This is a genomic window from Terriglobus roseus (genome assembly GCF_900105625.1).
Taxonomy (GTDB): domain Bacteria; phylum Acidobacteriota; class Terriglobia; order Terriglobales; family Acidobacteriaceae; genus Terriglobus; species Terriglobus roseus_B.
Genome location: NZ_FNSD01000001.1, coordinates 1323546 through 1554231 on the forward strand (window position 1 = coordinate 1323546; position 230686 = coordinate 1554231).

A 230686-nucleotide genomic window follows, 5' to 3' on the forward strand; every position below is an offset into this window, starting at 1 on the left:
ATGAGCCTCACCAATTCCTCGTGCGGCTCCCGTTATCAGCACGACCTTTCCATCCAGTCTGTTTGGCATCTTTTCCTCCATGCTTACCTTCCGACAAGCGTCGGAACAACTTGATCATGTTCTGGGGGTACTCCACGACCCATGCTTCTAGGCGAATCCACAGAGCGGTGAGACTGCTCCGGGTTCTTCTTTTAGCGTTTCTATGCCTGATCCGTGGGTCTGACGACCATTTCGTTTACAGCGACGCGGCGTGGGCTGGCGACAACGTAATAAACTGCCTCGGCGATGTCTTCCGCATGAAGGCGCTCCACTTCTCCGAAGGCCTTCGTGAACCCTTCCCATTGCCCAGCTTTCTGGTCGAAGAGTTGCGTCGCGGTTGCGCCCGGTTCGATGACCGAAAACCGCAGAGACTGCTTCGTAAATTCCTGACGCCAGGACTCTGTCGCAGCGGTGACTGCGAACTTGGTCGCGTTGTAGATCGCTACCTGCGGCGCAGTGAAACGACCTGCCACCGAAGAGATGTTGACTACATCCGCGACGGAGCGTGGACTGCTAGATACTGCGCTCAGTAAATGGGGGAGCGCGGCTTTCGTGACGTACATCAGGCCCCTGAGGTTGACATTCACCATCTGGTCCCAATCGGTAAGCGGAGACTCAATCGACGGCCCATTTAGCATCACGCCAGCAGCATTGACGAGAAGATCTAAGCGTCCGAACTTCTGTATCGTCTTGTTCACGATGGCAGTGGCTTCATCGGCGGAGCTGATGTCCGTAGCGATTCGAAACGCCTTCCTGCCCATCGCGACAACTTCTTTGTCTACGCTCTTCAACTCTTCGTCTCGGCGCGCTACCAGCACTACGTCGGCGCCAGCCGCCGCAAGGCGAATAGCAGTAGCTCGTCCAATACCACTCGACGCACCCGTAACGAGTGCCACCGCTTTGTTGAGATGTCCTGACATAGTCGTCCCTCCCTTGCCCATATGTGCCCGTACAAGTGCTTCCATTCCGTTCGGCATAGTGGATCCTTTCGATCGAACTTTTCCGTGCCGCCCATCAAGCGATGTGGTCTTCGGAGATCCTCCGCCACGTATGATCACGCCGTGCTGATGCTCCGCTCTGTCTGTCGGCGTGGAGCATATCGGTTGATAACCTCTCATCGACTAGAGAGCCTTTTCCTATCAGCAACCACTTGCACTCACAAGCGAGTCACTTAGCTCATTAGGCCAGCAACCGTGAACGGAATCTATTGGACCAAGGTATCGGGCAATACCTTCGTACCGGGACCGAGATCGATCGGTTGGTTGTCCCACTTGGACCGTCCAGATTCTATTGGAGGACTCAACAACCGCTTGCGGATCGAGGAGTCCGCCCGCACAAGCCGCAATGTGTAAACGCTTAGATTCCACGTACGGGGCCGAGTCAGAGACTGACGTTGAGCTAGAGGGGCAGGCCGTCCCGATAGGCGAAATTGCAACGCGTCAGTTGTCCCGACCAATATCTGGCACGGGACAACTAGGGCGTGACTTGCGGAGTCGGTACTTAGATTGGGTAGGCCTGATCTGCCTGCCCAATCGTCATCCACTTGAGTTCGGTAAATTCATCGATGACCGCTCTACCGTCGAAACGGCCATACCCGCTGGCTTTCACACCGCCGAACGGCGCTTGCGACTCGTTCTGCACGGTGGTGCCATTAATGTGCACGGCCCCCGCATCAATGCGCCGACCCACCTGCAAGGCACGGTAGGCATCGCGTCCAAACACGGCGGCGGCCAGACCGTACTGAGTGTCGTTGGCAATCTTAATAGCCTCCTCGATGCCGCTTACCCGAACCACGGTCGTAATGGGACCAAAGCTCTCCTCGTCGTAGATCATCATCTGAGGCGTGCAACGATCCAGAACGGTTGGGCGCATTACAGCTCCTTCGGCGTAGCCCCCCGTGACTAGAATTGCGCCTTTGCTAAGGGCATCGCGGATCAACTCGTTGATCCGCGAGCCGGAGTGAGCGTCAATCAGTGGTCCAACGACAATGGATGAATTTACGGTGGGATCACCGACCGCCAATACTTCCGCCCGCCGTGCCAGCTGTTCAACAAATGCATCTGCCACAGTCTCGTCAACGACAAGACGCTCGGTGCTCATGCAGATCTGTCCCTGATAGATGAAAGCCCCGAACACCGCAGCGTTGACCGCGCCGTCGATATCGGCATCGTCGAGAACGACGAGGGGTGACTTTCCGCCCAGTTCTAGGAGACAGCGCTTCAACACTCGGCCCGCCTTCTCGGCGATGATTTTGCCAACACGAGTTGACCCGGTGAAGTTGATGCGTCGAATCGCTGGGTGATTGATAAGGGTGTCGATGATTTCAGGTGCCGCAGCCGGCGCGTTGAAGACGAGATTCAGCACCCCGGGTGGTAGTCCACCTTCGTGAAGTGCTTCCACAAGTAAAGAGAAGGTTGCTGGGCTCAATTCTGAGCCACGAAGGACTACTGTGTTGCCGCATGCGATCGGGTAGGCTATCGCCCGGGCGCCAAGCACGATGGCCCCGTTCCAAGGCGCAATGCTGAGGACCACACCGACTGGCTGACGTATTGTCATTGACAGCAACCCTGGTCGATTCGTCGGAATCGTCTCCCCGATCGTCTGCGTTGTCAGCCCTGCAGCTTCACGAAAAAGATTTGCCGCCATCGTGACATGCAGGGCGCTCCACATGGCAGATGCACCTACCTCCGCAGCCATGGTCTTGCTTATCACGTCCATCTTGGCTTCAAGCCGATCCGCTGCTGCGAGAAGGATAGTTCGCCGTTCCAAGGGGGTTGTTTGCGACCATGTCTCAAACGCACGTGCCGCTGATTCCGCGGCTAGACATGCATCCTTCGTACCGCCAGCCGCTACAGTGGTCACGACGCTGTCACCCATGGGGTTATAGCGCTCAAACTTCCCGCCGTCGATTGCTTCCACGTGGTTGTTATCAATTATAAGGTTTGCTTTCACGAAATAGTCTCCTGTTTGGGGGGAGTGTCGGCGCGACCAGTTGCGCCCACCGACAGATGAGGTGACAAATGACTAAGGATGAAGAAATTCTCCCGTTATCATTCCTCGCGCGAGCCACTGTCACGCTGGAAGATTTCGACAACTCAGCGCACGCTGTGGCTAACGTCAATGTCCGGAGCCAATTGTTCGATCTTCAGTCCCAAGTGTCGATTCGCTAGAACATAAACACGAAGGAAGGGTAAAGATCCAACTATCGGGCTGGTGTGATTACCGGCTGCGCTCGCAAAAAGTTAGTGACGAGTCTCGCGAACGTTTCAGGCTCTTCGACAAACGGAAAATGACCACTCTTGGGAAGCGCTATGAAGGTTGAGTCCCTGATCGCTTTGTGAATTTTCCATGCCGTGAGGGGAGGAATGTTAACGTCGAAGCGACCGGTCAACACTAATGTCGGAATACGCAAAGACTGCAACTGCGGCCACTGATCCTCTCTTTTCATGGATTCTGCGTTGGCCTCGTAGATTGTCTGGTTGAGCCTGATGCCCTTTGCCGCAGTCTCAAATCTTCGTCGGCTCTCTTCTCCATAAAACATCATTGAAAGATGCCGGCTATATTCTTCATCCTGATGCTTAGGGTCGTTATCGCCTTTGTTCGCAAGGCGGGATTGCTCTACGACGTCCGGGAAGAAACTCTCAAGGGTGCTGCCCCCCTCTTCGTGCCAGTGCGGGCCCGCTGAATCGACGAGAATCATTTTGGTAACATGCTGTGGAAAGGCTTCTGCGTATCCCATCGCGATGTTGCCCCCCCAGGAATGTCCAGCAATGATGATCCTTTCCACCCCGAGGGCTTGACGTAACGCTTCTACATCCGAGATCTGCGCCTGGATGCTCTGCGGTGCATTCGGATTCAACAGATGTGAAGAACCTAAGCCCCGCTGGTCATAGAACACGATCGGCCACTTCTTCGAAATTATCCCCCATGCTTTAGATCGGGAGGTGATTTGCAATGGAAACCCCGGGCCGCCATTCGCGAAGATGATCGGCGTACCAGTAGACTGGGAGAGATCGCCGTGGACCTCAAAGAAGAGATCAACATCGGGGGTGTGTACTAAACCAGATGTTAATTTAATGGGCTGGGCGAAGATTGAAGAAGTGAGCAGGAGTAAAAGAGATAGATACGTGCCCTTTCGTTGTTTAACAATATTCACTTCGGACGAATGCCTTTCCTGGTTTGATGGGACTTTTATGGTTGGGACAAGGCTTGGAATGATGATGGCGATTTGCCTCTCTGGCGTTTGCCAAGCCGATGACCGGTAGGGCCCACTGCTGTGGCCACAGGACGGCCGTTCGCGACAAACGGAATTTCGTTTGCTGCAAAGCAGATTCCTGCCCGCATCCTGCGCTCTTGCGTTTGACTGACACCGCTCGGTAACCTAAGCAGAGCGATGCTCCCTTCGTTCGCGGAAGCGAGAGCGTCTCACCTATGCAGTCTGGACGCGACTCACATAGGTGATTAGGCCAGCCTGAACGGAGGCCGTCTATCAGACGAAGGTATTGGTCGACACCTTCGGAAGATGCCGAGCTTAGGATGGGGAGGGATAAATGATGAAGCCGATTGCCGAGGAATCGTCAACAAGTGAGAACGGTGTGTTGGATTTTCGCCTTATCGTTAACACGATTCCGGGTCTGGTTTGTACCCTCACAGCAGATTGGAATTTGGAAGTTGTTAATCAGCGTCTTTTGGATTACTACGGGATGACGTTTGAAGAAATTCGGGATTGGAAGCACAACGGTGTTGTGCACCCTGACGATCTCGAAGGCGTGATCGAGAAAACCATCCAATCGAGCAAGACCGGAGCACCGCTCGAGATGGAACATCGCTGCCGAAGGTATGACGGTGTCTACCGGTGGTTCCAGGTGCGAGGAATGCCATTGCGCGACGAGCACCACGCTATCGTGCGCTGGTATCTGTTGTTCACGGATATCGAGGATAGGAAACGAAACGAGGCTCTTCAAGCCCAGGAAAATAGCCTTAGCCTGTTCATCAACACGATACCTGTGGTGGCGTGGTCTGCACGCCCTGACGGTTCGATAGATTTCGTCAGCGATCATTACCTAACCTTTGCAGGACTGAAGGCGCCGGAGGCTGATGGATGGGGTTGGACACAATCGATCCACCCTGACGACTTGCCCCGTCTGCTCGAATACTGGCAGTCCGTCGTCGCCGCCGGGACGCCTGGTGAAATCGAGGCTCGAATGCGACGTTTCGACGGGCTCTATCGGGCGTTCCTCTTTCGTGCAACACCCTTGCGTGATGAAGCAGGAGACATTGTCAAATGGTTCGGAACGAGCACCGATATCAATGACCGGAAAGAAGCCGAGGAGAAAGTCCGCCGCAGCGAAGCGTTTCTTGCGGAGGTTCAACAGCTGACACGTATCGGTAGCTTCTCGTGGTGTGTTGCAACCGAGGACATTCGATGGTCGGATGAACTTTACTCGATCTATGATCTCGATCCTTCCCTTCAAATCACTTTCGATTTGTTTGCTCGGCGTCTCCATCCAGATGATCTGAAATATCTGCCGGATATGCTTCAACGCGCTCAGCGAGAAATGGATGATCTGGAATATTCACATAGGATCGTGATGTCGGATGGCGCGATCAAGTACCTCCATCTGAGGGCACATGCTCGTCGCGATCCCGAGGGACGCCTCGAATACATTGGGGCAGTCCAGGATGTAACGCAACGCAAACTCGAGGAGGAAGCGCTCGCAAAGGCCCGACAAGACCTCGCAAATGCTACGAGAATTAGTAGCCTTGGCGTGTTAACGGCTTCCATCGCACACGAAATCAACCAGCCACTTTCGGGAATCGTTACAAACGCGAGTACAAGTCTTCGCATGCTCAGCGGCGATCCGCCAAATATAGAAGGGGCGCGCGAAACTGCCCGCCGGACCATTCGGGATGGAAATCGGGCCTCTGACGTGGTGTGCAGACTGCGAACGCTTTTCAGCAAAGGAGAGATTGCGGCGGCTCCATTGGATCTGAGCGAGGTCGCCAAAGAAGTGATCGCGCTATCGCAGGCCGAATTGCAGAGAAATCGCGTTTCGCTACAGGAGGAACTGGCAGAGGGCCTCCCACAAATCTTCGGCGACCGAATTCAGTTGCAGCAAGTTATCTTGAACCTGCTCCGAAATGCCTCAGATGCATTCGAGTCATTTCATGGTGTGCAAAGGACCATTCGGATTAAGACCGACATTGGGGACGACGATAGCGTGCGTCTCAGCGTCACTGACTCGGGCATCGGCTTTGATCCCGAACTTTCGGAGACGTTGTTCCAAGCCTTTCATACAACGAAGACCAAGGGGATGGGGATCGGGCTCTCCGTGAGTCGGTCCATTATCGAGGCTCATCGAGGAAAAATTGCGGCGAGGCCAAATGATGGCCCTGGATCGACCTTCGAATTCTCGATCCCATACGAGGTCAACGTCGCCAATCGAACTCAAAAAAAAACACCCGGCAATGCGAGTGGTGCGTCCGAGAGGCTGCGTCCACTTACTCCCAGTCCTCGTCTCCTTTCGAACGACATTGATTCCGCAGAACAGTCGGACGACAATGCCTTATTTCGAAAAGCAATACCTAAGGACAATGGCGCGTAAGCCGCGCTCGGGGGATCATAATTTGTGATTCCACTACGTGAAGTCGAACTACGGTTCTTGTGGCCTAGCTCGTGCCTCTGTAGCGGTCGTGCTGGGTATTGGGCCGCTGAGCGCAAGCGGTCGCCCGCCTAAGCTAAATCACCCCAACGGTGACCCAGATATCGCAAAGGGATTCATGAAGACTGCACGTTTGGTTGTTTCAGTGGTTGATGACGACGAATCGATTCGGGAGTCCCTGCCTGACTTGCTCGCTGAATTGGGATTCCAAGCCTACACGTTCGCATCGGCCGAAGCATTTCTTTCATCTGATGGAGCGTCAAAGACCGACTGCTTGCTTCTTGATATCAACATGCCGGGGACCACTGGACTAGATCTTGAGCGGTATTTGAGGCGGAGCGGCTCACAAGTCCCAATCATTTTCATAACCGCTCTGAGAGATGAATCCGCGCGCTTGAGTTTGATCAAACAAGGTGCCGTCGAGTGTCTGTTTAAACCGTTTAGCGACGCCGCGTTGCTCGAGGCGCTTACCAAAGCATTCCGCTAAGACACTCTCTGGATCATTTGGGCCGAGATGACCCGTGTGCGATGATTTTTGAGAACGCATGGCGAAACACTGGGGGATGCATCCATGCAAGAAGTCCTACCGATTGTCTTCGTAGTGGATGACGATGTGTCAGTCCGTGAATCCTTGGAGCTCCTTCTTCGCAATGAGGGCTGGCAGGTCGAGCTATTCGTGTCGGCATCTGATTTTCTCGCCTACGATCCACCTGTGGTTCCGAATTGTCTTGTTCTTGATGTCTCGCTTCCTGGTCTGAATGGGCTCGAGCTGCAAAGGTGTATTGGCTCTGACCGGACTGAGATGCCCATCATCTTTATCACTGGCCATGGTGACATCCCCATGACCGTACAAGCGATGAAGGCAGGAGCAATCGAGTTTCTTCAAAAGCCCTTCAGCGATGAGACGATGTTGAATGCCATTCGCGGTGCGCTGCAGCGCAGTAAACACCTGCTGAGTCGTAAGAATGAGATCCGTGAATTGCGGTCTATGTATGGGCAATTAACCCCGAGAGAGCGTGAGGTCATGGCCTTGGTCGCTGCCGGACTTCCAAACAAACAAGTAGGCAGCGAACTTGGGATTAGCGAGATCACAGTGAAGGCGCATCGTGGTAGCCTCATGCGCAAGCTGAATGCCAGTTCCGTTGCGGATCTTGTGAAAATCGCGACACGGCTCCGCGTCACGACCTCTCGAACGCTAGACGCGCGTGCCGTGGTGTCTGAGAGTCATAGATCGTAAGCACACCGTTCAAGTTGGCACATCTAGCGGTTGAGGTTTGGTAGGACGTCGACGAAGACAAGTCGCGTGGAATGAGCACACCCCACGATCAACGTGTTTGTCCACGTCTACCCGGCTCACTCTCGCCACCCTCGCCGCCGAAGGCGTTTTCTCGCCGACGTCCCCAAGACGAATCTCTGTCAAATTTCGACTCGGCCGATTGCCTATCGCATTCAGTCGAAGCTCTCTGCGATATGGACTGAGACTTATAGGAGGCTCGTTTCAAGGCGCAAGGACCGATACGTTAGGACAATAGATTCGAGATCGTACTTCTGGCTTAATCGTGGATAGGACGTTTCCGCGTTGTTTCGTGCCGCGTTGTTTCGTGTCGCAAAGTAAACGCGACGGCGGTCCTGTGAAACACCGATTCAGGAGAAATCATGAGAATCTGGCAGCTTGAGGGCCAAGGAAAAGAGCATCTACGTATTACCGAACAGCCACGTCCTAGCCCGGGTCCCGGTCAGGTCTTGGTCCGTGCTGAAGCTGTCTCCCTCAACTATCGCGATAAGGCGATCGTAGATGGGAGCTATCCCGCCCGCATCACCTTCCCCATAGTTCCGGGTTCGGACGTTGCGGGTGAGGTTGTTTCGGTGGGCGAGGGGCTTATGCGTTTCAAGGTTGGAGACAGAGTCCTCTCCGTTTTCAAGCAGCGTTGGTTGGATGGGGTTCCCAATCCAGAAGCCAACGCTTCGAATCTTGGCTGGCCACTGACCGGCGTGCTGGCGGAGTACGTCCTACTTGACGAGGACGGCGTCCTCGCATATCCCGCGTATCTAACTGCCGCGCAGGCTTCGACCTTGCCCATTGCAGCGGTAACGGCATGGGTCGCCCTCTTCAAACACGGCCAGCTCAAGCCTCAACACACAGTTCTTGTGCAAGGAACTGGGGGTGTTTCCTTGTTCGGTTTACAGCTCGCACTTGCGCATGGGGCGCGTGTCATAGCCATATCGCGGAGCGAGGAGAAGATTCAACGGATCGAACAGCTGGGTGCCTCTGCGATGATCAATTCGTCGGTAATGCCGAATTGGGAGGAGGCGGTACGGCTCCTCACCTCGGGCGAAGGCGTAGATCAGATTCTTGAGGTCGTGGGCGGCGATTCGTTGCGACACTCCATTAACGCGGCGGCCTGGGGAGCCCACATCGCAATTATTGGTTTCCTTGAAGGTAAGACCTCAAGTATTTCCTTACCGGACCTCATGATGAAATCGCTCAAAATCCACGGCTTCTCTGTGGGTTCCCGCAAGGATACGGAAGAACTACTGTCGTTCCTTGAAGTACATCGAATCGAGCCAGTGATTGATGCGGTCTATGATTTCGTCGATTTGCCGGATGCCCTCGATCATCTCGACCGAGGCCCGTTTGGGAAGATCGTAGTGAAACTGCGATGAGAACACTTGCAATTGAAAGCCTGCCACCAGTGACCTTCCCGTCGCCGGTAGTTCCGAGAACAACGTAGGTAGAGATCTTCTTTACTACCACTGGAGCCGGAGCAGAAGGAGTGGAGCACATGTCAAAGGTATGGTTGATAACCGGCTGCGGAAGCGGCTTGGGTCGGGAGATCGCTGAAGCGGCTCTCCGAGCGGGTCAGCGTCTCATCGCCACCGCACGAAATCCTGAAATGCTTGAGGCGCTCAAAGCCACCTATGGCGACCAGGTTCGGACAGTAGCACTCGATGTGACCGACGAACGTGCCGCCGAAGCCGCAGTTCAACTCGCGGTCGATGCGTTCGGACGTCTCGATGTTCTCGTCAACAATGCAGGATACGGACACATAGCCCCGTTTGAGCAGATCAGCCCAAGGGACTTCAAAGCTGTGGTGGATACATCTTTCTATGGTGTTGTCTTCACCACACGCGCTGCTGTCCCCATCATGCGAAAGCAAAAGAGCGGCTGGATCGTACAAATCTCCTCGATCGGTGGACGACTGACCGTGCCCGGTAATTCGCCGTACCATGCGGCGAAATGGGCAGTCGGCGGCTTCAGTGATTCAGTCGCCGCGGAGGTTTCCCCGTTCGGAGTCAAGATGGTCACACTGGAACCGGGTGGTATCCGAACGAATTGGAATCCAAGGGCTCGGCAGAACATGCCTGAGCTGATGCCCGAATATCAGGCGTCCGTCGGACCGATCTATCAATGGCTGAAGGATGGCGCAGGTCACGAGGAGAGTGATCCACGCAAGATCGCCAACGTCATTCTGACGTTGGTGAAAGGGGATAAGGTGCCACGGCGCCTCATTCTGGGCGCGACAGCAGCTGCGTACCTGAAGCAATGGGACCTAAGCCGTCTCGCAGAAACAGAAGCATGGCAGTCCCTGACGGAGTCTACAACCGCAGACGATGCAACACCTATGTTCCGAGTCCATCTCGACTAAGAGGAAGCGCAACGTGCAGCGGAATCAACTTTAAGTCCTGGCGGCGCATCGTCGATTCAACGCAGCCCATGCCCGGTCCCGTCAAACGCATGACGATACCTTCATGCACCGGTGCTGCAGGCCTGTGGCGGGGGTGCCTCATTGACTGAATACGAAGCACGGAGCTAGCGTGTCGATGGCGGCGTTAGGAACTGGTGGAGGAGAACGGGCTCCCCGCCTTCATCACGGGTAAGTTTGCCTTCGATCACATGCCGCGCATGTAACGTCGCGGTGAAGTTCGTTCCGTCTTCGAAATCGACAGACACTTCCGGACCATACGGGCCGTCCTCATACAGCGTGAGCGAACGAACGACACGACCGGCCACATCCTTGCACTCGACCAAGGTCCGTCCCTCCTTCCAGCGATGATGGAGCGGAGAATATCACACTCATCGTGTGTAGACTCATAGTGGTCAGGGACCGAAGCATGGAGATGTGCCTGCTCCTTCCCTCAAAACCCTTTTCGGCAAGTCCATCCGGACGTTACGGGAAGAGCGTGGGTACTCGCAAGAGGAATTAGTGGAGCGTGCGGGACTCCATCGGAACTACATCGGTGGGATCGAACGTGGCGAGCGCAATGTCGCTCTTGAGAACATCGGCAAGCTCGCCAAAGCGCTAGCCGTCCGCAGTCGCGACCTCTTTGATTCTCTCCCGTAAGTCGCAGCGTTGGTTCCGTCTTTCGACAACAAGTCACCATAGCGCTTGCAAATGAGCCAGCGCAGCTAGTGTTCATCTCTATAGGAGCTTCTCGCCCCGTCGATGCTCCGAAAGAGCCTAGCAACCCTTGAACTTGGGAAGGTAGAAAGACGCGCTTGTCTTTGGGGGACGCGCCGCAGGCAGCCAAGGGGAAAAGTGCAGGAAGGGGGAACGTCGTCCTGCCGCGCAGCCGGCGAGCGGGGGCCGGAGCCAAAGCGGGAACGTGGGTGCAGGGAGAAACCGAAGCGGTGTCTTCCTGCGCGTTTTGGAGCAAAACGAAGCGAGGAGCGGCAGGTTCGCCGCCCCTCGATGGATGGGACGCTAAGCCGCTTTCTTGGCCTTTGCAACGGGTTTGGCTTCGGGCTTGGGTTCTTTCTTCGCCTTGGCTTTGGCTGCGAACTCCTGCCTGACTTTCTGTCCGATGGCTTCGGCGTCCACCTTGTACAGCGTTGCGGCATCCTTCAGGATGGCAGTTCCGCTCTGGCGGGAAGATGCCAGAAGGATTGTGGCCTCGACCGTTAGCCGGGACAACGTGCCTTCATCGGCGCGACGCATGAAGGCTGTTAGCGTCTTCGCGATGCCCCCTCATCCCGCTTCTGCCGGATGCCGTGCTGACGCGCCAACGTCTCGATGCGTGGCTCATCCAAGACCGCAACCAACTTCTCCAGCACAAAGAGCAGATCGCGCTTGAGCAATCGAACCGGGACGGCGGCGGCTATGGCGGAGAGGACACGAAGCCCGGTTGCATTGGCAATGGCTTGATCGCGGCGCTGCTTGTCCTGCTCTGCCTTCCATCGCGCCTCCTCCCGTCCGCTGGCTTGCTTGGGATGATGCACCGGGCAAGTCGAGTTCGCGCATACCTTGTGGATGGTGCCGACATCGCTGCCCTCGGTGATGATGGCCTCGGTGGTGTACTTGCACTGCTTGAACTCGGGACGCTTCGCCTCGTCGTCGGACTTAGGGCGGTCATCTCGAAGTGCGGTGTACCTGTTCCTTGGGAGAACAGGGCTTCCTTCCTGCTGTACACCGTAAGCAGTGCTGATCTGTACCAGTTCCGGCTTCGCGGCAATCGTCTTCGCAACGTGCGCGCCCACCTTGGCCTGATAGCAGCTTGGGTCGGTGCATTGGTCCCCCTGCTTGCCAAGGTCATCCCCGAAGAGAAGCTTGTTGTGACCTGTGCGTTTCGGGCAGTCGGCACAACTCCCAGCCGTCGGCACAAGCTGTGCGTCGCGTTTATTGAACGGTGCATCTTTGAGGATGAGCAGGACGTTGGTTGCAATCCAGAATTGGAGATTCCGAACAGGCAGGAGTAATCTTGCGGGTTTGTCGCCATTGGCATAGACCTCTTTGAAGCAAGCTTTGAGAGCTTGCTCCTGCTGATCGGCTGGCAGCTTTGCCAGTAGCAGCGCATGTCCTACGCCGATGCTGTCGGCATAGAAGGCTTCGACGGCTGCGGGTGCGAGATCGGTTAGCTTGAGACGCTGTGCCACAAAGGCAGGAGTCTTGCCAACCTTGGCGGCGATCTGCTCGATGCTGTACTTAGGGTCCTCCAAGTCCAGTAAGGCGCGGAAGCCCTGTGCTTCTTCCATCGGGTGAATCTCGGCACGAATCAGGTTCTCGACTAGCTGTGCCTCTAACGCGGCGGCATCGGACAGGTTGACGATGCGCACAGGAACGGTGGCCTGTTCAGCGATCTGCGCGGCGCGGTAACGCCGAGCACCTGCGATGATCTCGAAGCCGTTTTCCGTGAGCGGTCGAACGAGCAAGGGCGAGAGAACACCCTGGCTGCGAATGGAGTCTGCCAACTCTTTAAGGGCGGTTTCCTCGAAGGTGCGGCGCGGATTGGTCGTGGATTCATTCAAGAGAGCAAGCGACACGTCGCGGTACTCGGTGGCATTGATGATCTGGGTTTCCATAACAGGAGGCTCCTTTCGAGCGGTTGAGGGCTGAGGTCGCAGAGCGGCATAGATCGGACGTTTCCGCTCCAAGAGAAGCGGACTAGCCGACGATGCACTTGTCCTTGAACACTTCGGCAAAGCCCTGCTGTCGCAGGTTGTTGTCCCACGTCTTCGCGAAGCTCTCATGCTGCGTGTGTAGCTGCGGGTGGTAGCAGTAATTGCCTTCCTGAATGAAGCGGCTCCACTGCTCTATGCCTACGTAGTCATTGCGCCAATAGAACGGGTTCAGGTGTGCGCCACCGGCGAATCCCAGCTCGAAGCACATCTCCGGGTCGCGCATGAGGTCACCGTTTTGTTCGCCGTAGTGTGCGACTGAGAGCGAAGGAAGACCACACGGGCCCGACTCATCGATCGCTTCGATGACAAGCTCCATGTAGGGCGGGTGTTCGATCTTGAGGTAGAGGCTGGGTCGCCAGCCTCCGGCCTCCTGCAAGATGGCCAATACGGTCTTCATGCCGCCACCTCCTGCGGCTGTGTCGCGGTGGCGGGTTCGTTGTCCTCGGCCTCGATGGGAGGCTCCAGCGCCGAGAGGATCACGCTGGCGGTTTGCTGGATGACTTCCAAGCTCTCGGCAAGAAGCGAAGCATTGCCCTGATACAGCTGGATGTAATCGGCGGATGCGCTGTCGTTGACCAATCCAACGGCCTTGCCGACAACGAAAGCCACGGCTTCGGCCTCCAGTTCCCGGATCGTCTTCGTGGTCGCGGTACGCCGCTCGGCCTTGTGCAGAAGCTCATGCGCCGTCTCGTGAACAAGGGTTGAAAACTCCTCGGCCTTGGACTGGCCGGGCAGGATGGCGATGCGCCCGCCGTAGCTCATGCCAAGAGCGGGGGCGATGTTCGCGTTGTAGACGAGCGCAATGCCTTTGCTCTTCACGAAAGCGGCTAGGCGGTCGATGTTGTCGCCGGGGTCGCCACTTACTTCATGCACGGTGGGCAGGTCTACGCCGTTCGTCTGCGAGATGTCGAAGACATAGGCATTGCGGAATCCGAGCAAGACGCGCTCGTTCTGCTTGATGATGTCTTTCTTCGCTTCCTCGTCCTTCTTGCGGCGAACGCCGACGATGGGAGCAAGAATGCGAATGCCCTTGGCTCCTGCGTTGACGCTGCGCCCCATGTTCTTCCACGTCCAAAATCCTGCGACGCGGGTGGCAGTGGGCATCTGCCGCGCAATCTCCAGCACATTCCCGAAGCTGTAGTTGTGAAAGCGGCTCATGGCGGTGAGGTAGTTGGTGAGGGCGTCGGAATGTCCGGCCTCCAATTGCTCAATCAAGAGCTTGATATTGGCGGCGATGAGTTCCTGCTTGGTGAGGGGCTTCTTGCTGTCGATGGCGGTGACATTGACGGTGTTGGCGTTGCTGCTCATGGTGTCTCTCCTTGTCGGCTTTTGCTTTTGCACGTCCGCGTAGAACGCGGCATGTACATGCCGAACGCCACCTGGCGAAGGCGGGGGTAGCAAGGCGCAAGGGGAGGGGTATCTCCCATCCTTGAAGAGCAGCGAAGCGGAACGGAAAGGACGAGCGCAGCGAAGGTCTGCACAAGCGCAGCGCGGAAGACTGCGGGAAACCCCTTGCGCCGCGCGATCGGGGCAGAGCCCCTTAGCGAGGTTTGGTTTCCGTATCCGTGCGCATTAGCGCACGAGAACTATGAGGGTGGGCGTTGCGGGCGGGAACGGTCCGCTGAGGAGGGTGGCGGAAGACGCGAAGCGGCAGAAGACAGGGAGGAAGCCTCCTCCCTGTTGAGGTGCAGCGGTAACGCGACCAAGAACGAGTGCTACATTGGTCCAATCCCACACCCGCGCAGGTCCCAACTGTCTTCCATGGAAAAGAGCACCATTCGGGAACTGGCCAAGAGCGTCTCCAGTTACTTCCTGAACTATCTCGAGACTGATTTTAAGAAACAGCAGACACCGGGAAGACGTCTTCAACTGCAACGCGAAGGTGGCCTCCGCGTCGGACTCAGTCTGGCTCGTTATGCATCGCTGAACGCGGCTTTCTGGTCCGCATTGAGTGTGCCGGCCACTGAGTTAGAACCGGTTGTGGTTTCGCGACGAGCGTTCACGACGACACTGTCGGATCGTTTTCGAGACGCGGTTCGAAAGGCCATCACAGCGACTCCAAGCGAAGCCTACACACTGGTTCGGCAGCAGATCGTGGGCCGAGCCGAGTCAACCCTCGCGGAATCGGAATACGCCGACGGTTGGGTGACGGACATGTTCCGTGCCTCTGCGGAAGAAATCTGCGAACGGATCGTGCACCCGTTGCTGAGTTTGCTGGAACCCGTGATCCGACGAGACGCACAATCGCTACTCGAAACGACCTATGACCTAGAAGGGGAGCTGACAAATATCCTGCTCCAGCCCCTTAATGATGACCTTTCGACGGCGCTTTATACGCTTGCCTCTGTTGGCAAGACAGATGACCTGTGGGAAGTGCTGACACGCCTCTTCACGCGCGACCATTCCTCAACAGTCTTGATGGAATATTTCGAGACGTTTGCCGCTGCGGACGCTTATACAGATGTGAAGCAACTGGTCGCAGCTTCGAAGTCGCGCGAGAACCTCGACCTTTACCTGTACGTCGGCGTTCTCCGCTTTCAGAAGAATGCATTCCCCCTCTTTTACATTCCCCTTACGGTCGAGATGGAAGAGGAAACCACCAAATACCGCATCTCACTGAAGCCGCAGGTTTTGGTCTACAAGAGGGCGATCGATTTCGTCTTGCAGGAGACGAACGTCCGCGCAGAAGCAACATCACCGGTGAGTGAGCGCATCCTGTATGCCACCGGCGAGCAGGCCATCTGCGAGCTGCTTACCGTTCCCACAACCCAAGTACTCTCGGCCCTGCGCCTTCCGCCAGACTTCCGCATTGCTGCGGAGCAGATGGAAAATGCGGATACACCACGCTACTCCTTGGAAAGCTCCCTCCACCTGGCGGTCTACGATAAGAGTGACGAATCACTCCTGAACGACTACGAGGAATTGTTAACGGCGGCACGGGGAGATGGAGGCCCGATCCTCGATTTGTTTGAGGGCATGATCCGATCTGTGGTCCTGGATGACCCAATCTCCGTCGACAGAAAAGTGTCGGATGGTTGGGATGGGCTGGGGATTGGTGATCGGATGGTCCAGCCATCACCCATTCCGATCAACGAAGAGCAGTCCAAGATTATCGCGGCCCTCAAGCAGCCCGACTGTCGATTCGTGTTGGTCGAGGGACCTCCGGGAACCGGCAAATCGCACACGATCTCAGCCATTGCGTTCGATGCAATCCTCGCGAAGAAGAGCGTCTTGCTGCTGTCGGACAAGAATGAAGCGCTCGATGTGGTCGAGAACAAACTCGAACAAACGCTCGCAAGCGTGAGACCCTCCGGACTCGATTTTCCAAATCCGATCCTCCGCTTAGGCAAAGAGGGCAACAATTTTCGGACCCTGTTGCAGGGATCTGCCGTACAACAGATCAATGATTTCAATCGGGCTGCTCGAACACGCGAGACAGCGGTTAAGAGCGAGCTCGACGCGACGGTCCACGAACTCAAGAGCGACCTCGAGAAGACCGCGGCTGCCCTTGCAGGCATCCCGTTGCAGCGCATCGTCGAGCGGAACGTGGTCAAGTAGGGCCTTCATCAGCGTTGACTTACCGGAACCCGTTCCGCCGCTGATGATGCCATTCTTGCGCTTCAGAATGAGGTTCACAACGTCGTCGCGAATCAGGGCCGGCATGCTGCCCGCTTCGACGAGTTGATCGCTGGTGTACCAGCGGTTGAATTTCCGTACGGTGAGCGTAGGCCCATTGATTGATGATGGAGGCCCTACAACTGCCACACGCGAGCCGTCAGGTACAGCGGATGAGTTGTGAGCGGAAGCGTCCTGCCACGACACTCGATGAGTGGCGTGGTCTGACGGGACGAACGATACGATGTCTGCGATTCATGGGCACCTCCCTCGACCGGTACGTGCAGTCGGGATATGCCTGGAGCTTAGGAAGAGCTCTGCGAATCGTCCAATAGGTCTTAATGATCGGCCGATAGCTGAGAGAGATCAGCTACGCTCAGAGGCCGCGATTCCCTGCTCTTTCGACCAGCAAATCCAGCTGCTCCGGAACGACAGAGACAGACCGCGAGGGACGCTTCCTGCGCGTGTCGAATGGCCGAGCGTTCATCGAGGGCTGAGCGTTGCCATTGCTACCGTTTGAAGTCGGTTCTTTTCGCAGTCGCTTGAGCACGAGCGGCAGCGTCTTCGGGTAACGTTGCTTGTGATAGATCGCAGCCAGGTCAACGGTCCAAGTCACGTTGGAGATTGGCCGCGTCGTCAGCTGCTCATCCAAAGGCATTCCTTCGCGAACCAGGGCAAACCCGTAGCCATCTTTCACGAGTGCTTGCACTTCAGCCGGATGTGTAGCTCGTGAATACTCTTGGATCCGGATGCCGACGTCCGCAAAGAGCTCCATAAGCCTCTCGTGAGCACCGGGATGACGCTCCGGGTGAAAGAGAACTCCCAGATTGTCCTGTAAGTCCGAAGGTCTCAGCGCTGTCTTCGCCGCTAGCGGATGGTCGCGCCGCAAACAGCACACCAGCGGATCGCTCCGCAACGGCTCGATCTTAAGATCCGGATGCTGCAATGGCAGGGTGACGATGGCGGCGTCCAAGTTGCCATCAGCGACCTCGCGCGCTAGCTGGTCAGTGTCTCCCAGGCTTGGTCGGATCTGACACGAGGGAAGAATCTCTTTGTGTGTGTTGCAGAACGTTCGGAACAGATCGGGATCTGCCAAGGATGAGCAACCGAAGCGCATAGACTGCAGGTCGCCGCGCTCGACGGCGATCAACGTGTCGATGACTTCCTGTCGCGTCTCCAGAAGGAATCGTGCGAGGGTGATGAAGACGAGGCCGGTCTCGGTTACTCGTATGCGGCCACTCTTCGTCTTGCGGTAAAGCCTAACGGAAGCGTTCTCTTGAAACTGCTTGGCGTGCTCGCTCAGGTTCGGCTGCACAGTGCAGAGCGACTCTGACGCGGCGCGAAATCCCTGCTTTTCCAAGATGGCAAGCAGGTATTTGAAGTGCCGGAATTCAGCCCAGTCGTACAGTCGTTCGGTCATCTTCGATCATCCCGTTGAGATTCGGAAGAAAGCCAAGGAACGCTTGAGGAAATCGAACCTCAAAAGCTGTGGGAATGATGACAGAGAAGCGAACGGAGCGCGTTGCGAAATGTGTATCTGGCCAAATTTACGCCGCCCGGTGCGGAGAGTGATCGCTAACGACGATCACCCGATAGCTGATAAGTATTGGACGCCAAGTATTTCAGCAGTGAACCTAGAGGGAATTCCGAGCTCCACCCCCTTTACGGAGAGCTACTATGCAAATTCAACCTAGAGATGTCGGACCTACGAATCAAGCGTTCGAGCCAATCTTGAACGCCGACGAGGCCTCCTCCTTGCTTGGTCTTCATCCAGTCACACTTCGGAGGTGGGCGCGAGAGGGACGTGTTCCCTGTCATCGAGTTGGTAGACGATTGTCTTTTCGATCGACAGAGCTAAACCATTGGTACGAGCATCAGCCGAGTTTTATACTGGACGCGCCGTTCGTGCCGCCTCAACCGAAAGGAAAAGGCGCATGAAACACACACGCAACCGCTATCAGCACGGATCTTTGACAATCGAGGAGAGAAAGGACGGACCGGCGGTCTGGATCTATCGCTGGCGTCAGTCTATGGGCCACGGGAAGACGGTGAAACGCAAAAAGATCCTCGGCACCACGGAGAAGATCAAGACCCAGAGCGCCGCGGAGAAAGCTGCTGCTGCCTTGCGAGTCGACATTAATGCTCTGAGCAATGCTCCGGCTGCAGTGATGTCGATCGCAGAGATCGTCGAGCACTTCACGCTCGTTGAGTTGCCGGCTGGTAGTCGCACCCACCGCACAAGGGAAACTTATTCCTCTTACATTGCGAACATCATTCTGCCGAAGTGGGGTGCATACCATCTCGCAGATGTAAAGACAGTCGCTGTCGAAAGGTGGCTTTCTGATTTACCTGGAGCGCCGGCGACGAAAGCAAAAATACGCGCCGTCTTGAGCATGCTGTTCCGGCACGCGATTCGGTACGAATTTGCAATCACGAATCCGATATCGCTCGTGCGCCAATCTGCTAAACGAATGATCGATCCAGTGATCCTCGAGGTCCCGGAGGTTCGAGATCTTCTCGCTCAGCTCGTGAAACAACCGGAGCCAAGCTTCACGCTTGTCTTCGTAGCGGTGGTCTCCGGCCTGAGAAGAGGCGAACTGTTCGGGCTCAAATGGAGTGACATTGACTTCATGCGCAGGCAGATCAATGTCCTCCGGTCTCTGGTCAACGGTGTCGTCGGTGAACCGAAGACGTCTTATTCCAGAAGACCGATTCCACTGTCCGATGAACTTGCGATGGTGCTCCAGCGCTGGAGAGCGATCACTCCTTACGGAGCAGATTCGGACTGGGTCTTTGCCAGCCCGAATGCCTTTGGCCGTCAGCCGTATTGGCCGGATTCCATGCTCTACAAGCGAATCCGACCTGCCGCCAAAACAGCCGGCATCGAGAAGGAGTTCGGTTGGCACAGCTTTCGCAGAAGGACGGCATCGCTTCTGCTATCAGGAGGCGCGAGCATTCGGACTACGCAGGAGATCCTTCGGCATGCGTCTCCCAGCATCACCCTGGGGACATACGCTCAGTCGGTATCGTCCGAACGTATGGCGGCGCAGCAGACAATTGCTGCGCTTTTCGACAAAGGGCCCTTAATGGCCCCGAATGGCCCCACTAACGGCCCCAAGTGAGGCCTTCGAGAAACCTAAGTTGTTGATTTAAGTGGTGACCCGGGCAGGAGTCCAACCTGCGACCTTCGCCTTAGGAGTGCGCCGCTCTATGCATCTGAGCTACCGGGCCACTTCTCGATAGTGTAAACGGTGCGCGACCGGTGCTTTGGTAAACTTGTGGGTGAGGTTCCCATGCCCGAGATCACCCGCCGCAAGGCTGTGACTGTGAAGATTGGCAATGTTCGCGTCGGCTCCGATGCTCCCGTTGTCGTCCAGTCCATGACCAACACTGACACCGCAGACGTTGAGAGCTCCATCCAGCAGATCGCAGCGCTCGCCCGCGCCGGCAGCGAGATGGTTCGCGTTACGGTGAACAATGACGAGGCCGCCAAGGCGCTGCCCTACATCGTCGAAGGCATCCGCGCCAAGGGGTGGGAGACGCCCATCATCGGCGACTTCCATTACAACGGACACCAGCTGCTGGCCAAATACCCTGATTGCGCCGAGGCTCTGGCGAAGTACCGCATCAATCCGGGTAACTGTTCCATTGGCCGCAAGGATGATGACAACTTCCGCACCATGATCGAAGTCGCCGTCAAGCACCAGAAGCCTGTGCGCATCGGCGTCAACTGGGGCTCGCTGGACCAGGCGCTGCTGACGAAGATGATGGACGAGAACAGCCGTTCGTTGAATCCCCTGCCCGCTCGCGATGTCATGCTTGAGACGATGGTCCGCTCGGCTCTCGACAATGCCGATGCAGCGCAGCGCTATGGCCTGCGTCCTGATCAGATCATCCTGTCCGCCAAGGTCAGCGGCGTGAACGATCTGATCGACGTCTACACGGAACTCGCATCACGCACCAACCTTGCCCTGCACCTTGGCCTTACCGAAGCGGGCATGGGCATGAAGGGCGTCGTTGCTTCCACGGCTGGTCTTGCACCGTTGCTGCTCAAGGGCATCGGCGACACCATCCGCGTTTCGCTCACACCCACGCCCGGCGGCGACCGCAGCGAGGAAGTCCGCTGCGCGCAGCAGATCTTGCAGACGCTCTCGATCCGTAGCTTCTCGCCGCAGGTCACCAGCTGCCCCGGCTGTGGCCGCACCACATCGACCTACTTCCAGATGCTGGCGGAGCAGGTGCAGAACTACATCACCACTTCGATGCCTGACTGGAAGGTCAAATATCCGGGCGTCGAAGAGATGAAGCTGGCCGTCATGGGCTGCATCGTCAACGGCCCCGGTGAGAGCAAGCATGCCAACATCGGCATCTCACTGCCGGGCACGTTCGAGGAACCCAAGGCGCCCGTCTACATCGACGGCAAGCTGGCCATGACACTCAAGGGCGACCACATCGTCGACGAGTTCAAGGTCATCCTCGACGACTATGTGAAGAGCCACTACGGCAAGGCTCAGGTCGAAGAGCTGGTCGGCGCATAGCCTCGACTATCTCCGCACAACACAAAGGGCGACTGCATCAGCAGTCGCCCTTCATCTTTCCCGTAAGAACTTACGCTGCAACAGCAGCGCGTACTTCGATGCCCTTCGCTACTTCCGCCAGGATCTCGTACGACCGAAGACGATCGGCCTGATCGTACGTGTCGGTGACGGCGAGGATCTCATCGAGTCCAAGCCAGTCCGCGATGCGCTGCAGACGTGCCTTCACTGCCGCTGCATCGCCAACGACCGACAGTGCCAGACGAGCTTCCACAGCCTCTCGTTCGCCCGCGTTCCAAAGACCATCCATGCTCTCCACGGGCGGCTTCAATTCCACGGCCTGGTTGCGCACCAGCGACAGGAAGCGTTGCTGCGGCGTCGTCAACAGGCGTTTGGCCTGCGCATCGGTGTCGGCCGCAAGGACCGGCAAACCGGCCATCGCGTACGGCTTATCCAGCCACTCGGACGGGCGGAAGTTGCTGCGGTACAGCTCCATCGCCTGCTGCGCATACTGCGGCGCAAAGTGTGCGGCAAAGGCGAACGGCAGGCCCATCTGTCCGGCAAGCTGCGCACTGAAGCCGCTGGATCCCAGCAAAGTAATCGGCACGCGTGTTCCCTCACCCGGGATGGCATGGACGATCTGTCCCGGTCGGGGCGCACCGAGGAACTGCTGCACCTCTGCCACCAGTTCCGGGAAGTCGTCGCCCGTCGTGCGAAGGTCGCGGCGCATGGCACGCATCGTCGGCTGATCTGAACCAGGAGCACGTCCGAGTCCCAGATCAATGCGGTTTGAATAGATCGAAGCAAGCGTTCCGAACTGCTCCGCAACCACCAGCGGCGCGTGGTTCGGCAGCATCACGCCGCCGCTGCCGACGCGGATGGTCGACGTCTGCTGCGCCACATGGCCGATTAGCACCGACGTTGCGGAACATGCCAGGCCGGCGATGCTGTGGTGCTCGGCCAGCCAGAAGCGTGTGTAGCCCAGCCGCTCGACGTGCTGCGCTGTTTCAACCGTGCGCGCAATGGCCGAACCGGCAGTTTCGCCGGGCTTCATGCCAACCAGATCCAGAACGGAGACGCGGAGACTGCTCATGCACATTGGATGATCGTTCGATGGCCTTCGAACCATCGGATGGCGCAGTTTGGACCGTCTCGGCGGATGCGATCAGTCGGCGACCGCTGCCATCACCGGCGCAGGATCCCAGAACGCACGAACCTTTACGATCTTTCCCTCGTCGTTGCAGTCCAGCACGTCCACGCCCTCAAAGGTTACGGACTTGCCGTTATGCGCGGTGCCATTACCAGTCCACTTCACCGCACCGGACGTGCCATTCACGAACACCTGATTCTCGGTCAGGCCAACCACTTGAAAGCCAGTGAAGATTCCCGTAAAGAAAGCGCGGATAGCGTCGTGACCTACGTTCGGGGGCGTGCCCACCGGATCGTGCTGTTCCGCTTCAGGAGCGAAGACGGCAACGCAGCGCTCAACATCCATGGCGCGAATCGCAGCAAAGTATTCGGCGACGGTTAACTCGGTAGGTGTGGGCATGGCGGAATACTATCGTCTCCCACAGTCGAATCAACCATCAAACTGCGACAGCCTTCACATCGCTCTCTTCCGGCGCATACCGCGAGCCGAACCATTGAAAGAGCGACGACGCCAACAGCGCGAAGACCGTCACGCCAAGCCCCCACCGCAGGTTGCTGCGGTCGCTGACAAAGCCGATGATCCGCGGCGACGGCACATCCCCAAACAGGTGGATCAGCAGCAACTGCCCCGCCAAAGCAGTCGACCGCACCTGCGCGCTGACCGCATTCACAATCGCCGCATTCACCGGTCCGCTGCCGAGAAACAGAGCAAGTTCGGCGATGGCCAAGGCGGGCAGCATCGTGGCCTTCGGGCCGAAGAAGCACAGCAGCGCGAACGGCACACAGATCGCCGGCCCAATTGCGCAGACCCAGTACAGAGCCCGGTGGTCGGTCTTCAGCCAGCGCTGCGCCCACCAGCCGCCGATCGCGGTACCGAGCAGCCCCGTAACAGCCGTGATCGCACCGACCGTAAAACCCGCATGCGCCGCCGTCATACCGGCCTCACGCTGCAAAAAACTGGGAATCCAGGCGCTGATGCCGCCGATGGTGAATGTGCTCATCGCGTAGCCCATCGTTGCGGTGAGATAGGCGGGGTTCTTGATCAGATCGGCGACAGCGGCCTTGCTCTTCCCTTTGCGGCCGGAGTCGGTCTCGCCTCGCTTCGGTTCCTTCATCACAAACAGGATCAGCACGGCGATCGCAATGCCTGGAATCGCCGAGACATAGAAGGCGTTCCTCCAGCCATGCGACTCAGCAATGAACGCGCCAAGGCTGTACCCCATGGCCGCGCCAACAGGAATCGCAATGTTGAAGATGGTCAGCGCACGGTTGCGCGCCTCAGGACCGTAGAAATCGGCCAGCAGCGCCGGCGCGTAGATCCCAAAACTGGCCTCGCCAATGCCCAGCGCCGCGTGCCGAACGAGCAGGCCGTCGAAGTTGTGCACCATCGCCGTGAAGAGGTTCGTACCGCTCCACAGCAGCGCGCCGATGACGATCAGCGGCTTACGGGGAAAATGATCGCCAAGCCAACCCGTCAGTGGCGCGGTGACGATGTAAGTCACAAAGAACCACATCGTCAGCGCGCCAATGCGCTCGTCAGAGACGTGGAACTCCGACTTCACCATCTCCTGCACGCCCGGCAGGATGTACCGGTCAATGTAGTTGACCAGGTTCAGCGCGGTCAGCAGCACCAGCGCTACGGTTGCTGCCTTGGCATTGGGGGCAATTGCTGGCTTCGTCTCCGCGCTCATCGCGAGGAGGATAGCAGGTTAGACCGGCGAAAGCCGGATGCGCTTCCCGGTGATTTCACCCAGCGCAATCGCGGCAACACCAAGGATCACGTGGGTGATCTGGATGTACGGCAGGTCCGGCATGGTCAGATGCTTCAACTGCAGAATGCCGATGATCGGCAGCGAGATCCCGACGACGATCGTCACGACCGCGAGTCCGAACACATACCGCAGGCCCATGACGCCGATCATGATCATCACCAGCGTGATGGCGAAGCCAAGGTACATGTGGATGTTGAGCGGCACGCCCACGTGGAAGTAGAACAGCGCGCCGGTCAGCAGGTTCACCAGCCACAGCAGGCGGAGCGTCATCAGTAAGCCTTTAAGCATGCTCTGATCCTACCGTGCTGCCCGGTCGCCATGCGAGCGCCAATTGCAAATGGAAAGAACCTGCTTCCACCGAAGAAAACTTCAGCAGAAGCAGGCTCTTGTCGTCTTGCGTCATCACACCGCATTAGCGGCGTTCGTGGGCGGTTCGGTCTTAACGACCCCAACGCGAGCAGGTGCGGTGATGGTGATGATCTGAGTGCCACGAGCGGCAATGACGCGGCGCAGCAAAAGCGCTGGTCGCAAAGGAGAGGGCAATTACTGCGAGCATGATCTTCTTCATGTCCGCTGTGATGCAAAGTGCTTAGACCTTCGCCGTTACGATGTCGCCTAGTGGCGTCTACCTCGTTGGTGTTAGCTGATCGTGTGGGCGTGGGTAGGTTGCCGTCACCACCGTGCTGATACCGCCGCGAGGACGGAAGTCGCCCTTCACCTCGGCCCAGACTGGATCGCACGCCTTCACCATGTCATCCAGCACACGATTGCAGATGTTTTCCTGGAAGATGCCAAGGTTGCGATAGCAAAACAGATATTCCTTCAGGCTCTTCAGCTCCAGGCAGCGGTCCTTGGGCATGTAACGCACCGTCAGGTGGCCGAAGTCCGGCAGGCCCGTGCGTGGGCAGACGCTGGTGAATTCCGGATCGTCGATCAGAATTTCGTAGCTGCGAAAGTGGTTTTGCCAGGTCTCGATCTCGGGCATGGCGACGTCGAGGCCGGCGGCCGCGTGCTCGTCCGTGTAGAGAGGGCTGGTGTTGTTCATCCGGTTATCGGGAATGGGCTTCATTGGTTTCTGTGTGTCCTTACTTGGCAGGAAGGAGGAGCCTTCCGCCGGGTATGCAGAATCTTCGTTGAGAAGATCGCTTTCAATCGTCGTGCAGTCGCCCCAGGCATCAGGAGCAGATCGTCACACCAAAATTAGGGGTAAGACAACTTGACTGCTCTTCGCATTCTAGTCGACCCTGCAGGAACGCCCCGGCCGGCTAGTTCTCTGACAGGCGCTCGATGCGATCCAGCAGCAGAACCTCCACTGGCTGCTTCTGCGCCTCCAGCTTGATTCCAAGCTGCGTTCGCAACGCGTAAAGAAAGTTAGGCTCCGCACCCTCTGAGGGTGGAGCGGGCGCACCAGGGGCCGGGTCTGGGCGCTTTGGCGTGAACTCCATCGCAAAGTCGTAATTACCGGCAAGGCCTGTCTGGTCCACGACCGGTTTGGCCAAGTCACCCCAGCTTGCCATTGCACTTGTGATCGACACGATGGAGACATCACGTGCACCAATGTGAAAGTGCGTGGGTGTGCTGGAACTCATCATCAGCAGACCTCCGCAGATCGCCGGAAATCCCCCGTCGATTGTCTCGGCTGCCGCCGTGGCACCGTCCGCTGGTTCTTTCGGGATGGCGCGCGAGCAGCCATCCGCTGGATGAGGCCGCAGCCGTGGGCCGGGCTGTCCGGGCTTCACCAGTTGCGCAGCGAAGACGGGTGTCAGTCGCGACTCATAATGCACAGCCATTGCGAAGCGCTGGGCCAGCAACGACCGCATCATCAGACGCAGTTCGTCCTTGGTCACGTCCGTCTTCTCCGTGCGTGCCACGATGCTGTACCGCGTGTCCCGCACCCACGCAGGCGCCATGTCCGCAAAGGTCGATTGCTGCCCTGTCGTCATCCGATATGCGAATGAGATCAGGCCCATTAACGGGTAGTTGTGAATCACAAGCAGGCCGCCCGTCGGGCTGTAGACATTGCCGGGACCGAGCGGCACGTTGGAGTTCTGTTCTTCGGAACCGGGTTTTGTCTCGTGGACGGATGCAGTGTCAAAGCTGAGCCGTGGCGTGGCCGGCTGCGACTGACCGCTCGCGTGAGGCGCGAGAAGAGGGAGCATCAGCATGAGATGGATCACGTGAGCAGCAGACCACGATCGTTGCTGTCTAGCTTGCCTGAGAGAGATCATCCAGTTCCCCTTCTTCCGTGATTCCATGCTCTATTTCAGATACGCGCGGACCAGATCGATCATGTCCTCCGCCAGTTCATGGGGCGGGGCTGAGCTGCGTTCGTTGGATAAGAGGTGGTGGCGAATGTGGTCTTCCAATACCTCTGCCATAAGGCTGTTGATGCCACCGCGAACGTTGGCGAGCAGCATCAGAACGTCCGCACAATCGTCGCCTGTGGTGAGCGAGCGTTCGATGGTGTCGACCTGTCCGCGAATCCGCTTAATGCGTGCGACAAGCTTCTGTCTTTCCTTTTCAACGACGGCCATATTCTCCTTGCGTATACCCTAGGGGGGTATGGTACAAAGTGAGAGACGAGAGTTTCTCTCGTGAGAGAACCCGAGAACCTATGAGTATGAATTCCGCACAAGAGCCTCCGAGTAGAACGAGCGCTTCCCTGTGTTGTGGTGAACGAACGGACGACCGCCTTTAGCTTTGCTATGGGACGATCCCACGCCGCTCATCCAGCATACGACCTGTGATTTGAGCGCGTGAGACGGGCCCGCGATGGGCCAGACTTACACCCTCCCAACCGATGATCCTGCAGCGCGCCCCTCGCGACTGTGCCCTTGTGCGCAGCCGGTGCGAACGTGCGGCCGGATCGTGCGAGGAGGAACGATGAACAACGTCCAGAACAACAAGATGTTTGCTGTCCGCAAGCCCAGCCACCTGATCTGCGTATGGCGTGCGACCGGCGGAGTTGGAACTCCCCTGGTCTGCAGCTGGGTTATGGCCAATGCCGCGGCGATTGAGATGACCGCTGCGGAGCAGAAGAGCGAGCAGGCCGGAGCATTACTGTGCGCGTGATGGAAACGGAAGCAGTGAACGAACAGAAGGGTGTCGTGGTGCGTGGCGAGTGGCAGCGGCGCATCATGACATTCGTGATGGTCTTTGGCCCGGGCCTGATTGTGATGGAGGCCGACAACGATGCGGGTGCCGTGTCGACCTACATGCAGGCGGGCGGACAGTATGGTCTACACCTGCTGTGGCTGCTGGTGGTGTTGCTACCCATTTGCTACTTCATCCAGGAGATGGTTGCGCGCCTGGGCATTGCAACAGGCAAAGGCCACGCTGCGATGATCTATGAGCGGTTTGGTAAGTGGTGGGGACGGTTTTCCCTGATTGACTTACTCGCCGTTAACTTTCTCACGCTGATCACTGAGTTTGCGGCGATCTCACTTGCGCTGAGTGCTCTTGGCATTAGCCCCTATGTGTCCGTTCCGGTCTCTGCGGTTGGCCTGACGATGATGGTGGTGACCGGCAGCTATCTGCGCTGGGAGCGGATCGTCATCGCGCTGTGCCTGATGGACCTGACGTGGTTCGTTCTGGCGTTTGTGGTGCATCCGCAGTGGGCGATGGTCGCGCGCAACGCAATACGGCCAACCGTACCAGCCGGTGGCATTACCAGCAGCCTGGTGTTCCTGGTGATTGCGATTGTTGGGACGACGATTGCGCCGTGGCAGCTGTTCTTTCAGCAGAGCTGTGTCGCGGAGAAGCGTTTGCGGTTTGCCGATCTGAAGTGGGCGCGGCTGGATACGCTGATCGGTGCGGTGTTCACCGTGTGTGTGGCCGGCGCGATGATGCTGGTCGGAAACTATGGCTTTGAGCACAAGATTGCGTTTCAGGATCCGGCGCAGCTTGCACTGGCGCTGGGCCCCATTGCGGGAACCTTCGTTCGCAACGGCGTGTTGCTGCTGATGGTGAACGCCGCTGTACTGGGCACGACTGCGATTTCGCTTGCGAGTGCATGGGCCTATGGCGAGGTGCAGGGATGGGAACACTCACTGCATAAGAAGCTGTGGGAGGCGCCCGGCTTTTACGCGACGTACATTGCCTGCGTTGGAGCTGCGGCGGTGATCGTGCTGATACCGCATGTGCCGCTGCAGTTGGTCATCATCAGCGTTCAGGTGTTTGCGGGATTGATCCTGCCGTCAGCCATCATCTTTCTTCAACTGCTGCTGAACGACCGCGAACTGCTGGGCGAGCGCTGGGTCAATCGACCGTGGAACAACATCGTTAACTGGACGATCATCGTCGTGCTATTCGCGCTGTCACTGCTGCTGGCGGCGCAGGTGATCCTGCCGAATCTGTTTCCGAAATGAGGAGTGATGTTATGACAACGCCTGAATATCGCGTAGTCCATCCGCTGGATGACGTGCAGGAAGAGAAATGCTCCACGGATGGGCTTGGCAAGATCAGGATGACTCGAGCAGTGCGTATCTCGCTTGGTGTTTTACGGGGTTACCTGATCGCCATGACACTGATGCTGGGATATCACGTGCTGGATCTATCTGGACTTCTACACCGGGCGCACTAAGTTAGGTCGCTCTTGGATGGCATCGTTTTTGCGCGTCGTCGCACAAAATAAAAGGCCGAGCTTTCGCTCGGCCTTTCTTCTGCGGTTACCCGTGGCGCTATTCGCGGCGGCCAAGGGTTGGGCGATCATCTGTGCTCTTGTCCTGCGTGGTGCTATTGGGATCGTTGTTGCTGGCTGACGTGCGACGCAGTGTGGGCTTGCTGCCGTCCTTGCCGCCATCCACCTTGCGCTTGTTCTGGATTCGGGCCAGGCGGGCCTTGATATCGTCGAACTCGGAGCCGCTGACGACGTAGTCGGGGCGAGCTGGCAGGATCGTCGCGATCTCTTTCTCAGAGTCTGCGATACGGTCCGGCGTCTGCGGATGATCAGAGAAAGCGCGGGCGAGTACGCCCGGCTTGCGCTTCTCAAGCGCCTGCAGTTTTTCAAAGATCTGCACGAACGCCTGCGGATCGTAGCCGGAGCGATACATGTACTGCACACCCAGCCAGTCCGCCTGAGCCTCAAAGGTTCGCGAGAAAGACAGAAAGCTTAGGGGCACCGCGATCTGCGCGGCCTCATAGATACCGTAGCCGGTGTAGCCGCCGATGAACATCAGCGGCACCATGCCAATCTGTGCGTACTCCATACGCGTCATCTGGCGCGCTGCATGGTGCGCCGCGACATGCGCAATCTCATGCGCCATGACACCAGCAAGCTCCGCCTCTTCATCGCAGGCGAGAATCAGGCCGCTGTTCACGTAGAAGAAGCCGCCCGGTAGCGCCATGGCGTTGATCTCGTCAGAGTCCAGCACCTTGATGGTGAAAGGCACCTTCGCGTCCGAATTCTTGACGATATTCTGGCCGACGCGGTTCACATATTCGACGATGACCGGATCAGTCACCAGGTGCGACGAACGCTCGATCTCAACGGCGTACGACTTGCCGTTGCGAACCTCCCAGTCCGTCGAGAACCAGTTACCCATACCGCGGCCACCGATGTCACGCGTGCCAGCGGCAGCCACGTCGTCAGCCGAGCCTTTCTTAATGTCCTTGCGCAGGTCATCGCCCGGCTCGGGGATGGGCTCATTGTTGTTCTTGGCGGCTTCGACGCGAGCCTTCTCCAGATCTTCCTTGGAGGCCGTGACCGGCCCACCGCCGGTAGGACCGCTGCCGGTCTTCGTGGTCGAGGGCTGGTTCCCGCCCTGATTCGAAGGATTCGTGGAGGTCGGAGATCCACTGCCGGGTGTCGTAGACGTAGGGGTCTGCTGGGCGCTCAACGCGAACGGAGCTGCCACAGAGAGAGTCGCGACGAGAACTAGGTTTTTCAGATTCATGGTGGTGCCCCCGGGCGCAGACGCACCTTCGCCCTTGTCTTGTTAGACGCAGATTACGCCCGGAAGTTACGGTCTGTCATTGTTGACGCATCGGGCCTCAGCGGTATGAGCTTCAAGTCGCAGGCGACCACCGTTGGGCTCCGTCCCGTACCCGAAGGATCGAAATGGTTCGACTGCCACGCGAAAGCGTCGGACGGTCCGAAGCGCCGAAGCCCTGCTGTCGCTGGCGATATAGCCGAGGATCGCGGGCAAGTCATCTCGAGAAGGACCTGCCCAGATCAGCCGCATCATCCGCTGTAACGCGACTCCAGCTCGTCGAAGAACTGATCATGATCGATAAAATCCCCAAGGTCGATGGCAGCACGAGCCTCCGTGACCTTTTCTTCTTCATGCTCAAACCAGCTGACGTAGTATTGCAGCGCATCGTTCGCCAACTGCTCCCGTGACCTTCCGGAACGAGCTGCGATGCGGTCCAGTGCAGCTTCCGTCTCGGGGGTGAGGATCGTGACCATGGCAAGAATCTCTCCCCATCCCTGCATGAAGTCAAGGTTCGAAATGGGCCGCCCTCAACAGGCAGCCCGTCTTTCGGAAGGCCGCTGCCGCTCACTCGCCGTAATAGTCCAAACCCAGGTGCGTCACCAGGCTTTGGCCCATGATGTGACGCAACGTGTTCTTCAGTTTCATGTTCTGGATGAAGAGGTCGTGCTCCGGATACACACCCGGCGCTGTGTCCGGAGCCTTGAAGTAAAAGCTCAGCCACTCCTGGATGCCCAGGTTCTTCAACGCGGGTGTGCGGGCCGCAAGGTCCATATACAGGCAAAGATCCAGCGCCAGGGGCGCCGCCAGGATTGAGTCACGGCACAGGAAGTCGACCTTCAGCTGCATGGGATAGCCCAGCCAGCCAAAGAGATCGATGTTGTCCCAGCCCTCCTTGTTGTCGCCGCGCGGCGGGTAATAGTTGATCCGGACCTTGTGGTAGAAGTCCTTGTACAGGTCGGGGTTCTTCTCCGGCTGCAGGATGTACTCCAGCACGCCCAGCTTCGACTCTTCCTTGGTCTTGAAGTTGTCGGGATCGTCCAGCACTTCGCCATCGCGGTTGCCAAGGATGTTCGTCGAGTACCAGCCAGCCAGGCCAAGCTGACGAACCTTCAGAGCTGGAGCGAGCACGGTTTTGATAAAGGTTTGGCCAGTCTTGAAGTCCTTCCCGGCGATGGGCGCTCCCATCTGCCTGGACAATTCGCGCATCGCAGGAATGTCGCAGGACAGGTTCGGTGCGCCGTTGATGCAGGGCACACCCTCCTTCAGGCAGGCCCACGCATACAGCATGGACGGCGCAATGTTCTCGTCGTCCTCCACCAGTCCTTTTTCAAACGCTGCCAGCGACTGGTGGACGGCAGTTTCAGTGATGTAAATTTCGGTCGATCCGGTCCAGATCATCACCTGGCGGTCAGACTTCGTCTTAAACTCCGCGATGTCGTTGCGGATCTGGTTTGCGAGATCGCATTTGTTCTTACCGGTCTTGATTCGCTTCGGATCCAGCCGCTTGACGTAACGCTGATCGAACGCTGCCGGCATCGGTTCGATGCCCTCAAGGAACGGACGCATCTCCTCAAGCTGGTCGCGGTCCAGAACCTGCGCGGTCTTCGCTGCCTCGAACAGGTTTCCACCGAAGATGTCCCACCCCGTAAAGACCAGGTCTTCCAGTGGCGCAATCGGCGCGAAGTCTCTGATGAGCGGTGCCTTGTCGGCGGTCCGCTTGCCCAGGCGGATGGTGCCCATCTGCGTCATGGAGCCAATGGGCTTTGCCATGCCGCGACGCACGGCCTCGACACCCGCGATCAGTGTGGTAGCCACGGCGCCCATGCCCGGGATCATGATGCCGAGCTTTCCCTGCGCTGGTGCGATCGATGCCGCTGCCGGCGTTACTAATGATTCCTTCATTGCTTCTCCTGCGGGCGAGCGAGTGGAGTTGAAAATCACGCCTGCAACTCTCAACATACGCACTGAGAATTTTCTGTAAACCGCAGAAAAGATGAAAGTTGCTCCACTCCAGGCGCCGTTAGCGGTAACTCAATAGATAGTTAGCGGTGTCGGGAAATTACAGATTTTTTCACGGCACGGCGTAGCATGGGACCATGCAAAATGTTGTAACGGTCGACGTGGTCGGGGTTGGTTTAAACGCTACGGACACCTTGATCGCGCTTGCCCGCTTCCCTTCAATCGGACAGAAGGTCGAGTTCCAAACCGTCCAAATACTGCCGGGTGGCCAGACCGCCTCGGCCGTGGTGGCCTGCCAGAGCTGGGGCCTGCAGACGCGCTATGTGGGCAAGCTGGGTGACGATTCCGCTGCTGCGATCCACCGTGCGGCCTTCGACCGCGCCGGCGTCGAGGCGCAGATCCTGACGGCAGAGAACACCTCCAGCGCGCAGTCGATCATCCTTGTCGATGGATCGGGCGAGCGGACCGTTCTGCTCAAGCGAGACGAGCGCCTGAGCCTGCACCCGAAAGACCTGCGCCGGAACTGGATTGCCGGAGCACGCGCATTGCACGTGGACGGCTTCGATACAGCCGCGGCAACCCAGGCAGCGATGTGGGCACGCGAAGACGGGATTCCGGTCGTTGCGGACCTTGATGAGATCTATCCCGGCGTCGAGCACCTGCTGCCGCTAATCGATCACCTTATCGTCTCGCGGGACTTCCCTGCCCGGCTTACCGGCGAAGTCGATCTTGAAAAAGCTCTGAAGAAGATGCGGGCGGACTACGGCAGCCAGATCACGGCGGCGACACTCGGCCATGACGGCGTGCTCGCATGGGATGGCAAAGAGTTTCGCTACCGGCCCGCTTATCTCGTCCCGGTTGTGGACACCACCGGCGCGGGCGACATGTTCCACGCAGCTTACATCTACGGTCTGCTGGCCGGGTGGGAGCTGGACCGGCAGTTGGACTTCGCCTGCGCGGCTGCAGCCTTAAACTGCACTGCGTCCGGCGCGCGCGGTGGTATTCGGACCGTTAAAGCCATCGAAGACCTGATGCAGGTCGGGACGCTGTACCCGGCCGTCTATCCCGCACCCCACGACACGGTATTCGCCTGACGCCATGACTATCTACGTGGCTACGTCGAACCCCGGCAAGCTTCGCGACTTCCGCGCGGCTGCCGGTGCGTACCCAGGCATAACGATCGAGCCACTGCCGGGCCTCGCGAACATTCCCGCCCCTGCGGAGGACGCGCCGGACTTTGAAGGCAATGCCCGGGCAAAGGCGATCTACTACTCGAAGTTCGCGCCCGGTGCATGGGTGATGGCAGACGACTCCGGCCTGGAGGTCGATGCACTGGAAGGCCGCCCCGGGGTGCGTTCCGCGCGGTTCTCCGAAGACGTTGGCGTTGTCGCAACAGGCGGCGGCCTGGACGAGAACAACAACCTGGCCCTCACACTCGCGATGATCGAGCAGACGAATCGAGCCGCACGCTATCGCTGCGCATTGGCACTGGCTGTCGACGGTGCTGTCGAACTCGTCACGTTCGGCAAGCTCGAAGGTGAAATCCTGGAGGAGCCGGAGGGTGACGGCGGCTTCGGCTACGACCCACTCTTCCACGTGCCGGAGCTAGGCTGCACCATGGCCCAGGTCGGGATGGAAGATCGCATGCGCGTCAGCCATCGGGGCCGCGCACTGGCCTCGCTGCTCCGCCAATGGCGTCCCTGCTAAGCCCTTTCAGTGAAGATGGAAAAGCGTCTGAATCGATTCAATCCATGAGCGCTCCGACGCCGTTTATCGGCTGCGTTGGCCGCTATTCGAACGGCCCGCAGATCTCCGATTGACGAGTGTTTTCACCGCACCAGATACTGTGCGTGCCTTCCTCCCTGCACCTTGATCATTTGACGGGCGTCGGGGAGACCATTTCGCAGCACGAGCAGGAGCGCGTACCCATGGGCGCAGCAGCAGTCGCACCACCCGATAACAGCAGCCGCAAGGGCGTGAAGCCGCTGCGTGCGGGCGAAGGTCACTCGTTCCTGTGGCGCAAGCTGCACTCGCTCTCGGGCATTATCCCGATCGGCGCGTTCCTGATCGAGCACATCATCTCCAACTTCGAGATCGTGCACGGACCGCTGGCCTACGCGCAGCAGGTGAAGTTCCTGAACGGGCTGCCTCTGGCTCGCGTGCTCGAGTGGGCTTTCATCTTTATCCCGCTAACCTTCCACGCGCTGTACGGCGTCTGGATCGCCTTCCGCGGCCGCGCCAATGTGAACGTTTATCCGTGGGCTGGCAACTGGATGTACATCTCCCAGCGCGTGACCGGTTTGATCGCGTTCGTCTACATCATTCAGCACGTGTGGCGGCAGCGCTTCGCGGGTGTCTCGCTCCCGGAGCACCCCGGTCTGGCTTATGCCAAGGTGCAGTATGAACTGCTGAATCCGTGGATGCTGGCCATCTATGTCATCGCGATGATCGCGACCTGCTGGCACTTCAGCTATGGCATCTGGCTGTTTGCGGCGAAGTGGGGCATCACGCCCGGCGACAACGCCCGCAAGAAGTTCGGCTATGTCTGCGGCGTCTTTGGCACGGCTCTGTGCGCCATGGGTCTGGTCTCGATCTTCTGGGTGGCCTATGCGCAGCCTTACTCGCCTGTGGATGTTATGCCGGCGCAACCGACGGGTGTGGTGCTGCCTGCGCAGCCTGGACCGGGGGCGCAGTATCCCACGGACAATGGTCTGCCGAATGGCAGCAATGGTCAGCTTCAGAACGACACCAACGGGCAGCCGGTTCAGCCCAGCCCAGTGCCGCAGCAGTAGCCGGAAAGCGTACCTCAGGGGCTAAAGCCCCTCGACTTTATGCAGGTTTTCGGCACGGCTAAAGCCGTGCCCTTCCGAAAGAATCGAGAGCGGTGGTTACCATTCACCCTCTGACAAGAACGGAGTTTCGAAGATGGCAGCAGTGCCAAAGATCATTGTTGTAGGTGGCGGTCTCGCCGGTCTCTCCGCGGTTATCAAGATCGCTGAGGCTGGTGGCAAGGTCGACCTGTTCTCTATCGTTCCGGTCAAGCGTTCGCACTCCGTCTGCGCACAGGGCGGCATCAATGCGGCCAAGGATCTGAAGGGCGAAGGCGACTCCGTCGACAAACACTTTGACGACACCGTCTATGGTGGCGACTTCCTCGCCAACCAGACGCCCGTGAAGAACATGACGGCGCAGGGCCCGGCGATCATCGATCTGCTGGACCGTATGGGTGTTCCCTTTAACCGCACGCCCGAGGGTCTGCTAGACTTTCGCCGCTTCGGTGGCACGCTCTACCAGCGCACCGCATACGCAGGCGCGACGACCGGCCAGCAGTTGCTGTACGCGCTGGACGAGCAGGTTCGCCGCTTCGAGGCGGAGGGCAAGGTAACCAAGTACGAGGGATGGGAGTTCCTGTCCGCCGTGCTGGACAGCGCCGGCGTCTGCCGCGGTATCTGCGCGATGGATCTGCGCAGCATGGAAGTGCGCACGTTCCCCTGCGACGCCGTGATCATCTGCACCGGCGGCAACGGCGCCATCTTCGGTAAGAGCACCAACTCCGTCGTTTGCACCGGATCGGCGCAGTCTGCGCTGTACCAGCAGGGCGCGTTCTACGCGAACGGCGAGTTCATCCAGGTTCACCCGACGGCGATCCCCGGCGAAGACAAGCTGCGCCTGATGTCCGAGTCCGCTCGTGGCGAAGGCGGCCGCGTGTGGGTGCCGCGCAAGAAGGGCGATCCCCGCCCGGCGAAGACCATTCCCGAAGCCGACCGCTACTACTTCCTGGAAGAGAAGTATCCCAAGTACGGCAACCTGGTGCCGCGTGACATTGCCACGCGCGAGATACACAAGATTGTCTACGAGCAGGACCTGGGCATCGACGGGCAGCCGATGGTCTACCTGGACGTCTCGCACATTCCGCGCGAGGTGCTGGAGAAGAAGATCGAAGGCATCCTGGAGATCTACGAGAAGTTCGTCGGCGAAGATCCGCACGAAGTGCCGATGAAGATCTTCCCGGGCGTTCACTACACGATGGGCGGCCTGTGGGTCGACTTCAACCAGCAGACGAACATTCCCGGCGTCTTCGCCGCGGGTGAGGCGGATTACTCGATCCACGGCGCGAACCGCCTGGGTGCGAATTCCCTGCTGAGTTGCATCTACGGCGGCTTTGTGGCCGGGCCGCAGGCGATGACCTACGCGAAGAGCCTGCCGGCGCAGACGGGTGATGGCGGGCACGCTGCCGAGAAGGTTCGGCAGATGGAGTTCAATAACATCCTGCTGAGCAACCAGGGTACTGAGAATCCGTTCAAGCTGTGGCGCGAACTGGGCGATACGATGACGCGGCACGCCACGATCATCCGTTACAACAAGGGTCTGCGCGAGGCCGACGAGAAGATCGTCGAGCTGCTGGCGCGCTATCGCAACATCAACCTGACGGACAAGAGCCAGTGGGCGAACACATCATTCGCCTTCACAAGGCAGCTCTATAACATGCTGCAGCTGGCACGCGTGATCGTGCAGGGTGCGGAGAAGCGTGACGAGAGCCGCGGCGCGCATTACAAGCCGGATTTCCCGGATCGTCATGACGAGCAGTTCCTGAAGACGACGATGGCGAGCTATGACGGCGCGAACGATGCGCCGATCATCGGGTACGAAGAAGTGGATACGCAGTGGATCAAGCCGCGCCCACGGGTTTATACGAGTTCATAAGTGATTGTTGTTTGAGTGCAAGCCCGGGGCTTAAGGCCCTTGTTCTACCCGGAGCGACCGTGGTCTGATGGCCACGGTCGCTCCGGTCGAAGCAGAAGCGAGGAAATATGTCGACGAAGACGAAGAACGGGCATAGCGGTAAGGCGAAGGCGTACACGGGTTCGACCTACAAGGTGACGATCAAGCGGCAGGCGACGCCCGATGCGGCGGCGACGACCGAGGTCTTCAACCTGCCCTATCGCAGCGGCCTGAACATCACCAGCGTGCTGGTGGACATTGCCGCCAACCCGGTCAACGCATCGGGTGCGACGACAACGGCCATCGCCTATGACTCAAATTGCCTGGAAGAGATTTGCGGCTCGTGCGCCATGCTGATCAACGGTAAGGCGCGCATGGCGTGCTCGGCTCTGGTCGACACCATGCTGGCGGAGAGCGGCAATGGCGAGATCACGCTGGCTCCCCTGTCGAAGTTCCCCGTGGTGCGTGACCTTGCGGTGGACCGCAGCGTTCTGTTCGAGAACCTGAAGGCTGTTAAGGCGTGGGTGCCAATCGACGGCAGCTACGACCTGGGGCCCGGACCGCGGCAGTTCCCCCAGATTCAGGAAGAGCGCTATCCGCTGTCGAACTGTATCTCCTGCACCATCTGCATGGAGGTCTGCCCGCAGTTCAACGACGACACCAACTTCGTGGGCGCGGCGACCATTGCGCAGGCTCGCCTGTTCAACATGGACCCTGCCGGTTCGGTGCTGAAGGAAGAGCGTCTTCGCGCGCTGGCCGGCGACGGCGGTGTGCAGGAGTGTGGCTACGCACAGAACTGCGTGCAGGCCTGCCCTAAGCAGTTGCCGCTGACGGAAGCGATCAGCGACATCAGCCGCGATGTGATCGTGCAGCAGGTGAAGGACTTCTTCGTCCGCTAGGGGCGTTTCCACGCCCTCTTACTGCTTCGCAGTGGGCCTTCCGTTGGTCGGCGACGAACGTTACGTTGGATTCAGCAGAGGCAGGGCGTGAGCCTTGCCTTTGCTGTTTGGTGCTCATGCGATTTCGTCGTTCGTTGTCATCGCAGACGAAGGCAACAGACTGTCAGAGACCACGGGCTGGCTGATGGTGTGAGCCCTGTCTCGCATCCGGACGTTACGCCGTTCGACCCCACTTCATTGCACCTTGCATCTCCGCCTCTCGGTCCACGTGCTGCTCTTCATGCAGCCGGATAGGCGGAGTTGGGAGACTCGTCATTCGCTTTGGCGTCTTCGGGCAGGGAGACATCCTCGCCCTCCCAAAGTCGCGCATCCTCGGGTTTGAGCGCGAGGCCGCCCGCGGTCAAAAGGGTTGTGACCACAAGATACGCGAGAAGATATTTGAGGCTGCGAGACAAGGCTCGATCGTAAATTCGCAGCTTGGCGAAGTCCGCTTCTTATCTGACACAGGCTTACAAAGCACTGCACCTCACTGCGCCTGCTTCCCTAAATGGGAATCGTAGGAAGAACACTGCAGACGGATTCACTGCCACGGCGCTGTTTGCGGTACATCGCATCATTACCCCATACGCGAAGTCCGCATCCGGCAAGAGAGACGTGACAACGCTGAAGACTGAAGACAGGGACCAACTCTCGCTTGGTCCACGCACGCCTCCGGTATGCCGGGTGACATTCCTTGGTGGACTAGGATTTCGGATCGATGAGCTTCATGCCGCTTTCTTCGTCGGCTCGCTTGGCGAGTGGCGTGGTGTTGGCAGTGAGGAAGACTTCGACTGTCGGATTGACGTTGAGTTCGAAGACGTGGCCGCCAACCGTGGTGCCGTCGTGCCTGCCGAGTACGGCGTGCATGTGGATGACAGGTTTGCTGTTGAAGGTGGCGATGTCGCCTGTGAGTGTGAGCACTTCGACCTGTTCTGTTACAGGGATGCCGTTGTAAATTTTGTGCGGCAGGTCGAGCCAGGCGAGAGTTGCGCTGTTGACGGCGCCGATGCCGGTGAAGTGCGCGTTGCCGACATGGTTTGCGATGGCGAAGTCGGTGAGGCCGCTGAGGACTTCATCGCCCTTAAGGAAGATGATGGCGTACACCTTCTCGTCTGGCGTGTCTTTCACGACCTTGAAGGTCACATGTGGTGCCTTGCCGACGGGGACGGGACGCGATGGCTGGATGGTTTGCTGCGCGGGCGCGAGCGCTGTGAGGGCGAGAGCGAAGGCGAACGTGAGAGCCTGGCGAATCATGTGGATGATTGTCTCTTAGGGTGGTGTGCTTCGCTTCGCGGAGCTCTACTCATTCTGTTACACGACAAAGAGCCCCGGCGCAGCCGAGGCTCTTCAAGATGTTTGGGGGCTGAAACTACTTGGTGAAAATATCGCCTTCGTTGTGAGCCTGGCGGTTGGAAGCGCGCTTGGCGGAATCTTCCGCGACGCGGTCGATGTGCGCCTGGTGTCCCGCTTCCGGGGTTTCCAGCGAGTTGATGCCCGGGCGTGCCGGGGTATCCGCTGTGTTTACCTTATCCTTTGCGATGCCTTCGCCTTCGCCTGGCATTCCATTGCCGGTCATGCTGCTCATAGCCGTATCACCTCGCCTTGTGTAGACGCTGGGCGTGCGCTGGGGGTTTGCCGCCGTTGCAGTTACTATGCGGCATGGAAAGGTTGCCACGCGGGTTCTGCCCCGCAGTAAGCAGCGGCCGTCACGCCAGGCGCGGCTAACATTGTGTAATGGAAGACTTTCTGACGCAGGCACGGGAGTTGCACGCTGAGTGCATCGTTCTGGATGGCCACGCCGACACTCCTCAGCGTTTCGTGGACGACAACTGGAACTGGATTGGCGATCCACTCGGCCTTGGTCAGCTCTCCGCGGAGACTGCTACCGAGGGCTGTCTGGACGGTGGATTCCTCATCGCATGGCCTGAGCCGGAAGCATGGGCCGGGCACTTCGCCGCGCGCACGCGGTCTTTGATTGCGAGTGTGCATGCACAGGCCGTGAAATACCCGGCAGCGCTCCGCATCTGCAGGACTCCTGAGGAAGTGCGGAACGCGAAAAGCGCCGGCCGCTTCGCCGCGTTGATTGGAGTTGAGGGTGGCCACGCCATTGAGAACAGCCTTGGGATCCTGCGTGAGTTCCATGCCAGCGGCGCTCGTTACATGACGCTGACCTGGGCCAATGCGAATGACTGGTGCGGATCGAGCGGAGGCGGTGCGAACCCTATGGGTCTGACCGCATTCGGTCGCGACGTCATCGCGGAGATGAATCGACTGGGCATGATGGTCGATGTCTCGCACGTGAGTGATGCGGCCTTCTGGGACGTGTTAGAGGTAAGCCGCGTACCGGTGATTGCCTCGCATTCTTCCGTGCGGCACCTGTGCGATGCAGCGCGAAATCTTACAGACGAGATGGCTCTCGCTATCGCAGCCAGGGGCGGCGTGGTGATGGTGAACTTCTACGCGGCGTTCCTCAGCGATGCATGGCGTGCCGCATGGAATGCGCAGAAGCCCGAATTGCTTGCCGCGCTGGATGTCGTTCGAGAACGCTTTGCCGCTAAAGGGCAGCGCATGCCGTTCTCTGCCGAGATTGCAGTGGATCGCGAGTTCGCCCGGCGCATTCCACCTGTCCCTTTCTCCGTGCTGCTCGATCACTTCGACCATCTCCTCAAACTCGTGGGACCGGGGCATGTCGGCATCGGATCGGATTTCGATGGCATCGCCTTATCCGTGGAGGGCATGGAGACCGCGGCTGATCTGCCCAAGATCACGGCTGGTCTTCTGGAACGCGGATGGTCCCCGGATGATCTGCGCGGGGTGCTGGGAGAGAACCTGCTCCGCGTGATGTCTGCGGTGCAGGCTGCGGGCGCCTAGACGAAGATGTCCGCATTGCCCTGCCCTGACGTGAACCGCTACACTCGTCGGGCATTGCGGATCGCCTGTTTCGAAAGCACAGTAGCGCGCGATCATCGATTATCGGTAATCTGTGCACCGATACCTGCAACGCAAAGTTCGACGAATGAATGCCCGAACGCCGGGTTCATCGGAATCTATTACATGAAGGAATCTGCTCAATGACGAAGGTAAAGCTCTCGCTGATGATGTTCCTGGAGTTCTTTATCTGGGGCGGATGGGCGGTCACGGTTACAAGTTGGGTCAGCCAGACGCTGCACTTCAACGGTGTTCAAACCGGCCTGATCGCAGGCGCCACGGCCATCGGTGCCGTGCTCTCCCCGTTCCTTGCGGGCTGGGTCGCCGACAACCTGATGCCCGCACAATACATGCTGGCGCTGCTTCACCTCGTCGGCGGCGTTCTTCTTTACATGGCATCGTTGCAGACAAGTTTCGGTCCGCTCTATGGCCTGATCCTGGCATACGCTGTGCTGTACATGCCGACGCTGGGTCTGGTGAACGCAATTTCGTTCCGCCAGATCAATGATCCTAAGACAGAATTCGCGCCCATCCGTGTGCTGGGCACCATCGGCTGGATCTGCGCCGGACTCTTCATCAGCTTCGTGCTGCACGGCGAGACGACTTCCCTGCCGCTGAAGATGTCGGCTGCCGCTTCAATCGTACTGGCGGTCTTTTCCTTAATGCTGCCGCACACCCCTCCACAGGTCAGCGAGCCGTTCCGCGTTGGCAACCTGTTTCCGATGGAAGTACGCCGCATGTTCCGCGACAAGAGCTTTGTGGTCTTTGCAGCAGCATCGTTCCTCATCTGTATCCCGCTGCAGTTCTACTACGCCTTTACGAACCCCTTCCTGGTGCAGGCGGGCGTTGCAAACTCCGCTTCGAAGATGTCTCTCGGGCAAGTGTCTGAGACGCTCTGTATGCTGCTGATCCCCTTTTTCTTCCGCCGCTTGGGCGTCAAGTGGATGTTGGTTGCCGGCATGGCAGCGTGGGTCATCCGTTACGGCTTCTTCGCTTACGGCGATGCGCATGCTGGCGTCTGGCTGCTGCTGGCGGGCATCCTGATCCATGGCATCTGCTACGACTTCTTCTTCGTGACGGGCCAGATCTACACGGACCGCAAGGCTCCCGCAGCGTACCGCGGTGCAGCGCAGGGTCTGATTATGCTCATTACCTATGGCATCGGCATGCTGGTTGGCTCATGGCTGAGCGGCCTGGTCGTCGACAAGTACGCGACCGTACTGGCGGATGGCTCGGCTGCTCATAACTGGCGCGCGATCTGGCTGGTTGCATCCGGCCTGTCGGCTGTCGTGCTGATCCTGTTCGTGTCCGTCTTCAAGGATGATGAGGACGACGAACCCAACACGACGGCGACGACTCCGCTCATGGTCGACGCAGAACCGGCACTCGTGCCCGAGGGATCCATTTAATGCAGTCTGCTCCAACGAAGAAGATCGGCATGGGCCTGGTTGGCCCTGGTTTCATCGCATCGCACCACATCGACGCCGTCCGACGCCTTGGCTTTGCCGAAGTGGTTGCACTCGCCGACGCCAGCGTCGAGTTAGCGCGGCCTAAGGCAGATGCGCTCGGCATTCGCAACGCGTATGGATCAGCTCAGGAGTTAATCGCAGATCCTGACGTCGATGTGGTCCACAACACCACTCCGAACCATCTGCACTTCGCCGTCTCCATGGCGGCGATCGAGGCGGGTAAGCACATCGTCAGCGAGAAGCCGCTGGCAATGGACAGCGACCAGTGCCGCCGTCTGCGTGATGCGGCGAAGGCCGCAGGCGTCGTCAACGCGGTGATGTTTAACTATCGCGGCAATCCGTTGGTGCAGCATATGCGCGCGATGATCGCGGCGGATGAGATCGGATCGCCGGTCTTCGTCAAAGGCCAATATCTGCAGGACTGGCTTACAGACGACCACGTCTTCTCGTGGCGGCTGGATCCGGCGCTCGGCGGCAAGAGTTCTGCACTCGCGGACATCGGATCACACACCTGCGATCTGGCGGAGCACGTCACGGGGGCGAAGATCGTTTCGGTTCTTGCGGACCTTGGGACGATTGTCAAGACCCGTTACACCAGCGGCTCAGCGATCGCCTTCTCTGGTGAAAAGGGTGGCGATCTACGCGAGGTGCAGATTGCCGGCGAAGATGTTGCCAGCGTAATGCTGCGCTTCGCGAATGGTGCCAAGGGCATCGTAACGGTAGGCCAGGTGCTGCCGGGACACAAGAACGACCTGCAGCTTGAGATCAATGGTCGCAAGGCATCGCTCGGCTGGAAGCAGGAGTCGCAGAATGAACTCTGGATCGGACGTTATGACGCACCGAACTCCATGATGGCGAAGGATCCGTCGCTGATGGCCGCCAGTGCAAAGCCTTATGCACACCTGCCCGGTGGACACCAGGAAGGCTGGCCCGATGCGTTCTTCAACGTTGTCTCGGCGATCTATGGTTGGGTGCGCGCTGGTGCTGCATCCCCGAAGCCCGAGGTCGTTTCTTCCTTTGCCGATGCTACGCATGTGACGGAGATTGTCGATGCCATGCTACGCAGCCATGACGGCGGAAACGTCTGGATCGCGGTTGAATAGAAGCTCAGCAGTTCGCACGTAAGAAGGGCGGCCTAATCGGCCGCCCTTCTTGACTATCCCCTATGGACGGTCTGGGGCTGCCTTCACCTGCAACTCGACGATATCGTCTTCGAGTCCCTGCTGGTGCCAGCCGCCAGCTAGAAGAACAGGATATTGTCCAACTCGACCCATGTCGTTGTTCCGCCTTTGCGATGTGCGACAACCTCGATCTCAGTGAGGTCGTCGCCCTTCCAGAGCGCATCCGCCGGCGATGTTCTCCTGCCCGCGATGGGGTGCAATTCCGTGAAAGGAATCTCCACCGACTTCCATTCTGCATTTCCGGAGACAGTCGCGGAATATGCCGCATTGAGTGCGTTGAGCCGCAGCTCGTACTCACCGTCACCACGGATATCGAGCCGGATCCCCTTGTAACCACGCAGATCGGCGGGCGCGATGGATCCTTTGGTCAAGGGCACGACGATGCTTACCGATGGTTTGTCTTTGACGACCATCTTCCCGGTCATCAACAGTGCGTGGTTCGTTCCTTCGCGGGGAACGATCTGGAGGATCTCGGAACTGCGCGACAGGCCTCCGTCCGGGTTCGTGACCACCAGCGTGGCGAAGTTTGTCCGCATATCTTCGCGTTCAAAATCATCGACGATATTGCCGACTTTCGCGGCTGCCATAGGCACGTCAGGGTTGGGCGCAAGCGCACCGGGACCGAAGACAAGTCGTCCACTAAGAAACACCCTATCGGTCTTTTCGACGTCGCCAATCGTCTCCCATGGCTTGCCCTTGAGGAGGACGAGGTCGGCTCGCTTTCCCACTTCGATGGTTCCACGGTCGTTGATCTCTCCCATGGCGCGGGCGCTGTTAGCGGTGCCCGCGATGAGCGCGGCAGAGGCGGGCAAACCCGCCTGTACCAGCAACTCCATCTCGCGCAGGGACGATTTTCCGTGCGGAGTACCGGGCATACCTGCGTCTGTGCCAAGTGTGATCGGAACACCTGCCTCGTAAAGCAAGCGAGTGTTGTTCAATGCCAGGTGCCAGCGCTTCTGCGACTGCAGGAAACGTGGATCCGTGGCCGGGATGGGAGTTGAGCCGGGCTTATTAGGCTCATAGACCGCCAGGGTGGGAGCAAATGCACTGCCACCCCGTTTGATGGCTGCGATGGTGGCTTCATCGAGGTCGCGATCCTGCAAGGCATGAGCGATCACGTCCACGTGACCGTCTCCTGCGTCCTTTCCTTTTGAGACAGTCACCGTATGGGTCAGGACGGGCATCTGGAACTTGTGCGCTTCGTCGACCAGTGCCGCGATAGCGTCAGCGTTCATGCTTGTGTTGTCCGGCGACATGCCGTAGCGCCACCCATCGATCATGGTCTCGCCGAAGCAGTCGGGTTTATAGCGCATCAGGTCGTCAACCGCCGCGCGCGCTTCGAGCGGCGTCACGATCTGCCGTGTGGTTGCAGAGTCGGCCCAGTCTGCTCCGTGGCCACCGGGCGTACTGATTCTTCCGCAGATGTTGACGTGGGGTGCATTGAGCATACCAATCCAGGCGCGCCTCGCCTCGAAAGACTCAGGCGACGAGTTGAAATCATCGACCGTAGTGACGCCTGCGGCAAGGTCTTCATTCGCCATCACGGGGACGGAATGCGGCATGCCGCTTTCGGTCCAATGCGTATGAAGATCGAAGAAGCCCGGCAGCAACGCCTCACCCGTTGCATCGATGGTTGTGTAGCCTGCGGGAACTGCGAGATGAGCGCCGACCGCGGTGATGCGGCCATTTTGGATAAGGACAGTCCTTGCAGAAGGTGCAGCTCCGGTACCGTCGAAGACCATTGCATCCACAATCGCGATGTCGACCGGCCGGGCATTCTGACCTGAACTTGAAAGAGCGCCGCATAAAGTGATCGCGGAAGCGACCGTCAGTGTCCGCTGGGTGAGAAATCGAAGCTTCAAGGTCATAGTTCTCCTGCCTGAGATGGGCACTGCATGGGCTGGCTGAAGCGAAAAAGGAAAATTAGGGGATACAGTCAGAGTACCGAATGGCGTGCGTCGTGGTCTCGGAAAACTGCGATCTGAATCTAACGCTTTCCGCCATGCAAGCCACGCATGCGGTCTTCTTCAGCCACTTGAGAATCAAGCGAGACGGGATCGAAGATACCAGTCGGCAAAAAAAGAGCGAGCCGCTTGGCTCGCTCTTGCTCTATCGATCGATGTGCAGACCTAGGTCCACCACGGCACAACGGCAGGTTCGGTGATCAACACACGCGAGAGCATGTTGATGGCGGAGGACAAGCCTTCGTGGATGGAGGTCAGCGCATCCTCATGCTCGATGCTGATGACGTAGTCATACCCGGCGAGGCGCAGCGCGGAGGCGATGCCCTTCCACTCGATCTCGCTGTGTCCCCAGCCGACAGAGCGGAAGAGCCAGGAGCGTGCAGCCATGTCGCGATAACTCTTGGTATCGAGCACGCCGTTGCGTGCCTTGTTACCGGGACTGACGTAAACGTCTTTCGCATGGAAGTGGAAGATGGCCTCGCCCAGTTCCGCGATCGCGGTCGGAATATCGATGCCCTGCCACCACATGTGGCTTGGATCAAAGTTGATGCCAAGCGAAGGGCCTGCCGCGGCGCGCAGACGCAGCAGTGTCTCCGGGTTGTAAACGACGAAGCCGGGGTGCGCTTCGAGCGCGATCTTGACCCCGTGATTCGCAGCAAAGGCCGCAGTCTTCTGCCAGTACGGGATGACTCGCTCGTTCCACTGCCAATCGAGCGCTTCGGCGTACTCGGGCGGCCAAGCAGCGGTAATCCAGTTGGGCGTAACGTCCGCGGGCGCACCTCCCGGACAACCGGAGAAGGTATTGACCACCGGCACGCCGAGCTTCTCGGCCAACAGGATGGTCTTGCGAATGATGTCATCGTCATGTGCCGCAATGTCCGCGCGGGGATGGATGGGGTTACCGTGGCACGACAGCGCGCTGATCGTAAGTCCAGCGTCGGCAATGCGCCTGCCGAAGGTCATCGAGGTGGACGTTCCGGTGAGCAGCCCCTCCAGATCCACGTGGCTTGCGCCCGGGAAGTTGCCGGTGCCGAGCTCCACCGCGGTGATGGCGGGGTAGCGCTTCAGTTCCTCCAAAAGCTCGTCAAAGTTGAGCGATCCAAATAGTGCTGTGAACAGGCCAAGCTTCAAGACAACATACCTCTTGCGTTATTTGTGCTGGTGAAACGCAGCGACCACATTCTCCGCGAGCATTCGCCCGGCTACTTTGCCGTCGCCCTCTTCCAGCGCATCGATCATATGCCAATGCACCTCCTGCGCGGCAAGCAGATCGATGTGCGCCTTCCCCAAGCGGGTCGCGATACGAACCTCATACGCAAGCGCCTCCCAGGCGCGCAACAGAGCACGGTTATTGGCTGCCTCTACGATCATGCGATGGAACTTCACGTCGTGCATTCCGTAGGCACGCTGATCTTTGCGCTTTGCCGCGGTCTGCACGGCGGTTGCTGCCTTGCGCAGATCGGCCACATTATCCTTAAAGTGCGGCGCGGCCAGCTCGGCGGCAAGCTGTTCCAGCGCGGCGCGGACGTCGTAGGCGTCCTCGATCTCTTTTGGCGTCAGCTCGCGGACTCTTGTGCCTTTGTAAGGCTCCGTAATGATGAGGTCCATGGCCTCCAGTTCGCGCAGTGCCTCGCGGACGGGGCCTTGGCTGGTCTGCATCTCGTCGGCGATCTGCAATTCCACAATGCGCGTGCCAGGCGCCATACGACCGTCCATGATGCGGCTGAGAAGCTCATGCTTGACTCGATCCGCCATGGATTCACGCTGGATGCCGTTCCTGCTCAAAGACATTTCAGCATTATCCCGGAAGAGAAGCAGAAAAGGCGCGGTTGGCACCGGCAAAGTACGTGCATTTCACTCCGTGAACAGTGCAACCCATGCCGCCGCGCTGCGCTATCCTTGATGTCAGGTCCACTATGGTTACCGCAGCACCAATCCCGGACGCACGCGCCGCTCTTAGGCGGCCATCGACGATCGTGACGGACTACGTCGAGTTGTTCAAGCCGCGCGTTACGTTGATGGTCATCATTACTGCTGCCGCGGGGTTCTACCTTGGGTCGCTGCGATCGGGCATCAGCCCGCTGAACCTGCAGTTTGTATGGGCGATGGTCGGCATGTCCATCGTCACCGCCGGTTCCAGCACACTGAACCAGGTCATTGAGCGTCGCACCGATGCTCTGATGCCTCGCACGCAATCGCGACCCCTGGCAGCGAAGCGGCTGGGATTTGCGCATGGCCTGATCATCGGCCTGCTGTGCATTGCGATTGGGTCGGTGGTGCTTGCCCTGACAACGAATCCGATCACGAGCATGTTGACGCTGCTGACGGCAATTGGCTACGTCGCCATCTACACGCCACTGAAGCGCATGAGCATGGCTGCGACCTTTGTCGGCGCATTTCCCGGTGCTTTGCCGCCGCTGATCGGATGGACGGCCGCGCGTGGATTCATCGAGTGGCCAGCCGTGGCGCTCTTTGCGATCCTGTTTGTCTGGCAGTTCCCTCACTTTGAGGCTATTGGCTGGCTGTACCGGAATGACTACGCCAAGGCCGGCATCCGCGTAACGGCTGTCGCCAAACCGGGCGGCCTCGCCACCGCGGCTCAGGCCCTGTTCTATGCCGTACTGATGATCCCGGTGAGTCTTTGGCCCGTGTGGCTGGGTACCAGCGGGTGGGCCTACGGTGCGGCGGCGCTTGTACTTGGCATCGCGTATCTCTATTACACACTTCGTTTCACACGCATCACGCGAGACCTGCCGCCGGCAGAATCCCGCAAGATAGCCCGCGACCTGCTGAAGGTGAGCGTCATCTACCTGCCGCTGCTACTGGCCGCCATGATCTTGAACGCGCACGGCCGCATCTTCTTTTAGGAAACCGATGACCGCAACCGATTCACGCCCCATTCCCGCGCCGGAACGCCTCAAGACGCCGCCATCGATCATTGCGGCAATCCTTGGCGTCTCTGCGGTCGCCAGCCTGTTTCTCTTCTGGCTGGTCTATTACCACGCGCCAGCGGATACGAACCACACGAAACTGCTCTTTCTGCCATCGCTGAATGCACTTTTCAATGGGCTCTCTGCTATCGCGCTGGTCATCGGGTTTGTCTACGTGAAGGTCGGCAAGATCAAGCAGCACCGCGCGGCGATGTTTACCGCCTTCGTCTTCTCCACACTGTTCCTCGTGTCTTACATTGCCAACCATGCGTTGCATGGTGAGTACCGCCTGCCGATCGCGCACGTCGGCGCGCTTTGGAACTTTTATTTCTGGATGCTGCTATCGCACATCAGCCTGTCCGTCGTGGCGCTGCCGCTGATCCTGATCACGTTTTTCTTCTCGCTGTCCCAGCGCTTCCAGCAGCATCGCAAGATTGCGCGGTGGACCTTTCCAATCTGGCTATACGTCTCGGTAACAGGCGTTCTGGTAGCTGTGATCCAGGCCGTTGTGCACGGATGAGCGCAACCTCGATCAAAGGAACTATGCGCCGCGATACCCGTTCGATTCTGCGTTTTTCCGTCACAACAGTCGTGATTGGCTTTGTGTGCGCTGCGGCTGTGTACGCCAGCGGTGGCATGACCTCGCACGGACCACACGGCACGGTGGGATGGTTTGCCCTGCTGGTGGCGCTTTGTTGCCTGCCTGCCGGCAGCTTCTTCCTGATACTGGGCATCGCCAAGTGGTCGGGCGACCGTAGCCGCACCGACTGACCTTAAAATTGCAGCGTGAGCGAAACCTGTCTTCCCGAAGACCCTAAGCCGGTACTTGTGTCTGCGTTCTCTGCTCAGGAGGCACTGGCGCATGGTTTCTCCACACGCATCGGTGGTCTTTCGCAGTGCTATCGCCCGGGCGACCTGAACCTCGGCTTCACGAAGGATGACGAACCGGCCAGCGTCGCGGAAAACCGCAGGCGGTTTGTGCAGACATTAGGCGCGGAAGACTTCCAACGCTTCGGCCTCCTCCGTCAGATCCACTCACCCGATCTTGTCGTGCTCGCCTCCGAAGAAGAGGGAGCGCAGGATTTTACCCAACCGGCAACGGGCTGCGGTGATGCCCTGATGACGGACGTGCCGGGCATGTTGCTCACAGTACAGGTCGCCGACTGCATTCCCGTACTTCTCTTCGCCCCGAAGAAGCGCGCAGTGGCGGCGGTCCACGCGGGCTGGCGCGGCACGGCAGCCCGCATTGCTCAGTCGACTGCGACTGCCATGCAGCGGCTCTACGGCAGCGATCCTGCCGATATCATCGCGGCCATTGGACCGGGCATCGGGCCGGAGAGCTACGCCGTCAGCGAGGATCTGCGCACCGAGTTTGCTACGGCCTTTGCCTACTCGGAAGAACTATTTCAGGTGCGGGACGCGCAGTTGTTCCTGGATCTCTGGGAGGCCAACCAGCGGCAGTTGCTGGAAGCGGGCCTGGAGCGTGCCAACATCCATGTTCTCGGGCTGGACACCGCGACCAGCACGGGTCGCTTTTTCTCGCATCGTGCGGAGAAGGGATTTACCGGCCGCATGATGGCGGCGATCGGACTAAGACCGATATAAGCAGCAACTCACGGGGTGCCCCGTACACACGCAAAGCGGTGTACGTGTCCTTGCATCCTGAAGCATCGCATCCCATTCATGCGCAAAGTGCGCGCAGGAATGGGGCCCCGCTTCCTGAGTAAACAACCCTATGTGGGGCTACCCTAAGCTGATGTCGTTGTCGCCGGTGTGCTCGCGCAGCAGGCGCTGCGAGAGCGTCTTGAGGTCTTCCCCGCTCTTGGGCAGCACGAAGTCACCATCCACCCATTCGAGCTTGAAGCTGGTAGACAGTGCGGAGATCCAGATCTGGCGCACCGGTGTGTTGGGCGTGAAGACGAACTTGCCCTTCGGATCGTCGAAGACGACGTTGAGCACGCCGCTGTTCTCCTCCACTTCAAAACCGCCATCTTCTTCTGCGTCGATGAGGCTTTGTTTAAGTTCTTCGAGAGCGCGATCGGCATCGCGGCGGAATGTCTGTTCGTCGATCATTGGCTTAGTCTAACCGTCCGTCAGCGTTGCATGAAGAGCTTGACCGCCAGCGCGACCAGGAGCAAGGCAAAACCTCGCCGCAGAGCAGTGTCTGACAGATGCTGCGCGTACTGCCCGCCGAACCAGCCGCCTATGGTAAAGCCTATTGCAATGAAAAGAGCCAGCTTTAGATCGGCGTGACCCTGCTTGTAATAGCTCCAGAACGCCAGCGCACCGACAGGCAGCAGCAGCGTCGCGATGGACGTGCCCTGCGCACGTTTCTGGGACATGCCGTAGAAGAACGTGAGGGCGGGGATAAGAAACACCCCGCCCCCTAGGCCGATCAGACCGGAAACACTGCCAACCGCTATGCCGAGAGCGAGACCACCCAGCATCCAAAAGAGGCTCATTTAGAAGGGGATGTCGTCGTCCGTGATGCCTTCGCCAGCGTAGTCATTGGCGCCAGCAGGCGTGCGCTGGTCAAAGCTGGCGGTGTTGCCGCCACCGTAGCTGTTGCCCCCGCTACGCGATGCTCCGCCACTGTACTGACCGCTGCCACCGGCACTGCCACCCTCGCCACGACCGCCCAGCAGGGACAGTTCGTTCACGAGAATTTCCGTGCGGTACTTCTTCTGACCGCTTTCCTTGTCGTCCCAGGAGCGGGTCTGGATCTTGCCTTCGACAAAGAGCTGCGATCCCTTCTTCACGTAGTCGCGGACAATCTCCGCGGTGCGGCCGAAGCAGACCAGGTTGTGCCACTCGGTCTTGTCGACCCAGTTCCCTGTCGCGTCCTTGGCGCGGTCCGCCGTGGCCAATGAAAAGCTGGCAATCACCATGCCACCCTGCGTCGCGCGCATCTCGGGGTCTTTGCCCACATTGCCCAGCAACATCACCTTATTAACGCCCTTAGCCATTGCTCTACTCCCGTTCGAATCCGTGAACCAAAGGGTAGCAGAACGCGGGTCTGCCGCGCCCGGTTGGTTGCACCGGTCCGGTCCTACCGGTAGCATCTGGCTCATGGCGGCACCTTTCGATACAGCAGAAAACACACGGACGGCGACAATCCCGGCAAGCGCCGGTCATGTCTGCGTGGCCGTCTCAGGCGATGAAATGATCGCGCTGGCCGCGGATACGGTGAGGACAAACCCGTTTGTGGAATTCCGTCTTGACTCCGTCGCAGATCCAGCCGCCATGCTGCCTGCCTTGCGTCAGTTCCTCTTTGGGAATAGAAGGGCAACAGTGGTGGCAACCTGCCGTCGCACAGCCTTTGGGGGCGACTTCGAAGGTACGGCAGAGGAACAGATCGCAATCCTGCGAGAGGCCGCGCTCGCCGGTTGCAGCCTCGTCGACATGGAGGTCGAAACAGCAGAGGAACTCGGCGACGCATCGCTTCAAGCAATGCGTGGCGCGGGTGCCGCTGTGATCCTGAGCTGGCACGATTTCACCTCTACACCTGCCCTGGAGCCGGTGCTGGACCGCATGCGGCCCTTCGCTCCAGACATGTACAAGATCGTGCCGACGGCGCAGACTTTGCACGATGCTCTGACGTTGATCGATCTGCTGGAGAAGCACGGCGGCAACGGAGACCTGGTTGCCATGAGCATGGGATTCAAGGGCGTGCTGACGCGTGTTCTTGGACCGCGCTTCGGATCGGTTTTTACCTTCGCTTCTGCGGATGGCCACGGCGGCACGGCGCCGGGACAGGTCAGCCTGAGTGTTCTGCGGGATCTTTACCGCGTCGAGAAGATCTCTTCTGAGACGGCGATCTACGCGGTCGCTGGCCAGCCCATCACCGGATCGATGTCACCGCGCATGCACAACACGGCTCTAGCGGACGCCGACATGGATGCTGTGTACCTGCCGCTGGAGACAAGCGACGCCGCAGAGTTGCATGACGTCGTGGTACGGCTCGATATCCACGGCCTGAGTATCACCATGCCGCTGAAAGAAGCTGTAATGCCGTTGCTGGCTTTCCGTGACACGACGGTTGAGCAGGCCGGCGCGTGCAACACCCTTCTGCGGCATCGCGATGGCAAGCTGGCCGGTTTCAATACGGATGTTGGCGGCATCGTCGGTCCGCTTGCGCGACGCATCCAGCTGGAGGGCGCTCGCATACTGGTGCTGGGCGCCGGCGGCGCCGCGCGGGCGGCAGTCTTCGGTTTGAAGGAGCGCGGTGCAGAGGTGTGGCTGCTGAACCGGACGACGAGCCGGGCAGAGATGCTGGGGGCGGAGTCGGGCTCGCACGTTCAGACACGGGAAACGCTTGCGCAGACCCATTTCGATGCCATCATCAACAGCACACCGTACGGCATGCGCAGTCAGACCTTGGACGCGCCCATCACAGAGGCAGAGATGAACTGCCGTGTCTTCTTCGACCTTGTCTATAACCCGATCGAGACGCCGCTGATCTCTGCAGCGCGCACCCGTGGCATCGATATCATTCCGGGCATCGCCATGTTTGTGGAGCAGGGTGTGCGGCAGTTCGAACTCTGGACCGAGCACACAGCGCCGGAAGGCGAGATGATGCGCGTTGTGCGGGAAGCGCTGGGCGCGTAACTGTGACCAGCCTTTTAGGGATCGCAATCACCGCTTAGCGTCCACACCCGGGTCATCCCTCAACGCAGTGGATTCATACGGCACACTCTTGCCAGAGCGATGTTCGTGGAATCGATGCAGCTTGCCGCGAGCCAATGCGGGCCGGTATCGTCAAACGGGTATGCGTGCCCTTCGTCTTCTGATTGCTCTGCTTGCCCTTGGCGGGCTTGTCGTCTCCGTGCTGGCCTTGCGCGTCCACCTGCAGGACCCCGGTGCAGCGCCGCCGTGTGCCGTCAGCGAACACTGGGACTGCGGTGCGGTGAATCACTCGCGCTTCGCCGTCTTTCCGCCACGCGGCTTTGACGAAGATCTGAACAGCAAGGGGCATCTACCCGTAGCGGTCGGAGGCATCGCAGGCTATGCCGCGATTGTGTTGCTGGCTCTGTTCAAGCTGGACTTCCTGACCTTCGAGGTGAGTCAGATCGGCTTCTTCCTGGCGCTGATCCTCACATTTCTCGAGAAGTACATTCTTGAGAAGTGGTGCATCTACTGCGTCTGGTCGCAGTGCATCCTTGCGGTCCTGCTGCTGCTTTCCAGTCTCAACCTGTGGATGAGCCGGAAACGCGACGCTCGCGAAGGCCTGCACATTCGAGCGATCTGAAAACCGATCGTACGCTTAGAATCGGCGCATGGGATGGCTCGAAGTTCTTGCAATGTTGAAGCGGCTGCTGCCGCTTCTGAACCGTATCGCGCCGATGCTTGAGAGCTATGTGGGCGGACGGATCGCCGGTCGTGATGATACGGCCGCTCTGGAGCGGATCTCGACCGATCTGAAGCAGCACCTGATCGCAACGGCGGCTGCAAGCCGTTCAGAGACCGAGACCGAGCTTGCACAACAGACGGCAATTCTGCGTGAGCTGACGGAGGAAGTTCGTCGGCTGAAAGCGTCTGGCGATGAGCGCGCATCGCAGCTTGCGGGTCTGCAGCAGCAGCTTGTGGCAACACACACGATGGTGCGCTTGCTGGCTGCAGGGATGTTACTGATCCTGGTTGTCGTGATCGTAATGCTCTTCCGGCGCTGATGTCGAAACCGATCCTGCAGCCGATCACGGGGTTTCACAAGGACACGCACGGCCACTGGGTCGCTGAGCTTGCCTGCGGGCACGCACAACATGTGCGGCACGATCCGCCGTGGCAGTTACGACCATGGGTGCTTACACAAGAAGGCAGAGCGGGGATGCTGGGTTACAGGCTGGGCTGCGTAGCCTGCGTCGCAGATTCGCTCGCATAACGCGCAATTGCAGCCGAAGGCACAGCGAGTAGCTGGCTAACCAGCCCGGTCAGACGCTGCAGATCAGGCATCAATTGCTCTGCAAGTTCGCGCGCGCCAACTTCGTCCCCTTCCTGTTGCGCCAGGAAGACGAGATTGGTCAGGCTCTGAAGCGGATTGTTGATCTTGTGTGCGAGCCCGTCGGCCATGGATGCAGCGGCAGCACGGCGAGCCTGCTGCAGTAGCTTCGTCTGCTGGCGCTGGTGGCGGTGAGCCATGGCTGCGAAGTCGGCGAGCGTCGTCATCACGCGCAGGTCGTTACGGTCGAAGGCCTCTGTGCGCCTGTGTGCCATCACGTAGATGGTCCCGCGCGTGTCTTCTGTGTGCCAGGGCAGCAGCAGTCCGTCCGTCACGGGAGGTGCTTCTACGCCCAGGATGTCAAAGAACCGCTTGCCGACGCGGAAGAGCTGCGGCTGGCCGCGCTCCAGGCAGATGCCGCAGGCGCTGGGATACTGCGGCAGCATGGCATCCAAGAAGCCCGCATACACGCCTTCCGCCGCAATCCAGTGATAGTAGTTGTCCTTCGTGCCACCCTCGCGCTCCACGCTGATACCCGCACTGTCGGCTCCGCACAGCTCCACCGCAACGTGCACAAGTTCCTGCAGGATGGTCTCGGGATTCTCAACGAAGGCGCGGCTGAGCCGCTGCAGGCCAAGAACCTGCCGTGCATCGTCACGACCCTGGATCCGTCGCGCCTCAAATTCGGCGTTTCCGATCAGGTCAAAGACCTCAAGACCGGTTTCCTCAGTGAAGGAAGCGTTCTCGACCACTGTCTGTCTCCGTTGGTTCCGTGGGGGTAAGGGGGATGGTACGGGACGCTCAGACGGGAACATCGACTGGCTGCGAACTTCTTCTAGTTTGGCACCGGGAGAATCTGACTTCAAGCAAATACTGAACGTAATCGGACATTCTTCCCGACCATTCCCGGGGGCGTAAAATGATGGTTATGGGAATCACGCGGCAACAGGCGCTGGACTGCTTCGCCAGCGACGATCTGATCGGCATTGGCATGGAGGCGGACGCGGTGCGTCGCCGTCTGCACCCCGAGGGCGTGGTCAGCTATATCATCGACCGCAACATCAATTACACCAACTTTTGCACGGAATACTGCACCTTCTGCGCCTTCTACCGGCCGCTAAAAGGCAAGCTGGCGGCGGAAGGCTACATCCTTGATTTCGAGACGATCTACGACAAGATTCGCGAAACCGAAGAGATGGGTGGCACCGGCGTCCTGATGCAGGGTGGCATCCACCCCGATCTGAAGATCGAATGGTTTGAATCTCTTTTCCGTGGCATCAAAGAACGCTTCCCAAACATCTGGTTGCACTGCCTGTCGGCGAGTGAAATCCTCGCGATTGCCGAATATTCCGAGATCAGCCTGCGCGACACCATCATGCGTCTCCGCGATGCCGGTCTGCAATCGATTCCCGGCGGCGGCGCGGAGATCCTCGACGATGACGTTCGCAAGCGCATCGCGCGCCTGAAGTGCCGCACACAGGATTGGGTGGACGTTCACAGGACCGCACACGAACTGGGCATGCGCACCACCGCCACCATGATGTTCGGCGTCGGCGAAACCATGGAGCAGCGTGTGAATCACTTTGAAGTGGTGAAGCAGCTGCAGGAAGAGACGGGTGGCTTCACCGCTTTCATCCCGTGGAGTTTTCAACCGGGCCATACGGCACTGGGCGGTCGCGGGTGGGATGAGGCTACGTCGGTCGAGTATCTGAAGACGCTGGCGATCAGCCGCATGTACCTCGACAATATCGAGAACGTGCAGAGTTCGTGGGTCACGCAGGGTCTCAAGGTGCTGCAGATGGGGCTACGCTTCGGCGGCAACGATGTCGGGTCCGTCATGTTGGAGGAAAACGTCGTCAAGGCAGCAGGCACCGCCAACTGCACCACCGAGGAAGAGCTGCGACGCATCATCCGCGACGCAGGGTTCAAGCCGGCTCAGCGGGACACGCTCTACCGAACAATGTTCCTCAACTAGTCATGATTGATCGCATTGATCATCTTGTTCTAACGGTCGCCGACATCCCGGCGACCGTCTCCTTTTACAAGCGCGCCCTAGAGTTCGAGGCGGTTGAGAAGGACGGTCGCTGGTCGCTGAAGTTTGGTCAGCAGAAGATCAACTTGCATCAGGTGGGCCACACCTTCGATCCCAAGGCGGCGCGGCCCACTCCTGGTTCGAGTGATCTTTGTTTCATTGCTGCTGTCCCTCTAGAGGTAGTCCAGCAGCGCTTTGCGATTGCGGGCATCGAAGTCGTGGAAGGTCCGGTGAGCCGGAACGGTGCGTTGGGGCCCATGAAGTCGATCTACTTCCGCGACCCGGATGGCAACCTGGTTGAAGTGGCGCAGTACGCCTAAAGACTGAACGACTACAATCTCGCCATGCGCTGTTCTTCACTGCTCCTGCCTGCCCTGCTCGGGTTATTCTCGCTCGCTGCGCCCGCCCTTGAGAAGCCATCTGCGGAGGAATTACACGCACGCCGCGTCGCCCTTGCCTCGAAGCTGAACGGCGGTGTTGCGATGTTCTTCGCGGCAGAGGAGCCGCTGCTGGACTTCACCCCCTTCCGTCAGGATTCGAGCTTCTACTACCTGACCGGCTGGACGGAACCCGGTGCAGCGCTTTTGATCGAGGCTGCGCTGCCTGAGGCGGGCAATGCCACGACCGGCGTGCAGCCTGCCGAGGCCTATCGCGAAATCCTGTTCCTGCCCACGCGAAACCTGCGCATGGAAGGCTATACCGGCCGCAAGCTGGACAACACCGATCCCAACGCAGCCAAGGCCGCCGGTGTGGATGAGGTGCGGCCCATGTCGCAGTTGGTTGCCGAACTCGATCGCGTGACCCATGGGGACGTTCAGCATAACTATGGCCGACGTGCCGGCTTGATCTATGGCGACCCCACGGTGCCGCAGGCCACCGCGACCATGACGCTGCTATCGCAAAGCCTGGGCATGGGCACCACGCTGCCTCTTCACGACGTCCTGTCGCCGCTGATGCTGGAGCGGCAGACCAAGTCTGCCTTTGAGCTTGGTCTGTTGCAGAAGGCTGCCGACGCGTCTGTCGCGGCGCATCGCGAAGCCATGAAGAACATCAAGCCCAACCTTGGCGAGAATGTTATCGAGGGCCAGTTCTATGCGAAGGTGCGCGCCCAGGGTTGCGAACGCACCTCCTACGCTTCGATCGTCGGGTCGGGGCCGTTCTCGACGCAACTGCATTATTCCGACGACAACCGTGTCATGCGAAAGGGTGATCTTGTTGTGATCGACGCCGGCTGCGAGTACAGCATGTACGCCGCGGATATCACGCGAACGATGCCGGTGGACGGTCACTTCACAGCCCGGCAGCGCGAAATTTACAACATCGTTCTGGGTGCGCAGCAGGCGGCTCAGGCGGCATTCGTCAGCGGCAAATCGACACCAGGAACCCTCGCTCAGCGCACTGGACCGGACAACACATCGCTCGACCGCGCGGCATTCGAGTACATCAATACGCACGGCAAGGACCTAAACGGCGAACCTCTGGGTAAGTACTTCATCCACGGCCTCGGCCACAGCGTCGGCATCGATGTGCATGACGGCATGCTCGGCGCAAAGGTGCTCGGTCCCGGCGATGTCATCACGATCGAACCCGGCATCTACATCCCGGAAGAAAACCTCGGCGTGCGCATCGAAGACACCTTCTACGTCGATGCCAACGGCAAGCTGGTCAACATGAGCGCCAATCTCCCCCACACGCCCGAAGAGGTAGAAGCCGCAATGCGCGGCAAGTAGCATGCGACGACATCTGGGATTTACAGGTCAGTCCGGTAGAATCGAACAGACCTGATTCCCTGCCGCCGGAGCGCCATCTGTTCACGACCATCCACACGCTTGCCGTAACGTTGCTGCTGCAGCAGCGCGGGTTGCAACACTATTTAAGCTCGCACTACTACGGCAAAAGCGCGGCGACCTTCCGGGGAATGTATCGGTGGAACACCTTCGATATCTGGCTGCTGGTGCCGTACTTCATCGTGATGGTCATCCTGGCGTTCTACGGCATTCACCGGTACCAGCTGGTGTGGCTGTATTACCGCAATAAAAAGAAGGAAGCGACGAGCCTGAATCCGCCGATGCTCTTTGCGGATGCAGACCTACCCTTCGTCACGATCCAGTTGCCGATCTTCAACGAACAATACGTGATCGATCGCCTGGTCGATGCCTGCTGCCGCATTGAATACCCACGCGACCGCTTTGAGATCCAGGTACTGGACGATTCGACGGACGAGACGCACCAAGTGGCGGGAGAGATCGTTGCCCGCTACGCCGCGGGCACAGCGGGACTTGCTCCGCAGCCCATCTACTACCTGCACCGCGAAGACCGCTACGGGTACAAGGCAGGCGCGTTGGATGCCGGATTGAAGACGGCAAAGGGCGAGCTGATCGCCATCTTCGACGCAGACTTTGTGCCGCCAGTCGATTGGCTGGCGAAGGTGATCAACCACTTTGCCGAGCCCGGTGTGGGCATGGTGCAGACGCGCTGGACGCACCTGAATCGCAATTACAGCTTCCTGACGCAGGTTGAGGCAATCCTGCTCGACGGCCATTTTGTGCTGGAGCATGGCGGACGGTCACGCGCGGGGGTCTTCTTCAACTTCAACGGCACCGCAGGCATGTGGCGCCGTGCCGCTATCGATGAAGCCGGAGGGTGGCAGCACGACACGCTGACCGAAGACACTGACCTCAGCTACCGGGCACAGTTGAAGGGCTGGAAGTTCAAGTACCTGCAGGACGTGGAATGCCCCGCAGAATTGCCCATTGAGATGACCGCGTTCAAGACGCAGCAGGCGCGATGGGCGAAGGGTCTGATCCAGACTGGCAAGAAGATTCTCCCCAGGGTACTGAAGAGCGATGCCCCCTTCCACACCAAGCTGGAGGCCTGGTATCACCTGACGGCGAACCTGAGCTATCCGCTGATGATCGTGCTTAGCGTGCTGCTGATGCCGGCGATGATCATTCGCAGCTGGCAGGGTTGGGTGCAGATGCTGCTCATCGACTTCCCGCTTTTCATGGCCAGCACCATGTCCATCAGCAGCTTCTATCTCACCAGCCAGCGTGAGCTGTTTCCAAAGACCTGGTACAAGACGATCCTGTACCTGCCGTTCCTGATGGCGCTTGGAGTTGGCCTGACCATCACAAATACCAAGGCTGTAATGGAAGCGCTGTTCGGCATCAAGAGTGCGTTTGCTCGCACGCCGAAGTACCGCGTCAGTAAGAAGGGTGAGAGCAATGTCGCCGCGAAGAAGTATCGCAAGCGGCTGGGCATCATCCCATGGATCGAACTGGCCATCGGATGCTATTTCGCCTTCACGGTCTGGTACGCGGTCAGCAGCGAGAACTACTTCACCGTGCCGTTCCTGTTGCTCTTCGTGCTCGGCTACTGGTACACCGGTCTGCTGAGCCTACTGCAGGGCAGGTTCGAGCGCGGTGGCGGCTCAGGCGCAGAGATTCACGAGAAGCCTTATCCTGTCGGCATCTGACGACAGCGGCGTTACACTCACAAAAAGCAATTCCAGATAGCGGGTGTGACGATGATTCCCTTCCTAGCAGTGATCGGTGGATACCTAGCGGCGATTGTCACACACTTCGGGCTCGGCTTCCTGATCACGCGCGAGGGCCGTGGTCCGCTGATGCGGGGTGACTGCATGAGTCCCCTCTATTACATGCAGTTGGGTCTGTCATGGATGCTATCCGGTGCCGTCGGCGCTGACGTGTCCCTGCTGATATCCCCCCTGGCACCGATGGGCTTTGTGATGGTCACCTGCACCGGCTTCCTGCTTGCCGCATCGCTTGTACGTTCTCATCGCAAGGCGCCACACCAGCAGACCGCGGGCGCGAGCGTTCTCCTGCTACTGTGCCTCGCCCTCGGTTGCACAACGTCTTGCCTGCTATTCCCCAAGGCTTAGAGAAGGATTATGAAAGTAATTCCCACTGCAATTCCCGATGTCGTTCTACTGGAACCGAAGATCTTCGGTGACGAACGCGGTTTCTTTCTGGAGTCCTACTCGGACCGCACCTTTGAGCAGCTTGGCTTGCCCACGAAGTTTGTGCAGGACAATCATTCGAAGTCTGTCCGCAGCGTTCTCCGCGGCATCCACTATCAACTCGGCACACCGCAGGGCAAGCTGGTGCGCGCACTGCAGGGTGAGATCTTCGACATCGCGGTTGATCTCCGCAAGTCCTCGCCGACGTTTGGCAAGTGGGTCGGCGAGATTCTCGACGACAAGCAACGCCGCATGCTCTGGATTCCGCCGGGCTTTGGCCATGGCTTCCTGGTGCTGAGTGACACGGCGGAAGTGGCGTACAAGGCCAGCGAGTTCTACGCTCCTGAGAACGAGCGGTCCCTGCTATGGAACGATCCGGCCATCGGGATCGAATGGCCGCTGCACCTGATTGGTCCGGACGGACCGGTATTGAGCGCGAAGGATGCTGTCGGGTTGCTGCTGCAGTACGCAGAGGTCTACCCCTAGCGGGTGCGCCACATCGCTTCTCAGACGTGTGATGGTACTCACTTACATCGAAGAAGAACCCACGTCTCAGAAGCGGGACGTGGGGCACCCGTTATCGACGTCTGCGACGGATCGGTGCTACTACCGCACGTTTTGCACGTGCTTGCGTCGCTTTCGTGCGAGCAGATGCTGTCTTGGCGCGCGTCGGCGTAGCCTTCGTTTGTGCGGCAGCCGCTCTTGCTCGCACGACAGCCCTCGTCCTGGAGCGTGCCGAACGAGCAGGTACCGTTGCTCTCACACCATGGCGAGCGGCGCCTCTGCTCGCAACTCGGGTTGAGGCAGCCTCTTCCAGATCTTCCGCCGTACGCTCGCGCTCAGGATCGTCCCGATCCACGGGCACTGGTGGCAGGCCAACCATGGCGAGCAGCATGTCATTCGCTTCGCGAAACATGTTTGCACCGCCGTTACCGCGTGCCTGCGTGCGCGCGAAGAAGACACCTGCATGACGCGCCGGGTTCAACGCGATGTAGGTCTGGAAACCAGCACCACCACCGGTTTTCTCCACAATGCGCGCCGGGCCGTTCTCCTTGTTGATCTCGATCCATCCCAGGCCGATGCCGTCCGGCACGCCAGCATGGCCAAGCCCCTGCACGCTGTGCAGCTTTGTCGGGTCAAGATACATGCCGGTGGCGATGCCATTGGCGTGAACGGGAACACCCGGCAGGTTCAGAAAATATCTGAGGACCTTCACCATGTCGTGCGCCGTGGAGTACATACCGCCGGAGCCTGCCGCAGCCTGCGTATCCGTGCATTCGCTCGGCTCACGTGCACCACCCATCAGTCGCGCACACTGTGCCTGATTGGGAGACAGAGTGGTATCGGTCAGGCCGAGCGGCGTTGCCGTCTGCTCCTGAAAGAACTTCAGGTAACTCTCGCCTGAGGCCGAAGTGATGGCATCGGCCAGTAGATCGAAGCTGATGTTGGAGTAGTGCGCCGCATCGCCCGGCGACGTGCGCAGACGGAACTGCGGCAGCCATTGCCAACGATAAGGGAAGTCCGGAAAGGTGAAGTGCGCCGCGCCTTGCGGTGGATACGCAATCTCGCGTGGCAGACCGCCGGTATGTGTTGCCAGGTCGCCCAGGTTCAAGGGCCGCGCTGCGGGTCCACGGACCGTCATCGTCGGGACGGTCACACCGGCAGGAGCGAACTTCTGCAGTGGGTCGTCAAAAGAGACCCTCTTCGCCGCAATGAGCTTCGACAGGAGATCGGTCGCAAGGATCTTTGAGATGGAGCACAGACGGAAGAGGGAGTCGGGCTGCGGTGTCACATTCGATCCCGGCGCAACGCGCCCATAGCCCGACATCCAGACCTCATCGCCGCGTACGACAACCGCGACCATGCCGGTCGATGCGGTGCGACGGAAGATGTTCTCAGCCATGACACCGGCGGAGTCCATCGGTGGTCCCAGAGGCGGTGCAGGCTTCTCAACCTTGCTGGCGCGCGCCATCGATTTCTGAACGGGGGTGGCAGCGTCTTTCGACTTCCGATGGCAGCCCGTGGTGGCAATGGCGGTGGCGGTAAGGGCAAGACAGGCGGCAACGCTACGGCGAAAGTGCAACAGAACTCCTAGGGGTGCGCAGGCTGACGTTCGGCGCCGGCGGTTTCACTTCTTACCTTAGGGCAGTGTGATGCGTCCGGGCGCCGGCAATGCTGTGCAGGGGGGAACCGTTCCAGATGCTCCGTGTAAAACAGCAAAAGGCCGGGCGCTTGGCCCGGCCCCCTGCTTCATCGAACGTTCCTTAGAAGCGGACACCGACCGTGATCGGGATGGTGCCCGTGTTGCGCTTGTTGTAGGCGAAGAAGTCATTGTTCGTCTTGCCGAGATCCACCCACTGATAGCGTGCCTCAAGGAAGAGGCGCTCGCTGCTGAACTCCGAGAGCTTGTAGGTGAGACCGACACCGCCGTTGTAGCCGATCCCGCCTGCGCCGTAACTATCGAAGGTTGAGTTCACGTAGCCAACGCCACCGTAAATATTCTGCGTGAGCTGAGGCAGGGTGAAGTTGGTCGTCTTGTGATAGTAGCCAACGCCGCCCGTGACATATGCGCCGACCTTGCCCTGACCTACGAGGTTCACGATGGGATTCACGCTGATGCCGAAGATGTGCGCATTCGCGTCGAAGCCGGCGAGGTAGCTCGATACGTCCGACGGATTGTTGCCCTGGTTCACGAAGTAGTTGTAGGTATTGGTGTAGTCCGTGTCGATGGCGCCGCCGGTCAGGCCCATGCGCTGATAGGAGAACTCGGCGAGGATGCCAAAGGTCTTGCTGAAATTCAGTCCAGCGCCCACATCGAGCGCGAAGTGCGGTGTGTAGTACCTTGCCGTGTTGCCAGAGGGCACGTTCATACCGGCGCCTGCAACGAAGGCAATCTTCGAGGAGCCGTCCGCGTTATGCATGCGGTCCTGATAGCGCGAGCGACCATACGAGCGGCGGCGGCCCGGGGGTGGCTGCGCACCGTCATAGCTCAGGCTGTCGCGCTCAGCATCCAGTGAGGAAGACGGATCATTGACGGCAATGGCATCGTCGCTGCTGCTGACGCCTTCCGGCTGATAGCGGAAGTCCGCCGTGGGGTTGGGGATGCTGAAGATCGATGCCGCGGGTACTGCCGCGTCCGGCGTAGTGGCTGCTGCGTTGGCTGCGGGCGCTGCGGCGAACATGACGGGGGTGACGGACAACGCCGCAAGCGCAAGGCCAGTGCGCAAGCCTGTGAGGCTGATGCTGGAAGTCATAATGCTGGACGCTCCTGTACGAACAAGGTTCTTGCTCAAAAAGAAGAACACGTACGAAATGGTTTAGTTGTGGGACGCTCGCCACGCCAATTTGGATGACGGGCATTCCACGCCACGGCTGCGCTTTCACTTCCAAAGAGAAAGCGGACACCCTCTCGAGTGTCCGCTGTACGTTCGCTTTCAGTCTTAATGGATGTCGAAGGCCTCGGGGCTGAGCGAAGGATCACTCTTGACCAGGATGGTCTTGCGCGTCATCTCTTCCAGCTCCTGCAGACGCTTGCCGCCGTTTGCCTTCAGGGTCTTCACCACCTCAGGGTGCACGCGGAGCATGACATCGCCCTTCTCAAAGTGGCGATGCATCTTCTTCATCTCGACGTAAATTTCGTTGGCGATGGTGATCGGCGACTTAATCATTCCGGTGCCTTCGGTGACAGGATCAGGCATGCAAAGCGTGCGCTCCAAGGACTGCTTCACGCGCTTGCGCGTCATGATAACCAGGCCGAAGTCGTTGAATGGCAGGATCTTCGACGGTGCACGATCAGTGCGCATCGCATCTTCCAGCGCCTGCATCACCTTCGCGCGGTTTTTGCGCTCGTCCATGTCGATGAAGTCGATAACGATGATGCCGCCCAGGTCACGCAGACGGATCTGGCGCACGATCTCGGGGATCGAATCCAGATTCGTCTTAAGGATGGTGTCCTCGAGACGTGCCGTCTTGCCGACGTACTTGCCAGTGTTGATGTCGATGGCAACCAGCGCTTCCGTCTGGTTGATCACGATGGATCCACCGGACTTGAGCCAGACCTTGGCCTTCAGCGCCTTATCGATCTCGGCAGTAACGCCAAAGTGCTCGAACAGCGGCGTCTCCTTCGTGTACAGCTTCACGCGGCGAACCAGCGAGGGCTGGAAGCGCTGCAGGAAGCGGAGGACGCGCTCGTACTCGGCTTCGGTATCGACCCAGATGGCGGAGAAGTTGTCCGTCACCTGGTCGCGCAGGATGCGCTCGATGAGCGACAGATCGTGATAGATCAGAGCCGGCGACTTCGACGACTCCGACCGCATCTTGATGTCGTTCCAAAGGTGGATCAGGAAGCGGAGATCGTTGCGAAGCTCCTCTTCGCTGGCACCGTCGGCAGCCGTGCGAACGATGAATCCGCCCTGCGCGTCGCCCTTCTCAGAGAGGAGAATCGACTTAAGACGGCGACGCTCCTCGTCCGACGAGATCTTGCGCGAGACGCCGGTGTGGTTGACCGTCGGCATAAAGACCAGAAAGCGTCCCGGCAGCGCGATGTGCGAGGTGATGCGGGCACCCTTCTTGGCGATGGGCTCCTTCGCAATCTGCACCAGGATTTCTTGGCCAGGCTTCAACAGTTCGTTGATGGCCGGCAGGTCAGTGGTCTGCATGGACTGACGCCCGCGGCCACGGCCACGATCGCCTCCGCTGTTGCGGCCTCCGCGACGGTCACGTCCGCCGCCTGCGTTGTTGTTGCCACCGCGGCGATTGCGCTCGGCGCGGCCGGGACGACCGTCGCCGTTGGAATTGGTCGACTCGCTTGCGGGTGCATCTTCATCTTCCTCAGCACCGCCAAAGTCAGCTTCGGTAAAGCCGCCGCTTGCGTCGGACTCCTCCGAGTCATCCTCGTCCTCTTCGTCCACGCCCGTCTGGCTGTCGAGCGTCATCTCGTGCAGCATGGATCCGAGGTCGGCTGTACCTTCCAGCGTCTCCTCTTCGTACTCTTCACTCTCGGCGTCGTCTGCTCCGGTGGCTGAGGCGTCGTACTCGTACTCGTCCCCGTCGATCTCTTCTTCTTCGAAGTCGCCGTCGCCGTAGGCATGAATCTCGGCGCCTCCGTTTTCGGTCAACTCATCTGCTTCGAAGACAGGCTGCGGGGTGGTCTCGGCTTCCGCCAGCGTGACGGACTGGACCGCGCCCTCATTGGCAACGGGGTTCGCCGGTTCCGTCTCATCCTGCGACGCGATCGGCGGGAATCCCTGCTCTTCGACCGTGTTCACGGTATCGATAGAGAGCATCTCTCCGCTCGCCTGCAACGTGGTGAAGTCCGATTCGCCTGCTGGCTCAGCAGCGGCGTTCAGGTCATAGATGGTGGCGTCCGGCTCAGCCGCTTCCTGTTCCGCTTCAGGCGCGGCTTCAATCGTCTGGTCGGGTAATGCTGCCTCAATGGCAGCCTCTGCCTCGACGGAGATCTCAGGCTCGACGGCCGGCTCCTCCGCCTTGGAGCCGAGGATTTCGCGTCCGAAGAAGCGCAGGTCGCGGCGGGCCGCAGCGTCACTGATGCTGGCGCTGGCACCTTCGGTGGGTTCGAACTCCGTAGGCTCCGGAGTGGGTTCCTGTTTGACCGCAGCTTCCGGCTCCAGACCAAGCTCGACCGCAGACGCGTCTCCCGTAACTGACTCCGAAGAGGTGCGGGTCGACTCGGCGGGAGCCCCTGCGAACTCTGCTGCAGGTGCCTCGGCGGCGATCACGTCTCCGGGCAGCGCGCCGAGGTCAGCGGTCGCTTCGGAATTGATCTCTTCGTCTGTTACGAGTGGAGTGGCCGGCGTCGGTTCCACTGCAGGGGGCGCAACGTAGATCTGCGCTTCGGCGCGTGGACGATCTTCGCGGAGACCACGGTCGTTTCGGCCACCGCGATCGCTGCGTCCACCACGGTCATCCCGGCCTCCGCGATCGCCACGGCCACGGTCTTCGCGGGCAGGACGTTCACTGCCGGAGTTGCTACCGCCGGAGTTCCCACGCGGACGGATCGTCTCACCTGGCAGAACGGCCCCGCCATCCCAGCCCACAATTTCAATGGATGGAACAGATACAGTCAGAACCTCACGCGCAACGGGAGCGTTGCGGCGTGCCTCTTCTTCTTCGGCGGCGACCTCAGCAGGATCGCGGTACTTACGAAGCGATTCGCCTGGAAGGATGATGGGCTCGCCTGTCGGTTCGGAGAAGTCCTCAGGAGCGTCGTAACCGGCGTAGCTGTTGTCGTAGAGAGGTGCGTCGTCCGGGCGCGCCGTCTCGCGGACGCTTGGACGATCTCCACGATCGCCTCCGCGCTCGCCGCGGTCACGTCCGCCACGGCGGTTCCGACCGCGCTTGCCGCGGTCCTCGCGTCCAGCTGGTATGGCGGGTAATGCGCTCAGATCGATTTCAATGTTGCTCTCGGCGTCGATGCCGGAGACGATATTTTCCTCTTCGTCGTAGCCGCCTTCCAACGTGACATCCGGCGCTGTACCGGTCTCGGAAGCTACGGTCTGCGGACGATCTTCGCGGGCGCCACGGCCACGGCGGCGGCCACGACGACCGCGCCAGCGGCGGCTGCCGCCCTCGCCCGTCTGGTCCACACTGCCAACAGCTTCGCTCGGTGCGGGTGCGATCGGTTCGTCAAACGAGACGGTGCTTTCGGTCTCGGGAGGCGTTGCTTCGGCTGCGGGACGGCGTTCGCTGCGGTCTCCGCCACGATCACGGTCGTTGCGATCGCGACGGCCCCGGCCGCCACGTTCGCGTCCGCCTTCGCGCTGACCACCCTCGCGCTGCTGACTACCTTCGCGGGAACCTGCTTCGCCCTGCTCGCGCGGTGCTGCCTGCTGCTTACGGTGACCGCCGTCGGCGGATTCAAAGTCGGCGGAGTCTCCCGCCTCTTCCATGAAGTCGGTGACGTAGAGGAAAGCATCGCGCTCGAGGCCGATGTCTACAAAGCTCGACTGCATGCCGGGGAGCACGCGCGTCACTTTGCCGTTATAGATGGAGCCTGCGAGCGTGTACTCATTCTCGCGTTCGTAGTAGATCTCTGCCAGTTGTTCGTCTTCGACGATGGCCAGCCGCGTCTCATGCGGCGTTGTGGAGATGTAAATTTCCTTCGACATGTGTCCTGCCTCTTCCGTCGTCGGATGAGGGGACTTTCGAATCAGGACCGGTACCGCGCTATTGGGTTAGCGCGAAACCGTTCTCCGCGGATGGGTGGGGTCTGAAGCGGAGAGTGTACGAGAGCGCACCGCAAATAGCCGAGGCCCGGCCGGCGCAATGCGCCCACCGGGTGGCTGTTTGCCTTGATGCGTCAGGTACTGCATTGCTGCCTCACCAAAGTCCCTGCCGGCTTTGTGACCACTCTTGCCGCCCGTAGATGGGGAGGCGGGGCCGTTTGCCGTCCGGCTCAGGACTTGCTTTCTCAGATCTTTACCCAGCCGCGGCTGACCCTTGGGCCCCTTGCCGGCGACTGTAATTCGTTGAACCTAAACCTTTTGTGTACCGCCCCGGCGACCTGCGCGCACGTCTTGAGCGGCTAATTGCCAAATCCCGGTGCGGCGAACGCGCCTGCATGGGATCTGTGAAACTGAGGTTATTGTGCATCATGCGTGGGGCGATTGGCTAGTTGTGCACCGCTGAGGTTGTTCGACGCATGCACCGGGACCGTCCTCCGCACAGCGCGCCCTTCTGTGCCCGACCGAATCTAATCCCCATGAAGAAGATCGGGTTCCTCTCCTTCGGCCACTGGACACCGTCGCAACAATCGCAGACACGGTCCGCCGCCGATGTCCTGCTGCAGTCGATCGACCTGGCCGTGGAGGCCGAGCGCCTCGGTGTGGACGGCGCGTACTTCCGCGTCCACCACTTCGCGCGGCAGCTATCGTCCCCCTTCCCTCTCCTGGCTGCGGTCGGCGCACGGACGAAGACGATCGAGATCGGGACCGGCGTGATCGATATGCGCTACGAGAACCCGCATTACATGGCGGAGGAATCGTCCGCGGCAGACCTGATCTCAGGTGGGCGCCTGCAATTGGGCATCAGCCGCGGATCGCCGGAGCAGGTCATCGACGGCTTTCGTCACTTTGGCTACACCCCGTCGGCGGGCGAAGACGATGCCGCGATGGGCCGGCGTCATGCTGAACAATATCTCGGACTTCTTGGCGGGAAAGGCTTTGGCCAGCCCAATCCTCGGCCCATGTTCGCGAACCCTCCCGGGCTCTTACGGCTGGAACCCTTCTCCGAGGGTCTGCGGGAGCGCATCTGGTGGGGTGCTGCCTCAAATGCGACGGCAGTCTGGGCTGCGAAGCATGGCATGAACCTGCAGAGCTCGACACTGAAGACGGATGAGACCGGAGAGCCGTTCCACATCCAGCAGGCCGGCCAGATCCGGGCCTTTCGGGCAGCCTGGAAGGAGGCGGGTCATACCCGCGTTCCGCGCGTTTCGGTCAGTCGCAGCATCTTTGCGCTGACCACCGATCTTGATCGCGCTTACTTCGGCGGCACCGCACAGGAAGAGGATAAGATCGGCTTCCTCGGCCCGGGTTTCCGCGCCATCTTTGGACGAGGCTACGCGGCTGAGCCGGAGTTGCTCGTGAAGCAACTGAGGCAGGATGAGGCGATCGCAGAGGCCGACACGCTGCTGCTGACCGTGCCCAATCAACTGGGAGTCGAGTACAACGCGCACGTCCTGGAATCGATCATGACGACGGTGGCGCCGGCGCTTGGCTGGCGCTAGTTCACAAAGCGGCGCATGCGCACGTTCATCACGATGCCGAGCGCCAGGAACGAAAACAGCACGGACGATCCGCCGTAGCTGAGCAGCGGCAGCGGGATGCCGGTGACCGGCATGATGCCGACCACCATGCCGATATTGACCGCTATTTGGAAGAGCATGACGCCAGCAACGCCCATCACGAGCAGCGTGCCAGGGGGATCGCTCGCCGTCTGCGCATTCTGAACCAGACGGATCAGGATGAGGAAGTAAAGGATGAGGACAAGCGCCGCGCCAACGAAACCATGCTCCTCGCAGAGGGCGGCGAAGATGAAGTCGGTATAAGGAATGGGGAGGAAGTCACCCTGGGTCTGCGTTCCCTTGGCGGCGCCCTTGCCCCAGATGCCGCCGGAGCCGACGGCGATGAGGGACTGGCGCACCTGATAACCGGAACCCTTGGGGTCATCCTCTGGATGCTGGAAACTGGTGAGCCGCGCTTTCTGATATGGCTTCAGCACCTTGCCGCTCTTCCAGATACCCACGATCAGTACCAGGCCGGTAACGGCAAGAATCAGAGCCTTGCGCCAGGAGATGCCGCCCAGGAACAGGCCGACCAGCAGCACGGGCGAGTAGGTCAGCGCAGTTCCCAGGTCGGGCTGCTTCAGCACCATCAGCATGGGCAGGCCGATCAGCAGAAAGGCCTTGCCGATGTCCTTCCACTCCAATTCCTCTTTGTTTGCCAGGCCCCAAAAGAAACGCGCCGAGGCGACGATCAGCACCAGCTTGATCCACTCAGATGGCTGAAAGTGGGTTCCGCCGGGCAGGCCGATCCAGCGTCTTGCTCCCAGCACTTTTTTGCCGACGAGTAACACCGCTAACAGGGACACGATGCTGACACCGTAGGCCCAATGCGCAATCTCAATGAGCCGGTGATAGTCGATGAGCGAGATGATGAACATCAGCGGAATGCCGATGGCCAGGAACGTAAGCTGCTTCGTGTGGAAGCCGTGGAACTTGGTATGAAGCGTAGCCGAATAAATCTCCAGAACGCTGATGGTGGACATCAGCAGCACGAAGGTCAGCAGCGTCCAGTCAAAGTCGCGATACGAAGAGAATCGGGTCATGTGCGGCTGTGGTCAGTATAAGGGTGCCCCACGTCTCGATTCTGAGACTTGGGTTCGTGCTGCAGGTAAGTCGATTGCGGCAGGATCCCATGTCAGATGCGAGACATGGGACACCGCCTCTAGGGTGTCCGGATGGGTTCCTGCGCGGCGGCGGGCGCCAGACGGGCGACAGGCTTTGGCCCTTCCGGCTGCTTTGGCTTTGGGGCGGCGGCCACTGCAGGCTTTGCAATATCGGATTTTGTGGCGGGTACCGATGCCGACGGGGTTGGCTTCGTTTCGCTCGCTGCGGGCGTGTCGACCGGCTTCGGCGTCTCAGCAATTTCCTGCCGCAGGTTACCGGCGCGTTTACGCTGCTTGTCGACGTACGCCGAGATCACCTGTGCGGCGAGCTTCGCCGAGTTGTTGCCCCAGTAGCCGTGCTCCCACAGAACCGCCACAACGATGTCGGGGTTGCGGCGCGGCGTCATGCCGACGAACCATGCGTTGGGTAGCGTGGCCTTATCGGCTGTTCCCTTCTTGCGCCCGCTGACGACGTCGGCAGTACCCGTCTTGCCGGCGAAGTCGATGCCTTCAAGATGTGCTTCCGCGGCCGTGCCTATGCCCTGCGTCACGTTCGCCATGTTGTCCGTGATGATCTGCCAGTTCTCCGGCGACATGTTCACCGTCTTCTTGCCGCTGCCCGGATACATCTCCTCGATTTGCTGCTGCATTTCGGCAGGAATCTGGTCTGCGATCAAGGTGTGCGGCCGCACGAACACACCACCGGAGGCGATGCCGCTGAGCGCGCGCGCAAGCTGCATCGGGCTTGCCTGCACAGCGCCCTGGCCGATGCCGACAGAGATGGTTTCGCCTGCGTACCACTTGTCGCGTTGCGCCTTCAACTTCCACTGGGGCGAAGGCATAATGCCCGTCGCCTCGCTCGGCAGGTCAATGCCTGTCCTCTGGCCGATGCCGACCTCATGCCCGTACTTTGCAATGGCATCGATGCCGAGCTTGTTCGCCAGGGTGTAGTAAAAGGTGTCGCAGGAGTATGGCAGAGCGTTGCGAATGTCCACCAGGCCATGGTGGCGATCACAGCCGAAGAAGTGGCCGTAGAAGGTCGCTCCGCCATTACAGACCACACGAAGATCCTGCGCGGCGTTCTCCTGCAGGCCAGCATAGGTCATCACAACTTTAAAGGTAGAACCGGGGGCAAGCTGCGCCTGGATCGCCTTGTTCATCAGCGGATGATTCGGGTCCGTGACGATAGTGTTCCAGTAACTGCGCGTGAGGCGGACCGCGAACTGGTTGGGATCGAACGTCGGACGCGACACCATGGCGAGAATCTCGCCGGTGTGCGGATCCATGGCGACGATGGCGCCATTCTTGTCGCCGAGCACCTTCTCCGCAGCCATCTGGATATCGAGGTCGATGGTCAGCTTCAGGTCCTTGCCAGGCACTGCCAGCTCCTCGCCCAACCGGCCCAGCTCACGGCCATGACTATTTACGATGACGTCGCGCGAGCCGTCTTTGCCGCGCAGGACTGCGTCGTAGGTCTCTTCCACGCCAGACTTGCCGACGACGTCGCCCGGTTCGTAGAAGTCGTACTTCGGATTCTTAAGGTCGTTTTCGCTGATCTCGCCAACGTAGCCGATCAGGTGAGCCGCAAATCCGTCACGGGGGTACAGTCGGCGCTGCTCTTCCAGCGTGTCCAGCTCAGGCAGTTCGTTCCGGTGGGCCTCGATGAAAGCCTGCTCGTCGGGTGTGATGTCCTGCTTCAGCGGAATGGGCTGGTATTTGGGAGCGTACTGGTAATGATGGATCGTGTATTCCAGGGCCTCCATCGGGATGTGCAGGCCTTCCGCGATCAGTGGCAGGTCGGCATCACGCAGTTGTTCCCGCAGGAGAAAGCAGGTGACCGAAGAGTAGTTGTCCACCAGCAGCCGGCCCTCGCGATCAAATAGGCGACCACGCGGCGCCAGGATCGGCACCTTGCGCACACGGTTCGCCTCGGCCAGCAGGCGATAGTTCGCCGCACCCAGAACCTGCAATCGCCAAAGTCCGATGACCAGTACCACCAGGACAGCCGTGATGACGTACTGCGCGGCAGCCAGCTTTGTCGCCGAAATCTTGCCATCGCGGCTGATCAGATTCTCTTGTTCGTTGGGAAGCATGGGCGGCGCTGCTCTCACACGTAGTATCCCATTGAATTAAGTGCGAGGTATGGGACCGGACGCAGAAAGGCGCGGACCGAAGTCCGCGCCTTTCATAAACAGGAAAAGAGTCGCTTAGGCAGCCTTGGTTGCCAGCGCCTTGACGCGTGCATTCAGACGGCTCTTGTAACGCGATGCAGTGTTGTCGTGCAGCACGCCCTTCTGAACGCTCTTGTCCAAGATGGAAGCGGTTGTGCGGTACTGCTCTGCAGCAGCCTTCACGTCGCCCTTGACGAGGGCTTCGCGCATCAGGCGCAGGGTGCCACGCAGCTTGCTCTTGTTGGAGCGATTTACGGCCGTCTTCGCAAGGGTCTGCTTGGAACGCTTCAGCGACGAAACATGATTTGCCATCGAATTCTCTTCTCTTCAGTTGGCCCGGGGGCCGAATCTTGGGTGCGCGCCCGAAAACAGCGCGATGCGGAGGGCCCGGGCGGAACTATGCCGGGATCACTTCAACCCTCTAAGCATAGGCGATTTTCGCCGCCAGCGCAACAGGTTCCGCGCTCTATGCCTCTGAAATCTGTTCCGGGAGCGATGTCATTGAGCTCGCATGGTGGCGCACATCCGCTCCGCTAACCCAGAAGATCACGTCTTCCGCAATATTTGTCGCGTGGTCGCCCACGCGCTCCAGGTTGCGTGAGATGACGAGTGCATTCAGAGCCTGCTGCGTGACGTCGGGCTTCACCTTGATCAGTTCGCCCAGCGTGTGGAAGGCATCGTGGTTCAGCTTGTCAACTTCATCATCCATCAGCAGCACTTCGTTCGACGCCGCCTCGTCGTGGTCGATGAATGCCTTGATCGCCATGCGAACCATCGTAGACGCGATCTCCGCGATCTTTGGAATGTCGATGGGCAGTTCAGCTTCGGGAATGGTAAGCAGTTCCTTGACCCGGCCGGTGATGTTAACCGCCTGGTCGCCCACACGTTCCAAGTCCGCGTTGATTCGAATGACGGCGAGGATAAAGCGCAGGTCGACCGCGGTCGGCTGCTCCATCGCCAGGATATCCAATGCAAGCTGATCGATCTCTCGCTCGGTGCGGTCAATGGCAGGCTCTGCCATCAGGACCAGGTCGCACAGGCCAGCGTCGCGATTGTCGTAGGCTTCGATCGCCCGGTCAATCGCCTGCTCCACCAGTCCGGCCATCACCAGGAGCCGCTCACGCAGCTCATCCAGCTTGTGTTGGAAATTGATCCGTGTCATCCAAACCTTCCCGTGATGTAATCCTCGGTCCGCTTGTCAGATGGGTTCGTGAAAATCTTGTGAGTTTTGTCGAATTCAACGAGCTTACCCATCAGGAAGAAGCCAGTGTTCTCTGCAACACGCGCAGCCTGCTGCATATTGTGTGTCACGATGACAATCGTGTACTGGTTCTTCAACTGAAAGATCAAGTCCTCAATCTTTGAAGTGGAGACGGGATCGAGCGCACTCGCAGGCTCATCCATCAGCAGCACTTCGGGATCAACGGCGAGCGCGCGCGCAATGCATAGACGCTGCTGTTGACCGCCGGAGAGGCTGGCTCCGGACTTCTTCCGCAGATCGTCCTTGACCTCATCCCACAGGGCCGCCTGCTTCAGGCTCCGCTCAACGACTTCATCCATGACCGCCTTCTTGCGGAAGCCGTTCAACTTCAGGCCGCTAACGACATTGTCGTAAATCGACATGGTCGGAAACGGGTTTGGCCGCTGGAAGACCATACCGACGCGACGGCGAATCTCAACCGGCGAAGCATCCTTATAGATATCCGTGTCGCCCATCATGACGGTGCCCTCAACGCGAGCCGAGGGGTTCGTCTCATGCATGCGATTCAGGCAGCGAACAAAAGTCGATTTGCCGCAGCCCGACGGGCCGATCAACGCGGTCGCGTGATTGGCGGGAATCTGAAGGTTCACGTCCTTCAATGTATGTGTCGGTCCGTACCACGCGTTGAGGTTTTCAACGCCAATTGCGAGTCCCACTAACTTCCTCCCTTGAGTTGGCCACGTGACGTCACGTAGCGAACCAGGCCGACAGAAACCATGATCATGGTGATCAGGACAAGCGCTCCAGCCCACGCCAGGCGGTGCCATTCGTCGTACGGCGAAAGCGCGTAATTGAAAATCTGCAGCGGCAGAGCAGCGATTGGCTGATTCAGACTCTTCGACCAGAATTGGCTGCCGAAAGCCGTGAACAGCAGCGGCGCCGTCTCACCCGCAACCCGGGCAAAGGCGAGCATGCAGCCGGTGATAATGCCGGGCGCTGCAGTCCGCAGGCTAATAGACATCACGGTGCGCCAGCGCGGTACACCGAGCCCGTACGCTGCTTCGCGGATGGCGTTCGGCACCGTCAGCAGCATCTCTTCCGTGGTGCGCGTGACGGTTGGCACCATCATGATGGCCAGCGTAACGCCGCCCGCAAGCGCGGAGAAGTGATGCTGGTGAACGACCACAAGTGCATAACCGGCGATGCCCATCACAATGGACGGCACGCCATTCAGAACATCGGCAACGAAACGGATGACGTTGCCCAGCCACTTGCCCGCACCATACTCGGCCAGGTAGACGCCGCCGGCGATACCCACCGGGATGCCCAGCAGACTCGCAAGCGAAAGCACAACGGCGGACCCGAGGATGGAATTGGCCATGCCACCGCCCTTCTCTCCCACGGGCTTCGGCGTCTGGGTAAAGAATGCCCAGTTCAGCGAACTGGCACCCTTGTAAACCAGGTACACCAGGATGGCAACCAGAGGCACAAGCACGACGATCGTGCCGCCAACTGCAAGCGCCGTCATCAGGTGGTCCGTTCCTGTGCGCGTCGCCTGGTTGGCACGACTGGCGCGGCGAATCTCGGCGCTAACTTCCGGGGGCATCTGCAGGTCAGCCATGCTTAGTGCGCCTTCGCCGCATTGTTGCGTGTGACGGCCCATACCAGCAAGCGTGCAATGGTGTTGACCACAATGGTCACCAGAAAGAGCGCGAGGCCAATTTCAATCAGTGCCGACAGATACAGATCGCCGGTGGCCTCGGTGAACTCATTCGCAATAACGCTGGCAAGTGTGTAACCCGGCGCGAACAGGCTCTTCGAGATCTGCGGGTTGTTGCCGATGACCATGGTCACGGCCATCGTCTCGCCCAGAGCACGGCCAAGACCGAGGATGATGCCTCCGACGATACCGATGCGTGCATTCCGGAGAACGGCGATACGGACCATCTCCCAACGTGTCGCGCCGAGGGCAAGAACACCCTCTTTCTGACTGATGGGCACAGCGCTCATCACCTCGCGCGTGATCGACGAAATGACCGGAAGAATCATGATCGACAGGATGATGCTGCCGGTCAGAATGCCTTCACCAAAGTTTGATCCGGAGAACAGGCCGGTCCAACCGAAGTACTTGCTGAGGAACGGTCCCAGCTGATCGCGCACGATAGGCACAAGAACAAAGATCGCCCAGAGACCATAAACAACGGACGGGATTGCAGCCAGCAACTCCGTCAGGAAAGCGACAGTCCCACGCAACGGCTTGGGGCAGATCTCCATGATGAAGATTGCGACGCAGAGCGCCAGCGGCACAGCGATGCACAGTGCCAGGAACGATGTGACGAGCGTTCCGAAGATAAACGGCAAAGCGCCAAAGTCACCCACCACCGGATTCCACGCGGTATGCACAAAGAAGCCGAGGCCGAACGCGTGCAGCGAAAGCCGGGAATTCATGACCAGCACCCAAACGATCAGCAGCACAATTGCGATGATGCTCAGGGCGCAGGCGAGCATCAGGCCACCGAAGAAACCATCAGAGGCACGGTTGTTGCCGCGGCTGGCTAGGAAGGTGCGGATGCTGGAGGGTACCGGCGTGATCTCTGCGGCAGGCGCATGCGGTGCGCGGACGGGCAAGGTCACCATCGGCGGTGGCATGGCGGGCGAAAGTTCAGTCGTGGTCTGGTCAGCCATTGGGAGTCGGAAGAAGTTGGTAACGCGATTACTTGATTCTCTGACGGAAACTAATTCAGCTTACTTTGGAGCGTGTGAACGCGCGGCGAGCCAATTGTGAATGCTTTGTGAATTCGATGCCATTTCAGCGCACATGATGCGGCGGTAAGACAAAAGGCCTGCGCACAATTCGCGTGTGCGCAGGCCGGGGAACGTGAGTAAAACGTTCTATTTCAGGTAGTTGATCGCGCCGGACACCTTCATGGCCACCGACGTGGGCAGGGGGGCATACGAAAGGCCCACAGCCTCGGATTCGCCGTGCTCGATCATCCACTTCAGGAAGTCACGCAGGATTTCACCCTTCTTCGGATCGGCTGACTTGGTCGGGATCAGCAGCCAGGTGAACGAAGAGACAGGGTAAGAATCTGCACCAGGGGCGTTTGTGATCGACACGCGGAAGTCGTTTGGCATGCTCTTGGCAGCGCCAGCGGCAGCGGCCGAAACCGTCTCCGGCGAAGCTTTGACGAACTTGCCTGCAGGGTTCTTCACCGTTCCGAAGTTCATCTTGTTCTGCAGCGCGTAAATCAGCTCGACGTAGCCGAAGGAATACGGGCTGTTGCGCACCATGCCAGCGATGCCTTCATTGCCCTTTTGACCGATACCCACCGTCCAGCGGACCGAGGTTGCCTTGCCGATACGGCTCTGAAAGTCCGTTGAGCTCTTCGACAGGAAGTCCGTCCAAATGTAGGTGGTGCCCGAACCGTCCGAACGGTAGACCGGCAGAATCTGGTGGTCCGGCAGGTTCACACCGGGATTGATGGCGGCGATGCGGCCATCTTTCCAGTTCGTGATCTTGCCCAGGTAGATGTCCGCAATGATGTCGCCGGAGAACTTCAGTTCGCCAATACCGGGCAGGTTATACGTCGGCACGACCGCACCCATCACGGTGGGGATGTGAAAGAGCTTTACCTTCGCAGAATTCATCTGCTCGTCGGTCATCGGGCCGTCAGTCGCGCCGAAGTCAACAATGCCGTCACCCGCCTGGCGAATACCAGCGCCCGAACCGACCGACTGGTAGTTGATCGTCACACCGGGATGGCTGGCCGAATACTCGCTGAACCACTTGGAGTAGATGGGGTTAGGAAAGGTGGCGCCCGCGCCGTTCAACTGCTGTGCACCGGCAAAGCCGGTCAGCAGGGCTGCGCCGACAATCGCGGAAAGAACCTTGATCTTCATTCGGGACGTTCTCCTGATGCTGCTGATCAGCAGCCTACAACTGGTGGTACTGCAACGCCATTGTTACGTCACTGTGTGACGGCGCGATGAAAGGAAACGCTGTCTTCGGACAAAATGAATGAGAGGAGCGGACGCGGCCCCTCTCATTCACCGTCTGAAACGCCGCGGTCTACGGGATGTAGTAACGCATGCCCATGTGGAACATGTTGTCCAGCGCGCGCGGTCCGGTTGTCGTCAAGCCTGCAGTTGTCGCAGTGCCTGACCACAGATTGCGCTGCAGGTAGGAGTAGGTCGCCGAATACTGCAGACGGCCAAACTTCGGACTGCTTGCCAAGCGGTAGGTGAAGCCCAGCATGCCTTCCTGGATGTAACGGGTCGGAGCTGCGCAGCTGACAGCCGAGAGAGAGCCGGCCGTTCCGCTGCCGTTGCCGGTGTTCGTCGGCAGAGCGTAGCAACCCGAATTATTCAGGTTACGCGGACCATAGCCGATCAAAGCACCCTGCGGCGTGGTGTACACCGTGCGCTGCGCATATTCGCCGCCGTAGTAGGCGAAGACGTCCAGCTTCGCCGTGGGATGGGTCTCCAGGCTGAACATGCCGTGGTAGTTGCGGATCGGTTCAAGAGTCATGTCCGGGCGCAGTGTTGCATCGGCAAGCTGCGAGGAGCCGTAGCGGCCGACACCCTGACCACCCATCGCTTGCACCGCCACGTCAACATACTTGTTCAGCGTCACACGCGCGCTACCGAAAATGCCGCCGGCCGAAGCCGTGTGCGTTGCCATTGTCATGCTGTAGGTGTACGTCGGAGCGGCTGCGGTTCCGGTGTAAGCAGTGATTGGGAAGTAATCATCACGCAGGAAGCGGCCGAGACCACCCAATTCGAAGTGAGCATGCGTGAAGTCGAGCGCGCCCTTCACGATCACGTCCGGAGCGACGTTGTTCGCATAGGTCGTGATAGCGCCCGTCCCGGCCGTGTTGCCGGCGCCGATGTTTCCGGCAGCGTTGTACAGACCGCCATTCTGACCGATACCGCCGAAGTAGAAGCCGGTCGGGATGGTGCCCGCTGCAGTGAAGTTGGTGATCTGTGCCTGTTCGACCGCCATGGCGGCGGTGAACATACCCGTCTTTGGGGTGCCCCAGCGTTGCTGCAGGCGAAGGCCCGGCTGGCGCGTCCATGAGAAGCCGACCATGTACTGCGAATCGATGGTGTTCGGCAGCTTCTCCGTGCGGTTGTTCGTGCTTAGACCGTCTTCCGTGACCAGCGACCACATCTGGCCACCCGTCACGCCAAAGCCGCCGCGCTCAGCCTTACCCCAGAACTGGCGCTGGCGAAGAACATAGCTATCCGACTGGTTGTTGTTCGACGAGGTGCCGGTACCCAGGAAGTCCGCTTCGAAGTAACCCGACAGCTTGTACTTGCCGGCATTGCCCTCGACCAGGGCACCGATACGGCTCTGGCGACCGGAGAAATTCAGTTCACTGGTGTGACCTTCATTCGCACTGGGGAACGGGATCGAGTTGAAGGGAGTGTTGATGTCGGAGTTCACCGAACGCTGGCGCCAGACGCCTTCAAACGCGAAGAAGGCAACCGGCGTGATGGTCACGCCTTTGTAGTGGATTGCCGTCGGAGACTGAACCTCGTCTTCAATCCGAGCCTGATTGGCGATCACAGTCTCCTGCAGGCCCTGATCGGTGGCCTTGACCTGATCGACCGAGGTGGCGAGCGTGTCAGCCTTGATGGTTGCGGCCTGTGCAGCGGTAAGCGCCTGCTGTGCTGCTGCGGTGGCAGAGGCTGCCTGCGTCTGCGCATCGTTGACGCTCTGCTGGGCGGTCTGTACCTGCTGGTCGCGTGCGGAGAGTTGCGCCTTCATCGCATCAATCTGCGCCTGCTGTGCGTCCAGCTTCTCGCGCATCTCGCGCAGCATGATTGTCTCTGCGCTCTCCTTCTTCTTGAGAGGAGCCTTTCGCGCGGTGCGCTTGGTCGTCGTCTTCTTGGCCGAAGTGCTCGTCTGCCCGTGGGAGGGAGCGGAAACCAGCGTCGACGCAATCATCATCGCGCCCAGTGTGGTAAGTCGTTTCATCGTTCCTCATACGGAAATGGCTAAGGCGGTCAGATGACGGCAATCGTTTGCCGCACCTGGAAAGCGCCTTGCAGTTGTGTCCGTTGGATTCATGCTCGTCCGGCTACATGAACAGAAGAAGAATGGCGGATGAAGGGAGTATGTCTACCGACGACATATGACGCCGAGACTCGGATGCCGAAATGGCAGTAATAGATGCCATACCACGCCACAAAAACGCCGTAACTTGACATATAACGCCATAAGGCGACTTCTGTAACTGGGTATTCATGCTCTTGTAAGCTGCCCTCAACATGAGGCTCAGAAGCTGAGAGGCATGATCCCACGCCGATTTTCTACTTCTTCTCTGCAACTCGCGGCGATCGCCTGCCTGTCGGCTGGCGCACTCTCAGCCCAGACCTCGACAGCTCGTCTGACCGGAACTGTGAACGATCCGAGTGGGGCCTCCGTGGCGAACGCCACTGTCGTCATAACCAACGAGACAACGGGCCAGGTCCGAACCGTAACAACGAATGCAAACGGGCTTTTCATCGCAGTCTCATTGCCGCCCGCGCCCTACGATATTCGCGTCTCCGGCGACGGCTTCTCGTCGATTGAACAGAAGAATGTGACACTGGCGGTCGGCCAGGAACTCACGATGGATCTGACCCTGCCTTTGGCTGGCGCGGAGACGAGCGTCACAGTCAACGCCGGATCCATCATCGATCTGGATACATCTTCCGCGCGCATCGGAGGAAACGTTCCGACCCGCGAGATTCAGCAGCTCCCCATCAATGGACGGCAGATCTCACAGCTCTACCTGCTGACCCCGGGCGCGACCAACACGGGCAGCGGACAGTTTGGCGACATCCGCTTCTCCGGTCGCGCGGTCGAACAGAACATCATCCGTCTGGACGGCATTGAATCAACCAGCATCATCGACACGACACCCGGCAACCTGAACGGCGAGCTTGCATCGCTCTTCCGCTTGCAGCAGTCGCTTGAGGCTGTTCAGGAGTTCCGTGTGGACTCCTCAAACTACCCCGCAGAGCTTGGCACCGGCACTGGCGGACAGATCAGCTTTGTGACGAAGTCCGGCGGCAACCGGCTGCACGGATCAGCGTTCGAGTACGTCCGCAACGATTTCTTCGACGCGCGAAACTACTTCAACCGCCGCACGGCCACGCCCACCGCAATTGTCACGAACTCCCCCAAGTTCCGTCTGAATCAGTTCGGGGGATCGGTCGGTGGTCCACTTATCAAGGACAAACTGTTCGTCGCTGCCGTGTACGAGGGTCTGCGCCAGACATGGGCCGTGCCGTACAGCTCCACGACGCTCAGTGCCGCGCAACGCGCCTTGGTCACTAACCCGCAGCTCACTCCGCTGCTGGCCGCTTTTCCCATCGCGAACAACGGTGCGGCTGGTGTCATCAGCGTTGGCCAGAATCGCTTGCAGGAAGACTTCGGACACATCCGCTTCGACTATCGGCTCAATGATCGATTCAGCATGTATGCCCGTTACAACCGCGATCAGGGCACCTCGCGCCAGATCCAGGACGCGTCCTTGAGTGCCTTCGGACAGGTAGAAGTCCCTCAGAACGGCGTTCTCGCGGTCAACCAGGTGTGGACGCCGCGGCTCTTCAATGAAACGAAGTTCGGCTACAACGGCATCAAGATGCGCGTACAGGGCATCGCAGGCGCCAGCCCCAACGCGAACCTGAGCGCGGCACGCATTTCCATCGCAGGCATCACCAACGTGGGCGCGCTCATCTCGCTCTCCAGTTCGTTTAATGGCGTAGGCGCTCCGTACACGGGCCAGAGCTACTCGTACATCGACAATCTGAGTTATGTCGTCGGCAACCACAATTTGAAATTCGGAGCGGAGATTCGTCCGCTGTCGCTCTACAACGACCAGATCGGCGGCACGACCTATACCTACAACAGCTTCGCCAACTTCCAGAACAACGTTCCGGACAGTATTGCGTTCTACGGCAACCTGAGCGATCTGAGCCCTTTCACCGGCCTCAGCGGTAATGCCAAGGTGAAGCAGTCGTATTACATCGGCTACGCGCAGGATGAGTGGAAGGCGACGCCGAATCTCACTGTGAGCTATGGCCTGCGCTATGAGTTCTATTCGCCGCTGCATGAAGCTCGAAACAAGGATGTGTTCTTCGACATGAACGTCGGGAATATTGTCACGAAGTACTCGGGAGACTGGTTCAAGAGCACGCAGAACTTTGGACCCCGGTTGGGTATCACGTATGCTCCCGCTGCATTGCACAACAACACTGTCGTCCGTGTCGGTGGTGGCTGGTACTTTGGACCGGGCCAGACGGAAGATCAGATTCAGCCGGAGGCGAATGACCGCGTGACGCGCACCTTTACCAACACCGGCGGCGTGGCGACTTCGGGCAAGGTCTATCCCATCAACCCGGTCAGCGATGTCTATGCGAACTACGACATCAACAGCACCACGCTGGGCTACCAGCCGCGTGCGTACGCACCGAACTACAAGGTGCCGGAGAAGATCGTCAGCTACACCGCCAGCGTTCAACAGCAATTGCCCGGCGGCATGCAGATGATGATCGGTTACGTCGGGTCTACCGGACGCAATCTCTTTCTGCGCTCCATCACGAACCTGATCACGAACGTGACCACCAATGCGGCCACCGGCGCGGGCACGGCTGTTCGGCAGTATGGCGGACGCTTCGCAGAGATCGACTACAAGACAAGTGGCGGCGTCGATCAATATCACGCACTGCAGACCTCATTGCAGCGCCGCTTCACGCGGGGCGTTTCCCTCGGCGCGCAATATACCTGGGCAAAGGAACTCGGTACGTCTTCAGGATCGAACGAAGCTACGACCTCACAGGCTCCCCTGCAAATCTATGGCCAGGCTCCTGAATACGGCCGCGGCATCAATGATGTCCGTCACAGCCTCAACATGACGGCGCTCTTCGATATGCCCTTTGGCAAAGGAAAGCGGTACGACCTGGGCGGCCTCGGCAACACTGTGGCCGGTGGATGGCAGATTGGTAGCATCGTGAACTTCCGCAGCGGCGTGCCGATTGATGTTTTGATCACGCGTCCTGACGTGGTCTATGTCGGCAACGCCGGCACAGCCTACGCGGGCCAGGTCTTCAGCAGCCCGGTGCTTGCTGGCACGGCAGTTCAGACGACCGCTGTCATCAACACTCCTGGCGGCGGCAACACAAGGAACATCCGTCGTCCCAACCGCGTCGCTGGGGTGAATCCCTACTTGAAGAATGGTATCCAGTACCTGAACCCAGCGGCCTTCTCTACACCGGCTCCAGGCACCTTCGGCAACCAGCGTCGTAACGATCTGAGCGGTCCGAACCTTGCCCAGATCGACATGACACTCTCCAAGGAATTCGTCTTCACGGAGCGTCTGCGGTTCAAGTTCACCGCCGATGCCTTCAACGTTCTGAATCACGCGAACTTCGCAAACCCTGGAACCGTTCGTCTGCCGCAGTCGATTCCGACCGCACCCGGCGCCGCAAATACCATTCAGCCCGGTACCCCATTTTCGCTGGCCTCCAGCGGCATTGGCACCTTTGGGCAGTACACGGCGACCGTCGGGAACCAGGTCGGTTTGGGCGCGCAGCGTCAGATTCAGCTCTCGGGAAGGCTTAGCTTCTAACTCAAATCTGCAGCATTCCTTTCAGGGGCCGAAGCCTTCGGGTTTCGGCCCTCTTTTTCCGCATTTGTTTCCTTGACGACCGTCTTTCCGGGAGCTATTCTCTGCGCAAGTCGAGCTGATTTGGTGACCTTCGCCATCCCGCCACTGGTTCCGTCCGTTACCGCGAACATTTGCGCCGTAGCGTGCCACAGGAATCGCTCGGCCTCTTACCTCCGTCTAAAACTTAACGGTTGTCAACGCACCCCCGCCCCATGGAGGCATGCCCCAGTTGGTTAAAAGCTCGCTCGAAATCACGCCCAATACGGAAGCATTGTTCGGTCTTCGCGATGAGAACCTGCGGTTGATGGAGAGAGAACTTGGTGTCACGATCGATCTTCGATCGCACGGCATGGTGGTACAAGGGGAACAAGACGCAGTCGAGCTGGTTGAACGCATCTTCTCGGACTTCGACGGCCTGCGCCGCAGCGGCGTACAACTGGCCGGACCAGAGCTTCATGCACTCGTCAAGCTCGCGATTGCCGATCCGGCGTCAAGCCTGAAATCCCTGGTCGACAGCGGCCGCCAGCGCACCGCAACTGGCGTGAAGCGCATGGTCAATCCACGTTCGCCTAACCAGAAAAAGTACGTCGAGGCCATTGAGCAGAATGACATGACCTTCGGCATCGGCCCTGCCGGCACTGGCAAGACCTACCTGGCTGTCGCCATGGCAGCTTCCGCGCTGATGGCAAAAAAGGTGGAGCGCATCATCCTCGTCCGTCCTGCCGTCGAGGCGGGCGAACGGCTGGGCTTCCTGCCGGGATCACTGCAGGAGAAGGTTGATCCGTATCTTCGGCCTCTGTACGACGCGCTCTACGACCTGCTGGACAAGGCGCGTGTCGACAACTTCCTGGAAAAGGGCATCATTGAAGTCGCACCGCTTGCCTTCATGCGCGGACGCACGCTGTCCAACGCCTTCATCATCATGGACGAGGCGCAGAACACGACCCAGGAACAGATGAAGATGTTCGTCACGCGCCTCGGCATGAATTCGCGAGCGGTCATTACGGGCGATCTCACGCAGATCGACCTGCCCAACCCAAAACGCAGCGGCCTGCTGGAGGCGCTGACCGTCCTCAATGGTGTGGAAGGCGTTGGCTTCTGCCACTTTGAGGACAAGGACGTGGTCCGTCACAACCTCGTACAGCGCATCGTGCGCGCCTACGACTCGCACCAGAAGGAGCAGCAGCTTTCCCTTGGACTGGTCGAGCCTGCTATCGATGGCGCCGTTCCAGCCAACCCACGTCAGCCTCCCGTACGCAAAACTCAGTAGATCGAAGCGCCACAAGGTAGCATCACAGGAGAGAACTTCAACGTTCTCTCCTGTTTTGTTTTAGCGAGGCTGATTGATCGTCATCGAACCTCCCAGTAGCGGCACCGGCGCCGCAGCCTTCACTGCACTGCGCAAGCCGGAACTTGCACGCTTCCTCAAGCGCGCTCAGAAGTCCGCCGGACTGAGCGGCGAGGTCACCGTGTTGCTCGCTGACGATGCGCGCTTGAAGGATCTGAACCAGACCTTTCGGCGCAAGAACAAGCCGACCGATGTACTCAGCTTTCCGGCCTTCGAAAACACCGAGGGGATTGCGGGCGACCTGGCCGTCTCGGTTGAGACAGCCGCGCGTCAGGCCGCTGAGCATGGACACACGCTGGACGAAGAGCTTCGCATCCTGATCCTGCATGGCGTGCTGCACCTCGCCGGCCACGATCACGAAGTCGACAAGGGCGAGATGCGTTCGCTGGAAAGTGATCTTCGCGCAGAACTGAAACTACCCGCCGGCCTGATCGAACGCACGCTCCTAGCCCCAAAGAAGTTGAAGGTCATCGAGAAATCTACATCGCTTCAGGATCAGGGGCTCCCGGGCCTTAAGGAAACACCCAGGAAGCGGGTGCCCCACGTCTCGACTCTGAGACGTGGGATCAAGTCCGCTGCGAATGCCACAGGCACGGCGAAGAAGTCCGCCACAAAGAAAGCAGCTACTAAGAAGAGGTCCGCACGATGAACTTCCTCTCCGTGCTCTTGATCGCGGGACTGCTCTTCGTCCTGACGGTGGCGTCTTACGCAGATCGCGTCTATTCGGAGATGGGCAAGTTTCTTGCTCGCGAGTACCAGGACAACCTGGATGCGTGGGTTGATGGTATCGAGCCTCGCTTCGGCCTCTCACGCGACTCCGTGGCCTTGTCCGCCTCAATCCTGCGACAGACGTCGCTTGCTTCGATCGCACTCATCCTCGGCGTGCGGCGCTTCACCTCCGCCACGAACAGCACCTGGGTGCTTTATGCGGAAACACTCGCCGAACTCGCGTTGATCATCATCCTGTTCGATCGCATGCTGCCGCAGGTGCTTTTCGCACGCACACGCGGCGAGTGGGTCTCGCGCATTCGCTACGTGCTGCAGGCACTCTTCTATATCGTGCTGCCGATCACGCTCTTCCTTGGCCTGCTCCTCTCCATCGCTTCGCTTGCCGAGCACGACAGCGAGGCCACGGAAGACCATCCCGATGAAGGCGTCGACGCGCTGCTGGAAGCGGGTGAGGAAGAAGGCATCCTGGAAGAAAGCGATCGTGCTCTCGTCCGCAGCGTGGTCGAATTCGGCGACATGGTGGTGCGCGAGGTCATGACGCCACGGCCTGAAATGTTCGCCGTACACGACACCATGACCCTCGCAGAGTTCACCACGGTTCTTCAAGGCAACGCGTTTTCGCGCGTGCCCGTGTACCACGGCACCGTTGATGAGATTACCGGCATTGCCTTCGCCCACGATCTGCTCCAGGTCGCCGATACGGACGCGGGTAACCTCACAGTACGGGAGATGCAGCGTCCCGCCGCGTTTGTCCCCGAACCCAAGAAGGTCAACGAACTCCTCCGCGAGATGCAGAGCGAGAAACAGCACATGCGCATCGTCATTGATGAGTACGGCACTGTCGCGGGCCTGGTCACCATCGAAGACCTCATCGAAGCCATCGTCGGCAACATCGAGGACGAGCATGACGAAGACACCGAAGCTATCCGTGAGGACGACGGCGCCTACATCGTCCCTGGCAGCATGGACGTGACCCACCTGCGCGATCTGCTCTCGAAGGCCAACGACGAGGACGAGCGTGAGCCGCTCCGTCTGCGCACGGATCTCGAAGCCAGCACGGTCGGCGGCCTTGTCTCGGAACTCGCCGGCCATATTCCACTACCCGGCGAAGTCATCGAAGCGGACGGCCTGCACATTGACGTGCTTTCCGCGACGTCGCGACTGGTGACACGCGTCCGCGTACGAACGCTGCCACCCCCCGACCCTAGCGAAGACTAAGACCTACACGCAGATTAGGGTGCTGCACGGATCGCGTGCTCCACAGATTCGGGTGCTTACGCGTCGGGCTTCTAGGCTTCTTTCAACAGCTCGGTCTTAAACTTCGGCGCCAGCTCGCCTGCCCTCTTGAGGAAGACCTGCATCTCCTCCGGAGTTGGCTCAGGTGGTGGCGTCGTCCGCGTGGCAACCGGTACACCGATCTGCGCAAAGAACTCCTCCAGTCCGGCCGGCACGCACATGCAGAGAAGCCGCACGTTCCCATCCGAAGCATTGTGAAACATGTGCGGTGCGTTCGCCGGAATGTGCACGGTCTGCCCGGTCTTCACCGTCGACTTTTCGCCACGGAAGGTCGCAACCATCTCGCCCTCCAATAGAACGAACGTCTCCTCAAAATCGTGCCGGTGCAGCGCTGGGCCGCCGCCCGGCGGAATATGCATATCGATCAGGCAGAACTTCCCTGCAGTGTCCTTGCCCGAAAGCAGCACCGTGTAGGTGTCGCCCACAAGGCCAATGTGCTGCAGACCGGGCGCGTCCGCCATCACGATCGCGAGCGTTCTTGCCAGGTCATCCGGCGGCAGGATGGCGTCAGTCAGTCGTTTGTCTCCACAATCACGAGTCTCCTGCGAGCAAGGATACTCGGAACGCTGTGCTGCGCGGCATACACTAGACGGATGGCACTTCGTTCTGGATTCGTTTCGATCATTGGCCGGCCCAACGCCGGTAAGTCCACGCTGTTAAATGCACTGCTGGGCGAGAAGCTGGCGATCGTGACGCACAAGGCCCAGACCACGCGCACACGCATTCTCGGCGTTCTGGAACAACCCGCAAAACCGAAGTCCAAGACGCAGCCTGCGCTACCGGCCGCCCAGGTCATCCTGGTCGACACACCCGGCGTACACAAGCCATCGTCGCAGCTCGACAAGCGCATGATGCAGGAGGTTCACGACGCCCTCGAAGGTCGCGATGTCATCCTCTTCCTCGTTGACGCAACGCACCGTATCCATGAGCCGAAGCCGCGCATCGAGGGCAAGTCGCCCACGCCCGGCGAGGACAAGCGCGCACTTTCTGCTGCTGAAGACGCCTTCGCTCTAAGCCTGCTGCGCAATGTCACATGCCCGGTCATGCTCGTCTTCAACAAGATCGACCTGGTGAAGCGCGAGGACCTGCTGCCGCTGATCACACACTGGTCCACGAAACATGACTTCGCCGAGACGATCCTGATCTCTGCCGCGAAGAAAGATGGTCTCGACACCCTGCTGGATAAGGTCGTCGAGCGCCTGCCTGCGGGCGAACGTTACTTCCCGGAAGACCAGCTCACGGACCAGCCCATGCGCTTCCTGGCGGCTGAGTTGATTCGCGAAAAGATACTGCTCTATACCGGCGAAGAAGTTCCCTACGCTTCCGCAGTGGTCATTGAGAAGTGGGAAGAACCCGGTCCGCAACGTAAGCCGCGCTCGACCGACAAGCTTCCGCCCAAGCTGCCCGTGACAAAGATCGCAGCGGCCATCTTCGTCGAGCGCGAAGGACAAAAGGCCATCCTGATCGGCAAGCAAGGCACCATGCTGAAGCAGATTGGCACCGCCGCGCGCAAGGAGATTGAGGCTCTGCTGGACACCCGAGTCTTCCTCGAACTCTTCGTGAAGGTCAAGGATGACTGGCGCTCCAAGCGGGGCTTCGTGGACGAGCTCGACTGGCGTCGCCAGCTTGAATCGCTAAGCGAGCAGCAGAACAAAAAGCCTGTTGAAGATTAGATCGGGAGCCCATTCCATCAACGGTTCCTGGCTTAGAGAAGACCATTTCGTCGGTTTCGACGATAGCGGCGACTAAATGGGGCTCTCGGTTGCTGAGGCTTGCCGCACCTCTGGGTTGTCGTGGATTAGTCGGATCTTAGCGGTATGTTCTCCCACGATGCGAGCCCGAAAGAAATCGTGACACGCATCCCTTACCGCTAGTTTGGTCGCGCGTTTTTCTTTCGTCCTGAGCTTATGTCCCGTCTTAATGCTCGTCATCGGCTTTTCGGGGATCGGGATCACGCTCACAAGAAATCCTGCGGCGTTCTTTTCAATGCCAAGCTCTCCCAGGAACTCTTCATAGTTTCGGTGCAGCCGATCCGCCACTTCCTCACGATAGGCGTTCTGCTGGTGCGAACTGACGCTGGCGAGAACCTCGATGCCGAGTGACATGGCAATCCCTTGCATCGCCGCCAGCAGCAGCGCGTTCGGAGCGACATCTGCCAGCACCTTCCGTGCCAGCTTGATCTCCGAGTAACAACCGGCAACGCCCTGCATGCGAGAGATAAGCATAATCTCCCCCGCTTCGGAACCTGCCACTGCGCCGGGAACGACGGTGAACGAAAGAAGGAACACGGTCTTCCCTTCTACACACAGCTTGATGTCCAGTTCCCCCTCTTTGTCGTGGAGAGGCCTGGTCTGACCGATCGTTATGCTGATGTGAGCATTCTCGTCTGTGGTTTCGAACAACGTGACCTGCCCCAGCATGAGCTGCCGCACCAGGTCGGTCGGTAGAGTGCCTTGCAATCGACGGTGATGATGCAGAAAACATCGGGCGCCAACTCCCACTGTGAATCCACGCACGAGGTAATCCGGCGTCAGGCAACGAACTACCAGCCGGGGGTTGGTACGCAAGGCCTCAAAGAACGGCTCTTTACGGAGGAGCTTGAAGATCTCCGGGAAGGTCCGGAGATTTGCAATTGCGTTTACGAGAACAATCGAAGATCGGCGGAACGTGCCTTTTCGCTGAATGAGGCTCGCGATCACCCCAAAGAAGGATCTGTTATCCGGCAGGTGTCGCTTCTCTGAGCCTGGATCCGGGCGTTCGTCTTTTCGTTCGCCTTGCATCATCGTTCGGTGCATGTGCCCGCCTGCGGCGTTTAGTATAGTTCGGCGACTACCATCCAAGCTGAGGTGTCATTGACGCTATGAACCGTCTTTTTTCTGTAGCTACCGTGCTATCGCTGGCGTTTGTTAATTCTGCAAATCGTCTTCATGGTCAGGCACCCGCGACACCATCTGCAGCGCAGGGGCAGGTAGCCGCAACACCTGTCGTTTCACCAGAGGTCCATCCTGATGGCACCGTCACTCTTCGTTACGAAGCTGCCGGAGCGAAGGCCGTGACTGTGACGATTGAAGGCAATCCAAAGCCAATCGCCTTAACGCAGAATGCCAGCGGCGTGTGGGAGACCACTACGACGCCGATGACGCCAGAGTTCTACGGCTACACTTTCGCCGTCGACGGCAAGCGCGCGCTCGATCCGCACAACGCCACAGTACGTCCCAACCTGCTGAGCCCGACCACTGTCGTTCACGTGTCCGCCGCCTCACCTAAACCGTGGGACCGTACTGATATTCCGCACGGAGAAGTCGCTCATATCCTTTACCGTTCGAAGCTGGCGAAGATCGACGATGGCGACACCGGCGACCGTGACATGTGGATCTACACGCCGCCAGGCTATGACGCGAAGCGTAAGGATAAGTACCCCGTTCTCTATCTGAACCACGGCTACAGCGATGCGGCCAATGGCTGGGTTGAGGCCGGACAGGCCAATCTGATTCTGGACAGCCTGCTGCACGACGGCAAGATTGTTCCCATGGTTGTCGTAATGCCGTTAGGCTACGGCACGATGCACATCGTCACCGCAGGCTGGAACCGCGTGGGCAATCTGCTCTTTGAGAATCAGCAGGCCTTCAGCGACCAGCTGTTGCACGAGATCATCCCAATGGCCGAAGCCCGCTTCAACATTGCCCGCGACCGCGATCATCGCGCCATCGCTGGCCTCAGCATGGGCGGCGGCCACAGCATCTACACCGGCCTGAATCACCCGGAGACCTTCGCCTACGTCGGCGCATTTTCCTCGGCCATCTCGGCACCAACACTACCCGCAACGCGTCCAGGGGTAACGATTGACGCAGCAACCTACGCCGCGGGCTTCGCCACCATCGTGCCGAACGCAAAGACGCAGCAGCCACTGAAGCTCTTCTGGCAGAGCTGCGGCACCGAAGACGGTTTGATTACCGTTAATCGCGCCTTCGGCCTTTGGGCGAAGGACAACCTGAAGGCGAAAGACATCAAAACACGCGACACCCCCGGCATGCACACATGGATGGTCTGGCGCGATGATCTGATTGACTTCACACCGCTGTTGTTCCGCTAAGGAGATTTCCTTGGATCGCAGGAAGCTAGTCAAAGGCGCGATGGGAGCGACGGCCGCTCTTTTTACCCCCCAGATCAGCCCTCATCTTCACGCCTCCGAGCCAGCCACAGGACCAGTCACCAAGGCCGGCCCTGCAATTCGGCAGGACTGGACACGCCTCCTCGTCAAGATCGTTGACCCCGTCCTGCGGTCTGCAGCCGGGGGAACGCTCTTCCAGGCGATGCCTGTTGAAGCGGCGCCGGGACAAGAGGCCGACCGGCGCGGCGTGTCACCGTTAGAGGCACTTGGCAGAACGCTCTCCGGTGTTGCGCCGTGGCTCGAAAACGGATCGCTGACAGGGGATGACGAATCGGTGAGGAGCCGCTACGCGGCGTTGGCGCAGCAAGCCATCGCAAGGGCGGTTGACCCCGTCGCGCCTTCCTACCTGCGCTTCGGCCTGGCACGGCAGACCATCGTCGACGCAGGCTTTCTGTCCCTGGCAATGGCACGTGCGCCGAGGACCCTGCTGCAGTCCCTTCCGGCAACTTCCAAAAAGCAACTTGGAGATGCTCTACGCGCCACCCGCAAGCAGACGCCGCCCTTCAACAACTGGCTGCTCTTCGCCGCCATGGTGGAGGCTTGCCTGCACCTGCTGGGCGAGGAATGGGACAGTGAGCGCGTCGATTACGCATTGCGGGAACACGACTCATGGTTCCTTGGCGACGGCATCTATGGCGACGGTCCGCACTTCCACGCGGACAACTACAACTCCTACGTCATCCACCCATTTCTGGCGGCTATTCTGGACGCTGTCGGCGATCAGCAAGCAGCCTGGGCGGCTATGAAAGCGCCCATGGCAGCCCGGTCGAGAAGGTTCGCGAGCCTGCAGGAACGCAGCATCAATGCAGATGGCAGCTTCCCTGCTATTGGCCGCTCCATCACCTACCGTTGCGGCGCCTTTCACCACTTGGCCGATGCCGCCTTGCGCAAACGACTTCCCGAAACTCTTTCGCCAGGGCAGGCGCGTTGTGCCCTGAATGCGGTGATTAAACGAACGATGCTCGCTCCCAAAACCTTTGATGCGAAAGGCTGGCTCACCATCGGTCTCGCTGGCCATCAGCCGTCGCTGGGCGAGACATACATCTCGACCGGCAGCCTTTACCTCTGCACGACCGCATTCCTGCCGCTCGGCCTTTCCCCGGACGATCCCTTCTGGACCGGACCACCTGAAGCTTGGACGTCGCAGCGCATCTGGTCCGGTGAAGACCACGCGGCCGATCACGCGGCAGACTGAGCGCTTTCACTGGAACGAAAAGGGCCCGCACCTCGGCGAGATGCGGGCCCTTTTCGTTGCGTTCCTAGAACGATATCCGGCCGCTGAATCGCAGCGTACGGTTCGAGGTTGAGAGCACGCTCTGAATCTGGCCGAAGCCACTGTCATTGACATTGGCGACTGGTTGGCTCCATTGCGGTGTATTCGTCACATCGAATGACTCCGCTTTGAGGACGATCGCAAACTCCCGATAGATAGGGATGTTACGCGTAAGTCCCACATCAAGGTTGAAGTAACCGGGGCCACGTACCGTATTGCGGCCCACGTTACCATTCGCAACGGCGTTCGGCAGCTTGGTGTAGTTTCCCTGGTTCTGAATGTAGTACGGATAGACACTCGATCCGGCCTGATACCTCGTACCCGCCCGTACCGGTTGCGAGAGTTGGTTCGGCACCACGGTGTCGCCATTACCGGCCTGCGAACTGTCGGTGATCTGGAAAGGTTTGCCGCTGTAATAAGTGGTGATTGTGTTCAGGTCCCATCCCCCTACCAGGCTGCCCACGAAGCCGGAGTTGAGGAACTGACGTCCCCTGCCAAACGGCAGTTTGTAGACCGTCCAAAGGACGTTCATGTGCGTGCGATCGAAACCGGATGAGGCGAAGTTACGTTTGTAGAGAGCCGGCGTACTGAACGCCGGCGTGCCCAGCGTGGAGTCTGCATCCCAGTAGTTCAGGTAGTGCGACCACGTATAGCTGTAGCCGAATTGCAGCGACTGCAGTTGACGATCGCTGACCTGCAACTGCATGCCGGAATATTCCTCATCGCCGGCCGGCAGCACATTCAGGATCGTTCCCGTATAGCGCAGAGCACCGCCCGGCGCACTGGCATTCGCGAACAAGGGGCGGCTGGCCGAGCCGAGGGGACTTACGCCACCTGCATTGATGTCGATACCAAGTACCTGTCGAACATGGTGTGTCCCGACATAACCAAGATTCACCACGACATCCTTGACGATGTCCCGATCGATGAAGAGGTTATACGCCTCGATATAGCCGCGACGCCATTTCTGCGGAGCCGTCTGCGTGGTGTAGTTGAAGGGCAATGGCACCACACCGCTTGAGATATCCGGAATATTGACTGTTGGAATACCAACACCCAATGTTCCGCTGGGGAGCGTATTCATACCCGGCGCACCAGCATTCGCAGCGGTGAGTGCGCCGGCAGCAACATAGTTATTGGCGCCGGTGTTATTCAGGGTAATCAGTGCCGGATAAGAATCGCGGAAGAATCGATAGTTTTCGGGATCGACAGTAATGCCACCACCTGCGCGAATGACGGTCTTTTCATTAATGCGGTAGTTGATACCAAAGCGCGGAACGACCTGTCCGTGTCCCACATTCTCGCCCGTGTCTGTGGGGGTATTGCCACGTCCACCGATCAGGACGTTGCTGGTGGCCGGGTCGAACCGGAACACACCGGTATGGTCGCGATTCGCAAAGGGATAGTACTCGTAGCGCAAACCATAGTTGATGGTAAGGTTCGGCGTAGCCTTCCAGGTATCCTGCGCATAGAAACTGAAGACGGAAAAGCGCGGCCCGTTCGGTTGGAAGAGTTGCACCGTCTTGCCGATGGCCTGAGGCAGGCCCAGCAACATATCCGCAACAGCACGGTAGTAGTTTGGACCGTCGGCGGCAACGCCGCTGTTATTGCCTGTGACACCACCGGTGAAGGTGAACTGACCACGTGGTCCGGCGTTATTGGCCTGCAGGTGATTGATGGCAGAATGCACATACTCCCCGCCAAAGCGGAAGGAATGCTTGCCCTTGATGTACGTCCCATTCAGGTTGCCGACATACTGCGCGTCGCGGAACTGGAATGGATTGGACTGGATGTAGTTACCGAAGCTGGACAAGCCGGTGGGGAGAAATCCGGGCAGGCCGGACTGGAACGGTGTGGGTCCGTTCGTGCCCGGAATGCCAAGCACGTCGGTTCCGAGATTGGATCCATAGTCAGGCGCGCGAGCGGCAAGGTTGATGCGAACAAAGCCCGCATTCGCATCGATAAGGAAGTTCGGTGTGAACGAGTGTGTCGCACCAAGTCCGATGTTCTGGATCGTACCCGGCGCGGTGCCGGGCTGACCACCATCCCATGTGTTGCCAATCGCTGCACCGAGTGCCGGCGGGTCCGTGATGTTCGAACGCCCGATCGAATAGCGTCCAAAGAACGTCGTCCTGGAGGTCGGATTGAAGCTGACCTTGGCATCGTACGATGCGCGGTCATACGCAAGAACGGCCCCGCCGGGGTAGTTACCGGAGATAGCGTTCACCTTCTCGGTCGGCAGCAACGCCAGGATCTTCTGCGTCGCCGGGCTTAGGCGCCCCACAGGAATGATGTTGCCAGGGAAAGGCGTACGACCAGATCCATTTGCGTTACCGGTGGTTGGGTCGTAGATGGTCACGCCTGTGCCGGCGAAATTACCACCCCGCAGTGCGGCTAGTGGCACGTTCATCGCGCCACCGGTCTTGAATTGCCGCAGCGAGACACGGTTGTAGCCGAAGAAGAAGAACAGCTTGTCCTTGAGGATGGGTCCGCCGATATTGCCGCCGAACTCGTTGTAGATGTTCTTTGGCAGCACAGGTGTCGTGCTGACGCGAGTGAAGTACTGGCGCGCATTGAACTGCGCGATGGAGTTGTACTCCCACGCGCTTCCATGGAAGTGATTCGTACCGCTCTTGACGATCAGGTTCGCAGCGATACCGCCGGCTGCTCCCTGTTCGGCGTTAAAGCTATTCGTCACGATATTCGCGGATTCGATGGAGTCCGTCGGCGGGATGTACGCGACGATCGACTGCAACCACGGATAGCCTACGGCCGCGCCATCAATCTTCGTAGAGTTCACCGTGTTGACGATGCCATTGGCGGTAACAGCCTGCGTACGACCAGGGTTGCCGGCCTGCGAGTTGTTCTCGACCGGCGGTGGAACACCCGGAATCAGGCGATAGAGTCCCTGGAAGTTGCGGCCCGCGGTAGACGTTGTCGGTAGTTCCTGCACTTGGGTCGGGGTGATCTCGTAGTTCACATCCGCGCGCTCGGTCTGCAGTGCAGGTGGAGCGGTGTTCACCTCAACGGTCTGCGACACATTGCCGACCGTCAACACCGTGTCGAAACGACGCGACTGGTTCGCGCTGATCGGGACCGCCTTCGAAGTAGCAGTGCCGAAACCTGGTGCGGCGATTGTGACGTCGTAGTTGCCAGGCGGCAAATCTGTGAACTGGTACGTCCCCGAGTTATCGGCAGCATCCGTACGCGTAAGGCCCGTGGCAGGATTGGTCGCCGTTACCTTTGCTCCGGGAACCGTCGCTCCGGTGGGGTCAGTTACGACGCCGGTCAGGCCGCCATAGAGCGTTTGCGCGAGACCAACATGCGCGGTGCCAAGCGCGAGCACAAAGGGCGCGACAATTCGCAAGGCACTGTCGTTCTTAAAGTTCATAACTTCTCCGCAGTCTGTGTGGAAGCGACGCGGACTATATTGCCCTCTGAAACTGGTTGTCAACGACCTTTTTTGTGGGTGGAAGTTCATGAATTCCGCAAGTGACCTATCCTAGATAGGACATGCCCAACGAACTCCCAAAAGCCTACGACCCCGCCGCCATTGAACAAAAATGGGCCGATTTCTGGGTCACAGAAAAGCTCTTCAACACCCCTGCGAATGCCGAAGCCACTGGCAAGCCGTTCGTCATGCTGCTGCCGCCGCCCAACGTTACGGGTCGCCTGCACATGGGTCACATGCTCAACCAGACTGAGATGGACATCCTTGCGCGCTGGCATCGCATGCGCGGCGAAGAGAGTGTGTGGATTCCCGGCACCGACCATGCCGGCATTGCCACCCAGATGATGGTGGAGAAGCAGCTCAAGAGCGAAGGTACTGACCGCAAGCAATTGGGCCGCGAGGTCTTCCTGAGCCGCGTGTGGGACTGGAAGGCACAGTACGGTGGTGCCATCACCGGGCAGATGCGCCGCCTGGGCGCCAGCGTCGATTGGGGACGTGAGTACTTCACCATGGATGAGAACCTCTCGTCCGCCGTGACCGAAGCCTTCGTGCGTTTGTACGAGCAGGGCCTGATCTATCGCGGCAGCTACATCGTGAACTGGGATCCCGTGCAGCAGACTGCCGTGTCCGACCTCGAGGTCGAGCACAAGGAGACGGTCGGCAAGATCTATCACCTGCGCTACCCGTTCGCCGATGGCACGGGCTCCATTGTCATCGCGACCACGCGTCCGGAGACGATGCTGGGCGACGTTGCAGTTGTCGTGAACCCGACTGACGAACGCTACACCAGCTTCGTTGGCAAGACGGTTAAGCTGCCGCTCACGGACCGCGAGATTCCGATCCTCGCAGACGACTGGGCCAAGCCCGAGTTCGGCACCGGCGCCGTGAAGGTCACGCCGGCACACGATCCCAACGACTACGAGATCGGCAAGCGCCACAAGCTGGCCAACCTGGTCATCATGGACGAGACCGCTCACATTGACCTGCAGGGCTCGCCGTACCACGGCATGGATCGCTACACTGCGCGCGAGAAGATCCTTGCCGACCTGGACGCGTTGGGTCTGCTCGTCGACATAAAGGACCATACGCTCGCCATTGCGACATCGCAGCGCAGCGGCGCCGTCATTGAGCCGCGCCTTTCGATGCAGTGGTTCCTCAAGATTCAGCCGCTCGCCGACAAGGCCATCGCCGCGGTCAAAGAGGGACACGTCAAGTTCACGCCGCCCATGTACGAGAAGACGTACATGAACTGGATGGAGAACATTCACGACTGGTGCATCAGCCGCCAGCTCTGGTGGGGCCATCGCATCCCGGCTTATTACTGCCCGCAGTGCGAGACCACCTGCGTCTCGCGCACGCGGCCGGAACGTTGCGGCAGCTGCGACCACGCGGAGATGCAGCAAGAGACCGACGTTCTTGATACGTGGTTCAGCAGTGGCCTGCTGCCGTTCACGGTCTTCGGCTGGCCGGAGCCTTCGGTCGATACGAGTAAGTTCTATCCCACCGACCTGCTCGTCACCGGTTTTGACATCCTCTTCTTCTGGGTCGCCCGTATGATCATGCTGGGAACCCACTTCATGCTGGACTTGCCGATGCCCGACGGCAGCAAGCGCGGGTTGAAGGATGCGGTTCCCTTCCGTGAGGTCTACATCCACGCGCTGGTCCGCGATGCCGACCGCCAGAAGATGTCCAAGACCAAGGGCAACGTCGTCGATCCCATTGAGATCATTGAGCGCTTCGGCACGGACGCGGTTCGCTTCACGCTGGCATCGCAGGCTTCGCCCGGTACCGACATCGCATTCAGCGAAGCGCGCACCGAAGGGTATCGCGCCTTCGCCAACAAGATCTGGAACGCGGCGCGCTTCCTCTTCATGCAGGTCGAGCGTGCGAAGCTCTCCGGCTACAAGATGAAGATGGGCGCGGCCATGACCGTGAGCGCCCTGCCGGAGATCACCCCGATCGAGACGCGCTGGATCTTCGCGCGCCTGCGTGCCGTCTGCGCGGAAGTCGATCGCGCGCTCACGGACTATCGCTTCGACGAAGCTGCGAATGCTGTCTACCAGTTCTTCTGGGGAGAGTTCTGTGACTGGTACCTGGAGCTGGTCAAGCTGCGCCTGGACTTCCCCGAGCCGGTCGAGGGCGAAGAGCCGATTCAGAATCCTGAGACGGCCATTTCGCTCGCCGGACTCGTTGGTGTCTTTGAAGCCTCGCTGCGGCTGCTGTCACCGTTCATGCCCTTCCTGACGGAAGAGATCTGGAACAGCCTGTACGAGGGCGCGCCACCGGCGAAGTCCATCGCACTGACCCGATTTCCGCAGGCAGCCGACTACCCTGCTGACGACACGGCTGTGGCCGCCATCGACACGCTGCAGGAGCTGATCGTGACGATCCGCGGTCTGCGTAAGGAGCTCGGCATCCCCGAGAAAGAAGCTGCCCCAGTCGTCCTACACGGCGACAACCGCATCCTCGCGCTCGCCGACGCCAACCGCGACATGCTGGCACGCTTGGCGCGTGTCAGTGACGTAGAGTTCGCATCGGAGGCGCCAGGCGGCGCGAACGCACGTTCCGGATCGGGCTACGACCTGACCGTGACCTACGAGCGTCAGATCGACGTGCCGGCGGAACGCGAGCGCCTGACGAAGGAGATCGCAAAGTTGACCAAGGGACTGGAAGCGGCAGGACGGCAGCTTGGCAATGAAGGCTTCGTCGCAAAAGCTCCCGCAGCCGTTGTAGAAGGTCTTCGAAAGCAGCAGGCTGAGACGCAATCGCTCTACGACAAGGCGAAGGCCGCATTGGAAGCTTTACCTCCGGAATGATCGACCCGCAACCCAGGCCCCATTCATGACCGTTCCATCGTCATGAGTGGGGCACCCGCTCTGTACCTTTAGCCTTCCCCCCTAGCCTTCGATCAAACGAAAGTCATCCGAGGCCTCGGGTTTTGGATTGTCCCAACCACCGGGCGGCATGATCGCCTCGTCGCTCGAGCCCCAAGTATGAGGCTCATACGGCTTCACCGGCGGCATGGTGCGCAGCAGCGAATCGACGACCCGCCATGCCTCTTCCACATAATCCTGCCGGGCAAACAGCGTAGGATCACCTGCCATGGCGTCTGTGAGCACGCGCTCGTACGCCTCCATCTCCTCAGCTCCTGGGTGCCTCGTCGCCACCATCTCAACACCACGGCGCGGGTCTTTGTTCGAAGCGGCCGCAATACTCACAGCCAGCGCGATCGTCGTCTCCGGGCTGATGCGCATCCGGATGTAGTTTTGAGGACCGATTCCGCTACTGAATGCCGTGACCGGTGGCCGGCGCAAACGCACCATGACCTCCGTGCACGTCGTGGGCATATTCTTGCCGGCGCGAATATAGAAGGGCACGCCACTCCAGCGCCAGTTATCGACCGAGAAGCGCAACGCAGCGAACGTCTCTACCTGCGAATCCGGAGCGACTCCCTTTTCATCGTGATAGCCCGTGAACTGGCCGCGGAGGACATCTTCCGGCTTGAGATCCGGGATGGACTTGAGGACCTTGACCTTCTCGTTGCGGATGGATTCGCTGTCCTTGGTCGCAGGCTCCTCCATCGCGAGATTGCAGATCACCTGGAAGATGTGGTTCTGGATCACATCCCGTATCGCGCCCGTCTGGTCATAGAAGGCGCCACGGCCCTGGATACCGAAGTCCTCGGCCATGGTGACCTGCACGCTCTCGACAAAATGCCGATTCCACAGGGGCTCCAGAAAGCTGTTCGAGAAGCGGAACGAGACCATGTTGTGCACTGGCCCCTTCGCAAGATAGTGGTCAATGCGAAAGATGGAGGATTCGTCGAATTCCTCGAGAAGAATCTTGTTCAGCTTCTGCGCCGAAGCAAGGTCGTGTCCGAAAGGCTTCTCCACAATCAGCCGGCCACCTAAGGCACAATCGCTGCTGGCGAGCTTTTTCACCACCGTCTCAAACATCGACGGCGGAATCGCAAGGTAGTGTGCGGGAGCTTTCGCATCGCCGAGCTGCTTGCGGACTTCCGCGAACGTCGCGTCATCCGCGTAGTCACCGTCGACATAGCGCAGCAGGTCACTGAGCTTCGCCCAGGCCGCATCATCCACGCCGCCATGCTCCTGCAGGCTCTTATGGGCACGCTCTTTCAGTTGGTCGAGTCCCCAGCCGGCCTTCGCCACACCGATCACCGGAACATTCAACGAACCTCGCCGCACCATCGCCTGCAGTGCCGGGAAAATTTTCTTGTATGCGAGGTCGCCGGTTGCACCGTAGAAAACCAGTGCATCGGAATGCTGTAAAGCCATGCCACCTCCATGGTGCTGAGTAGAAAAAGCGCTTGAGGCTATTGGATGCACGGTCGAACACATAGACGCGGCCGATCGAGAACCGCGTGATTGGGTGACCTCCTTGTGACAGTCCCGTCGTCATAAGTTCGTCTCGTGCGAGCAGAGCGATCTGCGTAGGCGCTCGCGAACGTAAGCCCACTCACAGAGGCGAGACATCAGCACTAGGCCTTCACGGCAGAGGTCGAGCTCACCCGCGCACGGTGCGGATCTGATTCCGCAAGACATACGCCTGTGCGAACCACGCCAGTCCAAAGACTGCAACCGCAAATCGCGAGAATTGCGTATTCAGTCGATATGCTGTGCCAGCGGCCAGCAGACACAGAACGCCGCACATCAGCGCGACGACCAGGCGAACAGTTTGCTGCGCGAAGTTCTTCATGCTCACATCCTCGCAACGTCGTTGCGGGAAAGCAATCAGAAACGAAGAAAGGCGGCCCGGAGGCCGCCTTTCTAAAAACTCTCAAGAAGAGAGCGTCACTTACGCAGCGGTGACGTTCTCAGCCTGCCAGCCCTTGGGTCCCTTGACTACATTGAAGGTCACGTTCTGACCTTCCTGCAGCGAACGGAAGCCGTTGCTCTGGATCGCGGTGTGGTGGACGAAAACGTCCTCACCATTGGCGCGGCTCAGAAATCCAAATCCCTTAGCATCGTTGAACCACTTCACTGTTCCCTGTTCCATTTTGTATTCCTTGTGCTCAGAAGAGCTTGTTGTACCGCCGAACACGTTGGTAGAGTCTTGCGAGTACAGGCGGACCAAGCAATACAAACCAGATCGGAGTTCTACGATCAAGTACAACCCTACTCCAGGTTCCGCTAAATAGCAAAGAACTTATTTGTCCTCTGCTTACGTTGTGTGACGAAGGTCGTCGGATCGCACTGCGAAACAAATCTTCGGACCTATTTCGTCTCCGCAGCCTGCTTCTGCTCCACCGCAATCGCGACATTCTCGTGCTTGATATCGAGCTTTAAGCGGTTGTACAGGCTCATATACATGTTGGCCGTGTAAACCAGCGCGAACTCCGCAAGCACGTAACCTCGCCAGCCGCTGTACAGCAGCTGGTATCGCGTGAAGATGAGAACCAGAGCGGTCACATAGTGGCTGAAGCAGTACTCGCATGTAAACAAATAAAAGAACTTGCGACGCGGCAGCGGTCCCGGTTGCTGACTCTTTTCCTTACAGAACTCCCTCGGTTCACGAAAGACCTCCTCATGCGTGACGGTCCAGCTCATGCATGCAATCGGTATGGCCAGAAGCAGCAGTACTGCGGCCTGGCGCATCAATGGGACGTCGATGGGAAACGGAATCATCTGGGCTCGCTCGAAAGAAGGCGCACACGCCGCTTTTGCGCGCCGCGCACGTTTCTCGTAGGATGCGCGTTGCGCGCTTAGGATTGTGAACGGGAAGACGAACCATGGATTGGAAGAGCAGAAAAATCGCGGCGGTGATGGAAGCCGCATTGGCAGAAGACAAGGCGACCAGCGACGTTACCACCGCGCTTACCATTGACCCGGCACAACGCGCATCGGCCACCATCCTGGTGCGTGAGGACTGCATCATCTGCGGCCTGGGCGTGATCTGCGCCGTCTTTGACGCGTTCAGCGCCATGCAGACCCGCGCGGGCCACAAAGGCCCCGGACGTTATGAGGTCATCAGCCACCCAGAGATTTTCGACGGTGTCCGCGTGCGCAAAGGCCAGACGGTCGCCGTCATCCGCCACTCCGCTGCGGCCATACTGTCCTGCGAGCGCGTGATCCTGAACCTGATGCAGCGCATGAGCGGCATCGCCACCCTGACCAACGACTTCGTAAAGCAGACACGCGGCACCCGCGCCAAAGTTCTCGACACACGCAAGACCGTTCCGGGCCTGCGTCTGCTGGACAAGTACGCTGTCTCCTGCGGCGGCGGCCAGAATCACCGGTTGGATCTGCAGGACGGCATCATGCTGAAGCAGAGCCACCTTGCCCTTGCCGGTGGCGTCGCAAACGCTGTGGCGCTCGCCGCCAGGGGCCGCAAGCCCGGCCAGAAGATCGAGGTAGAAGTCACGAATGGCGCAGATGTCGAGGCCGCCATTAAGGCTGGCGCAGACGTCCTGCTGCTCGTGGGCATGTCGCCGAAGGAAGTCGCTGATGTCGTCGAGACGGTGCACGCGGAAGCTCCTAAGGTCCTGCTGGAAGTAGCCGAACACCTGTCGCTCGAGACCGCGCGCGAGTACGCCGAGACCGGCGTCGACTTCCTCTCCGTTGGCGCGCTGACGCGATCCTCCGTTGCGGTCGATCTCAGCATGCGCATCACCGCTGACGTTTACTAGACGAGATGAGCACCTTTGACACGGCACGCTTGGACGCCGCTCTGCGCGGCACGATCTTCCATGGCAAGCTGCATCACTTCGCCACCGTTGACAGCACGAACACGCGCGCGCTGGCCGATGCGCAGGTTGGGGCCGAGGCCGGACAGGTTTACCTCGCGGATGAGCAGACCGCGGGCCGAGGTCGTGGTGGCCACTCATGGCACTCCGAGCCCGATCGGGGGCTCTATCTCACTGTGCTCGTGCGACCCACCATCAAGGGCAACGAAGCTCTCAAGCTATCGCTCGCGACCGGTATCGCCGCAGCCGATGCCATCCATGCGGTCACCGGGCGCAGCATTGACCTCCGCTGGCCCAATGACCTGGTCATCGCGGAGGACCATGGCCCGAGCAGAAAGTGCGGCGGCGTCCTGACGGAGTCTGCACTCACACCTGACGGGTCGTTGCGACACGCGGCCATTGGAATCGGGATCAATCTCAATCAGGCGGAATTTCCCCCTGATCTCTCCGAAGCTGCAACATCACTCAAGCGAGCATGGGGACACACCGTCTCCCGTGAAGATCTGGCCATCACCCTCCTCCTGGCTCTTCACACAGAGCTGGAATACCCCGACACCACGCTCTATGACCGGTTCGAGCAACGTAGCACGTGGGCGCGCGGCAAGCACGTCCGCGTGGCCGAGGACGAAGGCTATACTGGCACCACCGCTGGGCTTACATCGGACGGTCTGCTGCGCGTCCAATGTGACGACGGCGAGACGCGCATAGTAAGGCACGGCGGCGTTCGCGAGTTGTAGATCACAACAACCGACGACAAGCAGAGGAGCGCCCAATGCTGCTGGCGATCGATGTAGGTAACACCAATACCGTCATGGGGCTTTACCGGCCCGCAACACCCGAAGCACCTGCTGTGCAGACGCATTGCTGGCGCATCGCAACACCCGTTCAGCGCACGCTGGACGAGCTTCGTATGATCGTCCGCGGCATGTTCACGATGGACGGCGTCGACATCCAGACAGTCACCGGCATCGCAATCTCATCCGTGGTGCCGCCCATTGATTCCCTCTTCCGCGATGTGATCGAGAAGCTCTTCGGCATGAAGCCGCTCTTCGTCGAACCCGGCGTAAAGACCGGCCTTCCGGTTCTGACGGATAATCCCGCAGAGGTCGGCGCAGACCGCATCGTGAACTGCGTCGCAGCTTTCGAGCGCTACGGTGGACCAACCATCGTCGTCGATCTGGGCACAGCCACCACTTTCGATGTCATCTCCGCGCGCGGTGAGTTCCTGGGTGGAGCCATCGCGCCGGGCCTCGGCATCAGCGCGGATGCGCTCTTCAACTCGGCCGCTCGACTGAGCCGCGTCAACATTCGTAAGCCGTTGAAGGTCATCGGCACGGGTACGGTCGACAACATCCAGATCGGCCTCTTCTATGGTTACGTCGGCCTCATCGACGGCATCTGTGACCGCATGATTGCGGAGCTTGGGCCGGAGACAAAGGTCATCGCAACAGGCGGCTACGCGAAGCTGCTGGCGGAAAGTTCGCGCACGATAAAGCACGTGGACGAAAACCTGACGCTGGACGGTGTACGCCTGATCTACGAGCGTAATCAGGACCGCGTCCGGCGCCGCGCGCAGGCCAACTCACAACACCATGCGAACCGCGCCGAATAACATCCGCAATCACCACCCGCAAGAAGGCGCAGTGCAGAATTACTTCAATTACTTTACGGAAATCGAGACACGCTTCCAGGCGCGCCGCGGCAGCATTCTGCTGCTGAGCACGCTTGACTGGGCTTTGATCGAAACATGGCGCGAGGCAGGCATTCCTCTCGAAGCCGTGCTGCGCGGCATCGACAACGCTTTCGACAAGTACGACCAGCGATCGCAAAGGGCCGGCGGCCGTCTGCGCAAAGTGAATGGTCTGGCATGGGTCGCGCAGTCCGTGATGGAGACGACCGAGGAGATGCTGGAAGCAGCCATCGGCGGAGCAAAGCCATCCGCACAGGAACCGCAGGACAGCGGTTTTGAAGCCGCTCGTGTCGCTGCCTATCTGCACGCAAATGCTGATGCGCTCGATGCCGCTTCCCTGCCCTCTGCATCCGCCGAAACGATCAGCAGCATCGCGGCAAAATTGCGCGCGATGGCGACGGAAGTCGCGATGCAGCAGCAGCCCGATAACGAAGCGCTCGAAGGCACGCTGACCGCGCTGGAAGAACGCATGTTCGCCGCGTTGACGTTAGGCGCCACGGAAAACGAAACGGTAAGCCTGCGAGCACAGGCAGCGCGCGAGCTTGCCCCCTACCGCGGGAAGATGAGTGCCGTGCAACTGAAGCAGGTGACCGAGCAGTTCCTGCACAAGCGCCTGATGGAGGCGCGTGGCCTGCCACGTCTGAGCCTCTTCTACATGAGCCTCGGATGAAGCCTCAACACAGTTCGCCAGAGAGCGTCCTCACCGCGATCACCAGTGCCCTCGAGGAGCGTACCGTGCCGCTCTGCCAGCACTTTGGAGAGTGCGGTGGTTGCCAGCTGCAGCATCTGCCGCAGGCATCGCAACTGACGGCAAAGCAGGCAATGCTACTTGACGTGCTGAAGCGTGCCGGCGTCGCGACGCTGCCGGAGATACAGGCCCACGCAGCCAAACCTTGGCACTATCGCAACCGTGTCCGCCTGCGTGTCGACGGCAACGAAATCGGCTACAGCCGAAGAGCGAGCAACGAATTCCTGCCTATCGGCATGTGTCCCATCGCGTCTCCACTACTCTTACAGATGGCGATGACGGCTCGCGACCTGGTCCGGATCGGTACCGTGCAGTGGCCCACAGCCACGAGCACCATCGAATTCTTCTGCGACAGCGAAGAACGAAGTGTGCAGCTGTCGCTTCAGCTCGATGCAACGGTTGGCACTGTCGAACGTGATGCGCCGCGCCACCTGCGCGCTCTGTGCGAAGCATTGCATGCGCGGCACCCACAACTCATCGGTGCAGGACTATCCGTCGGCGGCACACCCGATCCAAAGCAGACGCGCCGCGTACAGGAGAGCATTCGCGTTGAAATCGCACGCTGGGGCTCGCAACAACTCACCTACTCTGTACGAGGCCGGGACTATGCGATTACGCGCAACGCCTTCTTCCAGGTGAATCGCTTCCTCACCGCAACCATGGTGGATCTCGTCGTTGGCGATCGTAGAGGGTCACTCGCGTTCGATCTCTTCGCTGGCGCCGGCCTCTTCTCTGTGCCCCTGACCGAGCGATTCGATCAGGTCATCGCGGTCGAGATCGGGGAACCTGCCGCAAGCGATCTTGCAGCGCATCTTCGCGCGTGCGGACCTCAGCACCAGGCACGTCGCAGTACAACGCGCGACTTCCTACAGAAAGAAGCACCACGCATCGCGCAGCGTCCCGATCTGGTACTGCTCGATCCGCCACGCGCAGGCCTTGGTGCCCCGACGGTGAATGCCCTGGCCCGAACTGGCACGCGTGAGATCGTCTATGTCTCATGCGACGCAGGAACCTTCGCGCGTGACGCAAGGTCACTGCTAGAATCCGGCTACACTCTGACAACGTTGCATCTGCTCGACCTCTTTCCCCAGACCTTTCATACCGAAACCATCGCGGTCTTCCGTCTCTGACGGCCCCGCGAGGAGGCCTGCCGGATGACCGAACGCGCCGCAACGAAAGATCGCGGCGCACACAGCCTTCTGCTGCCAGAGACCCCGGCGCATCCCGCGCGCTTCTCCCGCATTGCACCGCTGCATCTACGTAACAATCCCATGCTTTTGCTGGCCGTCTGCTTCGCCGCGGGAATCCTGTGCCGCAACCGGTGGCAGCCGGCCTCGCAGATGATCCTGGTCTGCTGCGCCTTCCTGGCCATCGCATTCGTTGCGAGGACTCGCGTACCTCGGCTTGCATGGTTCACCACCGGCATACTCTGGGTTGCGCTTGGCTGGGCCAATGCAGTTCTTCAACCCAGTGTGCAGGACGCGTCTCTGTTGCGCTACGAGGACGAGCTGCAACGAACGATGGAGGCTCGCGTCGTGTCGGTTCGACATCTCCCGCCGCGTGCTGCAGGCTCCGAGGTCACCACGTCGGGGACAAAGAGCGATGAAGCGAATGACGCTGAGAGTCGCGATACCTCGCGGCAGGCGACCGAGGTGTTGGAAGTGCAGGTGCTCGCGATAGAGGACGTGACACCGGATGTGTCACGCATGGTAGCCCTGCGCGGTGGCGCCGTTCTCACACTGCTGCATCGCGAGGACCAGCGCAACGTCGATGTCCCCTGCGGTGCCACCATCCGAGCAACAGTGCGACTGCATGCGCCGCAACGCTACCTTGACCCGGGCGTCTGGTCCTACGCGGATGCGTTGCAGGCATGCGGTATCACAGCCGAAAGCTCAGTCAACACAGCGACAGTGCGCTTGCTGGAACAGAATCACATCCCGGCAAGCTGCCGTTTTGCAGCAGCGCAGCAGTGGTCCTCCACGCGTCTGTCACAGCTAAGTCGAAGCTCTGCGCTTGCCGGTCTGCCAAGCTTTGTGCGGCTCACGTCCAGTGACATGGCGATGCTGACGGCCATGCTCTTCGGCGACCGCACCTTGTTGCAGCGAAGCGTCCGCACCGCCTTTGAACGCACAGGCTCGTTTCATCTCTTCGTCGTGGCAGGCATGCATGTCGCTGTGCTGATGGCTGCACTGTTTGGAGCGCTGCAGCGAATGCGAGTACCGCGATGGGCATCAGCTCTGCTTGCGGTCACTACGACCTCCGCGTATGCCTTCCTCACCGGCTTCGGTCAGCCCGTGCAGCGAGCGCTGCTGATGTCGTCTGTCTACCTGCTCATTCGGCTTATAGGCCGCCAGCGCAGTGCGCTCAACGCGCTCGGGGCCGCCATCCTGGTCATGCTGGCTCTGCGTCCGGACGCGTTGGCGGAGGCAGGCTTTCAGATGACGGTGCTTGCCATCTTCGCGATCGCAGGCATCGCCATCCCGATCAGCGAACGTACCGTGGCGCCATTTGCACGCGCTCTGCGCGACATCGGCACGGTGCGCAACGATCCGTATCTGCAGCCTCGCCTGACGCAGATGCGCGTGGCGCTGCGCTGGTTCGGCCGCTCCATTGCCTCACGACGGCTCCCGCAAACACGGACGACGTGGCTGCAAGGGATGCCGGCGCTGCTCATGCGCGGCGCACTCATGCTGTGCGAACTTGTCCTGATCACGTTGGTTGCAGAGATCGTCATGGCACTGCCTATGGCAATGTACTTCCATCGCGTCACGCCCTTCGCCGCGCCGGCCAACCTGCTGGCCCTGCCGCTGGTCGGCGTGTTGATGGCCTGCGCCGTTACGACGTTCCTCGCATCGCTGATCCATCCGGTGCTGGCAGTCCCGCCTGCCGCACTAACGGCGCTGTCGCTTCATGCCGTCACGTTCCTCATCCATCGGTTGAGCAGCTTCCATGCAGCCGATCTGCGCACACCCTCGCCGGAGTTGCGGTTTGCATGGATAGCATTCTTCGTTTGGTGTGCCGCGATCTATCTCCTGCATCTTGCAGCGCGCAGCGCTGGACTGACCGCTCTCGCTCTCGTCCCGATAGGCCTGTTGCTCGTTCTCTATCCGCACGCGCCACGATTGCATCCGGGCAGCCTGGAGTTCACCGCGATCGACGTCGGCCAGGGTGATTCGCTGCTGCTCGTCTCACCCGATGCAAAGACCATGCTGATCGATGCGGGTGGCCCCACGGGAACCGCCGCGCCATCGGATGAGAACACCTTCGATGTCGGAGAAGAAGTCGTCTCGCCCTATCTCTGGTCACGCGGCCTTCGCAGACTGGACGCGCTCGTGCTGACCCATGCCCATAGTGACCACATCGGAGGCACACTCGCCGTTCTGCGCAATTTCCAGCCGCATGAATTATGGCTCAGTGTTGATGCCGATTCAACACAGCTTCGTGCGCTTTTAAGCGCGGCGGCAGCACGGAAAATCACGGTGCGCCATCTTCATGCAGGTGATCGAAATGGGTGGGGTGGCACTGACATTCGCGTGCTCAGTCCTGCAGCGAACGGGCCGTCTGGAAAGCCATCGACCAACGACGACTCCCTCGTGCTGCGCATCGACTATGGAAAGTCTTCTGTCCTCTCCGAAGGCGACGCGGAGCGCACCTCCGAGTCCGCAATGGTCGCCGCGCACCTCTTGCCAGTCACTCTCCTAAAGGTTGGCCATCACGGCAGTACCACCTCGACCTCCGCGGAATTTCTCGGCGCCCTTCACCCCGTCGCAGCAGTGATCTCCTGTGGTCTTGGAAACCGCTTTGGCCATCCGCGCGCACCGATACTGGAACGCTTACAGGCAGCGCATGTCCACACATCACGAACCGATGACATGGGTGCCGTCCAGTACCTGCTGAGCGCCGATGGAAGCATCGAGACCCGCATTCTTGCGTCTTATCGTTAGCGCCTTCTAGCAGCAAAGGAGCGGACTTATGACTGAACCTCAGCGCTCATCCTCAGCAGACCTGCCGATACCGGAGCGGACCGAAACCGAACGCATCGCGGAAGAGCGCAAGTTGCTGCGACGCCTGCAGATGATGATGAACATGATCATGCAGGTCATCGCACAGGACGCTTCGCTGACGATCGAGGAAGCTTCTCAAATGATTGCGGACAGTCGCGAAGCTGCACTGAGCATGTTCCCCGGTAAAGAGCTCGCGTACGACCTTATCTGGAAGCCGCGCTTCCAGCGATTAATGCTGGAACGCTTTCGCCTCCAATAGCTCTCTTCAGCCGACCCCGTGGCTGCGGAGTGCATACGAGATCGCCTCAAGCGTGCGCTCGGGCGGCACGTCGGTTGGCACCGGCACACCCATCTTCACGCACAGTGCGTCGAGCAGTCTCGACCCAAGCATCGCACGCCGTTCCATCGGCAATGCCGGCGCGCGTGCCAGAAAGCTGTCGGTGACATGCAGGTCATCGGCGGATAGAAGAGTCAGGCGGTCCGCGGCAATGCCGATCGCCACAGGTGCCGGAGCCGCAGGCGTTCCGTACAAGTTCGAAGGGAATGTCCGACTGACCGGCAGACCGATGTATCCGCCGAACTCATCCGTGCGTTCATGCACCACGATGGTGTCGGCGACCAGGTCGCCCAACCGCTTGTTCTGCCGCGTGCAAAGGATCGAAATGACGCCAACGAGATACATACCCGGCACCGCATCCACCACGCGCAGCAGGTTTCGCGCCAGCGCCTCGAAGAACGTAATCTGCCGTCCGCTGTCCTTGATCACCCGGATCTTCAGTGCGCGTTTGCCCGGCGTCTGACCGTTGCGAAATGCTTCAAACAGCGAAAAGTATCCCCAGTACAGGACGAAATAAAACAGGATGACCCCTGCAGTGAACCACTTCGCCGCAGTGGACGACATATGGTCGAGCGCGCCCGCCTTCATACCCGCACTAAAGGCGAGGACCAGGATCAGCACCAGCACGAGGTTCGCCGCAAACTGTATTAGCAAGTCCAGAGCACCCGCGAGGAAGCGACTGCCAAGCCCAGCCAGCGGAAAGCGCAGCTCAACCTGCTCCGGCGTCTCAATGCCGTGCTCTTCCACAACTTCGGAAGGCACGGTAAATTCGCTTCCCCAACCTTGGCTGTTCACGTGACGAAAGGTCTCCGGTAGCATCCAGTGTATGGTCTCCAACGGCTGGATCGCGGTGCGACGTGCAGACTGGGAGCGGCTCGATGCACTCACCCGCGAGGTGGAAACGCGCGGCCTGAAGGCCATGACCGCACAGGATCTTCGTGACTTCGGCCTGCTCTATCGCCGAGCTGCCGCTGACCTGACCGCCGTCCGTGCGGACCGAACAGCACAGCCCCTGGCCGAGCATTTAAATCGGCTCGTGTCCCGAGCACACAACCATGTCTACAGCGGCCAGCGCACCAGCATCTTGAGTGTGTGGCGGTTTCTTTCGGTGGACTACCCACGCCTCTTCCGGCGACTATGGCCTTACGTCGCCGCCTCGCTCGCACTCTGCCTCCTCGGGGCTCTACTGGGAACGCTGGAGTCCATCGCACGGCCGCAGTTTATGCGTGCAACACTGGGCCCAGAGATGGTTGCCACCATCGAGCGGCATGAGATGTGGACGAAGAGTGTTGTCAGCGCGAAGCCGCAAGAGTCCAGCTTTATCATGACGAACAACATCACCGTCACATTCATGGTCTTCGCGGGCGGCATCGCCGCAGGTTTGCCGACGATCTTCATGCTCTTCTGGAACGGCATGAGCGTTGGCATCATCGCCACCGCATGCAGGCAGCATGGCATGGCACTCGACCTTTGGAGCTTCGTCGCGGCTCACGGTGCACTCGAACTGCCAAGCATCTTCATCGCCGGCGGCGCTGGTCTTCGCATCGCAAGCGGTCTGCTCTTTCCGGGGTCACTGTCGCGCCGCAATGCCCTTGCGCAGGCTGGTGGCGAGGCCGTCCGACTGCTCGCCGGAACCATTCCCATGCTCTTCGTCGCGGGCATTCTCGAAGCATTCCTATCGCCGACATCCGCACCACGCGCCGTAAAGTTTTCCGTCTGCGCCCTGCTGCTGATATGCCTCGCCTACTGGCTAAGCGAGGGTGGCCGCGCTCGCGGGGAGAACTCTCAAGAGCTGCCAGAAGGAGCCGTTGCAGGAGCTGCCTAGAGCCGCCCCTGAGCCTTGATCTCGAGGTATTTGGAGATCGTGGCTGCCGCCACGCCAGCAGCGCTTGTCTCAACGACCAACACGCCACTCGCACGGAGCTGTGCAACCGTGATGCGCCGTCGCTCCAGCATCTCCTGCGCCGCCGCCGAAGCATACATGCCACGCGCATCAGCCGGTGCATTGCCTGCCAGCGCTTCCAGTTCCCGATGCTGAAGGAGTATCAGAACGACGAGATGGCGCTTCACCAGGCCAATGACGGCTGCAACAATCTCGGGCCTGCCTGCGGACTCGGTCATCTCCGTCACCCACAGCACCAGCCCACGCCGCCGCTGTAATTGCCGCAGCCGTGAGGACGCCAGCATGTGGTCCGCCTCCGCGCGCTCACTGCGCACCTGCGACAACGCATCGATCATCCGTCGCAGGTGCAGCGCACCCGAGCCCGGCAGCAACTGTTGTTGAATACCACGGCCATACGCCAGCAACCCGTACCGGTCGCCCGACTGGGCCACCACGCGTGCCAGTTGCCCTGCCGCCGAGGTCGCCTGATCCAGTTGGGTCACGACACTCGTCGAAACATCAAGTGCAGCGCCCTCGCAGGGAAGCTCAAACGCCGTACGCGATAATCTGCCGGCATCAATCACCATCCACACCTGCTGTGACCGCTCCGTGGTGAACTGTTGCGTGATCAGACGGTTGTGTCGCGCGGTCGCTGTCCACGAGATGTTTCGCATCTCATCGCCCGTCTGGTAGTCGCGCATTGTTTCAAATTCACGACCCAGACCAATGCGCCTCAGCCGCCGCTTCTCAAGTTCGATCTGCCGGGCACGCATCAGGAACAGGTCTGACTGCTCGCTTGTACCCTCACCCGACGCATACACGCGCACCGTCTGACGCAGGTCCGCGATAGCCCATCGCTCCGCAAGTCCAAGCACGCTTCGATAGCGAACGTACAACTGACCAAGCGCCACATCCCCCCGCGCCGACGGTGTCACAGCATAGCGAATCACAGTCGGCTCGTTCGGGTAAGCGATGCCGCGCGCCGGCCCTTTCAGATGCAGCATTGACGCATGAAGATCATCCGTCACCAACAAGCTGTGCAGCCCTGCTGCAGACTTCACAGCAGTGATCTCGATGTCCACGGGATGGCCGAGTTCGGGTGCATGCACGAATGTTCGCGTAAATACAAAACGTTCCGGCGCTGGCAGCAGCACCGCATCCGCAGACATCGCCGCGAACAGAAGCGCGTCCACGCCAAACATCAACCATGGCGTGCTTCCGTGCAAAAATGCTGGCACGGCCAGAAGGATTGCCGCGCCCAGCAACAGCAACGCGCGCGGCGTCAGGCCGAAGCCCAGCGCGCGGCCCAGCCGCCTGCCCTTTGCCCGCGCCCTGTGCGTTACCGGAGTTGGAATCAGCGTCTGCATCCGCGCCTATTTCGGCAACGGCACCGCTGCCAGAATGTCGAAGACCACACGATCTGTGCTGAAGCCCTCGAGTTCTGCCTCAGGCTTCAACATCAGACGATGCCGCAACGTTGGTGTTGCTGCAGCTTTGACATCATCCGGCAACAGAAACGCACGTCCGTCGCGAGCAGCATAGGCTTTCGCCACCAGCAGCAACATCGCTGCCGCACGCGGCGATGCGCCCAGCGATAACGCAGGCCACTCGCGCGTCCTTCGCACCACCGCAAGCAGGTAGTCGAAGAGTGCCGGCTCAACGTTTACGGCACGCACCTCCTCGCGCGCAGCCTGTAACAAACCCGCATTCATCGGAGCAATCTCTGTATCCTCAAGTCGCTGTCCGGCAGTGATGCGATGATGCCGTTCCAGCACCGTACGCTCCTCCACGGCCGACGGATAGTCCACGCGGATCTTCATCAGAAAACGATCGAGCTGCGCCTCCGGAAGCGGATACGTCCCTTCAAACTCGAGAGGATTCTGCGTCGCAAAGACAGTGAAGTACCCGTCCAGTACATGGGTGTCACCGTCCAGCGTCACCTGCCGCTCTTCCATGCTTTCCAGCAAGGCAGCCTGCGTGCGTGGCGGCATGCGGTTCACCTCATCGGCCAGCAGGAACTGTGTGAACACAGGTCCGCGATGCAGCGAGAACTCGCCCGTCTTCGGCGAGAAGACATTCGTTCCGAGGATGTCCGCGGGCATCGTATCCGGCGTGCCCTGCACACGGCGAAAGTCCAGCGCCAGGAAGCGTGCCAGCGTCTTCACGGCCAGCGTCTTCGCTACGCCGGGCACACCCTCGATCAACGCGTGTCCGCCACACAGCAGCGTCAGCAGCGCCTGTTCCACCAGCTCCTGTTGTCCAGCCAGAACCTTCCCAAGCTCGGCGCGTCCGCTGCGGAACAGTTCCAGTGATGGGCTTGTCTCGTAAGTCACGTTGTCTCCACTTTGATCATTCGGTTTCCTGACAGATTGTCTGCGTTCGCAGGAAGGGCCTTGCGAAGTCGAGCAATCTCCCGGTCGATCGCCTGCACCAGCGTCAGCGCATCACGCGGCCTCAGCTTGTCATAGCGCGCTGTATCGGCCCGTTCCAGTACCCGCTGCAACGGATGCGGATCGATGCCAAAACGATCGCCCACGATGGTTGCGACAGCGAGTGCATCCGAGTTCGCGGTCGCTGGCGTGAGACCGCAGACGCTCACAAGAAATCGACTCAGTCTACGGCGAGCAGCTTCGGTCGCAGGCTCCGTAACCCCCGCACGTTGATAGAGCGCCCCCATATTCTGCGCGAACTCAACCGGTGAGGTGCGCGGCACATGGAGTGGCTCGCGGATGGGACCGCTACGGCGGCTGTAGCTCAAGAGCAGAAGCACGACCACCAGACCAGCCTGCACCGCCAGGGATCGCAGCGGCAGCCCCTTCAGGTAGTCCGCGGCAGCCGCGTTTTGGCCATGGTAAAACTCGTCGAAGATCACGCGACGCGCGCCGGCACCCTTTGCAGGCCCGACCGAAAGCAATAGCAGATGCAGGCTGCTGTCCTGCGCGATGCCGCGATTGGTCATCGCTTCTGACGAACTCCACCACACCATTTCACCTCCATGTGGATATGGTCGGTGAACCACCACGGCATCGCTGCCGCACCGCTGATCCACGCGGACTGCGGGCTCCGGCGCGTTCCAAGGGGACATGTCGTAGGTGGACACGGCACCCACCTGCGCAAGCGCATCGGCACCTTCCGGGACGGAGGTACAGAGCTCGCCAACGAATTGTGTCGCCTTGCCGGTGCGCCCGCCCGGCAGAAAGTACGCTCCACGAAAACCTGTAGCGAGGACACGGCCGCCGCGCTGCAGGAAGCGCTCCACCGCGCCATATTGCTGCTTCTGTTCGCCCTCCGCCGGCGCATAGGGCTCAGCGAGGATGTAAGTTGTGTGCGGAGCATCAGCAGCATCCAGTGCCGTTGTCGCAGCAACGTCGGATCGCGAAACCTCATAGCCAAGCTCACCCATCAGCACGAACGCTCCCTTGGCCCCGTGCGTGCCGGAGTTGTAGGTCGTCGGCATAGGATCGTCGTCGTGCGTGACCGGCGCAACGAACGCCGTCAACGCCACAATGACCACCACTGCCGCGAGCAGCCACAGCACGATCCGGCGATCGGCACTTCCGCTCATGCGCGCAACTCCCGGGCGGACGGATGCAGGGTCTCATAGTGCTGCAGCGCCTCGTTATAGTCCGACTCGGCAGCTGGCTGTTGACCATACCAGATGCGCTCAAACGCACCAGTCTGGGCGCGCAGAGGTTCACGTAGTTGCGACGCTGGAGCAATCAACTGCAAAGCCTCACGCGGTGTACGCGTCCCGCTGCGGCGCAACGTGCGACGGTCTTCCAGTGCCACAATCGACGCCCAATAGAGACAGTGCACGGCATCACGCCATTCGCCGTTTGCAGCATGCGTACGCGCCACTTCAGCCCATGCACGCGATTCCGCATCAGCCTGCGCGCGCGCCGATTCGCCACCCAACCTGCCCAGCGCGATGCGCTGACGATCCAGCGCTCGAAGCACCCACAACACAAGCAGCGACGCGGCGAGGATCACCGTTCCCCACTGCAGCGCCGTACCCAGCCAGGGAGCCATGCGGCCGAGAGAGGACACGCCACGAAACAACTTTGATATCTGTCGCGAGATCCACGAACCAATGCGCTCCGTCAGCGAGTACTCAGCCGCGGTCGTCCGAAACTCCTTACGGGCGAGCACCGCGTCTCGAGAGACTCGCTCCCTCGCTGTAAGCGCAATCGCCTTTGGCAGCGCATCGATCTCCGCTTCCTGCTCGGCGAGCCGCTCGGCTGCGCGCGGCAGCAGTTCACCACGCAATCGATGCGTTGGATCATTACTGTCATCCAGCAGATTTCGCAGCCACCCATAACGCTCCGCCACATGCGTGCCATCGGGCAGTGCAACGCGGTCGTCATCGCCCACTGCTGCAGCGTCACACGCAGTGACGACGCGACCGCAATCTGTCACCAGCTGACGCAGGCGTTTCAGGTGTTCGCGATAGGCCGTCGGGGAGACATCGCGTAATGGCGCCAGGCCTGCGTGCGGCACCATTGCCGGGAGTTGTGGCTGCGCGCTCGCACCGTGCGTCGCAGCAAACAGTAGCAGTGCGACTGCGATGGTACGGCCGGCCAACGTCAGGGTGCGCATGCGATGGCTCAGGCCTCGAATGACTCTGCCGGTACAGCGGTGAGACTGCGCTGCATCAGCACCTCGATGTCATACCCTTCGCGACGCACGCGTTCATCCACGTAGATCAGGCAAAGCGCAATCGAAGCGACGGGCGCGACCAGCATCGCGGCCACAAAGCCCACGACCAGCTCGATTGCCAGCAGAAGCAGGTGCTCCGCGCCCCGAGAGTTTGTGGCAATCATCACGAGCGGGATCTGGATGCCACCGGCAACCATCTGCAACACATAGACCAGTAGCAACGCCAGGAAGATGCGCCCCTTACGCCCGGCGGCCAGCTCTTTTGAGCGTCGCAACGAAGCGTTCACGCCAAGGTCTTCGCCAACGCCCGCCGGAGTGGCCAGCGCGTTTCGCAGGAAATTGAGTATGCCCAAGACTCCACCGGCGATCACGCAGATCGTCCCGGCCAGCGCCGCCAGCGCTGTGAGCATCGGGCTGCGGGCCCGTGCGGAGAGAGCGATGCCACCGAAGAGCAGGACCGCGCCGATACTTGTCGGCCAGATCGCACTCCAGAGCTGTCGAAGCGCGATGCCGCTCCAACGCAGCCAGCGACTTCTCACCGCGCGATACGATTCCCCTGCCCCGGCAGTAAGGCCACGGGTGATGCGACTCACCGCATCGGCCGTCGCTGCGTGTGAGATCGCGTAGGCAACCAGGAACAGCAGCGTCGCCGGCAGGAAGTACACCTGCATCAGCATCAAGCTGCCCATTGCCCCCGCGAGTTCGTCGGGCCGGCTTCCCGGCGACAACGCCGTCGGCAAGTGCCGGTATGCGGCCACAATCAAACGCGCGATGCTTGACAGCGTCAGAACAACGGCGGGCACAGCCCCGATACTGGCGAACAGCCAGAAGCGCCGTCGATAGAATGCCAGCGTGCGATCGAGAATCTCCCCCGTCGACAGGGGCCGCAGCTGTGGTGCCGCGCCCGACATGCCCGCACCAGCGGGAGCCGGCGGCATGTATGCCGGGGCGGCGCCGTAAGCAGACGGTGAGAAGCCCTGATACGCGTCCTCTGGTTCCACCGCTTACCCTCGCAGACTTATCGGGAAATAGTTGTGCTGGTGAGCCATTGTTGCAGGCCCGGCTGCTGTTGTGCACGAAACTTTACGCAGCTGTCGATGTTCCCCAGCGCATCCCGCAACGCCCGTTCCGTCGCCGTGACAGGGTGTGCCGCGAAGAACTGTTGCACGTCGGCACGCTCCTCCGCGCTGCAGAACGATCCGGTAGCCGAAACCACGCGGTTCCCGCTCGCAACCGTCAACTGCGCATGAACTTTGTCCCAGTTCTTCTTCATGTATTCCCACGCGGCCGTACGCGTATCCCGTTGTTGCAGAAGAATGACCATGGGAATCCAGCTTTCCTGGTTTCGGACCTTGCCGCTGGTGACATAGTCCATGGTCCGGTTGACTAATGCCGGGTTCGTGAACTGCGGCAGCAGATTCAGCGCCTGAGACTTCTCCGTAGGGATGGTCGTTGTCTCAAGGAAGCGTTGCATCTGGTCGTACAACGCCGCATCTCCATGCGATGCGGCGACATCCAGGGCATTCGAGGCCAGTTCCGGCTCAACCGAGCGGTCCCCACGCAAATAACCCTGCGTAATCTTATTGGCTTCAGCAATCACCGCGGTGTCGTCCGACACGCCAAGGAATTGGAATAGCTCGGCACGTCGAGCTGCTTCCGCCGGCGTGGGCTTCACACTGCGGTACACCGGCGAGAACTGCTGCCGTATCCAGGCCTTCAAAAGATCACGCTGTGCGTCCGTTGCGACCCGTGAACTGATCGCGGCAGTTCCCGTAAACGCCTGCTGCACGACCTGGGCGTTGGAATCAGCGCGCAGGCTTCCGACCAGATCGAGGTACCCACCAAGCGATCCTTGCCCCGAACGCATCAGCGCGTAGCGGTCTCCGAGCAGGCCGATGCGCTCCGGCGCATTCAGCCCGGGCGCCGTTGCGATCAGTGACTTCAGAGATGCTGCATCGTAGTTACTCCGATAGAACCCCTTCGCATCCGCGTTGGCATAGGGACCCGCGGGTGACACACTCACCGCACCCTCTTGCACCACCTGGCACGATCCGCCACGCAAGCAAACGGGTGCGGTCCAGGGCATCTTCGCCGCACCGCTCGAATCATTCGCCGAAGCCAGATTCGACAGATAGAAGCGCGACTCGGAGACGTTGTATTTGCCACTGCCCTGCGCCTCGAAGGTCAGCAGCGGCACGCCCGGCAGGGCTACAAAGCTCTCCATGATCTTGTCCACGGGCTTACCGCTGGCCGCGGTCTGGGCATTCCAAAAGTCTTCGGCTGTGGCGTTCCCAAACTTATGTGTCTGCATGTAGTTGTGGAGTCCGCGCTGAAATGCGGCGTCGCCCACATAGTGCTCCACCATGCCGATGACCGCGCCGGCCTTGCCGTACGAGATGCCATCGAACTGCTCTTCAATCTCCGCAGGCGTATCTGCCTTGCTGCGGATCGCGCGTGTGGTGGGCGCTGCGTCCAGGTTCATGGTCTGGTTCAGGCTCAGCGCTGCATCCTCGCGCATGCCCCACGTCGGCTGCCACTCATCGACAGCCTTGTACTCCATCCATGTCGCAAATCCTTCGTTCAGCCACAGGTTGTCCCACCACTGCATGGTCACAAGGTCGCCGAACCACTGGTGCGCCATCTCGTGCGCAACATCGACCGCAACCAGCTTCTTCGCGGAGAGCGATGCCTTCTCGTCGACCAGCAGAGCCGTCTCGCGATACGTGATGCAACCCCAGTTCTCCATCGCCCCCGCTTCAAAGTCGGGGATGCCAATCATGTCCAGCTTCGGCATCGCATACTTCACGCCGAAATACTGGTTGTAGTAATGCAGAAAGTGCTCGGCGGCGTGCAGCGCAAAGGGTGTCAGCGCAATCTTGTCCGGCGTCGAGCAGCTGCGGATTGGCGTGCCGTCCGCCTTGCCGCTCGTGCAAACCCAATCGCCCACCTGGAAGGCCAGCAGATAAGTCGACATCTTCGGCGTGGTAGCGAATGTCTGCGTATGCATGCCACCACTCGCGGGCTTGTCGCTCAACATGTTCGTGTTCGCGATGACAATATCGCCCTTATCGATAGTTAGCGACAGGTCGAAGGTCGCTTTCATCGCCGGCTCATCGAAGCTTGGGAAGGCACGTCGCGCGTCGGTCGATTCAAACTGCGTCACGGCATAGTTGCGCTTGGCTGTCTTCGAAAGATAGAAGCCGCGCAGCTTGTCGTTCAGGATCCCCGTGTAGGCAATCGACAGCGTCACCTTCCCCGCAGGGAGCGGGTTCGCGAAGGTGAAGGTGGCCTGCTCTTTTGTCTCGTCGTACGCGACGGTGCCGGTCTGCCCCATGGTCGGGGCCTGCGCTTCGCCACTGCGTTGCGGCAGAGCTTTCACGCTCGTCAGCTTCAACTCGATCGCATTCAGCGTGATGGTGTTGGAGGGCTGCGCCAGCGTGACATCAATCGTCTCTTCACCGATGAAGGTGGCCGACTTCAGATCAGGCGTCAGGTGGAGCGCGTAGTGTTCCGGAACCACATTTGAGGACAGGCGCTGCGCCGTGACTGGCGCTGCGGCAAACAGCATAGCCAGCAGGGGAAGACCAATTCGCATGGCAACCAGTGTATGACGTCGTGCAGGCGTAGATCCCGTCATCCCGAAATGCACGATCTGGCGAGTCGTCACACGGCAGTCGTCAGGGCCTGGTTGCCACCACTGCGCTTCACCGCGTACATCGCCCGGTCACAGTGGGTCATCAGCTGATCCCAGCTTGCGGACGAATCATCCGTGAGCTCAGCGAAGCCAACACTGGTGGTGACCCGAAACACGGCTTGCTCGTGGGATATTTCAAGATCGGCAACGCAGGTGCGAACCTTTTCGGCAATCACTTCTGCCATAGCCAGGTTGGTTGCGGGCAGGATCACCAGGAACTCGTCGCCGCCAACACGCGCTGCCAGGTCATCCGGACGCAGAGCAGAGCGCAGGCAATTTGCCACTGCCACCAGCGCAGCGTCTCCTCCACGATGTCCATGCTCGTCGTTGATGCCCTTGAACGCATCCAGATCCATCGCCAGGGCGCACACACGAGTGCTCTTTCGGCGCAGCTTCTGCAGCTCACGATTTGCAGCGACCTCGATTGCCCGCCGGTTCAGCAGCCCCGTAAGCGAGTCGGTTGAAGCCTGCACTTCCAGGTCCTGCCGCAGTAGAGCCATCGTGATCCAGACGTAGGCCACAATGATGCCGCACTGCAGACACGTGGTGAAGATCACGATCGACTGCAGGAAGAAGCCACTTTCCAGGTAGTTTGAGGGCGCACCCGTACTGTGAATGCCCACCAGCCGGACGAAATTGCCGCAGCCCAGCAGGAACAGCATCACCGCCATCGGCAGGCCCATCTTCCATTTGGCCCGATGGGATTGGAAGAGGATCACGCCTGCGGCATTCCATTGCTGCAGGCCCAGCACCAGGCTGAAGAGGAGGAGACGTCGACTCGTGTTGGGGGTGATAACTCCGTATTGCACGACTGCGATCAGCCCCAGAACGACCAGTGCAGCCTGAACGAAACGCTGGCCGCGCCTGCGACCGAAGAGATCTTCCAGGCCCAGCATGAGGACGTAATAGCCCACAAAGAACGTGCCGGTTGCGCCCACGATCGAGAGTGGATCGGGGATCTGGCCGCGCAACAGCACGGCGATTGCCGCGATGAGCAGACAGACGTTATAGAGCAGGAACTTGCCGACGCCGCCAATGCCGCGATACATGCCTGCATTCGTCAGAATCAGCAACATGCAGAGCGCCAAGAACACCACATGTTGAATGTGCAGGAGGTGCATAGTTTCCGGCTCTCTTATCCCGACACAGAAACAGGATGACCCCGGAACTAGCCGAGGCGATACGAATACCAAAGGGAAAACCGCGCTTTGGTCCGCGCGTGAGGTGCTGCCTACTTAAAATTGTGCTGCTTCCTTTCCATTCTGCCCACAAGTTGGATTCCCTGCAATGAAAAGCGGGAGGGAACCGAGAAAAACACGGTCCTGGCGGGAAAGGAACGTACCAGAACCGGTCTTTCGGGGCTTAGGGCTGCGAGGCCGCCCGCTCGCTGTGCCCGCTGATCTCTGCCGCCCGCGCTTCAGCGTAAGCTGCCGCGCCGATCAAAGCGCACTTTTCTTCCAGAATGACCCGCACCGGAATGGTGTGGAGCAGCGGCGACAGGCGGCCCTTATCCAGAAATGCTTGGCGAAACGGTCCGGACTTCAGCGTTTTCAGGATTTTCGGTGGGATCCCGCCGCCCAGATAGACGCCGCCCGACGCCAGCAGCTTCAGCCCCATGTTGCCGCACTCCGCGCCATACGCCGCCGAGAACATCTCCAGCACCTTTGCGGTCAGCTCGCACGAGCCGTCCTCGCCCGTCGTGCCGATGACAAAATTCGGATCCTCGGTCTCCATGCGCTCCCGGAGCCACGCAGGCTCTTCCATCTTTTTGCCATCCCGCAGGAACTCGTAGATGTTCTTTAGCCCCAGGCCGCTGACCACACGCTCGGAAGAGACGCGGCCCTTCAGCTTCTGCTGCAGCCAGATCAACATCTCGATCTCGAGCGGATTACGTGGAGCCCAGTCGACATGTCCGCCCTCGCTGGGCAGCGGAATATGGCGGCGCGCAATCGGGTTGTACACCAGCAGGGCTTCGCCGAGGCCGGTTCCCGCGGATACCAGTGCGCGATGTCCCAGCGCCGACTTATCGCCAGCCTCCAGCTCAAAGACCTGGTCCGGTCCGAGCTCGGCGATACCGTAACCATTCGCCTCCAGATCGTTGATCAGGAAGATGTGCTCGATGTTCAGGATCTTCGATAGGTCGCGGGCATCCAGCTCCCAGGGCAGGTTGGTCAGCTTCAGATGACCGTCCTTCACCGGCCCGGGGCAGCCAAAGCAGGCTGCGACAACCTGCCCGTCCACCTTTTCTCCGATTTCGGGATCCTTCAGAAACTCAAGCACCACGTCCTGCAGGCTGGCATAGCCGCTTGCCGGAAACTTCTTGGTATGGACAATGTTCAGCTTGCCACCGTCAAAGTTGTACAGCGCCAGGTCAACCTTGGTGCCGCCCACATCTCCTGCAAGAATCATCGAGTAAGCTCCAGCGTTCCTGTCTCTGCATCATCGTGTGTACCGCTCTTCGGCAGGCGGCGTGCGGCCTCTGCATCCAGCAGCAGGCCAACGTGGCCGTTTTCCGGGCGAATTAACTGTGCGGGCAATCGCTCCGGATCATAACCGCCCAGCAGTACCTCGTGCAGGATCTCCGCCTTCGCCGCACCCTCGATCAGAAAGACGACACGCTTGCCCTGGTTGATCACGGTCCACGTCAACGTGATGCGCCATGTATCCTTTTGCGGCACATGGTTGGCGACCACAAGGCGGCCGAGCGCGTCGATCGCGTCGGTGTGCGGGAACAGCGATGCCGTGTGACCGTCATCGCCCATGCCCAACAGGATCAGATCGAATGCGGGAGCCTGTGCGCCTTCGAGCCGGAAGGTATTGCGCAGCGTCGCCTCGTAGCGCGATGCTGCCTCCTCCGGATTAAGTTCGCCTTCCATGCGATAGACATTTCCGGCGGGAAGTGGAACCTTGCTCAGCAGTTCCTGGTAGGTCATGCGAAAGTTCGACTCCGCATCGTCCGGCGCTACGCAGCGCTCATCCACCCAATAAAGATGGAGCTTGTCCCACGCAATCTGCGAGACAAAGGGCTCAGTCGCCAGCAGAGCGAACATCCGTTTTGGCGTGCTGCCACCGGAGATCGCAAGACGAGCCACGCCGCGTGCCGCGATAGCGTCCGCAGCGTACTTCGTAAAGACCTCGGCTGCCGCCTGCGCCAGGCGCTCCGGCGTGTCGTACACAAGGTAGTCGGCAATGGTGGATCGAGCCATACTGTGTCCTCTCAAAACTCCGATGCGGTCCTGCACGGAGCGATTGCATAATACCTGCCCGCCAAAACAAAGGAGCGCCGGCAACGCCGGCGCTCCCTGATTGAAGCGGTCGTTAGACCTTCCAGGCGCGGCCGTCACGAGCCAGCAGGTCATGAGCTTCCTGCGGTCCCCACGAACCTGCGTCGTAGTTCGGGAAGTCCTTCTTCTGAGCCTTCCATGCTTCGAGGATCGGCGTCATCAGTGCCCACGTCGTTTCTACACCCTGGCGCTCTGCGAACAGCGTGCCGTCACCAAGCATCGCGTCGAGCAGCAAACGCTCATAGCCGTTTGCAGAGGACTTGCCGAACGCATCCGCGTACGAGAAGTCCATCTCGACCTGTGCCACGTTCGTCGTCGGTCCGGGCAGCTTTGCACCGAACTTCAACGAGATGCCGTCATCGGGCTGAATGCGCAGCGTCAGCACGTTCGGCTCCATGTGCTCTGCACCCTGGCCAGCGGAGTTCTTGAACAGGTGGAGCGGAGGCTGGCGGAAGGTAATGACAACTTCGGTCACACGCTTCTCAAGCCGCTTGGCTGCACGGATGTAGAACGGGACGCCGGCCCAGCGCCAGTTCTCGATCTTCAGCTTCATCGCCGCAAACGTCTCCGTCTGCGATTCCTTGCTGACACGATCTTCTTCACGGTATCCAACAACCTGCTTGCCGTCGATGGTGCCCGGACCATACTGACCACGTGCCGTGTCTTCGACCGGGATCGGCTCGATGGCCTTCCATACCTTCAGCTTTTCGAAGCGCACAGCCTCTGCGCCAAAGCTGTCTGGTGGTTCCATCGCGACGAACGACAGTACTTCCATTACATGGTTCTGCAACACGTCACGAAGGGCGCCAGCCGCCTCGTAGAACGGGCCGCGGCCTTCGATGCCGATGCTCTCGGCTGCCGTGATCTGCACGCTGTCGATATAGTTCCGGTTCCAGATCGGCTCAAAAATGCCGTTGCCGAAACGGAAGACAAGAATATTCTGCACGGTTTCTTTGCCGAGGTAATGATCGATGCGGAAGATCTGATCCTCATGCAGAACGCTGTTGACTTCGTCATTCAGCTTCTTCGCACTCTCAAGGTCGGTGCCGAAGGGCTTTTCGATGATGACGCGGACCCATCCGCCGCCCTCATGCCCCGTCATACCGTGCTTACCCAGGCGCTGCGTGATGTCTGCAAAGAATTCGGGCGCGACAGCCAGGTAGAACAGGCGGTTGCCCTTCGTGCCGAACTTGGTGTCGAGATCTGCCAGGAACGCCTTGAGCCTGTCGAAGCCCTCGTCGTTATCGAACTCGGTCGCGAAGTATTGCACGCGTTCCATGAACTTTCCGAGCTTCTCTTCCTTCTCGTCGACGCCGCCGCCCTTCAGGATGCCGTCCTTCATGTCCGGCGCAAAGGTTGCTGACAGATCGCGGCGAGCAACGCCCACAACGGCGAAGTCCTTCGGCAGCAGATTCGACTGCTCCAGGTGGTACAGCGCAGGCAGCAGCTTGCGCTTGGTCAGATCGCCCGACGCGCCGAAGATCACGACGACGCATGGCTCAGGGATGCTCTCCTTGCCCTTGTTTGCCTCGACCTGATCCTGCGAGATATGTATGCCGGTTGTTGCCATTCTCTTGCCCTCTTCTCTTCTGCGGAAAGGTTGCGACTCTGCCCGTCTTCCAATAGACGTAACCAGAGCCGCCCGGATTCCCTTTCTTAGCGTTAGTCCTTCTTGATGGCGTGTCCGCCGAAGGCATTGCGCATCACGGACAGCATGCGGTCCGTCATGTTGTTCTCTTCACGCGAGCGCAGACGACGAATCAGCGACTCGGTAATAACCGGTGCGGAGACATTCAGGTCAATCGCTTCGAAGACCGTCCAGCGGCCTTCGCCCGAATCAGGAACGTAAGGCGCGATGCCCGTCAGCTCGGGGTTGTGCGCGAGAGCCTCAGCCGTCAGGTCCAGCAGCCACGAACGGACCACGGAACCGACCTGCCAGATCTTCGCGATCTTGGCATTGTCCAGGTTCAGATCCTTCTTCGCGTCCATGATGGCGAAGCCCTCTGCGAAGGCCTGCATCATGCCGTACTCAATGCCGTTGTGAACCATCTTGACGAAGTGGCCTGCGCCCGACGGGCCCGTGCGCCCCCAGCCAGTGGTGGCGGACGGTGCGAGCGTTTCGAAGATGGGGGTTAGCTTGCTGACGACATCCTCGTCGCCGCCGATCATCATGCTGTAGCCCTCTTTCAGGCCCCACACGCCGCCGGAGGTGCCGACGTCCACGAACTCAAAGCCTTCGGCCTTCAAAGCATCGTGGCGCTTGATGGAATCCTTGTAGTTCGAGTTACCGCCATCGATGAAGATGTCGCCCTTCTGCATCAGGGGCTTCAGCTTGGCGATGGTGTCATCTACTGGCTTGCCTTCAGGCACCATGATCCAGATCGCGCGCGGCGACTCGAGGTTCTTCACCAGATCCTCGAGCGAGTTCACGCCCACCGATCCTGCCGCGGTCAGCTTCGCTGTAGTGTCCGCGTTGAAATCAAAACCGACAACCTTGTGGCCGCCAAGGCGAAGACGCTCCGCCATGTTGCCGCCCATTTTTCCCAGGCCAATCAAACCAATCTGCATACTTCTACACCTCATTCCAATTATGGATTATCTATACTTCGACGCCGTGTGCCCGCAGTTGCTCTTCGAGCAGCGCGGGCGATGAAAACTGCAGACCGATGAAACCTGCCTCGTTTGCTGCGTGGATGTTCTCGGCTTTGTCATCGATGAAGAGGGCCTCACCGGGAGCATCGCCCCCGACTTCGAGCGCTATGCGGTAGATGTCCGCAGCCGGCTTCATCTCGTGCACATATCCCGAACAAATGAAGAACTGGAAATACTTTCTCAGACTGAATCGATTCAAACGGTAGTGATTCAGCTCGCGAGATTCGTTATTCAGTGTTGCCTGCCGCACTTGGCGGCGCCCGTGAAGTGACCAGAGAATCTCGATCGCGGAGCCGTCCAGAAGCGCCTGCTGGTGCTCCACCGCCGACCAGACATCGGCTCGCGTAAATGCCCGTGGCTTGAAAAAGACCGTACGCCGGAAGAACTCGTCGGCGTCGATCAGACCGCGCTCCCAATGCCAGTTGGCATCTTCGCGGCGCATCTCGAACTCGGCCTTATCGTCCTCGTTGAGGCCAAGCGCCGCGTAAAAACCTGCGCGCTGCCGGTGGCCGAAGCCGTTGCTCAACAGCACACCGCCGATGTCCCAGTAGATCGTGCGAATCCTCACAGCGACAACACCTCAATCGCAATCGCGAGTGCTGGGTGGACGCTGACGGATTCAACTGCGGACAAGGTCATCATGAAGTCGGATGCGGCGGGGGTGCGGAGCGGCTCACTGCTGCCGCGATATTGACGCGGCGTTCTCTGCCGTGAAGGCTTTCCCACGCGAAAGGGCCGGTACTCCGGCCCTTTCGCGTGGTTCGTTCTCTTACTTACCGATCGCAGCCTGTGCGGCCTTGACGATGTTTTCCGGCGTGAAGCCGAAGTGCGCAAGCACTTCCGGTCCCGGTGCCGATCCACCGAAGTGATCCAGGCCGACAACCGATCCATCGCGACCGACGTACTTCCACCAGCCCATCGTCGCTCCAGCTTCAACAGCAACCTTCGGCACGCCGTGCGGGAAGATGCTGAGCTTGTACGCCTCGTCCTGTTCGTCGAAGAGGTGAAAGCTTGGCATCGAAATCACGCGAGCCTTGATACCGGCCTTCTCAAGCTCAGGCAGCGTCTTCAGTACGAGTGATATCTCGGAGCCCGTCGCCACGATGATGACGTCCGCATTCTCCTGCTCGACGAGAACATACGCGCCCTTGCGCGGTCCAGTCAGCACGGGATACTTCTCCGCATCCAGGACCGGCAGGTCCTGCCGCGAAAGCGCCATGAATGATGCGCTCTTACGCTCCACCATCAGCTGGTAGCAGACTGCGGTTTCATTCGCATCGGCTGGACGGAAGTCCGTGAGCTGCGGAATGGCGCGTAGGCTCATCAGGTGCTCGACCGGCTGGTGCGTCGGACCGTCAGCGCCCAGGCCGATGGAGTCATGCGTGAAGACAAACAGCGAGTGCGTGCTCATCAGCGCAGCCATACGCATCGCGTTACGCGCATAGTCGCTGAAAACGAAGAAGGTGGAGCCGAACGGAATGAATCCGCCGTGCGCAGCCATGCCGTTGACCGCAGCGCACATGCCGAATTCACGCACACCGAAGAAGATATTCTTGCCCTTCGGGTCGACGTGGAAGGAAGCCGAGTCCTTGAAAATGGTCTTCGTCGACGAGGTAAGATCGGCTGCACCGCCCATCATCTCGGGCAGGGTCTTGCCCAGTGCCTGCAAGACCACTTCACCCGCGGTACGCGTGGCGATCGCCTTCTCGGTTGAGAAGGGCTTGATCTCCTTGTTGTAATCAGCCGGCAGTTCCTGCTTGATGATGCGGTCGAAGGTCTTCGCCATTTCCGGATGCGCCGCTTCGTACTTCTTGAAGAGCTCTGTCCAGGCCTCGTGCGCCTGCTTCCCGGAGGTCTTCGCCTGAGCCCAGTTGTCCAGAGCAGCCTGTGGCTCGGCGAAGTCGACGTCCGGATCGAAGCCGTAGAATTCCTTCGTCTTGCGGGTGGCTTCCTTGCCGAGAGCTTCGCCGTGAACGTGCTTGGTACCCGCCTTCGGCGAACCGTAGCCGATGATGGTGCGCACGCGAATCAACGAGGGCTTACCCGTCTCTGCCTTGGCAATGTTGATCGCCTGCTGCAGCTTGTTCAGGTCGTTGCCATCGTCCACATACTGCACATGCCAGTTGTAGGCATTGAAGCGCATGTCGACGTTTTCGGTGTAGCTCAGCTCCGTGGGGCCGTCCAGCGAGATCAGATTGTCGTCATAGAACACGATCAGCTTGCCCAGGCCGAGTGTGCCGGCCAGCGAGCAGGCCTCGTGCGAGACGCCCTCCATCAGGCAGCCGTCACCCACGATGCAGTAGGTGTGGTGGTTGACGATCTCCATGTCGGGCTGGTTGTAGATCGCAGCCAGGTGCTTCTCTGCGATCGCCATGCCGACAGACATCGCCAGGCCCTGGCCCAGCGGACCGGTGGTGACTTCAACGCCGGGCGTAAAGCCATATTCCGGGTGTCCCGGAGCCTTGGAGTGCCACTGGCGGAAGTTCTTAAGATCTTCCAGCGACAGGTCATAACCGGACAGGTGCAGAGCACCGTACTGCAGCATGGAAGCGTGGCCGTTCGACAACACGAAGCGGTCGCGGTCCGTCCAAGTCGGGTCGGCCGGATCGTGCTTCATGTTCTTCACGTACAGCAGATAGGCCAGTGGTGACAACGCGATGGGCGCGCCCGGATGGCCGTTCGCGGCCTTCTCGATGGAGTCAACGGCGAGAAGGCGGAGGGTGTCTATGGACAGCTTGTCGAGATCGGTCATTCGTTCCTCTACGGTAGATCGGCGCATTGCGCCGTATGCACGCTGCGGGGCGTGCGCCCTCACACATCAAAAGTTGTCACAAGAGGGTTGCTGCTCCACCCATCCTGCGTCCCGCTAGTGTACTAGCCAGAACTGCTAACCGCCTACTGCGAAGACGCAGGTGGTCAGACCTCTGACAGCCGCACCTGGAAATTCTTCCCCAGCCAACGGTCTTCCGTCGGCCACTGCAGGGTCAATTCCAGCGTTCCTGTTGCCCCCTGCGGAATCGGCAATTCCGCGGAAAATCCCGGATATCCTATGAGTCTGGCGTCCGTATTGTGCGTGGTCACCCAGTTATCGATGGTCCAGACCACACGGAAACGTGCCTGGTCCAGCACCTGGATGCGCTTGCCGGCGGGCAGAAGCGTCAGCGGACGGTTCACCTGGAAGAATTCAATCTCGCTCTTGAAAGTGCGGTCTTCGCGCCGCACGCCGTAGCGCTCTTCTACGACACTGATGCGGTCAAAAACACGGCCGTCCACCGCCGAACGCAGCAGCTTGATGTACTCCGCATGCGCCCACACCAGCGGCTGTGCGGAACCGGCGCTGCGGCCGAAGTACAGGCCCTGCTCCGGCATATCGGCGTAATCCCACACCTGCTCTGGCAGCATGCCGCCGAAGGAGCTGAAGCGCTCAATCGCCTTGATGTGCTGGGAATAGTCACCGCCCGCCGCTAACTCATAGTGCGCGCGTTCGCCCGTCAGAATCGGCCATGCCCTGCCCTGGCCGTAATGGATGAACGGCTCGCCGTCCTTCTGCTGGCCGTAACCATCATGGTTGTAGCGGCGCCAACAGGCACCGTAGGGCGTATCAATCTTCAGAATATGGTCGACAACCTTCAGTGAATCGATGATGAGCGGGTCGTCGGCCCGTCGCACGCCGTACCGCACGAGCTCCAGAAAGCCGCCATCGATGATCTCGTTTGCGGCAAAGTTGTACTTCTCGCCCGGCTGGCGGTTCGCGACGTTGTAGCGCCCGTCGCCCAGGTCCGGGTTGTAAAAGGACTCTCCGGCAGTCGGCGGCTGAATGCGAACATAGTGGCGCTTGATGTCCGGGTGCAGCACGCCATTGTTTGTCGTCGTCCACTCGTCCAGATGGTCTTCGATCCAGTCGGCGTAGCTTTCCAGGAAGTTGGCAAGCTCCGGCGAATGATGCGCGCGCGCCACGTCCGCCGCGCAGACAAGCGCACTGATAACGGTCGCAAGCGTTGACGGCGAGTAGCCTGCGGCCTCTTCCCAACGCTCCTGTTGCGTGATCGGCGCATAGTGCACCAGAAACGCAGCGGCATGTTCAATGAAGGGAAAGACATCGAAGTTGCCGAGGCCGTCCTGCTTCCAGAGTCGCCACGCCAGCATGATGGGGAACGCGACTTCATCGAGTTGAATGCCCGTCCAGTAAGGCGTTCCGTCGATCCAGAAGTTCTGTGCGAACGACCCGTCCGGCCGCTGTGTGCAGGCCAGGTAGACAAGCGCGCGGCGTGCGGTATCGACTCGTCCGCAAGCCAGCAATGCCGTCGCGGACTGGATCATGTCGCGCGTCCACACCAGGTGATAGCCGCCCAGATCATCGTCGCCCTTGGCATTACCCCACGGGATGGACGCCGAGGCGATAAATGCACCGGAGTACGTCTTGTCTTCGTGCGCCAGGATGGTGTTGTGACTGATGCGCATCAGGCGCCCGCTGTCGTGCGATGCCGCGGCCAGACGCTCCGGCGATGCGGCACGATGCCACTGCTCCACAAACCGCTTCATGTGCAGTTCGAACGGCACGGAGAGCGACTGCATCATGCCGGCAAGCGCCGCGTGATAGCCGTCGCCGAAGGCAATTGCGAGCGTGAATTCCCGGTTGCGAGCAACATCAATCTCGCCCATCACGGCAAGGTTGCCATCCAGCGCCTGGCCGAACTCCCAGTCCATGCGCATGTTGCTGGTCAAATCCTGAAAGCCGTCCGACGATCCGACATAGCCGCACGAACTGCGCGTGAAGCCGCAGTCAACGCCCATCGCCAGGGACGTATTTTCTTTCCACGCCAGGATGCAGCGGCGACCCGCAACCTCGATCGATCGAGCCGAGTTCCCTGCGCCGCCGCCGTTAAGATGCGGTGCCAGCAGCGCGTAGCATTTCAGGCGCGACAGGACAGACTCTTCGCCCTCGATCTTGACATGCATCAGCACGACGGGATGATGCGGATCGCAGACGAATTCCTTGGTGACCGTGTATCGGCCGCCAAGATCGCTGGCGACCACACGGACCGCCAACGCATCGGCGTCGATGTAATGGAAATCAAACTCGAAGTCGCGCTTCTCTTCATGGACGAAGGTCTCGCCATCCGTGAAGATCAACTCCATGTCGCGCGTCTGGGGACGATCGATGGTGGGGTAATAAATCTCGTTCAGCGTGCCATGCGAGATGGTGTACCAGACGCGGCTGGACGCAGCGTACGCAGTACATACGGCGTCTTTTTTGCTCGACGTCCAGCGGGCTTCGAGCCCGGGAGCGCCGAATGCTGGGCCCTGATCGTTCAGCCACCGATAGGCGGCGGTCAATGCATTCATGCTCGTTCCATTACACACCGTATGACGCTCATCGAACGTCGGCGATTGCGTATTTTCATAGAGACAGGATGCGTCGTTGCGCGGAAAGGCGCAGAATGAGTTGGCATCGGCCCACGCGCTGTGACGCATCCAGCGTCCCTGCGCATGCATCCAAACGGGCGATGCGGTGATATGAAATCGCCGACGCCTCAACGATTTTCTGAACCCTGCAGAGGAGACACGACCGTGGCTTTTGAACTTCCCGCACTGCCCTACGCGTACGACGGCCTGGAGCCGCACATTGACGAAGCGACCATGAAGCTCCACCACGACAAGCATCATGCAACTTACGTGACCAATCTGAATGGCGCGGTTGAGAAGCACACGGAGCTTGGTTCCAAGACCGCGGAAGAGCTCATCAAGAATCTGGACGCCGTGCCGGAAGACGTTCGCACCATCGTTCGTAATAACGGCGGCGGTCACGTGAATCACACCATGTTCTGGGAGATCATGAAGCCGGGCGGTGGCGGCGAGCCGACGGGCAACATCGCAGAGCAGATCAAAGCTGACTTCGGCGACTTTGAGAGCTTTAAGAAGACCTTCAACGAGACCACTGCCAAGCAGTTCGGCTCCGGCTGGGGCTGGCTCATCTTCAAGGGCGGCAAGCTGACGATCGTCACCACGCCGAACCAGGACAACCCGATTTCGACCGGCAGCTACCCCATCCTCGGCAACGACGTCTGGGAGCACGCCTACTACCTGAAGTACCAGAACAAGCGCCCGGAGTACCTTGCCAACTGGTGGAACACCGTGAACTGGGACGAGGTCAACAAGCGCTTCGCGACGGCCAAGAGCTACTAAACCAAACGCCGAAGAAGTTCACTGCCCTAACCAAGACAACAAAGAAGGGCCGCGAGCAAATCGTGGCCCTTTTTCTTGATCCCGTCATCTCGCACCAAAGATCTCCTTTCTTCCGCTACCGCCACGGCGCAGAATGGAACAATGCCAAGACTTAGCGCCGAACAACAGGGATTCCTCAGGAACCCTTTCTACAGCGCGCTGCTGACGCGGCAGGGGCGCATGGGTGAGCGCATTGGCAAGGTGTATCGCTACCGGCCTGAGGTGTTGCCTTTTGCGGCCGTGGAGCATGACGGCGAATATGTGGACGCTGCCAGGCTGAGACGAGACACCGATACGAATTTCTGTGGAGTCATCCCGTCCATCGACCCGGCGACGCCCGACGCCGTTCGAGCGACCTGCCTGCAGATGGCATGGCAGCCGCGTTCGGATTTCGTAGTCCCCGCGGCGAAGGAAGGCGAAAGTGAACTGGGAGCTGCAGACGCGGCCGCGATGCTGGAACTGACGCAGGTCGCCTTCCCGGGCTATTTTCGCTCGGAGACCTACAAGCTTGGGCGCTACGTCGGTCTCCGTGTCGACGGACAGCTCATCGCCATGGCCGGCCACCGCACACGCATGCCCGGCCTGCGGGAGATCAGCGGCGTGTGCACGCGACCGGGCCACACGGGCCACGGCTATGCGCAACACCTGATCCAGCGGCTGCTCATTCCCACTCCACGCGAACTGCCCTATCTGCACGTCGTCAGCACAAATGCTCGCGCCATCCAGATCTACGAAAAGCTCGGCTTCGTCACAACCGCCGAGGTCCCGTTCCTCAGGATTCCGCAACGCAGCTAGAGCGTCGCAAAGACCTCGCGAGCGGCTGCGATCGTCGCCTCAATCTCTCCATCGCCGTGCACCGCGGAGACAAACGCTGCTTCATACTGCGAGGGCGGCAGCCACACGCCGCGCTCCAGCATGCCGCGATGAAAACGGCCAAATCTTTCCGTATCGCTGTTGGAGGCGTCCTCAAAGTTGTGGACGGGCCCCGACTGAAAGAACCAGGTGAACATGGATCCAACACCGGCCATGCATAACGGGACGCCGGCTTTCTTCGCCTCGTCCAGCACACCATGCGCGATGCGGGTTGTGACCTCTGCGAGCGAATTGTAGAAGGTATCGCCGCCATCCAGCAGCGCCTGCAGCGTGGTAATACCCGCAGCCATGGCGAGCGGATTGCCGCTGAGCGTGCCGGCCTGATAGACAGGGCCCAGCGGAGCCAACAGGTTCATGATCTCCGCGCGTCCACCAAAGGCCCCGACCGGCAGGCCACCGCCGATGATTTTGCCGAGCGTCGTGATGTCCGGCGTGATGTTGTAGAGCGCCTGCGCCCCGCCGAGGGCGACGCGGAAGCCCGTCATCACCTCGTCGAAGATCAGCAATGTACCTTCGCGTGTGCAGATCTCGCGCAGCGCTTCCAGGAAGCCTGGCTGCGGCAGGATGGTACCGGCATTGCCCACGACCGGCTCCAGGATGACGCAGGCAATCTCTCCCGGATGCTTCGCAAAGACCTTCTCTACTTCCGCAATGTCGTTGTAGCGGATCGCCGTGGTGAATTGGGTGGTCTCCACCGGAATGCCTGCCGAGCCGGGGATGCCAAGGGTCGCGACGCCGCTGCCGGCCTTCACCAGCAGTGCGTCGGAGTGGCCGTGATAGCAGCCCTCAAACTTCAGGATCCGGTTGCGCTCCGTGAACGCGCGGGCCAGGCGGATTGCGCTCATGACAGCCTCGGTGCCACTGGAGACGAAGCGCAGCTTCTCGATGGTTGGCACGGCCTGAGTGACCAGCGCGGCCAGATTGGCCTCGGCAGCCGTAGACGCGCCGAAGCTGGTGCCTCTTGCCGCTGCGGCCTGCACCGCTGCGACGACTGGAGGCGCGGCATGGCCAAGGATCATGGGCCCCCATGAGCCGAAGAAGTCGATGTAGCGATTCCCGTCCGCGTCGAACAGATACGCGCCCTCGGCACGCTCTACGAACGGCGGATCACCGCCAACTGAGCGAAAGGCGCGCACCGGCGAATCGACGCCGCCGGGAATCAGGGCCTCAGCGCGCTGCTGCAGCAAACGGGAGCGATTGAGCGAGAATGACATACCGGTCCAGTATAGATTTCACAGATTCTTCCGCAGGAATCTTCGAGATGCTCCCGCTGTGAGAATGGCCCCTGTTATCCTCAAGGCCTAGCGGAATATTCAGCGTGCGCGGGCTTTCATGACTAGCCGCGTCCATTCGCCGCACGCAGTACCTGTGGCTCATCCGGCGTAACCCAATCGATCTCTGGCTCGCGCCCACTGCTAAGGAACCAATCGTGAACGCACGCTCCACTGAGTCTGCATCGTCCGCACCGAAGACGAAGCCCGCCACTTACGCTGATGCTGGCGTCGATATTTCCGAAGGTGACCGCACCAAGCAGCGCATCAAGATGCTTGCGCGAAAGACCTTCAACAAGCAGGTCCTCAGCGAGATTGGTGGCTTCGGCGGCCTGTTCGCGCTGGACGTCGCCAAATACCCGGACCCCGTTCTGGTCTCGAGCGCGGATGGTGTAGGGACCAAGCTGAAGGTCGCCTTTGAACTCGGGATCCACCACACCGTGGGCTGCGACCTGGTGAACCACTGCGTCAACGACATCGCAGTCCAGGGTGCGACGCCTCTCTTCTTTCTTGACTACCTCGCCACGGGCAAGCTCGAGGGCGGCGTGATGGAGAAGGTCGTTGAAGGTCTGAGCGAAGCCTGCAAGAGCGCCGGCTGCGCTCTCATCGGCGGCGAGACAGCCCAGATGCCGGGCTTCTACGCAGACGGCGAGTATGACCTGGCCGGAACCATCGTCGGCGTCGTCAACCGCGACCAGATCATCACCGGCGACAAGATCGAAGCGGGCGATGTGCTCTTCGGCCTGCCGTCCAATGGCCTGCACACGAACGGTTATTCGCTGGCACGCAAGCTGCTTTTCGAAGTAGCGAAGTATGGCCCGGACCAGTATGTAAACGAACTGAAGGACAAGACCGGCGCGGCACTGATGCGTCAGCACCGCAGCTACCTCAGCATCGTGAAGAAGCTGACGGCTGCAAAGCTGGTTACGGGTATGGCGCACATCACGGGCGGCGGCATCACGGAAAATCTGCCCCGCATTCTGCCCAAGGGCCTGTGCGCTCAGGTGGAACTCAATGCATGGGAGCCACCACCGCTCTTCAAGCACCTGCAGGAACTTGGTCAGGTGGAACAGGACGAAATGATGCGCACCTTCAACATGGGTATCGGCATGATCGTCGTTGTACCGGCCGAGATGGCGAAGAAGGCCAAGGCAATCCTGAACCGCGCGAACGAGCGTCACTGCGTCATTGGCCGCATTGCGCGCGGCGAGCGTCGCGTTAACTACGTATGACGGCACCGCTCAAGCAGCGACTGGGCGTACTGCTCAGCGGCCGTGGATCGAATTTTCTGAACATCGCGGATGCGATCGAAACAGGCCGTCTGACGGGCTGTGAGATCGCGTGCGTAATCTCAAACATCGCAGATGCTCCCGGTCTGCAGGCCGCGCACGATCGCGACCTGACAACCGAAACGATCGTCAGCAAGGGCGTTCCGCGTGCCGAGCACGATGCGAAGATGGTCGCCGCTCTGCAGCAGCATGGCATCGATCTGGTGATACTCGCGGGCTACATGCGAGTGTTATCCCCCGAGTTCATTCGAGCCTTTCCCGACCGCATCCTGAACATCCACCCCTCCCTGCTGCCATCGTTCCCGGGACTGCATGCGCAGGCGCAGGCGCTCGAGTACGGCGCAACCATTGCCGGCTGCACAGTGCATTTTGTCGATGAGGCCGTGGATCACGGCGTCATCGTTTTGCAACGTGCAATTCCAGTGCTGGACGGGGACACAGCCGAGACGCTGTCAACGCGCATCCTAGCCGAAGAACACATCGCTTACCCCGATGCGATTCAGCGCGTATTAAGCGGACGGTACGCAGTCCAGGGTCGTCGCTACATCGCACGCTGAGTCATTTTGGGATGCGGCTGCCGAGCCGGTAGGCGTGGTTGAATATCCGTTGGAGATTCTCGTTGCACCCTGCCAGCGTCCCAGTCCGAAGCGAAGAAGAGACGATTCGTCAGCAGATGGCGCAGTTCTTTGAACTGACCTCGGACGGCATTCAATTTGTTAACCGGGACTTCGTCATTACTTTCATGAATACGCGGGCGCGCCAGATTCTTTCGCCCAGCGGTGAAGTGGTGGGCAGGAACATCTGGGAGAGCTTTCCTGAAGCGACCCGGTTGGATCTTCCTTACTTCGCAAATTACACACGCACGATGATCGACCGCGTGGCAACGGAGTTCGAAGCTTTCTACCCGGAACCCCTCAACATTTGGTTTCAGATTCACGCTTACCCATCGGATGATGGCATCATCGTCTTCTTTCGCGATATCACCGAGGACCGGCGAAAACAGGAAGAGTATCAGCGCAAGAGTGAAGAAGCGGAACGGCAGCGAGCCGAAATCGAAGCCGTCTACCGTACAGCGCCCATCGGTCTCGCGCTGTTCGATCTCGACGACTATCACTACCTCCGCCTCAACGATCGCCAGGCAGCCTTCTTCGGGCAGCAGCCAGAGCAGATTGTCGGCCGAACACTGACCGAGATGGCTCCGATCGAGGGTCTGCGCGAGTTATTCGACCAGGTCGCACGGGGCGAGCCGGTGGTGAACTTTCCGCTCGAAGGAGCGCTTATCAGCGACCCGGATGAGCACCGCTACTGGACCGTCTCCTATTTCCCCGTCCGCTCGGCCGACGGCACCATCTCCGGCGTCACCGCGGCTTCGCTGGAGATTACGCAGCAAAAAAAGGCCGAACTGGCTCTTATCGAGAGCGACAAACTGGCGGCAGTCGGTCGGCTGGCCGCCTCCATCGCGCATGAGATCAACAACCCATTAGAGTCCGTCACCAACCTGCTGTACCTTGCAAAGACAAGCGACACTCTGGCCGATGCGAAGGGCTACCTGGACACGGCGGAACGTGAGTTGCTGCGTGTCGCCGCGATCACCAGCCAGACGCTCCGCTTCCACAAGCAATCGACCAGCCCACAGGCAATCACAGGCGAGCAGCTTGTTGCGAGCGTCCTTTCCATCTACCAGGGACGCGTGATCAACTCCGGGATTCAGATCAGCCAGCGGCACCGCGACCGCCGACCGGTTCGTTGCTTTGAAGGCGAAGTTCGCCAGGTGATCAGCAACCTGGTGGGCAATGCGCTGGATGCAATGGCAACCGGTGGCAACCTGATGTTGCGCAGCCGCGAGGGTGTCGATTGGATCACCGGCGAATTGGGAGCAGTGCTGACGATCGCGGATACAGGAACGGGGATGCCCCGTGAGGTGCTGGAGAAGGTCTTCCGGCCGTTCTACACCACCAAGGGCATCACGGGAACCGGCCTGGGCCTGTGGATCAGCAAAGAGATCATCGACCGCCATCGCGGATCGTTGAAGGTCCGCAGCCGTCCGGGCTCGGGGACAGTCTTCAGCATCTTCCTGCCCTACGACGCAGTGACACGCTAGTCAGGATCCGGCTCGATTTGGGGTACCCCTTCTTTCGCGGCTCCATCGCGAAAGGGTGGCTATCGCGGAAAGCGCAACCCTTTTTATACCGCCCCCAGCCAAAGGCTGATCACCCTCGGTGCGCTGCCTACCCTTCGCTTTGCAAAGAATGGGGCACCGAAAGTCAGGGCTAAATCTGCTGTTCGCTGTTCGCTTCGCCCAGCGTCACCACAACCTCTTCACGACGGCGTCCGCGGAAGATCGTGACCTTCACCTGGTCGCCCGTCTTATGCGCGTTCATTACATTGCTGATGTCCTGGGCATTGGTGATCTCCTGGCCATCGATAGCAACGATAAAGTCACCGCCAAGCATCACCGGCGTGTTCCCCAGTGCAGCGCGCTGCGTTCCGCCCTTTAGACCGGCTTTGTCCGCTGCCCCGCCGGGGAGAACCCGCTGGATCAGGACGCCGTAGTCCGACGGCAGCCCGATCTGGTCGGCAAGGTCGGGTCCGATCTCGAGCGGCATGATGGCCAGCGTGGGACGGCGCACGTGGCCGTACTTTGAGAAGTCATCCAGCACCGCGCGCGCCGTTGCGATGGGAATCGCAAAGCCGATGCCTGCGCTCTGATCCGCGCCATTGTTCGACGCAATCATCGTGTTGATGCCAATAACCTGCCCGCGCGAGTTCATCAGCGGTCCACCAGAGTTACCGGGATTGATCGCGGCATCCGTCTGGATAGCGTTGTCGATAGCAGAACCGGTCGGACCGCGGACGCTACGGATAGCGGAAATAATGCCACGCGTCATTGTCCCGGACAAGCCAAAGGGATTACCGATGGCGAAGACCTTCTGGCCGACCTGCAACGCACCGTGCGCCTCGGCGAGCTCTACCGGTTGCAGGTTGGGAGCGTTGATCTGCAGCAGTGCCAGGTCGTGCATCTTGTCAACGCCGATCACTTGCGCCTTGTACTTGTGCTTGTCGAACAACTGCACCTCAACGCGCTGTGCGTTGTCGATGACGTGATTGTTCGTGAGAATGTGCCCCTGCTTGTCGAGGATGAAGCCAGAACCCTGCCCCTGCTGGGGAACTGCGCCATAGAAGAAGTCGAAAGCGACAGCGGTAGACGTGATGTTCACCACGCTCGGCGTCACGCGCTTGTAGACGGCAATGTTGTTCTGCTCTTCCGCGTCATAGGCGGGTTCCGCATTGGCCACCTTCAGATCAAAGGTGCCCAGTGGCCCCTTGGTGCTGACAAGCGTCGACGTTGCGCCACTCATGGACGGCACATAGTGCTCGACTAACGCGGCGACCGAGCCCGCGGGCCAGAGGTACTGCGTCAGGAGATAAAAGCCGGTAACCAGAAGAACAACAAGCAGAACCCTACGCAACTTCATCCGCGACGCCTCCAGCGCGCCCCTAGATCATTTCACTGCAGCAGCACCAGTTTAGACGCTGTTTGCTTTACATGGCTTCGCTTGCGCGGTCGGCAGATTCCAGCCGGAGCAGCGCATAGAGCCGGAAAACTTCATCCTGCAGATGCTGCAACGAACCATCATTCACCAGAACGAAGTCCGCCAGCGCGGCCTTTCGTTCATCCGTCCATTGCGCTGCTGCGCGCCGGTCGAAATCGGCGGACGCCGTCTCACAGGGCATAGACCCTGCCTGCCGGGCAATGTAGCGCTCCCGGCGCGTCTCCAGCGGTGCGGTAACGACAACAACGCGATCGAATCGCGTACGCCACGGCGCTTCGACGTCTGTGACCGGGCCGTGCGCTGTGAAGCGAGTTTCGAAGATCAGCGCGGATTCGACGATTGCGACTGCTGCAGGTTCCCGCACCAGGACTGTTTCCGCCCACGCGCTTTGCGCCGCGATCACCAGCGGATGCACGATCGCGTTGATCTCCTCGACGCGGCCTTGCTCGAAGGCGATGCGGGCAAGAGCCGCACGGTCTAGCGCCCCATCGGCCGCGATGACCATCGGTCCGAAGTGCTGCGTGATCGCCTGGAAGGCTGGCTGGCCAGGCTTCATCAGCGCCCGGCCTACCTCGTCCGACTGCGAAACCTGCGCGCCCAGCGTGCGGAAGTGCGCGGCAGCAGCGGATTTTCCGCTGCCGACACCGCCGGTCAAACCGACGCGCAGCATGCGTCTACTTCAAACCGCGGCGAAGCTTCGCGGCCTTCACAGTGTTGTGCATCAGCATGGCGATCGTGAGCGCCCCGACCCCACCGGGGACAGGGGTGTACGCACTGCTCACGGCAAAGGCTGCAGGATCGATATCGCCAATGACGACGGATCCGCGCTTTGCGAAGGTTTCCTTACGTTTGGCATCGTTCGGGAAAAAGCGGTCGACATCGGCAGCATCGCTGAGTCGATTGATTCCCACGTCGATCAAAACCGCGCCCGGCTTGACCATGTCCGCCGAGATGAACCCGGCCTTGCCGATAGCGACGACCAGGATGTCCGCGCGGCGCGTGTGTTCCGCCAGGTTGCGGGTGCGACCATGGCAAACGGTCAGGGTTGCGTTCGCCTGCAGCAGCATCGCCGCCACTGGCTTGCCGACGATATCGCTGCGCCCCACGACGACAGCCTCCGCACCCGCCGTGGCAATGCCACTGCGACGCAGAATCTCCAGCACACCTGTCGGCGTGCACGGCGTCAGCGTGTCCTGGCCGATCTGCAATTTGCCGACGTTGACGGGATGGAAACCGTCCACATCTTTGTCCGGGGCAACCGCCTCCAGAACGCGCTTGGTATCAACTTGCTTCGGTAGAGGCAATTGCACCAGGATGCCGTCGACATCGTCGCGGCCGTTCAGATCAGCCACCATGGTCAGCAGGTCTTCCGTGCTGAGCGTGGCCTCCGGGCGAAGTTCGATGCTGCGAATGCCCAGTTCCTCACACGCTTTGACCTTGCTGCGAACGTAAATGGCCGATGCCGGGTCTTCGCCAATCAGGATGACCGCGAGCCCCGGCGTGAAGCCGAGTGCTTCCACCTGCTGCTTCAGTTCTGCTCTGATCTCTGCCGCGATGGCCGTACCGTCGAGAATGCGTGGTTCTTTTGTGCTGGCTTCCATGTCTCGTCAAGGATACTAGGTCGCGCTTCAAGCGCGTCATTACGCATTGTTTTGCAGCTTCAATCGCCTGAGGTAGCGTGAACCGCGATTGGAGGCGGAGACGGAGCAGTTCCCTTCACCACACGAACAACTTTGGGCGGGTGATGTCCTTTTGGCACACAATCACGCCGGAAGCAGACATCCGGCGCAACCCGTGTGAGAGCATCACGTCTAATTCAGGAACACAGCGGGGTGGGATGCGAATGGAATCAACGCCAATAGACGGGAAGTTTGCCGCCGAAGACGTCGCTAGTCTACGCAGCGAGTTACTGAACGCTGGTCTCGATAGCTGGCAGGCGGCTGAGCTTATCAGCAGTTTCCTGAATGCGCGCGGCTACGGCATTTCCAGCGATGGTGCGCGAAACGTCGTCGGTCGTATCGACGCGCTGCATTGCACGCTGGAATGCATGCATCAGGAGTTGGAGATGTTGGCGCTGGCGATGTAGGCCCGCTGCTCCTGAAACCGCAGCATCTCAACTGGGATGCTCGCGTCTGGCTGAGCGATTTGGATCATGACAGGGCTGCCCGAGAGGGCGGTCCTTTGCACGTATAGCTCACTCGAAAAAACGCCTACTCGTACTTGAGTGTCTCCACCGGATCCAGCGCAGCCGCGCGATTGGCAGGCAGAGTGCCGAATACGACGCCGACCAGCACGCTGGTAAACAGGGCTACGATCGCGGACGTAATCGACATCGGGATGTGGACGGGGGTTAATAGGTTGACGCTGACCGGCACCGCCAGTCCAAGCAGCGTACCCACCACACCTCCGGACAGCGATAAGAAGACCGCTTCGGTCAGGAACTGCAGGCGAATCTCGCGTCTTGTAGCACCAAGCGCCTTACGGATACCGATCTCACGGATACGTGCGGAAACATTGGCCAGCATGCTGTTCATGATGCCGACACCCGAAACCACCAGCGTGATGAACGCTGCGGCAGTCAGGACGTAGGTTAGCGAGTCGGCGACCTTCGCCATCGTGTCCAGGATGGCCACCATGGTGAACGCCGTGTAGTTGCTGGTCTTCCGATGGCGTGACCGGATCAGCTCCAGGATGCGCGCGCCACCACGCGGCACGTCCGCCGGGTCTTTCATGGTGAAGAAGATTTCCTTCACCGTGTCTGTGCCGGTGAAGTAACGGGCCACGGTGTAGGGCAGTAACATGGTGGTGTCGCTGATCTCCGACTGCCCGAACGTATCGACACGCTGCTTGAAGACACCGATGATCGTGACGGGGACACCGCTCATGCTCAAAACTTTGCCAACTGCTGCCTGATCGGAGCCGAAGATCTCCTTCGCCAGCGGCTCGACCATGACGCCGACCTTGTCGTGCATCACCGAGTCCTGGTCGTCAAAAAAGCGACCGGCCATCACGCCGAGGTTTCGCACGTCCTTGTAGCGGGGCGAAACACCCAGCAGCATCACGTCTTTCACCTTGCCCTCACCGACACTGATCGGCGTGTGGATCTCCAGCATGGGAGAGCTTTGGGCGATGCCGGGAACCTGCGCCAGTACGGCGGCTTCGTCCTCACGCGTCATGTAATCCGGCGTCGACGCGCCATCCGGACCAATGGTGGCGCCGCCGTTGTACTGCATTTCCACCATGTTGGGGCCGATGCTGGAAAGCGTGTCGAGCGCGTACTGCCGGCCTGTAAGGCCGACCGTGACCACGAGAACAATGGAAGCCGATCCAATGATCATGCCGAGCATCGTCAGCAGGAAGCGAACCTTGCTGGCGCGAAAGCTGTCGAGGGCAAGACGCAGGGTCTCGCTGAACATCAGCGACGTTTTGGCGGATCGCAGTGTCCCTTCGAAGGTGCTCTGACTATGGATGGTTACGGCCATTACCTCAATGCTACCCCGGAAGACTGAACGCTGCCCTGGAAGATAAGACGCGTGGGAACGCCCGCCGATGCAGATGTCGTGCAACCCAAAAAAGACGCGCCAATCAGCTTGGATCGCAGCTGCAGCCGACCCTCTGCTCTACAAGAGGCGCTGGACAGCGGCATGGCGGATAAAGGCAGCGCCGCTGTGCCTGATGCACAGCTTTCGGACGGCATCCCCATCCAGACGCAGCGCGTCCCACCCCTTGAACGAATAAGGGGGAGACAGAGTGGAGGCCTTTGGCGCGATCATCCGTGCGTTGTGGGGTTACTTCTCCCTCGTGTTCATCTCGCGCATCGTGGGGCGACGCCCTGGCAAGCAGCTCACCCCGTTTGAATTTGTACTGGTCTTCTTTCTCGGCGGACTCACGCTGACGGGGATGGTCGGTCCGCAGGCGTCCACGACAAATGCCATTACCGAAATTCTGACCGTGGCATGCGGTCACACCTTCCTCGTATGGCTTCGTACGAAGTCGTCGTGGGCAGCGCGCCTGTTGGACGGAACGCCGCTCATCCTTCTCGAAGGCAATACGTGGCGGAGCCGCACGATGCGCAAGATGCGCATCTCTCCCGACGACGTCATGGCTATGGCGCGCGATCAGGGCCTGAGAACACCGGATGAAATCGACACAGCGACGCTGGAGCGCAACGGCGAAATAAGCATCGTGCCATTGAAGGAGTCGTAGCGTGACAGAAAAATTGAAGTTGCTGGACCCCGTCAACGGTAGCGAAGTTCCGAAGGTCGATAACGCCATCGCTGTCGGCGAAGATCTTGGCTTTCAGGAGCGCTGGTGGACCTTCGAGCGCATCGTATGGTCGTTTTTCGTCCTCGTTCTAATTGCCGATGTCCTCGGGCTCTTCGGTGCGGGTTGGCTCGCACACGCTCAGGTTAATGATCCCGCAACAGCCATGCGCGTTCACTATGACCGCGTGGCACGCACAGGCACTCCGAATTCCCTGGCGATACACTTCGCACCGGACGCGGTATCGGGCGGTGTTGTGAAGCTGATCGTCAGCGACAGCGTGATTCGAAAACTAGGCGCACAACGCGTCATACCGCAGCCACAGACTTCCGCGATCAGCGCAGGAACCATGGTCTATACCTTCCCTGCGGGCGATGTGCCTGGCGAAGTGGACTTCGAACTGGAGCCCGGGGCCCCCGGCATCTTCCACTTCACAGTCCGGGTGCCCGGGCACACTTCGGTGACACGACGTGTCGTGGTGGTGCCCTAGTGTCGATGGTCATGCATGCTGTTTTCGGCTACATCTTTTTGACTTTGATGGTCCGCGTACTCATCCGCAGACCTGGAGCGCAGATGACTCAGCTTGAGTTTGTGCTGGTCTTCCTGATGGGCGGCGTCATCATTCTTTCCACGGTCGGCAAAGATCACTCGGTCACCAACTGCACCTGTGCCGTGCTGGCGGTTGGATGTCTGCACCGGGTCACGTCCGGATTGAAGATTCGCTATCCCAGATTCGGAGCGCTCATCGACGGCACCCCGCTGTTACTGGTGCGGCAGGGTCAGTGGCAGCAGGAGACTATGAACGGCATGCGGATGGCACCGGAAGATGTCATGGCCGCGGCTCGTACCAAAGGCATCCGTTCGATAGACGATATCGAGTATGCCGTGCTGGAGCGCAATGGCGGGATAAGTGTGATCGAGAAGAGGGACAGCTAAAGCCTTGGAACAGAACAACACCGTCGAAACAGACATTCCGCAAAGACTTGATCGACTGCCCTGGTCCGGATGGCATACACGGATCATCGTCGCACTTGGAACTTCCTGGCTGCTGGATGGTCTTGAAGTTACCCTCGTCGGCTCGCTCTCCGGCATTCTCCAAAGCGGGCAGGGACTCTCGCTGACCGACCCGCAGGTCACTGCTGCGGCGACCACGTACCTTGCGGGCGCGGTATTGGGCGCGCTGTTCTTTGGCTGGCTCACGGATCGCTTAGGCCGTCGCAAGCTTTTCCTTGTCACACTGGCGACCTACTCGCTTGCGACCATTGCAACGGCTTTCTCGCATGGATTTCTCTTCTTCGCCTTTGTACGCTTCTTCACGGGTTTCGGCATCGGTGGCGAATACGCCGCGATTAACTCGGCCGTGGATGAACTCATTCCGGGCAAGGTTCGAGGCACTGTCGATCTCATTGTGAATGGCACCTTCTGGGTGGGCGCATCCATCGGCGCAGTCGCGACCTATCTCCTGCTGCATGCCGGTGGAAACCTACAGCACCTTGGCTGGCGCTACGCGTTCGGCATTGGTGGCGTCCTGGGGGCCGCTGTCCTGTTGCTGAGGCTGCGTGTGCCGGAGAGCCCACGGTGGCTGATGCTGCGCGGACACGAAGAGGAAGCCAACTGCATCGTCACGCAGATCGAAGATGCCGTCAGCAATGGCAAACGCGACACGCTGCCAAAGCCTCAAGGCGATCCGCTGAAAATAATCGTCCGCGATCACACGCCATGGGGTGAAATCTTCCGAAACATGGCCGGGGAAAGCCGGTCGCGCTCGATCCTGTCGATCGTCCTCATGGTGGGACAATCCTTCTTTTTCAACGCCGTCTTCTTCACTTATGGGCTGGTGGTTAAAAAGTTCTTTCACATCTCTGACGATGACCTGCCGCTGCACCTGCTGCCCTTTGCCATCGGCAGTTTCTTCGGGCCACTGGTCCTGAGCAAGCTTTTTGACAAGTTGGGCCGAAAGCCAATGATCACAGCGACCTATGGCATCGCGTCCTTGCTGCTGGTCGTAGCTCTGGTGCCGTTCGGTATGGGGATCATTGGCCCGCGAGGCCTGGGCATACTCTTCACGGCGATCTTCTTCGTAGCGTCCTCCGCGGCCAGCGCCGCATACCTGACCGTGTCAGAAATCTTCCCGCTTGAGATACGAGCTTTCGCCATCGCCGTGTTCTACGCGATCGGCACGCTCGTTGGCGGCGTCGGTGCTCCCCTGCTCTTCGGATTTCTGATCCGGACAGATTCTCGCTGGGCCGTGGCAGGCGGCTATGCAGTGGGCGCAGCACTTATGCTGGCAGGATCCATCTGCGAATGGCGCATCGGCGTTGAGGCGGCGGGCCAATCGCTCGAAAACGTCTCCAAGCCGCTGCAGAGCCACTAGGTGAGCCCGCGGAAACGGTCGCGATCGCCTGAGGCGTGTAACCATCTAGTACAGGAGTTTTCGAACGTCTGCCGTCCGCGCGTGTAGGCCCTCCGATTCGATATCGAGACGGCCGCCGCGGTTTTGGCAGGCGGCGATCGAAGCCGTTTGCAGCCCGGTACCGGTGCACCTTCGATCGCAGACGATAGCCCCAGGGAGATGCATGACAGCTGTAAAGAAGACCGCATTGATCATCGGAGCCGGCCCCGCCGGATTGACGGCAGCGCTTGAGTTCTGCAGGCGTTCTTCGATCCAGCCCATCGTCTTCGAAGCGAGCGACCGCATCGGCGGGATCTCGTGCACCATCCGCTATAACGGCAATCGGATTGATATCGGCGGTCATCGCTTCTTTTCCAAATCTGACCGCGTCATGGATTGGTGGACCTCCATCATGCCCATTGAGCAGGTGGGCACATCGCACGTGGCCGCCATTTCGTATCACAACCAGCAGCGAGTCATCAGCACCGACCCGCACCCAGCGCCAGACGCGGAAGTCCAAGACCCTGACGCAGTCATGCTGATCCGCCCTCGCAAGAGCCGAATCTATTTTCTCCGGTCCTTCTTCGATTACCCGCTGACACTTTCCGTCTGTACACTGCGTCGCCTGGGACTGCTGCGAACCATCCAGATTGGTCTGAGTTACATCAAGGCGCGATTGTTTCCGCGACGTCCGGAAAAGACGTTGGAAGACTTTCTGACTAACCGCTTCGGGCGCACACTGTATCTCACTTTTTTCAAGAGCTATACAGAGAAGGTGTGGGGCGTTCCCTGCGAGCAGATCGATGCGTCGTGGGGAGCGCAACGCATCAAGGGTCTCTCCTTGCGCAAGATGGTCTCCCACTTCTTCTCGAAGGTCTCCGGTGTCAGAAAGTCGGACCCCACCGATATCAAGCAGAAGAATTCCGAGACTTCGCTGATTGAGCAATTCCTCTATCCAAAGTACGGTCCCGGCCAGCTTTGGGAGCTCGTCGCCAGGATGATCGTTCGTGAGGGTGGCGAGGTACGCATGGGATGGCGGATCGTTGGCCTGAATGTCGAACGCGGAGCCGATGGCGTGGATCGCATCACCTCCCTTGAAGCGAAGACACCAGCCGGTGACCTGCAGACAGTGGAAGGCGACTTCTGCTTTTCGACCATGCCGGTCAGAGATCTCCTGCAGCGCCTCCATACACCAATTCCGCCAGAGATCTCGGCCATCGCGGACGGACTGGTCTATCGCGACTTCATCACGGTTGGGCTGCTGGTCGATCGTCTGCTCCTCAAAGAGGCAGACGGATCGCCGCTGAAAGACACGTGGATCTACATTCAGGAACCCGACGTCCTGGTCGGACGTTTGCAGATCTTCAACAACTGGAGCCCGCACCTTGTCGCGGACCCATCCAAAGTCTGGATCGGCCTCGAGTATTTCTGCTACGAGAGTGACCCGCTATGGAAGATGCCGGATGACGAACTCGCGCAGTTTGCCATCGCCGAAGTGGAGAAGATTGGCATCCTGCGGGCCGACGAGGTGAGAGACTCCTGTGTCTTCCGTGTGCCGAAGACCTATCCCGCATACTTTGGCACTTACGACCGCTTTGACGAAATCGTCCGCTATATCGATCAATTCGAAAACCTATATCTCATCGGCCGAAATGGCATGCATAAGTACAACAATCAGGATCACTCGATGCTGACGGCCATGACAGCCGTGGATAACATCATTGCGGGCAGGACTTCGAAAGACAACCTCTGGTCGATCAATACGGAACAGGACTATCACGAAAAGAAAACCGGTGACACCGCCCGCGATCCTGCGGATACCAATGCGGTTGCATCGGACGAAGGCGTCACAGCATGACAGCCGCGGCGGCGGCGGAAACCACGGGACCAGACACAAACGTGTCCCTCCCAAAACCTGACGCGCTGACGCGCGCAATCCAATCAACCCCCTGGCGTGCCTTCCTGGCACTTACTGCGCTCTATGTCGTGGCGGTTGCAGCTCTCTCGCACTTGAAGCTGCTTTGGCTTGACGAGTTCATCACGCTGCACGTCGCTCGCCTCGACAATGTGAAAGCCATCTGGCAGGCGCTCACCCTGGGAGCGGACCCCAACCCTCCTGTGACACACCTCCTCGTGCACTTCTGCCGCGCGCTTTTCGGAGAACGAGAGTTCGCACTCCGACTTCCCGCGATGATTGGTTACTGGATCGGGCTTGTCTCTCTGTTCACCTACCTGCGACGCCGGGTTCCCGCCGAGTGGGCGCTGGCGGGCACTGTGCTTTCCATGGCGATGGCAGCATTTGAATACAGCTATGAGAGCCGCTCGTATGGCATCTTCTATGGCCTCACGATGCTCGCGTTTCTTGGATGGTGCCGTGCGACGGAGACGACACGCCCTCAGGCGTTACGCGTCATCTGGCTCGTGGTGATGACCGTGTCTCTGGGCGCGGGCATTTCCACGAACTATTTCGCCGTACTGGCCTTTGTTCCCATTACCGCAGGCGAAATCGCCCGGACGCTCGAACGAATCGCAAAGGCTCGCAAGGCAGACATTCGGTCGAACTTGCTCCGCTCGATCAATTGGCCTACCTGGCTGGCTCTTGCATTGGCCATCAGTCCTCTCCTTGTTTATCTGCCGCTCATCAATCGGGCCATCGCACAGTTCGCGCCCCACGCCTGGAACAAGGTTTCCCTCGACCAGGTGTTTGACTCCTACACCCAGATGGTTGAGATGATCCTCTACCCTTTGCTCGCGCTCTTCACGGTGGCGGCCGTCAAGCACTTCATGCAGGTGAGCAGCCCGGAGAAGCAGGAGCGAAGGATCGCCGCCCTGTCGGACTCAGGCATCCCGCATCGCATACTTCCTCTGCATGAGCTCGTCGGCGTTTTCTGCCTGATGCTTTACCCGTTCCTTGGCTACACGATGGCATCGGTGCGAGGAGGTATGCTCTCGCCAAGATTTGTCATTCCCGTCTGCTTTGGCTTTGCCATTGGGGGAACCGTCACGGCATACCGCCTCGCCAGTCGCAGACGTTACGCAGGACCAGTGTTTCTCTGCTTTGTGCTGGCATGGTTTATCGCAAGAGAATCCGTTGTGGGTTATTGGTACGCCGAACAGAAGCAGTCGTTTTACAAAGTTGTCGATAGGTTGCCGCTTGCGTTTGACGGCTTGCCTACGAATACTCCCCTGGCGATCCCCGATCCGCTGATGGCGCTCACGTTTCAACGCTATGCACCATCCGAATATGTGCGGCGTGAGGTCTTCCCGATAGATTTCCCCGCAGTGCGCAAGTTTCGCAACGATGATTCGCCTGAGCAGAACCTGTGGGCCGCTCGCTCCATGTACAGCTTGAAGATCGTGCCGCTGGCCACATTCCAGTCGACTGCCGGACAGTACGTCATTCTGGCAAGCGATTGGAATTGGTTGCTGCAGGATTTGAACCGACACCACTATCGCGAGCAGCGACTGCCCATCAACACTCGTGCCGGAGCGATCGGTGGCTTCACACCTCTGAGCCATGGTCTTCCGGCTTTTTACATTGCAGAGGGCGATGCCATGACTACGGATTCACGACCTTCAAGCCCGCAGCCCTCCCCGTTCCAGTGGAGTGACGAACTCCCGGAAGCTCCCGATCTTCCGTAAGTTTGTTAACTAAACGATCGCAGACAGTACTGCGGGACCGGGCCCGAAATTCGTCGGGATTCAGCCAATCGCCGCGCCAATGCAGGCCAACTTTGCGCGCGAATGAGCAGCACGCCTCTACCCGCATGTAAACGCAACCAGCCTTCCGCATGTGCAATCTAAGGCCTTGAAGAGACATTCGCCACTTAGCAAGTTACTCACTGGATCTGCAAACAATCCGGATGAGTCCCTGAGTGCCGTCTCTGTTCGGTCAGGAGCATTTGCAATGCATAAGTTTGGAGTGTGGGCGCCCAAGGCGCAGAAGATGTCCCTTTGCTGGCGGGAACAGGTCCTGGCAATGAATGGCCCGAATCATCGTGGCTGGTGGACTCTCGAAGTGCAAGAGGCGACTTGTGGCGATCGGTACGCCTTCCTGCTGGATGACGATTCGACACCGTATCCCGATCCGCGCAGCCTGCGTCAGCCAGAGGGTGTGCACGGCCTGTCGGAGATTTATAGCCACGGCGGCTTCGAATGGCATGACCAGTTATGGCGTGGTTCACCGAAGACGGGCGCCATCATCTACGAACTGCACATCGGAACCTTCAGCACAGAGGGAACATTCGATGGCGCGATTCCACACCTGAAGTATCTCGCAGACCTGGGGATCACACATGTCGAGGTGATGCCAGTGGCGGCGTGGGCGGGCAAGCAGGGTTGGGGATATGACAGCGTCTCCCTCTTTGCAACCCATGAGCACTACGGTGGTCCGGACGGCTTCAAGCGATTCGTCGATGCATGCCATGCGACGGGTCTAAGTGTGATTCTGGACGTGGTCTACAACCACTTTGGACCAGTCGGAAATTACACAGGAAAATTCGGCCCCTATCTCAATGAGAATCGGAAAACACCCTGGGGCGACGCGGTAAACCTTGACCAGGAAGGCAGCGATGAGGTCCGCCGCTTCTTCGTGGACAACGCCATCATGTGGCTGAAGGACTATCACTGCGACGGTCTGCGTTTCGACGCTGTGCACGCCTTTCTTGACCTCTCTGCTGTGCATTTCATGGAGCAGCTTTCAACCGAAGTCGAGCGCCTGGGTGCAACCGTCGGGAAAGAGTTCTATCTGATTGCAGAGAGTGATCTTAACGATCCTCGCGTCGTGCGTCCGCGGGAAGCCAATGGGTACGGCATGGACGCGCAATGGAGTGACGACTTTCACCACGCACTGATCGCTGTTTTGTACTCCCCGAAGGAAGGTGAGAGTGGTTATTACTCAGACTTCGGAACAATTGCCGATCTGCACAAGTCGCTGAAACATGCCTATGTGTACGACGGACAATATTCGGGCCATCGCAAGCGTCGTCATGGTCGCCCGACAGACGGGCTGTCTGCGCACCACTTCATTCACTTCGACCAGAATCACGATCAGGTGGGTAACCGCGGATGGGGTGAACGTTTCGAACACCTCGTCGGAACGGACGCAGCGAAGCTGTCCATCGGGATCGTTCTTCTGGCGCCCTACACGCCTATGCTTTTCATGGGTGAGGAATGGGCGAGCTCGACCCCTTTCCTCTACTTCGCCGATCACGAGGACGAAGAGATGCGTCGCCTTGTGGCAGAGGGCCGCAAGAACGAGTTCGCGGCATTCGGCTTCGGCGGTGATGTGCCGAACCCTGAGCACGAGAAGACTTTCTTGGATTCAAAGCTGAAGTGGGATGAGCAGGAAGAGGGCAACCATGGAGATTTCCTCGCGTGGACCAAGGCCCTCATCAAGCTTCGTCGAAGCCACGTGTGCTTCAACGACGGCGACACCCATCATCTGCATGTCTTTTCCGACGAGCGCGCACGGACGCTGGTGATGGAGCGTGAAGAGGCTCGAGTTGTCGTGAACTTTGGCGATCAGCCCTTCGCCTTCGCACTGCTGGAAGGCGAGCAGTTGGAGCTCGCATCCCGGGCGGAAGTCAGCGTGCGCGAGGGCTACCTGGACGTTCCGCCCATGACGCTTGCTGTCCTGCTATCGACGTCGGAACAGTTTGAGAATCGCCAGGTTGAGGCTCGCGCGCGGGCCTGACAGATGTTGGCGTCAGCAGGTCGCGGTGAGCGAGATGCGTCCCGTTCCACTACGACCTGCTGACCGCTCGGCGTTATACTGGCCGCCCGGAGGAACCACCATGGCGGAAGGCGTCACACACATCATCCCGGCCACGTCCGGCCCAGCGCTAGTCGACGGTGTCGTCGCGGTCGAAAGCCTGAAGGCAGAGGGTGATGCGCCCGGCACTGCGGCCTACGTTCATTACAACGGACCCACGAACCAGTTAGCCAGCATGTGCACCGGCATGTGCGTGCTTGATCCCGGGGCATCGCCGCACCCGCCTCATCAGCATCCGGAAGAGGAGCTGATGATGATCACCGAAGGCACCGGCGAACTCTCTGTCGACGGCAAGACCACACCCATTGGCCCCGGCGCCGTCATGTACACGGCGGGCAATACATGGCACGGCATCGTGAACACCGGCACCACGCCTCTCACCTTCTACTGGTCAAAGTGGATCGCGAAAGGCTTCGAAGAGCCGGCGGCCTGATCCTTGTTCGCTCACCTGACACTCCCAACGCAGCACGTGGAAGCGACAGCCAGCTTCCTCGAGCGAACGTTTGGTTATCCCCGCAAACCGGTTCCGGCGAACTCACCGGTGGCGGTGGCGTGGTTTGACATCGGCCAGGGACAGGAGCTGCACGTCATCTTCGTCGAAGGCTTCGCATGCTCGCCGCATGAGGCGGAGTTCGGTCGGCACGTCGCCCTTTTTCATCCGCAGGAAGACTTCCACGCGCTGCGTGAGCGTGTTCTTGCTGAAGGCGGCGAGCTAATCGAACCGTTGCGCGCGACCGACTTCCGACGGTTTTTCTTCCAGGAGCCGGTGAATGGCTACCTTTTTGAAGTGATCGAGTTGGCCCGCCATCAAGAACTGCGCGGTGCTTAGCGCAGCATCAATCGGCGCCGGTCACGCATACCGCCCGGCGCGATAATGAGAGCAGGACCATGCGCCAAGCTTTTGCCATCGCCGCCGCACTCCTGCTGCCTATCGCCCTGACGGGCTGCAAGCGGCAGGTCAGCAATAAGCCCATCGGCACGCCAGTCCAGATCCACGTCCCGCTTGGCCTGCCTGCGCTGCCGATTCCGGCGAACAATCCGCCAACTGCGGAGACGATCGCGCTAGGCCGCAGGCTGTTCTACGACAAGCACGTCTCGGTCGACAACACGCTCTCCTGCGCCTCCTGCCACGATCCCAGGGCATACTTCACCGATGGCAAAAACGTCTCCACCGGCGTGCGCGGCGCGCTTGGCGTTCGTAACGCACCCACCATCCTGAACGCAGCCTACCTGCCGTTCCAGTTCTGGGACGGTCGCGCTATCACGCTCGAGGAGCAGGCCGCATTTCCCATCGCCAATCCCGTCGAGATGAGTCAGCCGCACGCCGCGGACGTCAGCAAGCTGGGGAACGATCCGCAGTACCGCTCGATGTTCAAGAGCGCCTTCGGCACCGACGACGTGAACATCGAGCGTGTCGAGGCAGCTCTGGCCAGCTTTGAACGCACCGCCCTCACCGGCAACTCGGCGTTCGACCGCTTCCAGTACGGCAGCGACAAGACCTCACTCACACCCGCGCAGCTTCGCGGCTTCATGGTCTACCTGGATGCCACGCGCGGTAACTGTGCAGCATGCCATACGGTGGGCGCGCACGATGCCCTTTTTACCGACGGCAAATTCCATAACACTGGCCAGGGTGTAAACGACTCCGGCAGCTTCAGCGATGTGGGCCGCTTCCACGAAACAAAAATCGCCACAGACACCGGCGCCTTTAAAACACCGACCCTGCGCAACATCGCAGGCACCGCTCCCTACATGCACGACGGCAGTCTGAAGACGCTGAAAGCCGTGGTGGACTTCTATGCCGGCGGCGGCAACAGCAATCCCTACCTCGACCCTGAGATGAAGAAGATTCACCTCAGTGGACAAGATCGTGCGGACCTCGTGGAATTTCTACAATCCTTGACCGGTGATGTATCGCCCAACCTTGGGCCGCCGGAAAAGTAACTTCGGGCCACCAGAAAAGTGTCCCTTCGCGTCACACTCTCCAGGAGAACGAAAACCTCGTGAAACCGAATCCCTTGTTCCGCTACCCGGCGGCCCTGCTCATCGCGTCATCGCTACTGTATGGCTGTAAATCAAATTCCGTTGAGACGACTCAATCCTCTGCCAAAACTGGAGCCGTTCCGGCTGCAGAGCCCGTCTACACCGTCGACCCTGCAGTCGCCACGACGATCCTGGGTACCGTGAGATACACCGGCGCGAAGCCGAAGCCACAGCTCGTCGACATGAGCAGCGACCCCACCTGCGTAGCCGCGCACAAGGGCAAGGCCTATGACGAGTCGCTCGTCGTAGGGGCAAAAGGCGGGTTAGGCAACGTCTTTGTCTACATCGAAAAGGGTCTCGAAGGAAAGCACTTCGCCACGCCGACAGCCGCTGTGACGATTGATCAGGCCGGCTGCTGGTTCCGTCCGCGGGTATTGGGATTACAGGTTGGCCAGACGCTCAACGTCGTAAACTCAGACCCCGTCACGCACAACATCCACCCCATGGCCATGGTCAATCGCGAGTGGAACCACTCGCAGGGTCCGGGCGATCCGGTCATGCACCGCACCTTCACGAAGCAGGAGATCATGATCCCCGTGAAGTGCAACATCCATGACTGGATGCATGCCTTCATCGGCGTGGTCGACCATCCATACTTCGCAACGACGAAGGATGATGGCAGCTTCACACTGCCCGATCTGCCGCCCGGTACATACACCGTTACCGCTTGGCACGAGACGCTGGGCCGGCAATCCATCACCGTCACCGTCACCGCGAGCGGCAAGGCCATGGCGAACCTCACCTTCGCTGCGAAGTAGACTTCGCTTGCGTCCCTATGCAACGAAGGTCTACAGTTTCTGCGCTAACGAATTATCAATAACCGGAGCCACTGACTATGAACAGCATCACCCGCAGGCAGTTTCTTTCACGCACCGGCACCGTTGCCGCTCTGGCGGCCTCTGCCGCAGTCCTGCCGCGCTGGGCATTCGCTGACCCGCTCGGCCTGCCGCTGGGTATCCAGCTCTACGTAGTCGGTGCAGACATGCAGAAGGACGCTGCCGCGGCCGTAAAGCAGATCGCTGCCATTGGCTACAAAGAAGTTGAAACGGCCGGTTTCGGTTCGCTGAAGACCGCCAAGGAACTTCGCAAGGCATTCGACGACAATGGCCTGAAGTGTCCCAGCGCACATCTTCCGCTGAAACTCGACGCCTTGCAGGCATCGTTTGACGATGCCAATACCCTCGGCTGCACCTACGCGACGTCGTCTGTTCCGCAAGGCTGGCTGGCCCCGCCCATGCCAGCGATGGATCCGAACATGACTGCCGACCAGCGCCGCGAGGCGATGGCGAAGGCCCGCGGCGGCATGCTGGCCCCACTGGATGCGGACAAGACCAAGGCGCTTGCAGAGGATATGAATAAGGTCGGTGAAGCCGCCAAGAAGGCTGGCCTGAAGTTTGCGGCACACAACCACACCATGGAGTTCGGCATGGTGGACGGTAAGCCCGCTTACGACTATCTGATCACCCATACCGATAAGGATCTCGTCACCTTCGAGATCGACTGCGGATGGATGACCGTCGCCGGCTACAAGCCTGCGGACTTCGTCGCAAAGTATCCCGGCCGCATCAGGATGCTGCACATCAAAGACTTTCTCCCCTACCCCAAGGGCGCCAGCACCGGCGGCCCCATCCGTCCCGAAGGCTCGGAGATCGGCCAGGGTGTCGTCAACTACAAGGAAATCTTTGCCGGAGTGAAGGGTAAGGGCATCCAGCATATCTTCGTAGAGCAGGAAGGGCCGTATAGCCGTATGCCCGCGATGGAAGCAGCCGCAGTCGACTACAAGTACCTGCACGCGATCTCTTAGGACGTACTCGCTGCTGCATACAAACCGTTCGTCCTGAAATCATCCCTCCGTCTACGCTGTCATCCCGCAGCGTAACGGAGGGATCTGCATGTGTGCCTGCCCCATCGCGGCCATCTCAGGGGGCAGGTCGCGTGGGTGGTCGCGCAGCGTGTCGGACATCGCCGAGTGAACTTCCGCATCCGGGCCTGCGTACCGATGCGTATGCAGCCAATGTGGACCAGATCCCTCTGCCTCGCCGCGCTGTTCGTTGTGTCGCTCCCATGCGTTGCACAGATCACACCGTCGCTTACGGCGGACGAGATCATGGCACGCGTGGCCGCGAATACGGATCGCGACGACGACGCACGGGCCCACTACGTCTACGTCCAGCACACGCAAATGATCTCAAGCAGCGGCAAGTCCGTGATGTGTGAGGAGACGACCGACGCGCGCGTCACACCCGGCACGCATGGCTCGGAACAGCAGATGCTGAAGCTGGATGGCCGTCGTCGCGACGGCAAGCGGTACATCGCGTATACAGAACCACTCAAGGACAAGCCACACGGCGCCGACATCGATGGACCGCCCGACAGGGATCTGACCAAGGAGGCGCGTAAACAACGCCGCAAGGACGGCCTGCGGAACGACGAGGACGAAGACCTGGACCAGCAACTGGTCGAGCACGTGCGCAAGAACCTGACCAACGAAAAATCGAAAGACGGCCTGCACGCGGGCCTGTTTCCACTCACCGGGAAAGCGCAACCCGGGTACAACTTCGCTCTGAAAGGCCGCGAGCGCCGCAACGGCCACGACACCTTCCACATCGTCTTCACACCACGCGAGAAGAGCCACTATGACTGGCGCGGCGATGCCTGGATCGACACCGAGGCCTTCCAACCTGTCGTGGTGCAGACCGCGCTGGCACACAATATCCCATTTGCCGTGCGCGCCTTGCTGGGCACCAGCATCCCAGGCCTGGGCTTCACCGCGACCTACGCGCCGCAACCGGATGGCGTCTGGTTCCCTGCCACCTTCGGCACTGAGTTCAAGCTCAACGTGCTCTTTTTCTTTCACCGTTCGATCGCGCTCTCGGTCGAAAACCGTGACTTCGAAAAGACCCACACGGCCTCCCGCATCGTCGCAGATTCCGATCTGCCGGAGCCTCTGCCCACGACTCCAGGCGAGAAATAGCAACGGGACGAAAGAAATTTCTTGCATCGCAAGGTGTACTAGCTGTACTAGTACAGCAGTGATCCCTTTCCGCGTCAGCTTCCGGCCCGGTGTACCCATCTTCGAACAGACGGTCTACGCGGCCACGCGTGCCATCGTCGCGGGCAAGCTGCGACCCGGCGATGCCTTTCCGTCGGTCCGCGCGCTCTCACGCGAACTGAAGATCAACCCCAACACGGCGCATAAGGTCATCACGCAACTGCTGACAGATGGCCTGCTGGAGTCACATCCCGGCATTGGCACTGTCGTGGCGCAACTGCCACGATCCACCGCGGCAGAGCGCACAGCCCTGCTCGGCCCGCAGATCGAGGCGCTGGTGGTCGAGGCGAAGCGGCTGTCCCTCTCGGTCGAGGAGGTCGCCGCGGCCGTCGAGCGCCACTGGGAACGCCTGACTCCACCCGAAGACGAAGACACAGGAGAGACGCGATGAACGATGCAGTCCCCGCAGTTGAGATCAAAGGCCTGTCGAAGATGTTCGGTGGAACGGAGGCGCTTGCACCCACACATTTGTCCGTCCCGCACGGTTCCGTCTTCGCGCTCGTGGGCCATAACGGCGCCGGCAAGACCACGCTGATCAAGCTGCTGCTGAATATCCTCCCGCCCACCGCAGGTGAAGCCACCGTCTTAGGCGAGTCCACGCGCACGCTCCATGCAGACTCCTTCGCCCGCATCGGCTACGTCTCAGAGAACCAGGAGATGCCGGAGTGGATGACCGTCCGTGGCTTCATGGATTACCTGAGGCCGTTCTATCCCGAATGGGATGAGGGTACGCTACTTGCCGACCTGCAACTGGCCTGCTGGTGCCCGCGCGGGTGCTGCAGGCTGCCGGCAGCGATACCGTCCCCATGCATCTGGCGGTGATCGCCACCCGGCTCACGCCCGGGCAGTCACAGACCGTTATTGCCGCCGAGCGCTTCGTTATACCAGGTGGCAACTGCATCCTGCAGGAAGCCGTCGCTGGCAGCAATGCCACCTGCCGCTTTCCGTTCGAGCACGAGACCCCGGTGACCGTTACAGGCAACGTCACGAACGGAGAGTGCGATGCAGCCGCGACCCATCCGGCAACCGCGCAGCTACGCACCATGGCGGCCGGCACCCGCGCCGACCCCATGGTCCAGGTGCCGCTTCGCATGGGCGGAAGCATCTGCTCCGGCACGCAACTCACCTTCACCCCGTTCCGCGAGGATGGCAAGATCCGGATGGAAGTGGATGCCGCTCCCGCAGACCTGGAATCGTTCCGCGATCAGTAAGTCAGCCGCAAAAGGGAAAAGGCGACGCCCTGAGAGCATCGCCTTCCTTAACTACAAAGCAATTACTTGCTGACTTCTACGCCTCGCCAGAAGGCGATGTGATGCTTCACGGAGCGAGCGGCGGGCTTGGGGTCGGGATAATACCAGGCCGCGTCGGGGTTTTCCTGGCCGTCGACGAACAACGTGAAGTAACGCGCCTGACCCTTCCACGGGCAGGACGACGAGGTGGAGCTGGGACGGAGAAACTCGCGCTTCACCGACTCCTCTGGAAAGTAGATGTTGCCCTCGACGGTTTCAAAGCTCTCGCTCTCGGCGACCGTCTGGCCGTTCCACACTGCCTTTGCCATTGCTGACTCACACGCTTTCAAAGAAGGTTCTGACAGGCTGGCGCTCGGAGATCGCTGTCAGGCACGCAAAACTGGACCTTTGGTCCGGCGTTCTACCTTTGTACCAGCCCTGACTATTAGATGGGAACAGTGGTTACCGGGGTGCACGAGCTTTTGCGGGCTTAAAACCCAAGGATGAACCATCTTTGGCCGCGCCGGAACTCACTGCTTGAAAAAGGCAGGGCCAGCTTCCGCTGGGCCTGCCTTCTCCGTATCTGTTGCATACAAATTACTTATGCGACACTCTCAGCCAACGGACGGGTCGCCTCAGGATCCGGCCGCTTCAGCACCGGCACCTCCACCGGAGCTGCGACCGGAATGGGACGATTCGTAATCTCTTCGTAACCACATTCAATCGTATCCACCGGCTCCTCCACCTTGGCGCCCTTCTTCGGGCGGCGCTTTGGCAGGGCTTCGTGGTTGTGCGGACACACCTCGTGGATCAGGCCGTCGGCCTTGTTCGGAACCTCCAGCAGGTACTTGCTGTTGCCCTTCGGGCACGGCTTGTCGATCAGCTTCAGGTTGCTGGTGAAGTCGCACTTCGGATAGTTCGTGCAGCCGTAGAAGACGTTGCCCATCTTCGACTTGCGCTCGGCGATCTTGCCGCCATCCTTCGGGCAGGCGACGTCCAGCAGCGTCTGCTTGACGTACTTGCACTTCGGATAACCCGAGCACGATGTGAATTCACCGTAGGATCCGGTGCGCTTCACCAGCTCCATGCCGCACTCCGGGCAGGGCTCGCCGGTGGGCTCCGGCGGTTTCTGCTGCACCTTCTGGTTCAGACGGCGAACCGTCTTGCACGGCGGGTCAGCAGAGTAGTCCGGGCAGCTCATGAACGGGCCCCATGGCCCGTTCTTCAGGACCATCAACTTGCCGCAGTTCTCGCAGAACTCCTCTTCCTCGGTGTCGCCCGCTTCCATCGCAGCCAGATCCGGCTTGTCCGCAAAGTTTTCCTTGGTGAAGTCGCAGCTCACCGGGTCGATCAGGATGCTCTTGCCGCGCGTGGAGGCGAGCTTCATCGCAGCCAGCAACTGCTTGTCGTCGCGCACTTCCTCGCTGGAGGCCTCAGCATCGTCGACCATACCCTTCACCGTCACCGGGTACTCGAAGGAGTCCGTCACGCGCTTCATAGCGGCCTTGGCGTCCTTCTTGAACGCGCTCACGGCGATGGTCTTCGGCTTGGTTTTGGTGAAGGCGCTACAGCTATAGAACGAACCGAATTTACCCCACTTCAGGATCAGCGGTGAGCCGCACTTTTCGCAGACTTCGTCGGTCGTCTTCTCCCAGCGCTTGATTTCCTCCATGGAGCCTTCGGCGACCTTGATCTCCTTCAGCAGGTGGCCGTAAAAACCGTCGAGCAGGTCCGTCCACTTCTCCTTGCCGCTCTCCACCTCATCCAGCTCGTCTTCGAGCTTGCGGGTGTAGTCCATGTCGAAGATGTATGGGAAGTTCTTGACCAGCAGGGTCGTAACGACCATGCCAATCTCCGTCGGCACAAACTTGCGCGCCAACTTCTTGACGTAGTCGCGATCCTGGATGGTGTTGATGATGCTGGCGTAGGTGGAAGGACGGCCGATGCCGCGCTCTTCGAGTTCCTTCACCAGCGATGCCTCATTGAAGCGTGGCGGTGGCTCGGTGAACTTCTGCTCCGTCAGCACCTCGACCAGGTCCAGAGCCTGGCCCTGCGTCAGCACCGGCAATGCCGTATCCGCACCCTCGTTCTCCCCGTCGGACGACTCATTCTGCGGCTTGGCCGTAGCGGTCGCGTTGGCAGCGCGCGGGTCGGCGACCTTCAGGAAGCCGTCAAACTTCAGCACCGATCCGGAGACACGCACGCTATATTTCCTGTCGCTGACGCCGGTGATGTCGACGTTCGTCTGGTCGTAGACGGCAGGGGTCATCTGGCTGCCGACAAAGCGGCGCCAGATCAGGTCGTACAGCTTGAATTGCTCGTCGCTCAGATACTTGCGAATGCTGTCCGGTGTATACGCAACGTTGGTTGGGCGGATGGCTTCGTGCGCATCCTGCGCGTCCTTCTTGCCTTTGAAGTCATTGGGTTTCGCCGGCAAATACTGCGGGCCGAGCTTTTTGATATAGTCCCGCGCCATGTCGATGGCGACCGGCGCGACACGCGTCGAATCGGTACGCATGTAGGTGATCAGACCGACGGTGCCCTCGCTGCCAACCTCGACACCTTCGTACAAACGCTGGGCTACCCCCATCGTCCGCTTCACGTTGAAACCGAGGCGGTTCGAAGCATCCTGCTGCAGTCGCGAAGTCGAGAACGGAGCGGGCGGATTGCGCCGCCGCTCCTTCGCCTCGACGGACGCGACGGTCCACTTCGCCTTCTCCATGCCGGCCTTGGCGGACTGCGCGCTGATACCTTCCGGGAGAGCCGGCGGGCCGACGGTCTCGACACGAAGTGCCGTGCCGTCAATCGCGTACAGGCGGGCGATAAACTCCTGCTGCGATGAAGCGGGCTTCAGCTTGGCATCCACCGGCCAGTACTCTACCGGGTTGAATGCCTTGATCTCGTTCTCGCGGTCCACGATCAGCCGAAGTGCCACCGTCTGCACACGTCCGGCGCTCAGGCCGCGGCGCACCTTGTCCCACAGCAGCGGCGAGATCTCATAACCCACCAGGCGGTCCAGCACACGGCGCGTCTGCTGTGCCAGCATCAGGTTGTTGTCCACCTGCCGCGGCGTCTTGAAGGCATCGTTGACGGCCTTCTTTGTGATCTCGTTAAAGGTCACGCGGAAGATGGGCGCCTTGTTCTTCATGCCGGGCTGCAACTGCATCTGCAGATGCGCGGCAATCGCCTCGCCTTCGCGGTCAGGATCGGGCGCCAGGTACACGGCGTCAGCCTTCGCAGCCAGCTTCTTCAGTCGGTCGACGAGCTTCTCCTTGCCGGGCGAAACAATCAGCTTCGGCAGGAAGGTGCGGTTCTTCAGTTCGACACCGATGTCGTTCTTGGGCAGGTCCATGATGTGGCCAATCGAGGCCTCCACCGTGTAATCGCTGCCGAGATATTTATTGATCGTCTTCGCCTTTGCCGGCGACTCGACGATCACGAGATTCTTACCCATAACTGCTTCCTGGTTTCTGCCGGAATCCTCCAGCTACAACAACCGGCTCTTCCGGTTCAAACGACCGGCGACGCCCGGATCAAGCGACCGGAAACCTCCCGGCATAAGCTCTCTGGCTTTTTGCGCTGTCTCGGTATGGAACCTAACACGAGTTCTCCCGGCGCGTCACGTTTCCGTTTTCCGCAGGTTGGACCCGCTGACTCAAAGAAGGTCTCTATTCCTCCGGGGGAAACCCGAAAGTCTGCGTCTCCCACAGCAGATGCGGCCTACCCTTATTGGGACTCAAATCAGCCTTTTTGGCCATTGGCACAACGTGGCACCCCTGTTTGACTGGTACCACCTTGAATTATTTTCATTTGTATGAATTTCGACACTGCTATTTCTCCGCAACCCACGTCGAATCCCGTAGCCTTGGAAGAATCTCAATCATGCTTGACTTGCGCCGCTTTGCTCTCTCTGTCGCCCTCATCTCCGCCCTCACCAGCGGATGCCTATATGCCCAGACACTTCCGGACGCTCCGAGTTCCGTAAAGACCCGTGCCAGCCTTCAGGGCCACGTTATCGACACGAACGGTGCGCCCGTAGCTGGCGCTTACGTCACGCTCGTCAATGCAAAGGGCGCGAACGACCGCGTGATCCATGCAGGCGACGACGGCACCTTCCTCTTCTCCGATCTCACCCCTGCAACCGTACGCCTGACCGTGACGGCTAGCGGCATGGAGACGTTTGTTTCGCCCGAAATCCACCTCGACCCAGGCGGGGCAGAGACCGTTCCCGAGATCATCCTGCCAATCGCCCCGTTCAACACCGACGTGTCGGTCGTAGCGACTCAGGAGCAGGTGGCCCAGGCCCAGTTGGACGCGGCGCTGCACCAGCGCGCGCTGGGCGTTCTGCCGAATTTCTATTCCAGCTACATCTGGGACGCCGCCCCGCTGAACTTCAGGCAAAAGACCAGGCTCGCCTTCCGCTCCACGACCGATCCTGCGGAGTTTGTCGTTGTCGGCTTTGTTGCCGGCGTTGAGCAGGCGCGCAACTCCTTCAAGGACTACGGACAGGGAGCCCAGGGGTACGGCAAGCGCTTCGGCGCCGCCTATGCGGATGTGGTCGTCTCCCGATTCTTCGGCTCTGCCGTCTTCCCCAGCATCTTCCGGCAGGATCCCCGCTACTTCTATCTCGGGTCCGGCTCCGTAGCCAAACGGGCCGGCTACGCCATGTCTACCGCTGTCATCCAGAAGGGCAACAGCGGCCACTTCCAGCCAGCCTATTCCCGCATCCTCGGCTCGGTTGTCGCAGGCGCCATCTCGAATCTCTACCGGCCTGACGCCAACCGCGGTGCGGGCCTCATCTTCCGTAACGTGGGCATAGGTATCGGCGGACACGCGGTCGTCTCGCTCGTCCGCGAGTTCGTGCTGCGCAAGGTAACCTCGGGCATTCCGGACTACGAGCAAGGCAAGCCGGTGGCCGAATCAACCGCTCCGAAAGCAGCGCCCGCACCGTAGGCAGGTTGGTTAGAACGTCCTCACGTAGTTCTTCCCCGGCATCTGCCGGATGCGGCCCGCCAACTCCAGCTCAAAGAGCGCGGTGAAGATCTCGGGTGACTGCAACTGCCCGTCCAGTTGCTCGATCAGGTCATCGAGTTGAAGCGACTCGTCAGCCCGCAACAGCGAGAACACCAGGCGCTCGGTCGGCGGAAGATTGCCGTCGTCGAATAGAGATGCGATCGTCCCGGAGGAGGATTCGCCACCTGGACTCGCCGCGTTCTCAAGCTCAAGACGCACTTGGCTCGGCAGATCTTACCATATGTCCTCCCAGGTCGCCGTCAGCTTGGCGCCCTGCTTGATTAGCGTATTGGGCGTCCACGAACCCTTGTTGGTGACGTTTCCAGGCACCGCGTAGACGTCGCGATTCTGCTCCATCGCACAACGTGCGGTGATGCGTGTGCCACTGTGTTCCGCCGCCTCCACCACAAGCACACCAACGCTCATACCGCTCAGCACGCGGTTCCGCACCGGGAAGTTCTGCGGTGCGGGAAACGTTCCCAACGGGAACTCGCTCAGGATGCAGCCGCCACCCATCAGGATCTGCTCAGCCAGCCGCTTGTTCTCCTTCGGATAGATCACATCGACGCCCGTGCCCCAGACAGCAACCGTCTTGCCGCGAGCCTCCAGCGCCCCCTTGTGCGCCTCGGTATCGACGCCACGGGCCATACCGCTCAGGATGACCAATCCCCGCGCGGCCAGTTCGCGGCTCAACATCTGCGCCATGCCACTGCCATACGGCGACGGATGCCGCGTCCCCACCACCGCGATCCCAGGCAGAGCCAGCAGAGACGTGTCGCCCCGGAACCACAGCACGGCGGGTGGATCGTAGATCTCTCGCAGCCGCTCCGGGTATTCCGGGCAGTCATGCGTCAGGAAGCCAGCACCCTGCTCTTCCATGCGTTCCAGTTCTTCGACCGCCAGGGCGCGCGACTTGCCCTCAAAAAAATGCCGGGCCGAAGCCGCCGGCAATCCCAGGCCCTCAAGCTCCGTCAACGACAGGCTGAAGAGATCGGCGGGCGCAGCCGCCCTGGACACCGCCCGCAGAGCCCGCGTGGAACCTACGCCCGGCGTCAGGATCAGCGCCATGTACGCAACGCGATTCTCCGTTTCGGCAGTCGCCATGCGGCGCGGCAAAGCGTTGTCAACGACTGTGGCCATGGGAAGGTGTCTCCGGTGCGAATCGTTATATCGCACCCTTGGCGCGGATAATGCCGTCTCGCCAACAGACCCGTATTCCTTCAGTCCCGAAACGGAAAGCCGCCTCGCAATCGGCTGCCTTCGCGCAGGCGGGAATCAAACCCTGCGATAACCGCACTGGCAACCAGGAGGCATCGATCAGCCCGAACCTAACGATGGCTCTCGGTACTCTAAAGACAAGTGTCTCGTCTTCGTATCGCCGCCATCAGCTTCCTCAATCCCGCACCACTCCTCTGGGATTTTGAACATGCGCCTGCCAGCCGGCACCTGATCGAGCGCTATGATGTGCGCTACACGCTGCCATCGCAGTGCGCTGCGCAACTCGCCGCGGGAGAGGCCGACCTGGGCCTGATTCCCATCGCGGCCCTTGCGAGCATGCCGCAAGTCGTTGCGGTCCCCGGCTGCACCATCGCATCGCTGCACGCGGTGCGATCGATCCAGCTCGTGCTCAGGCCCGGCGTCACGCTGGCGACCGTGAAGACACTCGCAACCGACGCGGCCTCGCGCTCCTCCGCCGCCTACGTCCGAACCATGCTGCGGGAGTTCTACGACGTCACGCCGCATGTGCACGAGAAAGGCGCGGATCTTCCCGCCATGCTCGCCACGAGCGACGCTGCCCTGCTCATCGGCGACCCGGCTCTCCTCGCGCTCGAACATCGCACCGACTTCGCCGATCACACATGGATCGACGTCGCCTCGCTCTGGCGTCAACACACCGGTTTGCCGTGGGTCGCGGCGGTGTGGGCCGTCCGGCCGAAAGCCCTGATCAAGTGCGGCATCCCGCGCGAGGAACTCATCGAGGACCTGACGACCTCACGCGACCACGGTCTCGTCCATACCGAAGATCTCGTCAGCGAATGGACGACACGCCTGCCGCTCTCCGCAGAGACCATCCGCAGGTATCTGACCAGCAACATCCATTACACCCTGGACGGTGAGTGCCTGCGGGCCATCGACCGTTTTTATGAGCTTGCGGCCAGCGCGAAGGTGCTGCCCGCATACCGGCTCCAATTGCTGTAACCCCTGCAGGCCAGCAGCCGACTTCCTTTCCGTGCCATCATCAAAGCCACACGCCACTAAGTACATCCTGTAGTCCCGCTCGCTCCTGCGAGCGTCCAATCACCGACTCATGATCCTTGATCTACTCCAAAAGGCTGCCGAGACAACCGCAAACGCGGTTGCGTCCACCGGTGCGCACAAGCCAGCCAGCACTGGCCGCAGGATCACCCGGTACTTCTTCCGGCTGGGTCTGCTTGGACTCTTCTTCATCTGCGTGATTGACTCGTCGCCCGTGCCGCTGCCCATCCCGGGCTCGTCAGACATCCTGGTCGTCCTGCTCGCCGCACAGCGGCAGGCATGGCTGCTTGTGACCGTCATCGCCACCATCGGGTCCATGGTGGGCGGTGCCGTCAGCTACCAGGCAGGCGTCACCGGTGGCCTTCCCCTGATGGACAAGTATGTTCCGGCGCGCTTCCGCGACAGGCTTCACCGCTGGACGAGCGAACACGCGCTGCTCTCCGTGGCACTGCCCGCCGTGTTGCCGCCACCAGCTCCGTTGATGCCCTTTCTGATCGCAGCGGGAGCCATGCGCATGTCGCGCAAGCGCTTCTTCTGGAGCTTTACCGTCTCGCGCTTCCTGCGTCACGCCTTCTACGCCTGGCTGGGCCTGCACTACGGCCGCAAGATCATGCCGGTTTACCAACGCATCGCAGACCACTATGGCTGGATTCTGCTCGTCATCGTCTGGGGATCGGTCGGGTTTGGCGTGATCTATGCGATCGTAAAGCTGCGCCTACGTCGCCGCGAGCAACAGACGACCGCCACCACCGCTGCCGCGGCATAGCAATCTCACCGATCAGTTTCCGTCATCTTGAGCAAAGCGAAGAACCCGAAGATCTTCGCCGGCACAAATAGAACTCCAAGGTTTCTCAGAATGACTGGGTGCCCCATGTCTCGCTTTGAGACATAGGTTCCGCAGCACTAGCGGTTGCAAGATGAGAACCTACCTCCCTGCAGGACGTGGCACTCTTCTCTACTGCGCCGGGTGCCCCATTCATGCACACCTCTTGCGCATGAGTGGATGTTGCTCGGATCTGAACCCGGCAATCCTGAAAAACGATCGCGAGGCCCAAAAAACAGGCTCGACCGAAGCCGAGCCCTGTTCCCTATCGCTGTTCCCTGAACCTAGAACTCCCAGCGCAGCAGCGTGGCGCCGACCGTGAACCCGGCTCCAACGCTCGCGAGCAGAACCAGATCGCCCTTCTTCAGGCGGTTCTCTTCAAGAGCGGTTCCCATCGCCAGCGGAATCGTGCCGCCGGTGGTGTTGCCATAGCGATCGATGTTGATGACGACGCGATCCTCCGACAAGCCCAGGCGCTCTGCCGTGGCAAGGATGATGCGTTTGTTGGCCTGATGCGGGATGAACGCCGCCAGCTCCGAACCAAGCACACCATTGGCCTGCAGCACATGTTCGCTGGCTTCCATCATCTTGCGCACGGCAAACTTGTAGACCGTCTGCCCCTCCTGCTTGATGAAGTGCTGCCGAGCCGCAACCGTCTCCGCACTGGGTGGATGCAGACTACCGCCCGCAGGCATGCACAATGCCGAGCCACCCGAGCCATCGACCTCGTGGTAGAAGTCGATCAGGCCAACCTCGCCCTCTTCGCACGGCTCCAGCAGAACACATCCGGCGCCATCACCGAACAGGATGCACGTGGCACGGTCGGTGTAATCCACAATGGAACTCATCGTGTCCGCGCCGATCACCAGGACCTTCTTGTGCGCGCCACTCTGGATGAACTGCGCACCGACCTGCAGCGAATACGTAAACGCCGAGCAGGCGGCAGACAGATCGAAGCCCCAGGCCTTGCTCGCACCAAGCTTGTTCTGCACCAGGCAGGCAGTCGCCGGGAAGAGCATGTCCGGCGTGACCGTGCCCACAATGATGCAATCGATCTCGCTGGCATCAATACCGCGCCTGGCGAGGCATACCTTCGCGGCCTCCACAGCCATGTCGCTGGTGGCAACACCGGCGTCGACGACGTGACGCTCGCGGATACCAGTGCGTTCCATGATCCATTGGTCGTTCGTCTCGACCATCCGCTCCATATCGGCGTTGGTCAGCACACGGGGCGGAACATAGGTCCCGACAGACGAAATTTTGGCGCGAGCAGCAACGCGCGGCTTCAACTGCAGACTCAACTGGCTTTCCTCCGCGCCGGCTAAACAGCGCATGAATATCCTTGTTGAGCATACCGCTTCGCCCCGTCGACGGTGCAAATGGCCCCAACGACGCATGCCGTTACCCGCCAACTGCAGACGGACGAGCGCCCCATCCAGGCAGCAGCCAATTGTGGATGTAAAAAGCGCCGGGTGACCCACTGCGCTGCGCGTTCCAAATTGTATTGGGAAAAGAAAAAGCGCCGGGTGACCCACTGCGCTGCGCGTTCCAAATTGTATTGGGAAAAGAAAAAGCGCCGGGTGACCCACTGCGCACTCAAGAGCCTGCTACCGTTGCTTCCTTCCGGACCTGGCGGGGTTTGCAGGAGTGAGTCGCGTAGGACCCGGCACTCCTTCAGTCTACCATCGCGAGCGGGTCTCGAACCGGTTGCCTCAAAGCCAGTCGAGATGTCTCACCTTTGAGACGTGGAATCGTTCGGACGAAAGAGATGTCGAGCGCCCAGAATCCTCCGTGTTCGGAAGGGCACAGCTTCAGCGGTGGCAAAACTATCGCCCTGCAAATCGGGGCTTCAGCCCCTGAGGTACGCTTTCGCTCGTGCTCACTTGGAAGAGAGCTAAGCCTCAGTGGCTAGAGCCGGCCTTCAATCCAGGGTGCCTTGGCACTGCCAAAGGAGTGCCCTTACGATTGACATAGGCTCGGTGCACCCAATCCGTCCCTTTCCAAAACCCTTGCAACTTGCCGCAGCAATCGCGACCCTCTAACGTGAAGTCCATGCGCGTCCTCGCCTTGCTGCCACTCGTCGTTGCCCTGACGGCTCATGCGGCCGACATCACTGTCCTCGTACGTCCCGGTGTTGCACCCGGCGGCACGGTAGAGTTCCCGACGATCCAGAACGCCATCGACCACGCACCGGAACCGACGAACGGCGGCCGCGTCACGATCCGCATCACGCCCGGCACCTATAACGAACGCCTCTGGATCCCGCAGAACCGCCCCAACCTGACGCTCGTCGGTCTGGGCACCAGGCCGGAAGACACCGTCATTACCTCCGACCACTTCGCCAAGACATCGGGCGGCACCTTCTTCACCGAAACGGTCGAGGTCAACGGCAACGGCTTCGCGGCGGTCAACCTCACCTTCGCCAACACCTCCGGCAACGTTGGCCAAGCTGTTGCGGTCTCCGTGCTGGCGGATAAGTCGATCTTCAAACGCTGCCGCTTTCTCGGCTACCAAGACACGCTCTTCGCCAATTACGGTCGGCAATACTACGTCGACAGCTACATTGAAGGCGCCGTGGATTACGTCTTCGGCAATGCCACCGCGGTCTTCGACCGAGTCGAGTTACACACTGTCGCGCCCGGCTACATCACCGCGCAAAGCCGCCTTCGCGCCGACGAGCCGACCGGCTACGTCATCCGCAACAGCCACCTGACCTTCGCGCCCGGCGCCGAAGGCACCGCCATGACCGACAACGCCGCGAAGAAATCCGCCCATGGAGTCTTCCTCGGCCGCCCCTGGCGCCCCTACTCCCGCGTGATCTTCCTAAACACGCAGATCGACAAGGGGCTGGAACCGGCGGGCTGGTCCGACTGGAACAACGGCAACGTCCTCGCCACAGCCTTCTACGCAGAGGACGGCTCCGGCGGTCCCGGCGCCGTCACCGCTACACGTACGCCCTTCGCCAAGCACCTTACCTCGACGCAGCGCCGCGATTTCGAGACCCGCACGTTCCTAGGCGGCGCCGACCACTGGAACCCCGAAGCCGAAGCGGCCAAACTGCCCTGACAGTCACCGAACCGGTGCCCCCTTCATGCGCGCTCTTGCGCATGAAGGGGGATCTCGCGCGAAGCGCGACCCTCTAAATCCTGAAACCCACTCATGACGACGGAGCCGTGATGAATGGGGCACCCGTTTCGGTGGTCGTCCAAATACGTGTCAAGGCCTTGGGACCGTTGGTCGTTTATCGTGAGCGATTTACACCCGCCAATAATTTCCCGGGAAAACGCTACAATAGATGGTGTGATCTAGCGATTGCAGCGTGGTTGGCGGACTGGACTGTGATCGCTAACTCCAATCGAATCAGTTTTCTTTGCGCGTGGGTCTGTCCTTTTAGCGGGAGACGCGCACGAAGTCCTTTCGAAACTCATTTTGCGAAAAGCAAGGGCGAGGGGTATCCCCTCCCATAAGGCGACGCGCGTGCCCATAGAACTCGTAGAACAGATCGATAAACTTACTCCCATGCCGGAACGTCCGCGCATTGGTTTCGTGTCCCTTGGCTGTCCCAAGAACCTGGTCGACAGCGAAGTCATGATGGGCATGGTGCATCACGCCGGCGCGGAGCTGACGCCTGCTGCGGAAGACGCCGACATCATCGTCGTGAACACCTGCAGCTTCATCGACAGCGCGAAACAGGAGAGTGTGAACACCATCCTCGAGATGGTCGCGCACAAAACCGGTGGCCGCGCCCGCAAGCTCATCGTCACCGGCTGCCTCGTCGAACGCTACCGCGACGAGATCCAGAAGAACATCCCAGAGGTCGATGCGGTCCTTGGCACCGGCGAGCTCGACGGCATCCTGCGCGCCGCGGGCCTGACACCGAAGCCCGTGCCGCAGAGTGGACCGTTCAACATCCTCAGCGAGTCAGCGAGTCAGCAAGTCGGCAACTCAGCTACGCCGGTCAATGGCGATCCTTCGATGGCTCAACTGGAGCACGGCGCCGTCGCGGTCAACGCGCATTCGCATGATCATGTGCATCTGGAACTCGGTGGCGCTGCCGCCCTCCAGGTGGAAGCAGCTCAGGGTAATCTCTCGTCCGCCAGCATCGCGGAGAGCAACCTGATCGACCGCGCCTCCAGCGCCGTGCGCAAGCACTCGCAGATGGACGTGCCGCAGCAGACCTCGCGCCCCGAAGGCGACCTGCGCGAGCGCAATGGCCGCTTCAATCGCGACGCCTGGGACGGCGCCACCGCCGAGCTGCCAAGCTACCTGTACAGCGACGACACACCGCGCATCCTGACCACGCCGCGCGCGTCGGCATACATCAAGATCGCCGAGGGCTGCGATCATCCCTGCGGCTTCTGCATCATCCCGCAGCTGCGCGGCAAGTTCCGCTCGCGCCGTATCTCGTCGATCCTGAACGAGGCCGAAAACCTGATGCGTCAGGGCGTCCGCGAGTTCACACTGATCGGCCAGGACACTACCTGCTTCGGTGAAGACCTCGGCCTGCGCGACGGCTTGGCAACGCTGCTCGAAGCACTCGCGACCATGCACGTCGAAGGCATCGGCAAGATCAAGTGGCTGCGCTTCCTCTATGCCTACCCGAACAAGGTCACGACGAAGCTGCTCGAAACCATCGCCGCCCACGACAACATTGCGAAGTACCTCGATGTGCCGCTGCAGCACGCAGCGCCCGCGACACTGAAGCGTATGAAGAGAGGCGGCTCCGGCGACATCTTCCTCAGGATGATTGATAAGGCTCGGACTATCGTCCCCGGCATCGCAATCCGTACCGCGTTCATCGTCGGCTTCCCCGGCGAGACGGACGCGGAGTTCGAGGAACTTGAGAGCTTCATCAAGGCTGCAAAGATCGACTGGCTCGGTGTCTTCAGCTACTCCGACGAAGAAGGCGCAGCAGCCTTCGACCTGGGCGAGAAGGTGCCCAAGCGCACCATCGAAGCCCGCCGCCGCCGCCTGATGCGCACCCAGCTCAAGATCAGCGCCAAGGCACGCGCAGCGCAGGTCGGCCGCGAGGTCGAAGTGCTGGTCGAAGGCCCAAGCGAAGAGACCGAGCTTCTCTGGCAGGCACGCACCATGCAGCAGGCCCCGGAGATCGACGGTCACGTCCTCATCAACGACTTCGGAGACCGAGAAGCGCTCGTCCCCGGTACCTTCTACCGAGCCGAAATCACCGAAGCGCACGATTACGACGTGGTTGCGCGCATTCTCGACTAGCCCATCTGCTCGCGACTTCATCGTGACTTCTTCCGCACGAGAGACCATCGCGCGGAAGCCGCGAGCTATCCTAGCCCAGGGCGACGCCCTGGGTTAACGTCCCAAACGCGCGACGGCGGCCTGAAGGCCCACGCTAATTCTCACGAGGAACGACACGATATATGGCAACACCAGCAGATGCAGACATCATCCTGAAGCTCTACGACCTCCGCCGCGAAGAAGTCATGCGCAAGGCGCGCAACTACGTCGGTATGGAGTTCTGGCCGACAACCGTGGATGAGTTCAAGGAGATCCACAAGCCGACAAACCCGAACAACGTCTACTGGCGCCAGGTGATCAGTTTCTGGGAAGGCATGGCGCAGCTGCCGCTGCATGGCGCCGTCGATGCCGAACTCTACCTTGCAACACAAGGCGAAGCCTTGTTCCTCCGCGCCAAGTTTGCCGACATCTCGGAAGAGGCAACCGGCAACACCTTCATGCCCAGCACCAAGAAGCTGGTCGACGCCAGTGAGAAGGCTCAGGCCATGTTCGAAGGCGTTAAGAAGAACCTTGCTGCCCGCCGCGCACAGATGACCGCTGCCAAGGCGACCGCGTAAATCATGTCCACGACACTGCCCAGCCCGAAGTTCCGCGACGGCGCAAAGCGCCTGCTTGCCGGATCGCTGCAGACGCACACCATTGCGGTTGCTGCGGAGTCGATCCCCGTGCAATGGGGCGACTTCTTCGCGCTGGACGTGCCGGAGATTCATACCGCCAGCGTGACCTACGGTGTAGTCATCCGCGCGGACGACGAGACCATGGACTACATGTGTGCGATCGAAGTGCCGAGCTTTGACGGTGTGCGTTCGCCGCATCGCGAGACGCTGCCTGCAGCACGCTATGTCGTCTTCACCATCGACGGCCTCGAGCACATCGGCGAACAATGGTCAGCGATCTACGCAAGCTGGCTGCCGACTTCCGGCTACAACCTTGCAAAGTCGCCGGCCTTTGAGCGCTACGATGATCGCTACGACCCTGAATCTGAGACAGGTCCCATCGAACTGTGGGTACCGGTCGAACCCGTGAGCTAGCACAATGTCCAACAAAGCACTGCACTGCCCGACATGCAAAAAAACCGTGACAGCCGACAACCCAGACTTCCCCTTCTGCAGTGATCGCTGCCGCATTATCGACCTCGGCAAGTGGGCCAGCGGAGACTACAAGATCACTTCGCCCATTCACGATCCCGATCTGCTGGAAGACCTCGTCCGCGAGCAGAACCGCAGCAGTGAGACCTAGGGCGTGAGTGCAGAAGGTAACTATGACGGACCTGCGGCCGGTCTCGCCGGCGTAAAGCGCACACGCTGGGCGTGGATTGCAGGCACCTTCTTCGGTGCGGGTCTCATGAAGCCCGGCCCCGGGACGTATGGGTCCGTTGCCGCCACGCTGATCTGGTTTGCCGTCGCGCGCCACGTGCCGCTGCACTGGCTGCCGCTGATCACGCTGGGTATGGCCGGGCTGGCAACGCTCGTTGGCATCCCGGCAGCAACGCGCGTCGCTCAGGAGAGCGGTCGCAAGGACCCACAGATCGTCGTGATCGACGAGGTGGCGGGACAGTGGCTGACGCTGGTCTTCTGCCTGCCCCAGATGCCCTTCGCCCTCCTGGGCCTGGTCTGCTTCCGCGTCTTCGATATCCTGAAGCCGCCGCCGATCCGCCGGCTGGAGAAACTGCCCGCAGGCACAGGCATCATGGTCGATGACCTTGGCGCAGGCGTCTACGCGCTGATCCTGCAGACCGTGATGCAGCAGGCATACATCGTCTGGCAGATTGCCGCGAACGCGCCGAAGCATTAGCCGTTTGCACCGAAGATGTCGCAGGCATACCCTGAAAGGTGATGACTCTTCTCGATCACCTTCGCGGCCATGCTGACCCGAACGCACCGCACCTTGTCTCCGTCACGCCCTCTGCGGCGATGCCGGATGGTGTTGTTGACCTGCGCGGAACGCACCTTGGCGGCACCCTTCAGCCGCTGATCACCATCGGCGAAACGCCCGCGGCGACCACACTCACATCGTCGACCCGCGTGACGGTGCGAGTCCCGGACGGCGCGATCTCAGGGGACGTCACGCTGCGGCTCGGCGAGAGCCATTCGAACACCCTGCCGCTGCGTGTGGCCGTGCCCATCGCAGACAATCTTCATCCGATCGCGAATCCGGCGATCGACGGTGAGGGCAATGTCTACGCAACCTTCTCCGGCTCCCGCGGGCAGGAAGTTCCTGTTTCCATCTTCCGTATCGACCGCGAGTTCAGTATGCGCGCCTTCGTGCGCGGCCTGCCCAACGCCAGCGGCCTGGCCTTTGGCCCAGACGGCTATCTCTACTGCTCTTCGCGCGCGGAGGGTACGGTCTACCGGATCAGCCCGGACGGCGCGATGGCACAGTGGGCAGAGGGCATGGGTGTCGCCACCGGCCTGGCCTTTGACGACGATGGCAACTGCTACGTGGGCGATCGCAGCGGCACCATCTTCAAGCTGAACACGCAGGGCGCAGTCTTCGTCTTCGCGACGCTGGAGCCCTCTGTTTCGGCCTATCACCTCGCCTTCACCGGCGACGGCACACTCCTCGTCACTGGCCCCACAACCAGCAGCAACGAGGCCATCCACGCCATCTCGCCCGAGGGGGAAGTCAGCGTCTGGTATCGCGGCCTGGGCCGTCCGCAGGGCATGGCCGTCGACATGGACGACAACGTCTACGTCGCCGCTTCCCTGCACGGTGAGCGAGGCATCATCCGCATCACACCGCAGAAGGAAGCTTCCGTTGCCATCAGCGGCAGCGGCCTCGTGGGGCTGGCGTTCACCGACGACAACGCTGTAGTTCTCGCCACGACCAGCGGACTTTATACCGTGGAGATGGATGTTGAGGGACGCTTGAGCCGCTAAGGCCGCAGCGTGCATCGTAAGACCATCATGATCGCTGAAATTATCGCCGTCGGCAGCGAGATGCTGACGCCCTTCCGGCAAGACACCAACTCCCTCGCACTCACGGCCGAACTCAACAAGCTCGGCGTCTCTGTTGCGTTCAAGACCATCCTCGGCGACTCCATGGAGCAATTGACCGAGTGCGCGCGCATCGCGCTCCACCGCGCCGACATCGTCATCTTCTCCGGCGGCCTTGGTCCCACCGAAGACGACCTGACGCGCGAAGCTGTCGCTGCGGCGCTGGGTGTTGGCCTGACGCGCAATGAGACCGTGGTCGACGCATTGAAGGCGCGCTTCGCCAAGCGTGGCATCGCCATCCAGGCCATCAACTTCAAGCAGGGCGATGTCATCGACGGCGCAGAGCTGCTGCCCAACGCAAACGGTACCGCGCCCGGCCAGTGGATCGCCACAGAATACGAGGGCAAGCCACGCTACATCGTGCTGCTGCCTGGGCCGCCGAAGGAACTCACCGCGCTCTATGCCGACCAGGTGAAGCAGCGGCTGCAACGTGTCGTTCCACAGCAGCACATCGCCATCGGACAATTGCGCATGGCCGTCGTGCCGGAGAGCGAAGTCGACGCGCGCACCTCCCCGATCTACATGCAGTTCACCGACGTGCAGACAACGATCCTGAGCACACAGGGCGAGATCCAGCTCCACTTCGCCTGTGCGAAGCCAACGCTGGAAGAAGCACAGGCTCGCGTCGATGAAGTGCTGTCACTCTGCGAGCAGGAAATGATGGACTTCGTCTTTTCGGCTGATGGGGAGTCACTGGAGCAGGTCGTGCTGCTGATGATGGGCATGCGACACCTGACGCTCGCCACGGCCGAAAGCTGCACGGGCGGCCTGATCGCGCAACGGCTCACGGCTATCCCTGGTTCCTCGCGCTCATTTCTCGGCGGCGTTGTGGTGTATGCAGACGCTCTCAAGACAGCACTCGTCGACGTCCCCAAGCCATTGATTCAGCAACACGGCGCAGTCAGTGAAGAGGTCGCGCGTGCACTGGCCGAAGGCATCCGCATACGTACCGGCGCAGACCTGGGCATTGGCGTCACCGGCATCGCAGGCCCTGGCGGTGCGACCCTCAACAAGCCCGTGGGCCGCGTTTACCTTGCACTTGCCGATGCCAACGGTACAGAGGTCCGCGAACTCAACCTGATGGGCGACCGCGAACGGGTTCGCTGGTTCACCTCGCAACACGCTCTGAGCCTGCTGCGTCACAAGCTGCTGTAGCCACACGCTGATAGACTCAAGGTCCGCTATGACTCCTCTTCTTCTCTGGATCATCACGCTCGCCGTCGCCTACCTCATCGGGTCCATTCCGACGGGATATCTTCTTGTCCGGACCTTTCGCAATGAGGACATCCGCGAGACCGGCTCCGGCAACATTGGAGCGACCAACGTCGCTCGTTCCGGTGCCAAAGGTCTCGGCATTGCAACTCTCGTGCTCGATGCACTGAAGGGCGCGTTGGCCGTCGTGATCGCACAGCATATGGCTCAGGCGACCGGCTTCCCCAACGGCTACAGTCTCGAAGCGGTTGCCGGCCTGTTCGCCGTACTCGGCCACGTCTTCCCCGTCTGGCTTGGTTTCCGCGGCGGCAAGGGTGTTGCGACTGCAGCGGGTGTCTTCGCTGCCATGATGCCGCTCACAACGCTCATCTGCGTCGGGATTTTCGCTGTCGTATTCATGCTCACGCGTTATGTATCCCTGGCGTCCATCGTCGGCGCGATATCCCTTGCAGTGCTTTGCATTGTGTTCGACTCGCGACGACAGCCGATCGTAGACCTCGTCTATCTGGCGATGCCTGTACTGGTGATCGCGAAGCACCATGGGAACATCAGCCGGTTGCTCGCACACACAGAACCGAAATTTGGGACGAAGCCTACAGCATGAGCCGCATCGCAGTTCTGGGAGCAGGTGCTTGGGGAACGGCGCTGGCCTTGTCGCTGGCACGTCAGGGCCGTCACAGCGTTACCCTGTGGGCGCACACGCCTGCGCATGCGGAAGCGATGCAGCAAACCGGCGAGAACGCGAAGTTTCTTCCCGGCTTCCCCCTGCCGGCAGATCTCGCAGTCACAGCTTCACTCTCTGCCGCAGTGGATACGGCCGATGTGCTGTTGGCCGTGACGCCGTCGGAGTACATGGGACAAACCATCGCTACCATCGCTCCGCAGCTGCGTCCCGGGCACGTCTTTGTCTCTGCCGCAAAGGGCATCCAGGACGGAACCTATCACCGCATGAGTGAGGTGGTCGCCGCCGCCTCTCCCGTCCGCTTCGCCACACTGGGTGGACCGTCGTTCGCGCGTGAGGTTGCGGCTGCACTGCCGACGGCGATCACACTCGCCACACGTCATACCGATGTTGCGCTCGCCTTACAGCGTGACTTCTCCTCGGAGTCGCTTCGCGTTTACACCAACGACGATGTCGTCGGTGTCGAGCTCGGTGGTGCGCTCAAGAACGTCATTGCACTTGCAGCCGGCGTGGTGGATGGCCTGCAACTGGGCAGCAATGCATCGGCTGCTCTCATCACGCGCGGCATGGCTGAGATCACGCGTCTCGCGGTTGCCTGTGGCGGCCGTCCGGAGACGATGGCTGGTCTGGCCGGTTACGGTGACCTGGTGCTCACGTGCACTGGTTCGCTTTCGCGCAACCGTACCGTTGGCGTGGAGCTGGGACGCGGGCGCAAGCTGCCGGAGATCCTGGCGAGTCTGAACGGCAAGGTTGCGGAGGGCGTTCGATGCACCGGTGCCGCACTTGGCCTCGCGCAGCGTCATGGTATCGAGATGCCAATCACGAGTGAGATGTACGGCATCCTGCATGGTGATCGATCGCCCGTCGACGCGATCAGGGCGCTGATGACACGTCCCGGACGCGACGAGTCTGTCGGGTAGCATTCTTTCACTTTGGGTTCTAAGCGATTTGTCCATCCCCCGAAAGTTTTCTTGAGAAAAGCAACCAGAAGCGAAGAAAAATCGTCACCGGCAATCCTTTCGCTGGTAGACTACCGCGCTCGACATGATTGCATCCCTTGTATTGAGACGGAGACGCCTGCGCTGCAAGTGCGCGCCGGAGCGGACCGTCATTTAGGAATGATCGAAAGATCACGAGGGAATCATGAATCGTATGGGAAACAAGGCAATTCAGTTTGGCGCAGCAGCGCTGTTGACCAGTGCACTCGCTTGCGGTGCTTTTGCGCATGCGCAGGAACTGAATCCCACGGCAGATCCGCAGACGCGTACTGGTGTTCAAAATGGCGGCAAGCCGGTCGGTGAGCTGAACGGCGTGCCGCTTTATCGCGTCAATGTGGTCCGTCGTGACCTGGACGCTGTGAACTACCTGCATCGCAGCGGCTCGACCAAACTCGCTTTCGCCGGTACGCCCCTGTTGCCGAATGCCAAGGGTGAAGCAAAGGTCGACAGCGGCAAGGGCCGCATCAACATCGAAGTCAAGTTGAAGGGACTGACACCCGCCAACGGATTCGGACCGGAATACCTGACCTATGTGCTTTGGGCCATTACGCCAGACGGTGCACCGCAGAACCTCGGCGAAGTGCTTCCGACCGGTGGCGACCACACCGTCGACATGCAGGTCACAAGCAATCTGCAATCCTTCGGCATGATTGTTACGGCAGAGCCTTACTTTGCCGTGAAGGTTCCCAGCGACGTTGTCGTGATGGAGAACCACATCATCGAAGACAAGACGAATGGCGTCCTTGAAAAGGTCAATGCAAAGTACACTCTGCTGCCCAAGGGTCTGTATGCACAGACGGAAGGTTCGAAGACCGTTTTCCGTCCGGTAACGCGCAATGAGCACAGCCCGCTTGAACTCTATGAGGCACATAATGCCTACCAGATTGCCTTGATGGCCGGTGCAGATAAGTACGCGCCAGACATCATTGCCCAGGTCAAGACCTCGCTGCAGAACGCGGATGACATGGATCAGAGCAAGCACCGCGACGAGAAGATGGAAATCACCATGGCTCGCGAGGCTGTGCAGCGCTCGGAAGATGCGCGCGTCAGCACCCTTCGCAAGAAGGAGCAGGAGCGTTCGCTGGCAGAAGTAAACGCACGTAAGGATGCGCAGCTGCAGGCACAGGCTTCGCAGATGGAAGCACAGCAGTCCGCACTGGCTGCAGAACGCGCCAAGGCTGCGGCTGATCGTGAAGCAGCAGAGCGTGCTCGCGCGGAAGCGGCAGCAGCCGATGCTAACGCAAATGCCGCTGCAGCCGATGCAAAGGCAGCCGCCGCGCAGCAGTCGGTGAAGGCCATGCGCGAGAGACTTCGCGCACAGCTCAATGCCGTTCTGGCAACGCAGGAGACAGCTCGCGGTCTTGTCGTGACACTGGGCGATGTGCTTTTCGACACCGGTAAGAGCGCTCTCAAGCAGAACGCGCAGATCTCCCTGGCGAAAGTCTCGGCCATCCTGATGCAGTACCCCGACCTGAAGCTGCAGATCGACGGCTACACGGACTCCGTGGGCAGCGACGAGCTTAACCTGAAGTTGAGCCAGAGCCGTGCTGATTCCACCCGCGCCTTCCTCGTCAACAACGGTGTCAGCCCTGCGAACGTTACTTCGATGGGTTTCGGCAAGTCGAACCCCGTGGCTGACAACAGCACTGCTGCCGGCAAGGCGCAAAATCGCCGTGTGGAGATGGTCGTCTCCGGCCCATCCATCGGCGTGACGACACAGGCTGAGCCGAGTCCGGTTCAGTAACAACAAGCCACCCACCACAATGCATGCAACACAGGGCTGCTTCGGCAGCCCTGTGTTGCGTTTGGAGATGTTGCGTCTGGAGACGCTTCGTCTCGGATGCCTGTTGCGCATTGGTCACTCACGGTGACTTCCTTTCGTTACGATGAAAGAAAGCCAATTCCAACGAGTCACACCGAGGAGAACATGGGCATCAGCATCGCGGGAAAGATCGCATTCATCACCGGCGCCAGCGCAGGCATCGGCAAATCGACAGCATTGGCGCTTGCCGCGGCGGGTGCAAAGCTGCTGCTATGCGCGCGCACGACGGATGCTCTCGACGCGATGCGTGACGAACTAAAGGCAGCGGGCGCTGCAGATGTCCATACTCTCGCGCTCGATGTAACCCGGCGCGCCGACGTCGCCAGCGCGATCGCTTCTCTGCCCGCCGAGTGGCAATCCATCGAGATTCTCGTGAACAACGCGGGCCTAGCGCGCGGCCTGGAAAAGATCTATCTGGATGACATCGAAAACTGGGAAGAGATGATCGATACCAACATGAAGGGCTTGCTGTATGTCACGCGTGCGGTCCTCCCTGGCATGGTGACACGTAATGCAGGCCACGTCATCAACCTGGGATCGACGGCCGGCTGGACCGCCTATGCCGGCGGCGCAGTCTACTGCGCTACAAAAGCCGCGGAGAAAATCCTGAGCGAGGGCATGCGAATTGACCTGCTCGGAACCGCAGTCCGCGTGACGAGTGTCGATCCCGGCATGGTGGAGACCCGCTTCAGCGAGATCCGCTTCGGCGGCGACAAAGAGCGTGCAGCGAAGGTCTACGCCAACACCACACCGCTCACGCCCGACGACGTCGCCGATGCGATCCTGTGGGCTGTCACACGCCCCGCGCACGTCAATGTGTCGTCTGTCCTACTTACTTCGATCGATCAGGCTAATGCTGTAACGATCCATCGCCGAACCTAGTCATTTGAATGTCACAGACTCGCCCGCTGCATTCAAATACCTGTGCAGCGGGATATTCTTATGCTCATGAACCGCAAGCGGCGCCCGTCGCACCCTCTCGCTATGCCCGTTGCACGTTTCTCTGCATTGTCGCTTGTCTGCGTGGCCACGTCCGGCGCCGCACTGGCTCAGGGCGCGAACGCTTCCCTGTCGGGCATTGTGCAGGACGCTACCGGAGCCCACGTTGCCCATGCCCGTGTGACCGTAGTCGAACAGGGGAAGAACGCCCGGCGCACAGCCGAGTCCAACGATGCCGGTCTATATGTTCTGCCGCAGTTGCCCGCAGGCCAGTATGTCGTCTCGGTCGATGCACCTGGCTTCGCGACAGCACAACGGAACCTGATGCTGACGGTTGGCGAGCACGCCGATCTGGACGTGAGAGTTCAGATCCAGGCGACAGCCGACGTCACCGTGGAAACCAGCGAGACCGTCGTGGAGCGCGAAGATCCCTCGCTGTCCACCGTGACGGGTGAACGATCGATCCGGCAACTGCCGTTGAACGGTCGCGACGTGACGCAGCTCGCACTGCTGAGCCCCGGCGTCGTGCCTATGCGCCGCGGCAACCCCGACTCACAAGGCCTTGGCCGGCAGATCTCCATCTCCGGGCGCCGGACCAACCAGGTGGAGTTCCTGCTGGATGGCACCGACGTGAATGACGCCTATAACAACACGCCTGGTGGAGCATCCGGCGTCATTCTGGGCGTGGATTCTATCGCGCAGTTCCGCGTATTGGTGAATGGCTACGGGGCCGAGTTCGGACGGACCGGCGGCGGTGTAATCGACCAGATCACACGCAGCGGATCGAACCGGCTGCACGGCAGCGCCTTCGAGTTTGTGCGCAACTCCGCAATGGACACAAAGAATTACTTCGACAGCGCAACGCAGCCCATTCCGCACTTCACGCGCAACCAGTTCGGCGGCGCGCTCGGCGGTCCCGTCGGCCACGGCAAGACCTTCTACTTCGGCAACTACGAAGGTATTCGACAGGCGTTGGGAACGACGACGAGCGCCATCGTCCCCAACGCGGCAAGCCGCGCCAGGGGGGTTGCTGCGGTGCAGCCCTACCTCGCCATCATCCCGACGGCAAACGGCGTGGACTATGGAGACGGCACTGCGGCGTATGTCTCCACCAGCAATGCCACGCTGCAGGAAGACTTCGCCATCGGTCGCATGGATCGCACGCTCTCCGACCGCACTTCCATCTTCGGGCGCTACCAGTTCGACAACGCGAACGTGTACACGCCGGACAATCTGCAGATCTCGCGCGCGCATAATCGCTCGCGCGCGCAGTACGTGACCGCGCAGATGACGCATAGCTTCTCACCCCGCCTGGTGAACCAGACGCGCGTGGCTTACAACCGCAGTTACTACACACTGCAGTACGACATCACGAAGACGATCGATCCGTCACTGTCCTTTGTGCCGGGTCGTCCCTTTGGCTCCATCAGCATTACCGGCGGCCCCATGATCGGCCCCATGCGCTTCGGCCCAAATGTGAACGCCCTGAACCTGTTTGAAGGCAACGACGACCTCACGCTGACCCTGGGCCGGCATACCCTTGCCTTCGGCGTGGATGAGAAGCAGATCATTTTTCCGCAGGAGTCGGCACAGTCGCAGAACGGCTTCTACCAGTTCAACTCGGTCGCGCTCTTCCTCGCCGGCACCGCTTCGTCCGTTGAGATTGCACTACCCGGCTCCAACCCACAGCGCAAGTGGCGCCAGCACATGGATTCCGCCTACATCACCGACACCTGGCGCGCCACGGACGCGCTCAGCATCACGGGCGGTCTTCGCTATGAACGCACGTCCGTACCCAACGAAGTCAACGGGCTGCAGGCGAACGTTCGCAATGTTCTTACCGATACCGCAGACACCGTCGGTCCGATGTACACCAACCCAAGCAACCTGAACTTCGCTCCGCGACTTGGCTTCGCGTACTCCCCGCGCAAAGCAAGCAACACCAGTGTTCGCGGTGCCTTCGGTGTGTACTTCGATCCGCTGTGGACAGACTTCTACCTGAACGCAGGCAGCCGTCAGCCGCCCTTCTACACGATTGGCGGAGTAAAGACCGGCACGCCCATCACCTTCCCCAATACCGTCATCACCAGCAGCAACTTCAGCCTGGGCCGTATCGACGTGGTGCAGTACAACCCTGCCAGCCCGTACGTCATGCAGTGGAACCTGAGCGTGCAGCAGCAGCTTGCCAAGGGTGCCGTGCTGACCATTGCCTACGACGCCAACCGCGGCGTGCATGACCAGCGCATTACCGACGAGAACCAGGCCATCCCGCAGATCGTCAACGGCCGCAAGTTCTTCCCCACTACCTCCGTCGTGCGCAACCCGAACTTCACGTCGATTCGCTACAAGAAGACCGACGGCCTCTCCAGCGTGAACGCTCTGCAGGCCACGCTGAGCTGGCAGTTCCACGACATCCTGCAGATGCGCTCGACCTACATCTGGCAGAAGAGCATCGACACCAGCTCACTCGTCTCCGCACAGGGCAGCGAAAACGACATCACGCAGGATCCCGACAGCCTCCGTGCGGAAAAGGGCCTCTCCAACTACGACCTGCGCAACTACTCCAGCAACTCCATCACGTCGAACCTGCCGAACCTTGGTGGCCCCGGCTGGCTTGGCAAGGGGTGGTCGCTCAACGGCATCGCGCTCTTCAGCTCAGGCGCCCCCTTCTCCGCACTCATCAGCTTCGACAACGCACGCGCACGCATCGGCACAGGCCCCTCGCAGGAACGGCCCGACCTCTTCCCGGGCCGCAGCTCCAATCCCATCAAGGGTGGCCCCGTGCAGTACTTCGACCCCACCGCCTTCGCGCTGCCCACCCCCGGCTTCTTCGGCAACCTGGGCCGCAACACCATGATCGGCCCCGGCCTGGTTTCGATCGATGGTGCGCTGAACAAGTCCTTCGCCTTCGGCGAACGTGCGCGCCTGCAACTGCGCGGCGAGGTCTTCAACATTCCCAATCGGCCAAACTTCGGAATCCCCAGTCAGCGTAATGTCTTCGCCACCGGCGGAGCACGCGTCGGTAGCGCGGGCGTCATTACCAGCACGCTCACCAGCTCACGCCAGATCCAGCTCGGCGCGCGCTTCGAGTTTTAAGCAACGGAACGTTCCCCGCCCGTCGAGCATCAGAGAAGATATGGCGAAGACGATCGTTAAGAAAAAGGTAGTGAAGAAGGCAGCGACAAAGGCAGTGAAGGGCACTCCGGCGAAGGCAGCAAAGACGGCCGCAAAGCCCCTATCGAAGGCAATAAGGAAAAACAGCAAGCCGAAGGCATGCACGCAGCCGGTTGCGCTGGCAGATCGTCTTGACACCCTGCTGCACACCGTTCGCTGCATCGCTCAGCATGAGGACGAACTCTGCACGTTGCTGCACGCCGCCCGCAAGAGCAATCGCATGACGCAGGCGCTCGCCCGCGAACTGCGATCCATCCTCGCGAACCTGCCCGCGGAAGAATATGCGTGGGAACTTCGTGCCCTCGAAGAAGAGCTCGAAGCCGCAGCCTGACACACTCGAGCGGTATGGACTTCAAAAGGGGGGAGCTTTGGGAGGGGCATGGTCTCAGCCATGCGATCTCAGCCCACCCCAAAGGCGTTTTCCACCCAGCGGGCTGAGACACGCACCTTGCAAGCCCAGCGCAAAGCCCTGGATTAACCACACGACTCCATCGCAGCGGGCTGAAGGCCCGCGACTTCCCAGCCCAGGGCAACGCCCTGGGTTAGCCACTCGACTACGGCGCAGCGGGCTGTAGGCCCGCGACAAGGATCCCAAAGCCTCGACACTCACGGGCAGCGAACCTAAAGCCCCGCATACCAGTCGTACCCCAGCTTCTCCCAATAGTCCGGCGTCCGAACATTGCCAAACGTAATACTCGCAATCGCCTTGATCTGCTTGTAGCCATACTTCAGCGGCATCGCCAGCCGCACCGGCGCACCATGCGCGATCTGCAGCGGCACGCCATCCATCGAGTAACAAAGCAGCGTCTGCGGATGCAGCAGCGAAGGCATGTCGAACGAAGCATTGAACTCGCCGTTTGAAGTCTCCATCGTCACGTACGTCGGCGGCTTGCCATCGATGTTCGCCGGCGGATACGCCCGCAACAGATCGCGGAACCGGACGCCACCCCATCGCACAATCTGGCTCCAGCCCTCCACGCACTTGAACTGAGTAATCTGCTCCGTATACGGCAGCTTCTTCAGGTCTTCCAGACGCAGGACGACTCCAGGAACAGCATCTGCCGAAGCCGTCACACCAGCGCTCTCCTGCAAGTGAGGAATCGCCTGCTGTGGCTTAGGTGGCGGCCCGCCAGGCGCAGCATTCGCATTCTGCTTTGGCTTGGCCTCTGGCCCCTTCCCCTTCACATCCGGCTCCTGCGACCTGGCCTCAGTCTGCGACTCATAGTCATCTTTCGAGCGGTACTCCCACAGGTCGACGTCCGGCAGGAACTGCCGGTACTGCTGCGGCCGGTCCAGCCCCACAAGCTGCAGCCCCCAGGAACTCTCGATCAGGCCCGTATCGATGCCGAAGTCCCCGTTGATGCGAAGGCCGGTCACCTCCGACGGCTTGTACGTCGGCGCCAGCACACGCTGCCGGAACAACAAGTTCGTCAGCGCCCGGTTTGCCTCATGCACCTCGCGCAACGGCCACTGCAACTGGTTGACTGCCTTCGAACGATAGAGCGCTTCATACAGTCCAGCGCTCGCCAAAGCTGCAGCGCCGCCAATCAAAAACGATCGCCGCGTACGGGTGCGAAGCATGCGCCGGACTTCCTCATCCAGCTCTTCCGGCGTGCGGGATTGAGACGATTCAATCATGGAGCCCCTCTGTACCCGTTCGCTCAGCCGGCTGCACCTCAACGCCCGTTACCATGCTGCGAAAGTTGTTCCAGCCCGCCATCACCACCTGCCAGACATGCAGCACGAAGAACGCCAGAAAGCCCATGGTCGTCCAGAAGTGCAGCCAGCGCGCCATCTCGTAGCCGCCACACAGCGACGTCAGCCAGTGCGCCGAAGTCGGCTTGTAGATGGCAAAGCCCGTCACCAGCATCACGCCGCCCATCAGGATTGTGCCGGTGTACGCGAACTTCTGCGCAGCGTTGTACTTTCTGCGGCGGGGCTCTTCCTTACGCAGATGCAGGTCGAACAACACCACGCCCCACGCATCCCGCAGTGCCTGTCCCAGGTCGTCCAGAGGCGGCACCAGCGTGCGCCACTCGCCCGAAATCGCCAGGTACGTCACATACGCAAGACCATTCAGCGCGAAGAGCCACATGAAGAAGAAGTGATACGCCAGGCCATTCGGCACCTTGTACTGCATGCCCACGGCGGCATACCAGCTCTGCGGAAAGAGCCGGAAGAGCGTCCAGTGCCCGAAGCCCACACGGTAGACCGCGCTCAGGTGCCCGCTGCTGGGAATCGAGTCGGCCCAGTAGATCAGCAGGCCGCTGTAGATCATGGTGAACAGCAGGGGAAAGTTGATCCAGTGCATCCACCGCACGGCCAGCGAATGCTTCTTATGCAGATCGATCGTCGCACCCGGCGCCACATGCAGTGGAACGGTGCGGTCAGCGGGTAGAGCGCTCTCGGGAAGGTGCGGGATCGTTGCCATCACTTGGTTCCCTTCTTCAATCTCTCGGTCAGTCGGTCGCCGCCAAGGTACCACTTTTGCTTTAGACTCAGGCGCGTGAGTTCTGAAAGTTTCACCACAGTCGCCGCCACCATCGGCGGACAGACATTCCTCGGAATGAATGCGCTCCCAACGATCTCCGTCGCCATGATCGCGACGAACGAGGAGAAGAACCTTCCGCGCACGCTCGCCGCGCTGCAGGGCTGGGTGCATGAGATCGTCATCGTCGACAGCGGCTCGAAAGACCGCTCGCCGGAGATAGCGCTGGAGTATGGCGCGAAACACAGCTACAACCGCGACTTCCGCGGACACGCAGAGCAGAAGAACATCGCCATCGCCCAATGCACCGGCGACTGGATTCTACTGCTGGACGCAGATGAAGTTGTCACACCGCAACTGCGTATGGAGATTCAGGGCCGTGTGCAGAACGCCACCGTCAACGCCTTCTGGATCCCGCGCCTCAACATCTTCATGACCCGCTGGATGCGGCACGGCGGTCTCTTCCCCGATGAGAAGCTGCGCCTCTTCCGGCGCGGCATGGCTACCGTCGACGAGAGCATCGGCCCGCACGGCACGCCCCAGTACAAGGCGGACAAGGGTCACCTGCGCGCCCACCTGGAGCACTACGGCTACCCGGACTTCGCCAACTATCTCGACCACATGAACGAGTACAGCACCGGCACCGTCGTCGCTCTCGGACGTCGCAAAGCGCAGGCCTCAGATGCAGCACTGCTCCTCCAATCGATCGCGAACCCGTTCTTCGGCTGGCTCAAGAACTACATCTTCCGCGGCGGTTTCCGCGACGGCGCAGAAGGTTTCATCTTCCACCTGAACCACGCCGTCTACGCCCACTGGAAGTACGTCAAGGTGTGGGAAGCACGCAAGCGGGCAGCAGCCGAAGCAGGCCATCCAAACACCTAGAGTGGTCGCGCCGAAACTTATCGCACGTCTTGATCGCTGGTGACGGCAGGCGGACCACGCGAACCGAAGCGAAAGGCGGACCGAGCAGGGCGGACCGAAGCCAATGGGCACTGAAGCAAAGCGGCTGAGGCCAAGGCGGACCGAAGCCAAGGCGGGCTGAAGGCCCGCGACTTCCCTACCCAGGGCGAAGCCCTGGGTAGGTTTCAAGGTTGGATCGCTGCGGGCTGTAAGCCCGCGATAACATCTGAAAATTCCCAGCATCAACCCTGAGGATGCCTAGTGCGTGTGGAAGAGCTTGTGGTTAATGCTCGGCCAGAACTCTTTGAAGGTGAAATTTGCGCTGTCGATCATTGAACTGGTCAGCCACTTCTGCCCCACCTTGGTCCACGTGCGATAGTGCGTTGGGTAGTAAAGCGACGACACACTCGCAGCAGCGCCCGCGCCGATGATCTCTGAAAAATTTGGCATCGGATTGCCTGCATCGGACCGCGTAACGATCACGCGCGACGCCGCATACAGAGCCCGGTGGCCAAAGCTGCCGTGGCCCAGCGTGTAGAAGCGTGGGTCCTGGTGAAAGACCACTGGAAACAGACCACCCACCATAAAGTTCTCATCGGCTGTATCGGCCAGTGTGTGCCAGTAATAGCGACCGTAACCCGCTACACCCTGGTGAAATTCCGGGTAGGAGGCACCGTTCATCGCAACGCCCGCCTGGATGGCCGCGATGAAGAAGGAGGAGTAGTCAAAGGTGTTCTTGCCCGCGATCGCGAACTTGTCCCTGGGACTCAGTCGCGGCAATTTTTCGTCGGCCGACACAGACGAGAAGTTCGGCATGATGCCCAGGATGCGCTTGGTCTGCACGCCACGGTCATCTGCGGGCTGCTTGGCGTTGGCCTGCACCTGATCCTGTAGCGGCGCCGAGGGATCGTTCGGAAGATCGTCGGAGGCAGTGCGTGGACTGGAGATCGCCGGCAGTTCGTCCTCAGCCATCCCACGAGCAACAACAGCTGACAGCGTCGACGGCCGCCACAGGGCCATCGCCGGCGCGGCGGTGTCCATCGCCTGTGTATGCACTGTCAACGCTGCAGGGCAACACGCTGCAGTCGCCAGACAGGCGAGTCGTTTCAGCAATGGCATGGGAGTCACAGGGTTAGAGACGTGCTTACTCCCCCGCGAGATTACGCCAAATTGCACCAAACCGAAACGCAACGTAGTCTCCCAAGCGTGGAACCCAGGGATGGAGCAGTTGCTTAGCTTCGGAAAAGGTTCTTCATCAGGAACAGCACGTTCGCCGGTCGCTCCGCCAGTCGCCGCATGAAGTACGGGTACCAATCCGTACCGAACGGCAGGTACACGCGAACACCGAAGCCCCGCTTCAACAGGTCGCGCTGCAACTCACGCTGAACGCCGAAGAGCATCTGGAATTCGAATGCGCTGTGAGCGATACCGTGTTCTTTCGCGAACTGCTCGGTCGCGGCCACCATCGCCGCGTCATGCGTCGCAATCCCGCAGAAGACGCCCGACGGCAGCATCATCTGCATCAGCTTCACGTAGTTCGCATCCACATCCGACTTCTGCGGAAAGGCAAGGTTCCCTGGCTCCTTATAGGCTCCCTTGCAAAGGCGAATGCGGATTCCCTGCCGCAGCAGTCGCGCTGTGTCTTCGGCGGTTCGATACAAATAGGCCTGCAGCACCGTACCCACGGCCCTCGGATAGGCGGCATGCAGCCGCTCTGTGAGAGCGATGGTTGCCTCGGTGTAAGGCGTGCCTTCCATGTCGATTCGCACAAAGTTGCCCAGCTGTGCCGCGTGTTGCACGATGCCGCCGGTGGTCGATTCCGCAAGTTCCGGCGACACGTCCATGCCGACGCCTGTCAGCTTCACCGACACGTTCGCGTTCATGCCTTCAGCAGCGATCGCATCCAGCAACTGGTGATAGATATCCGCTGCGGCGCGCGCCTCGTTCTCCGACTGCACGCTCTCTCCCAGGGAGTCTGCCGTTACAGCAAAACCCTGCGCATTCAATTCGCGTGTGACGCGAAGGGCGTCCGCAACGGACGTCCCGGCGACGAACCTGCCGGACACCCGGCGGCCGGGTGAGGAGCTTTCCATGACTTTGCGGAGCGTGGAGTTCTGAGAGAGGGCGATCAACAGGGAACGAAGCATCTCCACGAGTGTTCGCCAGCGAGAGAGGTGTGTCAAATCGATGTCAATCGAAGCGAGCGCGTCGATCCGTTGTGCCGCGAGGACGGTTCGACTGCCAGGCTGCACTCTTGCTCCCGCCTTCTGTAGAGGCGTCGCTAGTTGCTGACAGCGCCGGTTGTGCCAACGACGTGTGCAGACACCGCGGCACGTTCGCCCGAGGTCCGCGCGGTGACGATCCGGCTGACATCCTTCATCGCAGCGATCGCCGCTTCATACCGTCCGCGTACGCTGTTGCTGCGAATGCGGGCCATGTCTTCCAGCATCTTGGCGCCGTCCCGGAGATAGCTGATCTTGGACCGCTCATCGTGGCCCCAGGTAACCGGAACCTCTTTCACACGAAAGCGCAGACGGCGCGCGATGAACAGGATCTCCGGGTCGAAGCCCCACCGCTCGATGCGTTGAAGACGAAAGATAATCTGCGCGGCCGGCCGACGGAATGCTTTGAAGCCACACTGCGTGTCGGCATATGGCAGGCCCATGACTACGCGAGTAACCGCGTTGAAACACCGACCGAAGAAACGGCGGTACAGCGGTTGGTGCATGGTCTGGCGCTGACGTTCCAGCCAGCGCGAGCCAATCGCAACATCCGCTCCGGCACGGATCGCGTCGAAGAGCCGTTCGGCTTCGTCGATGGGTGCGGACAGATCTGCGTCCGTAAACATCACCACATCGCCCAACGCCTGCAACAAACCGTTGCGCACGGAGTAGCCCTTGCCACGATTGCTGGGATTGCGCAGCAGATGCACCCGTTCGCTCTGCTCCATGAAATCGGCAACGATGTCCAGCGTTCCGTCCGTCGAGCCATCATCCACGACCAGGACCTCTGCATCCCACTCTCGACGGTCAATGCATTCCAGCACGCGTTCAAGAGTTTGCCCGATGCGTTCGCGTTCGTTATACGCGGGAATAATGATGCTGACCTGATGCGGCATGGCGGAATTCATCTTTCAAGAAGCGGTTGGTTCGTTACGTAAGCCCTGATTCACAGGCTGCGAGGGCGGGCGAGAACGCGCACAATAATACGTCACAAAAGAGACGAATGAACAGACGGTAAAGTTCTCGCGATTGTTACGCCAGATCCGGCTCCGGTGTAAACTCCAACCACCCACCCGGTGATGTGCGCCGTCCAGAAACACCCATAACTTCATGCAGGCGCAAGGAGATAAATCTACAGATGACGAAGGCTGAACTCGTTGATCAGGTAACTGCGTCGGGCGATTTGACGCGACGCGATGGCGAAGTCATCGTGGAGACTTTTTTCGAAGGCGTCATGGAAGCCCTTCGCGCCGATGACAAGGTTGAGATCCGCGGTTTCGGCTCTTTCCGGACACGTCAGCGCAACTCGCGTACCGGACGTAACCCGAAGACGGGTGAGAAGGTCGATGTCCCCGCCAAGCGCGTTCCCTACTTCAAGCCATCAAAAGAACTGCGCGATTTGGTTAATACGACCGCATAAGTCACCCGCTTCCGCCACCGACATCCGGATGCCTCATGTCTCGCTCGTGAGGCATGGGGCATCCGTTGACCGATCTCCGCTCGCTCCTGCCTAGAGCGGGAGTCCGTCTGCCGGCTCCAGCAGAGCCCGAAAGGCGGCGTCATACGCCGGCGGCAGAATCGCTTTGCCCATGTTGCGATCGACAACCACATGGGTTGTGGTGCCCTCGCAAAGCAGCTTTTCATCGGCGACGCGGACGACGCGGTAGCTCATCTTCAGGACCGGACCACGGATCGCCGCAATTGTGGTGCGGATTGCGACCTCGTCGTCGTAGCGTGCGGGTGAGCGGTAGCGAACTTCTACGCCAACCACGGCAATCATCAGACCGTGATCCTTCTCCAACTGCGAGTAAGCGAGGCCCATGGATCGCATCAGTTCCACCCGCCCGACTTCGAACCAGACCAGGTAGTTTGCGTGATAAACAACGCCCATCTGGTCTGTCTCGGCATACCGAACGCGAAGGCGTGCCTCTGCATGAAAACGTGTGGAAGTTTGCGGTTGTGGCATGAGATTCAGTGTAGCGGTGCGGTTCCTGGACTGACTGTCAGTTGTGCGGCAGACGGTCTTGCTAGCTGCCGACTCCGGCACCGCGCAGTAGCTCTGCCTCGCGCCGCCGGTCACGCAGGGCAAGGCCGCCCGTGACAGCCCCGCCGACAAAACTCAGCACGGCCAGGAACTCCATGCCGTCCATCCAGCCTGGCTGCGGGGGCGTTATCGCCACGCACGCAGGGTCGTCCGAGGCGAGGCCTTCGCTCGCGCAAAGCTCTTGTGCGCCACCGCGATGGATGAGAGGCGGAGCCGCCAGAACGCAGGCAAGCAGAAACAGGATTCCCGAAGGTGAACGCATGTGACTATCCGATGGGGCCGGTTGGGCCTCGATGACGATCTGTTGTGTGTTTCTATACGAAGTGTATGAGCGAAAAGACCAACGAAGTCCTGCTTGTCATCGACGTGCAACGTGATTTCCTGCCGGACGGCAGCCTGGCCGTACCGGAGGGCGATGCCGTCCTTCCGGTCATTAACCGGCTTGGCGCGCGATTCCACAACGTGGTTCTCACACAGGATTGGCACCCCGCCGGCCACATCTCGTTTAGCAGCACGCACGGTCTGCGGCCATTCGCGGACACCTTTGAGGCTAGCTACGGCACGCAGACGTTATGGCCGGACCACACCGTGCAGGGCTCGCCCGGCGCAGAGCTCCATCCCGGCCTGATACTGCCGAACGCAAATCTCATCGTTCGGAAAGGCTTCCGGAAGGACGTTGATTCCTACTCGGCATTTCTCGAGAACGATCACAGGACGTCCACTGGACTGGCGGGTTATCTGCGAGATCGCGGCCTCACATCGCTATTTCTGTGCGGCCTTGCATGGGACTATTGCGTGGGTTACAGCGCCCTCGACGGCGTGGCGCTAGGCTTCCAGGTCACGGTCATCGAAGACGCCGTGCGCGGCATTGCGCCAGAGACGATGGCGGCGATGTCTGCCCGCTGGGATGCAGTCGGCGTCAAGCGTATACAGAGCGCCCAGCTGCTTGGGTAGTTACTCTTTGGGTTCTCCGCTGATTATTTTCGGTCTTTCGCTAATAATCATCGGGATTCCTCTTGACTACCTCGCTACGGGGTATCAGAGTAGGAACATCGCGGTCGTTCTTTATCGGACGTGCGCGATACGGGCCTTGCTCTGGTACCCGTCCGCTACACACAACTATGGCAACCATGATGGCGCCCGTCGAACAGCGTGAGGTCTTGCGCTGCGACCACTGCAGCCTGGTGCAATTTCGCGCGGCAAGCTCCATGTGCCGCAAATGCCGCAAGCCCCTGGACGTCGAAGAACCTGAGCCGGTTGCGGCTCCCGCGCTTTCGCTTGTCCCGCCGGCAGCGGAGTCGGAAGGCAGCGGCATCCAGGTAGCCCAGGCCGTGCGCGATCTGCGCCGCGTCCGGAACCTGAGCCAGCGCCAACTGGCAGGCCGTATGGGCGTTCCCCGTACCTACATCAGCAAGATTGAGAACGGCAAAGCAATGCCGACGCTGTCGTCTCTGGAGCGCCTCGCAAAGGCTCTTCAGGTCGACATCAGCGCGCTGCTGCGCGATGCCCGTACACGGCATAAGGACGAAGCAGCCGTCCTCCTCGCAGACCCGTTTCTGGCAGAGATTGCCGGCTTCGCGGCGAGCCTGGACGCGTTGCAGAAGTCCATCTTCCTGAACCACGTACGCGAGCTGGCCAGCGGCCGCCGCCGCATGGCATAGGTCGACGCAGAACCATACCTCCTCTCTCCTCTCGCGCGATTGCGCTCGGCGCCGTTGCTTCGTTGCAACGGCCCGAGCGGACGTGCTACGGTCGAGCCGGAAGCTGCCGCTCCCGAGGAGATGTACCCTTGCCGTTGACCCAGCCGCTACGCATCCAGGAGCTTTCCCCCGAGGAGCTTGCGGTCTATCGCACACTGGACACCACACGTATCCCGGAACACGTAGCCATCATCATGGACGGCAATGGCCGATGGGCCGGCAGCCGCACGATGAAGCGCTTTCAGGGCCACCAGCAGGGCGCAGAAGCTGTGCTCTCCGTCGTGGAAGCTGCCAGCCGCATCAACGTGCCCTACCTGACGCTGTACGCCTTCAGCCTCGAGAACAATCTGCGCCGCCCACCCGCGGAAGTCGGCTTTCTCATGAAGCTGGTCAAGGTTTACCTCGCTGGGAACATCGCGCGCATGCAGGACAACAACGTCCGCATGAACTACATCGGCCGCCTGACCGAACTGCCCGATGAGCTGCAGGACACCATGCGCGAGGCCAAGGCAGAGACGGCGAAGAACACCGGCACCATGGTCACGCTGGCATTGAACTACGGCTCACGCGCCGAGATTGTTGACGCCACCCGCTCCATGCTGCGGAACATGATTACGGAAGCCCACCGCCGCGGCTGCTCGCTGGAAGATCTGATCAGTGTGAATGGCGGCGTGGAATCCATCGACGAGGCCGCCATCTCGCAGGGGCTTTACACGCACGACATGCCGGACCCGGATCTTCTGATCCGCACCAGCGGCGAGATGCGTCTGAGCAATTACATGCTGTGGCAACTCGCGTATGCGGAGCTCTTCGTGACGGAGCGGCTGTGGCCCGACTTCCTGGGCGTCCACCTGCTGGAAGCCATCGCCACCTACCAGCAACGCAGCCGCCGCTTCGGCGGTCTGGATACCGAATTCAGCGACGAAGCCCTTCCCGAGCCGACAGCGCCTCTGCCGAGAAACTGATGCGCATGTTGGATCGCATCTTCGGATGGCTGATGGTCGCAGCAGCGCTGCTCCACAGCTTTGGTGCCTGGACAGCGTACCGATCCCAGCACGAGATGCTGCTCTGGGCTTTGACCGCCGGCCTGGCAGAGCTCTATCTCGCAGGCATGAATCTCATTCGCGCCGAGCGGCGGCATGACCTTGTTCTTGCCCGTCTGTGTGTCTTTGGCAATCTCTCCTGGCTGCTGGTGGTCGTCTGCTTCGCGGGCCTTATTGGTCATTTTTTCGAGAGGCGCGTGCTGATCCAGTTCGTCATCACGACAGTTTTGCTGGGCATGAGCCTGCGCGCAAGAAACCGCAGCCGCCCCATGTAGCAGCCTGCAGAAGCGATGCGGCGTATCCTCATCTCTGGCCCATGAAGAGAATCCTTACTGCCATCGTCCTCATCGCGTTCGTCTTTGCCCTGATCTTCTGGGGTAATCAGCTTGCGCTCATCATCGTCTCCGCGCTGGCAGCCATGCTGGCCGCGTATGAGTACGTCGCGCTGACCCGTGCGGGTGATGAAGTCGTCCCGGCGTGGTGGCTGCTGCCGGCCGTTGCCCTGCTCTTCGTGGTTACCTACTGGCGGCCACTGGATTCTCCTCTGCCCGTGCTTAGCGCGCTGGGTCTCAGCCTGCTCACCATCATCGCCTTCCGCGAAGCGAAGAGCGGCCACCTGGAGCGCGTTCTTCCCATCAGCGCCGCAGGCTTCTTCGGTCTCATCTACATTGCCTATCCGCTCACGCTGTTGCCGCAAATCATCGCGCTGGAGAACGGCGCAACGCTGCTGATCTTCCTGATGCTGGTCGTGTGGACCGGCGATATCGCCGCCCTGTATATCGGTAAGGCGTTCGGCCGCCGCAAGCTTGCGCCTGCACTCAGCCCGAACAAGACGCAGGAGGGCGCACTCGCCTCCATCGTCGGCTCCGTCGCCATTGCAGGTGCGCTCGCCGGCGTGTGCGGCCTCTTCGCCCAGCGCGGCAGCACGGTCCTGCACATCACGGAACCGCTCTGGCAGACACTTCTTCTGGCGGCACTGGTCAACATCGCCGCACAGGTCGGCGACCTGCTGGAGAGCGCACTGAAGCGTGGCGTGGGCGTGAAGGACTCGGGTGCCATGCTACCGGGACACGGCGGCATTCTGGACCGTATCGACGCGCTGCTCGTCGCAGCGCCGGTGCTCTGGTACCTGCTGCTGCTCAAGGAAGCGGCAGGCCTGGGCGCGTTCTAGCGTAGGATCTGCCCATGGCTGCTCCTGTCAAACAGATCGGCGAAGCGGGAGAAAAGGCGTTCTCATCCCTCGGCGAGACAGTTCAGGACCTCCTTGTGCAGGAACTCCGCGAGAAGTCCAGCTTCTCGGACAGCCGATCGATCGCCTTGGTCTGACGTTCGTCACGCAGTCGCTTCTCCTGCGTAAGGGACTGTATCTGCACCTTGATGTCTCCATGGAGTTCCGCGATCGTCTCGCGCAGCTCGAAGCGCGTCTGCCGCAGCAGTAAACGACCCCATCTGCGAAAATAGAGTGCGATGAAGAACATCGCGATCCTCGGTTCCACAGGCTCCATCGGAACCAGCACCCTCGACATCTGCCAGCGCTACCCCGAACGCTACCGCGTGGTTTCGCTCGCTGCCGGCACGAACGTGCAGCTCACCTTTCAGCAGTGCGTGCAGTTTCGGCCCACCGTCGTCTCCATCGCTAACGAGTACCTCGCGGACACGCTCTCCGAGATGCTGAAGAATGAGGCGATCCACGGCATTGAAGTTGTCTACGGCACGGCCGGCACGGTGCGCGTCGCGACGCTGCCCGAGGTGGACTTTGTCGTCAGCGCCATCGTCGGCGTTGCCGGTCTCGAGGCGACCTATGCCGCCGTTAACGCGGGCAAAACGATTGGCCTCGCGAACAAGGAAGCGATGGTGGCTGCAGGCGAACTGATCACCACCGCTGCGAAAAAGAACAACGTCGCCCTGCTCCCCATTGATAGCGAACACAATGCAATCCACCAGTGCATGCGCGGCGGAACAGCGGCCGAGGTGAAGCAGATCTGGCTCACTGCCTCTGGCGGCCCTTTCCGCAACACACCGCTTGCAGACTTCGAAAGCATCACGCCTGCCCAGGCGCTCAAGCACCCTACATGGGTCATGGGCCAGCGCATCACCATCGACTCTGCCACCATGCTGAACAAGGGCCTGGAGATCATCGAGGCCTGCCGCCTCTTCGACCTGCCGCCCGAAAAGGTGCGCGTCACGGTCCATCCGCAGTCCACCATCCATTCGCTGGTCGAGTACGTCGACGGCAGCATCCTTGCGCAACTGTCCGTCACGGACATGCGCCTGCCGATCCTGTACGCCATGGCCTACCCGGAGCGAGTGCCGAGTGACCTGACGTTCGATCTGTCGATGCTGTCGCACCTGGACTTCCAGCAGCCCGACTTTGAGCGCTTCCCGTGCCTGCGCCTGTCGTACGAGGCGGCCAAGGCCGGTCCCGCGCACTGCATCGCCCTGAACGCCGCGGACGAGATTGCAGTCGCCGCTTTCCTCAAGGGCGATCTGCCCTTCCTGGGCATCCCGAGGACTATCGAGCGCGTGCTGGAGCTGACGCCATTGGCCAACCCCGGCAGCATCGCCGAGGTCCTGGCCGCCGACGCCGCAGCCCGGGCAACGGCAACGACAGTGGCCGCCGAACTTCTGGTCAGCCACTAGACCCAGGTGGCCCATCCTTTTGCGAAGCAAAAGAGTGGGAGATCGCGCAGGGTGCGACTTCTTTCGTATGGGCACGGCTGAAGCCGTGCCCTCACGAATCGCCCATCCCACGAGTTTTGCCAGCACGTACAGCAATGAACGTACTTAGAGCCGCCATCTCTGCCACCTGCGTCTAAACTTAGATGTCTGCCGCTTCTGCGGCTGGTTTGAGGGTTTTCTTGCACATTCCGCATGTCCTGATCGTTACCGTCTACTTTCTCGCCATCCTGGGCATCATGGTCCTGGTGCATGAGTTCGGCCACTTCGCCGTCGCCAAGCTCTGCGGCGTCCGCGTCGAGGCCTTCTCCATCGGCATGGGTAAGCGGCTCTTCGGATGGGTGCACAATGGCACCGACTACAAGGTCTGCGTGTTGCCGTTGGGCGGCTACGTCAAGATGTCCGGCGAGACCGAGATGGAGATGATCCAGACGTCGCCTTCGGAGACGAACGTCGCCAATCCGCCGTCTGTTGTGGATTACATCGCGCCCGGGAGCGATACCTCTCCGGTTGGCGTTCAGACTCTTGACAGCGGCAACTTCAACTCCAAGCCGCGCTGGCAACGGATGCTGATCGCCCTTGCAGGTCCCATCGCAAACTTCATCCTCGCCATCGGTATCTTCACCGTCATTGCGCACTTTCATCACGAGACGGTGGAATACCTGCAGGACCGGTCGGAACTCGATTACGTAAGCCAGAACAGCCTTGCCAGCAAAACCGGCGTTGCCGCAGGCGACTCCATCGTCCGCTTCGACACGGTTGAGCACCCGTCCTGGCAGGACATCGAAATTCGCGGTTCGCTCAAGCAGAATCTCGTGGTCCCGTTCTCCTATGTGCATCAGGGCAAGCGGATCGACAGCACCATCCCGGTGAACTTTACCGGTGGTCCGGAAGACTTCTTGCCTGACGAACTGGGCCTCGTGCCGCGCATGCAGGCTGGCCCGGTGGTGGTTAGTGACCTGCCGGACGCGACCGCGCCAGCCGCGATCGCCGGACTGCGGCCCGGGGATGCGATCGTCACCATCGACGGTCACAGCTTCCACGGAACGGAAGCGACCGGCGCCTATCTGAAGGACGGCGGTGGGAAGCCTGTCACACTCGTCGTCGCACACGACGGCGTCAACCGCACTGTGGTCATCACGCCTCGTATGTCCCCGACGCAAAACGGAAGTCCGGCGTACCGACTCGGTTTCGCGGCCGTCCCGCCACCGGTAGTCACCACCAGGCAGCCGATGGGAGCGGCGCTTGCCACTGCATGGCATGACTTTACGAAGAGCAGCATGCTGATCTTCGACGTGCTCGGCGGCATGTTCAAGCGGCAGGTGTCTGTCCGCAATCTCAGTGGTCCGGTTGGCATCGCGCAGCAGGTCGGCCTGGCACAATCCATGGGAACGTGGAAAGTGCTGGAACTGATGGCGGGCATCAGCCTGAACCTGGGCATCTTCAACCTGCTGCCCATGCCTGTTCTGGACGGCGGCATGATCCTCTTCCTGATCATCGAAAGCATCATGCGGCGCGACGTGAACGCGGCAGTGAAGGAACGAATCTACCAGGCGGCATTCGTCTGCATCCTGATCTTCGCGGTCTTTGTCATCTTCAACGACATCACGAAGTTGTCTTTCTTCACCCACAAGCCAAGCTAGCGATCTGCCGCTGGCAGCAACGGAGCACGAACGATACATGCGCATCCTGATGGTGGGCGCCGGCGCGACCGGCGGATACTATGGCGGCCGTCTGGCGCTTGCCGGCCGCGACATCACTTTCCTTGTCCGCGGTAAGCGTGCCGAGCAGTTGCGCGCAAAGGGACTGGAAATTGTGAGTCCGCTGGGAGACGCAACGCTGCGTGATCCAAAGCTCACCACAGCCGAGGAACTCAAGTCCGCCGCGCCCTTCGATGTCGTGATCATCAGCACCAAGGCGTATTCGCTGGAAGCCGCGCTCGAAGACATCGAGCCTGCCATCGGGCCGGAGACGGTCCTGCTGCCGATACTCAACGGCATGCGTCACATTGACGTGTTGGTCGAGCGCTTCGGCCGTGGACGGGTGATGCCGGGCTCTGTCCGCATCGTGAGCGATATGGATGCGGACGGTCGCGTGATCCAGATGACCAGGCTGGACGCCTTCACCTTCGGCGAACTGGACGGCGGAAGCAGCCCCCGCGCGGAAGCTCTGTTGCCCGTGCTGAGTGCGTTTGGCTTCACCACCACACTGTCGGAGAATATCGTCGCGGCGCTTTGGAACAAGTGGTGGATCCTATCCACCATGGGCGCTGTGTGCATCGTCAGCGGCGGCACGGTGGGCGAGATGGTGGCAGTTCCCTTTGGCGCAGAGACCGCCGAAGCGATCCTGCGCGAGAGCGTCAGCATCGCTGCGGCGAACGGCTTCCCCGTAGATGAAGCCGCGCTGGCTCCACACATCCAGCGCATGACCGAGCCCGGATCGTCGCTGACGTCCTCTATGTATCGCGACATGACCAAGGGCTACCCGGTCGAAGCCGACCACATCCTCGGCGATCTGCTGGCCCGCGCCAAGGGCGTTGCGGTGCCACTGTTGAAGGGCGCATACGTACGTCTGAAGGTCTACGAAGCAAGCCGCCAGAAGTAGGGCTTGCTCACTGCAGCCGTTTGCTAAGCAGGATTGGCCGGCGGCACGTTTCTGTGCCCCAGCGCCTTCAGTTCCGCTATGACTTCCGCAGCGATCCGCGTGGCCTCCTCATGCTGGTCGACCGGCACGCTGATGGCGCCCACGCGAGCGTGACCGCCGCCTCCATAGCGCTCGCAGATGGCGGCGATGTTGGCCAGGTGATCTGCGGCCACGGTCGTCCATGGATTGGTGCCAACGCTGATCTTGGTGCGGAAGCTGGACTTCGAAATGCCGACCACATAAACCGCTTCGGGCAGCAGGAAGTATGGGATGAATTTGCTGTACCCCTCCGTCGGCTGATCGGAGATGTCGAAGGTGATTACGCCACGGTCCTCGGACACGCGCGAACGCAACAAGGCAATGTCACGTTGATGCTTCTCCAGCCGCGGCCCCAGTTCAGCCTGCACGAAGCCTTCCTGCAGCGTGACAGATAGAGGCTGCGCTGTGAGCAGCGGAATCAGGCGCGGGATAAAGGCCGGATCGCTGACAGACTCGATGACCGTCATCAGCTTCAGAGCAGGTTCGGCTAGTTCCACGGCTGCCTGGGCACTCTCGAACTTTGCGCCGTCGATGATATTTGCCCAGTGGATCAACTCGCGCAGGTCGCTGCTGTCGTACCCGTAGTGGAGGCGCGTCATGTCCGCGATGAAACCGGTGCAGGAAACATAGAGCGGATCAAAGAACTTCTGTGGCTGGACGTACTTCGGTGCATCGACCGCGCTACTCTGCGTTTCCAGTTCGAATCGCTGGCGATCCCCTTCCGTCAGAAAGGCGCTCTGATGATGATCGAACCACCATGTGATCTTCGGCGAGTTGGAGTACTTGAAGTCAACGATGGCATTTTCACCCCCGGTGAAATCAGCCTCGTCAAACTGCGCTCCGGCCTTATGCATCAGGCCCTTGTAGTCGTAGCTTTCAGCCGTGCCGATGCAGTCACGGTGGAAGCGCGTGAACAGCGACGCCGAGCAGGCGCCATCGAAGCAGTTGTTGTGGAACAGGACGCGTAGGTTCACACCTCCAAGGATTCGCCCTGAAGCCAGATGCGTCAAGCCACGGACTGTAGACGGCTCTCGCTCAGGTCGAGTTCTCGCTCCAGCGTCCGGTAGACGCTCTCATCCACTCGTCCGGTCTCTCGAAGTTCGATCAACTGTTCGCGCTCCGCCTGGACTGTTTCAAGCATCACGGTAGACATTGTCCGTGCGTGCCGATCCATGGCGGGGACGCCCGGACCGCAATCTTGAATCGATTCAAGACGGTGCTCGTACTGATGCAGAAGGTCATCGTAGGCGTGGTGTAAGTCTTCATCCTCGCCCGGCTTGCAGTTCTGCAGATGCTCCATGGCACGGCGAATGAGGATGCGACGGGCTTCTCCTTCATCGCAGCCATCTGCCTTTTCGTTCCCCAGACCAAGAGCCCGCACCAGTGCCGGCAGCGTCAGGCCCTGCAGCACCAGCGTGACCAGGATGACGCAGAAAGTCAGGAAGACGATCATGTTGCGCTGCGCGAACGGCTGGCCGTTGCCCAGCGTGTATGGCAGCGAACTGGCAGCGGCCAGCGCCACAACGCCGCGCATGCCCGTCCATCCCACCACGAAGATCGACCGCGGAGTGGGCACATTCTCAGGCTGATGCTGTACGTAACGCCGGATCTTGTAGGTCACCAGTGCCGCGGGATAGCACCAGATCATGCGCAGCGCCACCAGTGTCGCGGCGAAGCCGAGTCCGTAAGCTACAACGCGCACATGGCTGTAGTCGCGGATACCCGCAAGCACCACCGGCAGTTGCAGGCCCAGCAGCAGAAAGACCAGGCCGTTGAGTCCGAACTCTGCTGCATCCCAGACTGCCATCGTCTGCAGTCGTACGGTCGGCGAGAAGAACGTCGCCGACTTGCGGCTGAGATACAGTCCGCACACGACAACCGCGATGACGCCTGATGCGTGCACCGATTCGCCTGCAAGGTAGGAGCCGTAGGCCACGATGAACGACATCGCAATCTCGACAGGGCCGTCATCGATCCACTTCTCAAACCACGTCACAACAAAGCCACAAACCAGTCCAACGGCCACGCCACCGGTGAACAGCCAGAGCAGCCGCAAAAGCCCGGCGCCAATGGTTGGTGTCGTGCCGTTGATGATCATGTCCACGCCGAACTCAAGCGCCAGCAGGCCGGTTGCATCGTTCAGCAGGCTCTCGCCTTCCAGAACATCGACTATGCGCTTCGGCATGCCGATCTTTTTTGCGATCGAGCTTGCCGCCACAGCGTCCGTGGGCGAAACCACCGCGCCCAGCAGGAAGCCGACACGCCAGTCAAAGCTGGGTAGGAAGTAGTGTGCGGTGATAGCCACGCCAATCGCCGTGAAGAACACAAGGCCGATCGCCAGCGATCCAATGGAGACGATGTTGTATTTGAAGTCGGTCCACGAGGTCTGCCATGCCGCGGCAAACAGCAGTGGTGGCAGGAAGACAAGAAACACCAGGTCCGGCGGCAGCGGCACGCGCGGCAGGGAAGGTATGAAAGACGAAGCCAGCCCGGCGATGACCAGGACGATGGGGTAGGAAACGCTCAACCGCCGTGCGATACCTGCGATGACCGCAATGGCAATCAACAGAGCGAGCATCTCGATCTGGAGGGCCGGAAGATTAGACAGGGTCGGGGTCACCTCTCTAGTGTCTCCGATGCGATACGGGTTTGGCGAGACAGACACTTCCGGCGGGTCAGCCCTGCTTTTCTGCCTGCCGATAACACCGCTAAGCCCTGCGGCATCTAGACTCTGGAAGAAGAATGTCGACGACCCAGACCACAACCGACAGCGGTCACCTGCAGCGGCGACGGCGTGCGCTGCACCGAACTGCGACTGGTGCGGCGGTACTGGTCGTTCTGCTCTTGGCGGCTGCATTGGGCGCACGCCTCTGGCTGAGCCATGCTTTGCGTGCTTCCCTTCCACAGACCGATGGCTCGCTGCGACTGCAGGGCCTTGCCTCGCCCGTGACCGTGGAGCGCGATGCCCACGGCATCCCTCACATCCTCGCTGAGAGTGTCGATGATCTCGTCTTCGCGCAGGGCTTCGTGACAGCCGGCGATCGTCTATGGCAGATGGACATGCTGCGCCGTCACGTGACCGGCCGGCTGGCCGAGGTGCTTGGCAGCGACATGGTCGAGCATGACCGCACACAGCGTTACCTGCAGTTGCGCCAGGCCGCTGCACGTGCGCTGCCCCTGATGGACCCCGCCGAGCGACATCAGTTAGACCGCTATGCCGATGGCGTGAATGTGCAGATGGATCTGTTACGAGCAGGCGGTCATCTGCCCGCGGAGTTTCGCGTGCTCGGCTACGAACCAGAGCGCTGGACCGCCATGGACTCCCTGCTGGTCGAGTTCGCGATGACCGAAGATCTGAGCACCGTCTATCCCTCCAAGCTCGATCGCGAAGCCGTCGAGACGCTGCTCGCGGGACATACCTCGCGGGGTGAGGACCTGTTGGGTGACCTTTATCCCGTAACGACGCTCCGCGATCACCCACCACTCGCCGGCGCCGCAGCCGTTGCAAACAGGCCGAACCCGGACGACCTGGGCGAAGACGACGAGGTCACACAACTCGCGTCACCCTCGCATGTGCAGGACCTGCTGGATGCCAAGGCTGTTCTTGCGCCCTTCGTGGGTTCGTTGCAGTGTGGGGAATGCCAGGCCGGATCCAACAACTGGGCCGTCAGCGGAGCACACACCCAGAGCGGCAAGCCGCTCGTCGCCAACGATCCCCACCTGTCTCTTACAGTTCCAGGCATCTGGTACACGGTAGAACTCGAGTCCGGCAGCTTCCACGCCAGCGGTGCGGCGATACCGGGACTGCCGTTCCTCGTCATTGGACATAACCAGCACGTGGCTTGGGGATTTACAAACAGTACAGCGGACGTGCAGGACCTGTACGTCGAGCAGGTCAGCGGCAACCACTATCGTGGTGCAGATGGTGCGACGTATCCGTTGGAGCACGATCACGAGACCATTCGGGTGAAACGCGGCAAAAGCGTCAGCTTCGACGTATTGCTGACCTCTCACGGTGGTGTACCCACTCCCATACTGTCCCCGCTCTATCCGCATGAGACGCGTAGCGTGGCTCTGCGATGGCCCGTCTACGAAGCCGCAATCGCCAGCCTGCCGATGTATCGCGTCTGTTCCGCAGAGGACGGCGCCGCGCTGCTCGAAGCTTTCCGCAACTATGGCGCACCCGCGCAGAACCTTGTGTGGGGCGATGACCGCGGACACATCGGCTATCACCTGGTAGGACGCATTCCTCTGCGCGGTGCGGATGGACAGAGTGGCCTGACTCCGGTTCCCGTGAACACTGGCACCTACGAGTGGACGGGGTGGATTCCCTACGATGCTCTGCCACAGGTGACTGATCCCGAAGACGGCGTGGTGGCCACCGCCAACGCACGCACGACGCCCACCGGCTATCCCTACGGCATCACCCTCGACTGGGCCGCTCCATATCGCAACGAACGCATCTGGAAGCTGTTGGAGGGCCGCAATGCTCTTACTGCGGCCGACATGCTTGCGGTGCAGAACGATACTTTTTCTGCCCTGGATAAGGTCTATGCGGAACACATTGTGTCTGCCGTCGACCACGCAGAGTCACCGACCCGACGGGAGCGCGAGGCAGCCGACATCCTGCGGAAATGGGACGGCCACATCACGGCTGACTCCACCGCGGCCAGCCTGACCGCTGCGACCCGGCGCGCATTGTTGCCCATGGTGCTGCAGCCGAAGCTGGGCAGCAGTTGGGATCTTTACGGTGCGGGCAACAGCAGCTACGTGCTGGAGCGGATGATTGAGACGCAGCCGTCGCAGTGGCTGCCGGAACAATTTGCGGACTGGAATGCGCTGCTGACGGCGGCGCTGGATCGCGGCATGAAAGACAACGGAGCAACCGCTGAACTTCGAGATTGGACGTGGGGCTCGTGGCATACGCTCGATCTGGAGCACCCTGTCTTCGGCGCAATCCCGTGGTTGCGCGCACTCCTCGGCATCGGGGGAACCGGCGCTCAACCGATGCCCGGCAGTGGAGTTACGGTACGCGCCTCCAACGGCAAACACAGCGCGAGCATGCGCTTCATCGCCGACCTTGCCGAGCCGACAAAAGATTCCCTGAGTCTGCCCATGGGCGAGAGCGGCAATCCCGCCAGTCCGTGGTTCATGGACGGCTGGTCAACCTGGTATCGCGGCCAGCGTCAGGATCTGCCCTTCGCCGGAAGCGCAAACAGCGTCTCGCTGCATCGTATGGTGCTGACACCATGACGGCACGAACGCAACGACTGATTCAATACCTCGTAATCGCTCTCGCCGCGCTTGTTGCCGTGCTGCCGCTCGCGATCTACGGTTACTCCTGCGGCCATGATTTTGACTTCCATCTACGCAGTTGGATGGAGGCGAGCGCGCAGTGGCATCACGGCATCCTGAAACCGATATGGGCCTTCCACGCGGCATGGAACGCGGGCGAGCCTAGACTGCTGTTTTATCCGCCTTTGTCCTGGATGACGGGTGCTCTGCTCACGTCCGTACTGCCCTGGGTGTCAGTCTCGACCACGTTCACGTGGCTTGTCCTGTGTCTGAGCGGCCTCACGATGCATCGCCTCGTGCGGCGGTGGACTACTGGCGGCGTCGCCACGCTGGCGGCATGCGTCTACCTCGCCAATCCCTACATGCTCTTCTGCGCCTATGAGCGCACCGCTTACGCGGAACTGATGGCCGCCGCGTGGATGCCGCTCCTGCTGGCCGCTCTGCTGCGTCCGCGCGTCAGCCTGTGGCGCGTCGCCGTCGCCATTGCACTACTGTGGCTGACGAACGCTCCTGCTGCGGTCGTTGGCTGCTACACATTGCTCCTGGTGGGTGGCGGCCGCCTCATCCTGTTGTGGCGCAGGAATCGCGTCGCTGCCCGATATTACGCAGGCGTGCTGACGGGCGGCTTTGCGCTGGGCCTGCTGACAGATGCCTTCTATCTGGTGCCTATGGCGATTGAGCGGAAGTATGTGCAACTCAATCTCGCCATCGTTCCAAATGCGCGACCCGACGCAAACTACCTGTTCTCGCATACCGGCGATGAGTTCCATGACGGCGTTCTAATGCACTCCTCATTGATCGGTATTGGACTGGTGGCGTTAGCCGTGGTGTGTGGCTGTTCCTGGCTGATGCTGCGGAAACATCGCGTCGAAAGCTACCACTCCATGCAAAGCCGCGACACGATTACGCTGATGGAACGCGGCCGCTCAGATGCGGCCGCCATTGCCATCCCGGTTCTCGTGGTTTTCTCAGTCATCGTCATGTTTCTTCTGACGAAGTTCAGCTGGCCCATCTGGCACTTCGCTCCGGAACTGGTTTTCCTGCAGTTTCCATGGCGCTTCCTTGCGATGCAGGCGGCCGTCTCGATCCTGCTGCTGGCGCTGTGTGTGGAACGTCTGGGAGAGTTGCGCGGCGCTTCGCGTCTGCCCTGGCCGGCGCTGGCTGGCGCCGGCCTTTGCATCGCTGCACTCGCTGGATTTCTGGGCGCAAATCAGGGCTTTCGCCAGGGCTGCGATGACGAGGAAGGCCTGACGCCGCAGCGCATGGCCTTCGCACATGGGGACGGCTTTGAGCAAACCGACGAGTACACACCGGTCGGCGCAAACAACGAAGCGCTCGAGATTCAACTGCCAGCCGCATGGATCGCATCGTCGGCCAGGGGTGTTCCTGAGGGCAAGAATGGAATACCCGTCAAAGGAACGCTGCTGCCGCGCGAGAGTGTACCGCATCCCGATGACCTGATCTTCAGCGTGACCGCCCCCGGCCCAGCGGAGTTCCTGGTGATCCGTATGCGAAGATTCCAGGGCTGGCATGTGCTGCGTGACGGCAAGGAGATCACCGATCTCCCGTATCGCTCCGACGGACTGACCGCCGTGCCGCTACCAACCGCGGGGCCTCACACGGTCGAGCTCCGCTATCGTCGCACAGCCGATCAGTGGCTGGGCGGTCTGCTGTCGTTGCTCGGCTTCGGCTGCGTGGCTGGACTCGCCCGCCGCGAATCGAAGTACATGCCTCGGCGAGCTACTTCGACTTAGCCGCAGACGACAGCAGGGTTGGCGACAGGTTCGCCGATAGGACCACGCGGGACTTCTTCTGCTCCACGGTCAGGGACTCGAAGGTCTGGTGCAGTGCAACGTCCTGCGGTGTTCCGGTTGCCGGCGTAAAGCCGCGGACCAGGTTGACGATCGTCGTCAGGTTCGCCGCAGTCTGCTGTGCTTGACTTTCGTTTGTGGCAAGCTCTTCCAGGCGCAGATGCAGACTGCCGCGGAAGCTGACCGATGCGATAAAGTCCGTGTCTTCACTCAGGGGAAGCGTGACGCCGAAGACCTGGATGCTGCCGCGATCGCTGAAGGGCAGCCCAACATGCCCGATGCCCCATGCCAACGCGAAGTAAGGCACCTGTGGGTAGCGCAGACTGAGCAGCGACGAACCCGCAAAGGGCGAAGCACCTGCGGCATACCGATCGATGACGGAGTGGATCTGTTCCGGCATGGGCATGTTGCTGGCAGCGACCATGTCGTAACCCAGCGCGCTCACACGCAGCGTACGCCCCTCATTGCCTGGAATCGTATAGACGTCGTGGCCTGCGTAGTTCTCCACTGACACGCTGTTGCTCTTCAGAAAAGCGGTCAGCTTCGTTGCATCGAAGCGGCCTTCGGCGACACCCGTATAAGCCACCACGCCATTTGGTCCATTCGGATCGGGCATTCGGTGCAACGAGACTGCGATGCGGTCCAGGTCGCGGTCCCAGCGAAATCCGGTCGCGTCCAGAAAATGCGCATAGTCCGGCGAGGCGTTGACCGGCTGCTCATCAAAATGACTTGCGGCCCGTACCGGCTTCAGATTGAAGTAGAGGATGGCATCGGATTCAGGCAGCAGTCGGGCCACCTCAGGCGGCGCATGGAAGCGCAGCACAAGCGCCACGATCAGCGCCAGCAGCAAAGCCGCCGGTACACCAAGGGAATAGAGTCTACGTTTGCGCCGAGGTTCCACTGCCAAGAAGCATAGCGGATTCGCCTCGCCACGGCTCCTGTCATTTACGCAGCGCGACCTGAAGGTCGGGTCGCAGCCAATGTCGCAGGCAGCGCAAACGTCGCCAGCAACAGGGCCGCGTGCAGCGCCGCAAGCAGAGCAAAGGCCGCGACAAAGACCCTGGGAGCAGTGCCATGCGCATGCATCTGCCATGCGAGAAACGTAGCGAGCGCTGTCGTCAGCGTGGGCCCGCCCAGCCGCTGGACAATGTTGAGCGCTGTCGTCGCCATGGGTAATTGCGGCTTAGCGACAGCGTTGTAAGCAGCCGAAATCGATGGCGTACCAATGGCTGCCTGGCCCATCCCTCGAAAGAATAATGCCACCGCAAGTGCAACACCGGCGATGCTGTGCTGCGCGAAATACACGAACGGCAGCGCGCTCAGCAGGCTGACAATGCCCCCCATCGCACTCACCTTGCGAATGCCAAAGGTCTTCGTCAATGTGCCCATCAGCGGGTACACGCAGATCATGCCGACACCAAGCGGCGCCAGTAACAGGCCTGTCTTCGACGGCGACTCACCGCACGCGCGAATCAGGTAGATCGGCAGCAGCATCTGCGCTGCGAAGACCGAGCCGTTTTGAAGAAACTGCACCTGTGTTCCCGCACGGAAGACACGATTGCGGAATAGTCGAAGGTCAACGATCGAGGCCCCCGCCTTCTGTCTTGCCGACCGCACAAACAGACCGATCAGCAGAATCGAGAATGCAAGCAACGCCTGACCGCGCCGGTCAACGACATGATCTGCGCCATACAGGAAGAGTGCGATCCCCGGAGAGAGAAGAAGGAAGCCAACCCCATCAAAGCTTCGCCGCTGATCGTTTAGTTCGTCGTCGGGCAGGAACACCCTGGCAAGCGCGATCGCGAGCAGACCAAAGGGCAGGTTGAGCAGGAAAATCCAGCGCCAACTGGCGTGCTGAAGAATCGCTCCGGCAATCACAGGTCCAAGCACCGGCGCCAACAGGACCGGCACCGCGGCATAGCCCACGACACGCGCCATGTGACGCCCTGCGGCACGTGCCAGCATCATCTGCGCCATGGGTGCCAGCAGGCCTCCGCACAATCCCTGCAAGACGCGGAAGGCGATCAGCGACTCGGCCGATCTCGCCGCACCGCACAGCACCGACGCTGCGGTGAATGCCGTGAAGCACCAGAGGTAGAGCCGCTTGGCGCCGATGCGGTCCACCAGCCAGCCATTCAGCGGCAGCATCAACGCCAGCGCCAGCAGGTACCCACTGGTCACCCACTGCACGGTGGCCAGCGTGCTGTGCATCTCCACCGCAAGGGTCGAGAGCGACACGTTGACCACCGTCGCATCCAGTTGCGCCAGGAACGATCCCAGCACGGCAACCGTGACTACCTTCCACACATCAGCGGGCAGGCGGTCCGTCTCTGGGAGTGTCTCAACCAATGGCTGCGATCACTTTTTCGGTAGTGCTGACATTCGACAGACGCGGGAAGATCGCAGTAAAGGCGAAGCTCTGCATCTCCGGTGAGAAGGTCGTGCAGATATCTTCGACGGTCACAAATGCAAAGCCCAGGCCAGTGCCCTGCCGCAGCGTCGACTCGACACCAATGTTCGTCGCAATCCCACCGAGGACGACGGTTTTCACCCCGCGCGAGCGCAGCACTTCTTCAAGGTTCGTACCAGCAAACGCACCCCAGTGACGCTTCGTCACCAAGACGTCGCCCGCCTTCATACCGGCAGCAACCGCAATTTCCGAAGCAGCTGCTGGAATGTCTTTGGGAAGCTGCATGACTTCGTCGGACGGAAGCCTCATGAAATCGCTCATGTTCACACGCACATAGACAACAGGGCTCCCCTTCGCCCGAAAGGCTTCCGCCAGCGTCGCGGCGCGCTCGACGACGTCAATCGCCGTGTAGGGCTTGGTGTCCCGCCCCACGACGCCGTTCTGCAGATCGATCAGTACCAGCGCCGTCTTTGACATATCAAGCTTTAGATCACTCACAATTCATCTCCTGTCTTTCGAAAGCTGAGGGTATCCTCAACTTCTTGTCTGGCTTAGAATATGAGGGTGCCCTCGGTTTCGTCAAATCCGCCCAAGTCCATGTCCCGCAGGGAACCGCAGCAGGACCGCGCAACGCGGCGTCTGGAGCGATTTCTGGAGGTCGCCGAAGATCTATTTGCAGAGGTGGGATTTGAAGCCGCCACGATGACGGCGGTCGCGGAGCGCAGTGGCTCGTCCATCGGAGCGCTGTATAACTACTTTCCCGATAAAACAGCGCTTGCGAAGGCTTTGCTTGAGAAGTACCGCACCAAGATTCTGGCGTTGTGGACACCACTACTCGAACGCATCGGCGAGTTGTCGCACCGTCAGTTTGCAGAACAGATGGTGGAGAGATTGATCGACGTGGTGACAGCCCACCCGGCGTACCTGCAACTGTCGACCTCGCCCATCAAGTTTCCTGGTGATCCAGCCGCGCGCCAAAGCCTTCGATCGACGATTGCGGACGCACTCCGCAGGAAGGCGCCGGCACTTTCAAAAGAAGATGCGATGCTCTGCGCGAACGTACTGGTCCAGATGATCAAAGGTCTGAAGACGCTGTATACCGAGGCTGCCCCCAAAGACCAACCGCGCGTCGTAGCAGAGTTTCAGCAGCTTCTCGCGATGTATCTGAAGAACATCTCGGCCCGGTGATGGCAGCGTCTGCCTAGTGTGCGGAGGCGTGCGAGAACATCTGAATGACAAAGACTCCCGTGCAGATCAGCGCGATGCCGGCGATGGCGGGAGCATCCAGGTGTTCGCGATAGACGAACCAGCCAAGCAGCGAAATCAGCACGATCCCGACACCGGACCAAATGGCGTAAACCACGCCAACAGGCAGTGTGCGCAGCGCAATCGTCATGCAGTAGAAGGCAATCGCATATCCCAGCACGACCGTCACGGTTGGCCATACTCGTGTAAAACCATGGGATGCCTTGAGTGCGGTGGTCGCGCTGGTCTCCGCGAGGATGGCCGTGGTGAGTGCGAGCAGACTGGCAGAGCGAGGCGTCATGCCCGCAGTGTACGGCGAACTCCGTCGCTTCTTTGGAGCGTGCAAAAGGTTATGCCCGTATAAGCTTTTTTGAGGCCTATGCTCCGGTCATGGAAGACAGTCACTCGAAAGCGCCTGAGCGCCTTGATCACATTTTGAAACGTACTGACGAGCTGAAGTTTTCAATGGCGTCCGAGCCGCTCGCCGGCTGCCTGCTTCGGGCACTCGCGGCAAGCAAGCCCTCCGGACGATTCCTTGAGCTGGGTACAGGTACAGGTCTTTCGACAGCGTGGCTGCTCGATGGCATGGATGCAGAGGCCACGCTCATCAGCGTGGATTTGGATCCCTCGGTGCAGCAAGTTGCCGCCCAATGCCTGGGCAACGACCCGCGCTTATCGCTGGAGGTCGCCGACGGTATCGAGTTCTTGCAACGGCAACCTGCAGCATCCTTCGACTTCGTTTTCGCAGACGCCATGCCCGGGAAGTACGAAGGCGTGGAGCACGCATTGGCCGTGGTGAAACCAGGTGGCTTCTACGTCATCGACGACATGCTGGCACAGTCGAACTGGCCGGAAGGCCATGCCGCGAAGGTGTCACTCCTGATGGCCCTGCTTGCTGCCGACACACGCTTTCACATCGTTCCCATGGACTGGGCGAGCGGCATGGTGCTCGCCGTCCGCAAGTCCTGACGACTCACTCCGTGATGCTGAAGGTGTAGAGCTTGCCGGCGTGTCCTATGCCAGCGCCGCCTGCGGACCAGGGGGCCAGCACGCCGTACTCACCTTTCGTAAGATCATGCGGCACGGTAAATCCGAAGATTCGATTGTTGATCTTCTTGATCGGAATCTCGAGCGCATCGCGGTCCGTGCCGGTTTCTGCGTGGAAGACATTACCAGTCTTGACGCGAAATTCACGGCGGTCGCTCTTGGGCCGTAGACGCAGGATCACGTACTCCACCGCATCGGTCTGGGGATTGGGTGAAAGGATCAATACCTCGGTGCCGGGCGAGATGCTCAGCTTCGACTTCGGACCGCTCACCACGCCGTTCTCATCCTTCTTCACGATGTTGTTCGTCACCAGGCTCTTGAGCGCGCCGCCGTCGCGATACCGCACCAGTTCCGGGCCCATCATCTCCCACTGTCCCTGCTTGTTCTTGAAGTAGACACCGGGATCGTCTGTGTTGGGCGAGAGGGGTGAAACCTCGACGCGCTGGAATGTCGGGAAGTTACCGGGGCGCTGCTGCATGCCGCTGTTCCGTGCCAGCATGGCAGAGATAACAGCCTGCGATACACCTGCGCTCTTCAACGCGATCAAATCGTCCGGAGCGGTCCGGTAGGTACCGGGCTGCATGCGGACGGCTGTCACGATGATGTTGTCGCCCAGGTCGGCCTTCGTCATTTTGATGATGGCATCGTTATCCAGCTGCTTCGTTTGCGCAGCCGTCTCTGTCGACGTATTCGGTTGCGCGCTCTTGCCTGCGAGCTGCGGCAGTGGCCCCTCGACAGCCCCCTGCGCACGGGCGGCAGCGGGAACGGCAATTAGAACAGCGAGAGCGAGCAGATACGAAAATCGACGCATGAAAGTGGCTCCGGCAGATTTTTACACAGGTATAGACGATGCAGATGTATCAGAGGCTACCTTCGCAGATATTTGTCTTCGGAGGGCTGCCACGCGTATACAGGTCTCGCGCGTACTGTGGTTTCGTACGTCCTGCTGGAGGTGACGATGGACCGTCGCGAGCTCTTGAAATCCTCTGCCATTCTGATGGCAGCCGCCCCTCTTGCCCGTGCGGCAAACGTCTCACAGGACCATGCGAACGTCCTGGACGACCACGCAAACGTCCCGCGGACGAACTGGTCGAAAAACTTTCACTACAGCACCAGCCGCGTCTATGCACCGATTACGCCGGAGGAAGTCCCCGCCATCGTGCAGGCGAATGGCTATTTGAAGGGACTCGGTTCGCGTCATTGCTTTAACAACATCGCCGACAGCCAATACGCCCAGATCTCCATGCGTGAAGTGAAGGGTATCCAGATTGATGAGGAAGCGCGCACGGTCACCGTCGGCGCAGGCATCGCCTATGGCGAGTTGGCCCCGGTGCTCGATAAGGCGGGCTATGCGCTCGCCAATCTCGCATCGCTGCCACACATCTCCGTCGGCGGAACCATCGCAACGGGAACTCACGGCTCTGGTGTTGGCAACAAGAACCTGTCGTCTGCCACGCGTGCTGTTGAGATTGTGAAGGCGGACGGAAGTGTTCTCCAACTATCGCGCGACAAGGATGGCGAACGCTTCCAGTTGGCGGTCGTGCACCTCGGCGCGTTGGGTGTCTTGACACGAGTCACGCTGGACATCGTGCCTCGGTACGACATGTCGCAGGTGGTCTATCGCAACCTCTCGTTCGATCAGCTCGAAGACAATCTCGACACGATCCTTGGCTCTGGCTACAGCGTTAGCCTTTTCACCGATTGGCAGAAGAACCGCGTCAACCAGGTGTGGATCAAGGACAAGGTTGCGGCCGACGCGACACAACAGCCCCAGCCACCGATGTTCTACGGAGCAACGCTGCAGACCGCCAAGCTGCATCCCATCGACGACCATCCCGCAGATGCTTGCACAGAACAGATGGGCAGCGCAGGCCCCTGGTATCTCCGCCTGCCGCATTTCAAGATGGAGTTCACGCCGTCCAGCGGCGAAGAGTTGCAGACCGAATACTTCGTCGCTCGCAAGGACGGCTACAAGGCCATCCGGGCAGTTGAGAAGCTGCGTGACAGGATCACGCCACACCTGTTCATCACGGAGATCCGAACCATCGCGTCGGATGATCTGCCCATGAGCATGGCGCATGGGCGCGACTCGATGGCGATCCACTTCACGTGGAAGCCGGAAGAGCCTGTCGTACGCAAGTTACTACCGGAGATTGAAGCGGTCCTGAAGCCATTTGGTGTGCGTCCGCACTGGGGCAAGATCTTCGAGCTCGATCCGAAGTACCTGCGACAGCAGTACGCTTCCCTGCCAAGATTCCGTGCGCTTGCTCAGGAGTTTGATCCAGGCGGCAAGTTCCGCAACGCCTACCTCGAGCGAAACATCTTCGGAGCTTGAGGCCGGACAGAAGCAGAACCGGGTGCCCCATTCTTTGCGCAGCAAAGGGTGGGGTATCGCGCGTTTAGTGCGACCTTTGTCTCAATGCTTCTTCGCGCAAACGAAGACCCCACCCTTTCGCGATAAAGCCGCGAAAGAATGGGGCACACGACACGCTCTGAATCATCACCAGGTGCACTTACCGCGGAGGAGCAGCAGGCGCAGCGCCCGCTGGTCTCGGCGCAGGAACGGCACCCGGCGGCAGCGTTCCGCCTTCGGACAGGATCTTCATGTTGTCCAGCATTTTGGTGAAGCGCGTGCGGCGGTTCTTGAGGTCGGCCTCCCGTGCGGCTTCATCTGCCAGCATGCTGTTGTCAAAGAACAGCGTGTAGTTCAACTGCGTGGTGGTCGCGGTCAACGGCCGCGCCTCCAGGGTCCCGTGGTACATGTTGTACGCCGGTCCCACACGAACGGGCTGCGTGTACGTGTAGCTGTACTGCGTCTTACCCACGAGAATCTCGTTCCCAATCGAGCGGACCGTTCCGAAATCGCCATCACCCGACAGGATGGTGCAGCCAGGAATTCCCCATTCGCCGATGTCGCAGTACTTGCCGACACGAGCCCACACCTTGTCGACCGGCGCGTTGACTTCGATCGTCATGGGGATCGATACGTAGTTTGGATTCGGAACCATCAACGGTGTATCAGCTGGCAGAGGAATGGCCACAACCGCACCGGGTGCCAGCTTGCCGCCCTCGGCAAGTGTCTTCATGTTTGCCAGCCAGCCATTGAAGCGCTTGCGACGACTGGCGATCTCCGCAGCGCGGGCAGCATTGTCGGCCAGCAGGCTGTCGTCGTACAGCATCGTGTAGAACAAACGCGTGGTGGTTGGCGTCAGCGCGCGTGCTTCCAGGGTGCCGTGGTACAGGTTGTATTTCACCCCCTCGCGAACAGGCTGGGTGTAGGTGTAGCTGTACTGCGTCTTACCCACGAGAATCTCTCGAACAACCGAGCGAACAGTACCGAAGCCTCCGTCTCCCGAGAGGATCTTGCATTCCGGCAGGCCCCACTCCCCCAGGTCGCAATACTTGCCGACACGCGCCCAAACCTTATCGACAGGCGCGTTGACATCGATCTGCAGAGGAATCGAGACGTAGTGCGGCATTGGAGTCTGCAGTGGAGCCGGGCCCGGCCGGGCTGCAACCGGCGCTCCGCCTACAGCCGGAGCCGCTTGTTGCGCTATGGCAGAAGAGGCCAGCAGGCATGCGCCGGCAAAGAGAGCAAGGGTAGCTTTCATCATCGTTGGAATCCTGAGTGACTGCTTGAATTGCGGTATCGGCATACTACTCCGCGCAGCGCGCAAAGTCGTTGCAATGCTCGCTGAGGCTCGGCATTAGTGCGCGTTCTCATGGAGCGATCCACAGGTGCGCCTGGCCTCCTGTACCCGCGCCCGATTTGTGCTAAAGTCAAAGACAGCGCTGCGCAACGTTGGCAGCGTTGTTTGCTGTCTGGTGTCTGTTTTGGGCCGGTGCCTGTAGGGGCTGGTAGGCGGGCTGGCGTAGCTCAGCTGGTAGAGCATCTGATTTGTAATCAGAGGGTCGGGGGTTCAAGTCCCTTCGCCAGCTCCATCCGATCACAGAAGCAGTTAGCAACGATGTGCACAGGTGGCCGAGTGGTTAATGGCAGCAGACTGTAAATCTGCCCGTTTATGACGTACGGAGGTTCGAATCCTCCCCTGTGCACCACAAATTTTGTGGGGCACTCGAATTCTGAGTGGGGCGCCTGAGGTTGGGCGCAGGTAGCAAGCCGATGGATGGTCCGGGATCGCACCAGCGCATGGTTGTCGCCCTGCTGGTGATTGCAATCGCCGCCGTCGGTGTGTACTTCACAGTTGAGCCCGGGAAGTACCGGTCGCTGGCGTGGGTAGTGTTAGGTTTTTTCGCGTTTCGCGTCTGGATCGGTCGTATGCACCGGGAACGAGTGGAACGCGAGCAAAGCTGAGGGTATCCTTAGCAGAGAAGCTGATGGAACAGAGTTCGGGCAATCGCGCCTGAGTCATGTTCCGGAAGCACAGGCTGATGTAGCTCAGTGGCAGAGCACTCCCTTGGTAAGGGAGAGGTCGAGGGTTCAAGCCCCTCCATCAGCTCCAGTTTTCAACCTTCGGTTGTCGGAGGGCGTGGCTGTAGCCAGCGCAAAGCGGGCGGGAGTAACTCAGTGGTAGAGTGACAGCCTTCCAAGCTGTTCGTCGCCGGTTCGATCCCGGTCTCCCGCTCCAAAGATTTGGTTGTTTTGAGGTCGTAGAGCGAAGCATGTACGAGCAGGCCACAATCGCGGTAGAGAATCAGAGCGGCTTCGGTGCCGTGAAGTCGGCAATCGACGACTCATTTTCCAATGGCAAGGTCTCGGAGTTCCTCAAGTCGCTGGAGCGCAGCAAGCTGCGCATCCGTCACTTTGAAGAAGTCGCTGCAGCCGGCAAGCTTGGACCGCAGATCTCCGAAGCGTACAAGTCGCTGGGCGACGGCGACCAGGGCATGATCCGTGAGCACTACCTGTCTACGCTGGAGAAGGTTGATCCTGCGCTGCGACAGAAGTATCTGAAGGTCTACGCCTACTACTGAGGCTTCGGACCAATTCCCCCTGCAACACAAAAGTTTTCCTGGGCTTGGAGCCGCGCCGTGCGGCAGCCCGAACACGACCTTGAAACGCGAGCTTGCATTGGCAGCGGGCTCAAAACACCAGGAGAAACATCATGGGTAAGGAAAAGTTCGACCGGTCCAAGCCGCACGTAAATGTGGGTACGATTGGTCACATCGATCACGGCAAGACGACGCTGACGGCAGCGATCACGAAGGTTTTGTCGAAGCACAACCCGAAGAACTCTTTCCGTTCGTTTGACACGATCGACAACGCACCGGAAGAGCGCGAGCGCGGTATCACGATCGCGACGTCGCACGTTGAGTACGAGACGGCGAACCGTCACTATGCACACGTTGACTGCCCGGGCCACGCCGATTACATCAAGAACATGATCACGGGCGCAGCGCAGATGGACGGCGCGATTCTTGTGGTTGCAGCGACCGACGGCCCGATGCCCCAGACGAAGGAGCACGTTCTGCTCGCTCGCCAGGTTGGCGTGCCGTACATCGTTGTGTTCCTGAACAAGTGCGATGCCGTGGAAGACGCGGAACTGATCGACCTGGTCGAGATGGAAGTTCGCGAGCTGCTCAGCAAGTACGACTTCCCTGGCGATGACGTTCCCGTCATCCGTGGTTCGGCACTGGGTGCACTGAACGGCGAAGCACAGTGGGAAGCGAAGATCGACGAGTTGATGCAGGCAGTCGATGACAACGTTCCCCAGCCCGACCGCCTGGTCGACCTGCCGTTCCTGATGCCGATCGAAGATATCTTCTCGATCTCGGGTCGTGGAACCGTTGTGACCGGCCGTATCGAGCGTGGCAAGATCAAGGTCGGCGAGCCGGCCCAGATCGTTGGCTTCCGCGACACGCAGAACACGACTGTCACCGGCGTGGAGATGTTCAAGAAGCAGCTGGATGAGGGTCTCGCAGGCGACAACGCAGGTCTTCTGCTGCGCGGTACCGCGAAGGACGACGTGGAGCGCGGCATGGTTCTTGCCAAGCCGGGTTCGATCACGCCGCACACCACCTTCAAGGGCGAGATCTACGTCCTGAGCAAGGAAGAAGGCGGCCGTCACACCCCGTTCTTCGACGGCTACCGTCCGCAGTTCTACTTCCGCACCACCGACGTGACCGGATCGGCGAAGCTGCCGGCTGGTACCGAGATGGTGATGCCGGGCGACAACATCGCTCTGGAGATCACGCTGCACACGCCCGTCGCCATGGAAAAGGGCCTTCGCTTCGCCATCCGCGAAGGCGGTCGTACCGTCGGTGCAGGCACCATCTCCGAAATCATCAAGTAAGCACCGCGAAAACGATGCTTACGGGGTAGGCCCGGGCTTCAGCCCGGGCGCTGCCGATGAACTCGATAAGACAGAACAGAAGGGCCGCAGCGAAAGCTGCGGCCCTTTCGTTTTGGTAAGCCTTCCTGCATGATTCTCCACACATCCGCCAATCTTCTGTGGCATAACCACAGGAGCTATGGCATACTCATGTGGTTCAGCCACAGGAGTAAGGACGATGACTGAATCCAAACTGGATCTTCTACAAGGGACCCTCGATCTGATGGTGCTCAAGACACTCAGCACCATGGGTGCGCAGCACGGCTATGGGATCGCGCGCCGCATCGAGCAGGTGTCAAACAACGAGGTCTTGCTCAACCAGGGAACCATTTATGCGTCGTTGATCCGTCTGCAGCAACGGGGCTGGATTGACGCTTCCTGGGGTACATCGGACAACAATCGCAAGGCGAAGTTCTACACGATCACCCGGACAGGACAGAAGAAGCTCGAGACAGATACGGAATACTGGCTGCGTGTCTCGAACCTGATCACACGTGTTCTCGCGATCACACCGGATGGAGGCAAATAATGTCTCCACGCCTGCTGCTTGCCCGCCTGCTTGCCTTCTTCCAGAAAGCCAGACTTGATGCCGAGCTTGAGGGTGAGATCGCCGTTCATCTCGACATGGCTATCGAGGACAATCTGAGGCTGGGCCTGTCGCCACAGGAAGCCCGCCGGCAGGCCTTGATTCGTTTTGGCGGCACACAGCAGATCCGTGAGGAGCATCGCGGGGTGCGTGGTCTACCCTGGCTCGATGTCCTCCTCCAGGACCTGAGATATGGCTTTCGCACCCTTCGCCGCGATACGTCATTTTCGATCATCGCGGTATTGATCCTCGCTCTCGGGATAGGCGCAAACATCGTGGTGTTTTCCGTCGTCAACACCATCCTGCTGCGGCCTTTGCCGTTTCCCCAGGCAGACCGGCTTGTGCGTATTACCCCCAAAGCATCGAAATGCGGCGCGTCCTGCGCCACTTATTCGACGGATGCGGTCCAGGAGTTCCAGACACGCAACAAATCCTTCGCGGATGTGACTGGCTACGACGCCTTCACCTCGCCGGGGAATTGGAAGCTGACAGCCTCCGGCAGTCCTCTTCCCGTCACCGAGATCGACGTGATGGATAACTTCTTCCGCACGCTTGGAGTACAGCCGCAGATGGGCCGACTGACGTTCACGGCAGAGGAATCGCGCCCGGGAGGTCCCCCGGTGGCGATCCTCAGCCATGCCTTCTGGCAGCGGCAACTCAACGGCGACCGGAATATCGTGGGGCAGGCGATCTCGTTCGGCAACACGCCCACCACCATCATTGGCGTGCTGCCCGAGACATTTGATTTTGGGGCTATCTACTCGCCGGGTTCCACGATGGACATCTTCACGCCCTATGTTTACGACCGCGTCCGCGAGTATGGAAATATGCTCTCGCTGATGGGGCGTCTGAAGCCAGGCGTGTCGATCGCGCAGGCGCAGAGTGAGGCCAGCATGCTCTTCCCGGACCTTGACGGCAGCGTCAAGCGAGGGTGGAAGGGCCACTACACGGCGGAGCTCACCGATCTGAAGGAGTTTGTCGCTGGAAGTCTGCGCCGTTCTCTTGTTGTCCTGTGGTGTGCGGTGGGGCTGATTCTTCTAATTGCCTGCGTCAATCTTTCAAACCTGCTCTTTGCCCGCGCCGCTGCCCGCTCCAGAGAGTTTGCCCTGCGATCGGCGCTGGGTGCGGCGCGCGGCCGCATCGTGCGCCAGCTTGTGACGGAATCTCTACTGCTCTCGGCAGCGGGTGCAATCCTCGGCATGGGTATCGCGCTGGCTGCCGTGCTGTATCTCGCGCATCAGGGCTCCATCGCGCTCCCACTCCTCACAAGCGTTCGGATCGATAAGACTGCCATTGCCTGGACGATCCTGATCGCAGTCATCGCGGGCCTTCTTCTCGGAGTTGGGCCCGGTCTCCGCATCTCAAGCGGTAACTTGCAGCAGGTGATGAAGGAGTCAGCGAACAGCACGACGGGTAGCAAAGGTACGGAGCTGCTGCGGACCGCACTTGTCATTTCGCAGATCGCACTGGCCTGCATTCTGCTGGTCGCTGCGGGCCTGCTGCTGCGCAGTTTTTTGAGGGTGCTCGACGTCGATCTTGGTTTTCAGCCGGCGCACTCTTCTGCAATCGCACTCGACTACGAAGACAGGGGTGACGCCGCGCGGCGTGCCGTGTTTGACCGCGAAGTGCTCCGTCAGATCAAAGCGATTCCGGGTGTGCAGACGGCGGCGATCACAGACTCGCTTCCCATGTCACGCAATCGCTCGTGGGGCATCTCAGCCAAGGGCAAGCATTATGAGCCAGACGAGCTCCCGGGGACGTTCGTCTACGTTGTCTCGCCTGGTTATCTGCAAGCGATCGGCATGCGCCTGACGAAGGGTCGGGACATTTCGTGGGACGATGTCGATCCCAAACAGGCAGTGGTCATCGTGAATGAAACGGTCGCTCGTTATCTCTGGCCCAACGAGGATCCAATCGACCGCATTGCACTGGTGGGAGGCTCTGAAGCTCGCGTCATCGGTGTGATTGCAGATGTGCGCGAGACTGCCGCCGAGTCGAAAGCTGGATGGCAGATGTATGTCTCCGCTGCTGCCCCGCAGTTTGGCCCATCCGACTCGCAACTGATCCTACGTTCCACTCTGCCAGTAGAGACGCTGCAACCAGCCGTTTTAGGTACGCTGCGCAGGATCAATCCTGGCCAGCCGACGGCAGACCTGAGACCGATCCAGTTGCTGGTGGATCGAGCCTCTTCACCAAGACGGTTCTTCGTCTACCTGGTGGCGATCTTCGCTGCGCTGGGACTTGTTCTTGCCGCTTTAGGGATTTACGGCGTCATCTCCTATTCCGTCACGCAGCGTACGCAGGAGATCGGCATCCGCATGGCGCTTGGCGCGACACGGCGAGACGTACAGATGGGGATTGTCTCGAAGACCTTGCGACTTGCAGCGCTCGGCATTGCCATCGGCATCGTGGCCTCTCTTGCGATCTCCTCCTTCATCGCGTCGCTCCTCTTTGGGACCACGCCGACGGATCCCGCGACTTTCACCACTATCTGCCTGCTCCTTGCGGGCGTCGCTCTGGCAGCCGGCTACATTCCGGCGAGACGCGCCTCGCGCATTGATCCGATGGTTGCGCTGCGTAATACTTAATGGGAACGAGTCTTGGGTCGAGATCAACTGCCAGCGGTTGCCATCATCTCCGGGAAGGGCTTCCACGACTGCCAAGAATCGGCTATCATAAGTTGTTCGCCCGGCCTGCGGTTTCGTGGAGCATGAGGCATTCGGGGTGGGAACCCTGAATACAGGGGCGTAAGCTCAACGGTTAAACTGTCGGTCTCCAAAACCGAACTTCTCGGTTCGAATCCGAGCGCCCCTGCCAGTTCCAAGCAGCACAACGAAGCGATATGCCGAAGGCATGTCGCGGCGTGTTTGAAGTAGAAAGCACTACCCGCAGCACAGAAGTAGCGAGAAGAGTTGAGGCAGGGGCATGGCGAAGGCAATCGCAGTAGCAGATGAGACCGGTGTGGATCGCGCACGGGGTCAGTGGGACAAGCTGACCGGATTCCTGGGCGATGTTCGCAGCGAGATGCGCAAGGTATCGACGCCCTCCACTGCGGAGACGCGCACGACGACTGCCGTTGTCATCATCACGGTCTTCGCGTTCGCAGCATACTTCTGGGCTGTCGACTACGGCATCAACCACACGCTGAACGCCCTCATCACCAAGCTGACTCAGCGCTAGGGACCAAAAGTTTTCGCCGCACTGCGGCATAGCAGGACGATTTCGTCAGGCAAAGAAGGTAAAGATGTCCGAAGAAGTGTTGTTGCCGGAAGGCGCAAAGGCCGTGGAAGAAGAGCAGATCGCATCCGAGCATGGTGCCGAAGCCGAGGTAGTGGAAGCTGCCGGCGAGCCCGCTCCGGAGAGCAACCTGAAGTGGTACATCATCCACGCCTACAGCGGCTTTGAGCGCAAGGTGAAGGAATCTCTTGAGAGCCGCATCCGAGCTTTCGGACTTGAGCACAAGATTGGTCGCATCGAGATTCCGGTTGAACCGGTGACGGAAGTCCGTAACGGGAAGAAGTACACCATCGACCGCGTCTTCCTGCCAGGCTATGTCTTTGTCGAGATGGATCTGGACAACGATCTGTGGCACCTGGTGAAGAACACGCCCCGCGTTACGGGTTTCCTTCAGACCGGTGACACCCCCAATGCCCTGAGCGAAGCCGAAGTGAACAGCATGCTGAACCGTGCTGATGTCACGAAGGACAAGCCGAAGCTCAAGGTCAAGTTTGAGAAGGGCGAGCAGGTCCGCATTACCGAGGGACCGTTCGCAAACTTCAACGGTGCAGTGGACGATGTAAACGAAGACAAGCAGACCCTGAAGGTCATGGTCAGCATCTTCGGACGTCCGACGCCGACCGAAGTCGAATTTCAACAGGTGGAGAAGCACGTCGAGTAGCGGAAACTACCCGGCAGATCTTTCGAAAGAAAGCGTGGCTTCAACAATACGTATTACCCGTCGTGAACAGGTGGCTTCTACCCTTGCCGCGACCAAAACACTACGAGGGATAGACACATGGCACCGAAGAAAGTAACTGGATACGTCAAGCTGCAGGTGATGGCCGCCAAGGCAACACCTGCACCGCCCATCGGCCCCGCGCTCGGTCAGGCGCAGGTCAACATCATGGAGTTCTGCAAGCAGTTCAACGACCGCACGAAGGACCCGGCAATGGCCGGTCTGACGATCCCGGTTGTGATCACTGTTTATGCAGACCGTACCTTCACCTTCGTCACCAAGACGCCTCCGGCTCCTGTGCTCCTGCTGAAGGCAGCCGGCGTGGCCAAGGGTTCGGGCACACCGAACAAGACCAAGGTTGGTTCCGTGACGGAAGCTCAGATTCGCGAGATCGCAACGCAGAAGATGCCCGACCTGAATGCAGCTTCGGTTGAAGCCGCCATGAAGAGCATCCGCGGCACCGCCCGCTCCATGGGCCTCGACGTCACCGCGTAAGAATCTGCTTTTTCGAGGACGCAGGGCGCGGAGATCATCTCCGCGCCCTTTCTCTTTTCGCCAGACGTTACTGCAGCAGGGAAACCGCCACCGCCGTCATCGCTACAACGCCTGTCTCAATTGCCGGTCTATAGTCAGGCGCGAATAGCGGCGAGTGGATGTCCGGCATCGCCTTCCCTGCCTTCACCGCGTTTGCCAGCGCCACAGGATCGCCCGCACCCAGGCGGAAGAATGTCATCGGGATCTTGTACCCATCCGTCAGGTAGCCCACATCTTCACTTCCCATGACCGCCGCCTGCGGCAGCACCTTGTCTGCACCCAGCGCAGCCGCCGCAGCCTTCCGCACACGCTCCGTCAGAGCAGCATCATTCACCGTCGCTTCGGTCGCCTCCGGGTGCGTGATGGTGGGCATCTTGTCTGCAGGCAGACCGTAAGCCACCGCCACGGCGTTCGCCGCATTGCGAATGCCCTCCAGCAACTTCTGCCGAGTGGCTTCGTCATAACTCCGAATCGTCAGGCCCAGCGTGGCCTCTGGCGGAATGATATTGTTCTTCGTGCCCGCATGAAACGTACCCACCGTGATCACACCCGGAGACTGCGGTGAGATCTGGCGGCTCACCACTCCCTGCACCAGGTCGATAAACTCGGCGCCCATGTAGATCGGGTCCTTCGAGTTCTGGGGCTGAGAGCCATGCGCTCCCGCTCCGTGGAAGACGATCGTCACGGAGTCGGCGCTCGCCATCATCGGGCCCGAGCTGATGCCCACCGACCCCGCAGGAATGTTCCCGAAATCATGCATGCCGACCACGTAGTTCGGTCGTGGAAAGCGTGTGTACAGGCCGTCGTCCATCATCGCCTTCGCGCCCTGGATGACCTCTTCCGCCGGCTGAGCCACCATCATCACCGTGCCGTGCCAGTCTTTCCTGTGCTGCGCCAGTTCCGTGGCAACACCCAGGAAAGCGGACATATGAACGTCATGCCCGCAGGCGTGCATCACGCCCACATCATCACCCTGTGGAGTTCTCCCGCGAACCTTGCTGGCATAGGTCAACCCCGTCTCTTCCGTCACCGGCAACGCGTCCATATCGGTACGAATCAGGACGGTTGGGCCCACGCCATTCTTTAGCAGGCCGACGACTCCAAAGGCGCTCACGCCATCCGCATACTTGCCGACATGATCGGTAACGTCAAAGCCCAGGCGCTTCAACTCGCTTGCTATAAACGCAGAAGTCTTCTGTTCCTGTCGTGACAACTCGGGCGCGGCATGCAGCGCAAGGTAGGTCTTCTCGAGCGCAGGCATCTGCGCATCCACCTCATGGTGCAGCGTATCAGGAGAAATCTGTGCCATCGCGGGCGAGGCCACCGCGGCAAGCAGGACAAGCGAAGGGAGTCTCATGGCGCGAGTATATGCGACAAGGACTCGACCTTCGCGGCCCGCTTCGAGGGCTAGACTGCGCTGGGCAGCGACTTCTGTGCCGGCATCAGCGCCAGCTTGAGCTCATCCGCCAGTGTACCGAGCGGGTTGTTGATCGTCTTCTTCACGATGGTCATCAACGACTCACCCCGCTTCTGCATCAGGTAAGCCGCCGTTACGCCCGCAACCAGCGTGGCGAGAAATACAAAGCGCTGAATCTTCATCGGTCTGTTCCTCCAGGTCCGTCCCCTGTGTGGACGCCGCGTATCCGGCATGGGTTGGATTACCGGCCACATTCGGCACGGATCGACTAGCGGCCGCGCAGACGGTTGATGTCTCGCCTGTCGCGCTTTGACGGCCGACCTGCCGTATCCACATCAGCCCAGGGGCTGTTCTTGCGCAGTTCCTCTTCCTTCTTCCGAGCGGCCGTGCTGGCCTCGGTCTCGCGATAGAGCGTCTGCGCAACGGCAGCGGGCCCTCGCACATCACTCAGTGCCAGCACGTCGACGACGTACGTTCCGCTGTCGTTCGTGAGTGTGACGGCGTCTCCCACCTTCACATCGCGCGAGGGCTTCGCAGGCAGGTCCCGCAGCTTTACCCGGCCCAGTTCACACGCCTTCACGGCCAGCGCGCGTGTCTTATAGAAGCGCGAGGCCCACAGCCATTTATCGATTCGGACAGCATCCATCGTGCTCGATCATACTGCTCGGATTCCCTGCCCTGCTACCATCGCTTCATCCTTGCATGAGCACCTACCCCGTAGCCTTTGCCGTCTTCTGCGCAGCGTTTGCGCTGGTCACGATTGCCGGATTTCTCGCAGCACGCTGGCGACGCCCGACAGGCGGCATGCATTCGCTTGAGGAATGGGGGTTAGGTGGCCGTAGCTTCGGCACGGTCATCACCTGGTTCCTGCTGGGCGGCGATGTGTATACGGCATACACCGTGATCGCGGTGCCTGCAGCGCTTTACGGCGCGGGCGCCATGGGCTTCTTCGCCGTGCCGTACACCATTCTGATTTACCCCTACATGATGGTTGTTCTGCCGCGCCTCTGGAAGACCTGCCACAGGCACGGCTACGTTACCTTTGCTGACCTGGCGCGCGGTCGCTTCGGATTTCGACCGCTTACTGTCGCGATCGCTTTGACCGGCATCTTGGCATTGATGCCCTACATTGCTCTGCAGCTTGTCGGCATGAAGGTCGCGCTCGCCGCCATGGGCCTCGAGGGCGAGTGGCCGTTGATCATCGCCTTCGTCATCCTGGCGGTCTATACCTACTCCGCAGGGCTGCGGGCACCGGCGATCATCGCCGTCATCAAAGACCTGATGCTTTACATCATGGTCTTCGCCGCGATCATCCTTCTGCCCGCGAAACTTGGCGGATTCGCGCATGTCTTTGCCATCGCGAAAGCAGCATTGCCAACCCACACGCCGGCGGGCTCCACGCTGCTGAAGGCCGGGCAGTCGCTGCCCTACGCCACGCTCGCCATCGGCTCTGCTCTGGCACTGATTCTGTACCCGCACACGGCGACGGCAACGCTGTCCTCATCGGGTCCGCAGACTCTTCGACGCAACGCTGCTCTGCTGCCCGCATACACGTTGATGCTGGGCCTGCTGGCCCTGCTGGGCTACGTGGCAATCGCTGCGGGGGTGGTATCGCCGGATAAGTCTGAAGTGATTCCGCTGCTCTTCCTGAAGATGTTTCCGGAGTGGTTCGCAGGCTTCTGCCTGGCCGCCGTTGCGGTCGGTGCGCTGGTCCCCGCGGCCATCATGAGCATCGCTGCGGCCAACCTGTTCACACGCAATCTGTGGGGCGAATTCGTACGCACGCCGCTGACTCCCGCCAAGGAAGCAGCACAAGCGAAGATCGTCTCGCTGGTGGTGAAGTTCGGCGCACTTGCCTTCGTGCTGGAGACACCGGGATCGTACGCCATCGAGATGCAACTGCTCGGCGGCATCTGGATCACACAGCTCTTCCCTGCGGTCGTCTGCGGTGCGTTCCTGCGTCGCCGACTGCACCCATGGGCGGTATTCACCGGATGGGCCGCGGGCATGATCTGCGGGTCAGCTATGGCCATTGCGCTGGAGTTCAAGGGTTCCGGCGTCTACCCGATGCATGTCTTCGGACAGACCTGGGCAATGTACGCGGCGATTCCGGCACTGCTGCTGAACCTGCTTTGCAGCTTCGGGCTGTCACCCGTCTTTGAGTCAATCCGCGCCTTCCCGGAGCACATCGAGTCGGTCATCGCCATCTAGGGTAGAGCCGGAGACTTGGCACGCACCATGCGATAGAGATGCCGGAAGGCATAGGGCTCGGTTGATCCCGTGGGTCGGACCTCTTCCAGAATCTCGAGCAGGTTGCGCCTGACCGTCATCGTCAGATGAATCTCAGCCGGCTTACCGCTATCCGTACCGCTGCCAACCATTTGCAACGTGCCACGACCGGCCTTTAGCCCTTCGAAGCCATCGACGCGGAATACCTGCGCTGGCTTTCCGTTCGATGCCTCGCTGAAGGATCGCTTCGTTGTATCGAAGAGGACATTGTCGTCCTCCTGCACAGTCTTCGTCGGACCATCGTCGTAGATATAGTGCCAGCTCAGCGCGGTATCCCCGGAGATGGTAAGCCACGTGGGAAGGTCGACACGCTTTGTCGATCCCACAGGCTCGCTGTAGTCGCGATACTCCAGCACGCCAACCCAACTCCCACGCAGAGCCGCAGCCAACTCAGAGAGTGGCTGCGGCGAAACGGCAGGTTGCGACTGAAGCGATGAGACCGAGAGAGCGGCAGACAATAACATGGCGCGCATACGGCGATCCTACGCCGCGTCTAGAAGATCTTGAAGTGAATCGTCAGATACTTCTTCGGATCGCTTCGGATCGTGTTCACAAGGGATTGTGAGTCGACCGCGAGCTTATCGAGGTTGTGGTACAGGGCAGGATCCTTGACCAGCAGTCCGGCCGTTCCCTCACCCTTGTCGATGCCCGTCATGATGTTGTCCAGTCGCGTCACCGTGCTGTTCAACTTGTCTGCGAATGCCTGATCCTTGGTCAAGAGTCCGAGCGCACCCTTGCCCTGATCGGCCTGCGCCATGATGCTGTTCGCGTGGACGAGCGTGGCATTCAGGTTGTTGTACAGCGCATCATCCTTCAACAGCTTGCCTGCGCTGCCCTTGCCTGCATCCAGATCGGCAGCGATTTTGTCGAGCTTCGCAGTAGTGTCGTTCAGGTGGTTGTAAACCGAATCGTCATGAAGCAGCTTGCCGACCGAACCTTTGCCGCTGTTCAGATTCACCTCAAGCTTGTGCAGTTCATCCACTGTGTCGCTGGCGCGCCGATAGAGTGTGTCGTCATAGATCAGGCCGCCGACGGAACCCTTGCCCTGCGAGATGGTATCGACGATGCGATCCATCTTCGCCAGGATGACATTGAGACTCTCAATTGTGCCCTGGCTGGCCTTCACCACGTCCTGCAAGTTCGGGCTCTCGAGCGTCTTGATCTCGTCGCCATCTTGCAGGAGCGGTCCATTTGCCGTCTGGCTGTTCAGGTCCACAACCGTATCGCCCAAAACGCCAACGGTAGACAGCGCCGACTTCGTGTCCTTATGGAGATCCTTCTGGAACTTGCCATCGATTCGCATGACGACCTGGATCGGTGTCAGCTTACGGCTCGGCTCATCGACCACATTGACGGCCTTGACCGTACCGATCGTCACGCCCTGCAGGTTGACGGCTGCGCCATCCTTGATTCCTGCGGCGTTTTCAAAGTAGCTCGTAACCGTCAGCTTATGCGAGAACACCCCGAGACCTGACGAACTGGTGATCAGGAATAACAGTGTCACCAGCAAAGCGGCGGAGACGATCACGATGATGCCCACCTTCAACTGCGACCACTTCACTTCACTCTGGCTGGGCATGCGCTCTCTTCAACTCCTGGGCACACAGCCGGGCAAACATCGCCCTGACTGCAAACCTGTTGGTTTCTTGAACCTTACGGTAAATGGATGCAAAACAGAGCACATTCGTTTCAAAAGCGTCTCTTGTCGCGTTCACCTCTCGAGGATGACGGTCGCAATCGCCATCTCCCGGCTGTGCGAAAGACTCAGGTGCAATGCCGTTACACCCATAGATAACGCCCTCTCAGCCGCGCGTCCATGGAGCAGCAGCGTCGGCCGGCCGCCGGGCAGATGCGTCACCTCGATCTCTAACCAGCTGACGCCCTTGGCGATACCGGTCCCCAGTGCCTTGGCGCCCGCTTCCTTGGCGGCGAACCGGGCCGCTAAGCTCTCTGCGCTGTTCCTTTTGCGCATGCAATAACGCAACTCTCCGGGGGTGTATATCCGCTGAAGGAAGCGCTCCCCAAAGCGCTCCACGGAACTGGCGATCCGGTCGATCTCCGTCAGGTCAGTCCCCGTTCCTACGATCACCGTGTTCCCTCCTCTGCAGATTTCCGTTAAGGCATCACCGTACCATTCTGCGACAGGCAAACTGGCTCCCGCCCGTAATCGGCCATTGCGCGCCGCCGATACCCATGGTGTGACCAAAGGACTTCAGACCGCAACGTACAAGTGCCAGATCAGATTGCAAGGTTTTATTTACGGCAAACGAGAGAACCTGTCACCCAAGTTGGGTGCCGCTGTCGCTGCCGCCGGAGGATGGGTGCTGGAACGACGTCCCATCTCTGCTGGAGCACTGGAATTTCTCGTGGAGGTGCAGAGTGCGGCGCTGCCCGGGGTTTACGGCGCGCTGCTGGCCAGCGGCCTCCACCTCACACGGGACAGCCACCACGCGCTCGCAGAGCGCTGCAACTGCGACCTGTATCTGCGGCCGCGGCGCGACACTCCTTCCTACCGGTTGCTGAATCTTGAAGTTCACTTCCTGCCGGAACCGCCAGCTTCTATGGATCTCCAGGATCTGCTACCGCTGGATGGGCTCCTGAACTGATGAGCGATCTCTCCGAGCACAGTGCAACGCCTGTTGCCCGTCTTCGCCCCGGGTGCCCCTCCCACGCGATAGACTGGACAGGCCTATGCCGCCCATCATCGTTGCACGCCAACTCGGCAAGACCTACCGCTCCGGCAAGATTGAAACTCACGCTCTCCGCGACGCGACCTTCTCCGTGGAACCGGGCGAGTTCATCGCCATCGTAGGGCCCTCGGGCTCCGGCAAATCGACGCTCTTCTATCTGCTGGGCGGCCTGACGCGCGCCACCGGCGGATCTGTCCTCATCGATGGAGTCGACTTTAGTTCGCTCTCCGACGCGGATCGCACGCGTCGCCGCGGCGAGAAGATCGGCTTTGTCTTCCAGCGCTTTAATCTGCTGCCCACGCTCTCTGCCCGCGGCAATATCGAGCTGGCACACCAGATAGCAGAAACCGGCAAGCCGCTCGATCAGGCCCTTCTACAGCGGCTGGCGGAGTTGTTACGCATCGAGAATCGTCTGGACAACCGTCCGAGCGAACTCTCCGGTGGCGAGCAGCAGCGAGTCGCCATTGCGCGCGCGCTGATCACACATCCTGCCATCATCCTTGCGGACGAGCCCACCGGCAACCTGGACACGGAGAACTCCGATACGGTCCTCGAGATGCTGCGCCATGCTTCGAAAGAGCTGGGTCAGACGGTACTGATGATTACGCACAATCCCGAGGCTGCAGCCATCGCCGATCGCATTCTTTACGTGCGCGACGGCCGGCTCCATGACACTCCTCCGCCGCCGCGTGCCGCGAAGAAGCCACTCATCAGCAGCATGCTCGCTGGCTAGTCATCCTATCCAGGAATCCGGGCGCCCAAGTCTTTCCAAGGGAAAGGGTGGGCATTCGCACATCGAGCGACAAATTCCGGGTGTCCCATTCACGCGCGCCCTTGCGCACGCGTGGAATTTTGCGCGAAAGCCCAACGGCACATCCCAGCCCCTGAATCACTCGATGCCCGGCAGCGTCGTCCCATAACGCCGCTTGACCGCTCACACGCACCGCACTACCGTGTCTGCGGGTAGTCTCTCGCATCTGCTGCCGCTGCCAAATCTGTACGCCGGGGTCCATCGTGTCTCACAAGCTCCTCCTCTCCGCCCTCGCGCTCTGCGCCACGTTGTCTTCCGCAGCCCAGAACACGCCCGCACAAAGTACACAGCAGACAGCACCAGCCACACCCGCCGCGACTGCCCCCGCGACGCCGCAGCCCGTCTCCAAGACACCACCAAATGCACCGGAAGACGTCGCCGGCATTCCGGTGAACTACGACGAGAGCAAGGTCGGCACGTATACGCTGCCCGATCCTCTCGTGATGTCGGACGGCTCGCCTGTGACAACGACGAAGCAGTGGGAGACGAATCGCCGTCCTGAGATCGTGCGGCTCTTCGAGACGCAGCAGTTTGGCATCGCACCCGGCAAGCCGGCCGCTCTCAGTTTCGACGTCTTCGACGCAGGCACCCCCGCGCTGAACGGCAAGGCCATTCGCAAGCAGGTGATGATCTGGTTCAACAAGGAAAAGACCGGTCCGCACATCCAGTTACTGGAATACATCCCTGCCGCAAAGTTTGCGGCGCACAAGCCCGCGCCTATGCTCCTGAGCATCAACTTCGGCGTGGTGCAGAATGCTGCGGCCGACCCCGGCATCAAGCCCGAGCAGGTGTGGGATCCGAAGACAAACACGCGCGTCGATGCTGCAAGCGGCCATAATTTTGGGAAGCTGAACACAGACGCTCTGTTGGACGCCGGCATCGGCATCGCCACCTTCTACTACGGTAACGTAGACCCGGACTACGTCGGCGGCTTCTCCAACGGCATTCGCGCAACCAATCTGAAGAGCCAGGCCGAGCGCCCGGGCGACGCATGGGGCACCATCGCCGCATGGTCGTGGGGCATGAGTCGCGTGCAGGACTACTTCGAGACGGACAAAGCCGTCGATGCCAGGCGCGTTGCGGTCCACGGTGTCTCACGCCTGGGTAAGACCGCGCTTTGGGCAGGCGCGCACGACCAGCGCTTCGCTGCCGTCATTGAGAGCTGCAGCGGTGAGGGCGGAGCCGCGCTCAGCCGTCGCAACTATGGTGAGACCATCGCGCACATGACCGCGCCCAGCCGCTACCCGTACCAGTTTGCCGCCAACTGGGCGAAGTACAGCGGCTTCCCCGACACCGCGCCCATGGATGCCAATCTGCTGGTCGCTCTCGTCGCGCCACGCCCGCTGCTGCTGCAGACAGGAGATACCGACTTCTGGTCCGACCCGAAGGGCGAGTTCCTGGCTGCGGTCTCCGCTGGTCCGGTCTGGAAGCTTTACGGCAAGCAGGATCTGGGCACCACAACCATGCCGCAGGCGAAGGAAGCCATCCTGCACGACGTTGCTTACGAGATGCACGACGGCGGTCACGGCATGGTGCCTGGCGACTGGAACGTGTACGTGGAGTTTCTAAAGATGCACCTGCATCCGGAGCGGTAGCGTTCGACTACCGCCACGTCACACGATCGCCGCTCTGCAGGATGATGTGCACCCCGGCTTCCTGCGTTTTCGGAAAGTCCACAGGAGCATAACGGCCGTCGGCCAGACGGCGTGCGACGGATGCGGTGGCGATCGAACCATGTTGAAGGTCAAGGAGCGACGTAAGCGCCGTACCCATCGGCAGGTACTGCTGTTTACCGTTGACCGTACACGCGACCAACAGGCTGACCGCTTCATGGAAGGTAATGCATTTCACATCAACTGCGGGACGGGCTGGACAGCCGTTACCGGTAACGGTCTTCGTCGCGACTTCCAGCGCCTCGATGCGGGTTCCAGCGAGCAACACTGACGGTCGCTGCTTGCTGTCGCCGGCGGCAGCGCTCTGCAGGAACAGCCGTAGCAGCGGCGCTTCCCCACTCAGACGATCCAGGTGAAAGATCTCCTCGGAGGTCTGGGGCTGATGCAGACTGACGGCACGCGTGCGATGAAGTAATACGCCTCCAGTCGTAGCGGCTGTCACCTCATAGTCGGCCTCCATGGATTGCAGCTCCCGCCGTGCGCCCTTGTCGACCAGCACACTGCGCTCCACCTGCAGCATCATGCCCGGCAGCAGGTCCACAACACCGCTCCCGGTGAATCCGTAGCGAAATACCAGAGACTCATCAGCCGGTATCGTGATCGCCTCGGCGATCCGTTGCTGCACGCTCGCAGCCGTCATACCGCCGCCGAAACAGCCCGAGGCATGCATCGCAGCAAGCGAATGCACGAAGTCAAACCACTCCGCACGCAGGTCCAGATCCGGTGGCGGCGTC

215 protein-coding genes, 6 tRNA genes, 1 other RNA gene and 1 pseudogene (2 of these 223 only partly in view) are annotated in these 230686 nt (G+C 60.1%); 124 read left to right on the top strand and 99 right to left on the bottom strand.

The window, feature by feature from the left end; all coding sequences use genetic code 11:
- The 4 genes from BLW03_RS05240 to BLW03_RS05255 form a co-directional block, all read right to left on the bottom strand.
- Nucleotides 1–81, bottom strand: partial view of an SDR family NAD(P)-dependent oxidoreductase gene (locus BLW03_RS05240; protein WP_212733141.1) — the start only. The gene continues 684 nt to the left of window position 1, outside the view; 81 of the gene's 765 nt are visible here — the first part of the coding sequence; the start codon lies at nt 79–81; its stop codon lies off the left edge, out of view.
- 119 nt (nt 82–200) lie between these two features.
- The gene (locus tag BLW03_RS05245; RefSeq protein WP_074655788.1) at nt 201–959 is read right to left on the bottom strand and encodes an SDR family NAD(P)-dependent oxidoreductase; all 759 of its coding nucleotides are present in this window, start codon (nt 957–959) and stop codon (nt 201–203) included.
- A gap of 580 nt (nt 960–1539) precedes the next feature.
- Nucleotides 1540–2991: an aldehyde dehydrogenase gene (locus BLW03_RS05250; RefSeq protein ID WP_074652666.1), complete on the bottom strand. Its 1452-nt coding sequence runs from the start codon at nt 2989–2991 to the stop codon at nt 1540–1542.
- Between the two features lie 250 nt (nt 2992–3241).
- Nucleotides 3242–4195: an alpha/beta fold hydrolase gene (locus tag BLW03_RS05255; RefSeq protein ID WP_074652667.1), complete on the bottom strand. Its 954-nt coding sequence runs from the start codon at nt 4193–4195 to the stop codon at nt 3242–3244.
- A 394-nt stretch (nt 4196–4589) separates the two neighbouring features.
- Between BLW03_RS05255 and BLW03_RS05260 the strand changes: the two genes are divergently transcribed.
- The 5 genes from BLW03_RS05260 (at nt 4590) to BLW03_RS05280 (ending at nt 10348) form a co-directional block, all read left to right on the top strand.
- The gene (locus tag BLW03_RS05260) at nt 4590–6644 is read left to right on the top strand and encodes a PAS domain-containing sensor histidine kinase (protein WP_074652668.1); all 2055 of its coding nucleotides are present in this window, start codon (nt 4590–4592) and stop codon (nt 6642–6644) included.
- Between the two features lie 175 nt (nt 6645–6819).
- Nucleotides 6820–7188, top strand: coding sequence for a response regulator transcription factor (locus tag BLW03_RS05265; protein ID WP_074652669.1), 369 nt, complete (start codon nt 6820–6822; stop codon nt 7186–7188).
- A gap of 84 nt (nt 7189–7272) precedes the next feature.
- Complete coding sequence (locus tag BLW03_RS05270) at nt 7273–7938, top strand: response regulator transcription factor (protein ID WP_074652670.1); 666 nt, start codon at nt 7273–7275, stop codon at nt 7936–7938.
- A 419-nt stretch (nt 7939–8357) separates the two neighbouring features.
- Nucleotides 8358–9365 carry a zinc-dependent alcohol dehydrogenase family protein gene (locus BLW03_RS05275; protein ID WP_074652671.1) on the top strand — a complete coding sequence of 336 codons (1008 nt, stop codon included), beginning with the start codon at nt 8358–8360 and terminating at the stop codon, nt 9363–9365.
- 119 nt (nt 9366–9484) lie between these two features.
- Complete coding sequence (locus BLW03_RS05280) at nt 9485–10348, top strand: SDR family NAD(P)-dependent oxidoreductase (protein WP_074652672.1); 864 nt, start codon at nt 9485–9487, stop codon at nt 10346–10348.
- Nucleotides 10349–10512: 164 nt separating this feature from the next.
- Here BLW03_RS05280 and BLW03_RS05285 read toward each other — a convergent pair whose 3' ends face one another.
- Nucleotides 10513–10731 (bottom strand): hypothetical protein, encoded by a 219-nt coding sequence (locus BLW03_RS05285; RefSeq protein ID WP_074652673.1) that lies wholly within the window; start codon nt 10729–10731, stop codon nt 10513–10515.
- A 91-nt stretch (nt 10732–10822) separates the two neighbouring features.
- Here BLW03_RS05285 and BLW03_RS05290 point away from each other — a divergent pair, with 91 nt between their 5' ends.
- The gene (locus BLW03_RS05290; RefSeq protein WP_074652674.1) at nt 10823–11044 is read left to right on the top strand and encodes a helix-turn-helix domain-containing protein; all 222 of its coding nucleotides are present in this window, start codon (nt 10823–10825) and stop codon (nt 11042–11044) included.
- Nucleotides 11045–11404: 360 nt separating this feature from the next.
- Here the strand turns inward: BLW03_RS05290 and BLW03_RS21190 are convergent, their stop codons facing one another.
- The 4 genes from BLW03_RS21190 to BLW03_RS05305 form a co-directional block, all read right to left on the bottom strand.
- Nucleotides 11405–11638, bottom strand: coding sequence for a hypothetical protein (locus tag BLW03_RS21190; protein WP_348270831.1), 234 nt, complete (start codon nt 11636–11638; stop codon nt 11405–11407).
- An 8-nt stretch (nt 11639–11646) separates the two neighbouring features.
- Nucleotides 11647–12999 (bottom strand): ParB/RepB/Spo0J family partition protein, encoded by a 1353-nt coding sequence (locus BLW03_RS05295; RefSeq protein WP_348270832.1) that lies wholly within the window; start codon nt 12997–12999, stop codon nt 11647–11649.
- A gap of 82 nt (nt 13000–13081) precedes the next feature.
- Nucleotides 13082–13495: a DUF6908 domain-containing protein gene (locus BLW03_RS05300; protein WP_074652675.1), complete on the bottom strand. Its 414-nt coding sequence runs from the start codon at nt 13493–13495 to the stop codon at nt 13082–13084.
- Nucleotides 13492–14406, bottom strand: coding sequence for an ArdC family protein (locus tag BLW03_RS05305; RefSeq protein ID WP_074652676.1), 915 nt, complete (start codon nt 14404–14406; stop codon nt 13492–13494). The genes BLW03_RS05300 and BLW03_RS05305 overlap by 4 nt, the downstream gene beginning before the upstream one ends.
- 453 nt (nt 14407–14859) lie before the next feature.
- Between BLW03_RS05305 and BLW03_RS21195 the strand changes: the two genes are divergently transcribed.
- On the top strand, nt 14860–16656 hold the full coding sequence (locus tag BLW03_RS21195) for an AAA domain-containing protein (RefSeq protein ID WP_074652677.1): 1797 nt from the start codon (nt 14860–14862) through the stop codon (nt 16654–16656).
- 39 nt (nt 16657–16695) lie between these two features.
- Here the strand turns inward: BLW03_RS21195 and BLW03_RS05315 are convergent.
- Nucleotides 16696–16920 (bottom strand): annotated as a pseudogene (locus BLW03_RS05315) (CpaF family protein); the annotation flags it as partial.
- Nucleotides 16921–17089: 169 nt separating this feature from the next.
- The gene (locus BLW03_RS05320; protein WP_074652678.1) at nt 17090–18133 is read right to left on the bottom strand and encodes a LysR family transcriptional regulator; all 1044 of its coding nucleotides are present in this window, start codon (nt 18131–18133) and stop codon (nt 17090–17092) included.
- 257 nt (nt 18134–18390) lie between these two features.
- Here BLW03_RS05320 and BLW03_RS21320 point away from each other — a divergent pair, with 257 nt between their 5' ends.
- Complete coding sequence (locus BLW03_RS21320; RefSeq protein WP_074652679.1) at nt 18391–18651, top strand: helix-turn-helix domain-containing protein; 261 nt, start codon at nt 18391–18393, stop codon at nt 18649–18651.
- Between the two features lie 230 nt (nt 18652–18881).
- The gene (locus tag BLW03_RS05330) at nt 18882–19835 is read left to right on the top strand and encodes a tyrosine-type recombinase/integrase (protein ID WP_244501970.1); all 954 of its coding nucleotides are present in this window, start codon (nt 18882–18884) and stop codon (nt 19833–19835) included.
- Between the two features lie 32 nt (nt 19836–19867).
- On the opposite strand, the gene BLW03_RS05335 is transcribed toward BLW03_RS05330, so the two are convergent.
- Nucleotides 19868–19944 (bottom strand) — tRNA-Arg (locus BLW03_RS05335).
- Between the two features lie 62 nt (nt 19945–20006).
- On the opposite strand from BLW03_RS05335, the gene ispG reads away from it, so the two are divergent.
- Nucleotides 20007–21251, top strand: a complete 1245-nt coding sequence (gene ispG, locus BLW03_RS05340) for a flavodoxin-dependent (E)-4-hydroxy-3-methylbut-2-enyl-diphosphate synthase (protein WP_074652681.1) — start codon at nt 20007–20009, stop codon at nt 21249–21251.
- Nucleotides 21252–21321: 70 nt separating this feature from the next.
- On the opposite strand, the gene BLW03_RS05345 is transcribed toward ispG, so the two are convergent.
- From BLW03_RS05345 to BLW03_RS05375, 7 genes are all read right to left on the bottom strand, one after another.
- Nucleotides 21322–22341 (bottom strand): LLM class flavin-dependent oxidoreductase, encoded by a 1020-nt coding sequence (locus tag BLW03_RS05345; protein WP_074652682.1) that lies wholly within the window; start codon nt 22339–22341, stop codon nt 21322–21324.
- Between the two features lie 72 nt (nt 22342–22413).
- Complete coding sequence (locus tag BLW03_RS05350; protein ID WP_074652683.1) at nt 22414–22797, bottom strand: nuclear transport factor 2 family protein; 384 nt, start codon at nt 22795–22797, stop codon at nt 22414–22416.
- A 37-nt stretch (nt 22798–22834) separates the two neighbouring features.
- Nucleotides 22835–24088, bottom strand: a complete 1254-nt coding sequence (locus BLW03_RS05355) for a spinster family MFS transporter (RefSeq protein ID WP_074652684.1) — start codon at nt 24086–24088, stop codon at nt 22835–22837.
- Between the two features lie 18 nt (nt 24089–24106).
- A complete protein-coding gene (locus BLW03_RS05360) occupies nt 24107–24457 on the bottom strand; it encodes a hypothetical protein (RefSeq protein ID WP_139285109.1) in 351 nt (116 codons plus the stop codon).
- A 337-nt stretch (nt 24458–24794) separates the two neighbouring features.
- Nucleotides 24795–25238, bottom strand: a complete 444-nt coding sequence (gene queF, locus BLW03_RS05365) for a preQ(1) synthase (RefSeq protein WP_074652686.1) — start codon at nt 25236–25238, stop codon at nt 24795–24797.
- 196 nt (nt 25239–25434) lie between these two features.
- Nucleotides 25435–26328: a TIGR03435 family protein gene (locus BLW03_RS05370; protein ID WP_170834975.1), complete on the bottom strand. Its 894-nt coding sequence runs from the start codon at nt 26326–26328 to the stop codon at nt 25435–25437.
- A gap of 99 nt (nt 26329–26427) precedes the next feature.
- Nucleotides 26428–26703, bottom strand: coding sequence for a metal/formaldehyde-sensitive transcriptional repressor (locus BLW03_RS05375; RefSeq protein ID WP_014784975.1), 276 nt, complete (start codon nt 26701–26703; stop codon nt 26428–26430).
- 349 nt (nt 26704–27052) lie between these two features.
- Between BLW03_RS05375 and BLW03_RS05380 the strand changes: the two genes are divergently transcribed.
- The 3 genes from BLW03_RS05380 to BLW03_RS05390 are packed head-to-tail and all read left to right on the top strand — an operon-like array spanning nt 27053 to nt 28751.
- On the top strand, nt 27053–27241 hold the full coding sequence (locus BLW03_RS05380) for a hypothetical protein (RefSeq protein ID WP_074652688.1): 189 nt from the start codon (nt 27053–27055) through the stop codon (nt 27239–27241).
- Complete coding sequence (locus BLW03_RS05385; RefSeq protein WP_074652689.1) at nt 27241–28536, top strand: Nramp family divalent metal transporter; 1296 nt, start codon at nt 27241–27243, stop codon at nt 28534–28536. Before BLW03_RS05380 ends, BLW03_RS05385 begins: the two co-directional genes overlap by 1 nt.
- 11 nt (nt 28537–28547) lie before the next feature.
- Nucleotides 28548–28751 (top strand): hypothetical protein, encoded by a 204-nt coding sequence (locus tag BLW03_RS05390; protein WP_139285110.1) that lies wholly within the window; start codon nt 28548–28550, stop codon nt 28749–28751.
- 97 nt (nt 28752–28848) lie between these two features.
- On the opposite strand, the gene BLW03_RS05395 is transcribed toward BLW03_RS05390, so the two are convergent.
- From BLW03_RS05395 to BLW03_RS05405, 3 genes are all read right to left on the bottom strand, one after another.
- Complete coding sequence (locus BLW03_RS05395; RefSeq protein WP_074652691.1) at nt 28849–30063, bottom strand: M48 family metalloprotease; 1215 nt, start codon at nt 30061–30063, stop codon at nt 28849–28851.
- A gap of 287 nt (nt 30064–30350) precedes the next feature.
- Nucleotides 30351–30602, bottom strand: a complete 252-nt coding sequence (locus tag BLW03_RS05400) for a CopG family ribbon-helix-helix protein (protein ID WP_139285111.1) — start codon at nt 30600–30602, stop codon at nt 30351–30353.
- A 64-nt stretch (nt 30603–30666) separates the two neighbouring features.
- Nucleotides 30667–32004, bottom strand: a complete 1338-nt coding sequence (locus BLW03_RS05405; protein WP_074652693.1) for an inositol-3-phosphate synthase — start codon at nt 32002–32004, stop codon at nt 30667–30669.
- A 194-nt stretch (nt 32005–32198) separates the two neighbouring features.
- Between BLW03_RS05405 and BLW03_RS05410 the strand changes: the two genes are divergently transcribed.
- The 5 genes from BLW03_RS05410 (at nt 32199) to sdhB (ending at nt 37682) form a co-directional block, all read left to right on the top strand.
- Nucleotides 32199–33155: a carbohydrate kinase family protein gene (locus BLW03_RS05410; protein ID WP_074652694.1), complete on the top strand. Its 957-nt coding sequence runs from the start codon at nt 32199–32201 to the stop codon at nt 33153–33155.
- A 4-nt stretch (nt 33156–33159) separates the two neighbouring features.
- The gene (locus BLW03_RS05415; protein ID WP_074652695.1) at nt 33160–33768 is read left to right on the top strand and encodes a non-canonical purine NTP pyrophosphatase; all 609 of its coding nucleotides are present in this window, start codon (nt 33160–33162) and stop codon (nt 33766–33768) included.
- A gap of 221 nt (nt 33769–33989) precedes the next feature.
- Complete coding sequence (locus BLW03_RS05420; RefSeq protein WP_074652696.1) at nt 33990–34853, top strand: succinate dehydrogenase cytochrome b558 subunit; 864 nt, start codon at nt 33990–33992, stop codon at nt 34851–34853.
- Nucleotides 34854–34986: 133 nt separating this feature from the next.
- Nucleotides 34987–36765 carry a succinate dehydrogenase flavoprotein subunit gene (gene sdhA, locus BLW03_RS05425; RefSeq protein WP_074652697.1) on the top strand — a complete coding sequence of 593 codons (1779 nt, stop codon included), beginning with the start codon at nt 34987–34989 and terminating at the stop codon, nt 36763–36765.
- Nucleotides 36766–36872: 107 nt separating this feature from the next.
- Nucleotides 36873–37682 carry a succinate dehydrogenase iron-sulfur subunit gene (gene sdhB, locus BLW03_RS05430; RefSeq protein ID WP_074652698.1) on the top strand — a complete coding sequence of 270 codons (810 nt, stop codon included), beginning with the start codon at nt 36873–36875 and terminating at the stop codon, nt 37680–37682.
- Between the two features lie 278 nt (nt 37683–37960).
- Here the strand turns inward: sdhB and BLW03_RS20570 are convergent, their stop codons facing one another.
- The 3 genes from BLW03_RS20570 to BLW03_RS05440 form a co-directional block, all read right to left on the bottom strand.
- Entirely contained in the window at nt 37961–38137 is a 177-nt protein-coding gene (locus BLW03_RS20570; RefSeq protein WP_170834976.1) for a hypothetical protein, read from the bottom strand.
- Between the two features lie 286 nt (nt 38138–38423).
- Nucleotides 38424–38975 carry a PPC domain-containing DNA-binding protein gene (locus BLW03_RS05435; RefSeq protein ID WP_083350347.1) on the bottom strand — a complete coding sequence of 184 codons (552 nt, stop codon included), beginning with the start codon at nt 38973–38975 and terminating at the stop codon, nt 38424–38426.
- A gap of 115 nt (nt 38976–39090) precedes the next feature.
- Complete coding sequence (locus tag BLW03_RS05440; RefSeq protein ID WP_074652699.1) at nt 39091–39306, bottom strand: hypothetical protein; 216 nt, start codon at nt 39304–39306, stop codon at nt 39091–39093.
- A 149-nt stretch (nt 39307–39455) separates the two neighbouring features.
- On the opposite strand from BLW03_RS05440, the gene BLW03_RS05445 reads away from it, so the two are divergent.
- The 3 genes from BLW03_RS05445 to BLW03_RS05455 all read left to right on the top strand — a co-directional run bounded on the left by BLW03_RS05445 (nt 39456) and on the right by BLW03_RS05455 (nt 43221).
- Nucleotides 39456–40592, top strand: coding sequence for a dipeptidase (locus tag BLW03_RS05445; protein WP_074652700.1), 1137 nt, complete (start codon nt 39456–39458; stop codon nt 40590–40592).
- 200 nt (nt 40593–40792) lie between these two features.
- Complete coding sequence (locus BLW03_RS05450; protein ID WP_074652701.1) at nt 40793–42058, top strand: nucleoside permease; 1266 nt, start codon at nt 40793–40795, stop codon at nt 42056–42058.
- Nucleotides 42058–43221 (top strand): Gfo/Idh/MocA family protein, encoded by a 1164-nt coding sequence (locus tag BLW03_RS05455; RefSeq protein WP_074652702.1) that lies wholly within the window; start codon nt 42058–42060, stop codon nt 43219–43221. Before BLW03_RS05450 ends, BLW03_RS05455 begins: the two co-directional genes overlap by 1 nt.
- A gap of 137 nt (nt 43222–43358) precedes the next feature.
- Here BLW03_RS05455 and BLW03_RS05460 read toward each other — a convergent pair whose 3' ends face one another.
- The 3 genes from BLW03_RS05460 to BLW03_RS05470 form a co-directional block, all read right to left on the bottom strand.
- Nucleotides 43359–45167, bottom strand: a complete 1809-nt coding sequence (locus BLW03_RS05460) for an amidohydrolase family protein (protein WP_074652703.1) — start codon at nt 45165–45167, stop codon at nt 43359–43361.
- 261 nt (nt 45168–45428) lie between these two features.
- Nucleotides 45429–46394, bottom strand: coding sequence for a sugar phosphate isomerase/epimerase family protein (locus tag BLW03_RS05465; protein ID WP_074652704.1), 966 nt, complete (start codon nt 46392–46394; stop codon nt 45429–45431).
- An 18-nt stretch (nt 46395–46412) separates the two neighbouring features.
- Nucleotides 46413–47054: a GntR family transcriptional regulator gene (locus BLW03_RS05470; RefSeq protein WP_074655790.1), complete on the bottom strand. Its 642-nt coding sequence runs from the start codon at nt 47052–47054 to the stop codon at nt 46413–46415.
- Between the two features lie 125 nt (nt 47055–47179).
- Between BLW03_RS05470 and cyoE the strand changes: the two genes are divergently transcribed.
- The 4 genes from cyoE to pgeF are packed head-to-tail and all read left to right on the top strand — an operon-like array spanning nt 47180 to nt 49798.
- Complete coding sequence (gene cyoE / locus BLW03_RS05475) at nt 47180–48130, top strand: heme o synthase (RefSeq protein ID WP_074652705.1); 951 nt, start codon at nt 47180–47182, stop codon at nt 48128–48130.
- A gap of 7 nt (nt 48131–48137) precedes the next feature.
- Nucleotides 48138–48713, top strand: coding sequence for a DUF420 domain-containing protein (locus tag BLW03_RS05480; RefSeq protein WP_074652706.1), 576 nt, complete (start codon nt 48138–48140; stop codon nt 48711–48713).
- Nucleotides 48714–48736: 23 nt separating this feature from the next.
- The gene (locus BLW03_RS05485) at nt 48737–48964 is read left to right on the top strand and encodes a hypothetical protein (RefSeq protein ID WP_074652707.1); all 228 of its coding nucleotides are present in this window, start codon (nt 48737–48739) and stop codon (nt 48962–48964) included.
- Nucleotides 48965–48979: 15 nt separating this feature from the next.
- On the top strand, nt 48980–49798 hold the full coding sequence (pgeF, locus tag BLW03_RS05490) for a peptidoglycan editing factor PgeF (RefSeq protein ID WP_244501971.1): 819 nt from the start codon (nt 48980–48982) through the stop codon (nt 49796–49798).
- A gap of 138 nt (nt 49799–49936) precedes the next feature.
- Here pgeF and cyaY read toward each other — a convergent pair whose 3' ends face one another.
- Genes cyaY through BLW03_RS05505 form a run of 3 tightly spaced genes read right to left on the bottom strand, consistent with a single transcriptional unit; the run spans nt 49937 to nt 51159 of the window.
- Nucleotides 49937–50266: an iron donor protein CyaY gene (gene cyaY / locus BLW03_RS05495; protein ID WP_074652709.1), complete on the bottom strand. Its 330-nt coding sequence runs from the start codon at nt 50264–50266 to the stop codon at nt 49937–49939.
- A gap of 20 nt (nt 50267–50286) precedes the next feature.
- Nucleotides 50287–50655, bottom strand: coding sequence for a sulfite exporter TauE/SafE family protein (locus tag BLW03_RS05500; RefSeq protein WP_074652710.1), 369 nt, complete (start codon nt 50653–50655; stop codon nt 50287–50289).
- Nucleotides 50656–51159: a single-stranded DNA-binding protein gene (locus BLW03_RS05505; protein ID WP_074652711.1), complete on the bottom strand. Its 504-nt coding sequence runs from the start codon at nt 51157–51159 to the stop codon at nt 50656–50658.
- A 103-nt stretch (nt 51160–51262) separates the two neighbouring features.
- Here BLW03_RS05505 and aroE point away from each other — a divergent pair, with 103 nt between their 5' ends.
- The 4 genes from aroE to BLW03_RS05525 all read left to right on the top strand — a co-directional run bounded on the left by aroE (nt 51263) and on the right by BLW03_RS05525 (nt 54071).
- Nucleotides 51263–52801: a shikimate dehydrogenase gene (gene aroE / locus BLW03_RS05510; protein ID WP_074652712.1), complete on the top strand. Its 1539-nt coding sequence runs from the start codon at nt 51263–51265 to the stop codon at nt 52799–52801.
- Nucleotides 52802–52961: 160 nt separating this feature from the next.
- The gene (locus BLW03_RS05515) at nt 52962–53441 is read left to right on the top strand and encodes a vitamin K epoxide reductase family protein (RefSeq protein WP_074652713.1); all 480 of its coding nucleotides are present in this window, start codon (nt 52962–52964) and stop codon (nt 53439–53441) included.
- Nucleotides 53442–53469: 28 nt separating this feature from the next.
- Complete coding sequence (locus BLW03_RS05520) at nt 53470–53862, top strand: hypothetical protein (RefSeq protein WP_074652714.1); 393 nt, start codon at nt 53470–53472, stop codon at nt 53860–53862.
- Complete coding sequence (locus BLW03_RS05525; RefSeq protein WP_212733142.1) at nt 53862–54071, top strand: DUF3565 domain-containing protein; 210 nt, start codon at nt 53862–53864, stop codon at nt 54069–54071. Before BLW03_RS05520 ends, BLW03_RS05525 begins: the two co-directional genes overlap by 1 nt.
- Here the strand turns inward: BLW03_RS05525 and BLW03_RS05530 are convergent.
- On the bottom strand, nt 54026–54880 hold the full coding sequence (locus BLW03_RS05530; RefSeq protein WP_074652715.1) for a GAF domain-containing protein: 855 nt from the start codon (nt 54878–54880) through the stop codon (nt 54026–54028). The genes BLW03_RS05525 and BLW03_RS05530 overlap by 46 nt on opposite strands.
- A 176-nt stretch (nt 54881–55056) precedes the next feature.
- Between BLW03_RS05530 and mqnC the strand changes: the two genes are divergently transcribed.
- The 6 genes from mqnC (at nt 55057) to rfbC (ending at nt 60625) form a co-directional block, all read left to right on the top strand.
- Nucleotides 55057–56103 carry a cyclic dehypoxanthinyl futalosine synthase gene (gene mqnC, locus BLW03_RS05535; RefSeq protein WP_074652716.1) on the top strand — a complete coding sequence of 349 codons (1047 nt, stop codon included), beginning with the start codon at nt 55057–55059 and terminating at the stop codon, nt 56101–56103.
- Nucleotides 56104–56105: 2 nt separating this feature from the next.
- Nucleotides 56106–56480: a VOC family protein gene (locus BLW03_RS05540; protein ID WP_074652717.1), complete on the top strand. Its 375-nt coding sequence runs from the start codon at nt 56106–56108 to the stop codon at nt 56478–56480.
- A gap of 24 nt (nt 56481–56504) precedes the next feature.
- Entirely contained in the window at nt 56505–57890 is a 1386-nt protein-coding gene (locus BLW03_RS05545; protein WP_074652718.1) for an aminopeptidase P N-terminal domain-containing protein, read from the top strand.
- A 188-nt stretch (nt 57891–58078) separates the two neighbouring features.
- Entirely contained in the window at nt 58079–59635 is a 1557-nt protein-coding gene (locus BLW03_RS05550; RefSeq protein ID WP_244502192.1) for a cellulose synthase family protein, read from the top strand.
- A 51-nt stretch (nt 59636–59686) separates the two neighbouring features.
- Nucleotides 59687–60061 (top strand): hypothetical protein, encoded by a 375-nt coding sequence (locus tag BLW03_RS05555; RefSeq protein ID WP_074652720.1) that lies wholly within the window; start codon nt 59687–59689, stop codon nt 60059–60061.
- Between the two features lie 9 nt (nt 60062–60070).
- Nucleotides 60071–60625, top strand: coding sequence for a dTDP-4-dehydrorhamnose 3,5-epimerase (gene rfbC, locus BLW03_RS05560; RefSeq protein ID WP_074652721.1), 555 nt, complete (start codon nt 60071–60073; stop codon nt 60623–60625).
- A 91-nt stretch (nt 60626–60716) separates the two neighbouring features.
- Here rfbC and ampH read toward each other — a convergent pair whose 3' ends face one another.
- The 3 genes from ampH to BLW03_RS05575 all read right to left on the bottom strand — a co-directional run bounded on the left by ampH (nt 60717) and on the right by BLW03_RS05575 (nt 67266).
- Nucleotides 60717–62222: a D-alanyl-D-alanine-carboxypeptidase/endopeptidase AmpH gene (gene ampH / locus BLW03_RS05565; RefSeq protein ID WP_139285113.1), complete on the bottom strand. Its 1506-nt coding sequence runs from the start codon at nt 62220–62222 to the stop codon at nt 60717–60719.
- A 181-nt stretch (nt 62223–62403) separates the two neighbouring features.
- Nucleotides 62404–63393: an outer membrane beta-barrel protein gene (locus BLW03_RS05570; RefSeq protein WP_074652723.1), complete on the bottom strand. Its 990-nt coding sequence runs from the start codon at nt 63391–63393 to the stop codon at nt 62404–62406.
- Nucleotides 63394–63579: 186 nt separating this feature from the next.
- Complete coding sequence (locus tag BLW03_RS05575) at nt 63580–67266, bottom strand: Rne/Rng family ribonuclease (RefSeq protein ID WP_074652724.1); 3687 nt, start codon at nt 67264–67266, stop codon at nt 63580–63582.
- Between the two features lie 593 nt (nt 67267–67859).
- Between BLW03_RS05575 and BLW03_RS05580 the strand changes: the two genes are divergently transcribed.
- On the top strand, nt 67860–68882 hold the full coding sequence (locus BLW03_RS05580; protein WP_074652725.1) for an LLM class flavin-dependent oxidoreductase: 1023 nt from the start codon (nt 67860–67862) through the stop codon (nt 68880–68882).
- On the opposite strand, the gene rodA is transcribed toward BLW03_RS05580, so the two are convergent.
- The 9 genes from rodA to BLW03_RS05625 form a co-directional block, all read right to left on the bottom strand.
- A complete protein-coding gene (rodA, locus tag BLW03_RS05585) occupies nt 68879–69982 on the bottom strand; it encodes a rod shape-determining protein RodA (protein WP_074652726.1) in 1104 nt (367 codons plus the stop codon). The two genes, BLW03_RS05580 and rodA, sit on opposite strands and share 4 nt — an antisense overlap.
- Nucleotides 69983–70101: 119 nt before the next feature.
- Nucleotides 70102–72135, bottom strand: a complete 2034-nt coding sequence (gene mrdA / locus BLW03_RS05590) for a penicillin-binding protein 2 (protein WP_074652727.1) — start codon at nt 72133–72135, stop codon at nt 70102–70104.
- Nucleotides 72136–72249: 114 nt separating this feature from the next.
- On the bottom strand, nt 72250–72525 hold the full coding sequence (gene rpsT / locus BLW03_RS05595) for a 30S ribosomal protein S20 (protein ID WP_074652728.1): 276 nt from the start codon (nt 72523–72525) through the stop codon (nt 72250–72252).
- Nucleotides 72526–72679: 154 nt separating this feature from the next.
- The gene (phoU, locus tag BLW03_RS05600; protein ID WP_074652729.1) at nt 72680–73375 is read right to left on the bottom strand and encodes a phosphate signaling complex protein PhoU; all 696 of its coding nucleotides are present in this window, start codon (nt 73373–73375) and stop codon (nt 72680–72682) included.
- A complete protein-coding gene (gene pstB, locus BLW03_RS05605; RefSeq protein ID WP_074652730.1) occupies nt 73372–74130 on the bottom strand; it encodes a phosphate ABC transporter ATP-binding protein PstB in 759 nt (252 codons plus the stop codon). Before pstB ends, phoU begins: the two co-directional genes overlap by 4 nt.
- Nucleotides 74130–75035: a phosphate ABC transporter permease PstA gene (pstA, locus tag BLW03_RS05610; protein WP_074652731.1), complete on the bottom strand. Its 906-nt coding sequence runs from the start codon at nt 75033–75035 to the stop codon at nt 74130–74132. Before pstA ends, pstB begins: the two co-directional genes overlap by 1 nt.
- Nucleotides 75036–75037: 2 nt before the next feature.
- On the bottom strand, nt 75038–76099 hold the full coding sequence (pstC, locus tag BLW03_RS05615; RefSeq protein ID WP_074652732.1) for a phosphate ABC transporter permease subunit PstC: 1062 nt from the start codon (nt 76097–76099) through the stop codon (nt 75038–75040).
- Nucleotides 76100–76306: 207 nt separating this feature from the next.
- Entirely contained in the window at nt 76307–77314 is a 1008-nt protein-coding gene (gene pstS / locus BLW03_RS05620) for a phosphate ABC transporter substrate-binding protein PstS (RefSeq protein WP_074652733.1), read from the bottom strand.
- 169 nt (nt 77315–77483) lie between these two features.
- Nucleotides 77484–79394, bottom strand: a complete 1911-nt coding sequence (locus tag BLW03_RS05625) for a hypothetical protein (RefSeq protein ID WP_074652734.1) — start codon at nt 79392–79394, stop codon at nt 77484–77486.
- A 316-nt stretch (nt 79395–79710) separates the two neighbouring features.
- Between BLW03_RS05625 and BLW03_RS05630 the strand changes: the two genes are divergently transcribed.
- The 4 genes from BLW03_RS05630 to BLW03_RS05645 all read left to right on the top strand — a co-directional run bounded on the left by BLW03_RS05630 (nt 79711) and on the right by BLW03_RS05645 (nt 86368).
- Nucleotides 79711–83034 (top strand): TonB-dependent receptor, encoded by a 3324-nt coding sequence (locus BLW03_RS05630; RefSeq protein ID WP_074652735.1) that lies wholly within the window; start codon nt 79711–79713, stop codon nt 83032–83034.
- A gap of 268 nt (nt 83035–83302) precedes the next feature.
- Nucleotides 83303–84343, top strand: coding sequence for a PhoH family protein (locus BLW03_RS05635; RefSeq protein ID WP_074655792.1), 1041 nt, complete (start codon nt 83303–83305; stop codon nt 84341–84343).
- Nucleotides 84344–84416: 73 nt separating this feature from the next.
- Nucleotides 84417–85070: an rRNA maturation RNase YbeY gene (gene ybeY / locus BLW03_RS05640; RefSeq protein WP_074652736.1), complete on the top strand. Its 654-nt coding sequence runs from the start codon at nt 84417–84419 to the stop codon at nt 85068–85070.
- Nucleotides 85067–86368 (top strand): hemolysin family protein, encoded by a 1302-nt coding sequence (locus BLW03_RS05645; RefSeq protein WP_074652737.1) that lies wholly within the window; start codon nt 85067–85069, stop codon nt 86366–86368. The genes ybeY and BLW03_RS05645 overlap by 4 nt, the downstream gene beginning before the upstream one ends.
- A 71-nt stretch (nt 86369–86439) precedes the next feature.
- Here the strand turns inward: BLW03_RS05645 and BLW03_RS05650 are convergent, their stop codons facing one another.
- Nucleotides 86440–86907: a cupin domain-containing protein gene (locus BLW03_RS05650; protein ID WP_083350350.1), complete on the bottom strand. Its 468-nt coding sequence runs from the start codon at nt 86905–86907 to the stop codon at nt 86440–86442.
- A gap of 132 nt (nt 86908–87039) precedes the next feature.
- Here BLW03_RS05650 and era point away from each other — a divergent pair, with 132 nt between their 5' ends.
- On the top strand, nt 87040–88119 hold the full coding sequence (era, locus tag BLW03_RS05655) for a GTPase Era (RefSeq protein WP_074652739.1): 1080 nt from the start codon (nt 87040–87042) through the stop codon (nt 88117–88119).
- A 72-nt stretch (nt 88120–88191) separates the two neighbouring features.
- On the opposite strand, the gene BLW03_RS05660 is transcribed toward era, so the two are convergent.
- Nucleotides 88192–89241 carry a DUF535 family protein gene (locus BLW03_RS05660; RefSeq protein WP_074652740.1) on the bottom strand — a complete coding sequence of 350 codons (1050 nt, stop codon included), beginning with the start codon at nt 89239–89241 and terminating at the stop codon, nt 88192–88194.
- A 65-nt stretch (nt 89242–89306) separates the two neighbouring features.
- On the opposite strand from BLW03_RS05660, the gene BLW03_RS05665 reads away from it, so the two are divergent.
- Together BLW03_RS05665 and BLW03_RS05670 are read left to right on the top strand one after the other, a co-directional pair.
- Entirely contained in the window at nt 89307–90539 is a 1233-nt protein-coding gene (locus BLW03_RS05665; protein ID WP_244501972.1) for an alpha/beta hydrolase-fold protein, read from the top strand.
- A 10-nt stretch (nt 90540–90549) separates the two neighbouring features.
- A complete protein-coding gene (locus BLW03_RS05670; protein ID WP_244501973.1) occupies nt 90550–91812 on the top strand; it encodes a DUF2264 domain-containing protein in 1263 nt (420 codons plus the stop codon).
- A gap of 64 nt (nt 91813–91876) precedes the next feature.
- Here BLW03_RS05670 and BLW03_RS05675 read toward each other — a convergent pair whose 3' ends face one another.
- Nucleotides 91877–95281 (bottom strand): TonB-dependent receptor, encoded by a 3405-nt coding sequence (locus BLW03_RS05675; RefSeq protein WP_244501974.1) that lies wholly within the window; start codon nt 95279–95281, stop codon nt 91877–91879.
- A gap of 122 nt (nt 95282–95403) precedes the next feature.
- Between BLW03_RS05675 and BLW03_RS05680 the strand changes: the two genes are divergently transcribed.
- Nucleotides 95404–98157 (top strand): valine--tRNA ligase, encoded by a 2754-nt coding sequence (locus BLW03_RS05680; RefSeq protein ID WP_074652742.1) that lies wholly within the window; start codon nt 95404–95406, stop codon nt 98155–98157.
- 81 nt (nt 98158–98238) lie between these two features.
- Here BLW03_RS05680 and zwf (BLW03_RS05685) read toward each other — a convergent pair whose 3' ends face one another.
- From zwf (BLW03_RS05685) to BLW03_RS05700, 4 genes are all read right to left on the bottom strand, one after another.
- Complete coding sequence (zwf, locus tag BLW03_RS05685; RefSeq protein ID WP_074652743.1) at nt 98239–99639, bottom strand: glucose-6-phosphate dehydrogenase; 1401 nt, start codon at nt 99637–99639, stop codon at nt 98239–98241.
- Nucleotides 99640–99868: 229 nt separating this feature from the next.
- The gene (locus BLW03_RS05690) at nt 99869–100060 is read right to left on the bottom strand and encodes a hypothetical protein (RefSeq protein ID WP_074652744.1); all 192 of its coding nucleotides are present in this window, start codon (nt 100058–100060) and stop codon (nt 99869–99871) included.
- 99 nt (nt 100061–100159) lie between these two features.
- Nucleotides 100160–100360: a cold-shock protein gene (locus tag BLW03_RS05695; RefSeq protein ID WP_014784908.1), complete on the bottom strand. Its 201-nt coding sequence runs from the start codon at nt 100358–100360 to the stop codon at nt 100160–100162.
- A gap of 218 nt (nt 100361–100578) precedes the next feature.
- Nucleotides 100579–100989: a hypothetical protein gene (locus BLW03_RS05700; RefSeq protein ID WP_074652745.1), complete on the bottom strand. Its 411-nt coding sequence runs from the start codon at nt 100987–100989 to the stop codon at nt 100579–100581.
- Between the two features lie 104 nt (nt 100990–101093).
- Here BLW03_RS05700 and nadC point away from each other — a divergent pair, with 104 nt between their 5' ends.
- The 7 genes from nadC to BLW03_RS05735 are packed head-to-tail and all read left to right on the top strand — an operon-like array spanning nt 101094 to nt 108748.
- Entirely contained in the window at nt 101094–101990 is an 897-nt protein-coding gene (gene nadC / locus BLW03_RS05705) for a carboxylating nicotinate-nucleotide diphosphorylase (protein WP_074652746.1), read from the top strand.
- Nucleotides 101991–101995: 5 nt separating this feature from the next.
- Nucleotides 101996–102784, top strand: a complete 789-nt coding sequence (locus BLW03_RS05710) for a biotin--[acetyl-CoA-carboxylase] ligase (protein ID WP_074652747.1) — start codon at nt 101996–101998, stop codon at nt 102782–102784.
- 35 nt (nt 102785–102819) lie between these two features.
- Complete coding sequence (locus tag BLW03_RS05715) at nt 102820–103659, top strand: type III pantothenate kinase (protein ID WP_074652748.1); 840 nt, start codon at nt 102820–102822, stop codon at nt 103657–103659.
- The gene (locus BLW03_RS05720; RefSeq protein WP_074652749.1) at nt 103640–104407 is read left to right on the top strand and encodes a hypothetical protein; all 768 of its coding nucleotides are present in this window, start codon (nt 103640–103642) and stop codon (nt 104405–104407) included. The genes BLW03_RS05715 and BLW03_RS05720 overlap by 20 nt, the downstream gene beginning before the upstream one ends.
- Entirely contained in the window at nt 104404–105615 is a 1212-nt protein-coding gene (locus BLW03_RS05725; RefSeq protein ID WP_074652750.1) for a class I SAM-dependent RNA methyltransferase, read from the top strand. The genes BLW03_RS05720 and BLW03_RS05725 overlap by 4 nt, the downstream gene beginning before the upstream one ends.
- Before the next feature lie 24 nt (nt 105616–105639).
- On the top strand, nt 105640–108429 hold the full coding sequence (locus BLW03_RS05730) for a ComEC/Rec2 family competence protein (RefSeq protein WP_083350352.1): 2790 nt from the start codon (nt 105640–105642) through the stop codon (nt 108427–108429).
- Between the two features lie 28 nt (nt 108430–108457).
- Nucleotides 108458–108748, top strand: a complete 291-nt coding sequence (locus tag BLW03_RS05735) for a hypothetical protein (protein WP_074652751.1) — start codon at nt 108458–108460, stop codon at nt 108746–108748.
- Nucleotides 108749–108754: 6 nt separating this feature from the next.
- Here the strand turns inward: BLW03_RS05735 and BLW03_RS05740 are convergent, their stop codons facing one another.
- Nucleotides 108755–109588 carry an RDD family protein gene (locus BLW03_RS05740; protein ID WP_244501975.1) on the bottom strand — a complete coding sequence of 278 codons (834 nt, stop codon included), beginning with the start codon at nt 109586–109588 and terminating at the stop codon, nt 108755–108757.
- 64 nt (nt 109589–109652) lie between these two features.
- Here BLW03_RS05740 and BLW03_RS05745 point away from each other — a divergent pair, with 64 nt between their 5' ends.
- Nucleotides 109653–110651, top strand: a complete 999-nt coding sequence (locus BLW03_RS05745) for a stage II sporulation protein M (RefSeq protein ID WP_074652752.1) — start codon at nt 109653–109655, stop codon at nt 110649–110651.
- On the opposite strand, the gene BLW03_RS05750 is transcribed toward BLW03_RS05745, so the two are convergent.
- The 14 genes from BLW03_RS05750 to BLW03_RS05815 form a co-directional block, all read right to left on the bottom strand.
- Nucleotides 110648–112075: a DUF58 domain-containing protein gene (locus BLW03_RS05750; RefSeq protein WP_074652753.1), complete on the bottom strand. Its 1428-nt coding sequence runs from the start codon at nt 112073–112075 to the stop codon at nt 110648–110650. The genes BLW03_RS05745 and BLW03_RS05750 overlap by 4 nt on opposite strands.
- A 6-nt stretch (nt 112076–112081) precedes the next feature.
- The gene (locus tag BLW03_RS05755) at nt 112082–113041 is read right to left on the bottom strand and encodes an AAA family ATPase (RefSeq protein ID WP_074652754.1); all 960 of its coding nucleotides are present in this window, start codon (nt 113039–113041) and stop codon (nt 112082–112084) included.
- Nucleotides 113038–114273, bottom strand: a complete 1236-nt coding sequence (locus BLW03_RS05760; protein ID WP_074652755.1) for a DUF4350 domain-containing protein — start codon at nt 114271–114273, stop codon at nt 113038–113040. Before BLW03_RS05760 ends, BLW03_RS05755 begins: the two co-directional genes overlap by 4 nt.
- Nucleotides 114270–115304, bottom strand: a complete 1035-nt coding sequence (locus BLW03_RS05765; RefSeq protein WP_074652756.1) for a DUF4129 domain-containing protein — start codon at nt 115302–115304, stop codon at nt 114270–114272. The genes BLW03_RS05760 and BLW03_RS05765 overlap by 4 nt, the downstream gene beginning before the upstream one ends.
- 8 nt (nt 115305–115312) lie before the next feature.
- Entirely contained in the window at nt 115313–116365 is a 1053-nt protein-coding gene (locus tag BLW03_RS05770; protein ID WP_074652757.1) for a hypothetical protein, read from the bottom strand.
- A gap of 17 nt (nt 116366–116382) precedes the next feature.
- Nucleotides 116383–118959, bottom strand: a complete 2577-nt coding sequence (locus BLW03_RS05775) for a M1 family metallopeptidase (protein WP_074655797.1) — start codon at nt 118957–118959, stop codon at nt 116383–116385.
- Between the two features lie 68 nt (nt 118960–119027).
- On the bottom strand, nt 119028–120134 hold the full coding sequence (locus tag BLW03_RS05780; RefSeq protein WP_212733143.1) for a GGDEF domain-containing protein: 1107 nt from the start codon (nt 120132–120134) through the stop codon (nt 119028–119030).
- 286 nt (nt 120135–120420) lie between these two features.
- Nucleotides 120421–121467 (bottom strand): glucokinase, encoded by a 1047-nt coding sequence (gene glk / locus BLW03_RS05785; protein WP_074652759.1) that lies wholly within the window; start codon nt 121465–121467, stop codon nt 120421–120423.
- Nucleotides 121464–122264: a 6-phosphogluconolactonase gene (gene pgl / locus BLW03_RS05790; protein WP_074652760.1), complete on the bottom strand. Its 801-nt coding sequence runs from the start codon at nt 122262–122264 to the stop codon at nt 121464–121466. Before pgl ends, glk begins: the two co-directional genes overlap by 4 nt.
- Before the next feature lie 112 nt (nt 122265–122376).
- Nucleotides 122377–123912, bottom strand: coding sequence for a glucose-6-phosphate dehydrogenase (zwf, locus tag BLW03_RS05795; protein WP_083350353.1), 1536 nt, complete (start codon nt 123910–123912; stop codon nt 122377–122379).
- Between the two features lie 92 nt (nt 123913–124004).
- Nucleotides 124005–124910 carry a phosphogluconate dehydrogenase (NAD(+)-dependent, decarboxylating) gene (gnd, locus tag BLW03_RS05800; protein WP_074652761.1) on the bottom strand — a complete coding sequence of 302 codons (906 nt, stop codon included), beginning with the start codon at nt 124908–124910 and terminating at the stop codon, nt 124005–124007.
- 31 nt (nt 124911–124941) lie between these two features.
- On the bottom strand, nt 124942–125562 hold the full coding sequence (locus tag BLW03_RS05805; RefSeq protein ID WP_074652762.1) for an HAD-IA family hydrolase: 621 nt from the start codon (nt 125560–125562) through the stop codon (nt 124942–124944).
- A gap of 201 nt (nt 125563–125763) precedes the next feature.
- On the bottom strand, nt 125764–127746 hold the full coding sequence (gene tkt / locus BLW03_RS05810) for a transketolase (RefSeq protein WP_074652763.1): 1983 nt from the start codon (nt 127744–127746) through the stop codon (nt 125764–125766).
- A 164-nt stretch (nt 127747–127910) separates the two neighbouring features.
- The gene (locus BLW03_RS05815) at nt 127911–130340 is read right to left on the bottom strand and encodes a glycoside hydrolase family 15 protein (RefSeq protein WP_074655799.1); all 2430 of its coding nucleotides are present in this window, start codon (nt 130338–130340) and stop codon (nt 127911–127913) included.
- 225 nt (nt 130341–130565) lie between these two features.
- Here BLW03_RS05815 and BLW03_RS05820 point away from each other — a divergent pair, with 225 nt between their 5' ends.
- Nucleotides 130566–131180: a superoxide dismutase gene (locus tag BLW03_RS05820; protein ID WP_074652764.1), complete on the top strand. Its 615-nt coding sequence runs from the start codon at nt 130566–130568 to the stop codon at nt 131178–131180.
- Between the two features lie 141 nt (nt 131181–131321).
- On the top strand, nt 131322–132014 hold the full coding sequence (locus tag BLW03_RS05825; RefSeq protein WP_074652765.1) for a GNAT family N-acetyltransferase: 693 nt from the start codon (nt 131322–131324) through the stop codon (nt 132012–132014).
- Here the strand turns inward: BLW03_RS05825 and hemL are convergent.
- Complete coding sequence (hemL, locus tag BLW03_RS05830; RefSeq protein WP_074652766.1) at nt 132011–133306, bottom strand: glutamate-1-semialdehyde 2,1-aminomutase; 1296 nt, start codon at nt 133304–133306, stop codon at nt 132011–132013. The genes BLW03_RS05825 and hemL overlap by 4 nt on opposite strands.
- 215 nt (nt 133307–133521) lie before the next feature.
- On the opposite strand from hemL, the gene purM reads away from it, so the two are divergent.
- From purM to BLW03_RS05845, 3 genes are all read left to right on the top strand, one after another.
- Nucleotides 133522–134595 carry a phosphoribosylformylglycinamidine cyclo-ligase gene (purM, locus tag BLW03_RS05835; RefSeq protein WP_074652767.1) on the top strand — a complete coding sequence of 358 codons (1074 nt, stop codon included), beginning with the start codon at nt 133522–133524 and terminating at the stop codon, nt 134593–134595.
- On the top strand, nt 134592–135209 hold the full coding sequence (gene purN, locus BLW03_RS05840) for a phosphoribosylglycinamide formyltransferase (RefSeq protein WP_074652768.1): 618 nt from the start codon (nt 134592–134594) through the stop codon (nt 135207–135209). Before purM ends, purN begins: the two co-directional genes overlap by 4 nt.
- Before the next feature lie 62 nt (nt 135210–135271).
- On the top strand, nt 135272–136753 hold the full coding sequence (locus BLW03_RS05845) for a PAS domain-containing protein (RefSeq protein WP_083350354.1): 1482 nt from the start codon (nt 135272–135274) through the stop codon (nt 136751–136753).
- A 169-nt stretch (nt 136754–136922) separates the two neighbouring features.
- Here BLW03_RS05845 and BLW03_RS05850 read toward each other — a convergent pair whose 3' ends face one another.
- From BLW03_RS05850 to BLW03_RS05860, 3 genes are all read right to left on the bottom strand, one after another.
- Complete coding sequence (locus tag BLW03_RS05850) at nt 136923–138128, bottom strand: S1C family serine protease (RefSeq protein ID WP_074652770.1); 1206 nt, start codon at nt 138126–138128, stop codon at nt 136923–136925.
- Between the two features lie 67 nt (nt 138129–138195).
- A complete protein-coding gene (gene coaE, locus BLW03_RS05855) occupies nt 138196–138876 on the bottom strand; it encodes a dephospho-CoA kinase (protein WP_074652771.1) in 681 nt (226 codons plus the stop codon).
- A gap of 4 nt (nt 138877–138880) precedes the next feature.
- Entirely contained in the window at nt 138881–139807 is a 927-nt protein-coding gene (locus BLW03_RS05860) for a bifunctional 5,10-methylenetetrahydrofolate dehydrogenase/5,10-methenyltetrahydrofolate cyclohydrolase (RefSeq protein ID WP_074652772.1), read from the bottom strand.
- Nucleotides 139808–140049: 242 nt separating this feature from the next.
- Between BLW03_RS05860 and BLW03_RS05865 the strand changes: the two genes are divergently transcribed.
- On the top strand, nt 140050–140292 hold the full coding sequence (locus BLW03_RS05865) for a hypothetical protein (RefSeq protein WP_074652773.1): 243 nt from the start codon (nt 140050–140052) through the stop codon (nt 140290–140292).
- Between the two features lie 124 nt (nt 140293–140416).
- Here the strand turns inward: BLW03_RS05865 and BLW03_RS05870 are convergent, their stop codons facing one another.
- Nucleotides 140417–141688 (bottom strand): ABC transporter permease, encoded by a 1272-nt coding sequence (locus BLW03_RS05870; RefSeq protein WP_074652774.1) that lies wholly within the window; start codon nt 141686–141688, stop codon nt 140417–140419.
- Nucleotides 141689–141956: 268 nt separating this feature from the next.
- On the opposite strand from BLW03_RS05870, the gene BLW03_RS05875 reads away from it, so the two are divergent.
- The 16 genes from BLW03_RS05875 (at nt 141957) to BLW03_RS05950 (ending at nt 156940) form a co-directional block, all read left to right on the top strand.
- Complete coding sequence (locus tag BLW03_RS05875) at nt 141957–142412, top strand: DUF421 domain-containing protein (protein WP_074652775.1); 456 nt, start codon at nt 141957–141959, stop codon at nt 142410–142412.
- Between the two features lies 1 nt (nt 142413).
- Complete coding sequence (locus tag BLW03_RS05880) at nt 142414–142959, top strand: hypothetical protein (RefSeq protein WP_244501976.1); 546 nt, start codon at nt 142414–142416, stop codon at nt 142957–142959.
- An 83-nt stretch (nt 142960–143042) separates the two neighbouring features.
- Nucleotides 143043–143405 (top strand): DUF421 domain-containing protein, encoded by a 363-nt coding sequence (locus BLW03_RS05885; RefSeq protein ID WP_244501977.1) that lies wholly within the window; start codon nt 143043–143045, stop codon nt 143403–143405.
- A 4-nt stretch (nt 143406–143409) separates the two neighbouring features.
- Nucleotides 143410–144843 carry an MFS transporter gene (locus BLW03_RS05890; RefSeq protein WP_074652777.1) on the top strand — a complete coding sequence of 478 codons (1434 nt, stop codon included), beginning with the start codon at nt 143410–143412 and terminating at the stop codon, nt 144841–144843.
- A gap of 202 nt (nt 144844–145045) precedes the next feature.
- Nucleotides 145046–146719, top strand: coding sequence for an NAD(P)/FAD-dependent oxidoreductase (locus BLW03_RS05895; protein ID WP_074652778.1), 1674 nt, complete (start codon nt 145046–145048; stop codon nt 146717–146719).
- Nucleotides 146716–148503 carry an ArnT family glycosyltransferase gene (locus BLW03_RS05900; RefSeq protein ID WP_074652779.1) on the top strand — a complete coding sequence of 596 codons (1788 nt, stop codon included), beginning with the start codon at nt 146716–146718 and terminating at the stop codon, nt 148501–148503. Before BLW03_RS05895 ends, BLW03_RS05900 begins: the two co-directional genes overlap by 4 nt.
- A gap of 265 nt (nt 148504–148768) precedes the next feature.
- Nucleotides 148769–150556, top strand: coding sequence for a malto-oligosyltrehalose trehalohydrolase (gene treZ / locus BLW03_RS05905; RefSeq protein WP_074652780.1), 1788 nt, complete (start codon nt 148769–148771; stop codon nt 150554–150556).
- A 100-nt stretch (nt 150557–150656) separates the two neighbouring features.
- Entirely contained in the window at nt 150657–151067 is a 411-nt protein-coding gene (locus BLW03_RS05910; protein WP_074652781.1) for a cupin domain-containing protein, read from the top strand.
- Between the two features lie 3 nt (nt 151068–151070).
- Nucleotides 151071–151463, top strand: a complete 393-nt coding sequence (locus BLW03_RS05915) for a VOC family protein (RefSeq protein ID WP_074652782.1) — start codon at nt 151071–151073, stop codon at nt 151461–151463.
- Between the two features lie 59 nt (nt 151464–151522).
- A complete protein-coding gene (locus tag BLW03_RS05920; RefSeq protein ID WP_074652783.1) occupies nt 151523–152578 on the top strand; it encodes a cytochrome-c peroxidase in 1056 nt (351 codons plus the stop codon).
- A 59-nt stretch (nt 152579–152637) separates the two neighbouring features.
- Entirely contained in the window at nt 152638–153435 is a 798-nt protein-coding gene (locus BLW03_RS05925) for a carboxypeptidase regulatory-like domain-containing protein (protein WP_074652784.1), read from the top strand.
- A 77-nt stretch (nt 153436–153512) separates the two neighbouring features.
- Nucleotides 153513–154481, top strand: a complete 969-nt coding sequence (locus BLW03_RS05930; protein ID WP_074652785.1) for a sugar phosphate isomerase/epimerase family protein — start codon at nt 153513–153515, stop codon at nt 154479–154481.
- Nucleotides 154482–154691: 210 nt separating this feature from the next.
- On the top strand, nt 154692–155651 hold the full coding sequence (locus BLW03_RS05935) for a hypothetical protein (RefSeq protein ID WP_244501978.1): 960 nt from the start codon (nt 154692–154694) through the stop codon (nt 155649–155651).
- 58 nt (nt 155652–155709) lie between these two features.
- A complete protein-coding gene (locus BLW03_RS05940; RefSeq protein WP_074652786.1) occupies nt 155710–156120 on the top strand; it encodes a GntR family transcriptional regulator in 411 nt (136 codons plus the stop codon).
- Nucleotides 156117–156551, top strand: a complete 435-nt coding sequence (locus BLW03_RS05945) for an ATP-binding cassette domain-containing protein (RefSeq protein ID WP_074652787.1) — start codon at nt 156117–156119, stop codon at nt 156549–156551. The genes BLW03_RS05940 and BLW03_RS05945 overlap by 4 nt, the downstream gene beginning before the upstream one ends.
- Nucleotides 156503–156940 carry a hypothetical protein gene (locus BLW03_RS05950; protein ID WP_139285114.1) on the top strand — a complete coding sequence of 146 codons (438 nt, stop codon included), beginning with the start codon at nt 156503–156505 and terminating at the stop codon, nt 156938–156940. Before BLW03_RS05945 ends, BLW03_RS05950 begins: the two co-directional genes overlap by 49 nt.
- Before the next feature lie 62 nt (nt 156941–157002).
- Here the strand turns inward: BLW03_RS05950 and BLW03_RS05955 are convergent, their stop codons facing one another.
- Together BLW03_RS05955 and topA are read right to left on the bottom strand one after the other, a co-directional pair.
- Complete coding sequence (locus tag BLW03_RS05955) at nt 157003–157287, bottom strand: DUF427 domain-containing protein (protein WP_074652789.1); 285 nt, start codon at nt 157285–157287, stop codon at nt 157003–157005.
- 272 nt (nt 157288–157559) lie between these two features.
- Nucleotides 157560–160412 (bottom strand): type I DNA topoisomerase, encoded by a 2853-nt coding sequence (gene topA, locus BLW03_RS05960; RefSeq protein ID WP_074652790.1) that lies wholly within the window; start codon nt 160410–160412, stop codon nt 157560–157562.
- A 428-nt stretch (nt 160413–160840) separates the two neighbouring features.
- Here topA and BLW03_RS05965 point away from each other — a divergent pair, with 428 nt between their 5' ends.
- Nucleotides 160841–161911 (top strand): carboxypeptidase-like regulatory domain-containing protein, encoded by a 1071-nt coding sequence (locus BLW03_RS05965; RefSeq protein WP_074652791.1) that lies wholly within the window; start codon nt 160841–160843, stop codon nt 161909–161911.
- A 9-nt stretch (nt 161912–161920) separates the two neighbouring features.
- Here the strand turns inward: BLW03_RS05965 and BLW03_RS21200 are convergent, their stop codons facing one another.
- The gene (locus BLW03_RS21200; protein WP_348270833.1) at nt 161921–162190 is read right to left on the bottom strand and encodes a DprA-like winged helix domain-containing protein; all 270 of its coding nucleotides are present in this window, start codon (nt 162188–162190) and stop codon (nt 161921–161923) included.
- A gap of 15 nt (nt 162191–162205) precedes the next feature.
- Nucleotides 162206–163111, bottom strand: a complete 906-nt coding sequence (gene dprA, locus BLW03_RS05970) for a DNA-processing protein DprA (protein WP_348270834.1) — start codon at nt 163109–163111, stop codon at nt 162206–162208.
- Between the two features lie 219 nt (nt 163112–163330).
- Here dprA and BLW03_RS05975 point away from each other — a divergent pair, with 219 nt between their 5' ends.
- Together BLW03_RS05975 and BLW03_RS05980 are read left to right on the top strand one after the other, a co-directional pair.
- Nucleotides 163331–164170: a menaquinone biosynthetic enzyme MqnA/MqnD family protein gene (locus BLW03_RS05975; protein ID WP_074652792.1), complete on the top strand. Its 840-nt coding sequence runs from the start codon at nt 163331–163333 to the stop codon at nt 164168–164170.
- Between the two features lie 109 nt (nt 164171–164279).
- The gene (locus BLW03_RS05980) at nt 164280–164993 is read left to right on the top strand and encodes a YqaA family protein (RefSeq protein WP_074652793.1); all 714 of its coding nucleotides are present in this window, start codon (nt 164280–164282) and stop codon (nt 164991–164993) included.
- Between the two features lie 341 nt (nt 164994–165334).
- On the opposite strand, the gene BLW03_RS05985 is transcribed toward BLW03_RS05980, so the two are convergent.
- Both BLW03_RS05985 and ffs read right to left on the bottom strand, forming a co-directional pair.
- Nucleotides 165335–166384 carry a beta-ketoacyl-ACP synthase III gene (locus BLW03_RS05985; protein WP_139285115.1) on the bottom strand — a complete coding sequence of 350 codons (1050 nt, stop codon included), beginning with the start codon at nt 166382–166384 and terminating at the stop codon, nt 165335–165337.
- Nucleotides 166385–166621: 237 nt separating this feature from the next.
- An RNA gene (gene ffs / locus BLW03_RS05990) (signal recognition particle sRNA small type) lies at nt 166622–166719 on the bottom strand.
- Nucleotides 166720–167102: 383 nt separating this feature from the next.
- On the opposite strand from ffs, the gene BLW03_RS05995 reads away from it, so the two are divergent.
- The 14 genes from BLW03_RS05995 to BLW03_RS06060 all read left to right on the top strand — a co-directional run bounded on the left by BLW03_RS05995 (nt 167103) and on the right by BLW03_RS06060 (nt 182475).
- A complete protein-coding gene (locus BLW03_RS05995) occupies nt 167103–168116 on the top strand; it encodes a pectinesterase family protein (protein ID WP_074652794.1) in 1014 nt (337 codons plus the stop codon).
- A 453-nt stretch (nt 168117–168569) separates the two neighbouring features.
- A complete protein-coding gene (locus tag BLW03_RS06000) occupies nt 168570–170282 on the top strand; it encodes a MiaB/RimO family radical SAM methylthiotransferase (protein WP_074652795.1) in 1713 nt (570 codons plus the stop codon).
- A 161-nt stretch (nt 170283–170443) separates the two neighbouring features.
- Nucleotides 170444–170878 (top strand): DUF4760 domain-containing protein, encoded by a 435-nt coding sequence (locus tag BLW03_RS06005; RefSeq protein WP_074652796.1) that lies wholly within the window; start codon nt 170444–170446, stop codon nt 170876–170878.
- A 3-nt stretch (nt 170879–170881) separates the two neighbouring features.
- Nucleotides 170882–171352, top strand: a complete 471-nt coding sequence (locus tag BLW03_RS06010) for a GyrI-like domain-containing protein (protein WP_074652797.1) — start codon at nt 170882–170884, stop codon at nt 171350–171352.
- A 4-nt stretch (nt 171353–171356) separates the two neighbouring features.
- Nucleotides 171357–171560, top strand: coding sequence for a DNA gyrase inhibitor YacG (locus BLW03_RS06015; protein WP_074652798.1), 204 nt, complete (start codon nt 171357–171359; stop codon nt 171558–171560).
- 3 nt (nt 171561–171563) lie between these two features.
- The gene (locus tag BLW03_RS06020; protein ID WP_074652799.1) at nt 171564–172115 is read left to right on the top strand and encodes a phosphatidylglycerophosphatase A family protein; all 552 of its coding nucleotides are present in this window, start codon (nt 171564–171566) and stop codon (nt 172113–172115) included.
- Nucleotides 172116–172156: 41 nt separating this feature from the next.
- The gene (locus BLW03_RS06025; protein WP_074652800.1) at nt 172157–173200 is read left to right on the top strand and encodes an IPT/TIG domain-containing protein; all 1044 of its coding nucleotides are present in this window, start codon (nt 172157–172159) and stop codon (nt 173198–173200) included.
- Between the two features lie 27 nt (nt 173201–173227).
- Complete coding sequence (locus BLW03_RS06030) at nt 173228–174472, top strand: competence/damage-inducible protein A (protein WP_074652801.1); 1245 nt, start codon at nt 173228–173230, stop codon at nt 174470–174472.
- A gap of 28 nt (nt 174473–174500) precedes the next feature.
- Entirely contained in the window at nt 174501–175133 is a 633-nt protein-coding gene (plsY, locus tag BLW03_RS06035; RefSeq protein ID WP_074652802.1) for a glycerol-3-phosphate 1-O-acyltransferase PlsY, read from the top strand.
- On the top strand, nt 175130–176131 hold the full coding sequence (locus BLW03_RS06040; protein WP_074652803.1) for an NAD(P)H-dependent glycerol-3-phosphate dehydrogenase: 1002 nt from the start codon (nt 175130–175132) through the stop codon (nt 176129–176131). Before plsY ends, BLW03_RS06040 begins: the two co-directional genes overlap by 4 nt.
- A gap of 223 nt (nt 176132–176354) precedes the next feature.
- Nucleotides 176355–177953, top strand: coding sequence for an OmpA family protein (locus BLW03_RS06045; protein ID WP_074652804.1), 1599 nt, complete (start codon nt 176355–176357; stop codon nt 177951–177953).
- Between the two features lie 183 nt (nt 177954–178136).
- Nucleotides 178137–178913 carry an SDR family NAD(P)-dependent oxidoreductase gene (locus tag BLW03_RS06050; protein ID WP_074655803.1) on the top strand — a complete coding sequence of 259 codons (777 nt, stop codon included), beginning with the start codon at nt 178137–178139 and terminating at the stop codon, nt 178911–178913.
- A gap of 102 nt (nt 178914–179015) precedes the next feature.
- Nucleotides 179016–182066, top strand: a complete 3051-nt coding sequence (locus BLW03_RS06055) for a TonB-dependent receptor (protein ID WP_212733144.1) — start codon at nt 179016–179018, stop codon at nt 182064–182066.
- Nucleotides 182067–182106: 40 nt separating this feature from the next.
- The gene (locus BLW03_RS06060) at nt 182107–182475 is read left to right on the top strand and encodes a hypothetical protein (RefSeq protein ID WP_074652806.1); all 369 of its coding nucleotides are present in this window, start codon (nt 182107–182109) and stop codon (nt 182473–182475) included.
- A gap of 290 nt (nt 182476–182765) precedes the next feature.
- Here BLW03_RS06060 and BLW03_RS06065 read toward each other — a convergent pair whose 3' ends face one another.
- Both BLW03_RS06065 and BLW03_RS06070 read right to left on the bottom strand, forming a co-directional pair.
- Entirely contained in the window at nt 182766–183725 is a 960-nt protein-coding gene (locus BLW03_RS06065; RefSeq protein WP_212733145.1) for a molybdopterin-dependent oxidoreductase, read from the bottom strand.
- 49 nt (nt 183726–183774) lie between these two features.
- Entirely contained in the window at nt 183775–184575 is an 801-nt protein-coding gene (locus BLW03_RS06070) for a cytochrome b/b6 domain-containing protein (protein WP_074652807.1), read from the bottom strand.
- Nucleotides 184576–184650: 75 nt separating this feature from the next.
- Between BLW03_RS06070 and BLW03_RS06075 the strand changes: the two genes are divergently transcribed.
- Nucleotides 184651–185514 carry a glycosyltransferase family 2 protein gene (locus BLW03_RS06075; protein WP_139285116.1) on the top strand — a complete coding sequence of 288 codons (864 nt, stop codon included), beginning with the start codon at nt 184651–184653 and terminating at the stop codon, nt 185512–185514.
- A gap of 276 nt (nt 185515–185790) precedes the next feature.
- Here the strand turns inward: BLW03_RS06075 and BLW03_RS06080 are convergent, their stop codons facing one another.
- From BLW03_RS06080 to BLW03_RS06090, 3 genes are all read right to left on the bottom strand, one after another.
- Nucleotides 185791–186573, bottom strand: coding sequence for a hypothetical protein (locus BLW03_RS06080; protein WP_074652809.1), 783 nt, complete (start codon nt 186571–186573; stop codon nt 185791–185793).
- A gap of 191 nt (nt 186574–186764) precedes the next feature.
- Nucleotides 186765–187679 carry a proline dehydrogenase family protein gene (locus BLW03_RS06085; RefSeq protein WP_074655805.1) on the bottom strand — a complete coding sequence of 305 codons (915 nt, stop codon included), beginning with the start codon at nt 187677–187679 and terminating at the stop codon, nt 186765–186767.
- Nucleotides 187680–187813: 134 nt separating this feature from the next.
- Nucleotides 187814–188650, bottom strand: a complete 837-nt coding sequence (locus BLW03_RS06090; RefSeq protein WP_074655806.1) for a dolichyl-phosphate beta-glucosyltransferase — start codon at nt 188648–188650, stop codon at nt 187814–187816.
- Nucleotides 188651–188892: 242 nt separating this feature from the next.
- Here BLW03_RS06090 and BLW03_RS06095 point away from each other — a divergent pair, with 242 nt between their 5' ends.
- Entirely contained in the window at nt 188893–189174 is a 282-nt protein-coding gene (locus BLW03_RS06095) for an HU family DNA-binding protein (RefSeq protein ID WP_014784826.1), read from the top strand.
- Nucleotides 189175–189264: 90 nt separating this feature from the next.
- Here the strand turns inward: BLW03_RS06095 and BLW03_RS06100 are convergent, their stop codons facing one another.
- Together BLW03_RS06100 and BLW03_RS06105 are read right to left on the bottom strand one after the other, a co-directional pair.
- On the bottom strand, nt 189265–189720 hold the full coding sequence (locus tag BLW03_RS06100) for an acyl-CoA thioesterase (RefSeq protein ID WP_074652810.1): 456 nt from the start codon (nt 189718–189720) through the stop codon (nt 189265–189267).
- Between the two features lie 61 nt (nt 189721–189781).
- The gene (locus BLW03_RS06105) at nt 189782–190060 is read right to left on the bottom strand and encodes a hypothetical protein (RefSeq protein ID WP_074652811.1); all 279 of its coding nucleotides are present in this window, start codon (nt 190058–190060) and stop codon (nt 189782–189784) included.
- A gap of 65 nt (nt 190061–190125) precedes the next feature.
- Here BLW03_RS06105 and pncA point away from each other — a divergent pair, with 65 nt between their 5' ends.
- The 9 genes from pncA to BLW03_RS06145 all read left to right on the top strand — a co-directional run bounded on the left by pncA (nt 190126) and on the right by BLW03_RS06145 (nt 197821).
- Nucleotides 190126–190752, top strand: a complete 627-nt coding sequence (pncA, locus tag BLW03_RS06110; protein ID WP_074652812.1) for a bifunctional nicotinamidase/pyrazinamidase — start codon at nt 190126–190128, stop codon at nt 190750–190752.
- 167 nt (nt 190753–190919) lie between these two features.
- On the top strand, nt 190920–191459 hold the full coding sequence (locus BLW03_RS06115; RefSeq protein WP_074652813.1) for a helix-turn-helix domain-containing protein: 540 nt from the start codon (nt 190920–190922) through the stop codon (nt 191457–191459).
- Between the two features lie 128 nt (nt 191460–191587).
- Nucleotides 191588–192463: a polyprenyl diphosphate synthase gene (gene uppS / locus BLW03_RS06120; protein ID WP_074652814.1), complete on the top strand. Its 876-nt coding sequence runs from the start codon at nt 191588–191590 to the stop codon at nt 192461–192463.
- Nucleotides 192464–192468: 5 nt separating this feature from the next.
- A complete protein-coding gene (locus BLW03_RS06125; RefSeq protein ID WP_139285117.1) occupies nt 192469–192816 on the top strand; it encodes a hypothetical protein in 348 nt (115 codons plus the stop codon).
- A gap of 41 nt (nt 192817–192857) precedes the next feature.
- Entirely contained in the window at nt 192858–193712 is an 855-nt protein-coding gene (locus BLW03_RS06130) for a phosphatidate cytidylyltransferase (protein ID WP_074652816.1), read from the top strand.
- Nucleotides 193713–193726: 14 nt separating this feature from the next.
- On the top strand, nt 193727–193867 hold the full coding sequence (locus tag BLW03_RS20575; protein WP_170834980.1) for a hypothetical protein: 141 nt from the start codon (nt 193727–193729) through the stop codon (nt 193865–193867).
- Nucleotides 193868–194008: 141 nt separating this feature from the next.
- A complete protein-coding gene (locus BLW03_RS06135; RefSeq protein WP_074652817.1) occupies nt 194009–195181 on the top strand; it encodes a 1-deoxy-D-xylulose-5-phosphate reductoisomerase in 1173 nt (390 codons plus the stop codon).
- Nucleotides 195182–195399: 218 nt separating this feature from the next.
- Nucleotides 195400–196860, top strand: a complete 1461-nt coding sequence (gene rseP, locus BLW03_RS06140) for an RIP metalloprotease RseP (RefSeq protein WP_244501979.1) — start codon at nt 195400–195402, stop codon at nt 196858–196860.
- Between the two features lie 37 nt (nt 196861–196897).
- A complete protein-coding gene (locus BLW03_RS06145; RefSeq protein ID WP_074652818.1) occupies nt 196898–197821 on the top strand; it encodes a ketopantoate reductase family protein in 924 nt (307 codons plus the stop codon).
- A 23-nt stretch (nt 197822–197844) separates the two neighbouring features.
- On the opposite strand, the gene BLW03_RS06150 is transcribed toward BLW03_RS06145, so the two are convergent.
- Both BLW03_RS06150 and BLW03_RS06155 read right to left on the bottom strand, forming a co-directional pair.
- Entirely contained in the window at nt 197845–198873 is a 1029-nt protein-coding gene (locus BLW03_RS06150; protein ID WP_074652819.1) for a DHH family phosphoesterase, read from the bottom strand.
- Nucleotides 198874–198905: 32 nt separating this feature from the next.
- Nucleotides 198906–200519 carry a Na+/H+ antiporter gene (locus BLW03_RS06155; protein ID WP_083350360.1) on the bottom strand — a complete coding sequence of 538 codons (1614 nt, stop codon included), beginning with the start codon at nt 200517–200519 and terminating at the stop codon, nt 198906–198908.
- Nucleotides 200520–200641: 122 nt separating this feature from the next.
- On the opposite strand from BLW03_RS06155, the gene BLW03_RS06160 reads away from it, so the two are divergent.
- Both BLW03_RS06160 and BLW03_RS06165 read left to right on the top strand, forming a co-directional pair.
- Nucleotides 200642–203152 carry a penicillin acylase family protein gene (locus BLW03_RS06160; protein ID WP_083350361.1) on the top strand — a complete coding sequence of 837 codons (2511 nt, stop codon included), beginning with the start codon at nt 200642–200644 and terminating at the stop codon, nt 203150–203152.
- Nucleotides 203149–204948: a glycosyltransferase family protein gene (locus BLW03_RS06165; protein WP_074652820.1), complete on the top strand. Its 1800-nt coding sequence runs from the start codon at nt 203149–203151 to the stop codon at nt 204946–204948. Before BLW03_RS06160 ends, BLW03_RS06165 begins: the two co-directional genes overlap by 4 nt.
- On the opposite strand, the gene BLW03_RS06170 is transcribed toward BLW03_RS06165, so the two are convergent.
- Genes BLW03_RS06170 through BLW03_RS06180 form a run of 3 tightly spaced genes read right to left on the bottom strand, consistent with a single transcriptional unit; the run spans nt 204935 to nt 207913 of the window.
- A complete protein-coding gene (locus tag BLW03_RS06170; protein ID WP_074655810.1) occupies nt 204935–205906 on the bottom strand; it encodes a hypothetical protein in 972 nt (323 codons plus the stop codon). The two genes, BLW03_RS06165 and BLW03_RS06170, sit on opposite strands and share 14 nt — an antisense overlap.
- A gap of 44 nt (nt 205907–205950) precedes the next feature.
- Nucleotides 205951–207354 carry a DHA2 family efflux MFS transporter permease subunit gene (locus BLW03_RS06175; RefSeq protein ID WP_074652821.1) on the bottom strand — a complete coding sequence of 468 codons (1404 nt, stop codon included), beginning with the start codon at nt 207352–207354 and terminating at the stop codon, nt 205951–205953.
- A complete protein-coding gene (locus BLW03_RS06180; RefSeq protein ID WP_212733146.1) occupies nt 207347–207913 on the bottom strand; it encodes an isochorismatase family protein in 567 nt (188 codons plus the stop codon). Before BLW03_RS06180 ends, BLW03_RS06175 begins: the two co-directional genes overlap by 8 nt.
- Before the next feature lie 99 nt (nt 207914–208012).
- Here BLW03_RS06180 and BLW03_RS06185 point away from each other — a divergent pair, with 99 nt between their 5' ends.
- Nucleotides 208013–208603 (top strand): TetR/AcrR family transcriptional regulator, encoded by a 591-nt coding sequence (locus BLW03_RS06185; RefSeq protein ID WP_244501980.1) that lies wholly within the window; start codon nt 208013–208015, stop codon nt 208601–208603.
- A gap of 13 nt (nt 208604–208616) precedes the next feature.
- On the opposite strand, the gene BLW03_RS06190 is transcribed toward BLW03_RS06185, so the two are convergent.
- A complete protein-coding gene (locus BLW03_RS06190) occupies nt 208617–208961 on the bottom strand; it encodes a DMT family transporter (protein ID WP_074652824.1) in 345 nt (114 codons plus the stop codon).
- 89 nt (nt 208962–209050) lie between these two features.
- Here BLW03_RS06190 and BLW03_RS06195 point away from each other — a divergent pair, with 89 nt between their 5' ends.
- Nucleotides 209051–209629: an O-methyltransferase gene (locus BLW03_RS06195; RefSeq protein WP_074655811.1), complete on the top strand. Its 579-nt coding sequence runs from the start codon at nt 209051–209053 to the stop codon at nt 209627–209629.
- Nucleotides 209630–209633: 4 nt separating this feature from the next.
- Here BLW03_RS06195 and BLW03_RS06200 read toward each other — a convergent pair whose 3' ends face one another.
- Nucleotides 209634–210518: a hypothetical protein gene (locus BLW03_RS06200; protein WP_074652825.1), complete on the bottom strand. Its 885-nt coding sequence runs from the start codon at nt 210516–210518 to the stop codon at nt 209634–209636.
- A 147-nt stretch (nt 210519–210665) separates the two neighbouring features.
- Between BLW03_RS06200 and BLW03_RS06205 the strand changes: the two genes are divergently transcribed.
- Nucleotides 210666–212042 carry a D-arabinono-1,4-lactone oxidase gene (locus BLW03_RS06205; protein WP_074655812.1) on the top strand — a complete coding sequence of 459 codons (1377 nt, stop codon included), beginning with the start codon at nt 210666–210668 and terminating at the stop codon, nt 212040–212042.
- 178 nt (nt 212043–212220) lie between these two features.
- Here BLW03_RS06205 and BLW03_RS06210 read toward each other — a convergent pair whose 3' ends face one another.
- Complete coding sequence (locus BLW03_RS06210; protein ID WP_139285118.1) at nt 212221–213321, bottom strand: SRPBCC family protein; 1101 nt, start codon at nt 213319–213321, stop codon at nt 212221–212223.
- 252 nt (nt 213322–213573) lie between these two features.
- Here BLW03_RS06210 and BLW03_RS06215 point away from each other — a divergent pair.
- From BLW03_RS06215 to rplK, 13 genes are all read left to right on the top strand, one after another.
- Nucleotides 213574–213649 (top strand) — tRNA-Thr (locus BLW03_RS06215).
- Between the two features lie 30 nt (nt 213650–213679).
- Nucleotides 213680–213766: transfer RNA gene (locus BLW03_RS06220), tRNA-Tyr, on the top strand.
- 43 nt (nt 213767–213809) lie between these two features.
- A complete protein-coding gene (locus tag BLW03_RS06225; RefSeq protein ID WP_244501982.1) occupies nt 213810–214022 on the top strand; it encodes a hypothetical protein in 213 nt (70 codons plus the stop codon).
- Nucleotides 214023–214095: 73 nt separating this feature from the next.
- Nucleotides 214096–214170 (top strand) — tRNA-Thr (locus BLW03_RS06230).
- Between the two features lie 51 nt (nt 214171–214221).
- Nucleotides 214222–214296, top strand: a tRNA-Gly gene (locus tag BLW03_RS06235).
- A 34-nt stretch (nt 214297–214330) separates the two neighbouring features.
- A complete protein-coding gene (locus tag BLW03_RS06240) occupies nt 214331–214639 on the top strand; it encodes a hypothetical protein (RefSeq protein WP_074652828.1) in 309 nt (102 codons plus the stop codon).
- Nucleotides 214640–214770: 131 nt separating this feature from the next.
- Nucleotides 214771–215958: an elongation factor Tu gene (gene tuf, locus BLW03_RS06245; RefSeq protein WP_074652829.1), complete on the top strand. Its 1188-nt coding sequence runs from the start codon at nt 214771–214773 to the stop codon at nt 215956–215958.
- A 217-nt stretch (nt 215959–216175) separates the two neighbouring features.
- Entirely contained in the window at nt 216176–216526 is a 351-nt protein-coding gene (locus tag BLW03_RS06250; RefSeq protein WP_074652830.1) for a PadR family transcriptional regulator, read from the top strand.
- Nucleotides 216526–219171 carry an ABC transporter permease gene (locus BLW03_RS06255; RefSeq protein WP_074652831.1) on the top strand — a complete coding sequence of 882 codons (2646 nt, stop codon included), beginning with the start codon at nt 216526–216528 and terminating at the stop codon, nt 219169–219171. The genes BLW03_RS06250 and BLW03_RS06255 overlap by 1 nt, the downstream gene beginning before the upstream one ends.
- 153 nt (nt 219172–219324) lie before the next feature.
- Nucleotides 219325–219400, top strand: a tRNA-Trp gene (locus BLW03_RS06260).
- Nucleotides 219401–219508: 108 nt separating this feature from the next.
- Nucleotides 219509–219763, top strand: coding sequence for a preprotein translocase subunit SecE (gene secE / locus BLW03_RS06265; RefSeq protein WP_083350363.1), 255 nt, complete (start codon nt 219509–219511; stop codon nt 219761–219763).
- A gap of 64 nt (nt 219764–219827) precedes the next feature.
- Nucleotides 219828–220481, top strand: a complete 654-nt coding sequence (nusG, locus tag BLW03_RS06270; protein WP_074652832.1) for a transcription termination/antitermination protein NusG — start codon at nt 219828–219830, stop codon at nt 220479–220481.
- A gap of 117 nt (nt 220482–220598) precedes the next feature.
- On the top strand, nt 220599–221033 hold the full coding sequence (gene rplK, locus BLW03_RS06275; RefSeq protein WP_074652833.1) for a 50S ribosomal protein L11: 435 nt from the start codon (nt 220599–220601) through the stop codon (nt 221031–221033).
- Between the two features lie 67 nt (nt 221034–221100).
- Here rplK and BLW03_RS06280 read toward each other — a convergent pair whose 3' ends face one another.
- The 3 genes from BLW03_RS06280 to BLW03_RS06290 form a co-directional block, all read right to left on the bottom strand.
- On the bottom strand, nt 221101–222429 hold the full coding sequence (locus BLW03_RS06280; RefSeq protein WP_074652834.1) for an amidohydrolase: 1329 nt from the start codon (nt 222427–222429) through the stop codon (nt 221101–221103).
- A gap of 50 nt (nt 222430–222479) precedes the next feature.
- Nucleotides 222480–222671, bottom strand: a complete 192-nt coding sequence (locus tag BLW03_RS06285) for a hypothetical protein (RefSeq protein WP_074652835.1) — start codon at nt 222669–222671, stop codon at nt 222480–222482.
- Nucleotides 222672–222757: 86 nt separating this feature from the next.
- The gene (locus BLW03_RS06290; RefSeq protein WP_074652836.1) at nt 222758–223135 is read right to left on the bottom strand and encodes an RNA-binding S4 domain-containing protein; all 378 of its coding nucleotides are present in this window, start codon (nt 223133–223135) and stop codon (nt 222758–222760) included.
- Nucleotides 223136–223191: 56 nt separating this feature from the next.
- On the opposite strand from BLW03_RS06290, the gene mctP reads away from it, so the two are divergent.
- Nucleotides 223192–224700, top strand: coding sequence for a monocarboxylate uptake permease MctP (gene mctP / locus BLW03_RS06295; protein WP_074652837.1), 1509 nt, complete (start codon nt 223192–223194; stop codon nt 224698–224700).
- Here the strand turns inward: mctP and BLW03_RS06300 are convergent.
- The 3 genes from BLW03_RS06300 to acpS form a co-directional block, all read right to left on the bottom strand.
- The gene (locus BLW03_RS06300; protein WP_074652838.1) at nt 224697–225251 is read right to left on the bottom strand and encodes a hypothetical protein; all 555 of its coding nucleotides are present in this window, start codon (nt 225249–225251) and stop codon (nt 224697–224699) included. The two genes, mctP and BLW03_RS06300, sit on opposite strands and share 4 nt — an antisense overlap.
- A 20-nt stretch (nt 225252–225271) precedes the next feature.
- Nucleotides 225272–226357, bottom strand: coding sequence for an MlaD family protein (locus BLW03_RS06305; RefSeq protein ID WP_074652839.1), 1086 nt, complete (start codon nt 226355–226357; stop codon nt 225272–225274).
- A gap of 132 nt (nt 226358–226489) precedes the next feature.
- Nucleotides 226490–226867, bottom strand: a complete 378-nt coding sequence (acpS, locus tag BLW03_RS06310) for a holo-ACP synthase (protein ID WP_074652840.1) — start codon at nt 226865–226867, stop codon at nt 226490–226492.
- Nucleotides 226868–226976: 109 nt separating this feature from the next.
- On the opposite strand from acpS, the gene BLW03_RS06315 reads away from it, so the two are divergent.
- From BLW03_RS06315 to BLW03_RS06325, 3 genes are all read left to right on the top strand, one after another.
- Complete coding sequence (locus BLW03_RS06315; RefSeq protein WP_212733147.1) at nt 226977–227384, top strand: hypothetical protein; 408 nt, start codon at nt 226977–226979, stop codon at nt 227382–227384.
- Between the two features lie 85 nt (nt 227385–227469).
- Complete coding sequence (locus tag BLW03_RS06320) at nt 227470–228201, top strand: ABC transporter ATP-binding protein (protein WP_074652842.1); 732 nt, start codon at nt 227470–227472, stop codon at nt 228199–228201.
- A gap of 281 nt (nt 228202–228482) precedes the next feature.
- Nucleotides 228483–229874, top strand: a complete 1392-nt coding sequence (locus tag BLW03_RS06325; RefSeq protein WP_074652843.1) for a glucuronyl esterase domain-containing protein — start codon at nt 228483–228485, stop codon at nt 229872–229874.
- Nucleotides 229875–229881: 7 nt separating this feature from the next.
- Here the strand turns inward: BLW03_RS06325 and BLW03_RS06330 are convergent, their stop codons facing one another.
- Nucleotides 229882–230686, bottom strand: the 3' portion of a protein-coding gene (locus BLW03_RS06330) for a hypothetical protein (protein ID WP_074652844.1). Its footprint extends 332 nt past the window's final position; the window shows 805 of its 1137 coding nt (coding positions 333–1137); its start codon lies beyond the right edge, outside the window; its stop codon occupies nt 229882–229884.

Coding starts and splice junctions, on each gene's coding strand:
- BLW03_RS05245 (WP_074655788.1), bottom strand. CDS start 959: ATGTCAGGACATCTCAACAAAGCGGTGGCACTCGTTACGGGTGCGTCG.
- BLW03_RS05260 (WP_074652668.1), top strand. CDS start 4,590: ATGATGAAGCCGATTGCCGAGGAATCGTCAACAAGTGAGAACGGTGTG.
- BLW03_RS05265 (WP_074652669.1), top strand. CDS start 6,820: ATGAAGACTGCACGTTTGGTTGTTTCAGTGGTTGATGACGACGAATCG.
- BLW03_RS05270 (WP_074652670.1), top strand. CDS start 7,273: ATGCAAGAAGTCCTACCGATTGTCTTCGTAGTGGATGACGATGTGTCA.
- BLW03_RS05275 (WP_074652671.1), top strand. CDS start 8,358: ATGAGAATCTGGCAGCTTGAGGGCCAAGGAAAAGAGCATCTACGTATT.
- BLW03_RS05280 (WP_074652672.1), top strand. CDS start 9,485: ATGTCAAAGGTATGGTTGATAACCGGCTGCGGAAGCGGCTTGGGTCGG.
- BLW03_RS21190 (WP_348270831.1), bottom strand. CDS start 11,638: ATGCGTCGCGCCGATGAAGGCACGTTGTCCCGGCTAACGGTCGAGGCC.
- BLW03_RS05295 (WP_348270832.1), bottom strand. CDS start 12,999: ATGGAAACCCAGATCATCAATGCCACCGAGTACCGCGACGTGTCGCTT.
- BLW03_RS05300 (WP_074652675.1), bottom strand. CDS start 13,495: ATGAAGACCGTATTGGCCATCTTGCAGGAGGCCGGAGGCTGGCGACCC.
- BLW03_RS05305 (WP_074652676.1), bottom strand. CDS start 14,406: ATGAGCAGCAACGCCAACACCGTCAATGTCACCGCCATCGACAGCAAG.
- BLW03_RS21195 (WP_074652677.1), top strand. CDS start 14,860: ATGGAAAAGAGCACCATTCGGGAACTGGCCAAGAGCGTCTCCAGTTAC.
- BLW03_RS05320 (WP_074652678.1), bottom strand. CDS start 18,133: ATGACCGAACGACTGTACGACTGGGCTGAATTCCGGCACTTCAAATAC.
- BLW03_RS21320 (WP_074652679.1), top strand. CDS start 18,391: ATGCAAATTCAACCTAGAGATGTCGGACCTACGAATCAAGCGTTCGAG.
- BLW03_RS05330 (WP_244501970.1), top strand. CDS start 18,882: ATGTCGATCGCAGAGATCGTCGAGCACTTCACGCTCGTTGAGTTGCCG.
- ispG (WP_074652681.1), top strand. CDS start 20,007: ATGCCCGAGATCACCCGCCGCAAGGCTGTGACTGTGAAGATTGGCAAT.
- BLW03_RS05345 (WP_074652682.1), bottom strand. CDS start 22,341: ATGAGCAGTCTCCGCGTCTCCGTTCTGGATCTGGTTGGCATGAAGCCC.
- BLW03_RS05350 (WP_074652683.1), bottom strand. CDS start 22,797: ATGCCCACACCTACCGAGTTAACCGTCGCCGAATACTTTGCTGCGATT.
- BLW03_RS05355 (WP_074652684.1), bottom strand. CDS start 24,088: ATGAGCGCGGAGACGAAGCCAGCAATTGCCCCCAATGCCAAGGCAGCA.
- BLW03_RS05360 (WP_139285109.1), bottom strand. CDS start 24,457: ATGCTTAAAGGCTTACTGATGACGCTCCGCCTGCTGTGGCTGGTGAAC.
- queF (WP_074652686.1), bottom strand. CDS start 25,238: ATGAAGCCCATTCCCGATAACCGGATGAACAACACCAGCCCTCTCTAC.
- BLW03_RS05370 (WP_170834975.1), bottom strand. CDS start 26,328: ATGCTCCCTCTTCTCGCGCCTCACGCGAGCGGTCAGTCGCAGCCGGCC.
- BLW03_RS05375 (WP_014784975.1), bottom strand. CDS start 26,703: ATGGCCGTCGTTGAAAAGGAAAGACAGAAGCTTGTCGCACGCATTAAG.
- BLW03_RS05380 (WP_074652688.1), top strand. CDS start 27,053: ATGAACAACGTCCAGAACAACAAGATGTTTGCTGTCCGCAAGCCCAGC.
- BLW03_RS05385 (WP_074652689.1), top strand. CDS start 27,241: ATGGAAACGGAAGCAGTGAACGAACAGAAGGGTGTCGTGGTGCGTGGC.
- BLW03_RS05390 (WP_139285110.1), top strand. CDS start 28,548: ATGACAACGCCTGAATATCGCGTAGTCCATCCGCTGGATGACGTGCAG.
- BLW03_RS05395 (WP_074652691.1), bottom strand. CDS start 30,063: ATGAATCTGAAAAACCTAGTTCTCGTCGCGACTCTCTCTGTGGCAGCT.
- BLW03_RS05400 (WP_139285111.1), bottom strand. CDS start 30,602: ATGCAGGGATGGGGAGAGATTCTTGCCATGGTCACGATCCTCACCCCC.
- BLW03_RS05405 (WP_074652693.1), bottom strand. CDS start 32,004: ATGAAGGAATCATTAGTAACGCCGGCAGCGGCATCGATCGCACCAGCG.
- BLW03_RS05410 (WP_074652694.1), top strand. CDS start 32,199: ATGCAAAATGTTGTAACGGTCGACGTGGTCGGGGTTGGTTTAAACGCT.
- BLW03_RS05415 (WP_074652695.1), top strand. CDS start 33,160: ATGACTATCTACGTGGCTACGTCGAACCCCGGCAAGCTTCGCGACTTC.
- BLW03_RS05420 (WP_074652696.1), top strand. CDS start 33,990: ATGGGCGCAGCAGCAGTCGCACCACCCGATAACAGCAGCCGCAAGGGC.
- sdhA (WP_074652697.1), top strand. CDS start 34,987: ATGGCAGCAGTGCCAAAGATCATTGTTGTAGGTGGCGGTCTCGCCGGT.
- sdhB (WP_074652698.1), top strand. CDS start 36,873: ATGTCGACGAAGACGAAGAACGGGCATAGCGGTAAGGCGAAGGCGTAC.
- BLW03_RS05435 (WP_083350347.1), bottom strand. CDS start 38,975: ATGATTCGCCAGGCTCTCACGTTCGCCTTCGCTCTCGCCCTCACAGCG.
- BLW03_RS05440 (WP_074652699.1), bottom strand. CDS start 39,306: ATGAGCAGCATGACCGGCAATGGAATGCCAGGCGAAGGCGAAGGCATC.
- BLW03_RS05445 (WP_074652700.1), top strand. CDS start 39,456: ATGGAAGACTTTCTGACGCAGGCACGGGAGTTGCACGCTGAGTGCATC.
- BLW03_RS05450 (WP_074652701.1), top strand. CDS start 40,793: ATGACGAAGGTAAAGCTCTCGCTGATGATGTTCCTGGAGTTCTTTATC.
- BLW03_RS05455 (WP_074652702.1), top strand. CDS start 42,058: ATGCAGTCTGCTCCAACGAAGAAGATCGGCATGGGCCTGGTTGGCCCT.
- BLW03_RS05460 (WP_074652703.1), bottom strand. CDS start 45,167: ATGACCTTGAAGCTTCGATTTCTCACCCAGCGGACACTGACGGTCGCT.
- BLW03_RS05470 (WP_074655790.1), bottom strand. CDS start 47,054: ATGTCTTTGAGCAGGAACGGCATCCAGCGTGAATCCATGGCGGATCGA.
- cyoE (WP_074652705.1), top strand. CDS start 47,180: ATGGTTACCGCAGCACCAATCCCGGACGCACGCGCCGCTCTTAGGCGG.
- BLW03_RS05480 (WP_074652706.1), top strand. CDS start 48,138: ATGACCGCAACCGATTCACGCCCCATTCCCGCGCCGGAACGCCTCAAG.
- BLW03_RS05485 (WP_074652707.1), top strand. CDS start 48,737: ATGCGCCGCGATACCCGTTCGATTCTGCGTTTTTCCGTCACAACAGTC.
- cyaY (WP_074652709.1), bottom strand. CDS start 50,266: ATGATCGACGAACAGACATTCCGCCGCGATGCCGATCGCGCTCTCGAA.
- BLW03_RS05500 (WP_074652710.1), bottom strand. CDS start 50,655: ATGAGCCTCTTTTGGATGCTGGGTGGTCTCGCTCTCGGCATAGCGGTT.
- BLW03_RS05505 (WP_074652711.1), bottom strand. CDS start 51,159: ATGGCTAAGGGCGTTAATAAGGTGATGTTGCTGGGCAATGTGGGCAAA.
- aroE (WP_074652712.1), top strand. CDS start 51,263: ATGGCGGCACCTTTCGATACAGCAGAAAACACACGGACGGCGACAATC.
- BLW03_RS05515 (WP_074652713.1), top strand. CDS start 52,962: ATGCGTGCCCTTCGTCTTCTGATTGCTCTGCTTGCCCTTGGCGGGCTT.
- BLW03_RS05520 (WP_074652714.1), top strand. CDS start 53,470: ATGGGATGGCTCGAAGTTCTTGCAATGTTGAAGCGGCTGCTGCCGCTT.
- BLW03_RS05525 (WP_212733142.1), top strand. CDS start 53,862: ATGTCGAAACCGATCCTGCAGCCGATCACGGGGTTTCACAAGGACACG.
- mqnC (WP_074652716.1), top strand. CDS start 55,057: ATGGGAATCACGCGGCAACAGGCGCTGGACTGCTTCGCCAGCGACGAT.
- BLW03_RS05540 (WP_074652717.1), top strand. CDS start 56,106: ATGATTGATCGCATTGATCATCTTGTTCTAACGGTCGCCGACATCCCG.
- BLW03_RS05545 (WP_074652718.1), top strand. CDS start 56,505: ATGCGCTGTTCTTCACTGCTCCTGCCTGCCCTGCTCGGGTTATTCTCG.
- BLW03_RS05550 (WP_244502192.1), top strand. CDS start 58,079: ATGTATCGGTGGAACACCTTCGATATCTGGCTGCTGGTGCCGTACTTC.
- BLW03_RS05555 (WP_074652720.1), top strand. CDS start 59,687: ATGATTCCCTTCCTAGCAGTGATCGGTGGATACCTAGCGGCGATTGTC.
- rfbC (WP_074652721.1), top strand. CDS start 60,071: ATGAAAGTAATTCCCACTGCAATTCCCGATGTCGTTCTACTGGAACCG.
- BLW03_RS05570 (WP_074652723.1), bottom strand. CDS start 63,393: ATGACTTCCAGCATCAGCCTCACAGGCTTGCGCACTGGCCTTGCGCTT.
- BLW03_RS05575 (WP_074652724.1), bottom strand. CDS start 67,266: ATGTCGAAGGAAATTTACATCTCCACAACGCCGCATGAGACGCGGCTG.
- BLW03_RS05580 (WP_074652725.1), top strand. CDS start 67,860: ATGAAGAAGATCGGGTTCCTCTCCTTCGGCCACTGGACACCGTCGCAA.
- rodA (WP_074652726.1), bottom strand. CDS start 69,982: ATGACCCGATTCTCTTCGTATCGCGACTTTGACTGGACGCTGCTGACC.
- mrdA (WP_074652727.1), bottom strand. CDS start 72,135: ATGCTTCCCAACGAACAAGAGAATCTGATCAGCCGCGATGGCAAGATT.
- rpsT (WP_074652728.1), bottom strand. CDS start 72,525: ATGGCAAATCATGTTTCGTCGCTGAAGCGTTCCAAGCAGACCCTTGCG.
- phoU (WP_074652729.1), bottom strand. CDS start 73,375: ATGACACGGATCAATTTCCAACACAAGCTGGATGAGCTGCGTGAGCGG.
- pstA (WP_074652731.1), bottom strand. CDS start 75,035: ATGGCTGACCTGCAGATGCCCCCGGAAGTTAGCGCCGAGATTCGCCGC.
- pstC (WP_074652732.1), bottom strand. CDS start 76,099: ATGGCTGACCAGACCACGACTGAACTTTCGCCCGCCATGCCACCGCCG.
- pstS (WP_074652733.1), bottom strand. CDS start 77,314: ATGAAGATCAAGGTTCTTTCCGCGATTGTCGGCGCAGCCCTGCTGACC.
- BLW03_RS05625 (WP_074652734.1), bottom strand. CDS start 79,394: ATGAAACGACTTACCACACTGGGCGCGATGATGATTGCGTCGACGCTG.
- BLW03_RS05630 (WP_074652735.1), top strand. CDS start 79,711: ATGATCCCACGCCGATTTTCTACTTCTTCTCTGCAACTCGCGGCGATC.
- BLW03_RS05645 (WP_074652737.1), top strand. CDS start 85,067: ATGAACTTCCTCTCCGTGCTCTTGATCGCGGGACTGCTCTTCGTCCTG.
- BLW03_RS05650 (WP_083350350.1), bottom strand. CDS start 86,907: ATGGCGGACGCGCCCGGTCTGCAGCACATTGGCCTTGTGGGCGACACC.
- era (WP_074652739.1), top strand. CDS start 87,040: ATGGCACTTCGTTCTGGATTCGTTTCGATCATTGGCCGGCCCAACGCC.
- BLW03_RS05660 (WP_074652740.1), bottom strand. CDS start 89,241: ATGCACCGAACGATGATGCAAGGCGAACGAAAAGACGAACGCCCGGAT.
- BLW03_RS05665 (WP_244501972.1), top strand. CDS start 89,307: ATGAACCGTCTTTTTTCTGTAGCTACCGTGCTATCGCTGGCGTTTGTT.
- BLW03_RS05675 (WP_244501974.1), bottom strand. CDS start 95,281: ATGAACTTTAAGAACGACAGTGCCTTGCGAATTGTCGCGCCCTTTGTG.
- BLW03_RS05680 (WP_074652742.1), top strand. CDS start 95,404: ATGCCCAACGAACTCCCAAAAGCCTACGACCCCGCCGCCATTGAACAA.
- zwf (WP_074652743.1), bottom strand. CDS start 99,639: ATGGCTTTACAGCATTCCGATGCACTGGTTTTCTACGGTGCAACCGGC.
- BLW03_RS05690 (WP_074652744.1), bottom strand. CDS start 100,060: ATGAAGAACTTCGCGCAGCAAACTGTTCGCCTGGTCGTCGCGCTGATG.
- BLW03_RS05695 (WP_014784908.1), bottom strand. CDS start 100,360: ATGGAACAGGGAACAGTGAAGTGGTTCAACGATGCTAAGGGATTTGGA.
- BLW03_RS05700 (WP_074652745.1), bottom strand. CDS start 100,989: ATGATTCCGTTTCCCATCGACGTCCCATTGATGCGCCAGGCCGCAGTA.
- nadC (WP_074652746.1), top strand. CDS start 101,094: ATGGATTGGAAGAGCAGAAAAATCGCGGCGGTGATGGAAGCCGCATTG.
- BLW03_RS05710 (WP_074652747.1), top strand. CDS start 101,996: ATGAGCACCTTTGACACGGCACGCTTGGACGCCGCTCTGCGCGGCACG.
- BLW03_RS05715 (WP_074652748.1), top strand. CDS start 102,820: ATGCTGCTGGCGATCGATGTAGGTAACACCAATACCGTCATGGGGCTT.
- BLW03_RS05720 (WP_074652749.1), top strand. CDS start 103,640: ATGCGAACCGCGCCGAATAACATCCGCAATCACCACCCGCAAGAAGGC.
- BLW03_RS05725 (WP_074652750.1), top strand. CDS start 104,404: ATGAAGCCTCAACACAGTTCGCCAGAGAGCGTCCTCACCGCGATCACC.
- BLW03_RS05730 (WP_083350352.1), top strand. CDS start 105,640: ATGACCGAACGCGCCGCAACGAAAGATCGCGGCGCACACAGCCTTCTG.
- BLW03_RS05735 (WP_074652751.1), top strand. CDS start 108,458: ATGACTGAACCTCAGCGCTCATCCTCAGCAGACCTGCCGATACCGGAG.
- BLW03_RS05745 (WP_074652752.1), top strand. CDS start 109,653: ATGGTCTCCAACGGCTGGATCGCGGTGCGACGTGCAGACTGGGAGCGG.
- BLW03_RS05750 (WP_074652753.1), bottom strand. CDS start 112,075: ATGCAGACGCTGATTCCAACTCCGGTAACGCACAGGGCGCGGGCAAAG.
- BLW03_RS05760 (WP_074652755.1), bottom strand. CDS start 114,273: ATGAGCGGAAGTGCCGATCGCCGGATCGTGCTGTGGCTGCTCGCGGCA.
- BLW03_RS05765 (WP_074652756.1), bottom strand. CDS start 115,304: ATGCGCACCCTGACGTTGGCCGGCCGTACCATCGCAGTCGCACTGCTA.
- BLW03_RS05775 (WP_074655797.1), bottom strand. CDS start 118,959: ATGCGAATTGGTCTTCCCCTGCTGGCTATGCTGTTTGCCGCAGCGCCA.
- BLW03_RS05780 (WP_212733143.1), bottom strand. CDS start 120,134: ATGTTGCTGATTCTGACGAATGCAGGCATGTATCGCGGCATTGGCGGC.
- glk (WP_074652759.1), bottom strand. CDS start 121,467: ATGATTCTTGCAGGAGATGTGGGCGGCACCAAGGTTGACCTGGCGCTG.
- pgl (WP_074652760.1), bottom strand. CDS start 122,264: ATGGCTCGATCCACCATTGCCGACTACCTTGTGTACGACACGCCGGAG.
- zwf (WP_083350353.1), bottom strand. CDS start 123,912: ATGGCAACAACCGGCATACATATCTCGCAGGATCAGGTCGAGGCAAAC.
- gnd (WP_074652761.1), bottom strand. CDS start 124,910: ATGCAGATTGGTTTGATTGGCCTGGGAAAAATGGGCGGCAACATGGCG.
- tkt (WP_074652763.1), bottom strand. CDS start 127,746: ATGACCGATCTCGACAAGCTGTCCATAGACACCCTCCGCCTTCTCGCC.
- BLW03_RS05815 (WP_074655799.1), bottom strand. CDS start 130,340: ATGAATGCATTGACCGCCGCCTATCGGTGGCTGAACGATCAGGGCCCA.
- BLW03_RS05825 (WP_074652765.1), top strand. CDS start 131,322: ATGCCAAGACTTAGCGCCGAACAACAGGGATTCCTCAGGAACCCTTTC.
- hemL (WP_074652766.1), bottom strand. CDS start 133,306: ATGTCATTCTCGCTCAATCGCTCCCGTTTGCTGCAGCAGCGCGCTGAG.
- purN (WP_074652768.1), top strand. CDS start 134,592: ATGACGGCACCGCTCAAGCAGCGACTGGGCGTACTGCTCAGCGGCCGT.
- BLW03_RS05850 (WP_074652770.1), bottom strand. CDS start 138,128: ATGAAGTTGCGTAGGGTTCTGCTTGTTGTTCTTCTGGTTACCGGCTTT.
- coaE (WP_074652771.1), bottom strand. CDS start 138,876: ATGCTGCGCGTCGGTTTGACCGGCGGTGTCGGCAGCGGAAAATCCGCT.
- BLW03_RS05860 (WP_074652772.1), bottom strand. CDS start 139,807: ATGGAAGCCAGCACAAAAGAACCACGCATTCTCGACGGTACGGCCATC.
- BLW03_RS05865 (WP_074652773.1), top strand. CDS start 140,050: ATGGAATCAACGCCAATAGACGGGAAGTTTGCCGCCGAAGACGTCGCT.
- BLW03_RS05870 (WP_074652774.1), bottom strand. CDS start 141,688: ATGGCCGTAACCATCCATAGTCAGAGCACCTTCGAAGGGACACTGCGA.
- BLW03_RS05885 (WP_244501977.1), top strand. CDS start 143,043: ATGACTCAGCTTGAGTTTGTGCTGGTCTTCCTGATGGGCGGCGTCATC.
- BLW03_RS05895 (WP_074652778.1), top strand. CDS start 145,046: ATGACAGCTGTAAAGAAGACCGCATTGATCATCGGAGCCGGCCCCGCC.
- BLW03_RS05900 (WP_074652779.1), top strand. CDS start 146,716: ATGACAGCCGCGGCGGCGGCGGAAACCACGGGACCAGACACAAACGTG.
- treZ (WP_074652780.1), top strand. CDS start 148,769: ATGCATAAGTTTGGAGTGTGGGCGCCCAAGGCGCAGAAGATGTCCCTT.
- BLW03_RS05910 (WP_074652781.1), top strand. CDS start 150,657: ATGGCGGAAGGCGTCACACACATCATCCCGGCCACGTCCGGCCCAGCG.
- BLW03_RS05920 (WP_074652783.1), top strand. CDS start 151,523: ATGCGCCAAGCTTTTGCCATCGCCGCCGCACTCCTGCTGCCTATCGCC.
- BLW03_RS05930 (WP_074652785.1), top strand. CDS start 153,513: ATGAACAGCATCACCCGCAGGCAGTTTCTTTCACGCACCGGCACCGTT.
- BLW03_RS05935 (WP_244501978.1), top strand. CDS start 154,692: ATGTGGACCAGATCCCTCTGCCTCGCCGCGCTGTTCGTTGTGTCGCTC.
- BLW03_RS05945 (WP_074652787.1), top strand. CDS start 156,117: ATGAACGATGCAGTCCCCGCAGTTGAGATCAAAGGCCTGTCGAAGATG.
- BLW03_RS05955 (WP_074652789.1), bottom strand. CDS start 157,287: ATGGCAAAGGCAGTGTGGAACGGCCAGACGGTCGCCGAGAGCGAGAGC.
- topA (WP_074652790.1), bottom strand. CDS start 160,412: ATGGGTAAGAATCTCGTGATCGTCGAGTCGCCGGCAAAGGCGAAGACG.
- BLW03_RS05965 (WP_074652791.1), top strand. CDS start 160,841: ATGCTTGACTTGCGCCGCTTTGCTCTCTCTGTCGCCCTCATCTCCGCC.
- dprA (WP_348270834.1), bottom strand. CDS start 163,111: ATGGCCACAGTCGTTGACAACGCTTTGCCGCGCCGCATGGCGACTGCC.
- BLW03_RS05980 (WP_074652793.1), top strand. CDS start 164,280: ATGATCCTTGATCTACTCCAAAAGGCTGCCGAGACAACCGCAAACGCG.
- BLW03_RS05985 (WP_139285115.1), bottom strand. CDS start 166,384: ATGCGCTGTTTAGCCGGCGCGGAGGAAAGCCAGTTGAGTCTGCAGTTG.
- BLW03_RS05995 (WP_074652794.1), top strand. CDS start 167,103: ATGCGCGTCCTCGCCTTGCTGCCACTCGTCGTTGCCCTGACGGCTCAT.
- BLW03_RS06000 (WP_074652795.1), top strand. CDS start 168,570: ATGCCGGAACGTCCGCGCATTGGTTTCGTGTCCCTTGGCTGTCCCAAG.
- BLW03_RS06005 (WP_074652796.1), top strand. CDS start 170,444: ATGGCAACACCAGCAGATGCAGACATCATCCTGAAGCTCTACGACCTC.
- BLW03_RS06010 (WP_074652797.1), top strand. CDS start 170,882: ATGTCCACGACACTGCCCAGCCCGAAGTTCCGCGACGGCGCAAAGCGC.
- BLW03_RS06015 (WP_074652798.1), top strand. CDS start 171,357: ATGTCCAACAAAGCACTGCACTGCCCGACATGCAAAAAAACCGTGACA.
- BLW03_RS06025 (WP_074652800.1), top strand. CDS start 172,157: ATGACTCTTCTCGATCACCTTCGCGGCCATGCTGACCCGAACGCACCG.
- BLW03_RS06030 (WP_074652801.1), top strand. CDS start 173,228: ATGATCGCTGAAATTATCGCCGTCGGCAGCGAGATGCTGACGCCCTTC.
- plsY (WP_074652802.1), top strand. CDS start 174,501: ATGACTCCTCTTCTTCTCTGGATCATCACGCTCGCCGTCGCCTACCTC.
- BLW03_RS06040 (WP_074652803.1), top strand. CDS start 175,130: ATGAGCCGCATCGCAGTTCTGGGAGCAGGTGCTTGGGGAACGGCGCTG.
- BLW03_RS06045 (WP_074652804.1), top strand. CDS start 176,355: ATGAATCGTATGGGAAACAAGGCAATTCAGTTTGGCGCAGCAGCGCTG.
- BLW03_RS06050 (WP_074655803.1), top strand. CDS start 178,137: ATGGGCATCAGCATCGCGGGAAAGATCGCATTCATCACCGGCGCCAGC.
- BLW03_RS06055 (WP_212733144.1), top strand. CDS start 179,016: ATGCCCGTTGCACGTTTCTCTGCATTGTCGCTTGTCTGCGTGGCCACG.
- BLW03_RS06060 (WP_074652806.1), top strand. CDS start 182,107: ATGGCGAAGACGATCGTTAAGAAAAAGGTAGTGAAGAAGGCAGCGACA.
- BLW03_RS06065 (WP_212733145.1), bottom strand. CDS start 183,725: ATGCTTCGCACCCGTACGCGGCGATCGTTTTTGATTGGCGGCGCTGCA.
- BLW03_RS06070 (WP_074652807.1), bottom strand. CDS start 184,575: ATGGCAACGATCCCGCACCTTCCCGAGAGCGCTCTACCCGCTGACCGC.
- BLW03_RS06080 (WP_074652809.1), bottom strand. CDS start 186,573: ATGGACACCGCCGCGCCGGCGATGGCCCTGTGGCGGCCGTCGACGCTG.
- BLW03_RS06085 (WP_074655805.1), bottom strand. CDS start 187,679: ATGCTTCGTTCCCTGTTGATCGCCCTCTCTCAGAACTCCACGCTCCGC.
- BLW03_RS06090 (WP_074655806.1), bottom strand. CDS start 188,650: ATGCCGCATCAGGTCAGCATCATTATTCCCGCGTATAACGAACGCGAA.
- BLW03_RS06095 (WP_014784826.1), top strand. CDS start 188,893: ATGACGAAGGCTGAACTCGTTGATCAGGTAACTGCGTCGGGCGATTTG.
- BLW03_RS06100 (WP_074652810.1), bottom strand. CDS start 189,720: ATGCCACAACCGCAAACTTCCACACGTTTTCATGCAGAGGCACGCCTT.
- BLW03_RS06105 (WP_074652811.1), bottom strand. CDS start 190,060: ATGCGTTCACCTTCGGGAATCCTGTTTCTGCTTGCCTGCGTTCTGGCG.
- pncA (WP_074652812.1), top strand. CDS start 190,126: ATGAGCGAAAAGACCAACGAAGTCCTGCTTGTCATCGACGTGCAACGT.
- BLW03_RS06115 (WP_074652813.1), top strand. CDS start 190,920: ATGGCAACCATGATGGCGCCCGTCGAACAGCGTGAGGTCTTGCGCTGC.
- BLW03_RS06125 (WP_139285117.1), top strand. CDS start 192,469: ATGTTGGATCGCATCTTCGGATGGCTGATGGTCGCAGCAGCGCTGCTC.
- BLW03_RS06130 (WP_074652816.1), top strand. CDS start 192,858: ATGAAGAGAATCCTTACTGCCATCGTCCTCATCGCGTTCGTCTTTGCC.
- BLW03_RS20575 (WP_170834980.1), top strand. CDS start 193,727: ATGGCTGCTCCTGTCAAACAGATCGGCGAAGCGGGAGAAAAGGCGTTC.
- BLW03_RS06135 (WP_074652817.1), top strand. CDS start 194,009: ATGAAGAACATCGCGATCCTCGGTTCCACAGGCTCCATCGGAACCAGC.
- BLW03_RS06145 (WP_074652818.1), top strand. CDS start 196,898: ATGCGCATCCTGATGGTGGGCGCCGGCGCGACCGGCGGATACTATGGC.
- BLW03_RS06160 (WP_083350361.1), top strand. CDS start 200,642: ATGTCGACGACCCAGACCACAACCGACAGCGGTCACCTGCAGCGGCGA.
- BLW03_RS06165 (WP_074652820.1), top strand. CDS start 203,149: ATGACGGCACGAACGCAACGACTGATTCAATACCTCGTAATCGCTCTC.
- BLW03_RS06185 (WP_244501980.1), top strand. CDS start 208,013: ATGTCCCGCAGGGAACCGCAGCAGGACCGCGCAACGCGGCGTCTGGAG.
- BLW03_RS06190 (WP_074652824.1), bottom strand. CDS start 208,961: ATGACGCCTCGCTCTGCCAGTCTGCTCGCACTCACCACGGCCATCCTC.
- BLW03_RS06195 (WP_074655811.1), top strand. CDS start 209,051: ATGGAAGACAGTCACTCGAAAGCGCCTGAGCGCCTTGATCACATTTTG.
- BLW03_RS06200 (WP_074652825.1), bottom strand. CDS start 210,518: ATGCGTCGATTTTCGTATCTGCTCGCTCTCGCTGTTCTAATTGCCGTT.
- BLW03_RS06205 (WP_074655812.1), top strand. CDS start 210,666: ATGGACCGTCGCGAGCTCTTGAAATCCTCTGCCATTCTGATGGCAGCC.
- BLW03_RS06210 (WP_139285118.1), bottom strand. CDS start 213,321: ATGATGAAAGCTACCCTTGCTCTCTTTGCCGGCGCATGCCTGCTGGCC.
- BLW03_RS06240 (WP_074652828.1), top strand. CDS start 214,331: ATGTACGAGCAGGCCACAATCGCGGTAGAGAATCAGAGCGGCTTCGGT.
- tuf (WP_074652829.1), top strand. CDS start 214,771: ATGGGTAAGGAAAAGTTCGACCGGTCCAAGCCGCACGTAAATGTGGGT.
- BLW03_RS06250 (WP_074652830.1), top strand. CDS start 216,176: ATGACTGAATCCAAACTGGATCTTCTACAAGGGACCCTCGATCTGATG.
- BLW03_RS06255 (WP_074652831.1), top strand. CDS start 216,526: ATGTCTCCACGCCTGCTGCTTGCCCGCCTGCTTGCCTTCTTCCAGAAA.
- secE (WP_083350363.1), top strand. CDS start 219,509: ATGGCGAAGGCAATCGCAGTAGCAGATGAGACCGGTGTGGATCGCGCA.
- nusG (WP_074652832.1), top strand. CDS start 219,828: ATGTCCGAAGAAGTGTTGTTGCCGGAAGGCGCAAAGGCCGTGGAAGAA.
- rplK (WP_074652833.1), top strand. CDS start 220,599: ATGGCACCGAAGAAAGTAACTGGATACGTCAAGCTGCAGGTGATGGCC.
- BLW03_RS06280 (WP_074652834.1), bottom strand. CDS start 222,429: ATGAGACTCCCTTCGCTTGTCCTGCTTGCCGCGGTGGCCTCGCCCGCG.
- BLW03_RS06285 (WP_074652835.1), bottom strand. CDS start 222,671: ATGAAGATTCAGCGCTTTGTATTTCTCGCCACGCTGGTTGCGGGCGTA.
- BLW03_RS06290 (WP_074652836.1), bottom strand. CDS start 223,135: ATGGATGCTGTCCGAATCGATAAATGGCTGTGGGCCTCGCGCTTCTAT.
- mctP (WP_074652837.1), top strand. CDS start 223,192: ATGAGCACCTACCCCGTAGCCTTTGCCGTCTTCTGCGCAGCGTTTGCG.
- BLW03_RS06300 (WP_074652838.1), bottom strand. CDS start 225,251: ATGCGCGCCATGTTATTGTCTGCCGCTCTCTCGGTCTCATCGCTTCAG.
- BLW03_RS06305 (WP_074652839.1), bottom strand. CDS start 226,357: ATGCCCAGCCAGAGTGAAGTGAAGTGGTCGCAGTTGAAGGTGGGCATC.
- BLW03_RS06320 (WP_074652842.1), top strand. CDS start 227,470: ATGCCGCCCATCATCGTTGCACGCCAACTCGGCAAGACCTACCGCTCC.